Annotated in this window: 140 protein-coding genes and 2 tRNA genes; 47 read left to right on the plus strand and 95 right to left on the minus strand. The window is 43.5% G+C overall.

Annotated features, from left to right (window positions below):
- Positions 1-173 precede the first annotated feature (173 nt).
- Positions 174-656 carry a YkgJ family cysteine cluster protein gene (locus tag ACI4L0_RS03090; RefSeq protein WP_439798703.1) on the minus strand — a complete coding sequence of 161 codons (483 nt, stop codon included), beginning with the start codon at positions 654-656 and terminating at the stop codon, positions 174-176.
- Positions 657-821: 165 nt separating this feature from the next.
- Here ACI4L0_RS03090 and ACI4L0_RS03095 point away from each other — a divergent pair, with 165 nt between their 5' ends.
- Both ACI4L0_RS03095 and ACI4L0_RS03100 read left to right on the plus strand, forming a co-directional pair.
- Positions 822-1,151 carry an RNA recognition motif domain-containing protein gene (locus tag ACI4L0_RS03095; RefSeq protein ID WP_439798704.1) on the plus strand — a complete coding sequence of 110 codons (330 nt, stop codon included), beginning with the start codon at positions 822-824 and terminating at the stop codon, positions 1,149-1,151.
- A 6-nt stretch (positions 1,152-1,157) separates the two neighbouring features.
- Positions 1,158-2,054: a M28 family peptidase gene (locus ACI4L0_RS03100; protein ID WP_439798705.1), complete on the plus strand. Its 897-nt coding sequence runs from the start codon at positions 1,158-1,160 to the stop codon at positions 2,052-2,054.
- Positions 2,055-2,066: 12 nt separating this feature from the next.
- Here ACI4L0_RS03100 and ACI4L0_RS03105 read toward each other — a convergent pair whose 3' ends face one another.
- The gene (locus ACI4L0_RS03105) at positions 2,067-2,951 is read right to left on the minus strand and encodes a DMT family transporter (RefSeq protein WP_439798706.1); all 885 of its coding nucleotides are present in this window, start codon (positions 2,949-2,951) and stop codon (positions 2,067-2,069) included.
- 151 nt (positions 2,952-3,102) lie between these two features.
- Here ACI4L0_RS03105 and ACI4L0_RS03110 point away from each other — a divergent pair, with 151 nt between their 5' ends.
- On the plus strand, positions 3,103-4,023 hold the full coding sequence (locus ACI4L0_RS03110) for an RluA family pseudouridine synthase (RefSeq protein WP_439798707.1): 921 nt from the start codon (positions 3,103-3,105) through the stop codon (positions 4,021-4,023).
- On the opposite strand, the gene rsgA is transcribed toward ACI4L0_RS03110, so the two are convergent.
- On the minus strand, positions 4,020-4,976 hold the full coding sequence (rsgA, locus tag ACI4L0_RS03115) for a ribosome small subunit-dependent GTPase A (protein WP_439798708.1): 957 nt from the start codon (positions 4,974-4,976) through the stop codon (positions 4,020-4,022). The genes ACI4L0_RS03110 and rsgA overlap by 4 nt on opposite strands.
- A gap of 193 nt (positions 4,977-5,169) precedes the next feature.
- Here rsgA and ACI4L0_RS03120 point away from each other — a divergent pair.
- Positions 5,170-5,242 (plus strand) — tRNA-Lys (locus ACI4L0_RS03120).
- An 83-nt stretch (positions 5,243-5,325) separates the two neighbouring features.
- On the opposite strand, the gene ACI4L0_RS03125 is transcribed toward ACI4L0_RS03120, so the two are convergent.
- Positions 5,326-6,975, minus strand: coding sequence for a B12-binding domain-containing radical SAM protein (locus ACI4L0_RS03125; protein ID WP_439798709.1), 1,650 nt, complete (start codon positions 6,973-6,975; stop codon positions 5,326-5,328).
- Positions 6,976-6,991: 16 nt separating this feature from the next.
- Complete coding sequence (fusA, locus tag ACI4L0_RS03130) at positions 6,992-9,025, minus strand: elongation factor G (protein ID WP_439798710.1); 2,034 nt, start codon at positions 9,023-9,025, stop codon at positions 6,992-6,994.
- A 314-nt stretch (positions 9,026-9,339) separates the two neighbouring features.
- On the opposite strand from fusA, the gene ACI4L0_RS03135 reads away from it, so the two are divergent.
- The 3 genes from ACI4L0_RS03135 (at position 9,340) to ACI4L0_RS03145 (ending at position 13,254) form a co-directional block, all read left to right on the plus strand.
- Complete coding sequence (locus tag ACI4L0_RS03135) at positions 9,340-10,365, plus strand: response regulator (RefSeq protein WP_439798711.1); 1,026 nt, start codon at positions 9,340-9,342, stop codon at positions 10,363-10,365.
- A gap of 64 nt (positions 10,366-10,429) precedes the next feature.
- Positions 10,430-12,418: an NAD(+) synthase gene (locus tag ACI4L0_RS03140; RefSeq protein ID WP_439798712.1), complete on the plus strand. Its 1,989-nt coding sequence runs from the start codon at positions 10,430-10,432 to the stop codon at positions 12,416-12,418.
- Positions 12,412-13,254, plus strand: a complete 843-nt coding sequence (locus ACI4L0_RS03145) for a 23S rRNA (adenine(2030)-N(6))-methyltransferase RlmJ (RefSeq protein ID WP_439798713.1) — start codon at positions 12,412-12,414, stop codon at positions 13,252-13,254. Before ACI4L0_RS03140 ends, ACI4L0_RS03145 begins: the two co-directional genes overlap by 7 nt.
- Here ACI4L0_RS03145 and ACI4L0_RS03150 read toward each other — a convergent pair.
- The 9 genes from ACI4L0_RS03150 to recA all read right to left on the minus strand — a co-directional run bounded on the left by ACI4L0_RS03150 (position 13,242) and on the right by recA (position 22,923).
- Entirely contained in the window at positions 13,242-14,048 is an 807-nt protein-coding gene (locus ACI4L0_RS03150) for a hypothetical protein (protein ID WP_439798714.1), read from the minus strand. The two genes, ACI4L0_RS03145 and ACI4L0_RS03150, sit on opposite strands and share 13 nt — an antisense overlap.
- Positions 14,049-14,183: 135 nt before the next feature.
- The gene (locus ACI4L0_RS03155) at positions 14,184-14,858 is read right to left on the minus strand and encodes a tetratricopeptide repeat protein (RefSeq protein ID WP_439798715.1); all 675 of its coding nucleotides are present in this window, start codon (positions 14,856-14,858) and stop codon (positions 14,184-14,186) included.
- A gap of 113 nt (positions 14,859-14,971) precedes the next feature.
- A complete protein-coding gene (locus ACI4L0_RS03160) occupies positions 14,972-16,516 on the minus strand; it encodes a sigma-54-dependent Fis family transcriptional regulator (RefSeq protein WP_439798716.1) in 1,545 nt (514 codons plus the stop codon).
- A 12-nt stretch (positions 16,517-16,528) separates the two neighbouring features.
- A complete protein-coding gene (gene rpsA, locus ACI4L0_RS03165) occupies positions 16,529-18,874 on the minus strand; it encodes a 30S ribosomal protein S1 (RefSeq protein WP_439798717.1) in 2,346 nt (781 codons plus the stop codon).
- A gap of 77 nt (positions 18,875-18,951) precedes the next feature.
- Positions 18,952-19,656, minus strand: coding sequence for a pseudouridine synthase (locus ACI4L0_RS03170; protein ID WP_439798718.1), 705 nt, complete (start codon positions 19,654-19,656; stop codon positions 18,952-18,954).
- Positions 19,657-19,678: 22 nt separating this feature from the next.
- Positions 19,679-20,341, minus strand: a complete 663-nt coding sequence (scpB, locus tag ACI4L0_RS03175) for an SMC-Scp complex subunit ScpB (RefSeq protein ID WP_439798719.1) — start codon at positions 20,339-20,341, stop codon at positions 19,679-19,681.
- The gene (locus ACI4L0_RS03180) at positions 20,317-21,072 is read right to left on the minus strand and encodes a segregation and condensation protein A (protein ID WP_439798720.1); all 756 of its coding nucleotides are present in this window, start codon (positions 21,070-21,072) and stop codon (positions 20,317-20,319) included. The genes scpB and ACI4L0_RS03180 overlap by 25 nt, the downstream gene beginning before the upstream one ends.
- A gap of 59 nt (positions 21,073-21,131) precedes the next feature.
- Complete coding sequence (gene folK, locus ACI4L0_RS03185) at positions 21,132-21,641, minus strand: 2-amino-4-hydroxy-6-hydroxymethyldihydropteridine diphosphokinase (protein WP_439798721.1); 510 nt, start codon at positions 21,639-21,641, stop codon at positions 21,132-21,134.
- A 4-nt stretch (positions 21,642-21,645) separates the two neighbouring features.
- Positions 21,646-22,923 (minus strand): recombinase RecA, encoded by a 1,278-nt coding sequence (recA, locus tag ACI4L0_RS03190; RefSeq protein ID WP_439798722.1) that lies wholly within the window; start codon positions 22,921-22,923, stop codon positions 21,646-21,648.
- Between the two features lie 489 nt (positions 22,924-23,412).
- On the opposite strand from recA, the gene ACI4L0_RS03195 reads away from it, so the two are divergent.
- The 4 genes from ACI4L0_RS03195 (at position 23,413) to ACI4L0_RS03210 (ending at position 26,322) form a co-directional block, all read left to right on the plus strand.
- The gene (locus ACI4L0_RS03195) at positions 23,413-23,586 is read left to right on the plus strand and encodes an indolepyruvate ferredoxin oxidoreductase subunit alpha (protein WP_439798723.1); all 174 of its coding nucleotides are present in this window, start codon (positions 23,413-23,415) and stop codon (positions 23,584-23,586) included.
- Between the two features lie 162 nt (positions 23,587-23,748).
- Positions 23,749-24,762, plus strand: coding sequence for a M23 family metallopeptidase (locus tag ACI4L0_RS03200; RefSeq protein WP_439798724.1), 1,014 nt, complete (start codon positions 23,749-23,751; stop codon positions 24,760-24,762).
- A gap of 58 nt (positions 24,763-24,820) precedes the next feature.
- A complete protein-coding gene (locus ACI4L0_RS03205) occupies positions 24,821-25,825 on the plus strand; it encodes a hypothetical protein (RefSeq protein ID WP_439798725.1) in 1,005 nt (334 codons plus the stop codon).
- A gap of 254 nt (positions 25,826-26,079) precedes the next feature.
- The gene (locus ACI4L0_RS03210) at positions 26,080-26,322 is read left to right on the plus strand and encodes a hypothetical protein (RefSeq protein WP_439798726.1); all 243 of its coding nucleotides are present in this window, start codon (positions 26,080-26,082) and stop codon (positions 26,320-26,322) included.
- On the opposite strand, the gene ACI4L0_RS03215 is transcribed toward ACI4L0_RS03210, so the two are convergent.
- From ACI4L0_RS03215 to ACI4L0_RS03225, 3 genes are read right to left on the minus strand one after another with little or no spacing between them, the layout of a single operon-like run.
- Entirely contained in the window at positions 26,315-26,911 is a 597-nt protein-coding gene (locus tag ACI4L0_RS03215) for a hypothetical protein (RefSeq protein ID WP_439798727.1), read from the minus strand. The two genes, ACI4L0_RS03210 and ACI4L0_RS03215, sit on opposite strands and share 8 nt — an antisense overlap.
- A gap of 57 nt (positions 26,912-26,968) precedes the next feature.
- On the minus strand, positions 26,969-27,154 hold the full coding sequence (locus ACI4L0_RS03220) for a hypothetical protein (protein WP_439798728.1): 186 nt from the start codon (positions 27,152-27,154) through the stop codon (positions 26,969-26,971).
- A 24-nt stretch (positions 27,155-27,178) separates the two neighbouring features.
- Positions 27,179-27,649 (minus strand): hypothetical protein, encoded by a 471-nt coding sequence (locus tag ACI4L0_RS03225; protein WP_439798729.1) that lies wholly within the window; start codon positions 27,647-27,649, stop codon positions 27,179-27,181.
- A 104-nt stretch (positions 27,650-27,753) separates the two neighbouring features.
- Between ACI4L0_RS03225 and ACI4L0_RS03230 the strand changes: the two genes are divergently transcribed.
- Positions 27,754-28,053: a Trp family transcriptional regulator gene (locus tag ACI4L0_RS03230; protein ID WP_439798730.1), complete on the plus strand. Its 300-nt coding sequence runs from the start codon at positions 27,754-27,756 to the stop codon at positions 28,051-28,053.
- 1 nt (position 28,054) lies between these two features.
- Here the strand turns inward: ACI4L0_RS03230 and ACI4L0_RS03235 are convergent, their stop codons facing one another.
- On the minus strand, positions 28,055-28,771 hold the full coding sequence (locus ACI4L0_RS03235) for an IMP cyclohydrolase (RefSeq protein ID WP_439798731.1): 717 nt from the start codon (positions 28,769-28,771) through the stop codon (positions 28,055-28,057).
- Between the two features lie 383 nt (positions 28,772-29,154).
- Here ACI4L0_RS03235 and ACI4L0_RS03240 point away from each other — a divergent pair, with 383 nt between their 5' ends.
- Both ACI4L0_RS03240 and ACI4L0_RS03245 read left to right on the plus strand, forming a co-directional pair.
- The gene (locus ACI4L0_RS03240; RefSeq protein WP_439798732.1) at positions 29,155-30,651 is read left to right on the plus strand and encodes a peptidylprolyl isomerase; all 1,497 of its coding nucleotides are present in this window, start codon (positions 29,155-29,157) and stop codon (positions 30,649-30,651) included.
- 1 nt (position 30,652) lies between these two features.
- Entirely contained in the window at positions 30,653-32,287 is a 1,635-nt protein-coding gene (locus ACI4L0_RS03245) for a 6-hydroxymethylpterin diphosphokinase MptE-like protein (protein ID WP_439798733.1), read from the plus strand.
- On the opposite strand, the gene lepA is transcribed toward ACI4L0_RS03245, so the two are convergent.
- The 8 genes from lepA to ispE form a co-directional block, all read right to left on the minus strand.
- Positions 32,265-34,070: a translation elongation factor 4 gene (gene lepA / locus ACI4L0_RS03250; protein ID WP_439798734.1), complete on the minus strand. Its 1,806-nt coding sequence runs from the start codon at positions 34,068-34,070 to the stop codon at positions 32,265-32,267. The two genes, ACI4L0_RS03245 and lepA, sit on opposite strands and share 23 nt — an antisense overlap.
- Before the next feature lie 90 nt (positions 34,071-34,160).
- Positions 34,161-35,819 (minus strand): S1C family serine protease, encoded by a 1,659-nt coding sequence (locus ACI4L0_RS03255; RefSeq protein WP_439798735.1) that lies wholly within the window; start codon positions 35,817-35,819, stop codon positions 34,161-34,163.
- Positions 35,809-37,905, minus strand: a complete 2,097-nt coding sequence (locus tag ACI4L0_RS03260; RefSeq protein ID WP_439798736.1) for a tetratricopeptide repeat protein — start codon at positions 37,903-37,905, stop codon at positions 35,809-35,811. Before ACI4L0_RS03260 ends, ACI4L0_RS03255 begins: the two co-directional genes overlap by 11 nt.
- On the minus strand, positions 37,902-39,266 hold the full coding sequence (tilS, locus tag ACI4L0_RS03265; RefSeq protein WP_439798737.1) for a tRNA lysidine(34) synthetase TilS: 1,365 nt from the start codon (positions 39,264-39,266) through the stop codon (positions 37,902-37,904). Before tilS ends, ACI4L0_RS03260 begins: the two co-directional genes overlap by 4 nt.
- 170 nt (positions 39,267-39,436) lie before the next feature.
- Positions 39,437-39,991: a 50S ribosomal protein L25 gene (locus tag ACI4L0_RS03270; RefSeq protein WP_439798738.1), complete on the minus strand. Its 555-nt coding sequence runs from the start codon at positions 39,989-39,991 to the stop codon at positions 39,437-39,439.
- Positions 39,992-40,031: 40 nt separating this feature from the next.
- Positions 40,032-40,104: transfer RNA gene (locus ACI4L0_RS03275), tRNA-Gln, on the minus strand.
- Between the two features lie 21 nt (positions 40,105-40,125).
- Positions 40,126-40,404 (minus strand): septation regulator SpoVG, encoded by a 279-nt coding sequence (gene spoVG / locus ACI4L0_RS03280; protein ID WP_439798739.1) that lies wholly within the window; start codon positions 40,402-40,404, stop codon positions 40,126-40,128.
- 94 nt (positions 40,405-40,498) lie between these two features.
- Entirely contained in the window at positions 40,499-41,386 is an 888-nt protein-coding gene (gene ispE / locus ACI4L0_RS03285) for a 4-(cytidine 5'-diphospho)-2-C-methyl-D-erythritol kinase (protein ID WP_439798740.1), read from the minus strand.
- Between the two features lie 233 nt (positions 41,387-41,619).
- Here ispE and ACI4L0_RS03290 point away from each other — a divergent pair, with 233 nt between their 5' ends.
- Positions 41,620-41,913, plus strand: a complete 294-nt coding sequence (locus ACI4L0_RS03290; protein ID WP_439798741.1) for a hypothetical protein — start codon at positions 41,620-41,622, stop codon at positions 41,911-41,913.
- Positions 41,914-42,046: 133 nt separating this feature from the next.
- Here the strand turns inward: ACI4L0_RS03290 and ACI4L0_RS03295 are convergent, their stop codons facing one another.
- The 11 genes from ACI4L0_RS03295 to ACI4L0_RS03345 all read right to left on the minus strand — a co-directional run bounded on the left by ACI4L0_RS03295 (position 42,047) and on the right by ACI4L0_RS03345 (position 59,672).
- On the minus strand, positions 42,047-43,261 hold the full coding sequence (locus ACI4L0_RS03295; RefSeq protein WP_439798742.1) for an HD domain-containing protein: 1,215 nt from the start codon (positions 43,259-43,261) through the stop codon (positions 42,047-42,049).
- Positions 43,261-44,061, minus strand: a complete 801-nt coding sequence (locus ACI4L0_RS03300) for a hypothetical protein (RefSeq protein ID WP_439798743.1) — start codon at positions 44,059-44,061, stop codon at positions 43,261-43,263. The genes ACI4L0_RS03295 and ACI4L0_RS03300 overlap by 1 nt, the downstream gene beginning before the upstream one ends.
- On the minus strand, positions 44,061-45,758 hold the full coding sequence (recN, locus tag ACI4L0_RS03305) for a DNA repair protein RecN (RefSeq protein WP_439798744.1): 1,698 nt from the start codon (positions 45,756-45,758) through the stop codon (positions 44,061-44,063). The genes ACI4L0_RS03300 and recN overlap by 1 nt, the downstream gene beginning before the upstream one ends.
- The gene (locus tag ACI4L0_RS03310; RefSeq protein WP_439798745.1) at positions 45,751-46,605 is read right to left on the minus strand and encodes an NAD(+)/NADH kinase; all 855 of its coding nucleotides are present in this window, start codon (positions 46,603-46,605) and stop codon (positions 45,751-45,753) included. The genes recN and ACI4L0_RS03310 overlap by 8 nt, the downstream gene beginning before the upstream one ends.
- Entirely contained in the window at positions 46,602-47,678 is a 1,077-nt protein-coding gene (locus ACI4L0_RS03315) for a DegT/DnrJ/EryC1/StrS family aminotransferase (RefSeq protein ID WP_439798746.1), read from the minus strand. The genes ACI4L0_RS03310 and ACI4L0_RS03315 overlap by 4 nt, the downstream gene beginning before the upstream one ends.
- Before the next feature lie 149 nt (positions 47,679-47,827).
- Entirely contained in the window at positions 47,828-48,319 is a 492-nt protein-coding gene (locus tag ACI4L0_RS03320) for a chemotaxis protein CheW (RefSeq protein WP_439798747.1), read from the minus strand.
- A gap of 164 nt (positions 48,320-48,483) precedes the next feature.
- Complete coding sequence (locus ACI4L0_RS03325; protein ID WP_439798748.1) at positions 48,484-49,245, minus strand: ComF family protein; 762 nt, start codon at positions 49,243-49,245, stop codon at positions 48,484-48,486.
- Between the two features lie 60 nt (positions 49,246-49,305).
- Entirely contained in the window at positions 49,306-51,897 is a 2,592-nt protein-coding gene (mutS, locus tag ACI4L0_RS03330) for a DNA mismatch repair protein MutS (protein WP_439798749.1), read from the minus strand.
- A 116-nt stretch (positions 51,898-52,013) separates the two neighbouring features.
- Entirely contained in the window at positions 52,014-52,547 is a 534-nt protein-coding gene (locus tag ACI4L0_RS03335; RefSeq protein WP_439798750.1) for an OmpH family outer membrane protein, read from the minus strand.
- Between the two features lie 79 nt (positions 52,548-52,626).
- Positions 52,627-55,104, minus strand: coding sequence for an outer membrane protein assembly factor BamA (bamA, locus tag ACI4L0_RS03340; RefSeq protein ID WP_439798751.1), 2,478 nt, complete (start codon positions 55,102-55,104; stop codon positions 52,627-52,629).
- A 155-nt stretch (positions 55,105-55,259) separates the two neighbouring features.
- Positions 55,260-59,672: a translocation/assembly module TamB domain-containing protein gene (locus ACI4L0_RS03345; RefSeq protein ID WP_439798752.1), complete on the minus strand. Its 4,413-nt coding sequence runs from the start codon at positions 59,670-59,672 to the stop codon at positions 55,260-55,262.
- 114 nt (positions 59,673-59,786) lie between these two features.
- Here ACI4L0_RS03345 and tmk point away from each other — a divergent pair, with 114 nt between their 5' ends.
- From tmk to ACI4L0_RS03375, 6 genes are all read left to right on the plus strand, one after another.
- A complete protein-coding gene (gene tmk / locus ACI4L0_RS03350; RefSeq protein WP_439798753.1) occupies positions 59,787-60,455 on the plus strand; it encodes a dTMP kinase in 669 nt (222 codons plus the stop codon).
- A 53-nt stretch (positions 60,456-60,508) separates the two neighbouring features.
- Entirely contained in the window at positions 60,509-61,126 is a 618-nt protein-coding gene (locus ACI4L0_RS03355; protein ID WP_439798754.1) for a hypothetical protein, read from the plus strand.
- 62 nt (positions 61,127-61,188) lie between these two features.
- On the plus strand, positions 61,189-62,637 hold the full coding sequence (locus ACI4L0_RS03360) for an NFACT RNA binding domain-containing protein (RefSeq protein ID WP_439798755.1): 1,449 nt from the start codon (positions 61,189-61,191) through the stop codon (positions 62,635-62,637).
- Between the two features lie 9 nt (positions 62,638-62,646).
- On the plus strand, positions 62,647-63,519 hold the full coding sequence (metF, locus tag ACI4L0_RS03365) for a methylenetetrahydrofolate reductase [NAD(P)H] (protein WP_439798756.1): 873 nt from the start codon (positions 62,647-62,649) through the stop codon (positions 63,517-63,519).
- A gap of 16 nt (positions 63,520-63,535) precedes the next feature.
- Entirely contained in the window at positions 63,536-66,094 is a 2,559-nt protein-coding gene (locus ACI4L0_RS03370; RefSeq protein WP_439798757.1) for a homocysteine S-methyltransferase family protein, read from the plus strand.
- Complete coding sequence (locus ACI4L0_RS03375; RefSeq protein WP_439798758.1) at positions 66,091-67,035, plus strand: hypothetical protein; 945 nt, start codon at positions 66,091-66,093, stop codon at positions 67,033-67,035. Before ACI4L0_RS03370 ends, ACI4L0_RS03375 begins: the two co-directional genes overlap by 4 nt.
- A 43-nt stretch (positions 67,036-67,078) precedes the next feature.
- Here the strand turns inward: ACI4L0_RS03375 and ACI4L0_RS03380 are convergent, their stop codons facing one another.
- The 9 genes from ACI4L0_RS03380 to ACI4L0_RS03420 all read right to left on the minus strand — a co-directional run bounded on the left by ACI4L0_RS03380 (position 67,079) and on the right by ACI4L0_RS03420 (position 76,429).
- A complete protein-coding gene (locus ACI4L0_RS03380; RefSeq protein WP_439798759.1) occupies positions 67,079-67,870 on the minus strand; it encodes a type I phosphomannose isomerase catalytic subunit in 792 nt (263 codons plus the stop codon).
- Positions 67,871-68,779, minus strand: a complete 909-nt coding sequence (locus tag ACI4L0_RS03385; protein ID WP_439798760.1) for a hypothetical protein — start codon at positions 68,777-68,779, stop codon at positions 67,871-67,873. It lies immediately after the preceding gene.
- 119 nt (positions 68,780-68,898) lie between these two features.
- On the minus strand, positions 68,899-69,600 hold the full coding sequence (deoD, locus tag ACI4L0_RS03390) for a purine-nucleoside phosphorylase (protein WP_439798761.1): 702 nt from the start codon (positions 69,598-69,600) through the stop codon (positions 68,899-68,901).
- A 165-nt stretch (positions 69,601-69,765) separates the two neighbouring features.
- Entirely contained in the window at positions 69,766-70,302 is a 537-nt protein-coding gene (locus tag ACI4L0_RS03395) for an adenine phosphoribosyltransferase (RefSeq protein WP_439798762.1), read from the minus strand.
- Positions 70,303-70,387: 85 nt separating this feature from the next.
- The gene (locus ACI4L0_RS03400) at positions 70,388-71,269 is read right to left on the minus strand and encodes a prephenate dehydrogenase (RefSeq protein ID WP_439798763.1); all 882 of its coding nucleotides are present in this window, start codon (positions 71,267-71,269) and stop codon (positions 70,388-70,390) included.
- Positions 71,270-71,376: 107 nt separating this feature from the next.
- A complete protein-coding gene (gene aroF / locus ACI4L0_RS03405; RefSeq protein WP_439798764.1) occupies positions 71,377-72,411 on the minus strand; it encodes a 3-deoxy-7-phosphoheptulonate synthase in 1,035 nt (344 codons plus the stop codon).
- A gap of 345 nt (positions 72,412-72,756) precedes the next feature.
- Positions 72,757-72,984 (minus strand): tautomerase family protein, encoded by a 228-nt coding sequence (locus ACI4L0_RS03410; protein WP_439798765.1) that lies wholly within the window; start codon positions 72,982-72,984, stop codon positions 72,757-72,759.
- A gap of 147 nt (positions 72,985-73,131) precedes the next feature.
- On the minus strand, positions 73,132-75,072 hold the full coding sequence (locus ACI4L0_RS03415; protein WP_439798766.1) for a ribonuclease catalytic domain-containing protein: 1,941 nt from the start codon (positions 75,070-75,072) through the stop codon (positions 73,132-73,134).
- A gap of 151 nt (positions 75,073-75,223) precedes the next feature.
- Positions 75,224-76,429 carry an ABC transporter ATP-binding protein gene (locus tag ACI4L0_RS03420; protein ID WP_439798767.1) on the minus strand — a complete coding sequence of 402 codons (1,206 nt, stop codon included), beginning with the start codon at positions 76,427-76,429 and terminating at the stop codon, positions 75,224-75,226.
- 265 nt (positions 76,430-76,694) lie between these two features.
- Here ACI4L0_RS03420 and ACI4L0_RS03425 point away from each other — a divergent pair, with 265 nt between their 5' ends.
- Positions 76,695-77,831, plus strand: coding sequence for a sodium ion-translocating decarboxylase subunit beta (locus ACI4L0_RS03425; RefSeq protein WP_439798768.1), 1,137 nt, complete (start codon positions 76,695-76,697; stop codon positions 77,829-77,831).
- A 7-nt stretch (positions 77,832-77,838) separates the two neighbouring features.
- Here the strand turns inward: ACI4L0_RS03425 and ACI4L0_RS03430 are convergent, their stop codons facing one another.
- Both ACI4L0_RS03430 and ACI4L0_RS03435 read right to left on the minus strand, forming a co-directional pair.
- Positions 77,839-78,330: a hypothetical protein gene (locus tag ACI4L0_RS03430; protein WP_439798769.1), complete on the minus strand. Its 492-nt coding sequence runs from the start codon at positions 78,328-78,330 to the stop codon at positions 77,839-77,841.
- Positions 78,331-78,332: 2 nt separating this feature from the next.
- On the minus strand, positions 78,333-79,259 hold the full coding sequence (locus ACI4L0_RS03435) for a DUF2156 domain-containing protein (protein ID WP_439798770.1): 927 nt from the start codon (positions 79,257-79,259) through the stop codon (positions 78,333-78,335).
- Between the two features lie 183 nt (positions 79,260-79,442).
- On the opposite strand from ACI4L0_RS03435, the gene ACI4L0_RS03440 reads away from it, so the two are divergent.
- The 3 genes from ACI4L0_RS03440 to ychF all read left to right on the plus strand — a co-directional run bounded on the left by ACI4L0_RS03440 (position 79,443) and on the right by ychF (position 83,495).
- Positions 79,443-81,158, plus strand: coding sequence for a SulP family inorganic anion transporter (locus tag ACI4L0_RS03440; protein ID WP_439798771.1), 1,716 nt, complete (start codon positions 79,443-79,445; stop codon positions 81,156-81,158).
- A gap of 95 nt (positions 81,159-81,253) precedes the next feature.
- A complete protein-coding gene (gene era, locus ACI4L0_RS03445) occupies positions 81,254-82,183 on the plus strand; it encodes a GTPase Era (RefSeq protein ID WP_439798772.1) in 930 nt (309 codons plus the stop codon).
- Positions 82,184-82,364: 181 nt separating this feature from the next.
- Positions 82,365-83,495, plus strand: a complete 1,131-nt coding sequence (ychF, locus tag ACI4L0_RS03450; protein ID WP_439798773.1) for a redox-regulated ATPase YchF — start codon at positions 82,365-82,367, stop codon at positions 83,493-83,495.
- Between the two features lie 81 nt (positions 83,496-83,576).
- Here the strand turns inward: ychF and ACI4L0_RS03455 are convergent, their stop codons facing one another.
- The gene (locus ACI4L0_RS03455; protein WP_439798774.1) at positions 83,577-84,899 is read right to left on the minus strand and encodes an RluA family pseudouridine synthase; all 1,323 of its coding nucleotides are present in this window, start codon (positions 84,897-84,899) and stop codon (positions 83,577-83,579) included.
- An 88-nt stretch (positions 84,900-84,987) separates the two neighbouring features.
- Here ACI4L0_RS03455 and ACI4L0_RS03460 point away from each other — a divergent pair, with 88 nt between their 5' ends.
- Complete coding sequence (locus ACI4L0_RS03460) at positions 84,988-86,433, plus strand: PLP-dependent aminotransferase family protein (RefSeq protein WP_439798775.1); 1,446 nt, start codon at positions 84,988-84,990, stop codon at positions 86,431-86,433.
- Positions 86,434-86,460: 27 nt separating this feature from the next.
- Here the strand turns inward: ACI4L0_RS03460 and ACI4L0_RS03465 are convergent, their stop codons facing one another.
- The 4 genes from ACI4L0_RS03465 to ACI4L0_RS03480 all read right to left on the minus strand — a co-directional run bounded on the left by ACI4L0_RS03465 (position 86,461) and on the right by ACI4L0_RS03480 (position 91,481).
- Positions 86,461-87,039 (minus strand): xanthine phosphoribosyltransferase, encoded by a 579-nt coding sequence (locus tag ACI4L0_RS03465; protein ID WP_439798776.1) that lies wholly within the window; start codon positions 87,037-87,039, stop codon positions 86,461-86,463.
- A 42-nt stretch (positions 87,040-87,081) separates the two neighbouring features.
- A complete protein-coding gene (locus tag ACI4L0_RS03470) occupies positions 87,082-88,992 on the minus strand; it encodes a RelA/SpoT family protein (protein ID WP_439798777.1) in 1,911 nt (636 codons plus the stop codon).
- A 62-nt stretch (positions 88,993-89,054) separates the two neighbouring features.
- A complete protein-coding gene (locus tag ACI4L0_RS03475; protein WP_439798778.1) occupies positions 89,055-90,521 on the minus strand; it encodes a peptidase U32 family protein in 1,467 nt (488 codons plus the stop codon).
- A gap of 3 nt (positions 90,522-90,524) precedes the next feature.
- Positions 90,525-91,481 (minus strand): alpha/beta hydrolase fold domain-containing protein, encoded by a 957-nt coding sequence (locus ACI4L0_RS03480; protein ID WP_439798779.1) that lies wholly within the window; start codon positions 91,479-91,481, stop codon positions 90,525-90,527.
- 48 nt (positions 91,482-91,529) lie between these two features.
- On the opposite strand from ACI4L0_RS03480, the gene metA reads away from it, so the two are divergent.
- The 5 genes from metA (at position 91,530) to ACI4L0_RS03505 (ending at position 97,838) form a co-directional block, all read left to right on the plus strand.
- Entirely contained in the window at positions 91,530-92,444 is a 915-nt protein-coding gene (gene metA / locus ACI4L0_RS03485) for a homoserine O-acetyltransferase MetA (RefSeq protein ID WP_439798780.1), read from the plus strand.
- An 81-nt stretch (positions 92,445-92,525) separates the two neighbouring features.
- Entirely contained in the window at positions 92,526-93,743 is a 1,218-nt protein-coding gene (locus ACI4L0_RS03490) for a class I SAM-dependent methyltransferase (protein ID WP_439798781.1), read from the plus strand.
- A 99-nt stretch (positions 93,744-93,842) separates the two neighbouring features.
- A complete protein-coding gene (locus ACI4L0_RS03495; RefSeq protein ID WP_439798782.1) occupies positions 93,843-95,624 on the plus strand; it encodes a phospho-sugar mutase in 1,782 nt (593 codons plus the stop codon).
- Between the two features lie 95 nt (positions 95,625-95,719).
- Positions 95,720-96,358, plus strand: a complete 639-nt coding sequence (locus tag ACI4L0_RS03500) for a 3'-5' exonuclease (RefSeq protein ID WP_439798783.1) — start codon at positions 95,720-95,722, stop codon at positions 96,356-96,358.
- 124 nt (positions 96,359-96,482) lie between these two features.
- Positions 96,483-97,838, plus strand: a complete 1,356-nt coding sequence (locus ACI4L0_RS03505; RefSeq protein ID WP_439798784.1) for an MATE family efflux transporter — start codon at positions 96,483-96,485, stop codon at positions 97,836-97,838.
- Positions 97,839-97,874: 36 nt separating this feature from the next.
- Here the strand turns inward: ACI4L0_RS03505 and ACI4L0_RS03510 are convergent, their stop codons facing one another.
- The 4 genes from ACI4L0_RS03510 to ACI4L0_RS03525 all read right to left on the minus strand — a co-directional run bounded on the left by ACI4L0_RS03510 (position 97,875) and on the right by ACI4L0_RS03525 (position 102,493).
- Entirely contained in the window at positions 97,875-98,738 is an 864-nt protein-coding gene (locus tag ACI4L0_RS03510; RefSeq protein ID WP_439798785.1) for a LysM peptidoglycan-binding domain-containing protein, read from the minus strand.
- A 172-nt stretch (positions 98,739-98,910) separates the two neighbouring features.
- Positions 98,911-99,708: a 4-hydroxy-tetrahydrodipicolinate reductase gene (dapB, locus tag ACI4L0_RS03515; RefSeq protein WP_439798786.1), complete on the minus strand. Its 798-nt coding sequence runs from the start codon at positions 99,706-99,708 to the stop codon at positions 98,911-98,913.
- A gap of 71 nt (positions 99,709-99,779) precedes the next feature.
- On the minus strand, positions 99,780-101,105 hold the full coding sequence (locus tag ACI4L0_RS03520) for an aspartate kinase (protein ID WP_439798787.1): 1,326 nt from the start codon (positions 101,103-101,105) through the stop codon (positions 99,780-99,782).
- Between the two features lie 86 nt (positions 101,106-101,191).
- Positions 101,192-102,493, minus strand: coding sequence for a DUF1015 domain-containing protein (locus ACI4L0_RS03525; protein WP_439798788.1), 1,302 nt, complete (start codon positions 102,491-102,493; stop codon positions 101,192-101,194).
- Between the two features lie 174 nt (positions 102,494-102,667).
- Here ACI4L0_RS03525 and rpoN point away from each other — a divergent pair, with 174 nt between their 5' ends.
- On the plus strand, positions 102,668-104,092 hold the full coding sequence (gene rpoN, locus ACI4L0_RS03530) for an RNA polymerase factor sigma-54 (protein ID WP_439798789.1): 1,425 nt from the start codon (positions 102,668-102,670) through the stop codon (positions 104,090-104,092).
- Positions 104,093-104,186: 94 nt separating this feature from the next.
- Here the strand turns inward: rpoN and ACI4L0_RS03535 are convergent, their stop codons facing one another.
- The 9 genes from ACI4L0_RS03535 to ACI4L0_RS03575 all read right to left on the minus strand — a co-directional run bounded on the left by ACI4L0_RS03535 (position 104,187) and on the right by ACI4L0_RS03575 (position 115,492).
- A complete protein-coding gene (locus tag ACI4L0_RS03535; RefSeq protein ID WP_013702196.1) occupies positions 104,187-104,477 on the minus strand; it encodes an HPF/RaiA family ribosome-associated protein in 291 nt (96 codons plus the stop codon).
- Between the two features lie 171 nt (positions 104,478-104,648).
- On the minus strand, positions 104,649-106,313 hold the full coding sequence (locus tag ACI4L0_RS03540) for a Na/Pi cotransporter family protein (RefSeq protein ID WP_439798790.1): 1,665 nt from the start codon (positions 106,311-106,313) through the stop codon (positions 104,649-104,651).
- 89 nt (positions 106,314-106,402) lie between these two features.
- Positions 106,403-107,491 (minus strand): GGDEF domain-containing protein, encoded by a 1,089-nt coding sequence (locus tag ACI4L0_RS03545; RefSeq protein ID WP_439798791.1) that lies wholly within the window; start codon positions 107,489-107,491, stop codon positions 106,403-106,405.
- 213 nt (positions 107,492-107,704) lie between these two features.
- Complete coding sequence (locus ACI4L0_RS03550) at positions 107,705-109,162, minus strand: ATP-binding cassette domain-containing protein (RefSeq protein ID WP_439798792.1); 1,458 nt, start codon at positions 109,160-109,162, stop codon at positions 107,705-107,707.
- Positions 109,162-109,971, minus strand: coding sequence for a hypothetical protein (locus ACI4L0_RS03555; RefSeq protein ID WP_439798793.1), 810 nt, complete (start codon positions 109,969-109,971; stop codon positions 109,162-109,164). Before ACI4L0_RS03555 ends, ACI4L0_RS03550 begins: the two co-directional genes overlap by 1 nt.
- Positions 109,955-110,839 (minus strand): ABC transporter permease subunit, encoded by an 885-nt coding sequence (locus ACI4L0_RS03560; RefSeq protein ID WP_439798794.1) that lies wholly within the window; start codon positions 110,837-110,839, stop codon positions 109,955-109,957. Before ACI4L0_RS03560 ends, ACI4L0_RS03555 begins: the two co-directional genes overlap by 17 nt.
- A 2-nt stretch (positions 110,840-110,841) precedes the next feature.
- The gene (locus tag ACI4L0_RS03565; protein WP_439798795.1) at positions 110,842-112,434 is read right to left on the minus strand and encodes an ABC transporter substrate-binding protein; all 1,593 of its coding nucleotides are present in this window, start codon (positions 112,432-112,434) and stop codon (positions 110,842-110,844) included.
- A 2-nt stretch (positions 112,435-112,436) separates the two neighbouring features.
- Positions 112,437-113,888 carry a hypothetical protein gene (locus ACI4L0_RS03570; protein WP_439798796.1) on the minus strand — a complete coding sequence of 484 codons (1,452 nt, stop codon included), beginning with the start codon at positions 113,886-113,888 and terminating at the stop codon, positions 112,437-112,439.
- A complete protein-coding gene (locus ACI4L0_RS03575; protein WP_439798797.1) occupies positions 113,885-115,492 on the minus strand; it encodes a formylglycine-generating enzyme family protein in 1,608 nt (535 codons plus the stop codon). The genes ACI4L0_RS03570 and ACI4L0_RS03575 overlap by 4 nt, the downstream gene beginning before the upstream one ends.
- Positions 115,493-116,780: 1,288 nt before the next feature.
- On the opposite strand from ACI4L0_RS03575, the gene ACI4L0_RS03580 reads away from it, so the two are divergent.
- The gene (locus ACI4L0_RS03580; RefSeq protein WP_439798798.1) at positions 116,781-117,470 is read left to right on the plus strand and encodes a DUF6261 family protein; all 690 of its coding nucleotides are present in this window, start codon (positions 116,781-116,783) and stop codon (positions 117,468-117,470) included.
- Between the two features lie 26 nt (positions 117,471-117,496).
- Entirely contained in the window at positions 117,497-118,210 is a 714-nt protein-coding gene (locus tag ACI4L0_RS03585; RefSeq protein WP_439798799.1) for a hypothetical protein, read from the plus strand.
- Positions 118,211-118,422: 212 nt separating this feature from the next.
- Here the strand turns inward: ACI4L0_RS03585 and ACI4L0_RS03590 are convergent, their stop codons facing one another.
- Positions 118,423-119,079, minus strand: coding sequence for a diacylglycerol/polyprenol kinase family protein (locus tag ACI4L0_RS03590; RefSeq protein ID WP_439798800.1), 657 nt, complete (start codon positions 119,077-119,079; stop codon positions 118,423-118,425).
- Between the two features lie 2 nt (positions 119,080-119,081).
- Positions 119,082-122,330 (minus strand): periplasmic flagellar collar protein FlcA, encoded by a 3,249-nt coding sequence (gene flcA, locus ACI4L0_RS03595; RefSeq protein WP_439798801.1) that lies wholly within the window; start codon positions 122,328-122,330, stop codon positions 119,082-119,084.
- Positions 122,331-122,592: 262 nt separating this feature from the next.
- Between flcA and ACI4L0_RS03600 the strand changes: the two genes are divergently transcribed.
- Positions 122,593-123,324, plus strand: a complete 732-nt coding sequence (locus ACI4L0_RS03600) for a glycogen-binding domain-containing protein (protein ID WP_439798802.1) — start codon at positions 122,593-122,595, stop codon at positions 123,322-123,324.
- 60 nt (positions 123,325-123,384) lie between these two features.
- On the opposite strand, the gene ffh is transcribed toward ACI4L0_RS03600, so the two are convergent.
- The 3 genes from ffh to ndk form a co-directional block, all read right to left on the minus strand.
- Positions 123,385-124,767, minus strand: a complete 1,383-nt coding sequence (gene ffh, locus ACI4L0_RS03605; RefSeq protein ID WP_439798803.1) for a signal recognition particle protein — start codon at positions 124,765-124,767, stop codon at positions 123,385-123,387.
- Between the two features lie 188 nt (positions 124,768-124,955).
- The gene (locus ACI4L0_RS03610) at positions 124,956-126,011 is read right to left on the minus strand and encodes an NAD(P)H-dependent glycerol-3-phosphate dehydrogenase (protein ID WP_439798804.1); all 1,056 of its coding nucleotides are present in this window, start codon (positions 126,009-126,011) and stop codon (positions 124,956-124,958) included.
- A gap of 327 nt (positions 126,012-126,338) precedes the next feature.
- Complete coding sequence (gene ndk / locus ACI4L0_RS03615) at positions 126,339-126,785, minus strand: nucleoside-diphosphate kinase (RefSeq protein ID WP_439798805.1); 447 nt, start codon at positions 126,783-126,785, stop codon at positions 126,339-126,341.
- An 80-nt stretch (positions 126,786-126,865) separates the two neighbouring features.
- On the opposite strand from ndk, the gene ACI4L0_RS03620 reads away from it, so the two are divergent.
- Positions 126,866-127,495 carry a hypothetical protein gene (locus tag ACI4L0_RS03620; protein WP_439798806.1) on the plus strand — a complete coding sequence of 210 codons (630 nt, stop codon included), beginning with the start codon at positions 126,866-126,868 and terminating at the stop codon, positions 127,493-127,495.
- On the opposite strand, the gene fabZ is transcribed toward ACI4L0_RS03620, so the two are convergent.
- The 6 genes from fabZ to ACI4L0_RS03650 all read right to left on the minus strand — a co-directional run bounded on the left by fabZ (position 127,492) and on the right by ACI4L0_RS03650 (position 132,797).
- The gene (fabZ, locus tag ACI4L0_RS03625) at positions 127,492-127,923 is read right to left on the minus strand and encodes a 3-hydroxyacyl-ACP dehydratase FabZ (protein ID WP_439798807.1); all 432 of its coding nucleotides are present in this window, start codon (positions 127,921-127,923) and stop codon (positions 127,492-127,494) included. The two genes, ACI4L0_RS03620 and fabZ, sit on opposite strands and share 4 nt — an antisense overlap.
- A 6-nt stretch (positions 127,924-127,929) precedes the next feature.
- Entirely contained in the window at positions 127,930-129,177 is a 1,248-nt protein-coding gene (fabF, locus tag ACI4L0_RS03630; protein WP_439798808.1) for a beta-ketoacyl-ACP synthase II, read from the minus strand.
- A gap of 114 nt (positions 129,178-129,291) precedes the next feature.
- On the minus strand, positions 129,292-130,035 hold the full coding sequence (gene fabG, locus ACI4L0_RS03635) for a 3-oxoacyl-[acyl-carrier-protein] reductase (RefSeq protein ID WP_439798809.1): 744 nt from the start codon (positions 130,033-130,035) through the stop codon (positions 129,292-129,294).
- An 84-nt stretch (positions 130,036-130,119) separates the two neighbouring features.
- Positions 130,120-131,085 (minus strand): ACP S-malonyltransferase, encoded by a 966-nt coding sequence (locus ACI4L0_RS03640; RefSeq protein WP_439798810.1) that lies wholly within the window; start codon positions 131,083-131,085, stop codon positions 130,120-130,122.
- Positions 131,086-131,405: 320 nt separating this feature from the next.
- Positions 131,406-131,852, minus strand: a complete 447-nt coding sequence (locus ACI4L0_RS03645) for a PTS sugar transporter subunit IIA (protein ID WP_439798811.1) — start codon at positions 131,850-131,852, stop codon at positions 131,406-131,408.
- 60 nt (positions 131,853-131,912) lie between these two features.
- Positions 131,913-132,797 (minus strand): AraC family transcriptional regulator, encoded by an 885-nt coding sequence (locus tag ACI4L0_RS03650; protein ID WP_439798812.1) that lies wholly within the window; start codon positions 132,795-132,797, stop codon positions 131,913-131,915.
- Between the two features lie 326 nt (positions 132,798-133,123).
- On the opposite strand from ACI4L0_RS03650, the gene ACI4L0_RS03655 reads away from it, so the two are divergent.
- From ACI4L0_RS03655 to ACI4L0_RS03665, 3 genes are all read left to right on the plus strand, one after another.
- Complete coding sequence (locus ACI4L0_RS03655) at positions 133,124-135,898, plus strand: glycoside hydrolase family 3 protein (RefSeq protein ID WP_439798813.1); 2,775 nt, start codon at positions 133,124-133,126, stop codon at positions 135,896-135,898.
- A 94-nt stretch (positions 135,899-135,992) separates the two neighbouring features.
- On the plus strand, positions 135,993-136,262 hold the full coding sequence (locus tag ACI4L0_RS03660) for an ACT domain-containing protein (RefSeq protein ID WP_439798814.1): 270 nt from the start codon (positions 135,993-135,995) through the stop codon (positions 136,260-136,262).
- Positions 136,263-136,494: 232 nt separating this feature from the next.
- Positions 136,495-136,971 (plus strand): pyridoxamine 5'-phosphate oxidase family protein, encoded by a 477-nt coding sequence (locus ACI4L0_RS03665; protein WP_439798815.1) that lies wholly within the window; start codon positions 136,495-136,497, stop codon positions 136,969-136,971.
- A 176-nt stretch (positions 136,972-137,147) separates the two neighbouring features.
- Here ACI4L0_RS03665 and ACI4L0_RS03670 read toward each other — a convergent pair whose 3' ends face one another.
- From ACI4L0_RS03670 to ACI4L0_RS03685, 4 genes are all read right to left on the minus strand, one after another.
- Positions 137,148-138,287: an NAD(P)/FAD-dependent oxidoreductase gene (locus ACI4L0_RS03670; RefSeq protein ID WP_439798816.1), complete on the minus strand. Its 1,140-nt coding sequence runs from the start codon at positions 138,285-138,287 to the stop codon at positions 137,148-137,150.
- Position 138,288: 1 nt separating this feature from the next.
- Positions 138,289-138,600, minus strand: a complete 312-nt coding sequence (locus ACI4L0_RS03675) for a (2Fe-2S)-binding protein (protein ID WP_439798817.1) — start codon at positions 138,598-138,600, stop codon at positions 138,289-138,291.
- Positions 138,601-138,681: 81 nt separating this feature from the next.
- Positions 138,682-140,265: an FAD-dependent oxidoreductase gene (locus ACI4L0_RS03680; RefSeq protein WP_439798818.1), complete on the minus strand. Its 1,584-nt coding sequence runs from the start codon at positions 140,263-140,265 to the stop codon at positions 138,682-138,684.
- A 25-nt stretch (positions 140,266-140,290) separates the two neighbouring features.
- Positions 140,291-140,608 (minus strand): (2Fe-2S)-binding protein, encoded by a 318-nt coding sequence (locus tag ACI4L0_RS03685; protein WP_439798819.1) that lies wholly within the window; start codon positions 140,606-140,608, stop codon positions 140,291-140,293.
- 155 nt (positions 140,609-140,763) lie between these two features.
- On the opposite strand from ACI4L0_RS03685, the gene ACI4L0_RS03690 reads away from it, so the two are divergent.
- Positions 140,764-141,915 (plus strand): tyramine oxidase subunit B, encoded by a 1,152-nt coding sequence (locus ACI4L0_RS03690; RefSeq protein ID WP_439798820.1) that lies wholly within the window; start codon positions 140,764-140,766, stop codon positions 141,913-141,915.
- Between the two features lie 115 nt (positions 141,916-142,030).
- Here ACI4L0_RS03690 and ACI4L0_RS03695 read toward each other — a convergent pair whose 3' ends face one another.
- From ACI4L0_RS03695 to ACI4L0_RS03725, 7 genes are all read right to left on the minus strand, one after another.
- Positions 142,031-143,194 (minus strand): iron-containing alcohol dehydrogenase, encoded by a 1,164-nt coding sequence (locus ACI4L0_RS03695; RefSeq protein WP_439798821.1) that lies wholly within the window; start codon positions 143,192-143,194, stop codon positions 142,031-142,033.
- Positions 143,195-143,417: 223 nt separating this feature from the next.
- Positions 143,418-144,203: a Rid family hydrolase gene (locus ACI4L0_RS03700; protein WP_439798822.1), complete on the minus strand. Its 786-nt coding sequence runs from the start codon at positions 144,201-144,203 to the stop codon at positions 143,418-143,420.
- A gap of 32 nt (positions 144,204-144,235) precedes the next feature.
- The gene (locus ACI4L0_RS03705; RefSeq protein WP_439798823.1) at positions 144,236-144,913 is read right to left on the minus strand and encodes an AAA family ATPase; all 678 of its coding nucleotides are present in this window, start codon (positions 144,911-144,913) and stop codon (positions 144,236-144,238) included.
- 6 nt (positions 144,914-144,919) lie between these two features.
- Entirely contained in the window at positions 144,920-145,663 is a 744-nt protein-coding gene (locus ACI4L0_RS03710; RefSeq protein WP_439798824.1) for an amino acid ABC transporter ATP-binding protein, read from the minus strand.
- Positions 145,664-145,675: 12 nt separating this feature from the next.
- Positions 145,676-146,428, minus strand: coding sequence for an amino acid ABC transporter permease (locus tag ACI4L0_RS03715; RefSeq protein ID WP_439798825.1), 753 nt, complete (start codon positions 146,426-146,428; stop codon positions 145,676-145,678).
- Positions 146,429-146,625: 197 nt separating this feature from the next.
- A complete protein-coding gene (locus ACI4L0_RS03720) occupies positions 146,626-147,540 on the minus strand; it encodes a transporter substrate-binding domain-containing protein (protein WP_439798826.1) in 915 nt (304 codons plus the stop codon).
- Positions 147,541-147,931: 391 nt separating this feature from the next.
- The gene (locus ACI4L0_RS03725) at positions 147,932-148,774 is read right to left on the minus strand and encodes a helix-turn-helix domain-containing protein (RefSeq protein ID WP_439798827.1); all 843 of its coding nucleotides are present in this window, start codon (positions 148,772-148,774) and stop codon (positions 147,932-147,934) included.
- Between the two features lie 180 nt (positions 148,775-148,954).
- Here ACI4L0_RS03725 and queD point away from each other — a divergent pair, with 180 nt between their 5' ends.
- Both queD and pyk read left to right on the plus strand, forming a co-directional pair.
- On the plus strand, positions 148,955-149,341 hold the full coding sequence (queD, locus tag ACI4L0_RS03730) for a 6-carboxytetrahydropterin synthase QueD (RefSeq protein WP_439798828.1): 387 nt from the start codon (positions 148,955-148,957) through the stop codon (positions 149,339-149,341).
- A 41-nt stretch (positions 149,342-149,382) separates the two neighbouring features.
- The gene (pyk, locus tag ACI4L0_RS03735) at positions 149,383-151,182 is read left to right on the plus strand and encodes a pyruvate kinase (RefSeq protein WP_439798829.1); all 1,800 of its coding nucleotides are present in this window, start codon (positions 149,383-149,385) and stop codon (positions 151,180-151,182) included.
- A 27-nt stretch (positions 151,183-151,209) separates the two neighbouring features.
- Here pyk and hisF read toward each other — a convergent pair whose 3' ends face one another.
- Together hisF and hisH are read right to left on the minus strand one after the other, a co-directional pair.
- The gene (hisF, locus tag ACI4L0_RS03740) at positions 151,210-151,977 is read right to left on the minus strand and encodes an imidazole glycerol phosphate synthase subunit HisF (RefSeq protein WP_439798830.1); all 768 of its coding nucleotides are present in this window, start codon (positions 151,975-151,977) and stop codon (positions 151,210-151,212) included.
- 1 nt (position 151,978) lies between these two features.
- Positions 151,979-152,626, minus strand: a complete 648-nt coding sequence (hisH, locus tag ACI4L0_RS03745; RefSeq protein WP_439798831.1) for an imidazole glycerol phosphate synthase subunit HisH — start codon at positions 152,624-152,626, stop codon at positions 151,979-151,981.
- 193 nt (positions 152,627-152,819) lie between these two features.
- On the opposite strand from hisH, the gene ACI4L0_RS03750 reads away from it, so the two are divergent.
- The 3 genes from ACI4L0_RS03750 (at position 152,820) to ACI4L0_RS03760 (ending at position 155,388) form a co-directional block, all read left to right on the plus strand.
- Positions 152,820-153,023, plus strand: a complete 204-nt coding sequence (locus ACI4L0_RS03750; protein WP_439798832.1) for a hypothetical protein — start codon at positions 152,820-152,822, stop codon at positions 153,021-153,023.
- A gap of 100 nt (positions 153,024-153,123) precedes the next feature.
- Complete coding sequence (locus tag ACI4L0_RS03755) at positions 153,124-153,486, plus strand: hypothetical protein (protein ID WP_439798833.1); 363 nt, start codon at positions 153,124-153,126, stop codon at positions 153,484-153,486.
- Positions 153,487-154,068: 582 nt separating this feature from the next.
- On the plus strand, positions 154,069-155,388 hold the full coding sequence (locus ACI4L0_RS03760; RefSeq protein WP_439798834.1) for a pyridoxal-phosphate dependent enzyme: 1,320 nt from the start codon (positions 154,069-154,071) through the stop codon (positions 155,386-155,388).
- On the opposite strand, the gene ACI4L0_RS03765 is transcribed toward ACI4L0_RS03760, so the two are convergent.
- The gene (locus ACI4L0_RS03765; protein WP_439798835.1) at positions 155,354-158,986 is read right to left on the minus strand and encodes an alpha-amylase family glycosyl hydrolase; all 3,633 of its coding nucleotides are present in this window, start codon (positions 158,984-158,986) and stop codon (positions 155,354-155,356) included. The genes ACI4L0_RS03760 and ACI4L0_RS03765 overlap by 35 nt on opposite strands.
- Before the next feature lie 143 nt (positions 158,987-159,129).
- Positions 159,130-161,148 (minus strand): 4-alpha-glucanotransferase, encoded by a 2,019-nt coding sequence (locus ACI4L0_RS03770; protein WP_439798836.1) that lies wholly within the window; start codon positions 161,146-161,148, stop codon positions 159,130-159,132.
- Between the two features lie 236 nt (positions 161,149-161,384).
- Between ACI4L0_RS03770 and ACI4L0_RS03775 the strand changes: the two genes are divergently transcribed.
- Complete coding sequence (locus tag ACI4L0_RS03775) at positions 161,385-162,020, plus strand: formate/nitrite transporter family protein (RefSeq protein WP_439798837.1); 636 nt, start codon at positions 161,385-161,387, stop codon at positions 162,018-162,020.
- 154 nt (positions 162,021-162,174) lie between these two features.
- A complete protein-coding gene (locus tag ACI4L0_RS03780) occupies positions 162,175-163,059 on the plus strand; it encodes a phosphoribosylaminoimidazolesuccinocarboxamide synthase (protein WP_439798841.1) in 885 nt (294 codons plus the stop codon).
- A gap of 135 nt (positions 163,060-163,194) precedes the next feature.
- Here the strand turns inward: ACI4L0_RS03780 and murD are convergent, their stop codons facing one another.
- The 3 genes from murD to ACI4L0_RS03795 all read right to left on the minus strand — a co-directional run bounded on the left by murD (position 163,195) and on the right by ACI4L0_RS03795 (position 168,538).
- A complete protein-coding gene (gene murD / locus ACI4L0_RS03785; protein ID WP_439798838.1) occupies positions 163,195-164,796 on the minus strand; it encodes a UDP-N-acetylmuramoyl-L-alanine--D-glutamate ligase in 1,602 nt (533 codons plus the stop codon).
- A 917-nt stretch (positions 164,797-165,713) separates the two neighbouring features.
- Entirely contained in the window at positions 165,714-166,844 is a 1,131-nt protein-coding gene (locus ACI4L0_RS03790) for a D-alanine--D-alanine ligase family protein (protein WP_439798839.1), read from the minus strand.
- Positions 166,841-168,538 carry a Mur ligase family protein gene (locus tag ACI4L0_RS03795; RefSeq protein WP_439798840.1) on the minus strand — a complete coding sequence of 566 codons (1,698 nt, stop codon included), beginning with the start codon at positions 168,536-168,538 and terminating at the stop codon, positions 166,841-166,843. Before ACI4L0_RS03795 ends, ACI4L0_RS03790 begins: the two co-directional genes overlap by 4 nt.
- Between the last annotated feature and the right edge of the window lie 110 nt (positions 168,539-168,648).

Genomic DNA, 168,648 nt, shown 5'->3' on the forward strand with positions numbered 1-168,648 from the left:
GCTCAAGGTCTTTTTCAGAAACAGACTCGCCTACAAGCGCTTTTACAATCTCAAAATTCTTCACACAAATATTTTAGTCCAGAATACATTCAGGTGCAAGACGGACAAATGAATTTCCAAAAACGACAAGAAATTCCGAAAATAAACTCAATTCCGGGCATGAAAACTTCCCATTAATCCAGGGCATTTTCCAGCCTGATAATTTCCTCTGTCTGTTCACGGGTAAGAGGCTCATTGGCGGAATAAGATTTTTCGTTTTCCAGAATTTCATCAAGAGTCCACAGCCGGCCCTTGTTCATTCCGGGACAGTCCCCTGCACATTCGTCCCATGTGTTCCTGTCGCTCAGCATCCATGTCCAAAAAGGATAGGTTGAACATTGCAGAGGCCGGGCACTGTACGCAGAACAGCCGTTATTCCATAAAATGCAGTCATGGTTTTTCCGCTCCAAAAGCGCAAGAACCTGTGTTCCGTAATAATAATCAGCCCAACGGCAGTATTCCCTGACAAATGCACCCTTGGAAATTTTGAAAAAAGCGCAAAGCCTGTCAAGATCACCGCGCGAAAGATAAACAAAGCCCGGAGAATGTCCGCAGCAGAACGAACAACGCTGGCATGTAAAACGCAGGCCGTCTTTATAAAATCTCTTGTCTTCCATAAAAGAAGTATATCATGCTGAAAAAAAGAACGCCACAAAAACTAAACTGAACAACCTGAAACCGCCCTGTTTCCAGAGTTACCCTTGACAGCAGTTTTTTTCCATAGTATTTTTATATTGCACGATTCCTTGCAAGAGCTTTGTGAATCTGCAAGGAATTTTTTTATGGCAAAAAAACTTTATGTCGGAAACCTGAGCTATACAACAAATCAGGAAACTTTGTCTTCGCTCTTTTCAGCGTACGGAGCTGTTGTTTCAGCAACGATAATAATTGACCGCGACACAAGCCAGTCCAAGGGATTCGGTTTTGTTGAAATGGAAGACGATGCAGATACAGAGAAGGCCATCAGGGAGCTTGCAGGCAAAGAAGTTGACGGCCGCAAAATCCGTGTAAATTATGCGGAAGAAAAAAAGCCTCGCCCGCGCAATGATTTTCCAAGAGACGGCGGAAGAAGATTCGGCTCGGGTGAACGGCGCAGAAACGGAGAATACTAGAACAGCATGGGATTTCTTCCAGATGAGTTTTCAGAATATCTAGCTCTAGACTGCAACCGGTCGGATTTTATACAGACCTGGCTAAAAGCTCATGGCGTGGAGTCCAACCAGATTGTCATAGATGAAAAAAAAAATATTCTGGTGCAGTTCGGATCCTCAAGCTATAATCCACAGTTTAAAATAAAAACAGTTATTGCCCATCACGACAGGGTTGCCAACAGTCCCGGAGCAAACGACAACAGCGCGGCTGACTGGCAGCTTATGAACTGGGCGGTGTGGCTAAAAAATTATCCTTCATTTCATAACGTGCGGATTTTCTTTACAGACGGCGAAGAGCTTGGCTGGACAGTATCAAATCAGGGCGCGTTTGGAATTGCAAAAACTTTTCAGCGGCTTGGAATAACAAACGATGATGTGTATGTCTTTGATGCCTGCGGCCGCGGAGAAATTCCGATTCTTTCAAAAAGCGGCCTGAGTTCTCTTGCATCTCCAAAATTCAAGGCGCAGTTTTCTGATTTGTACAAGCGCACAGAAAACATTCTAAGAATTGCAACAGACGGCAGATGGATGTCTCTTCCTGTTCCGTACAGCGACAACGCTTCATTTATTGCCTGCGGAATTCCTGCGGTTGCAATTACACTTTTGCCGGCAGACGAAGCATCCCTTTATGCAAGAAAAATCAACAGCGACAAACACCTCGAAGATGCCGTGATGAACCGGGAATCCTCAAAGCAGAAGCGGCTTTCTGAAAATATTCCTGATTTTTCATACAAGGAGCATTTGCCCTATACATGGAGATTGTTCCACACAAAGGACGACAACATCGATTCCCTTACGCCCGCAAGCTTTAAAGTCATGGCTTCAATTCTGAAGCTTCTTGCAGAATCAAAAACGCCATGCTGATTTCCGCCGGTGTTATTTTTCCAGCTTACGGCAATTATAGGCAAAAACAAAAAACGCAGTTCCGATAATGATAATATAACCTGCAATGCTAAAAGCATCTGGAATCTGCCCTAAAAAAATAAATCCAAGAATTCCTGCAAAAAGCACATTGGAATAATCATAGACTGAAATTTTCGCTGCGGGCGCATTGAAATATGCATTCGTCATTCCAAACTGTCCGCATGCAGCTCCAATTCCGGCTCCAAGCAGAATCATGACCTGCGAAAATGACATCGGAGTATAGCAGAAAAAAACAAACGGAAGCGCAATCAAAATTGAAAAAAGCGAAAAAAAAGCAATTATAAAATCCGCGCACACATTGTACAGGTGAAGCTTTCTTACAAAGCAGGAAGCCAGTCCCGCGCCCATGCCGCCGACAAACGCAAAGATTGCCGGGAACACTTTTTCAAAATCAAAGCTGGGCTTTATCACAAACAGCGAGCCAGAAAAAACAATCAGCAGCGACACAATGGAAACAGTTCCGGGCTTTTCCTTCAAAACAAAAATGCTTGCGGCAACTGCAAAAAACGGAGACATTTTATTCAGCATCGCAGCATCAGAAATATTCATGTGCCCGAGCGCATAGAAATTTCCGAAAATTCCCAGGGAGCCGACCGCCGACCTCAAAATCAAAAATTTCCATGCATCACGGGGAACAGCAAGAACAGACCTGTCATTTTTTGCCTTTGCGCACAGAGTTGAAAAAGCTATAAAAAAAGCTATCATATTTCTGAAAAGAGTTTTTTGGACAAACGGAATCTCCCCTGCCAGACGAACACAAAGCCCCATGACGGCAAATCCAAAAGCGGAAAACAAAATCCAGCAGATTCCAAGCCTTAAATTTTCTTGCTGTTTCATACCGGAAGTATAGAACCTTGCGATTTTTTTGTAAATTGAAAAATTCATGCGCTTCAGAAATAAAAGCCAAATTGAATTTACAAAACAAAAAAATCACAGAAAAAACTTTTTAGAGGTTCACTTTATTTGGAATGAAGTCTATTATAAACCCATGACTGAAAAAAAATGGACAGCAACCCGGCAGCAAACTATAAACGAATTCCTCCGTCAAAAAATTCCAGAAATTTTTGAAGGTGAAATTTCAAACAGCAAAATCCGCCGCCTAATTATGTGCGGAGCTGTCTATGTAAATTCAGCGCAGTGCAGAATTCCTTCATTCAAGATACGCCCGGGAACTGAAGTGCGGATTATTGAAGACCGCGAAAAATTCTTTTTTGAAAAACAGCCGCAGGACATTGACTTTGTGCTTACAGAAAAAGAAGTTGTCTTTGAAGACGAATTTCTGATTGCAATAAACAAGCCGCCTTTTCTTCCAACGGAGCAGACAATAACAGGAAAAAGAAAAAATGCCCATGACTGCGTGGTGGAATATCTATGGCGCAAAAATCCATCGCTCAGAAATCCGCCCTATGCAGGAATCATGCACAGGCTCGACAGGGAAACAAGCGGAATATTAATGTTTACAAAAACAAGAAGCATCAACAAGGACATAGCCGAAATGTTTGCAGAGCGGAAAATAAAAAAAATCTACAGGGCTGTCTGCACAGGAAAAATTCCGGAAAAAAAAGAATTCACTGTGGAAAATTTTATAGGACGAATTTCACCAAAAAGCGCGGCCTGCAAAATGGGAATAAAACCGGAATCGGCCGGCGGTCAGTTCGCCAAAACAGACTTTAAGCTGGTCGCAGAAAAAAACGGATTCATGCAAATTGACTGCCGTCTGCACACAGGCCGGACTCATCAGATACGGGTTCATCTTTCAGGTGTGAATCTTCCAATTACAGGCGACAGTCTTTACGGCGGAATAAAAGCGGACAGAATAAAACTTCATGCCCGCCGGCTGGAATTCATTCATCCAGTTTCAAAAGAAAAAATCATTATTGACTCAGAAATCCCCGGGGATTTTTTCTAGTCGCCCCAGACTCCAGTTTTAAGTTCGTCAAAGGTCTTTTTCCAGCTTTCATACCGTGCCGGCGAAATTTTTCCTTCCTCAACAGCCTTGCAGATTGCGCAGCCTTTTTCTTTTATATGGGAGCAGCTCATTCCAAAAGCGCACTTTCCTATAAACGGAAAAAACTCACGGTAATACAGAGCAAGGTTGTCCGCAGAAATTCCGTGCAGCAAAAATGTTTTTACGCCAGGTGTGTCAATTATATCAGCAACCGCATCTTTTCTTCCGCCGACAAGAGCTTCGTTCAGCTGAAGATGAATCAAAGTGCCCTTTGTTGTTGTATGAGTTCCCTTGCCGTATTTTTTGGAAAGGCTTCCTGTTTTCAGCACAACATTGTTATCAAGAACATTTATGATAGAACTTTTTCCAACACCGCTTTTTCCAACAAAGGCGCAGGTTTTATTTTCAATAAAATTTGCAAGCTCCTCAATGCCTTCTCGTGTTTTTGCGCTGGAACGGATTATTTTATATCCAATATCCTCCCACACTGAAAGCCGCTCTTTGAATTCATCCGACTGGGGAAGCTCATATTTGTTGCAGACAATCACAGGGGTTATTTTCTGAAATTCAGCCTGTGCAAGGGCACGGTCTATAAAGCGAGGTTTAAACGGAGGCTCATCCGGAGTCGTAACGATTAAAAGATAATCCAAGTTTGAAGCCAGAACCTGAGGCTGCCGTTTTTTTACATTCCAGCGCACAAATTCATTTTTGCGGGGAATAAGATGAACAATAAGCCCCTTTTCTTCTTCCAGCGAATCATCGTCAAGAACAACCCTGTCTCCCGGAGCAAGAGGATTATAATATCCTTTTCCATCCTTGAGAATTTTCCCCTTTAGAGAACATTCCCGAACATAGCCGTCATCACATTCAACCTGAAATACATTTTTACTTCCGTCTAAAACAAGGCCATCCATATAATAATAAAAGTAAAAAAGAAAAAAAGAACTATGTCAAGTAGTAAAAACAGAATCAAAAGCCTCAGTTCAGCCGCCGGAAATCCAGCCTTCCGCACGAATAAAAAAAACATCAAATTTCTATAAAATTCCAAAAATGCTCTTGACCATTTTTTTTTTAGAGTATATGATTTAACCACATTGAAAAATGGATGGGCTACTAGCTCAGTAGGTAGAGCAACGCCCTTTTAAGGCGTGGGTCTCGTGTTCGAATCACGAGTAGCTCAGTAAAGGCACTTGTTTTCAAGTGTCTTTTTTTTATTCCCAAAACAAAAAATCAGTTTTCCAAACATTTCCCGAAATTTTACAGTTAACTTACAACCCGCCAGTCCGCGCCGTTTTTCCCTCCGAAAATCTGTGTTTTGTTTTTAAATTTTCCGCAGTTTTCGTGCAAGAATCTAACAGGGTATCCGCTCATCAAGTCATCAGGATGATAGCAGAGGCTCACGCACGATTTTCTTCCCTCAGCGGTAAAAAGGCTCAGCGCATTGTTCAGGACAATTATATCCCGCGCAACAGGAAACATTTTTTCAACGCGATGTTTTTTATATTGCACGGAAACAAATTCAAGCTGAAGCTCCTGAAGACGGCTGAATGTAATCTCAGAAGAATTTTCACCGCCCATAAAGCCTGAAAATTCCTCAAGAAAAACTGAAGGCCTGATCCGCAGCGGCTCTAAAACCATATTGAACCACGGAACAGCGCGCCCCTTATTGTAAAAGACATCCGCGGCATAAGAAAACCGCCTTGCCTTTTCAATATCCATGCAGGAAAATCCACGTGTCTTTATAACATTGTATGGAGGAACATTCTGCCACTCAAGACCAAGTGAGCCGGCCTTGTCGCAAAGGTCTGTTCCCGGCAGAACACTCAGGCAAAAAATCTCAATGTTGTTGGGATAGAGGGAAAGCGCAAAATCAACACTCTGCCTGAACCCTTCCGGGGTATCTTCAGGAAGACCGTAAATAAGGTCGAATCCAAACACCACGCCTTCCTGGTTCAGAATTCCTATGTTTTTGGCGAACAGTTTTTTATTGAAACTTCGATTGACGGAATCAAGAACATTTTTATGCACGCTCTGCAAACCAAACTGAAGGCTGCACTGAATGGATGCAAAGGCACGCGCAAGTTCCCTGTCAATAAATTCCGCCCGCGCTTCAAAGCTGAAAAAAGTGCCGGGTGCCTTTCGTTTTATAAGGCGGATAATATCCAGAGCGCGTTTTTTGTCCGCGTTGTAAGTCGGATCCAATACAAAAACCTGGGGAACTTTTTTTGCGGCAAAAAATTCAAGTTCATGCTCAATCCTTTCCACCGGAAAATAGCGGACTTTTTTTTCACCCTTGCTTTCATAGCAGTACGAACATCTGAATGGACAGCCGCGCGCAAGCTCCCAAAGCGCTCCGGAGTACAAAGAAGGATCAAGCGTTCCGTCAAGCCACGGAGAAGCAAGATTCTGCAAAGACGGAGCTGAACTCCGGCATACGGCATCTGTTTCTTTCCCGGGACGATAGACACCCTGAATTTCAATATCCGCCATGTCAGGATTTCCGCGCATAAGACAGCTTAAAAGCTGCGGAACACTTTCCTCGCCTTCCCCGGAAACAGTCCAGTCAGCATTTTTAAATGAAAGCGGAGAAGCCGTGATTTCAGGGCCGCCGGCAATCAGGTGGATTTCAGGAAAACTCCGCTTGATTTTTGTGGCAAGAGCTTCCATCCGGCCGCGGTTCCACACAAAGACACTAAGGCAAACCGCAAGCACATTTTCAGCGCAGGATATGATTTCATCCTCTATTTCAGCGGAAGCAGAATCTTCCAGAGAAAAAGCCGCAAGACGAACTTCAAGCGCGCTTTTTGTGAGAGGACTGTTTTTTACAGCTGAAGCTATGCAGGCCGCGCCAAGAGGGACAGCCTGCGGAGATGTTTCTGCAAGGGCAGTAACGCAGTAAACAATCTTGCGCAACTTCTTACCCGAAGACTTAGGCTTTTACCTGAAAATGGCTGAACTCCATTCCAAAGCTTGCCCTTCCCTGTGTAACAGAACGTAAATTTGTAGAAAAACCGAACATCTTTGCCATAGGCGCTTTTGCATGAATCACATTGCCGCCGGATTTTTCGTCCATGCTTACAATCATTCCGCCGCGCTGTGTAATCTGACTCATGGCATCTCCCACAAATTCAGAAGGACATTCTATGTCAACCTGCATTACAGGCTCAAGCATTTTTGGGTCGGCAGAATTGCAGGCGCAGTCAAACGCTTCCGCAGCGGCAGCTTCAAAAGCAAAAGTTGTGGCGGTAAGCTCATCATATTTTATATCAGTTACAGAAACTGCAATGTCTGTGCAGGGATAGCCCATACGAATTCCGGAAGCAAAACAGCCTTCAATGCTCTGCTTTACGGCATCAAGAATTTCCTGCGGAACAGAAGCAGAGCGGACATTGCACTCGTATGAATTTCCGGCTCCAGTTTCCCTCGGCTCCACATGAATTGAAAGCCCGGCGGCATTTTCCTTTCCTGCAAGAATTTTGCTGAACTCCTCAGTATAATCAGCGGCACAGCCAACAGATTCCCTGTATGTAACCTGCGGCGCGCCCACTCTGCACTGAACTTTAAAGTCATCGCGTATTCTAGTAACAAGAACATCAAGGTGCAGCTCACCCATTCCAGAAATAACAAGCTGACCTGTTTCCTCATCATCGCGGAAAGTAAACGTAGGATCTTCACGGCTAAGAATTTCAAGAGTTTCCTGAAGCTTAGCGCGGTCTCCCATAGTTTCAGGCTCGATTGCGATTGAAATGACAGGCTCCGGAAATTTTACGCTTTCAAGAAGAACCGGCATTCCTTCGCTTCCAAGAGTATCTCCTGTCTGCGCGAATTTCAGCCCGACAAAAACAGCAATGTCGCCCGCGCTGACACTATCCATCTGCTCCATTCTATTTGCATTTACACGGAGAATTCTATTAACACGCTCTCTTTTTTTCTTGCCGGTATTGTAAACCTGCATTCCTGTGGAAATTTTTCCTGAATACATTCTCACAAAGCACAGAATTCCAGCCTCGCGGTCATACTGAATTTTAAACACAAGACCGGCCGGCATTTTTGCATCAGGATCACATTTTACAGGAATTTTTTCCTCTTCATTTTTTCTTATATGAATTCCCTCGGCAGGCGGAACTTCATCCGGCGCTGGAAGATATGCAATAACCGCATCAATGAGCGGCTGAACTCCCTGATTGTGGCGGCTGGATCCGCATATAAACGGAACAAGCGTCCTGTTTATGGTTGCCTTTCTTAAAGCCGCCTGAAGCATATCAACAGAAATTTCCTTGCCTTCTATGTAAAGCTCAGTAAGCTCCTCATCGTTTGAAGCGACCGCATCAACAAGCTTTTCGCGCCACTCTTCAGCGGAAGCCTTGTAAGCATCGCTGATTTCAGATTCAGTGAAACGCTCTCCCTCAGACTCCGCATCCCAGCGGATTTCCTTCATCCGGAGAAGATCTATAACGCCTTCAAAATCCTGACCGCTGCCAATAGGAATTTCAAGAGCAACAGGCTCGCACCCGAATTTTTTACGAACATCCTCCATGGCTCCAAAAAAATCCGCGCCCACCCTGTCCATCTTATTTACAAAGCAAATTCTCGGCACGTGAAATTCATCAGCCTGCTTCCACACTGTTTCTGTCTGAGGCTGAACCCATCCGACTGCGCATATAACAGCAACTGCGCCGTCCAGAACACGGAGAGAACGCTCAACTTCCGCAGTAAAATCCACATGGCCTGGAGTGTCAATAATATTTATCTTGCAGCCTTTCCATTCTGTTGTGATTGCCGCTGATGCAATTGTGATTCCCCTTTCCTGCTCCTGCTTCATAAAATCCATAGTAGCAGCGCCGTCATCAATTTCACCAATTTTATGAATTTTTCCAGAATAATAAAGAATACGTTCTGTTGTAGTTGTCTTTCCAGCATCGATATGAGCCATGATGCCGATGTTTCTCATTTTTTCAAGCATATAAAATTCCAAACAAAATAGGGAAACCTCAAAAAACTGAAATTTTTCAAGATAACTCTAAAAATAATTCAGTATTTTAAAAAAATCCATTACAGATGTCAAGGCAGAAAATTTCAGTCTGAAAATCAGTTTTAACTTCAAAAAAACAGGAAAGCTAGAAAAATGCTTTACTAAAAAATATACTATGATATAATTATGAGGCGGTTCGCTGAATTTTTCAGTATCCGCATCAAATTTTTCCAGGTTCCTTCAGGCGCGCATAAAGCCGAGGTTCCAATAAATAAAAGTTTTCTATTAATTGGAGTTAATACAGGATGACAACACTTTTAATAGTTGACGACTCTGAAATTGACAGAGCAGTTTTAAAGAACATACTATCAGGCTTTTACAATGTAATAGAGGCTGCCAATGGATATGCGGCGCTGGATATTTTGAACAATCCGGCCATGAAAATTGACGGACTTATTCTTGACATAAACATGCCGAAGCTAAGCGGCTTTGAGGTTCTAAGCCTGATTGATAAATCCAGACATTCGGGCATGGTCATTATCCTGATTTCTTCCGAAGCAAAAAAAGACAACATAATCAGGGCGGTGAATTTTGGAGCCACCGGATTCTTTAAAAAGCCCTATGACAGCGAGCAGATACTTTCCAAGCTGAAATCTGTTTTCGCAAAAAAAGAGCTTGCATCGTCAATTCTCCGCGGAAATGTCTCGGACAATGAGCTAAGGGCAACAATTCAATATGCCGACAAGCTGCGCCGGGTCTATCTCACCTATCTGAAAAGTGAAAAGAAAACCGATGAGCTTTATATACATGTAAGCGAAATTGTTCACATCATGCTAGAGAATTATTTTGCAACAAAGGCACCAAGGGAACTTACACCGGAGGGAATTGAAATAATCAGCCGCGCGGCATATTTTTATGATATAGGAAGAATGATTGTAAGCCAGGAGCGGTTCAAGGTTTTTTCCCAGTCGGACATAGACAATATTCCTGAAACACATACAATAGCCGGCGCGGACTTTGTGAGTGTCAACAGTTCTCAGAATGTCGCCTACTTTGTAAAGGTATGCTCAGACATCTGCATGCATCACCATGAGCGTTATGACGGACGCGGAATGCCGCACGGTCTAAAAAGCAGCATAAACAACATATACACGCAGATGTGCTCGATTGCAATCGAATTCTGCATAAACTTTTTTTCATCCGATCAAGTAAGCTCCGCGGAATTCAGTATGGCAATGAATACAATTCTTGAAGACAAGGACGCCTTCCGCCCTGATGTAATAGAGCTGCTGCAAAAAAGCCAGAATGACATTCTTGCCTGCTACACGTAAAAACAATGCCAGATGATGCTGCCAAAAAATTGCATTTTATTCTGATAATTCGTATAATTCCACTATGAATTACGGATTTTTCAGAGTTGCGGCGGCATCTCCTGCGCTTTCTGTAGCAGACTGCGGATTCAATGCCGGTAAGATTATAGAGATTGTAAAAAAAGCAGAGGCTGAAAAGGTACAGCTTCTTGTTTTTCCGGAGCTTTCCATCTGCGGCTATACATGCGCTGATTTATTCGCACAAAAAGCTCTCCTTTGCGCATGCTATGATTCACTTAAAGAAATCTGCCGGGAAACAAAGGAATACGGTGTTCTTTTCTGTGTAGGGCTTCCTGTTGAATACGGAGCCGAGCGGTTCAACTGCGCTGTTTTTATACACCGCGGAAAAATTCTTGCAGCAGTGCCAAAGACATTTATCCCAAACTACTCTGAATTTTACGAAAGCCGCTGGTTTTCTTCTTTTTCCGGAAAAAAAACAGCCTGCATTTCAATTTGCCCCGGCCTTGAATCCATTCCATTTGGAACTGATATCATCATACAGGATTCAAAAAATCCTTCCATAGCAATCGCGGCTGAACTTTGCGAAGACCTATGGGTTCCGCTTTCACCGTCAACAAGGCATGCCCTGAACGGCGCAACAATAATCGCAAATTTAAGCGCAAGCAATGAAGTCGCAGGAAAAGCTGATTACAGACGGATGCTCGTAGCGGGCCACTCCGCAAAAACAGTGAGCGCATATATTTATGCAAACGCAGGCCATGACGAAAGCTCAACCGACATGGTTTTCAGCGGACACAGCATTATCGCGGCAAACGGAACTGTGCAGGCTGAATCAGGGCTTTTTGATTCTCCCGGAAAGCTTCTCATTGCAGACATCGACATAGAAAAAATCACTCAGGACAGACTAAGATCTACAACATTTACAAATTCATTTTTCCCTGAAGATTCCGAATACAAAATCATTTTCGCAGAAAACCTTCAGCCGGACAATTCAGCGGCACTGCAAACGGAAAAACTCTACACAGTAATTGAACCGCAGCCCTTTGTTCCGGCAGACACCATAAAAAGAAAAGACAGATGTTTTTCAATAATCGAAATGCAGTCGGAAGGACTTGCAAAACGCCTCAGGCACATCAAATGCGAAAATGCTGTAATCGGAATCAGCGGAGGGCTGGATTCAACTCTGGCGCTTTTGGTCTGTGCCCGGGCTTTTGACAAATGCGGACTTCCGCGGAAAAACATACTGTCTGTAACAATGCCGGCATTCGGAACAACAGACAGAACTTTCAGCAACGCCTGCAAGCTTGCAGAAGAAACGCAGACAACTCTAAAGCAAATCAGCATCGCCGATTCTGTCATCCAGCACTTCAAAGACATCGGGCATGACATTGAAATCCAGGATGTGACATACGAAAACGGCCAGGCAAGGGAACGAACCCAGGTGCTCATGGATCTTGCAAACAAATGCGGCGGAATTGTCATAGGAACAGGCGACCTGAGCGAGCTTGCCCTTGGATGGTGCACATACAACGGCGACCAGATGAGCATGTACGGCGTAAATTCCAGCATTCCAAAAACACTTGTGCGCCATCTTGTTTCCTGGTTTTCAGAGGAAGCTCTTGAAAAGGGCAGCAAAAATCTTTCAATGGTTTTGAATGATATTCTTGCGACCCCTGTAAGTCCGGAACTTCTTCCTCCGTCAGACGGAAAAATAAGCCAAAAGACAGAAGAAATTGTCGGGCCGTATGAGCTTCATGATTTCTTTCTTTATTATGTCCTGCGGTGGGGATTTTCACCTCGTAAAATTTACTTTCTGGCACAGAAGGCATTTCTTGGAAAACGCAATCCGGAAACAAATGTAGTTTATACAAATGAAATTATCCTCAAGTGGCTCAAGAATTTCTACCGAAGATTTTTCAGCCAGCAGTTCAAGCGAAGCTGCATGCCGGACGGAGCAAAAGTGGGAACGGTAAATCTTTCTCCGAGGGGCGACTGGAGAATGCCGAGCGATGCAAGCGCAGCTATATGGCTCAAGGAAATTGAAGAATGTTAAGCTACCAGCATGAGTACCACGCCGGAAATCTCGCGGATGTTTTTAAGCACACTTGTCTTTGCCTGATTCTGGAATCACTTTGCAAAAAGGAAAAGCCCTTCACCGTAATTGACAGCCATTCAGGAGCAGGAATTTTCAGCCTTGAAGACGAAAGGCTCCTGAAAACAGGAGAAGCCAAAGATGGTATCGAAAAAATCTACAGCTTTTATAAAAAAACATCGCTTGAATTTCCGCATGGAATAAAAGAGTATCTTGAGCTGGAATCAAAATTTCTTGAAAAAAGATTATATGCAGGAAGCCCGGAACTGGAGCGGCACTACATACGCAGGGGCGACTGCCTTCATCTTGTTGAAAAACATCCGGCGGCCATTGAGTCCCTGAGAAAGAATATGGAAAATGCCCATGTCATAATCCACAACGATGACAGCTATGCAGCACTTTCGGCTCTGACACCTCCGCTTGTAAAAAGAGGGCTTGTCCTCTGCGACCCAAGCTACGAAGATGCCGATGACTATAAAAAAGTATGCGCCGCCCTAAAATCTGTAAGAAAAAAATGGAACACCGCAATAATCGCACTATGGTATCCGCTTCTGCTTAGACGTAAAAACGAAACTGCGCAGCTTCTGACAGAACTCGAAGATTTCTGCAAGCTTGGAACAAATCCATGTGAATGTATAAAAGCGGAACTCATTACAAAAAATCCAGAACTGACAAAAAGCGAAAGCGGCTCCCATCTTTACGGAAGCGGAATGTTTGTAATGAATCCTCCATGGAAGCTGGATGAAGAACTGGAAAAAAACAGGAGTTTTATAGAAAAAATCTGTCAGTCGCTGTAATCGTCATACCAGCTTTCATCGATTTTTATAGACCCAAGATGCAGAACCTTGCTGTAAGACGGAGAGTAGTTTGAATCCCTGCCGACAGAAACAGCCCACATATCAACATACCACACGCCGCTTTCACTGCCAGAAGTTGAAAAATTCACATCCTCATCTCCTGAAACAGGAAGCGGATTTGAATTGCTTTTTTTATTAAAATTAAATCCGTAGCTTGAACCGGAGCTTGTAGAGCGCAGAGGAATTCCAATCACAACAAGGCCAGGGGTTTCAGGCTCATAAGAATTCATTGCGGAACTGCCATAGCAAGCAATTCTCGTAAACAGGCTGTTTTCATTTCCTTCATTATAGCTATTAAGTCTGATATACACATAGCGATTCGTGCCAGTCTGAGGAATCAGAGGAGTTTTTGAATAGCTTGAAAAAGAGAGCGTTTTGTAGCCACGGGAATTTATAAGATTTATCGCTGCCGCAGAAACATCACTGCTGGAATTCAAGGAGTCAACAGCATTCTGGACAGAAACCATTGTCGAAAAATTATTATAGATTTTATAGTAAACTTCAGTGCCAAGAAAAGAAAAATCCGATGAATCGTAATCAGCATTATCGCCTTTTTCATTTGTAAGAAAAGAAAAAAAATGCTGGGTTCTATCATCACTGGTATACTTTACAGTATGACCATCCGTTTTCGGAGGCTCAAGATAATAAAAAGTATCAAGGCCGCAGCTGAAAAAAACAAAACTGCATAAAAAAAAAGCGGCGCTGAGTTTATGCTTAAAAAAGAAACCGCTCATACCACTTTCTCCCATAAAAACACGCAAAACCTGCCGGCGGAAAGTTTTAGTCTTCCGTACAAACAAAACAATGCAAGGGCATTTCAAAAAGTACAGTTTTCAAAATGCCCGCAGCAAAGTCAACTTTCAAGGCAATTAGTCTATCTTGCCTTTTGCCTTCAAATCAATAAGACGGCTTTGAGAAAGGTCTGCCCATTCATAGCCGCTGTAATTATCCACAGTTTTCTGGTAAAGTTCAGAAGCCTTCTTGAAATCTCCTGAAGTCTCGGAAACTCTAGCAGCATTAAAAAGAGCATGGGATGCAAGATAAAAATCAGCAGGCTCTGATGCCGCAATATAAAATTTTACAGCCTCTTCAGACTGGGAAAGTTCCTCTGCGCAAACAGCAGCATTGTACATACATTCAGCATAAGTATAAGCCTTGCGGCAAGCATCCGCAGCCTGCTTGTAATATCCCAATGCCTTGGAAAAATCAGATTTTGCAAAAGAAATATCAGCGGCAAGCATATTAGCACGAACACCGGCCACACCCTTTTTTGAAAGATACGGAACCAAAGCCTCTTCTGCCTTTGCCTGTCTGGAAGCAGCTTCCTCTTCCGATATGTCGGCCGACTTTGAAACGTAAGCGAACTCAATCGAATCAATAGAAGAAAGATCCGACTGCTTCACTGAATCCGCAACAGCAAAAACTGCACAAACCGCAATAACAGCGGCAATTAAAAGCACCGCAGTCAGAACAACAATTTTTCTATTGCTGATAATAAATTCCTCTAATTTTACACTTGCAGCCACTTTTGAATTTTTAGACATTTTATACTCCAAATAAACAGCCTCGTGCAAAATCAGGCATCAAGCCTCCGCACGAGTAAACTTATTATATAGAATATAAATAGCTTTGTCAAAACCAAGTTTTCCGGAGTTTCTTATGGCCGGTGAATATTCAATTCAGAAATGAGCTTTGAAACATAAGTCCGCTGAATACCAAGAATTTTTGCGGCAGCAGTCTGATTCCAGTTTGTTTCCCTTAGAATCGCCTCAACATACTGCTTTTTAAACTCTGAAAGCGCATTCTTGAGGCTCCTGTCCCTGCCAAGCGAAAGCTCCTGCGCGCAATTATGAATTTCAGGCGACACAGAAGTTTCAACTTCAACAGGAAGCCTTAAATCATTCAGCTGTATAAACGGAGGATTTCCTATTATGCAGGCGCGCTCTATTGTATTTTCAAGCTCACGAATATTTCCAGGCCACATATAAGAATAGATTGCTTTTTTTGCGGCTTCAGAAAATCCGATGAATTCCTTGTGAATTTCAGCTTTGAATTTATTCAAGAAAAATTCGCACAAATCACCAAGCTCATCCCGGCGTTCTCTCAGCGGCGGAACTGCAATAGGAAGAACATTCAGCCTGAAATACAGGTCAGTTCTAAAAGTTCCCTGCGTTATCATTGCCTCCAGATCGCGGTTTGTGGCGGCAATAATTCTCACGTCAACTGAAATCGTCTCACACGAGCCAACCCGTTCAAATTTTTTCTCCTGAATCACACGGAGAAGTTTTGCCTGCAAGTCAACCGGCAGCTCTCCGATTTCATCAAGAAAAATCGTTCCACCATCGGCAAGCTCAAAACGCCCTTTTCGCGCAGAAACCGCATCCGTAAACGCCCCTTTCACGTGCCCGAAAAATTCAGATTCCAGAAGAGCCGGACTCAAGGATGCGCAGCTGACACGAACAAACGGCTTGTCTTTCCTGCTGCTTAAAAGATGAATTTGCTCCGCAAAAAGTTCCTTGCCGACTCCGCTTTCACCTGTAATAAGAACCGAAGAATTTATAGATGAAGCGCGCTTTATATTTTCGAGAAGCGAAAGAACAACTGGATTTTTTGCGATAAACGGATGATATTCTTTTCCGGCATCAAAGACATTCTGAAGAGCGTTGAGCTGAACCTTGTTTTTTCTATAGCGCAGAGCATTCTGGTATGCAACAGCGGCCTGCTCCCCCAAAAGCTCAAGGATTGCAAGGTCATCGGATGTAAAATCACAGTTATTTTCCTTGTTGATCAGCTCAATTACACCAACGCAGTTTCCCTGAACACTCATCGGAAAAGCTATCATGTTTCTTGTAACATATTTTGTTGTGTTTTGAACAGTAGAATTAAAACGGGGATCTTTATTCACATCATTGATCAGGACAGACTGGCAATTATCTGCCACCCAGCCGGCAATCGATTTTCGTTCTACAAGGATTTTTTTGACTTCAGAATTCTTAGGCCCAAGGCTTATATAAAATTCAAGGGAATTAATTTCAGGCTGCACCAAAAGAAGAGATGCAGCCTCGCATTTTACCATGAACATTGCTGATTCCAAAATAGAAACCAGCAATGTATCAGGATCTGCATAATTTAAATTTATGCGTGTGTTTATTTCAATGAGCGATTTTAGCTTTTCATAAGGCACCAAGCCATCTTCACCCATTGCTTTTTATTTTTACTCTGCGTGACTTTTCAGGCTGTCGCCAATTGTATAAGCTCTGTCATCGTTGCTTGAAGACATATACTGTGAAATTTCAGCGCGATCCTGTGCTCTCTTATATTCCTTTACAGAGAAAGCAACACGCTCTTTTTCCACGTCAATCGAAACAACGTAAACATTCACCTTGTCACCGACAGAGTATTTCTTTACAGCTTCCTCAAATGGAACATCACGGTCATCGCTAAGGTTTGCTTTGTTAACAAGACCTTCAATTCCATTAGGAGCCTTTACAAAAATACCAAAATCGTTGATAGAAGTAACTTCACCCTCAAGAGTTCCGCCAACTTTGTATTCTTCGGCAAATGCCTTCCATGGATTGTCTGAAAGCTGCTTTACTCCAACACGGATTCTATGGTTTTCAGCATCACAGTCCAAGACAATAACATCCAAAGGCTGATCAACTTTTATCTCACTTCCAGGATGCTTGATTTTCTTTGTCCAAGAAAGATCCTCGCCTGCAAGGAAAGCGTCAATTCCATCTTCAAGCTGAACAAAAGCGCCGCTGTTTGCAATCTTTACAACTTTGCCAGAAACTTTTGTTCCAACAGGATATTTGTCAGCAATAGTATCCCACGGATTATCTGTAACCTGCTTAAGACCAAGAGAAACGCGTCCGCCCTGAATATCATAGCCAAGAATCATACATTCAACTTCGTCGCCTTCTTTTACCATATCAGACGGCTTGTTGATTTTCTTTGTCCAGCTGAACTCAGAGATATGGGCAAGACCTTCAATTCCTTCCTCAAGCTCAATAAATGCGCCAAAATCAGGAACCTTAGTAACTTTTCCCTTTACAATATCATTCACATGATACTTTTCCTCAAAATGAACCCAAGGATCTTCTGTAAAGTGCTTGAGTGAAAGGTTGATTCTTTTTCCCTCAGGATCAAGACGGATAACCTTAAGCTCTATTTCCTGTCCTTTCTTTACAAAATCCTTTGGACGTGTAACATGACCCCAGCTCATATCATTGATATGAAGCAGACCGTCAAAGCCACCAAGATCAATGAAAGCGCCGAAACTAGTAAAGGACTTTACAACACCTTTCACAGTATCGCCAATCTTTACAGTCTCAAAAAATTTGTCACGGTTCTCGTTAATCTGCTCTTCCAGATACTTGCGGCGGTTTACCACAACATTGCGCTTGCCATTGCTATAGAGCCGCTCAACATAGAACTTTGATTTTACACCAAGAAGTTTTTCTTCTTTTTCAACTTTCTGAGCATCTGCCTGACTGATTGGAAGGAATGCTGAAATTCCTCCGCCCAGATTAACCATATATCCGCCTTTTGTAACAGAAGCGATAAGTCCATCTATAGCAGTTTTCTGCTCAGATGCAACCTTCAACTCTTCCCAGAGGCGTTTTTCATCAGCCTTTTGTTTTGAAACAACAGGACCATTTTTTCCAAACTGGCTTACAAGATATACTGTAATTACATCTCCCTCTTTTGGAAGATTTCCAGCAAACTCTTCTACAGGAATTTTTCCCTCTGATTTGCAGTTTACGTCGACAAATACAATATCATCTGTAACTTGAACAACAGTAGCCTTTACATTAGCACCGTCTTCAACCGGCTCCATGTTATTAATAGATGCTTCTAATTGTGTGTAAATGTTGTCGGAGCCCTGGGCACCATTCTTTTCCACTTCCTTTTCCATAGCAAACCCTTTTGATTTAATTTTGCTTTCGATTATCGCACAAACGTCATTTATGGTCAAGTCAGAAGTATCTATATAAAAGGCATCGGGAGCTTTTTTCAGCGAGCCTTCAGGCTTGTTCCTGTCCATTTCATCACGCTTAATTATTGACTTTTTGACCTCTTCAAGCGAAAGACCGCTCACTCCCTGCTCAAATCGCCGCTTGGCCTGGACATCAATGCTTGCATCAAGATAAAACTTGAATTCCGCATCAGGGAAAACAACAGTTGTCATGTCCCTTCCCTCGCAGATTATGCTGAGGCTCTTTACAATTTCCCTCATCCGCGAATTCACGAAATGCCGGATTTCAACAAAAGATGAAACCTTTGAAACATTTGCATCAACCTTATCCTGATGAAGCAAATCGTCAACATCCTTTCCATTTAAAATCAGCCTTGCATTCACATAGTCAATACGCTGCTTTTTGGCAAAATCGACCGCAGCCTTTTCATCATCCAGGGACACCCCTGAATCCAGAAGGGCAAGAGTGAGCGCGCGGTAAAAACTTCCGCTATTTAAATATGTAAGATTCAGATCCCTGGCGACTTTTCCAGCCACAGTGCTTTTTCCTGTTCCAGCAGGACCGTCTATAGCAACAACCATAACAACCTCGTGACAATTTTTATAGCCGCCCAAAAACAACTTTCGGGCTTGCCTAATTTTTGAATTTTCTTTTTCCTTTAATTTTTACAAAGCTTCAAAAGAGCCTTGACTTCATCCTGTGTCAAATCCCGGAACTGCCCAAACTGAAGTTCGCCAACACCGATGCAGCCGATTCTTACACGCATCAGGCTTTTTATTCCGATTTCATACTTTTCAAACACACGGCGAATTTCCCGGTTTTTTCCTTCAACAAGAACAATCCTCATCCGGTGGGAATTCAGCTCCCTTGCATCCTTGCAGCGGTAGAAAACATCGTCAATTCTGATTCCATCCATAAAATCATCCGCAAGGAACCTTGGAATCGGAAGGCTGGTATCCACGATATATTCTTTTTCAAGCTCTGCGGAAGGATGGGAAAGCTTTGCAGCAAAATCTCCGTCATTTGTAAAGATAATCAGACCGCTTGAAAACATATCAAGCCGTCCAACATTATAAAGACGCTCGGAATAAGAATCACGCAGCAAATCAGCGGCAACCCGGCGGCCTTTTTCATCGCTTGCAGAGCACACATATCCGGAAGGCTTATTCAACAGAACATACTGTTTTTTTTCCTCAAGGTGAATTTCCTTTCCATCAACGGAAACCCTGTCCGCCTCAGAAACTTTTGTTCCAAGCTCTGTAACAGTGAGTCCGTTCACAGAAACCCTGCCGGCGCAAATAATCGCTTCACTGGCACGGCGGCTTGCAACACCGCATTTGGCCATGTACTGCTGAAGACGCATAAGTTCCCTTTCAGTTGAATTGTTAACGGGCAAGTTCGAACCTCTCACTTTCTTTTTCATCAAGCTGCGGCAAATCGGCAATGCTCTGCAAATGGAAAAACTCCAGGAATTCTTTTGTAGTGCCATACATAACAGGTTTTCCGGGAATATCTTTTTTTCCGACTTCCTTTATGAATTTCCTGTCAAGCAAAACACGCATCATATTGTCCACATTCACATGGCGAATACTTTCAATTTCCGCACGCGTTATAGGCTGACTGTAAGCAATTATCGACAAAGTTTCAATAGCAGCATGGCTCAGCTTGCCTTCATTTTTTTTGCCGTACCGCTCCTTTACGAATTCAAAGCACTCTCTTTTTGGAGTAAGAATCCAGCCGCCGATAATCATGGAAAGCTCTATTCCCGAATCCGCATTTGAATACTTTTCCTTCAGGCGGTCAATACATTCTTCAATAACATCGGGAGCCATCTTGGTTATCTTTGAAAGATTTTCAACAGGCTGCGGCTCGCTTTCCAAAAAAAGAACAGTTTCCAAAAGCGCAGTTTCTGTGTCAAGATTCAAATCCGCGCGGCGACGTTCAAGCTCGCTGTCAGTTTCATCCGCAAAAACGGAATTCTCGGTGTTTTCTGTTTTGGCAGCTGTCTCTTCCGCCTCAGGGATTACGCCGCTTTCTGTTTCCTGCATATTTTTATATCTCCAAACATTTTATTTTGATATATCTCAACCAGATTCAGCTTTACAGCCTCAAGAATTGCCATGAAGGCGCAGATCACGTCAAGCTCATTGCCTTTTCTGGTTATCAGCTCGGTGAACATACATTCGCTTTTTCTTTCCAGCAGCTCATTCATCAAAGCTATCTTTTCATTCGGAGCAATATCCTCGCCCATGTTCAAAAGCCGCTCGTCAGGATTTACATTTGTCAGGTTTCTGAAAATTTTCTGCATATCCTGAAGCAAAGCCCAGGTATCCATCTTTTTCCACTGGGATTCATCTTCATCGAACGGAAGAGTTCTCTCGATTTTTTTACGCTCAAAGCTCCACTCGCTCTGCTCTTCCTGCTCTTCCATAAGAACAGAAAGCTTTTTGAAACGCTGATATTCGATAAGCTGCTCAACAAGCTCTTCCCGCGGATCTTCCATGCTTTCATCGTCATCGCAGCGGACTTCCAGAGGCAGAAGCATCCGGCTCTTTATGCACGCAAGTTTTGCAGCCCAGAGATAAAATTCGCTCAAGTCCTGCAAGTCAAGCTCCACCGCATAATCAAGATAATCCTGAAACTGCTCTGTGATTTCAGCTATAGGAATATCATAAATATTTATTTTGTTTTCACGAATAAGGCTCCATAAAAGATCCAAGGGACCTTCAAATGTTCCCGCCATAAATTTTCTATGGCCGACAGTCCGTTCCTGTTCCATTTTGCGCTCCAGTGCAAGATTAGGGAAGCCTGGAAAATTTCAGTTTTTCAGGACAACCCTTAGTAAAACGGACAATATTTCTCCACACGCTGATTTTCCAGAAGCTCCAGCTTTTTTCCGTAGAATTCTATGTCCGCCTTATTAACATCGGCATTTTTTTCTAAAACTTCAAGAAAAGGAACAAGAACAAAGGCTCTTTCAAGCAGACGCTCATGGGGAACCACAAGGCTCTGTGTGTTTATGCGCCGATGCCCAAAAAGTTCTATGTCAATATCAAGCGAACGCGGGCCGTTTCGGATTTCAGAAATTCTATTGCGCCCAAACTCCTGCTCCACGGAATGAATTTTTTCCAGAAGAAGCTCGGGTGTGCCGGAAAATTCCCCAACCGCAACCATGTTGTAAAAATCATCCTGATCCAAAACATACATGGCGGCTGTTCTATAAATAGAAGAAAATTCCATTTTGCATACAAACTCTGAAATCCGGGCACAGGCTCTCTTTAAAAGCTCATCTGGTGCCATTCCTGAAAAGCCTTTATTAGAGCCAAGCCCCAAAACAACGCGTTCCATAGAACTAAAACAGCTCATCAGGAACAGGCTTGTCCTCAGAAGCAGCCTTTGCAAGACTTGCCGCCTTTGACTTCAGGGATTTTGCAGTCTTGGCTTCAGCAGCGGCAGGCTCGGGAAGTTTTTCACCGGAATTTTCCTGATTTGCGCTGTCATTCTGCAGGAAGCCGGTTCCGACGCCTTTTTCGCGCATTTCCTTTTCATACTGAAGAATCTTTTCCTTGGTAACAACCTCGCCTTCCTTTGTGCGCAGAATCTGACCGGGGAAAATTTTTTCGCGCAGGGTGTTTTCAAGCTCCATTCTGTATGCAGGATTGTTTTCGATATAGGCAACTGCATTTTCCTTTCCCTGGCCCACCTTTTCATCTCCGCGTGTATACCAGGCACCGCGCTTGTCTATAAGCCCGTGCTTAACAGCCGAATCCAGAATAGAAGCCGAAGCTGAAACGCCCTTTCCAAAGTAAATATCGAGCTCCACTTTTCTGAAAGGCGGAGCAACCTTGTTCTTTACAATCTTCACGCGCACACGGTTTCCCACAGCATCCTCGTCGCCTTTCCCGTCAATCGATTCAATTCTGCGGATTTCAAGGCGGACTGACGAATAGAATTTCAGCGCGTTTCCACCTGTCGTGGTTTCAGGGTTGCCGAACATAACGCCTATTTTCATGCGGATCTGGTTGATAAAAACAACAATGCACTTGCTTTTTCCCACAATAGCAGTAAGTTTTCTGAGCGCCTGGCTCATAAGACGAGCCTGAAGCCCCATGACTGAATCGCCCATTTCCCCTTCGATTTCCTTCTGGGGAGTAAGAGCCGCCACAGAGTCAACTACAATTATATCAACAGCGCCGGATCTCACAAGGTTTTCGCAGATCTCAAGGGCCTGCTCTCCAGTATCCGGCTGGCTGACCCAAAGCTCGTCAATGTTCACGCCAAGATTTTTGGCATACACAGGATCAAGCGCATGCTCAGCGTCAATAAAAGCCGCAATTCCCCCGAGCTTCTGAGCCTCGGCAACGGCGTGCAGCGCAAGTGTCGTTTTTCCAGAGCTTTCAGGACCGTACATTTCAATGACACGCCCGCGCGGATAACCGCCGATTCCAAGCGCCTCATCAAGCAAAATCGAGCCGGAAGGAACAACATCGATAGAAGCCGTGTCTGTCTTAGTTCCAAGCTTCATAAGGGAACCGCTTCCGAACTGTTTTTCAATCTGAAGCCTTGCAGCCTCCAAAGCCTTCAGTTTTTCCGACATTTCCACCGGAGCCTTCTCTTCTGTCTTAGCCATTTTTTCTCCCATTAAAAAGTTAAATCTGAAATTTAAGCTTTCGATTTGACATTTTTCAGCACATTCACAATGAAATGCATTCCAGCGCAAATTTCCAGCGAAATGTGCAGTTTATAAAAAGTTCGCAACGCAAACTTTAAGCGGATAAAAGCCGCAGTGCTTCAGGAAATGCAGCCAGCCGCTTCAAATGCAGACCGGCGCTTTCCATGATAACTTTATATACATTTTTTTTCATTTTCTGCATCGAATTTCAAAAAAAAACTGAAATTTCCAAGATTTCCATCAAACGCAAGCTGGAACTTCCGGGAACTTCGGAAAAATATAGCACAAAAAAAAACAGTTTTAAAGTAGCCAAAGAGAAGCAAAAAAAACAAAGCCCGATTTTCAAAAACAAAGTTGATTTTTTATCAAATCTGAAGTATCTTTAAAAAAGGAATGTAAAACCGATTTTCGGAAAACATCCATCACTCACATTAACAGAGGTATTATATGGCTTACAAAATTTCATCATCTGAGTGTATCAACTGCGGTGCCTGCGAAAGCGAATGTCCATCTGAAGCAATCTCAGAAGTAAATGACAAGCGCGAGATAAAGGCCGAAAGCTGCGTGAACTGCGGAAGTTGCGCTTCTGTTTGCCCGGTTGGAGCAATTTCAGAAGCATAACAGTTTTTATCACTATCTTAAAACAATTTTGTTTTGCAGGCGATTTTTGCACTGCAAGGCACAAGTTTTTTTAAGTCGAAACTGTCCGGATTTTTTTTTGCGCAAGTCCGCATATCAAAATGCAGGGCGCGTTCCAAATTTTCCCGGGCAGTTTTTATTTTTATGAAATTCTACTTTTTTATGCGCAATCTTCTTATTCCCGCCCATGACTTAAAAAGCCGTAAAAACAGCCCAGCGGCAAAACAGCATAAAAAAATAAAACATTGCGCCTTTCCAAAAACTGAAATTTTCAGGGTTTCCTTTTTTTTAATTCTTTCCGCATTTTTTTCTGTAGCTACGGTTTTTCCGCAGAATTTTCCTGAAATTCCGGCTCTGGAATCCAGGGATTTTCTTTTTTCACAGTATCAGCAGGAAGTTCAGGAATCTCAGAAGGAACTGTTCAGGGAAAACAGCGCGGAGCCTTCGTTTTATTCATACAAAGCAAAAAAAGGGGATTCTGTGATCACAGTGGCAGCCCGGTGCAGCATCTGGCAGGAAACCCTTTCGACTGTGAATTCCATAGACACCAGCAGCGAGCCTCTTGAAGGAAAAACCATAATCCTTCCGACAGCCAATGGACTTTTTATTCCAGAAAACCCGAATTCATCGATCGAGATTCTGCTTTCGAACGAGCACAGCGAAAAAATTTCCCTGGGAAATTCAGCAGCCTATAAAATAAACGGCCGGTTATTTTTCTTTATTCCGGGAGCCAGATTCAGTCCAGCTGAGCGGGCCTACTTTTTAAATCCGGGAATGTCGATGCCGCTTGAAAAAAGCATTCTCACTTCCTCCTACGGAAAACGGAAAAGCCCCATAACCGGAAAATGGCAATTCCACAGGGGAATAGACCTTGCGGCCCCGGAAGGAACGCCCGTGTTTGCCTGCAAATCAGGAACAGTAAAAAAAATCGAGCGGGGAAACAGAATCTACGGAAACCTCATTGTCCTTTCCCATGCAGGCGGTCTGGAAAGCTACTACGCGCACCTTTCCGCAATTCTTACAGAAGAAGGCTCGGCTGTTGCAACGGGGCAAAAAATAGGCGAAGTCGGCTCAACAGGTCTTGCGACAGGCCCCCATCTGCACTTTGAAATAAAGCAAAACGGTTCCGCCCAAAATCCGGAAAAATTCCTAAAATAACTTTCATATACTTTGTCAGACACTAGAAATCCGCGGAATTTGAGATTATAATATTGCTATGGGATTTTGCAGCCTGTTCTCAAAAAACAAAAAACATTTCTTTTTTCTTTTTTCAGCTCTCATTGCGGCTTTTCTGGCAGAAGCTGAGCCGTTCCGTGTGCGAAAGACAAAGTTTTTAAGCATAGATTCCCTTTTTGAAAAAAAATCCGTGGAAGCCGGGGTGAACGACGCTGTTGTGATAAAGCTTCCTGCTGACAAAACTTTTATAGAAGGAATTGAAATTTCAGTCAAAGTTCCAAAACCCGTTGCCGAATGGAGAGATTCTGTAGCATGGTCGCTCTACTCTGAAATTTCTCCTGCCCCGGAGACAGAAACCATTGACTACAACGGAACCAGGCTAGAAGTCGGCACATTCACGGAGAGCCTGAGCTTCAACATAAAAATTCCGACAAAAAAAAATCATTCTATAAAAAGCGACGTATATTCGTATACAGTGCAGACAATTCCTCTGAACGACGGCGACTTTATCTTCTTCAGGCTTCAGCTTGCAATGAAAGGCTCAAGCGACTCTGTTTCAAAATCGAAATTCACGGTGAGCGCATATCCGATTCTTTCAAACGAAGGGGCTTTGTCACTGTCAGTGAAACAGCCTGAAAAAGAAGCAAAGGATTTCACGGTGTTTGTTGACGGAAAACAGTCCGAGCTTGGAAAATCCGATGTTATTCTCAGCGCAGGCAGACACAATGTGAGCATTGTAAGCGATTTTTACAGAAATGAAGTGCGCGCAGTGACAGTTGAGCAGGCAAAGACAACAAGAATGGACGTTGCTCTCCGAGACATCAAGCCGATTGTAAGGCTGATTGCTCCTGAGGGAACTAAAATTCAGTTCGATAAAATGGAATTCACAGCTCCGGCAGAACAGTTTTACACAACCGCCGGCGACCATGTTGTAAAATTCATGGTGGGCGACTACGAAATAACAAAAACCGTTTCAGCAGTGGACGGCAGAAGCTACAACATTTCCGTAAACATTGATGCTTCCATAGAAGAAAGCGACGAATAGAACACTTTTCTTTTTTCAAAAAATAATTCAAGAAAAATAATGTCCTCACCGATATATAAATTACCAGGCATTCAATTTATCCCCTCCCACCCATTGGAGCCTGGTTGCCTATCAGGCATGGCCGGTGTAAAAGCCGGTCTTTTTTTTTCGCCGAATTTTACTCTGTTTTTTTCCAATGATTATTTTATTCACCTTTTTAAGCAAGTCCTTAAAGTTGAGGATTTTATTAGAAATGTTTTTTTTAAGAACTTTATATGGAAGGCTTTGAACGTCGTGGCGATGAAAATAACGTTGCAAATGCGTTTCAAGTTGCAAGACGTACAAAAGACGGTGAACTGGTATCAGTTGATGAACATGGACTGTCCGTTGGCAGTTCAGGTGAAGCATTTTATGATACTGAGGCAGAAGCGGAAGAAGCAAGGCAACAGTTTATGCAAGCAAGGGAAGTGAAGAGTTCGTGGTCGTTAATTCCAACGATGACTTTAGGGATTAATTAGCAACGAACTTTATGTTCCCATTGAAGATTTCTTTCATGTTGCATTTGTAAGCCCCCATGTAATTAAGAGCCGGCGTTATGTATCTCCAAGAAATTGCATTTTGTGGAAATACTACAGTTTTGTCTTCCGTTAATCTCACGGATTCTATTGAAACACGTCCTTCATTTTCCGTCAGAACTTCAATAAAAGGAATTGACTTTGTAAAAGGGGTGCCGCCACGCAAAGTTGGGATGAATGATTTATCGTTTATCGGATGCCAAGACAGAAAATTACCTGAGAAATTTAAGTTTCCAAGCTTTACCCTTAAATTAAAGTCTTGCTTTTGAAGGTATTTCCTGATACGGACATCAATAAACCTGTCAAAAACCTCTTTCTTGTAGATATGTATTTTCCCAAAATATAGAAAGTTACATTTGCTTTTCTTGTTATTTACATAATGGGAAACTGTATTTTCAGCCTTGTTTAAATACACAAAATGAGGGAAAATTTTTGTTTTCATTACGCCCTTAGGGATAATGATTATTTTTGTATTTTTCGGATTTTTTATCTTTGCAATTACCGCTGCTATTAAGCAATTACCTATTTTCATACATTTCCTCTTTCAGTTTAAATATCATAACATTTTATAATTTTACCCTGTAGGAAATTAATCTGCTATTTCGGTTCCCAACATTTCAAAAACTTCATACACGCTCCATTCAAGCACCTTAAATGCAGTCGGTTCAATACCCAGTTCATTACGGTAATTGTTCCCCTTGTCTTTAATTTTGGTCTGCCAGATTTCACGCACGATTTTTTCTAATTCAACCTCTGAAATTTTTTCGTGTTCCATTCTAAGCCCTCACAGTATCTGTGATTAGTTAGTGGACAAGATAACCGGCTTTTCGATGCCCTTGTATAGTTCTGCAAACTTTTCAAAGTATGGTTTCATGTAGTCCGGGCAACCATAATGTTTTATTTCTTTGAGAAGCTTCTGGATATGAGCCATGTCTTCGTAAAAATCGCTCACGTTAAGGTCACGGAATTTTTGATTTCTGACAACTTTTTGCCCTTTAAATCCTTCAATTTCTGCAAGAAGTTCACGAACACGAGCAATCTGCTCTATTTTGTCCCCGGCAATAAGATAATTTCCGTATTTTCTATCACAGCTGCTTTCACTTGCAGCTACACTAAGACAATAAGCCACGTGCCAGATAAGCGACACATAGCAGTCATCGTACAATACTTTTGTATCAAGTTCTTTTTGCGAGGACTTATAGTCGAAGCCAGATGATAAGATGCCGTCAAGTTTTTCCTGGCTCATGTATGCTTCGTTTGTTTCCAACATGCCGTTATCTCCTTTTAAAGACAGTTTGATTTTTTAAAGCAATTAGATTATTATTAAGAAAACATAGTGTTTTTCCCAGGTTCCTATAATTTTCAGAGGTAAAAATGCCGGAAGCAAAAGACAACCAGACTGACCAAATCAAAGAAATTTGCATGCTCCTTTCCAAAATTCAGGATGAAAATCTGATATTCGACTTTTTTGGCTGCCTGTTCACAAAGTCTGAACTGAAGGATTTTTCAAAGCGGTGGAGTCTTGTAAAAGAACTTGACGAAGGAACAACCCAGCGTGAAATTGCAAAAAAATACAATCTTTCATTATGCAACATCACGCGAGGTTCCAGGGAAATGAAAAAAGAAAATTCCGCATTTCAGAAAGTTCTTGCCATTCTGAAATCGCAGAACTGACCTATGCCTTGTTTTTGTTTATTATTCTTGTTTCCGCCCTGCCTGTTGAAATTTCGATAAAGCGCACAAAAAGCGAAACCTTGTTATCCTCATTCAAATTTGTCCACAGAGAATCTGCAAATTCATCTATGCTGCCTTCAAGTTCCACAATTTCAGGCTCGCCTTCAAAACTTGGCAGGGGGCTTCCATTCTGCATATATGTATGGATGTAGCGTCCGATTCCAGCGCGGGGATTTTCATAGCAGAAAGTGTACCTGTTCACTGAGGATTCAATTCCGCAGTCGCTTTTTAGAATTGACATTGAAAAACCAAAGCTGCCGTTTTCAACCTCAAGCACTGCAGAAATGCGCGGTGTAAAATTAGGAGCATCCGGCTCGAATTTTCTTGAGCGCAGCGATGCCTCAAAGCTCATGCCTTTTTCCATGCCGCTGTAAACAGTATCTGTCTGATCTCCGTTTGTCACAAAAGTTTTTGAGCCAAGCACTTTTACAGGCGCATAAATTATCAGGCTTGGATCTGTGAGCTTTGAAGGGTCAAAGGCCTGCGTGCGGATTCCGTCTCCGTCCTCAACAAAAATTCTATTGCGGCTGTTTTCGCTTCTTCCCATAATCCAGTAGGCAGAAACCGCATATTTTCCGTCTGCTGATTTGCCGACAATAATACCGCGGCCTGGATATTCATTTTTGGCGAGAGCTTCTTTCACTGTTTTTTGAATCATAATTCCTCCGGATAGCAAGGGCACCTTAAAAATTCGAGCGCGCAGTTTTCAACCGCAAAGCCAGAAAGCGCATTCTCCGCTTCTAAAATTTCAGTTTTTCGGTTTTTCCCCTAAGATTTTTTTTACACTGAACAATCCGCGTTCGCATTATCCTGTGTTTTTTAGATTATAGCATGGAAACACAGTTTTGTGTATTGCAGAGCCAAAGTTTCTTGTGTACGAAAAATGATTTTAAAGCCGCTGAATTTCAGACAGCCTTTCACATTGACACTTGTATTTTACAATGATAAAATACATTCACTTCTATAATAAAGGTTAACGCGGAATAATCCTCATTCAGATTATTCGGTGTTTCCTAAAAAAATAAAAGGATATATTTTCTTATGAATCAAGAACTCAAAATCGTCGGACAGAAACCAAAAAAAGAAAATTCAAAAATTGGAGCTGTAATAATCTTAGTCATTTCAGCGCTGGTCTTTCTTCCTTTTGGAGCAAGCGCAGTTTTCCAGTCAGTTTTCAATAAGCAGAAAGCAAATTCGTTCGGTTCCTTCAAAGGCAAAAAAATAGTCTATGAGCCAGGCTCGGCGTTTTTTACAGAAACAGCAAACCTTGCGCAGCAGCAGGGAAACAACATTAACGAACAGCTTATAATGCAGAGGGCATTTTACCAGACTGTAAGCAATATGATTTTTTCAGATGCCGTAAAAAATTCAGGCTATTCTGTTCCAAAGGAAGCCGTAAACAGAATTTTAGTCGGTCAGTTCACAGATCCAGTGACACAGAAATTTTCACAGAAAGCATACAACCAGCAGACAGCCGCCCAGCTTGACACACTCAGAAAGGAAATCAGTTCAAGCCTTGTATACAGCCGCTATTTTGAAGATTTGTTCGGAACAAACATTCAGGACAGTTTCAACGGCAAACCGCTTTACGGTCTGAAAAGAAGCAATGCGGAAAAGAAATTTCTTGCCGGAATGGGAGCTGAAAAACATTCGTTTGATGCAGTTTCATTCAGCATAAAAGATTTTCCAAAGGAAGAAGCTGTAAAATTCGGCAGGGAAAACGCAGAGAAATTTGTGCGCTATGATCTTTCTGTTATCACACTTGACGATGAACAGCAGGCAAAATCAGTTTTAAAGCAGATAAAGGGAGAAGAAATCACATTTGATGATGCCGCAGCTGAAAAATCCCAGAAATACTATTCAGAGTCAGACGGAAAATACGCAGGAAAATACCGCTACCAGCTTGAATATATGCTTGACAGCGCAGATTCCATTGCCGACATTGAAAAGCTTCAAAAAGACGAAATAAGTGAAATCATCAAAACCAAGCGCGGATATTCAATATTCAGATGCGACGGCGCTTTTGGCGATGCGGATTTTGATGACGAGGCAGTTCAGGACGCAGTGTTCGGCTATGTCAATGCAAGCGAAAGAAGCTACATTGAAAATTATTTCCTTGCGAAGGCAGAAAATTTTGTTGCAGAAGCCGCGATTTTTGGATTTGATAGTGTTTGCAAGAAATTCGGAGTGGAAAAAACTGAAATCCAGTCGTTCCCTGTGAACTACGGAAATTCAAGCATCTATGCACCAGCCACAAGCACAAAGCCGCTTGCATCCATTTCTTCAAACGAAGAAGCCTACAAAACAGCCTTTGCACTGAAACAGGATGAAATAAGTTCTCCGTTTGTGCTCGGCATGGACATTGTTGTACTTAAATGCACAGGAATTTCTGTTGAAGAAAACTTTGAAAATGCCAGTGAAAAGGAAATCCTCAATGCGGATTACATGACCGCTAATTATGCGATTCTTGACGATCCGAATTTCGAGGATAATTTTCTTTCAACATATCTGAGCTTAACAGAAAACAGCAGGAAGTAGTTTGAATACCGCAGCTGAAGAAGAGCCCCGTCTGGTAAATGCCGGCCAGGGCTTTTCTGTTTTAAAGACAGTAGAATACAAAGGCCGTTTTTTATACTCAAAATATTCTCCATCAAGAGCGATTGAAGCTTCCATAGAAAAACTCCAGATACAAAGCGGAAGTCTTGTAATAATCTGTTCGCCGCTTCTCTGGTATGGCCTTGAAAAACTGGATTCATTCCTGGCACAAGACTGCGCTGTTATTGCGCTAGAAGACGATGAAAACTTATGGAAACTCGCCAAAAGCAGCAATGACAAAAATATTCCGCTTTTCAGGCTGCACGAAGGCGAAAAAATCGATTTTTTTATAAGAACACTTTGCAATAGCGGAAAAATAAAGCGCGCCATAAAAATAGATTTCAGCGCAGGAGTTCAGTTTTCCCGGGAAAAATTTGATTTTACATTCAATGCGGCAAGTGAAATAATAGCCACGTTCTGGAAAAACAGAATCACTCTTGTGAAATTCGGACGGCTTTTTTCAAAGAATCTTTTGAGAAACATTGCGCGCCTTGAAACTTCAGTTTTTCTGGAAGATGTCAGGGGAATTATTTCAAAGCCCATTCTTGTTCTCGGCGCCGGGGAAGGTCTGGACAGCCTTTCCTACGAACAGTGCAGGCAGGGAAATTTTTTTATCATTGCAGTCGATGCCGCATTATCTCCGCTCATTTCAAGAGGAATAATTCCGGATGCGGCTGTTACAATGGAATGTCAGCAGGCAATCGAAAGGGCTTTTTTAGGCTTGAACGGAAAAAAAATTCCTCTGTTCATGGATTTATGCGCGCGCCCTGAAACAGCGGAAATTTCAGGCGGAAACACAATATGGTTTGCAACAAAATACAGCGAAGGCCGATTTTTTAACAATCTGATTTCAGAAGGCATAGTGCGCGAATTCCTGGAGCCCATGGGGTCAGTAGGGCTTGCGGCCACATACATAGCGTTGCAGCTCAGAAAGGATGCTTCCATTCCAGTTTTTGTGGCAGGGCTGGATTTCAGCTATTCAACAGGAGCAACCCATGCAAAAGGAACTATGGCATGGAAGCAGCGTTTTATAAATTCCGGGCGGCTTAATCCTATTGAAAATTACGATGCAGCATTTTCTTTGTCAGCCCAGCCGGCTGTTTCAAAAAACGGAAAAACTGTCCGCACAACAAAAATTCTTTTGCAGTATGCACAGCAGTTCAGAATAATGTTTAAAAATGAGCAAAATCTCTTTGACTGCTCTGCAACAGGAATTCCGATTGGGATACCGCAGAAGCTGCTTTTTGCCGCAGAAAAATCAGTCACGCAGGAAGAAAAAAAATCAAATCGCAAAAACACTCTTGATTTCTGCAGAAAAGAAAAAGAAAGCCTGGAAAAACTGAGAAGTCTTCTTTCAGAGGGAGAAAATTCAGTTTTCCGCGATGAAAAAATTCCACTTGAAGAGCAGATAAGAAAACTTGCAGAAAAACGCGAATATCTTTTTCTGCACTTTCCCGACGGCTGCACATTCAAGATGGAAAAATCGTTTCTGAAAAGAATAAGAGCCGAAACCGACTACTTTATAAAGCAGCTTGACATTGCTCTGGGAATGCGGCTCAGGAATCCCCTTTTTCCTTGAGGACAGCAAGGAACGCAGTCTGGGGCAGCTCGACATTTCCTGCCATAAGCATACGCTTTTTTCCGGCCTTTTGCTTTTCAAGAAGCTTTCTCTTTCTTGTAACATCGCCGCCATAGCATTTTGCAAGAACATCCTTTCTGACAGGATTTACAGTTTCCCTTGCAATTATCTGGCTTCCGATGGCTCCCTGTATAGCGACCTTGAACTGCTGCCGTGAAATTTCGCCCTTGAGCCGCTCGCATACAATCTTTGCGCGCTCAACTGCGCTCGGACGATAGCAAAGCTGCGCCAAAGCATCAACAGGCTTAGAGTTAATCAGAATGTCAATCTTTATCAAGTCAGTGGGACGATAATCAATCACTTCGTAATCAAAACTAGCATAGCCGCGGCTGTAGGATTTCAGTTTGTCATAGAAATCAAAAAGAACTTCGGAAAGCGGCATTTCATAAGTAAGCTCAACACGCTTTTCGTCAAGGTACTGCATATTTTTTTGAATTCCGCGCTTAAACCGGCAGAGTTCCATGATAGGGCCAAGATATTCAGCAGGAGTTATAATCGAAGCCCTTATGTAAGGCTCCTGAGAAGATTCTATTTTTCCCTCCGGATAATCAGCAGGATTGTCCACGAATATTTCGTCATGACCAGGAACTTTCACTTTGTACTTTACACTGGGAGCTGTAAAAATCACAATCTGGTCAAAATCCCGCTCAAGTCGCTCCTGGATTATCTCCAAATGCAGCAATCCCAAAAATCCGCACCTGAATCCGTTTCCAAGCGCAAGAGAATTATCCTTTTCATAAACAAGGGAAGCGTCATTCAGCTTGAGCTTTTCCATCGCCTCCTTAAGCTCCTCATAGTCATTGGAATCAATCGGATAAATTGAAGAAAAAACAACAGGCTTTACTTCCTTAAATCCCGGAAGAGGAGCCGCAGCCGGCCGTGATGCGGATGTCACTGTATCACCAACACTGACATCGCTTACAGTTTTTATTCCAGCGATAATGTAGCCTACATCGCCAGCCGCAAGAATTCCCGTTTCCTCGTACTTTATTTTAAAGACTCCGGCCTGCTCTACCTTGTAATCAGTATTATTGCTCATAAAACGGATTACATCGCCTGTCTTTACACAGCCTTCCATAACGCGCAAATGAACAATAACGCCGCGGTATTCATCGTAGTGACAGTCAAAAATCAAAGCCTGAAGCGGAGAATCTGCATTTCCCTTTGGCGGCGGAAATTTTGTAACAATAGCCTCGAGCAGATCGTCAATTCCCTCTCCGGTTTTTGCACTTACAAGCTGGGCATCGGAAGAATCAAGACCCAGATCATGGTCAATCTGTTTCTTTACAGATTCAACATCCGCGCTCGCCAAATCAATTTTATTTATGACCGGAACAATTGTCAGATCATGCTCCATCGCCATATACAGATTGCTCACAGTCTGGCTTTCAACTCCCTGTGTCGCATCAATCAGAAGAAGAGCGCCCTCGCATGATGCAATAGCCCGGCTCACTTCATAGCTGAAATCAACGTGTCCCGGTGTATCAACAAAATTCAGTTCATAATCATGACCGTCTTTTGCCCTGTAGGGAATTGTAACGGCCTGGCTCTTTATCGTGATTCCGCGCTCGCGCTCAATATCCATATTGTCAAGAATCTGGTTCATCATCTGCCGATCCTCGACAATCTTTGCTTTCTGAATAAGCCTATCCGCCAGAGTTGACTTTCCATGGTCGATATGCGCCGTAATACAAAAATTTCTCTTATACTTTAAATCTGTCATTTTTTCCTCTGCTTTATGTTTTTTACCGCTCTATATTTTCAGCAAGAATACGATTTTTAAGCGTGCCGCTTCAACAAAGACAGCAAGCCTTTAAAAATAATAAGGACTGTCTAAAGCCGCAGAAAATCCAAGGCTCACATCAAGATAACCGTTTTTTCTTTTTTTTGCATACAGCTTTATATAGGCAGCTTCCTTTTCCGGACTGAAATCAATTCCCAAAAGCTCAATAGGATCATTTTCACTAAAACCGGTTTCGTCAGCCACAGAGCCCTTTATGATTTTTTCTATAGAATACTTTTTTTTGTTTGAAGGCGAAACGCGCACCATTTTCATTCCAAACATAGGATAAAAAGCATTTTCAAGGGAATCGTGCTTATAAAATTCATAGCCCGGAGAAGACGGCCGCTTTTCAAGATACAGAATCTTTTCAGACTTTTCATTTTCAGCGGACAAAACCCCGACCTTTATTATAACACCCGAAGGCTGCTTCATAAATGCCAGCTGCAAGTCATACAGTGAGCGCACAGGCTCTCCGTTTACTGAAACAATAACGGAACCTTCAGATATGCCGGCACGATCCGCACTTCCTCCAGGCAAAACATAGAAAACTGACACGCCTTCATTTTCAGCCCCTGAACCCGGAAGCCGCTTCGTTTTCCCATAAGAAGCAATCCACGGATGCTCACGTTCTCCGCCGTAAAACAAAAAAGGCAGCTCGTTTTTCAAATACTCAACGGGAATTGCAAAATTCAATCCCTGGAAATTTTGAACGCCGGCAAAAACAACCGCCTGCACCCTTCCCTTCTGGTCAATCAAAGGACCGCCGGAATTTCCGCTGTTAATAGCAGCATCAACCTGAAAAACAGTTCCCGCCGTGAACAGCTGACGGTCTGTTGAAGAAATAATGCCGCTTGTCAATGTCTTTTCAAGTCCGAGCGGAGAACCAATAGCATAAACTTTATCGCCCACAGAAAGGTCGCTGCTGGAGCCCAACGCAAAAACATAGGGCGCATCTATTTCACATTTCAAAAGCGCCAAATCCAGAGTTTTGTCATAGCCCACAACCTTTGCAGGAATTCTAGTGTCGGGGTCTTCAGCAAGCTTTATATACAGGCGCGAAAATCCCTCGTATTTTTTATCCACCATATCAGAAATAACATGATGGTTTGTCACAATGTATCCGTCCTTTGAAATAAAAAAGCCGCTTCCCAAAACAGCATCCGCGTATCCAATTCCGCGCTGAATTTTTATGCCCTTGTCAACAAAAACAGTGACGGTTCCTTTTATCATATCAGAAACGCTCGCATTAGGCGCAGAAGAAACAGAGCTTCCCGGCACATTCTGATAAGCCAGGCGTGTCAGTTCCTGTTTTGACATTGAAACACTTTTCAGCCCGGAATATCCGATTGCATCCAGTGAAAGATAATATTCCAGGGCAGCAAAATAGAGTTTTTCATTCAGGGAATTCTGATATCCATCCATGCACAGCTGAGCCATCTCCTCAAAGAACGCAGCAGTCTTGTCATTTTCAGGAAGCTTGTCATACAAAAGTTTTGCGCGCCACAAAGCTTTTATTTTGTTTTCCTCTGACAATTTTTTTACAAGATCAATTTCAATATCAAGAATACGTTCCTCGCTGTAATCCACAGGAACAAAAATATTATTTCCGCCGCTGACTGTTCCGCAGGAAATAAAAATCAATGCGAAAACAAGCGCAGACAAACTGAAAATTTTATTGCTAATTACCATTTTCATTTTCTATTAAAATTCCAAAATCAAATGATCCTATACGAATACACATCACTGACTGCTCTTCATTTTCAGCAACAAGCATTGAACCACCCTGTACATTTTTTTTATCAAGCGCAGACTTTGATTTTTTTGCCAGCGCAGAATATTTCCCGGCATCAAAAGAAGCATTTCCAAGAAGCCAGTAAAAGTCGCTGTCAGAATCCTTGAACACAAAAAGATTCTCATCTCCGTTTGAAACCTTTACGGGAACACCATTTTCAAAGCGGACAGTTACAAGGCTGTGCCCGGGAACTGTGTAGAACATTGACTCTTCTGTGATTCCATCTGAATAAGCGACATACCTTAAATCCCAGTTCCCATCATCATCAGTATCCCAAGAAGAAATTTTACCGCCGTTTTCCAGATATTCTTCTGTAAAATCAGGAACAGTATCACGATTGCGGTCAACCTGAATCATTTTCAAGTAAAACTCAGCATTCTCAAACGGAAGACCAAAAAGATTTTTTACAATCTGCCTTTCATCTTCCATTGAGTGGAATTTCATTTTTTTGTCAGAGTCAATTCCGTAGAATTCCGTAGTTTCAAAAATTCCGTCATTGTCAAAATCAGCAGACCGCAAAACAGGAACATTGTTTTCAAAAACAGCCTGAGCATAAAGCGCGCCGTTCACGGTATAATACAGAGCCTGGTGAAGATTGCCATTCAAAAGCATAAAATGAATTTTTTCGCCGGAAGAAAGCAAAACTTCAAAGCCAGAAGCCGCATCAAGAAAATCAGAAATATTGAATGCAACTTCATCCGCTTTAAGAACCGGAACAAAAAAGTCAATTCCATATTTTTCTGAAACCGCAGAATCTTTTTCAATCTGAACAGGAGACCAGCTTAAAGACTCCGGGGCAAAATTGAATTTTTCAACAGGCATTCCGTCCTTGAAAAATTCCGCGCAATGCAAAAAAGGAAAACCGCCCCACTGAAAATTCATTTTAAAGCGGCTCGAATACCCCGAAACAGGAATTCCAAAATCACACGAAACAGTCCATTCAGGCTCCCCGTCCTGATTTTGATCAAAAGAAATTTCCATGGGCCGCCCGCGGGAAAACAACGCTGTCAGATTTTCAATTCCATCGCCATCAATGTCAAATGAAAATTCGCCGCTGAAAGCCTCAAGGTATTTTTTTACATACTCAATAGAATTTTCATCAGAAAGAAGCAGGATAAAATTTCTGAAAAGCTCAAAGTCAATTTTTTTATCCGCAAATGAAAAAATATAATCAGCGGCTTCCTTCCAGCCGATCAAATTTTCCTTGAACGCCTCCTGCGCATAAAGAGGATTTCTGAATTCTTTTGCATTAAAGGATTTCAGGATTCTGATTTTCTCCTCAGACTGCGCAAAAAGAGCTGAATAAATTTCAAGTTCGCTAATGTCCGCTTCCTTCTGCGAATAAAAATCAAGCTGCGAAACAAAAAATGAAGCCAGACGTTTTACAACAGGATTTTCGTCAGAAGGATTTTCATTTTTAAAAAACACAAGCGGAAAACGCACATCGGAAGAATAAATTCTTCTTGCGCCATCAATTTTATTGCGCGCCTTTGAAACAGAAGCCGAATCCTTCAGCCTGTACAAAGCCTTTATTCTTATAAGCTCCGAATCAGAGGAATACAAGAACGGCTGGCTGTCCAAAACCGCAAGCGCCTCGGACATTCTGCCTGTGTCGCACAAAATATCTGCGTATAAAAGCCGGGCATTATCCCGGTTATAATTCGACCAGCTGTCGCAGTTTATGGCCTTTTCAATCAGGAGAAGAACAGCGGCTTTTGTTTTTCCGAGCGCATTTTCAGCAACTGCATACACATACCATAAATCAGAAACTGAATCATCATAGGCAATTCCAAAGCAGGCCTGCGATTTTGCAGCTTCCCAGTTCTTGTCAAAAATATAATTCGAAGCTGTTTCAAGACAACGCAATGCCGTCCGCCTATTGGCAGCTCCGGAATATTCATTTTCAGAAAATGCGCTGCCCAGAAAAATAAAAAAAATAAAAGAAACCAAAAGACTTTTGTTTTTATACTGATGAATCCTCATTTTACAATCCAGTCTTTAAAACCTAAGACACTTCCCCACACGCAGCAAATCTCCTGAGCGGCATTTTCATTTTCAATGCAGATATTCTGTATAAGGGGAACCGCATTTCTTTTGCTCCCAGCCTTCCAGTCATCAAGAATTCTTGAAACCTGTCTGAATGAGCCGTCCGCATTTTTTACGAAATCATCTGGCTGGCGGCTTCTGAAAACAAAAGGAAAGCTCAGCCGCTCAAGACAAATCTCAGATGAATTCAGTTTTATGCAGATTTTTCCTTCATGAGAAAAAACCTCAAAAGAAAATTCTCCCGCCTGATACAAACCAGGTTTTTCTATTATAGCAAAAAAAACACTTTCTGTCGCTATCTTTCTTTTTTTTTGAATTAAAATCTTTCCGCCGGAAACAGAAAATTCAAGGCCACCGCAGTCCACAGAACCGCAGGCTGTTTTTTTCCCTGATGCAACATCAGCAACAAAACTGTACGGAATCCGCTCCGCCGCACCCGCAAGGCTGATTCCCCTGAAAAGAATTCTTATTCTGACCGCCATTGGAAATGAAAAAAAAGCGCCGCTGTCACAAAAAAAACATCCTTTTTCAAATCCGCATCCAGCCTCGGAAAAAGCGCGCTCCGTCCATTCAGCAAGAGCAGCCTCTTCTGTAGAACTCTTTTCCGCCAATGAAAAAACCGAAGTCTGCCACCCCGGAAATTCCCTGTCCAAAAAAGGAACCAGCCTGTTTCGTATGCGGTTTCTGAAAATGGCATTGTCGGAATTAGTGCAGTCATTTCTAAAATCTATATTCTGCAAATGCAGATAATGCTCAATGTCCAGCCGGGAAATATCTAAAAGCGGCCGGACAAAATTCTGTCTGGACATTGGAATTCCGCGGAGACTTGAAGCCCCCTGCAAAAAGCGCATAACAAGAGTTTCTATCTGGTCGTTTCTATTGTGGGCAAGGCACAAAAAAGAAATTTTTTCCGACTTTATAAATTCATCAAATTTCTCATAGCGCACCCGCCGCGCCGCATCTTCAAGCGATGTTTTCAGCTCCGATGCAACAGAAAAAATTTTTCCCGGCTCTATGTCGTAGCGAACACATTTCACGCCAAGAGTGCCGCAGATTTTTTCAACATAATCGGCATCCGCGGAACTTTCCCCGGCGCTCCTGATATTATGATTTACAGTAACAGCCTTCAGCTCCATATCAAGGATTTTGCTCAAAGCAACAAGCAGCGAAACTGAATCAGCGCCGCCTGAAACAGCAACTCCAGCACACAGGCAGGAAGAAGGCTCCATTTCAATCTCTGAAAGACAGCGATTCAAGTTATTCAATACCCTTGAATGGAAATTCAAAATAAAATCCATAGCCAGTATTTTGAACCAAATATTTTTTTCAAGCAATACAAACTGCAAAAAAAATCCCTCTGCAATAGCAAAGGGATTTATCACAGCATAAAAACATCGCACAAAAAATTTATACCGTTTTTACGATGACAAGCACCACGGCATAAAGCCTCCGCGCAAATCACACACTGTTATTTCTTTGGAGGTGCAATCGAAACTACAAGAGCCGACGGGTCAGAAAGAATTTCCACCTTGTCGCCAAGATTAAAGTCACCGATTGTAAACTTCTGACCGATTTCCAGTTTTGAAACATCCGCAGAAATAAATTCCGGCAAATCCTGAGGAAGTGCCTTTACCTTGATTTCCGGAACATGCTTTACCATGAAGCCGCCTTTAAGAACTCCAGCTGCTGTTCCTGAATAACGAATCTTGTATACAAACGGAAATTTCTTCTGGCCGCTTACAATATGGAAATCAGCGTGAAGCGATTTGTCTGTTTTAATATCGTACTCTGTATCTTTAATGAAAGCCTTGTTTTCAACGCCATCAATTTTCAAAATAACAAGAGTAGATTTTGTTATAGATCTCCATGCCTTTGAAAATTCACCATCGTCAATTTCAAGCATAATAGATTCGCCTTTCTCATTGTACGCAACCGCAGGAATTTTTCCCTGTGCGCGGAGCTTTTTTGCATATTTTTTTCCAGACTCCTTGCGTGTAGTTGCATTAATAACAAACTGTTCCATTTTTAGAACTCCTTAAAAATTTTTAAAATGTATAAAAAAACTGGGACGGCTGGACTCGAACCAGCGGAATGATGGCACCAAAAGCCATTGTCTTACCACTTGACGACGTCCCAAAATATATGTGAACCAAGAAACTACTCTTCTGCAGAGCCGGTTTCTACATGTCCCGCATTATACTCATCAAGAATTTTGCCCTGGATTGCATTGCGGAAATCCGGGCTGATAGGGTGAGCAACATCCTTATACTCACCATTTGCAGTCTTACGGCTTGGCATCGCAATAAAAAGACCAGAAGTTCCTTCAATAATCTTTACATTGTGAACAACAAAACAATCATCAAATGTGACAGTAACATACGCCTTTAACTTTCCTTCGCCTTCAACCTTGCGAATCCGAACATCTGTAATCTGCATAACAATCTTCCCTCTTTCATAGTAAAATATATAAAATCCAGGAAAAATTCCTAAATTTCCCATCAGCAAACTTTAAAGTCCACATTTCATTATATCAATCGCCCAGACAAAGCGCAAGTTTGAAATCCTTTTCAAGAAGAATTTTTGCGCGCAATGCTGTTTCTTTTTTTTCAAAAATCCCAAACACTGTCGAGCCTGAGCCGCTCATATCAACAAAATCAGCACCGCAGTTTTTCAGTCTGAGCAAGGCATCTGCAATCTCCGCATTTTCCTTTGCAACAGGAGCAGTAAAATCATTTTTAAAGCTCCAGCTTCCAACGGGAGCATAATAAATCTCCTCAAGCGAAGGCACACAGCGACTTCCATTCAAAGGAAGAGTTTTATCCACAAGAGCATAAGCTTCCTTTGTAGAAACTCCAACTGACGGAAAAATCAGCAGCACAGAAAAATCGCTCCTATGCTGTATCTGCCTGACTTTTTCTCCGCGGCCTTCAACAACAGCGGCAAAAGGCTCAAAACAGTCAAAACGTTTTCCGCCGTCCGCAGCAAGCGCATGCGTAAAGAAAAACACATCGCTGCCAACTTTTTCTGCAATCGCCGAAAGAGAATCGATATCTAAGCCTGCTTTAAATAGATTATTTACGGATTGAATAAAAGAAGAAGCATCACTTGAGCCGCCCCCCAATCCACCGCCGGCAGGAATCCGCTTCTTGATTGAAACATGAACTCCTGAATCTATGCCAGTCAGCACGCAGAAAGCTTTATATGCCGCAGTAATTGTATTCTGTTCAGGAAGCTCCATCCCAGAAACTTCAACCGTACAAAGATTTTTTTCATCAGTTTTAGAAACACAAAGCTCATCAAACAAACTGACTGTTGTAAAAATACTGTACAAATCATGATAACCGTCAGCGCGCCGTGGAAAAATCTGCAACCCCAAATTTATCTTTGCAGGCGCGAAAACAGTCATACTGTCAGACATATTCTAAGATTATAACGATTTATTTTGAAACTTGTCAAGGGTGCTTAAGCCTGGTGCAAGCCTTTCGTGAAATACTGCAAGGAGCATAAAATCCGGCGACAATCTACTCCCCGCTGAAAATGATTTTCCGCAGGGCATTAAAAAATTAAAATCTAATTGACAAAACGATAACAGTATTTTAATCTTTGTGTGAGGTTTGTCAGCGGCAAATAAATCATAAAAGGAACATAGCAATGCTCAATGACGATGATGTTGAATTTTCATCAATGACCGGTTTTTCTTATGAAGACGAAGATTTTTCAGAAGAAATAGGCGATGACAATTTTGATGATGATTTTGAGGACGACGAATACGAGGATGACTTTGAGGATGATTTCCTAGAGGAATCCGACAATTATGACGAACCTTATGATGATCAAGAGCCAGAAGATGGATATGACAACAGAATTCACGGCTTTGACGATGGATTTTACAATGATGAAGAAGAAATAGAAGAGGATTCAGATCCTTCTGACATGAAACGCTAGAATTTCAAAGGATGTTGGCAGATTTGCTGATATCCTTTTGAAAATTTTGCGCTGTGATAATCTTTTTACAAATACAAAAAGGCGAGTCTTTAAAATTCATCTAAGATAAATTTAAGAGGCTCGCAAAATTTCTTCAGCTTTGAAATTCATAAAATAGTTTTCTTGCATCAATTCCATTGACTATTTTTCCATCATCATAGACTTTCAAAAGGTTCTGCTTTCCTTCTACAAGCTGCTGGCTCGTAATTCCATAGCAGATAGAAAGGCTCGCCTCAAGCAAAGCGGAATAATGGTCTGCAACACGAACCAGCCGCCCGTCAACAGGATTGTACTTGTCTTCATTAAACACAGAATTCAGCTCTTCAAATGAAACCGGCAGCACGCATCCGTCAAAAACGCACCTGTTCATAAATTCATCGCTTGTGAAATACAAAATCTCTTCGCAATAAAATTTTTCCATAAGGGGAACCAGCTCCTTTGAAACAATTTTATCCTCAATATCCTTTACAATCGCAGGAAGTCCGTCGGTTGCTCTTTTTACAGGGGAAATTATGTCCCTGGTAACACTTTCAGGCAAATCATGAAACAGCCCCGAAAAAAAATTATTGTAGAGCCGCTTAGGACACATTTCAACGCCGGTATCCCTGCACAAAAGAAGAGTTAAAATTGCCACAAAAAAACAGTGCCCCAGCACAGATGTCTTTGGAACTCTCGGTGTCTGATTCCATCTTGTCTGAAACCGAAGCTGCTCTATGCGCATAAGAAATTCAAAGGGTTTCTGCTTTGTGATTAAAAGCTGAAGTCCCCTCAAATCAAGATACCCCTGCAAGTCCGCGTTCAGCTCCTTTCTGATTGAATCAAGACGCTCGCGCTCATTGACAGGAGAAATCATTTCAAGCTCGCGGAGCGTTGAATATTTATGCGCCGCCCGGAAAATTCTGACTGTAAGAGGTATTTTTTTTTCAGCTGTAAAACTTCCCAGATCTTTCAGATAAAAATCAAAGCGCCTGTACAAATCACTATCATCAATCAGATTCTTGTAGCGTTCCAGAACCCAGTCATTCAGCCTCCTGTATTCCTCAGGATACTCATTTTTTATAAGAGTCTGAACCGGGCTTTTTATATCACAAAGCTGAATTTTTCGGAGCAAATCAAAAAGGCTTGCATAAATCAGCCATTCCCAGTCGATTTTTGCCCCGGAATTTTCCTCATACTTGGCAATAATATAGGCGACGACTGTTTTTTCTGCATGCTTGTCCATTTCAATAATATCAAACGGGCGCACCAGATCATTCCAGCGTTCAATAGAAAAAGCCTCAAAAATTTTAAGCACAAATTCCTTTTTCATCACTTTGAGCTTCCGGATTTTACATCAGCTTCCATTTTGGTTTTCCAGACAAGAGCTTTTTTTCTTATATTTTCGGACTCCGTATTGTCGCCAAGAGCTATTGCAATTCGCCTGTTTGCAATAAGAAGATTTATCGCCATGCGCATATCATCAAGCCGCCTGGAAGCAAGCTCGTATCTATCCCTGTAATCCATTGCGCACTTGTCCAAAAGTCCGCGTAAAAGCCTGATGTATACCGCAGTGGTTTCATAAACAGGCGATTCATGGTCAAAATAATCCTTGCAGGCCTGCTTCATGTCTATGAAATTCTTTGCGACAACAACATGCCTTGCCCGCATTTCAACAAAGGATTCCTTCCATTTTGAATTTTCACCGAATGCAGAAACAAGAAGGTCGATTGCAAGCCCGATTTTCTTTACAATATCAAGTTTTTTTTCTATCGGAAGAAAAGCAACCAGAGCCTGTCGCTGCTCAAGATCAGAAAAAGGACAGTCCACAGTGTTTGTCACTATTTCCTCAAGATAAATTATAGCCTTGTAAATTGATTTTCTGGCATCATTGAGAGTATCGTTGTTTTTTGTTTCAAGCATTTCAAGGGATATGCTGTTTATGCTCATTTGAAGAGTTGCCGTGTAAATCATTTTTTCACACAGGCTGATTTTTTTCTCTTCTATACCCTCTTTTAAACTCCGCAGAGAAAAAGCCCCGTCCTTTTCCTCTTTCAGGCAGTCATTTATCCTATCCTTTATAGGGCGGACTCTCTCGTTGAATTCCTTGCGCAACTCGTCTGATATAGCCATCATTCTCCTCCGAATTTATGCAGCATAGCGGCAGCATGCTCAAGCGACTGGGAAGAAACTGTGTCACCGGAGAGCATCCGCGCAATTTCCTTTACGCGCTCATCTCCTGCAACAGAAAAAATATTAGAAGCTGTAGTGTTTCCTTCCACACCTTTCTGAATCTTAATCTGATTATCGGCATAAACTGCGATGCTGGCAAGATGTGTTATACAGAGAATCTGCTTTTTTTCCGCAAGAAGTTTCATGTGCGCTCCGACAGACACCGCGACCTCTCCGCCGATACCAGTGTCAATTTCGTCAAACACAAGAGTGCCGGCCAAATCTCCGTCAGAAAGAATCGTTTTCAGCGCAAGCATAACGCGGCTAAGTTCTCCTCCAGAAGCAATTTTTGCCAGCGGATTCAAAGGAGACCCCGGATTTGCGCTTATCAAAAATTCAACATTGTCCATTCCGTAAGGGCCGCATTTTTGCTCCAGAGCATTTCCCTCTTTTTCAGTGAGCGAAACCCGGAATTTTGTGTCTTTCATTCCCAGCTTGCACAAAATTTCCTCTACAGCCGATGACATTTTTTCAGAAGCATTCTTTCGCTTTTCGCTGATTGATTTTGCAAGCACATAAACTTTTTTTTCAAGCTCTGAAATTTCACGCTCAAGGGCGGTTTTATCAGATGAAGCTCCGCCGAGCTCGTCAAGTTTTTTTGAAGCCTCTTCCGCATACAAAAGAAGATCCGCAACTGTTGAATTGCGCCCTGTATATTTCTGCTTAAGTTTGAATATAAGCTCAAGCCGGTTTTGAACCTGCTCAAGCCGCTCAGGGTCAAAAACAAGGGAAGAAGCATATCTTCTGAATTCACCGGCAATATCATCAATTTCATAAAATGCCGATCGAAGACGGTTTTCAAGCGATGCAAGCTCCTTGTCCGCCTCGGCCGCCTTTGATGCAACGGCGCATGTTTTTTTCAGCAGAGAAACAAGTCCGCCTTCAGAGCCATTTTCAAATGCAGAATTCACTTCATCTATATCAGCATACAGTTTTTCAAACGAAGCAAGCCTTCTTTCTTCCGCCTCAAGCTCTTCGTCCTCTCCGTTTTTTAATCCCGCATCTGAAATTTCAGAGACAGCGAAAGTCAACATATCAATTTTTGCGCTTCGCTCGGCCTCATTGCTGTTAAGATGCTCAAGGATTTTACGTTTTTCAACAAGCTGATTATACAGAGCCGTAAATGCAGAAACCGAATCAGTGATTTCTGCGTAAATGTCAAGATACCGGCGGTGCTCAGAAACTTTCATAAGCAGCTGCTGGTCGTGCTGGCCATGAATATCCACCAGAAATGCAGAAAAATCGGCAAGAAGGGCTTTTGTAACCGGAGCCTCTCCAATCCAGGCGGAAGATTTTCCGTTGTCCCGTATAATTCTTCTTATTATGATGCGTTTTTCTTCAGGCTGAATTCCATGCTCTTCAAGCCACTGGAAAGCTTCACTGCTTTCAAGCAAAAACACTCCCGAAACATGCGCTTCATTGCATCCGGCGCGAATCTGCTCAGCAACAGCCTTTCCTCCCAGCAAAAAAGCCAGGCTGCCTATGAGGATAGATTTTCCGGCTCCAGTTTCACCGCTCAGAACAGTAAATCCTTTTTCAAATTCAATGTGGGCGCTTTCAATAAGGGCAAAATTTTTTATATCAAGCTCTTCAAGCACGGGGACCTCCTGACCAGTTCAGCTTGCTTTGCAGTGCCGAGAAAAATTTTTCCTGGGTAGAGCAGACAAGCCTTGCATGAAATTGCGGTATTTTCAATATCAAAACATCACCTTCCGACAAGGCAAAATCAATCTGTCCGTCACATGTCAGCAAAACATCAGAACGGCTTTTCATCACGGTAATAACAATTTCGCCATTTTCGCCGAAAACCAAAGGGCGGGCCGACAAACTGAAAGAGCTGACAGGTGTCAAAACCAGCGCAGAAAGCTCAGGCGCAACAATAGGTCCTCCGGCAGCGGCGGAATAGGCAGTAGAACCGGTTGGCGTGGAAACTATTATTCCGTTTGTCTTAAAAGGTCCTAAAAGAGCATGGTTGTAGGCCACGTTCAAATTAACAAGATGCGATGACGGACAGCTTGAAATCACGCAGTCATTCATTCCGCAGCAGGTGAACACTGTCTTTCCGCTTCTCAAAACCTCGCACTGGACAAGAGAACGGCTGCTTATATAGCATTTGTCCCTTAAAAAAAAATCAAGCTCTTCCTGCCAGCCATTTTTTGATACAGCCGCAAGAAAACCGAATTCCCCGAGGTTTACAGGAAAAACAGGAATTCCGATGGGAGCACAGCCCCTGCAAGCAAACAAAACCGTTCCATCGCCGCCCAAAGTCACAACAAAATCATATCCAGAAAAATCCAGCTCAAGAAACTGAGAGCGGACTTTATTCCCGTCATATAAAAAAAGCGAGGTTTTTATGCTTCTTTCCTTTAGAAACGCTGAAATTTCAGAAGCAAGGCTTTCGGCGTCCTTTTTGAATGAATTAGCAATAACAAGGCAATTTTTCATGGCAAAGAAGATAAAACTTTCAATATAAGAGCTGTATCCTTTTGACCGAGGCGCGGATACAGGGGAAACAAGGCGCACCGCAACAGCAGGGAATTTGCGCAAATACACTGCGAAGCAAGCTCTTCCTGTCTGAGCGCAATTATGGAATTTTCAAAAGCCTGCCTGACCTCAATATTTTTTTTCTGCGCATAGGATTTTACGTCTTTAAAGCCTGAATTCAAAACCAGCGGAAAAGAATAAACAGTGGATTCATCCTCGGAAGCCCGGACAAATGTCTTATGCCTTCCTGACATCACAGCCCTTGAAAAGAGAGAAAAAAGCTCACGCCTAGTTTTTTCATTTCTAGAAAATTCCTTGAGCTCAACAAGGGCAAGCGCGGCATTCATATCAGGCAGAATATCAGTAGATGGACTCTCCTCTGCAATATGCTTCAAGACTGTCCATTCCTTGCGGCCGGGTGCAATAAGCAAGGCTCCTCCGCCGGCTGTTATAATATCACGGTCTTCCATTCCAAGAATTGCATAAAGACCGTACATTCCTGCTTTCCGCCTGGAAAGAGGCTTCTGCTCAGCTCCCTGTTCATTTTCAGGTTGCTCTTCAGCAGAATAAGACGAAAGCGCAGATTGTGAAATATCTTCAATAAGCGGAATTCCAAGCTCTAAAAATGCCTTTATATCAGGCAAAATTCCCATTGTTTCTGCCAAAACCAAAAGCCGCCCGCCGTTTTTTATGCACTTTTCAACAGAATCAACAGTCACAAGTCCTGTTTCCTCGCACACATCAGCAACCAGAGGCTTATAGCCGAATTTTTCCACAGTCTGAATCTGATACGAGGGAGCAAGCGCGCTCAATATAACACCGGTTTCTTTCGGCAAATCCAATGCCCTGAAAATATATTCCAATGCAATGGCAGGACTTCTAAGGGCAACAGCACCGTCAAAGCCAATAAGCTCCTTTGCAGTCTGCACAAGTCTTGTATTCATTTCCCCCGGCCCGATTTTTTCATCAACCATGCAGGTCAGAACGGCTTCCATTTCCTTGCGCCGGATTGTTGAACTATATGTATGAATCATTTGCAATTCCTAACTGACACTCCAAAAACCGAAGTTTCCAGAGAGTTCCTGATAAAAATATGAGCGCATGATTTTCCCGCCTTAACACAAAAGCTGAAAATCAAAAAGCTCAATGCAAAACTCAAAAAACTGAAATTTCCGGGTTATCTCTAGACAGCGTCCGGATCAAGAATTTTCTGAAGTTCTTTTGCATTAAACAGTCTGCGCGTATCAAGGATAATAAGATAGCTATTTTCCTGGCGGACAACACCATAAATATATTCAGTTCCAATTCCACTGAGCATCTGTGGCGGCGGCTTGATTTCATCTCCCTGGACAGGAACAACACGGGCAATTCTGTCTATGATAATTCCTATTTTATTTCCTTCGATATCAAGAATAATAAATCCGCCCTCATCCTCGCAGATATCATCTTCAGAATCGACTGTCATTTTCTTTATATAAAATCTTTTATGTAAATTTATTATCGGAATAACTTCTCCGCGTAAATTTATAATGCCTTCAACGTAGAAAGGAGCATTCGGAATCGGCCTGACATTCTGAATCTTTACAATTTCCTTAACATCCATAATGTCAACACCGTAAAGCTCATCCCCAAGCTGGAAAGTTACAAGCTGCAACAATGTATCTTCATCTGCCATAGATTTCTCCTATGAATTCATAAGATTTCAGGGCAAAATTCCTGTAAAAACTGAAGTTTTGCAAGGTTCCCTATATAAAATCCGCCAGACAGGCCAGATTCAAAAACGAATTTCAAAGACAATCTCCAAAAATTCTTCTATATATTTTAATTCATAAAACAATTCTAGTCTACTATAAATAATGACAAAACATCCACTTTTGGAATTCCGTTCTTCTTTAGAATCTCACAGCAGCTTTCAACCGTAACACCTGTTGTAAGGACATCGTCAATCAAAAGAACATGCGCAGGCAGTGCATTTTTAATGAGGAGTTTTTCCATGAGCGCAGCCTCCCTGTAAATTTTTCCCTTGGCAGACAGTCTTTTCTGCCTGTCCAGTTTTTTCTGCTGAAGTTTTTCAGTCCGCTCCAGAATTCTAAAAACAGTATATCCGTATTTTTTTTCAAGAATCCGCACAAGCTCATCAATCTGATCCCAGCCTCTTGAACGAATTTTTCCCGGGCGCGGAGGAACAGGAACAATGCAGGAAATTTCAGGCAGGGATTTTTTTATCACTGTATCGCATATTCCTGCAAAAAACAGCGAAAGACTCCTTTGGTTCTGCATTTTCCATTCAAACAGAAGCGTTTTAGCCCAGAGCCTATAGGGAAAAACTGAAACAACCCTGTCTGAATTCCGCAGAACCCGGCCGCTCCGGCACGACATGCACACTTCAAATTCACTCAGCAGAACTTTTCCGCATATACGGCACCTGTCTGAACGAAAATTCCCGGCACGGGCATAAAGCCTGCGTGAACAGGAACGGCACAGCAGACCATAAAAAGTAGAAGCTCCGCATCGGCAGCATTTTCCGTTTCCAAACATAAGATTCAAGGCAAGCATCGCATAATACTTGAAATCGTAAAGCGTAAATTTCTTAAAAGGCATCAATAATATTATTGCCGGAAAAATAAAAAAAAATGCCGTTTTTTAAGAAAATTTTCGGAATTATTTTGCGCAGAGACTTTTTTTCCAACGCAGGATAGATTGGAGAGCCTGCATCGGAGTCATATTGTCGACATCGCACGACATAATTTCGTCAACCACCAGTTCCTCTTCCGGAAAAAGTGACTCGGAAAAAATCTGCACTTTACATTCAGGAGCCGCCGCGGTTTCTGTTTCAGGAATTATCATAGAAGCATTGCCCTGAATTTTTTCAAGAATTTTCCCAGCGCGCTCAATGACCGCAGAAGGAATTCCAGCAAGCCTTGCGACATGAATTCCGTAGCTGTTCTTGCTTGAACCTTCGATAACCTTTCTAAGGAAAACAATGTCGCTTCCGTTTTCCGCCACGGCCATGCACAAAAGCTTAAGGGATTTATGCTCAAGCCTTGTAAGCTCATGATAATGTGTCGCAAAAAAAGTCTTGCACTTCAGCGTATTCAAAAGATATTCGCTTACTGCCCAGGCAATGGAAAGACCATCCTCGGTGCTGGTTCCGCGCCCAACTTCGTCCATGATAACCAAAGACTGTCTGGTCGCCGAGCGCAGAATTCTAGCGGTTTCTGTCATTTCAACAAGAAAAGTCGACTCTCCGCGGGCAAGATTATCGCTGGCACCAACACGGCAAAAAATCTTATCAACAATTCCGAGCCTTGCGCTATCCGCTGGAACAAAGCTTCCGGTCTGGGCAAGAAGAGCAATAAGGGCATTCTGGCGCAGAAAGGTGCTTTTTCCTGCCATATTCGGGCCTGTAATCAAGGCAAATGACGGGGAATTTTCATCCGAGTTTCCGCACAGCTCCACATCATTGGGAATAAATTCGCCTGCGGGAAGATGGCGCTCCACAACAGGGTGCCGGCCGCTCTTCACAAAAAATTCATGGCTTTCGGCAAGAACAACAGGGCGCGTCCAATTATACAGAACTGCGGATTCAGCAAAGGAACAGATTGAATCAACATAAGCGATTTTTCTTGAAGTCTGCTGAAGATACGGAATATATTTTTTCAGCTCATTTCTGATTTCAATAAACAGATTCCGTTCTAGCTCAAGAATTTTTGCCCCGGATTCGTTCAATGAACTTTCAAGCTCCTGAAGTTTTTCCGTTGTGTACCTTTCAGCATTTAAAAGAGTTCTCCGCATAATAAAATGCGGCGGAATTTTATCCAGTTTTCCCCGGGTGACTTCTATAAAATACCCAAGGTTTCCAGTATTTTTTATTTTCAGATTCTGTATTCCGGTCTTTTCTTTTTCAGATTCAATATATTCTTCAAGAATTCCATTGAAATCATCCCTGACTTTTCTCCAGTAATCAAGCTCCTCAGACCAGCCGGACTTTATAATGCGCCCCTCTGTAAAAACCGTGGAAGGATCCTCTGCAATCGAATTTTCAATAAGGTCAACAATCTGGCGGGCTGAATCATTTTCCGGCATAGAAAAATCATAATGCTCCAGAAGCGACTGCGCCTTGAGCCAAAACTGAAGGCTGTTCTTCAGCGCCTGTAAATCCTTTGCATGCGCCCTGTCCATTGCAATTCTTCCAGCGAGCCGCTCAGTGTCAAGAATTCCATCAAGAGCATCGCGCACACAGTGAAGCAAATTCCTGTTGTCCACAAAAAGCTCAACATGGCTTTGCCTTGAGCAAATTTCAGCCTCATTTGTAAGCGGAAAAGAAAGCCATGTGCGCAAAAGACGGCTGCCCATTGCAGTCTTTGTATTGCTCACCGACTCCAAAAGCGTAAAGCTGGAAGAGCCGTCCCTCAGATTGGATGTGATTTCAAGGTTCCTGCGCGAGGAATCATCTATGACAACAAACTGAGAGTCCTGGTAAACAGAAATCCCTGAAATATGGGGAGCAGAAGCATTTGTAGTTTTTTCTATATAATCCAGAAGAAAACCAGCCGGCGGAACTTCAGGGCTTTGAGGTGTAAGAGAAAACGAATTCAGATTGGCAACCTTGAACTGCTTCACAAGATGCTCATAGTTTTTTTCCGCATTGAAATGCCAGTCAGGATACCAGGAAACAGATGAAACTGAAAGCGACTCAATGGCGGCGAGGATTTCTTTCCGGTTTTTCAGGCTCTCAGGAAGAATCAATTCCTTGGGTCTGCATCTTCCAAGCTCCTTATAAAAATACTCGGACAAATCAGCCTCGGGAAATTTTGTCGCCCGGAATTCACCGGTTGTAACATCGATATAAGCAAGCCCGGCAAAGCCGCCTGAAATGTAAAGCGATGCAAGAAAGTTGTTGACACCGCCTTCAAGATATTCGCTTTCCACAGCAGTTCCGGGTGTGACAACTTCAACAACCTTTCGCTCTGTAAGCCCGCGCTTGGCAACTTCTCCAATCTGCTCCGCCACTGCGATTTTTTTTCCCATCCGCAGCAGGCGCGCAATATAGCTTTTTGCGGAATGAAAGGGAATTCCGCACATCGGATTATCGCCCTTATGTGTCAATGTAAGATTTAAAAGACGTGAAACTTCAACAGCATCCTCGTTGAACATTTCATAAAAATCGCCCAGCCTGAAAAACAAAACATCATCCGGGTGCTGCTTTTTTATTCCAAGGTACTGCGAAATAACAGGGGTTTCGTCCGCCATTTTCTGCTCCAAATTCTACACTGCCACAGCGCGCCGGGGGAAGCCTCAAAACTTCAGTGTAAAAAAATAATATCGCTATTTTCCAGATAAAAAAACACAAAAACAGCAATGCGACCTTATCTGAGTCCAAGCTTAGCAATGACCTGCTCTGTAATATCAACAGAAGGACTGTACCATAAAACAGAATTTGACTCCTGAAGATTTAGAATCATGCTGTATCCCCCGGTTTCCGCCACCCTGGCAAGAGTGTCATACAAATCCTTGTAAAAGGCGTTGTTGTCCTGAAGGGATTTTTTTAGAGATTCCAGCTCAGTGTTTTTTGCGTTTGTATATTCATTTATAAAGTCTGCCTTCTTGGTTATCTTGGCTTCAAGCCTCATTGCCTCAGAATCATTTCCATTGCGCTCATATTCAATTTTCTGGTCATTCAAATTCTGAAGCTCGGCAACAAGGCGGTCTATCTCTCTTTTAAATTCCTCTTTTTTGTTTTCATAGTTTCTCACAGGAGCTGAATTTCTGAAATACGCCTGATAAACCTTCGATGTATCCACAACCGCGAATTTTGTAATCTGCTGGGAAAACGAAAATGCGGCAGAAAAAAATCCAAGAAAAACAAAAAAAATAAAAAACTTGCTGAAATTTCTTTTCATAGTAAAACTCCTGTTAGTTTTGGGTTATCTAAAAAAAATTCAGTTTTTCAAGAAACCCTTTTTAAATTCACAAAATATACTAGCGGTTTGTCATGCTGAATGACAAAACAAAGTGCCAGTTGGACTTCCAGTTGTAATCACCGTCTCCGTCCTGGTCAGTAAAGACAGGGGAACCATCTCTGATTTTGAATGTGTTTGCAAACAAAAGTCGCAGCGGGAACTGCTGTATGGAAAACCTAAAGCTCGGGCCGAAGCTAAAATACCAGTCTTCCTCCTTCAAGTTGAAAAACTGATATGGCTCGTCAGTGATTGCAACGGCATCTCCCCATAAATCAAGAGAAAAAATTCCCGGAATTACAGGCATTCTAAGCTCAAGCGAATTGCACCACAAAGCCTTTCCGCGGCCCTTGTCAGAATTATAAACTGTCCATCCGCGTCCGTTAAACATTCCGTCTATATAAAGCTGGTTGTTTCTTCTTATAGCAGTGTCCAGGGCTGGAAACTGAAACGAAAGTCCCGAATACCCCATAAGAACAAGTTTTAAAGCCCAGCTGTCAGTCAGCGGCTTGTTTATGAGCGTGAAGTATTTTTCACCCTTTGTGTCAGTGCGCAAATAAAATTCAGATTCTCCCCAGCTAGGAGCAAAAGGCAGAAAATCCTTATGTATAAGTCCGTACCATGAAAGACGCTGGCTCGCAAACCATCCGCTGGAAGGGTCCCATGCAATATTTCTTCCGTCCATGGAAAATGCAGTCCAGATAGAATTACGCGGCTCCCAGTTGTCAGAATACTGACTTACGGAACTATCATAAGGAATCCAAAGACTGTCATCATACAAATTGTTTATAAGGCTGTTTGTAATTCCCCCGGAAAGTGTGAGAATTGCAAAGTTCGGCGTCCAGCGGTGTCCCAGAGAAAAACCAAGACTGAACTGATTCTGCTCGTACTCCATATAGTAATAATCATCGTCAATGTCACCGCTCGGAAGCATTTTATCACGCAGCGCATAATTATTCGAATGTGAATAGCTGAGCGAAACATTTGTGCTTATAGGCTTATTAAAAAGCCAGTTCTGTCCGTAGTTCAAGGAAACGGACTGCTCATTTGTGGAAAGCGTTGTTCCAATAGAAGCAAGCCGTCCTTCGCCGAAAATATTTGAATCCTGAATGCGCGCAGTAAGGGCAATAGGAATTTCCCCAGGATCAGACACACCGCTGAATGTAAATCCAAAGTCAAGAGTTGTTGTGCTCTGCTCTTCCACTGTAAAAACAATATCAACAAGATTTTCCTCTGAACCCTGAAGGACTTCCGGGGAAACCGCAGAAAAATACTGAAGATTATAAAGATTTCTCAGACCGTTTGAAATTTTCGCATTTGAAAAAATATCGCCTTCCTCAATCGGAATTTCACGGCGGATAACAAAATCCTTTGTTTTTTCATTTCCCTTTATAAGGATATTTTCAATATGGCTTCTGGAATTTTCCTGAATTTTGATTGTATAGGAAATTACCTTTAAGTCCACATCCTTATTCACATCTACCATAAAGCGGTTTGAAGTATATCCATTTTCATAATATAAATTCTGGATATTCATTCTTGTTTCCTGAAATTTGGTTTCGTTGTAAACCGCATCTTTCTTCAGGGTAACAAGATCGTCAAGTTCTTTCGTGGAAAAAACACGATTTCCTTCAAAAGTGATTCCGCCAAAAATATACTGTATTCCTTCCTGAATCTCAAAGGTAATCTCTATTTCCTCGCGGTTTTTCTTGGCATTATAAGAAACTTTCTGATCAATATTTATGACTTTTGCATCAGCATAGCCGCGGTTCTGATAGTAGCTTGCAATAGCCCTTGAATCCGCAGCGAGAGATGACTCTTGAAACGAGCCTTTCTTAAAAAGCCCCGCTTCCTTCATGGAAATTTTTCCCTTCAGTGTTTTTGAAGAAACAACTTCGTTTCCGGCAAAATTAATGGTCTTTACAACAGTCTGCCGGCCTTCTTTTATAGTGAAAGTAACATAGGCACCATCATCGCGCATTTCAAAGGAAGAGCTTACAGAAATTTTTGTATATCCCTTTTCAATATAGTAATTGCGGATGGCGCGCTCATCCTCAAGAATTTTGCTTTCGACAAAAATATCCTTTGCCTTTAAGGAAATTTTTGACTTGAGATCAGCATCGTGTATGTACCTGTTGCCGTCAAAAATAAGCTTCATCACAACAGGACGCTCAACAACGCTCAGCAGAAGATTCACTGTTTTTCCGTTGTCAGAATTCTTGGCGGCTTTTATTTCAACATCATCAAAATATTCAAGTGAAAATATCCTATCGTAAAGGTCGCTGATAAGCTCATCGGAAAACGGCTTGCTTATAAAAGCGCTGGTAACGCCATCCAAGTCTCCGTGCTTTACGTTTTTAAGATTATCAAAAACAATATTTTTTATCGGCTTTCCATAATACCAGTCTTCCGAGGCAGTCTGGGCAGAAACAGGAGCAGCACAAAAAAACGCCGCAACACAAAAAACAACAAACACAAAAAAAGTGTTTTTAATGCGCATAAAAAATCCTCTGTACATTCAGGGAAACACCTAATAATCGAACCATGACTATTCAGTGCTAACCATAATATCTGCTATTTTGCAGTATCTCAAAGAAATACAAAAAACAGCAGGAAAGTGCAGACCAGCCGCTACGGGTGCAGGACAGCGCTTTCCTAGAATGATATACGCCATGACAGTGTAACAGAAGTCGCCTGTGTCCAAGACTGCTGGATTTCTCCCAGGTCAGGAGCAAAATTCCATCGTATATTGGCAAAAGGCGCTTCAAATTCCAGACCGATTTCAGGCTGAAAAACAAGCCCTCTACCCAAAGCCTCGCCAGAATTCATTCTGGTCTTGTCATAAGTCCAATGCAGCAAAGCATCAGCGTAAATATCATCACCAAAATATTTTCCAATATAAACAGTTGAATTATCAAATAAGTTACCAATTATTGAATTATTACCAGAAGTACTGTTCATATCGAGCCCCTGCATAATTGAATTCTGCAGGATTGCTGTTCTGACAGAAAATATATCAAAATTACTCAAATCACGCAATGCACTTTCAATTTTTCTAAGCAGAGTAACCTGCACTCCGTAGTCTCCCGCCGCAACAAGAAGGTTTCCAACTGAGGACGAATCCCCGGAAGCAATCTGCCCCAGAATTTCCATAATTTCATTTTCAGACTTTGCAGGGCTTGAAGAAAGCACCGCATTGAAGCGCGAAATATTCTGTGAAATGGCGGAAAGAACAATCGTAACAGGATCTCCGTTTCTATCATGCTCACGGGTTTCTGCGCGCACAGTTATAACAGGGTCAAAGCGATTCTGGGTTTCATCCAAAACCAGCTGACCTTGCTTAAGGTAGAAGTTGCGGCTCAGGTACGAAATTTCTCCGCCGCGCAAAACAACATCGCCCTTTATCGCCCAAAGTCCGGTTGCCGTGTCCGCTGTTACATAAATCGGAGTTGACGGGGCAACAAGGCTTCTGACCAGAGGATTTATTGCAATCTGAACTTTTTTTCCAATCAAAAGATCAAGGTTTATCGCAAAGTCAATGTTTCCGGCCGCAGCAGGATTTTTTTTCTGGCTCAGATCAGAAGCATTCACGGAAACCGAAAGCTCCGCGTTTCGCAGCCCGACTGAACCACTCAGGCTGACCGAACGATCTTCCATGACAAGAGCGGCATCCACAGAAGTATAGCCCTTGATTCTGAAATACGAAAGATTCGAGTCAATCGGGATGTCCATGCCGTCCAGAGTCGCAAGATACAATTCAAGGTTTGAAAGCGCCCACCTGTCAACTGTAACAAGCGCATTGGCGGCAAGAATTCCGTCCTCGATTTTAAAGTTCGTTTCCGGAACTGAAATTTCCTCCTGAACAAAATCCACATTCACTTCATCCGCTGTAAAATGCTCCGGAATAAACTGCGGCAGATTAAATTCCAGGTCGGAAATCACAAGGCGCCCATCCATGTCAGGATCCGTTATAAGCCCCGTCAAGTTAAGGTGCCCCTCGATAATCGCGGAGTAAACAGAAAAAAGGCTTGAATTAAAAAGATGCGCGCACTTTGAAACATCCCAGTATATGTCATCAAAATCAAGATTCACCATCTGCTTTTTTACAGTTCCGTTCAGATTAAAATGAAGCGGCTTTCCGTTGGCAACAGAAAAATTGACTTTTCCATCCTCAAGAATTTCTCCGAATGCGCCGAGTGTTTCATCTGTAAAAATATCAAAGCGGCCGGGCGAGCGTATGACAGTAAATTTAAACGGTGTAAAATCGGAAACAAGGTCGCTTTCAACAGAAGCAAAAGTTGTTTCTATTGAATATGCCTCCGGGAAAAACGAATCCGAATTTTCAGACATATTGGAAAGCAGAAATTCAATTCCAGCCTCAAGTTTTTTTTCTCCGGCCTGAACACCGGCCTTCATGGAAGCAGTTCCGTCAAAAGTTCCAAAATCAATATTCGCAGAAACAGGCCCCACATGGAAATTCCGCCACAGAATATCCGCCCCGGAAACAGTAAATACATTTTCAATAAGCGAAAACTCCGCGGAAGCTGTAAGATTCGCGCCGCCAAGAAACACGGATGAATTTTCAAGCTTTACAGAAATATACGGATTTTCAAGAGTTCCGCTCATGGACAAATCCGCATTTACAGTATTTTCATCCTTCTGCCCCAAAAGAAAACGGCTCACAGGGAACGACTCGACTTTTGCGCCCGCTGAAAAATAAAAATCACGCTTCATGGTTTCAATGGAAAATTTTTCGCCGGTGGGATTTGAAAGCTCCATTTCCACTGAAAGATTTTCAGAAGTATTCAGTCCGCTCATATTCAGCGAAAGTTTGGAGCTGCTGAACAAAAAATCGTTCATGTTCCAGAATGCATAGCCGTCGCCTTCAAGCTGCGAAAAAGAATCGCGGTAGACAATGCTGGATGCAAGAAAGTTTTTTTCGTTTATCTCGCCTTTTAAAGCAAGCTCGGGCTTCAGGCGGAATTTTCCGGAAAGCTCTGAAAAAGAAAAATTTTCGATTGAAACATTCCAGTCATCTCTTGAAAAAACAGAAAAGCTTGAGTCGAGCGAAAAAGAAAGCAGAAAATCATTCACAGAAACCGGCAAATTCTGAAAGCGCAGAGTTCCGTCAGTGAAATTCTTAAAATCAACCGCCAAATCAAGGCCGTAGCTTCCTGAAATATTCAGCCAGTCGCCAAAAGCAAAAAGTCCGCTCAGGGAATATGGAATAGAGTTGAAGCTGAAATCTGAAGAAAAGTGCATCTGGTTCTGGGGGAATTCAACATCAAGCCCGAAGCCCGAAGCCAGTGTGTTTTTTCCAAAAATAAAATCCGCCTTGCTCACCTGCACAGAAACCCCGGAAGGTCCGCCAGTTCCGTCAAAAGAAAGCAGAAGCACTTCCCTGTCCTTTTTTGTATTCGCAAAAATTGCGAGCGGCGAATTATAATTGTAGTCCTTGAAATCTGTGGCAAAATATGCTTCCACATTTGAAATATAAGGCTCTGTAAAATTCACAACGCCGTTCAAAACATTTTCGCCGTCTTTTTCCGTAAAGAACGCGCCGGTTTTTACCCCGGTCTGCACAAAGAAATTTTTCAGCTCCGCGGAAGCCTGAAGATACATATTTTTTCCGAGCTGAAGACTGCCGCTTGCGCTTATCCGACCCGGCTCTCCGTATTCAATGTGCGAATAATCGCTGGCCTCAATAGCAAGCTCAATAGAAGTTCCGAGCGAGGAATATCCCTGAAAATCCGTGTAGCAGCTGTAGTCGCCAAAATAAAGCTGGGGAATAAAAAAATCAAAGCCCTTTGTTCTGCGCGGCTCAAAAAAAATCTCAGCGGAAATTTTATTGCCGTTAAAAAAAGTGTAATACTCAAGATTCATGTAGCCCGAAGGCTGAAGACGCGGAATATTAAAACCGCCTTCAAATGTTCCGCACACAATTCCGCCGGAAGCAGAAAGATTTTTTACAATTATATCATCGTTGTTCCCAGAGCCGTCAAAAACAACAGTCTGGGAATCACTGGTGAATCTCCGCGGAAACACAACAGTTGTGCTGGAATTCCAGTTGTAGTTGAAGCTATTTAAATCCATAAAGAATTCCGAGTCTGTCGTAACAACTGTTCCCCTGAAAAATTCACAGATTGAATTCGCTTTTTTCATTCTGACAGTTTTCAGAGGATCAAAGCGCGAAGATTTAAACTGCGCAGAAAGAATGTTCGAATTCAAATCCAAAGAAGCCACGGCATTGAACGGAAAAATTTCACGCACAGAATAAACATCAAGGCGCGCGCTGGTGTACACCGCAAGAAAATCAAGGCGGCGCACAGAAATATCGGCGGCGGAATAATTGTCAAGCCTTATGCTGCATGAACTTCCCGAAACAGAATTTAAAACTCTCCCGTTCACGGCAAAGGAGAAGCCAAGGTTTTCACTGCCAGAAAAAAACATCACATTTCCGGCGGTCTTAAAATAAATGGCAACATCGCCGCCTTCCTTTTCAACAGAAAAATTTTTCACCGCCGCAGAAATTTTTTTATTCCCCGACGAAAAAGAAAACCTGAGATTTTTTACCTGAACATCAACAGGAATTATAAAGGCGATTTTCCTGACAAGATTTTCAAAATCGGAAGCGGAAAACTGCGCGGACTCCTCAAAAGATTCCTGTTCCCCGGAAGAAAAATTCGAAATCAGCGCAGAGTCTTCGATGTTTACAACAACATCCTTCAGGAGAACTTTTTCAAATGAATTCTCCAAATCTCCCTTCAGCAGCTTTGAAAAACTGAAAAACACCGCCGCCTTTTTTACCGAAAGAATTTCACGGCCTGTTTCTGCCTCGCAAAGCACTATACCTTTTATGCGGATTTTTGATAAAATAGACGGCGATAAGGATGAATATGAAATTCCAAGCCCGGTGCTTTTTTCAAGATTCTGCATCGCTTTTTCTCCGCAGCTTCTGATTGCGCTGTCGACCCTGTTGTATACAGGTTTCATCGCGATAACAAAAGACGCAGCTATCAAGAGAAAAATAAAAATGCCTATGCCTGTCTTCAGCACCCTGAATTTCATGGAAATCTCCGAGGGCTATCTCAAAAACTTCAGTTTTTCGAGTTTTCCCCCAATATATTTTAACAGAAATCACAACTTTAGGAAATGCCACTGTTTTGGCGCAGGAGAAGCCTCATGGTTTTAGAAAATTTTATTGTACTTGAAGGAATCGACGGAGCAGGAACAACAACGCAGCTGAATATCCTAAAATCAAAGGCAGCGGAATTTTTATTCACGGCAGAGCCAACTTCTTCGCCCACCGGAAAATTTCTAAGGCAGATACTCAAAGGCGAAATTCAGCTCAGCAATGAAACGGCCGCCTATATTTTCGCCGCGGACAGAAATGAGCATATAAACGGCGCTTTAAAAATAGAAGAAAACACTCTGGTCACAGGAATAAGGGAAGCCTGCGCAAACGGAAAAATTGTTGTGAGCGACAGATACCTTTTTTCAAGCCTCGCATATCAAAGCATCGGATGCGCGCCGGAAATTCCAAGAGCCTTGAACCAGTTTTTTCCGCTCCCAAAGCTGCTGTTCTTTTTTGACATCAATCCCGAGGACGCGCTCAAAAGAATCAGCGGAAGAGAGCAAAAAGAAATTTTCGAAAAAATCGACTTCCTTGAAAAAACCAGGGAGGAATACAAAAAAGTGCTTTCTGAATACGATGGAACAGAAGCCGGAAAAGGAATGAAAATAATACACATAGATGCGATGCTTGACCGCGAAAAAATCAGCCTTCAGATTGAAGATGAAATAAACAGGGCTTACGGCGGAATTCTTAACGGAAAAGCAAAAAACATTTAAGTTTTTTCAGAGGTTTTCTTAATAGAATAATTTTTTTTTCCGATATTCAAAAGGTGAAGATTTCTTTTTTTAAAACAGCTAGAATCATATCAGTTTTTCTCATTCTGCTTGTTTTTCCGCTGGAAACTTCCTCGGCATATATGGTCAAATACAAAGAGGATTTTTACAAGCTCTACCATGTTCATTACCAGCAGCAGCCCGATGACTGCATTGAAAATATCTACTGGCTTGAAAAAGCCGTAAAGGCGGATTTCTGCAATCCCCTGTACGCATACGCAAAAATTGAAAACGAGCTGCAATGGGAAAAATACCGCTACCTTTTTCAGATGCACCTGAACCTGAAGCTCATTGAACAGCATCTTCGCCTTGGAAGAATCTACGACAAAAACGCCGCGTATTTTTACGATGCGCCATGGAAAGAAGAATATCTCCGCAATCTTGAAAAAGCGAAAACCTGCTACGAAGCGGGCTATGCCTACTGGCAGGAAGCTTCCATCTGGGCTGAAAAAGCGAACACGGGAAAATTCCGCTTTCTCTTTTTGACAAGCCTACAGTACTGGGAAGATGAGCGCGAGCGGATAAACACAGGCGCGCTTGACTACAAGAAAACCCTTGACCGCGAGCTGAAACACCTTGACAAAGTTATAGATGATTTAAAATCATTAAACTAAAAACCCAAAGGCCTGCTCAAAAGTAATTCACTATCCATTTTAAATCTGCTATACTCATAAAAATGTCTTTAAACTGCAATGAAATAAATTTAGTACTCAGCGAACTCAACCTAGAAGGCTCTTTCATTCAGGAAATAATCCAGTCAGGATACGACACTGTTTCATTAAAAATAGTCGGCAGGGAAGAGCCGTTTTACATTGTGCTCTGCACTTCTCCGCAGTCATGCAGAATAAACAGAACATTCCAGAAGCCGCCCAAAAACGAAAAGCCGCTTCGGTTCAATGAATTTTTAAAGTCCCACGTTCAGGGAATGAGAATAAATTCATGCAGGCAGCTCGGTCTTGAAAGAATAATAAAATTCGATGTTTCAACATGGAAGGACAGGCTGTTTGTTTTTTTCAGGCTCTGGTCAAATGCGGCGAACATTATCGTAACAGATACAGACGGAAAAATTCTTGACTGCCTTTACAGACGTCCCGGAAAAGGCGAAGTCAGCGACGGATTATTTCTTCCGCAGGAAAAAATTCCAACAGAGGAAGAAAAAAAAATATCCCTGGAAAAATTTCCAATCCGCACATTCAGCAAGGAAGAATTTCCAGGCATAAATGAAAATTCGTCGTTCAACGAAAAAATAAATATATATTACACCGAGTACACCGGCCAGCTTTCCAGAGAAGCCTTACTTCAGCAGGCGGAAAAATGGTACACTTCAAAACGCAGTAAAATGGAGAATGCGCTTCAGCATCTCATTTCAAAAAAAGCTGAATTTGAAAATGCGGAAAAACTCAGGCACACGGGCGATCTGATTCTTTCATTTGCAGCGGACATAAAAGGCTCGTTTCTGGACTGCACGGATTACAACACCGGCGAAAAAATTCACATCAGGCTGAACGAAAAACTTAATGCGCAGGAAAATGCCGCCGTTTACTATGAGCAGTATAAAAAAGCCGTTTCCGGAATAGAATCCCTTGAGCATGACATTGAAATTTCAAAAAAAACACTTGAGCTTCTGGACAAAGAATACAAGCATATCCTTGCGGAAAAAAACACTCTCAAAATCGAGCAGCTGCTCCGGCACGACACAAAGCCGCGGCAGCAGACTCAGAAAAAGCATCCGGGGCTTCATTACGAAATCGACGGCTGGACAATAATTGTGGGCAGAAATTCCTCTGAAAACGACGAGCTTTTAAGGCACACTGTAAAAGGCCAGGATCTGTGGCTGCACACAAGGGATTATGCAGGCGGCTACGTTTTTATCAAGGCAAGGAAAAACAAAAGCATTCCACTTGAAATTCTTCTTTACGCCGGAAATCTTGCTGTTTACCATTCAAAGGCAAGAAAAAACAGAGCGGCGGATTTATACTACACACAGGTAAAATTCCTGAGGCGCGCAAAAAACGGTCCGAAAGGTCTTGTGCTTCCGACACAGGAAAAAAATTTATTTGTGAAAATAGATGATGAAAAATTAAAGCGACTTGATGAAATAGAAAAATCAAACATTATTTTATAGGACAGGAAAATGAAAATATCAGAAATTCTTGAAAGCAAAAAAACACTTTTATCGTTTGAAGTTTTTCCGCCGAAACAGCAGGCAAATTTTGAAAGCACCGTAAAAACTGCAAAGGAGCTTTGCGCGCTTTCTCCTGATTTTATGAGCGTAACATACGGCGCGGGCGGAACAACCCGGGAAAACACAGTTGAGATTTCGGCGCAGATTTTGTCATTCGGAACACCGGCGCTTGCCCATCTGACCTGCGTGGGAAATTCCTTGGACAGCATAAAGTCGACTGTTTCAGAAATGAAAAAAAACGGAATTGAAAATATACTGGCACTGCGCGGAGATATTCCACAGGGACTTCCAGTTCCGCTGGACAAAGACCTTGAGCATGCTGACATTCTTGTAAAAATTTTAAAGCAGGAAGGATTCTGTGTGGGCGGCGCGTGCTATCCCGAAGGCCATCCCGAAAGCCAGAACAGGCAGGACGACATCGAAAACCTGAAATATAAAATTGACGCCGGAGTTGATTTCCTTACAACCCAAATGTTCTTTGACAACAATATGCTCTACAGCTATCTTTACCAAATTCAGTCAAAAGGAATTCATGTTCCTGTTTTTGCCGGAATAATGCCAATCACAAACAGCAGCCAGGTTTCAAGAATGGTGAAGCTTTCGTCCGCCTACATTCCTGCAAAGCTTCTTTCCATCTGCGACCGTTTTTCAGAAAGTCCGGAGGCAATGCGCCAGGCAGGAATCGCCTATGCAACTGATCAAATCATCGACCTTATCTCAAACGGAATACGAGGCATTCACATTTATACAATGAACAAACCGTCAGTTGCCCAGGAAATTTACCGCAACGTGAACAGCATAATCTCTGCAATCAACAGCTAAAACAAGGAGAAGCCGATTGAGCGACTTTAAGAAATTTCTGAATGAAAAAATACAGAATCTGGAGCCTGTTTTCTTTGACGGCGGAATGGGAACAATGATTCAAAAAATCCCGGGGCTTTCCTATTCCATTCCAGAAGAACTGAATTTCTACAATCCTGAAAAAATAAAGGAAATCCACAGAAAATATATACTTGCCGGAAGCAACGTCTGCACTTCAAATACTTTTGGCGCAAATCCAATCAAGCTTGAAAAATCCTCACACTCAGCGAAGGAATTTATTGAAGCTGGAATAAGGCTTGTAAAAGAAGCAATCGAAGAATGTAAAAAAAATTCTCCGCATATACAATGCTTTACAGCATGGGATTCCGGCCAGATTGGAAAACTTCTAGAGCCGAACGGAACGCTCACATTTGACGAAGCCTACAATTCATTCAGCCAGGCTGCGATTGCCGCGGAAAAAGCAGGAGCGGATCTTGCAATCATAGAAACCATGAGCGACCTCTACGAAACAAAGGCGGCCGTTCTTGCAGTAAAAGAAAACACAAATCTCCCGATTGTCGCTTCGATGACATTTCAGCAGAATCTCAGAACTTTAACAGGCGCAGATGTGCTGACATGCGTAACCTATCTTGAATCTCTGCACGTTGACATTCTGGGATTTAACTGCGGCGGAAGTCTGGAAGAAGATCTTGAGCTGGCAAGGCAATTCTGTAGATATTCAAGCACGCCGGTTCTCTCTCAGCCGAATGCGGGACTGCCGGAAGTTGTAAACGGAAAAGATGTTTTCAGAGTAACTCCGCAGGAATTTTCCGCCGCTCAGGAAGAAATTTTAAATTCCGGCGCTTCAATTTTCGGAGGATGCTGCGGAACAACTCCGGAGCACATAAAGGCAATGGTTGAAAAATTCTCGGCAAAAAAACTGAAAAAGCCCGAGGAAAAATTCAGCACATTTATCTGCTCATACAACAAATCAGTTCAAGCCGGACAAAATGCAGGGCCTGTGATTATCGGTGAACGCATAAATCCAACCGGCAAGAAAAAATGCAGGGAAGCACTTCAGAATGAAGACATGCAGTTTATAATCAGCGAGGCAGACAGCCAGATAAATTCCGGGGCGCACATTCTTGACGTGAACACAGGACTTCCGGGAATTGACGAAGCAAAAATGATGCTGAAAGCTGTAAAGTCAATCCAGACTGTTTTCAACACACCGTTGCAGATTGATTCAAGCGAACCGAATGTGCTTGAAAAAACACTGCGCTATTACAACGGCAAGGCTCTTGTAAACAGCGTGAACGGAAAACAGGAAGTGATGGACAAGGTGTTTCCACTTATAAAAAAATACGGCGGCGCAGTCGTAGCCCTGTGTCTGGACGAAAACGGAATTTCACCGACCGCAGAAGGAAGAGTAAAAGTCGCAGAAAAAATAATACAGGAAGCCGAATCCTACGGGATTTTTCCAAGGGACATTTTCATCGACACACTCACGCTTACAGTAAGTTCCGAGCAAAAGGCTGCTCTTGAAACAATAAAAGCCATAAGAATTCTTAAGCAGAAATTTGGAAGCAGAGGGCTTCAGTTTGTTCTGGGAGTTTCAAATATTTCATTCGGGCTTCCACGCAGAGACATTATAAATTCACGTTTTCTCATGCTTGCCCTGGAAGCTGGTCTGAGCGCCGCAATAATAAATCCTGCAAGCATTCCAATGATGGAAACCTACAGAGCATACAGAGCCTTGGCAGGGTTTGACGAAAACTGCATTGAGTACATACAGCAGTTCACGGGAACACTCGATCCCACAACTGAAAAGGCGCGCCAGAAAATTCTTGAAGATGCCGTGCACAGCGGAGCATTGCCTTCACCTTCGCCGGAAAATCATTCCAATGAAAAAAAGAGCGATACCAAAGACGAACACAAAGCCCCCCAAAAAAATCCTGATGAAGAAGAGTTGATTCTGATAATTGAAAAAGGATTCAAGGACAAAGCTTCGCAGGCCACAGCAAAACTTCTTGAAAAAAAACAGCCTGTGGAAATAATCGACAACTGCATAGTTCCAGCGCTTGACAGCGTGGGCAAGGATTTTGAAACCGGGAAAAAATTTCTTCCGCAGCTTTTACTCAGCGCAGAAACAGTGAGCAATTCATTCGCAAAAATAAAGGAAACACTTTCCGCATCTGGGCAAAAGCAGGAAGAAAAGGGAACTGTGGCAATCGCAACAGTTTTTGGCGACATTCACGATATAGGAAAAAACATCGTCAGGGCAATGCTCGAAAATTACGGGTACAATGTAATCGACCTTGGAAAAAATGTTCCGGCTGAAACAATCGTGAAAACTGTTGTGGAAAACAAAATCCGTCTTGTAGGACTAAGCGCGCTCATGACCACGACAGTCGCCAACATGGAGGAAACTATAAAGCAGCTTCATGCGGCGATAAGCGAATACGGCCTTGAATGTAAAATAGTAGTGGGCGGAGCAGTTTTAACACCTGAGTATGCAAAAAAAATCGGAGCTGATTTCTATGCAAAGGATGCAATGGAAACTGTAGCCGCAGCAAAGGAAGTTTTTGGAAAATGAAAAGCGAAAATTCAAAATATAAATTCAAATTAAAAAATGCAAAAAAGCCCGGCATGAAAAAAATAAAAAAAACACTGGGAAGACCGCTGACAAGCTTCAATGTTTTGTATGCATACGCAATGTTTACATTCCACTGGACAGGGCTGAAATATTTTGCAATTCTCATCGCAAATGTTATTCAGAAATTTTTTATTGTCCAATATCTGGAAAAATTTCACATCATTCACATTCCCATAAAAAATGTTGATCATGAAATCGACTCAAAAATTCCTTTTAAGCAGGAATTTGCACAGTGCTATCTTGACTTTGTAAATTACTGGATCCGCCCGATGTGCCTCACAATGAAACGCTACGGAAGCTTTGAAGGAATAAAAATCAGCTCGGAATATGTGCGCTACATGATTATGCTCTACAAGGAAGCATACAAAATATACTCGCACTGCCTGACAACAACCGTCCGCCCCGTCCCGACAACAAAAGCGGCCAAGGGTATTCAGTTTTGGGATCCGCATTATCTTTGCGTTCCCAGCCTTCACATATCAATCGTCATCATCACCATAGCGTTTTATAAAATGCTCTTTGACCGTGAGGAATTTCTACAGGAAGAAAAGGATCAGTGGAACAGGGAACTTTATGTCCACGGAATTGAAATAGCGGAATCAGTTCTTTATATGAAGCAGCACAGCGTAAACTGCATTTCCGCCGCAATCTACATGGTTACAAAAACTGCGCCGGAACTTTTGACACAGGAGCAGGCGACCGCATTTATTGATGACATGTTCAAGAATTCTGAATATGTAGAAAAAAATGATGCCATGCGGATAACTTCCTGCATAAAAGAAATGTACCAGAATCTGATGGAGCAGAGCCAGAACGAACAGGACTGGACAGTTCCCCTTAAAGAGTGGCTTGAAAACTACAAGCCGGCAGCGAGCATTTAGCCGCGCCACAGCACTGAAGCAGAATTTTCCGCAAAGATGAAATTCACTTCGCCGTGATTTTCATCAGCTTCAGGCGGCCTTCTATTTCAACTGCATCGCCTGGCTCAAACGCGAAAATATCCTCCGCCGCCGCAGGAATTCCGTTTATAGTTCCGCTTCCTTCAATGACAAAGCCCAGAACTATATCCGCTGCTTTTTTTTCTGCCGCGCAATTTTCAAGCCTTGAAAAATGCTTTCCTTCAACAGAAACCTCTTCAAGCGAAAAATACGGCGACACAAAAGAGCCTGGAAACGGGAGAACCTTTCGGATTTCAGTGTCCTTAATGCAGGCAATTCCCCTTTCCACATGACATTCCCTTCCGCGCCCCCAGTCGTAAAGCCGGTATGTAACATCGCTTGACTGCTGAACTTCCAAAAGCCGAAGCCCTCCGCAGATTGCATGCACTGTTCCAGCAGGAATATACAGAAAATCGCCGGCGCGCACTTTTTCATAGCGCAGACAATCCTGAAGCGAATCCGCCTCAATCGCCTTTCTCAGCTCACTTGCGCTGTAGACCCCGTTCAAGCCGTAAACCAATTCTGTCCCTTCCTCCGCGGAAAGAATATACCAACATTCTGTTTTGCCTCGGCAATGCTCGTAAAGGGATGCCATTTCATCATCGGGATGAACCTGAACGCTTAAAGTGCTGTCAGCCTGAATAACTTTCACTAAAAGAGGATAATCTCCGCCGCACAGTTCAAAAAAATCCTTCTGAAATCCATTCGGATGGGTAGAAGCAATCCAGTTTTCGTAACCCCAGACTTTTTCAGACTTTATAGCATTCAGTTTTTTCATTTAACGCTCCCAAAGTTTTTCCGGATAATATCCGCTTTCGAGCTTTTTTTCGATTTCCTGCTTTACAATCTCGCGGTCCTGCGGATAAGTCATTCCAAACCATTGTTCAGATGATGTAAAGAATTTTATGCTGCCCTGACCATTTTTTACAATGTCGCTGGCGGCAACTGGCAAAAGCGCCTCAGCCTTTAAATCCGAAATCGATGAAGCCTTGAAATCATCCCAGTATTTATGGAACTGCTCAAATGCCTTCAGACTGAATCCAAAGAAATTCATGCTCACCCATTCTTTTCCCGTAAATGGAATTTCCCGGCCGTCAACTTCGCTTACAATGCCATCACCCTTATAGCTGATTTTTGTATTCTCAACAATCGATTCAAGGTAGCCGTTCTCCACGGAGCACACACCCCTGCTGACAGAACCGCTTTTGCTCATTGTGTTGCCAAGAATATAGCCGACCATCGCGTGCTCGCAGGAATTTTTATCTATCGATGAAAGATATTTTCCCAAAATCGCAAAGGCTTCCCTTCCGTAATAGTCATCGCTGTTTATGACAACAAACGGCGCATTGATTCTTTCCTCGGCGCAGAGAACTGCATGAACTGTTCCCCACGGCTTTGTGCGCCCGGAGGATTTTTCAGCTTCCGATGCATCCAAAAGAGAGTCGTGTGTCTGGAACACATACTCCGCATCAAAATTCCGGGCAACCCTGTCAAAAAGCCGCTCTCTAAAATCCTTTTCAATATCGGGACGAATTACAAATACAACTTTTCCAAATTCGCTCTTTTTTGCATCAAAGGCGGAAAAGTCCAAAAGGCATTCTCCGTGACGCCCAACAGAATCAATCTGCTTCACTCCGCCGTAGCGGCTGCCCATTCCAGCTGCAAGAACTAACAATACAGGCTTCATTTTCTCATTCTCCTATTTTTTTATAGACACCTAAAAACTGAATTTTTCAGGACAATTCGCCTTATTCAGTGTTTTCCCGGATTCCGTCAATCAAGTGTTCACCGCAATTTTTGCGCACATCAGGCTGTAACAGCTTCAAGAGCTATTTTCATCATATTTGTGAAAGACTCCTGACGCTCCTGGGCTGAAGTTTCGCCGCCCAAAAGAATATGGTCGCTTACAGTGAGAACCGCCAGCGCCTTTCTTCCGAATTTCGCGGCAAGAGTATAAAGCTCCGCAGTTTCCATTTCCACTCCCATAGCTCCATAGTCCGCCCAAAGCCGCCAGTTTTCCTTTGTGTCATAAAACATATCGCTGGAAACACACAGCCCCACATTTGGTTTTATTCCGATTTTTTCAGCGGCGGAATAAGCCTTTGTCAGAAGCTCAAAATCAGCAATAGGCGCAAAATGAAGCCCGTTGAACCTAAGAGTATTCAGCCCCGAATCAGAACAAGCTCCCTCAGCAAGGATAACGTCCCTGAGCGCAATATTTTTCTGGACAGCACCGCAAGTTCCAACACGGACAGCCTTTTGCACATTGTAAAACTGAAAAAGCTCATTCACATAAATCGAAAGTGACGGCTGCCCCATTCCAGTTCCCTGAACAGAAACACGCTTTCCGTTATACAAGCCGGTAAAGCCATACATTCCGCGGATTTCATTATAGCATTTAGCATCCTGCAAAAAATTTTCAGCGATAAATTTAGCCCTCAGCGGATCTCCCGGAAGCAGAACAGCCTCCGCAATATCGCCGGGCTTGGCATTGATATGTGTACTCATAATTTTTAGTATAGCATATATTTCTGCAAAATAACACAAAAATTTTACCGTGAAGGCTTTAGAAGCAAGTTCAAAAATGCGGTGCTTCAAATTGTGATTTTACAGCAAAAGAAAATTCAATGGACTTCTAAAAAATCATTGCAAATGAATTTTAAAAGCCCTTCTTTATTCAGACTGATAATTTACAAGCGTAGTAACATTCAAATCTGAAAGCGCCGTCTTGTAATTCAAAAACGGAAGTCCTATCACACCAAAAACTTCTGTGACTTTGGCTCCGCCCTGGCTAATCAAGTCCGCCGCTGCCTTTAATGTTCCGCCGGTGGCAATCAAATCGTCAACCAAAAGAATGTTCTGTCCCTTGGAAATATCAGTTGTATGAACTTCTATTTCAGCCTCGCCATATTCAAGGGCATATTTGCAGCTGTAGGTTTTTCCGGGAAGTTTTCCTTTTTTCCTGATTAATATGAGAGGAATTCCCATTGCCTGCGCAAACGGAGCTGCAAAAACAAAGCCGCGCGATTCAATTCCTGCAACCGCATCAATATTCCTGTCCCTGTAAATTTCAACCATGCGCTCTATCGCATAGCGGAAAGCTTCAGGATGGCGAAGAATTCCAGTTATATCATAAAACAAAATTCCCTTTTTGGGGAAATCAGGAACGCGTCCAATCACTTTATCAAGAACTTCAAAATCTTTAGACATAAAATACTCCAAATCATTATAAGCACATTGCAGACTAATTGCAATGAACCGAAAATGCCGTGCGCACCGGCAGTTTTTCAGGGCTTTAAATTTTTCCCATTGAAATCCTCTTTTCACGGACATTTTCAAGGCAACGCTTCAGCGAATCCGAATCTTCAGTTATAATGAAATTTTTTATTTCATCCAGTGATTTTTCAAAATTTTCTATCTGAAGAAGAAGCTCCTTTTTGTTTGCAAGAAAAAGCTCAGTCCACAGAGGAGCATTTATCATAGCGATTCTGGTCAAATCCTCAAAGCTTCCGCCGCCAAAAGCCGTAATCTGCGAATCCTCTGCGCTGGACACAAGCGCGCCTGCAATGACATGGCAAAGCTGGGAAGTAAACGCAATTTTATGGTCATGAACCGCCGCGTCAGTTTCAACTATGCGAGTGAATCCCATCATCGAAACAAGCTGCTTGAAGAGATTTACATTTTCAGGTTTGCTAGCGGCAAGAGGCATCAAAATGTAATTATGGTTTTTAAAAATGGAGCCTGACGAATTCACATAGCCTTCCTTTTCGCTGCCGGCCATGGGATGCCCCGGAATAAAGTCAAAATTCCCGGAAACAAATTCGTCCAGATGCGAGCAGATTTCGGTTTTTACTCCGCTGATATCCGTTACGACCGCGCCGCTTTTAAATGAATTTTTATGCTGAATCAAAAATTCCAGTGTCGCATGGGGATAAAGGCAGATAAACACAAAGTCGCACTGGGAAAGCATTTCATCAACGCCGCTCACAGGAAAAATTTCATCAGCAATGCCCTGCTCCTTTGCCAGAGTCAGGGAAGCGGAATTTATATCCGAAGCGAAAATACTTCCATGCGCACATGAAGACGAAAGCACATTTTCGCGTATCGCCTTTGCAAGAGAACCTCCCATAAGCCCGAATCCGACAATTCCATATACTAAATCTGATAGATTTTTCACTTTTAAATTCCGCAAACCTGACATTCTCTGAAAAATGCCGCTGACAGGCTTTTCAAGGCAGCGAACCTCCAAAAACCTGCCCAGGCACATTGCAACTTTAAGACAGCCTATATAGACTTGTCTTCCACCGCAGCATATTTTCCAAGCTTGACCATAAGCTGCTCAAACTGCGCAGGAGGAAGCTGCTGGCTTGCATCGCTCCATGCCTTTTCAGGACAGCAGTGAACTTCGATTTCAAGACCGTCAGCTCCGGCAGCCACCGCAGACTGGGCAAGAGTTCCCACCATCCATCTGATTCCACAGGCATGGCTTGGGTCGATAACAACAGGCAGATGGGAAACCTTGTGCAGATAGGGAACTGCGCTCACATCAAGACAGTTTCTGGTATAACCGTCATAAGTCCTGATTCCCCTTTCGCAGAGAACGACATTTTCATTTCCGTTTGCCATGATATATTCTGCGCTCATCAAAAGCTCATTGATTGTTCCGGAAAGTCCTCTCTTGAGCAGAACCGGCTTATTGAATTTTCCAAGTTCCTTCAGAAGATCGAAATTCTGGAAATTTCTTGCTCCCACCTGAATAAGATCGACATTCTCAAAATTCTTAAGCTCGCTTATCGCCATAAGCTCAGTGCAGATTGGAAGCCCGGTTTCCTTCTTTGCCTTTTCAAGAAGCAGAATTCCTTCCTTGCCAAGCCCCTGAAAACTATATGGCGATGTCCGTGGCTTGTATGCGCCGCCGCGAAGAATTCTGGCTCCTGCTTTTTTCACAGCAAAGGCTGCCTCCATAATCTGTGATTCGCTTTCAACAGCGCACGGGCCGGCTATGACAGGAACTGTTTTTCTATCTCCAATTTTACATTCTATAACTCCGCTCTGTCCTGAACCAACGCATACAACAGTATCCTCGGGATGAAATGAACGGCTCGCCATCTTGTACGGTGCGCTTACCCGCTCTGCGCTTTCAACTATATCATTTGCAAGAAAATCCTCCGGCACAAGCTTTGAAGTATCGCCCAGAAGTCCGATAATTGTCTTGTCAACGCCGGTTGAAATATGCACGCCAAGCCCCTTCTGCTTGACTTCCTCCACGAATTCATTGATGGCAGGCTCCGAAGCGCCTTTTTTCAAAATCACTATCATAAAATAACCTCCAAAATACAACAGCAGGCAAAAAAAAGAGCCTTCCATGCGGAAGGCCCATTATATCACCAGTTTTACGGCAAACACAATGATCGCTTTTAGCGAAACTTCCGCAGAATATGAGAAAAACGATAAAAGCTAAAATAAAGGTAAGCCAACGATGAGATATTTATAACTATTGCCCAACGGGTCATATTTTTCATGATAAAAAATATACCATGCAAAACCTAGGCTGTCAACAAAAAATCCTGCGCTGGAACAGCAAATTAAGCGCTGACCAACACTAGAAGCAATTAATCAGCACTACCGGACATTTTTCTTGTATTTCCTTAATTTTCCGAGGCTCTACATCTTATAGCCGGGCTTTACAAACACATTTTTGTTTTCAGGGTCAGAAACTTTGTCGAACACCCGTTCCTTCCAATCGTCCTGGGGGACATCCTCCACGGAAACCGAAAAATGTTCGATGCCTCTTCCAAGCTCTTCGCTTGCAGCCTGCGCCAGTTTCTTTGCAAGCCTCTCTTTGATTTCATCACTTCTTCCAGGATACATCTGAATTGTAATATGCGGCATTTTTACCTCCATAAATTTTTTCAATTTAAAAACATCAATTAAACAAAGCCTGTTTTAACCTAAAGTCTGCATTGCAAACATTTCTTATCAAACTGTCCACCCGCGCGGACGAATTATGCAACTCGAAACTTTCTTCATTGTGTAATTTTAACACACTTCAAATTCCAGCTGCTGCTCGGCAATGTCTATTTTTCTGACCTTCACTTTTACAGAATCATTAAGCTCTATTTTTTCAGGGCAGCTTATAAAAGATTCAACAGCAAGCGACGGAATTGAAAAAAGCGGAAGTTTCATTCCATTGTCAACGCAAACAGCATCGCCCGTCCAATCGGGGTTCTGCATCAGATACACAAGAGTCCAGTGCATGTTGCTTTTCCGTTCAGCCTTATGCACGGCCTGTGCGCCCGCATCGCCTTCCGATATCCGAATGAGCATGGTGTCCTTGTCCAAAAGCGGCCTCTTGTCAAGAAAAGCCCTGAGCTGTATATGCGCAATCAGATCTCCGTAGCGGCGAAGAGGGCTTGTAACCTGGCTGTACATATTCAGACCAAGGGCACAGTGCATTCCGGGAGTCACATCAACAGAACGCTTCCGCATGCATCTTCTGAGCCTGAACTGCCCGGCAAGTCCATCAGGAAGATCGGCTGGAATAGAAGGGGCTTCCTGGCTTATAAACGGAAAAGGAATATTATTCTTGAATGCAAATTTCGCCGCGCCCTCGCCTGCCAAAAGCATCATTTCCTGTATCATCTTAGAACTTTTTGGGTGCACCGCAGGTTCAATAGAAACCTTTTTTGTCTCAGGGTCGACAATAATATGAACTTCGGGCATCGAAATCTGCACTGCGCCAGATTTTTTCCGCCGCTCTTCGTTTTTTTGGGCAATGCAAAAAAGAGGCTTCAAATCCTCGCTCTCCATAAGAGTGTCGGCCTGCTCATAGAAAAGCCTTTTTACCTTTACAAGTGTCTTAAAAACAGAGCAGTCTTCAATCGCGCCGTTTTCATCAAGAAGAATTCTGAACGACAGGGCACGGCTTTTTTCATTCAGACCGAGCGCATAATCTTCAAGGCAGGTTTCGCTCAACATTCTGGATGCTCCCTCTGGAATATAGAGAGTTGCACCGCGCGCTCTAGCACTTTTGTCCACCTGGGAATCAGGCAGAACCGAAGACGCCGGGTCTGCAATATGAACCCACAGGTATTTTCCATCAAAAGCCACAGCATCATCGGGGGCGGAAGACCATTCATTGTCAATGGCATAGGAAACAGTATCAAGCTCCAGTCTTTCTTCCTCAGGGGGCGAATCAAGGGAAACAGAGGCGGACTTTGTTGAAAGTCCCCAGCGCAGTGGATAAGGATTGCGTGTAATATCCCATATTCCTGTGTCCAGCAAAAGCCTGTGAGCGCGCTCCGGCGTTTCCTTCAGGCCGGCATCATGCATTGTCCTGCTTTTATCGCTTTTCCCAAGCGCAAGGGATTCCACATCGCCCATAAAAACTGAATCTCCGGGAAGAAGATGTCCTGCTTTCAGTCTCTCAAAGAATTCCGCACGCTGTTTTGCTTCCTTTTCCTTGGCATCGCCTTTTTTCACAAGCTGATCTATTTCCTGCCGGGAGCGGAGGGAAAACGAAATTCTGCCGTTCATCTGCTCTTTTAGAACCTGGGTGAAATAAACGGTGTTTTTCAGGGCAGTATAAAGCCCCCATGCTTCATCATGCTTCAGTTCGCCGTAAAACAGGGAAACCAGGTCGCCAAATGAATAGCTTTCGGGCTGCTCCTCAGATGACAAAAGTTCATAGCAGTCTTTTATTTTTAGGAAAATGTCATTTTTCTGGTCAAGATTATAAATATCCGCGGGCAAAGGAGAATTTTCCTGCGCAAACTTCAGCACAGCCTCAAGGGAAGAAACCGGGCCTTCATCAAGCAGAAGTATATCCTTTGAGCGCACATTCTGAGTATCAAAGGCAGCGGGCTTGGAACCTGTGGGCGGCGCAGACTGAAACCGCACCGTAAATTTATTGTTTTCAGCCACGGAAACAACAACAGCGGCTGCATTTTTATATATAACAAGAGAATTAACTTTTATCATATTAAAAGTTTACAATAAAAAAAAGCTTATGGGTACCCCAAAAAGGGCTAAAAAAAATACATGCGCCCATAAAAAAACACCGCCGGAATTCCAGCGGTGTTAAGGCTACAGTATTTAAGACAGAACGCAACAACGCCTGTCAAAAGTACAGCTATTTTCTGATTTCAGAGCCGATTGCTACTTTATAGCCAACTTCGCCTGTAATAGCGTTCTTGAGCCATGGAGCAGAAATCTTGTCTGCCTCACAGATGTTAATTTCCTTGCTAAGATCCTCTGGGTTCTTTGCAAAGAACTTGCATCTTTCCATAGCAGGCTTGAAGTTCACAGTTTCGCCAATCTTAAAGTCACCTTTTGCAGAACCCTGCACGCGGGCAACAATGCTCTGTGTCTTTGTAGAAAGGAACAAGTGTGTTTCAGCTCCAAGAGGCTCCTTGTTGGAAATCTTCATCTGCATGTTGTTCTCAGAAGCAGGAGCATCGCAGTAAATCAAATCCTCAGGACGAACACCAAAGTATACTTCCTTTCCGACATATTCTTTAAGAGAAGCCTGCTGCTCTGCTGTAGGAACAACAGTAAATGTTCCTTCGTCAGCAACAATCTTGTCGCCGTCCTTTTTGATTGTAACAGCAAGGAAATTCATAGGAGGAGTTCCGATAAATCCTGCTACAAATTTGTTGATTGGATGATTGTACAGATAGAGCGGTTCTCCAATCTGCTGAACATGTCCGTCTTTCATTACAACAATTTTTGTACCCATTGTCATAGCTTCAACCTGATCATGAGTAACATAAATCATTGTAGCGTTAAGTCTCTGGTGCAAACCTGCAATTTCACCGCGCATTGTAACACGGAGCTTTGCATCAAGGTTTGAAAGCGGCTCATCGAACAAGAATACTTTAGGATTGCGGACAATCGCACGGCCTACAGCAACACGCTGTCTCTGACCACCAGAAAGAGCCTTTGGCTTGCGGTCAAGATACTGTGTAAGACCAAGAATATTTGCAGCCTCGTCAACACGGCGCTTTATTTCAGCCTTGTCCATCTTACGGATCTTAAGACCAAAAGCCATATTGTCGTATACAGACATATGAGGATACAAAGCGTAATTCTGGAAAACCATTGCAATGTTTCTATCTTTCGGGGGAACATCATTCATAAGTTCGCCATCAATAAGAAGCTCACCTTCTGAAATTTCCTCCAAACCTGCAACCATGCGGAGCGTTGTTGACTTTCCGCAGCCAGACGGTCCTACAAATACGCAGAAGTCGCGGTCTTCAATAACAATGTTGGCATTTTCTACAGCCTGAACATTGCCTTCATAAATCTTTCCGATTCCTTTTAATTCTACCTTTGCCAATTTAGGCCTCCTAAGGGATTATATTATGGGAATAATTATAAATTCAAAATCTGCGCAAGTCAAACAAATTCTAAATAAATTTTGCCTTTTTTATCCGGGAGGAATTTCAAATTTGGCGAATTTCTATTTTATATTGAAGAAAACACGCAAGGCAGTCAGTCAAATATTTATTTTTCCTATAAAAAACCCGGAAAATGAAAAATTTTTACTGCAATACTGGGAAGATAAGAAAATTTTGATTATTTTTTTTCAAACAGGGGAAAAAATGGAACAGATTTTGAATTATTTTTCGGCAGGGATTGGTTCTCTGTCCTGGCAGCAGGTTGTGATGTTTGTCATCGGCGGAATTTTAATCTGGCTTGCCACTGCAAAAAATTACGAGCCTATGCTTCTTCTGCCGATCGGATTCGGAGCAATTCTCGTAAATCTTCCGCTTGCCGTAGTTCTCGGGACTGCGGAACATCCGGGTGCTTTGCAGATTTTATTTGACTGCGGAATTATGACTGAGTTGTTTCCGCTTTTGATTTTTATCGGTGTCGGCGCAATGATTGATTTTACGCCGCTTCTTGAAAGACCCTGGCTTCTGGTTTTCGGTCTGGTTGCACATTCAGGAATTTTTATCGCCGCGCTTGTCGCATATTATTGCTTCGGGTTCGATTTAAAAGAGGCTTTGAGCATCGGTGTTATAGGAGCTGCCGACGGGCCGACTGCGATTGTCGTTGCAAGCAAGCATGCACAAAATCTTTTAGGGCAGATAACTGTCGTTGCATATTCATATATGAGCCTTGTTCCGATTATAATGCCGCCTGTAATAAAACTTCTTACGACTAAAAAAGAACGCAGGATAAGAATTCAGGCAAAAAACAAAAACATTCCGAAAACCGCGCTCATAATTTTTCCTGTTGCCGTAACTTTAGTTGTAAGCCTTGTAATTCCTGATGCGGCAGCCTTAATCGGATTTTTAATGTTCGGAAATTTAATCCGTGAATGCGGCGTTCTTGAAAAACTTTCAAAGTCTGCCCAAAACGAGCTTTCAAATATCGTAACGCTCCTTCTCGGAATAAGTGTCGGCGCAAGTATGACGGCTGACAAATTCCTTACTCCGCAGACTCTGCTTGTAATGGTGCTGGGGCTGATTGCTTTTGCAGGCGATATCGTATGCGGAGTTCTTTTTGCAAAGTTTTTAAACCTGTTCTGCAAAAAAGAAAACAGGCTTAATCCGATGATAGGCGCATGCGGAATTTCTGCCTTTCCGATGGCAAGCCGCACTGTCCAGAAACTCGCGCTTGAAGAGGACGACCAGAATTTTATCCTTATGCACGCAGTCAGCGCAAATGTTTCAGGGCAAATCGGCTCTGTAATTATCGGCGGAATTATACTTGGATTTTTGAGCGGAGTTTAAGTTTTCCCTAGAACGACAAAAAATTATCGTGCCAGGGTTTTATAATATCTGGATGCTCTTTTGAATACGTGCGGATTTTTTCGCCGAGATCTGACTCAACAAGATTTTTTACTTCTGAAAGCGGAAGGGAATTCACCTTCGGGCAGGCTGAAGAAAGCACGATGCTCGCATTATCCGACGGAGATTTTCTTGCCACGCGCAGAGGCCATATTTTGCAGTCAAAGGGTTTTTCGTCCGCGCTCAAAACACAGCCCTCCTTCGAATTCAAAAAAGGACAGGGAGCTTCTTCCTGCGGATCATCGGTTTTATAGCACCCCGAAAGATTTATTGTAAAAGATTCTTTTCCGGCGGGACGAAATTCCGCATCGGGAAATTTTGATTCAAGGCGTGATTTCAGCTCAGCATCAAACAGAGGAGTTTCCCACAAGCTCTGTCTTCTAAATGAACAGCAGAAGCGGCACGATGCGCACTCAGATTTTTTTAGTATTTTTGAAAGCATTTTTATTTTTCCATTTCACCATAAAATTTATCAAGAACAATGTCCGGCCTGTACGAAAGTTTTGCCTTGCGAAGACCTTCAACTCCCATATCTTCTTCCCGGTTCAGATATAAAAATGAAGTTGATTTTCCTGCAAACAGATTATTCACCACGGAATACGCTCCGTCTGCGGCATAAAGAGAAAGAGCCTTTTCAAAATGAATGTCCAGAACTTCGCTTGAAACAGGACTTGCAAGAGTCATTGCAACAGGCATTCCGTCCACATAGAGAACTGCGCCGCGGATGTCAAATGATGAATAATTTTTCACGGCGGAAAAAATGCTCTGCTTTTCAAGTAAAAGTGCACTGTCAAATTTTTTTTCATCCGCCTGCTCACTACGCTCATTGAACCACTGGTCTTCAACAGCAAGAATATCAGAGGCAATGTCGTTTTCAGGGAAGCATTTGAATTCCCAGCGGTTTTCGTAAGTCCGCATAAAGCGCGCTATGTGATTTTTTTTCTTGTGAAATTTCTGTCCCGGAAGCTCCGCAAGATTTTTTGTAAGATAAATATAATCGCTGTCTCCGCGGTCGCAGTTCCATGAAATTCTTCGGCCAAAAAAATTCTTTTCAAGGCACTGGTCGATTTCGTTTTTCTGCTCGCGCGTGCAAAGACAGAATTTCAAAGGCGTTTTTTCAGCCGCTGATTTTTCAATAAGAAATTCAAGAGCATCCTTCAAGGAAAAATTCCTGCTGAGAGCAAGAGGAAACCCAAAGCCGCTCCTGCTGCCGGCACCATTGTAACGCCGGAACAAAACAGACTCCCTGACAAAAAGCTCAATGCTGTATTTATCCTGAAGAAGAAAAAGATTCGCCGCAGAACTGTCGCTGCCCAAAAGTCCGTCCGTCTGTATATTCTGCGCAAGCCACTCAAAGTCAGAAAGATTCATACAATAAAAATAACTACAATAGAAAATCTTTTCAACTTATTTTTGTATAGGAACTCAGAAAAAAATTCAGATTTCAACAGCAGTCCTAAAAATTCGCCTGGCGATTCGGGAGGAGTTTTAATGCCCGGCGCCTTTGTAAAAATATGTTGATTTTTTCTTTTCAAAATATCATTATAGTCCATTATGTTTAAGCCAGAGATATTAAATACAATCAAAAAGTATTCAGCAAAAACTTTTTTAAACGATCTTACCGCTGGAATCATCGTTGGTATTGTCGCCCTTCCGCTTGCAATAGCTTTTGCAATCGCTTCGGGAGTAGAGCCAGAGCGCGGACTTTTTACCGCAATTATAGCTGGATTTTTTATTTCGCTGTTCGGAGGAAGCAGAGTCCAGATTGGAGGCCCCACAGGAGCATTTGCAGTAATTGTCTACGGCGTTGTTGCAAAGCACGGATATTCAGGGCTGGCGACCGCAACGATAATCGCGGGAATTCTTTTAATTCTGCTTGGCGCGTTCAAGATGGGCGGACTTGTAAAATTTATTCCATATACAATAGTAACCGGATTCACCGCAGGAATCGCTGTGACAATCGCAACAGGCCAGATAGGGGATTTTCTTGGACTTTCAATTTCTGTTTTTCCAGAGGGATTTACAAAAATGCCGGGGAACTTTACAGGCAAAATCGAAACCTACGCGATGAACATCACGCACATAAACTGCTATTCGCTTATACTGGCTTCCTGCTGTCTTGCAGTCATTTTTCTATGGCCGCACTTCTTCAAAAAAATTACAAGCAAAATTCCAGGAAGCCTCATTGTGATAATCCTTGCAACCACAGCAAGCGTTTTGCTCAGAAAATATGCAGGGCTTGAAACTGATACAATCGGCTCGCGCTACGGAAGCATACCGTCATCTCTTCCTTCGCCCTCACTTCCTGTTTTCAGCGTTGACACAATAACCGCGCTTTTTCCCACATCAATTTCCATTGCTGTTCTTGCCGCTATTGAAAGCCTTCTGAGCGCAGTTGTAGCAGACGGAATGACCGGAACAAAGCACGATTCAAACACAGAGCTTATCGCGCAGGGAATTGCAAACATCGCATCTCCTGTTTTCGGCGGAATTCCTGCAACGGGAGCAATCGCAAGAACCGCAACAAACATAAAGAACGGAGGAAAAACTCCAGTCGCCGGAATCATACATGCGCTTACACTTCTTCTTATTCTGCTTCTTCTGGGAAAATACGCTGTCTTTATCCCGATGGCGGCTCTTTCCGCAGTGCTTATAAACGTGTCCTGGAACATGGCGGGATTTTCAGCAGTAAAGGCTCTCTTAAAAGGCCAGAAGTCGGACATCTTTGTTCTGACGGCAACATTTCTCATAACAGTCTTTATTGATCTTACGGTGGCCATTGAATTCGGGCTTGGCTTTGCGGCGTTCTTCTTTATAAAGAAAATGATTGATGTGTCTGAAGTGCAGGACAAACAGAATTCCATTGCGCTCGGAATTTCAGGGAATTCCTCGATGGAAGAAAACATTGAAGTTCCAGAGGGAACAGTTGTCTACGAAATTGACGGGCCGCTCTTTTTTGGAACGGTAAGAAAATTTGAATTCGCAATCGAACGCGCCGGGGCAAACGCAAAAGTTCTTGTCCTCAGAATGAAAAACATGCTCTACATAGATGCAGGAGGAATCCGCGCGCTGGAACAGGCAAAAGCGGCTTGCGACAGAAACGGAATCACAATAGTAATTTCAGGAATTCACACCCAGCCTTACCGCCTGTTCAGCAAAATGGGCATGATAGAAAAACTTGGAGAAGAAAACATCTGCCAGAACATCAAGGAAGCTTTGACCAGGGCAGAGCAAATTCTTTCAGGCGAACCTAAAACTTCTTCCCGCTGATTTTTCAGCCGCATTACAGGGAGTTTCAAAAATACTGGAAACAACTTTGAAACTCCCTATATCAATTATTTTTTTTTAATTGTATACTGATTTCCATGAATAATGACGAAAAAAACTCTAGCGCGGAAACGCAGCCCACAGGCTCAAAGACAGCCCTTGTTTCTATAGTCGGGCGGCCTTCAGCAGGAAAATCCACATTTTTGAATACTGCAAGCGGAGAAAAGGTGAGCATTGTTTCGCCTGTTCCACAGACAACAAGAAACGCAATCCGTGGAATAATAAACACTTCACTCGGCCAGCTTGTTTTCATAGACACACCAGGACTTCACCTGAGCGAAAAAAAACTGAACCTCAGACTTTCGGGAATCGCACAGGAAAACATCAAGGAAAGCGACGCCATTCTTTACATCATTGATTCCACCCGACCGCACAGCGACGAAGAAAAAATGATTGCATCGCTTCTGCTTCCCTACAAGGACAGGCTTGTGATTGCCGTCAACAAGATAGAAGACTCCAAGGCAAAACCGGAGCTGTCATTTCAATTTATACAGGAACAGTTTCCGGACATTCCTTCTGAGCGCGTAATAGGAATCAGCGCAAAGGAAGACAAAAATATCGATGCCGTTTTAAAATCCCTTTTTTCGCTTGCAAAGGACGAGCCGCATCTTTACCCGGAAGAATTCTACACTGACCAGGAAGTTGAATTCAGAATCTCTGAGATTATCCGCGGACAGGCAATAAACCGCCTTGAGCAGGAACTTCCGCACGCTGTTTATGTAGGAATCAGCGACATGGAAATGAAAACCCCGAAGCTTCTGAAAGTTCTTGCATTCATTTACGTTGAGCGCGAAAGCCAGAAGGGAATTGTAATCGGAAAAAATGCCTCGATGATAAAGACAATCAGAATTGAATCAATCAAGGAATGTAGAAAAATTTTTCCATACAAGGTTGACATTGACCTTCGCGTAAAGGTTGATAAAAACTGGCGGCAAAAAGACAAAGTGCTGGATAAAATTATAAAGTGAATCCTGAAAAACAAAAAAATTTCAGGGCGGCTTTAAAATGAATTTCAGCATGCAGTTTGTCCTCGTTAATTGAAGAAGACGGGCAAAAACATTAGAATGAGAAAACCTAAAAAAAACAGAGGTCTTTTTTAGATTTTCTAAAGAGATTTTTATAGGCAACTAAAAGGCAAAGGAAAAATATATGAAACTTACATGCGGCATAGTCGGACTTCCGAACGTGGGAAAGTCCACAATTTTCAGCGCACTTACAAAAGCTCCTGCGGAAGCTGCGAATTATCCATTCTGCACGATTGATCCCAATATCGGCATTGTTGATCTGCCAGATGAAAGGCTTGACTTTATGGCAAGTGTTTTTCAGCCCAAAAAGAAAATTCCTGCGACAGTCGATTTTGTTGACATCGCAGGTCTGATAAAAGGCGCATCCAGCGGCGAAGGTCTCGGAAATAAATTTCTTGCAAACATCAGGGAAACAGCAGTGATTGCGCACGTTGTCCGCTGCTTTGACAACCCGGATATTCAGCATGTCCGCGATGATGCAAAAACAGAAGCTCCTGTAGATCCTGAAAGCGATATTCTTACAATCGACTTTGAGCTGGCGCAGGCCGACCTTGATACAATTTCAAAGCGCGCAGAAAAAATCACCAAGCAAATCAGAGCGCTCGGCAAGGATGAAGAAAAACGGCTGGCTCCATATTTCAGCGCAGTTGAAAAAATAAAGCCGCTACTCACAGAAGGAAAATGCGCGCGCATGGCAGACCTGACTGACGAAGAAAAAAACGCAGTCTACGATCTTCATCTGCTCACAATAAAGCCGCAAGTATTTATCTGCAATATAGACGAAGATACAATTTCGGAGGGAACCAACGCCTATGTTGAAACCGTCCGAAAAATCGCAGCTGAGCAGAAATCCGAAGTGATTGTAATCTGCGGAAAATTCGAAGCTGATCTTGCGGAAATTGAAGATGAAAATGACCGCAGGGAATTCATGGAAAGCGTGGGGCTGAAAGAATCCGGACTTTCAGTTCTTGCAAAGCATGTTTATCATCTTATGGGTCTTAGAACATTTTTCACAGGCGGAAGCGATGAATGCAGAGCCTGGACAATTCACGAGGGCGACAAAGCTCCGCAGGCAGCAGGCGTAATCCACACCGACTTTGAAAAGGGATTTATAAAAGCCGAAGCCTACACTGTGGAAGACTTGCGGAAATACGGTTCAGAGGCAAAAATAAAGGAAGCCGGAAAATACCGTCAGGAAGGAAAAGATTATGTAGTTCAAGACGGAGATGTTCTTTTCTTTAAATTCAACGTTTAGAAAAATTTTTTCTGAAAATGCCTGTGCCTTGAAAAAGACACAGGCTGTCTAAAACATTTGTTTAAAATATTCCACCTTAGTTTAAAAATCGCTTTCACATTCAAATTCCATAGGATATCCTGTGGAAGGATGTTCAAATCTAAGATAGCACGAATGAAGCATAAGCCGTTCACCAGGCTCGCACCTGCCGTACAAAGTGTCGCCGACAATAGGCACACCGAATCCATGGGAATCTGCACTGGCAAGCCGCAGCTGGTGAGTGCGCCCAGTATGGGGCAAAAACAAAACGCGCGTTACATTTTTCTTTGTTCCGTCAGGGCAGATATATTTTTCCACATCGAGAATTTTCCATTCAGTAACAGCCTTTTTTCCGTAAACTGAATCCCAGATTTGATGCGGCCGGTGCTCCACATCAAGCCTGAAAAAAAGTTCCATTGTTCCGCTCTGCGCAATATTTTTCTTTGCAAGTATTCCATCAAGCAGGGCGATGTATTTTTTTTCAACCTTGCCCTCCTCAAACTGGCGGCACAAATTACGATGCGCTTCCTTTGTAAATGCAAGGACCATAAGCCCGGAAGTTTCCATATCAAGTCTATGCACCGCAGGCTGCTCTATGCAAAAAGGAAAAATTTTTTTTACGCGGTTCACTATGCAGTCCTGCTTTTCGGGGCCGCGGCCGGGAACACTTAAAATTCCGCTCTGCTTGTTTACAACAATTATGTCCTTGTCCCGGTATAAAATTTCAACTCCGAGAATTTCAGGCAGAATCAGAGCGCACCGCTCATCGCAGGGTGGATACCTGTGCCCGGAAATTTTACTGCCGCTTGATTTTCCATAAAAAACCTCGCACATGCTCAGCGGCGCAAATCCATTTTTAAAGGCGAAATTCAAAAGCTTGGGAGCACAGCAGTCGCCTGTTCCTGTGGGCGGAAGAGAATTTCCGCAGATTTCATTCAGGGCACGAACCTTTCCGTCAAAGCAATGAAAATGATAAAGCGAATAAACTTTTTTCAGGGACTCGGATGTCAGTTCGTTTCTGCGCAGAATCAGCGAAGAGCAGTTTTTTCCATCAAGGGAATTTATCTTGTTGGTAAGCAAATGAATTTCCCTGTCGTTTTTTTCGAGAGCTGAAAAAATTTCCGCGGATGAAACCACAGGCTCAACAAAAACCGCATTCTGAAATTCTCCATTGATTCTTCTTGAAATGCCTGAAACTGTAAAAAGAATTTTTTTCTCTCCTGAAGAATTTTCAGCAACAAGCACACCGATCATGATTCCGTTTTCAATCCGCTCCGTGCTGATTTTTTCCGTAACATACTCAATCGAAAGTTTTCTTTCATCTAAAAGAGAAATTATTTCATTGCAATATTCAAAAGCTGGCTCTTCATCAAAAGGCGGAAACATTCTTTTATCATATCAGAAAAAAGAATTTAACGGAATGTACAAAATCTGATATTATCAATATAATTATTGAACATCCGCAGGAAAAAATATGTTCACTTGTGATTTTTCAAAAAAAGGAAAACTGACTTTTTGTGAATTCCTAATTGAAACAATAAAGTCAAAAATTATAAGCGGCTCTTTAAAGGCGAATGAAAAACTTCCGTCAAAACGAAGTCTGGCCTCTCATTTGGGAATAAGCGTAATTACAGTTCAGAATGCATATTCGGAATTGATAAGCCAAGGATATATTTTTTCCATTGAAAAAAAAGGATTTTTTGTAATTGATCTTCCCATAGAGCCAAAAGAAAATTCAGCGGCGCCGCAAAAAAAAACAAAACCCGAAAAGAAAAATCAGACGAGCGAAAATTTCTTTATCGACCTTGAATCAAATTCAATCGGCTGGGAAAAATTTCCGTTTTCAATCTGGTCTAAGATAATGCGCAATATTTTAACCAGCTCCCATGAATCGCTATTAACAAGCCAGCCTCTACAGGGAACACTTGAACTGCGCGAAGCAATTTCAAATCACCTGAAGAGCTTTAAAAATATCGAAGCAGATCCTGATCAGATAATCGTGGGAGCAGGAACAGAAATGCTTTTTACTTTTGCCGTCCGACTTTTGGGGAATGAAAAAATCTACGCCGTTGAAAATCCGGGATATAAAAAAATTTCGCATATCATCGAAATGAACGGAGCAAGCATAGTGCATGTTCCGATTGACAGCAACGGTCTTGGTGTGGGCGCACTGGAAAAAACAGGAGCTTCCGTTGTCCATACAAGTCCGGGTCATCATTTTCCGACGGGAATTGTCATGCCGATAAAAAGGCGCATGGAACTTTTGTCATGGGCAAATAAAAAAAGCGGAAGGTACATAATAGAAGACGACTACGACAGCGAATTCAGATTGAACGGAAAGCCTATGCAGCCGCTTTTGTGCGCTTCAAAAAATGAAAACGTAATTTATGTAAACACATTTTCAAAAACACTCTCGCCTTCGTTCAGGATAAGCTATATGGTTCTTCCTAAAAAGCTTGCCGAAAAATTCAGCGAAAAATTCAGTTTCTGTGCCTGCACTGTAAATTCATTTGAGCAGTATGCCCTGGCGGCCTTTATAAAAGAAGACTATTATTCAAAGCACATTATCAGAATGAAAAATTACTACAGAAATCTTCGCAACGAACTGATTTCCAGAATTGAAAATTCCGAGCTGAAAAATTTTGTGCAAATCCACGAAGAAGAAGCAGGCCTTCACTTTTTGCTTTTTATAAACTCAAAGTCCGGCGGAAAAACCCTGAAATCTCGTCTTAAAAAAAATGGAATAAAAATAGCCTCTCTAAAAGAATTTTTTTACGAGAACGAAGATTTTCCGCTTTCATTTTTTTACCAGGACAAAAACAAAATTCCGCTCGATAAAATATTTGTTGTAAATTATTCAGGAATTGAAAAACAAAAAATTCCAAAAACAGTCAGCCTGCTTCTGGAATCTATTTTGTAGAGCCGCTAAAAAATCAGTCTTTAACGATTAGTTTTTAAAATCAATGTCACCGTTGTACGTCATTCTTTCAATGACAGCTCCGCTTTCAACACGGATACCTTTTTTACGGATTGAATCTCCGCCCAGCTGGAATGACTTTTCAACTGCAACACAAACTCCCTGGATTTTTGCGCCTGCATTTTCTGCGATTTCAATAAGACCGTTCATCGCATTTCCATCCGCAAGAAAATCATCCACTAAAAGAATTTTATCTTCCGAAGAAATATAATCCTTTGAGATTACAATATTATAATTGCAGGAATTTGTATGAGACCAGACTGTTGCATAATAAACATCGTCAGACAGAGCCGCGCTCTTATGCTTCTTTGCAAAAAGCACAGGCAGATTTCCAAAAGCACGCGCAACTGCACAGGCAACTGCAATTCCGCTCGCTTCAATCGTAACAATCTTTGTTAGCTCAACACCTTCAAATGCCTTTTTAAAATTTTCTGCAAGCGAATCAAGCAGCGAAACATCAATCTGATGGTTCAAAAAGCTGTTTACTTTTAAAATATTTCCAGGTAGCACAACACCGTCTTTTTTTATTCTGTCTTCAAGCAATTTCATAAAACCATAGTATGAAAAAAACAGTATTTATGCAACACGGCATCAGCGCTGCTTTTTATACTGATTTTTTTCAATCTGCTTCTGGCGGGATTTTTCCCTGTTCTGCTCAATAAGGCGGTCTTTTCTTTCCTGCTTTTTGTCAGGAGAAATATCCCATTCAACAGGAATAGAGCGCTCCTGAATTGCAGGAATTCTAAGAAAAGTCAGACAGTCTGCCCGGTGAACAGTTATGCCCCTGTTATGCGAAATATATCCCACGATAGGCTCGCCAGGAACCGGCTTGCAGCACTGCGCAATCGTAACCAAAAAATTTGTGTCGTTTTCTATGCGGATTCTTCCGGTGAAATTCTGCGCCTGCTGTTTTTTCAGTTCAGCCTTGCGTTTCCGTTCTGCGGAATTCTCCTCGGCGATTTTTTTGGAATACAAAGTATTGGCGGCGATTTCCGCTTCTCTTTTTTCAAGCGCATCACGGTCAATAAAAGTCGGATCATTTTCAACAAGCCATGAATGAATTTTCTGGCGCGCCTTGGAAGTTTTTACGGCCTGAAGCTGGCTCTGTGTAGGATGAGCTTTCGGGTTTGTTAAAATTTCAATAATCTGAGTATTCTTCAAAGGCTGGATGAGAGGAATAATTTTTCCATCTGCTTTTGCGCCCACAATTTTTTCGCCGATTCCTGAATGAATTGCATAGGCAAAATCTATTGCATTCGCTCCAGCCGGAAGCTCCTTTACATCGCCCTTTGGAGTAAAAACATATATCGAGTCGCCAAGCAAATCTGTTTTTAATTCCGCAAAAAATTTCTCGTCGCTTAAATCTTCATTCCGAAGAGCGCGCAGCTGATTTATAATGCTCAGCTCCTCAGCTTTCACCAAATCACGGTTTGTCCCCTTTTTATAAAGCCAGTGGGAAGCCACACCGTGTTCCGCAATGCTGTGCATCTCTTGAGTCCGAATCTGAATTTCAAGAGGCTTTCCCTCGCAGATTACTGTAGTATGAAGAGACTGGTAGCCGTTTGCCTTCGGCATTGCAATATAATCCTTGAACCGCCCTTCCATCGGCTTCCAGAGTCCGTGGACAATTCCAACAAGGGTATAACATTCAGACTCTGTATTGCAGATTATTCTCAGAGCAAGCAAATCATAAAGCTCGCCAGGCTCCTTGTTGCGCTTTCTCATCTTCTGGTAAATCGAATAAAAATGCTTGGCTCGGCTGGTTATGTTTACGCTTATTCCGGCTTTTTCAGTGGCTGTATAAATTTTTTTCACCGCATTATTCAAGTATTCGGAACGCTCCGCTTTTTTCTGCGCGACAATAGATTTTATCTGCTGGAAAACTTCCGGGTTCGAATACTTCAGGCTCAAGTCTTCCATCTCGCTCTTTACATCAGACATACCGAGGCGGCTTGCAAGCGGACACCAGATATCTATCACTTCCTTTGCAACGGCACGCTGGGCTTCAGGCAGAACAAATTTCAGATTGCGCATGCGGTCAAGGCGGTCTGCGAGCTTTACAAGAATAACCCTTATATCATCAACCATTGCAAAGAGCATTTTGCGTATGCTGTCTGCCTGGTGAATGGATGTAGAATTTATTTTCAGGCTTGTTATCTTTGCAGTGCCATTGCAAATCACAGCTATCTCCCTGCCGAATTTTTCTTCAATCTCCGGAAGGCAGTTATTGTCAACATCAAGAATATTATGGAAAAGGCCTGCGATAATTGTGTCCGCCCCAAGATTTTTTTCAGCGAGAACTGTCGCCACTCTGAGGGGATGAAGATAATACGGCTTTCCGCATTTCCGTTTCAGTTCGGACGTCTTGGAAATCAGATAATTCCAGGCGCTGCGTATTCGCTCCCATTCTTCCTGCGAATAGTTTTCAGAAAATGTTTTATAAAATGAATCAATTAAAATTTCAGGATTTATTTCAACAACTTCATTTTCTTTTTCTGACATAGGCAAACCCTCAAAAGACTATATCACATTGCAAAGCGATGGTCAAAAGCAATTTTTCAAGGCTATCTTCCAGTGTTCCTGAATTTTCCCTCGATGTAGCCCCTGTCCCTCAGGCGAATCAAAGTTCCCCGGGTGATTTCCGCGCGCGTGTATAAAGCGCAGGGATGTCCATTGCATACCCAGTTGTACACCTCTCCGTTCTGTGGATTCACAAGCTGAAAATCCTCGTCCCAGAAAATTTTCTTGGCGACAATATCAGGCGAAATTATTTCAAGCTCCGAAAATCTGTCTATCATATTCAGAGCCTCAAGGGAATACATTTTAAACCCTTCTTTTTTCTGAACAAATGGAAGATTCAAATCCGGATGCTCCCTGAACCTTTTGTCAGCAGCGGCCTTTGCCTCCGGGCAGAGAAGAAAATATTTTTCATCGCGGATTTTTTTATTCAGCGCAGCCTTTTCAAAAAGCTCATTTTCTTCATCAGGCGAAAAAGGCTCTCCACATTCCGCGGCCAGTTCAAACGGGCTGTCGCTTGCTCCGCTCACAGCAACATCAGCATCGGATTTATTATAGTAGAAACCGGTTGAAAACGGACGGTGGCTGACTTTGTAAAGCTCGTCCACAAAAAGATCCGCCTGGCTCTTGGTAATTTTTCCTTCAAGCGCATCAAGGGCTTTGCGGTAAGCGCGCGTAACAAGGGCAACGTAATAAACACTTTTCATGCGCCCTTCAATTTTCAGAGAATCAACACCGGCTTTTTTTAAATCGTCAAGATGATCTATCATGCACAGATCCTTTGAAGACAAAACCGATGTAAAATTTTCACCTTCGTAAACCGGGAAAAATTCCTCAGGCCGCTTGTGCTCTCGCAGAACAAGATTTCCGCTTTCCGCAATCTGCTTGCTGTCAGAGCCAAGGGAAGCAAGCACATCGTAATCCCAGCGGCATGTGTGACTGCAAAAGCCTTCCTGTGCGCTGCGTCCGTTCAGGTATGCGCTCATAAGACATCTGCCGGCATAGGCAATGCACATGGCTCCATGCACAAAACATTCAATTTCCATATCCGGAACAGCATCCTTTATTTCCGCGATTTCCTTTAAAGAAGCTTCGCGGCCCATTACAACACGGCTGAATCCGAGCCGCCTGTACATCTTTACAGCCTCGCGGTTCATGCAGCTTGCCTGGGTAGAAAGGTGCAGTGCCGCCTGCGGAAATTCACGCTGAAGAAGCGGAACAATTCCAAGATCCTGGACAATAAACGCATCTATAGGATACTGCTTGAAATACGGAATATTTTGAATCAGCCTGTCGATTTCATCATTGTGAAATGCAATGTTGAGCGCGCAGTGCAGTTTTTTTCCGGGGAACTGTTTTTTCAGCCGGCATACTTCCTGGTATTCATTGTCATAAAAATTATCCGCCTTTACACGCAGGGAAAAATTTTTCAGTCCGATATAAGCCGCGTCAGCTCCGTAAATATATCCATATTTCAGTTTTTCAACATTGCCCGCAGGCGAAAGAAGCTCCATTGACTACTCCACAGTCATATTGTTTTCGCGCATAAGCCGCTCACGTTCCTTTATCTCGTCGTCCGAAAGCCCGCTCTGCTTATTTATATAATGCCCGACTTTTTCAACCGCCGAATGTGATTCAAGCAGGAATTCATCAGCCATCTGAAACATAAACATCATTCCCGGCCAGACATCAAGGGTGCATTTTCCGCCTGCATAAAGAACGCGCTGGTTCAAAGTTTCCGCATCCTCAAGAAGAATTTCCTTTTCGCCGCACTGAATATAAACTTCCGGGAAATTTGAAAATTCTTCCTCGGAAGCCTTCAAGGGAGATACCTGAACATTTTCCAGATTGGAAGAATACGTATAAAGTCCTGCGGCATGGCGGATGTCTTCGCTTGAGAGAACTTCATCACGGATTTTTTTGTCGGAAAATTTTTCTCCGCAAAAATTCAGCCACGGGGAAAACAAAACAATCTTAGAAACCATGGAACGCTTTTTTTCCTCGGTTCTGAGCATAAGCCCCATTGCAATGCTCGCTCCGCTTCCATCGGCGGCAAGAATGACCTCGCTGAAATTTTCACTGTCAAGAATTTCGCCCAGCACTTTTTCAACATCTTCCATTGAAGCAGGAAAAGGATATGAAGGAGCCAGCCTGAATTCAGGAACAACAACTTTTGAAGAAGCGGCATTTGCAAGAATAGAACAGAAGCTTCTCCAGCTGTCCCTTGAGCCGCCCACAAAAGAGCCGCCATGGACATAAACAATTACACGGCTGGAGGCGCAAAGTTCCGGCACAAGGACATCGCACTTCACACCGCCGATATTCTTTTCCGACAATTCAACATGGTTTGGAATAAAATCACTTTTAAATTTCTTTTCAAGTTTGCTTCTAAAAATCTCAACTTCATTTTTTGGAGAAAAAACCAAAGCCTTGAGTTTTTTAACCGCAGCCCTTCTGTCAAGCTTAATTTCCATAATTCACAAATTATAGCACATTAAAGGAAAATTTGCTATAATACGCCCATGCCTATAAGAATTGACTCAGATCTTCCTGCAAGAAGCACTCTTGAAAATGAAAATATTTTTGTGATGACAGAGGAACGTGCGGTTTCACAGGATATCCGTCCCCTGAAAATTGCGATTGTAAATTTGATGCCCACCAAGGAAGTTACGGAAACCCAGCTTTTGAGGCTGCTTTCAAACACACCGCTTCAGATTGATATCAGCCTTGTCCAGATGAAAGGCCATGTTTCCAAAAACACAGACAGAACGCATCTTCAGAAATTCTATATGTCCTCAGAGGAAATTTTTCAGCAGAAATTCGACGGCATGATTATAACAGGAGCGCCCGTGGAGCAGCTTCCGTTTGAACAGGTTGACTACTGGAACGAGCTGTGCAAAATCATGGACTATGCAAAAAAAAATGTTTTCTGCACGCTCTATATATGCTGGGGCGCAATGGCGGGGCTTTACCATCTGCATGGAATAAACAAGCACGTCGTGGAAAAAAAATTCTCAGGCATTTTCTACTCAAAGGTTCTGGAGCCGAAGGATCCTCTTATGCGCGGCTTCGATGATTATTTTCCGGTTCCGACTTCGCGCTACACAAAAATTCTCACACAGGACATCGCTGCGAACGAAAGACTTTCGCTTCTGGCATATTCAGAAACAACCGGGGCGATTCTTGCAAAGTCAAAGGACAATAGAAGCATTTTCATGACAGGCCATCTTGAATACGACACAGAAACACTTGCAGAGGAATACAAAAGAGATCAGGAAAAAGGAATAAATCCCTTTATGCCGGAAAATTATTTTACAGACAATGATCCTTCCAAGCCGATAATTTCAAAGTGGAGAAGCACGGCGCATCTTTTTTATTCCAACTGGCTGAACTATTACGTATACCAGGAAACTCCGTACAGATTCACCGGAATCTAACAGGGAGAATTTCAAGCTAAAAATCCCCTGGAAAAATTCAAGGCTCTCCTCAAAAGTTTTTCCTTGTGCTATTATTATCCCATGATTTTTACAGCGGTATTGTCAAAGCCTTCAAAAAACTGCGCTGAAATTTTGGGCAGGGCTTACATAAAAGTGCGAATCTGGAAAAACACATCACTTCCTATAAAAAAACAAAATGAATTCCACGCCGAATTCTTTACAGACAAGCAGGCGTTTCAAAAAAATTTCTCGCTCGAGCAAGTTCAGGAATTCATAGAAAAGCACGCGGGCACAACTTTTAAAAACTGCATTGTAAGAACCGAAACAGAAGAAATCACAACAATGGCAAACAAAAGAGGCGAAATAAAAACATTCACAAAAAAAATAAGCGGCTGTCCGCAAGAGCCGAAATTCACAGGCAGCTTCAACCGCGTAAAGCAGCACATTCTTCAGGAAGGAACTCCTGTGCCGTTTTTAATAGAGCTTGGAATCATGACCAGAGAAGGAAAAGTTGTGGCGCAGAAATATGATAAATTCCGGCAGATAAACAGATTCCTTGAATTCATCGACGATGTGACAGAAAGCGTTGAATTTCTGAACAGCACTCCGTACACCGCAGAAAATCCGCTTCAAATCATAGACTTCGGCTCGGGAAAATCCTATCTTACATTTGCAATTCAGCACTTTTTTTCGGAAGTAAAAAAAATACCGGCAAGCATAACCGGACTTGATTTAAAGGAAGACGTGATTCAAAACTGCGCGAAACTTGCAGACAAGCTTGGCTGCGCAAACATGGAATTCAAGGTGGGAAACATTGCCGATTACAAATCTGAAAAAAAAACAGACATAGTGGTTTCGCTCCATGCATGCGACACTGCAACGGACTTTGCGCTCGACTATGCCGTGAAGCATAACGCAAAGGCAATTTTTTCAGTTCCCTGCTGCCAGCACGAAATAAACATGCAGCTTGAAAAAATCAAGCCGGACAGCAAAAGCCCGTTCGCTTCCATAATGAAATACGGAATTCTAAGAGAAAGATTTTCCGCGCTTGCAACCGATGCAATCCGGGCAGAGCTTCTTGAGCAAAACGGCTACACTGTCCAGCTTTTGGAATTTATCGACATGAGCCACACACCAAAGAACATTCTAATCAGAGCCGTAAAAAACCAGGGAAAAAAATCTGAAGCGCAAACAGAAGCTTCAAAATGCAGAATGAACAGCCTGATTGAACAGCTCGGATGCTCCCAGACACTGGAAAAAATTTTCCACAGCCAGCCACATATTGAAAGGGGACTATAGCAAAAAAAAGGCAACTGTGCTAGACTCGTTTCGGTGAGCCTCTAAAAACGCCGTTTTTTAAGGTTCCCTTCATTCTTATAAAAAAGGAAGTAAACATTTATGGAAGAGAAAGAAATCCTTGAAAGAGCTGCAAAATATATTGCAGAGGAAAAAGACAGTTTCTTCCGCAAGGAAGTTGAGGACTTAGTCGCAAAAAAAGATATTAAAGAACTGGAAGACCGTTTTTATCAGAGCCTAGAATTTGGAACAGGCGGACTGCGCGGTGTAATGGGCGGCGGAACAAACCGCATGAACACACTGAACATTTCAAAAGCGACACAGGGACTTGCAAACTATCTTATCAAGGCTTTCCCTGAGGAAGCAAAAAACGGAACGCTCAGCGCATGCGTTGCCTACGACAGCAGAAACAACCACGATAAATTTTCAGACATCACAGCAAGAGTATTTGCCGCAAACGGAATAAAGGCATACCTTTTCACTTCACTCCGCCCTACTCCGGAGCTTTCCTATGCAATAAGAATTCTCGGATGCAAAACAGGCGTTGTCGTAACTGCAAGCCACAATCCGCCGCAGTACAACGGCTACAAGGCATACTGGGATGACGGAGCGCAGGTTGTAGAGCCGCATGACAAGGGAATCATCGACGAAGTAAATGCCGTTACAGAAGTAAAGCTCATCGAAAAGGACGAAGCTGTAAAGGCCGGAAAAATTATTTTAATCGACAAGGAAATCGATGACAAATTCCAGGCAATGATAAAGGCAAATCTTTACCGCCCGGAGCTTATAAAAGAAAAGGCAAGCAGCGTAAAAGTTGTATACACACCTCTCCACGGAACAGGCGCAATGCATGTTGAAAAAGTTCTTGGCGATCTCGGCCTGAATGTAATCACAGTTCCAGAGCAGCGTGAAGGAAACGGAGAATTCCCGACAGTTGAAAAGCCGAACCCAGAGGAAGCTCCTGCACTCAAAATGGCAGTGGAGCTGGCTGAAAAAGAAAAAGCTGATGTTGTAATGGCAACAGACCCTGACGCAGACAGATTCGGAACTGCATTCCCTGACAAAAACGGAAAATACGTTCTTGTTTCAGGAAATCAAATGGGCGCGCTTCTTGCAGATTACGTTCTGCTTTCAAAAAAGGAATTCAACAAGATGCCTGCAAAGCCGGTTCTTATCCGCTCTATTGTAACTTCGCCGTTTGTAGACTCAATCGCAAAAAAATACAATGTCGCTGTAAAGGAATGTCTTACAGGATTCAAGTGGATTGCCTATGACGAAGGCCAGATGGAAAAAGACGGAAGCGGAAACTATGTGTTCGGACTTGAAGAAAGCTACGGCTATCTTGTGGAAACAGAAGTGCGCGACAAAGACGGAATTTCCGCAGCGGCAATGTGCGCAGAAATGACATTGTACTGGGCAAGCAAGGGCAAATCTCTTCTTGAGCACCTGAACGATATGTACAAGGAATTCGGGCTTTTTGAAGACAGAGCAATCAGCAAATACTTCCCGGGAGTGCAGGGACCGAAAATAATGAACGGAATCATGGCAAATCTCCGCACAAACGGACTTCCTACCCTCGGCGGTAAAAAAGTTGTAAGAATCAGAGATATCCAGCAGCAAGTTGCCTTTGATCCTGCAAATCCGGCCGAAAAGGAAAATCTTCCGTGGCCAAAGAGCAATGTTCTTCAGTTCATTCTTGAAGGAGGAACTATTGTCAGCGCACGTCCAAGCGGAACAGAGCCAAAAATAAAATTCTACATCAACAGCACTGTTCCTGTTTCTGAAAAAACAGACGAAGCTCTGGAGAAAGCAAAAGAAGAAGCCGACAAGCTCTGTGAAGCTATCTCTTCAGAAATCAATGCAATCTTGAACGCAGCAGGCTGAGTCAATTATACTTCGGTGCAGGGCATCGGGGTATAAAAATTTCCGTAAAAACAATATGGCATCTGCGGTTTTCTGCGGATGCCTTTTTAAAAACTATGGCATTTAAAATTTTTAACAGCTTTAAAAATCTTGCAAAAGAATTTTATTCAGGAAAAACTTTTGTAGCGTTTGACACAGAAACTACAGGATTAAAATCAGAAAAAGAATTTATCATAGAAATAGGCGCAGTTAAATTCAACCATAGCGGAATAATCGGAGCCCCCTTTGATATTCTGATAAAGCCGCCGCTGGAACTTCCAGATTTCATAAAAGACCTTACGCATATTACCGACGAAATGCTTTCATGCTGCCCCAGTGCAAAAGATGCTGTTCCGGAATTTCTGGATTTTATCGGAGGAAAGCAAACAATACTGGTTGCCCACAATGCGAAATTTGATCTTTGCTTTATAAATTCCGAGCTGAAAAGATTCAATCATCCAGAGCTTCCAAACACATGCATAGATACGCTTGCCGCCGCACGATGGGCATACCCTGATTTTATAAACGAAACAGAAAAAGGCCAGTACAAACTTCAGAGCCTGGCAAAGCGTTTTAACATAGAAGCAAAAGCCGCTCACAGGGCAAACGATGACGCGCGCCTGTGCATGGAAATTTTCAAGAGAATAATAGCTGACACAATGGACAGGCAGGTAAATTTCAAGCTTCCCAAAGCACAGCTGGAACTGAAATTTTAAGAGCCGCCGGGAAGCTAAAAAAAAGCAATGTGATAAGCACGCAATTCAATTTTCCGCAGCAACAATGAGAATTTGAATTTCTGCGGCGATTGATAAAAAAATTAATTTACTATAACATTACTGAATGTCAATAAATACAAAAGAAAATAAAATGGGAGCAATGCCTGTAACAAGGCTTCTTGTAAATATGTCGCTCCCTATAATGCTTTCAATGCTGGTAATGGCATGCTACAATGTTGTTGACAGTGTTTTTGTTGCCCAAATAAACGAAGATGCGCTGACCGCAATTTCACTTGCATTCCCCGTCCAGACACTGATGATTGCAGTTGGAATAGGCACTGCGATTGGAGCAAATGCGCTTCTTGCAATGAAGCTCGGGCAAAAAGACAAAGAGTCTGTAAACAGCATCGCCATGAACGGACTGTTTCTTTCGCTTTGCAGCTTTGTGCTGTTCTTTATTCTGGGAGTCTTTTTTATCAGACCTTATCTTGAAACCCAGAAAATAACGCCCCGGATTATTTACTACGGGGAATCCTATCTGAAAATCATAACAATGGCATCCTTTGCGCACTTTATTGCAACAATGTCAGACAGGCTTCTCCAGGCCACCGGAAGAACTTTTTACACAATGATTACACAGCTGTCAGGAGCAATCACAAACATAATTCTTGACCCGCTGATGATTTTTGGAATCGGGCCTTTTCCGCGGATGGAAATGGAGGGCGCAGCATGGGCAACAGTAATAGGGCAAATTGTTTCAGCACTGGTATCGCTGTATTTCAATCTCAAAAAAAATCCTGACATTGAATTCAGACTCAGAAAATTCAGACCAAATCCGCTCATAATTTTTCAAATCTACAAAATAGGAATTCCTTCAATTATCATGCAGTCCATAAATTCAGTTACAACCTATGGAATGAATTTGATTTTAGGAAATTTCACGCCGACTGCGATCGCGGTCTACGGAGTTTACTTCAAGCTGAACAGTTTTATTTTCATGCCGGTGTTCGGGCTTACAACTGGAATGGTTCCTATTGTTTCCTATAACTACGGAGCGGAAAATTCAGAGCGGATAAAGAAAACAGTGAAGGCAACTATTTTTATTGCCATTTCTATTATGATGTTTGGAATTGCGATTTTTGAATTTTTCCCAAGTGAGCTTTTGATGCTGTTCAAGGCAAGCGAGCAGATGCTTTCCATTGGATGCACGGCAATGAGAATAATCGCGCCCAGCTTTTTCGGAGCCGCCATTTCAATTACGCTCGGCGCAGCATTCCAGGCGCTTGGAAAATCCTTCCTGAGCATGACGGTGTCCTTTGTGCGCCAGCTGATTGTCCTGCTTCCCGTGGCAAAACTTTTTTCAAATACTGGAAAACTCGAAAATGTCTGGTTCTGCTTTCTTGTCGCTGAAATTTTCGCAATAGGACTTTCGCTGTTTTTTATGCAGAGAATAAGAAAAACGGTGCTTGCTAAATTTTAAAGTTACAGGCGCAAAATTTTCACAACCCTGCGAGGGCTATCCGCGAGGAGCCTTTGCAGGATCAATGGGACTTGATTTTTGAAACACCATAAGGCAAATCTGCGTGGTGCCTTTTATACTGTCAGTTCCAGCCGTTCCCAGGGAATCGCCGAAAACAACATAATCGCCTTTTTTAACTTTTATGGAAGCAAGCCCTGAGTAAACATAAATATGCCCTGTTTTTGCCTGAACAAAAATCACCTGCCCATAGCCGCGGTAATTTCCAACATACATAACAGTTCCTGCACGAATCGCGGTCACGGTTTCATTTTTCTGCGCGCTCAGCTGCACACCGCTCACTTTTCCGTTTATATATGTAACTTCAGGATTCTTTACAGGCCATGCCAAAGTTGAATCCCCTTTCTTTTCGGAATATTTCCGCGGATCACTTTCAGGAAGACTTGGCAGCGAGGCGGAAGTATCTACAATAGTAACAGGGATTTTCAGCCGCTGTCCGGCCTTTAAAACTGTGTCAGAATCAAAATTATTCAGGGACTTCAGCTCGTCAACAGAAATTCCATTCACCTTTGCAATTCTATAGAAAGTGTCGCCTTTCTGAACTGTATATGTATCAAATTTTCTTTCAGAATTGGAAGAAACAGAAGTCTGGGTTTCCTTTTTGGTTTCCTCGGATTTTCCGGGAATTGAAAGCTTCTGTCCGACTTTTAAAACATCGTTTACAGTAAGATTATTTACAACGCAAAGCTGCTCCACAGAAATTCCGTATTTCCGGCTGATTGAATAATACGTTTCTCCCTTTTCAACTGTGTGAATTTCTGCAAAGGAAAAACAGACAGTCAAAAAGGCAAGCGGAAGAATCAAAAATCTTTTTATATTTTTCAAATATATAGCTATAATCATACCGTTAATTTATCGGCTGATTTACAGAAAAAATTAGAAAATCTATAAAAATTCAGCCGCTGAATTTTCTACTGGCAGACACTGAACAATCCGGCTGCGGACTATCCAGTATTTGCACCGACATCTGCTGTTTTTCAGTATTCCAGAAAAACACAAAAAAAACAGTATTTTTCTAAGCTTTAAACAGCTGCGGAAAAACATCATTCATGCCGTACAATGCGCCGGCTGACAGCTCTCCGCTTTTCAGCATTGCACATAAATTCTCCAAAGCATGAACAGCTCCATTCGCAAGTCCATGCCGGCTTCTTGCTGTATGGGAAATTTCAATCGTATCAGCCTCGCAGTCAAAAAACACTTTGTGAGTTCCAGGAACAGAGCCGCACCGGGTAGAAGAAACGTGCAGCTGATTCGGCTTTGGCCGCTCCTTGAATTCATCGGTAACTATTGAATCCTTGCGTTTAAATTCAGAAAGCAGATGGTTTGCAATTTCAAGCGCAGTTCCTGAAGGGCTGTCTGCCTTTTGATTATGATGCATTTCCCAGATAGCGGCATCGTATTCAGAAAAATTATTCACAAGCCGGGAAGCTTCTTCAACAATCTTATAGAGAATAGCAACACCAATAGAAAAATTCGCGGTTGTCATTATTGTGCCGCCACATTCTTGCGCAAGAGAAGCGACCTCCTGTTTTTTTTCATTCCAGCCTGTAGTTCCCACGACCATAGGAATTTTCAAAGGAAGAAGAACCTTTATGTTTTCCATCACAGAAGAAGGATGGGTGAATTCTATTATTCCCTCGGCACCGCTGGAAACAACAGCATCTGCAAGCGCACGGGAATCTCCCGATGGAATTTTTATTCCTGCATCAGGCGCAAAAGGATCAATCGTAGCAACAACCGAATGTCCAAAGGCAACGGCGGACTGCTCCAGCATGTGCCCCATTTTTCCATATCCAACCAAAGCTATTTTCATATCAAACCTCCAAAACAAACTTAGGAAAACGCTCATTAAAAGCCGCAGCGATTAATCAGCGTTTCAGAAAACTACGAAAAAAGAACAGAGTGAATAACTTCAACAGTTTTATCAGCCTGCTCCGTATCAACAAGCATGCTTATATTAACCTTGCTTGCTCCCTGGCTTATCATCTGGACATTTATATTATTCTTTGAAAGTCCGGAAAATGCCTTGGAAATTATCACGCTTGACCTTGAAGCGTCACAAATTATTGTAACAATCGCTTTCTGTGTTTTTATATTCACATCAGCCACCCGCTTCAAATCTTCAATAAGCCCGGTCAAATCAGTTTTGCCGTTAACAGTCAAACTGACAGAAACCTCCGAAGTTGCAATCACATCAATGCTTATATTCCACTTTAAAAACTGATTGAAAATATGGGCAAGGAATCCAGCTGCGCCGAGCATCCGGCTTGACTGAATATCTATAAGCGTTACATTTTTTACTTTTGTTATGGCAGTTACAAGAGGTCTTGTTCCGCTGTGCTCCTCAACAATAAGAGTGCCGCGGCTTTTTATATTGTAGCTGTTTTTTACGCGGACAGGAGTTCCTGTTTTTCTGCATGGAATCATACTGCGCGGATGAAGAACCTGGCTTCCAAAAATTGCAAGCTCCTGGGCTTCCTCATAAGTCACTTCTTCAACAGGGCGGGCTTCCTTTACAATGCGCGGATCAGTCGTCATGATTCCGTCAACGTCCTTCCAAGTCTGAATTTCTTCAGCACGCATCGCAGCACCGATCATTGTAGCGCTCAAGTCGCTTCCTCCGCGTCCAAGAGTTGTTATTATGCCGTTTTTATCTTTTGCAATGAATCCCGTAACAATCGGAATTTCATCAGACAATCCGTTTTTATATCCGTCAAGATGTTTTGGAATATTTTCCCACACTTCATCCAGAAGCTCGGCGGCCATGTAATTTGAATCACTCACAAAGCCAATATCCCAGGAATCAAAAGCCTTCGCTTCAGTGCCAAGCAAAGAAAGATACGAAGCCATCATGCGGACGGACATTCGCTCTCCAAAAGAAACAAGATAATCCCTTGTGCGCTTTGTAAGCTCATGAAGCATACTTATTCCGGTAAGCAGAGTTTTTAGCTCGCCAAGCAGCTCCGTTATTTCCGGAACTGAAATGCCAAGCTCCTTTTCTGTTTCAAGATGAAGCCGCTCAATTTTTTCTATATCAACAGTTCCCTTCACAGCCATATCGGCCGCCTCAAGAAGATGATCCGTTGTATCTCCCATTGCGCTTAAAACAACAACGGGCCGCTCTTTTTTATATGTCTGGATTATTCCAGCAACATGCTTGATGCGGTCAGCATTCGCAACCGAACTTCCGCCGAATTTCATTACAATCATAGCAGCAATTATACTTAACGGTGATATGAAAGTCTATAATTTGCAAGCTTTATTCGTGTGCCCGGCTGCGAGTCTCTGGCGGGTTTTCAGGAATTTCCGAAAAGCTTTCTACATTCAAGGTAGAACCTTTTTTCGCTTGCCTCCCCCATGCTGAAACTTTTTCTCGGCAAAGCCCCGAATTTATCTATTGTTTCAAAGAAAGAATCTTTTGCTACAGGCGGAAAAAGAAGCGCAGTCGCATTTTCCTGAGCACCGAGCCTGAAAACTTCGTCCGTGCCGTGGATATAATCAATGCCGCAGTTTTCACATCCGCTTATAAACTCATCAAGCAGCGGCTGAATCCGGCACACGGCAAGTTCCCTGAGATCAGTTTTCATTCTGAAATATCTCTGCTTTCCGTTTTCCAAAAAAACAAATCCAATGTCCGCCTTGGAATTCTTTACTGCGTTTTCAAGCGAATCTGAATTCTGCTCCTCCACAGCCTGGCCGCCGCAGTTTTCAGTTAAAAACGAAATAAGCTTAAAGGCATCACAGTTAAAAATCACACGGTGAATCGGCTCAAATGTCAGGCCGGAATCATATATATTCACAATTTCAACAAGAGCATAGCGTGCACGCATGTCAGGCGAACCGTTGTTCCGGCAGTCGTCCCAAACAGCCTTTGCAGCAGCAAGCGAATGATTTCCGTCGCCAACCGCAAACAAAAAAGGATTTCCAGAAGAATCAGAATTCCTAAGCTTTAATTTTTCAAGCGCATGGAACATTTTTTCAAGAGCGTTTTCAGACTTTACTGCCCAGCCGGAAATATGCCCGGAATTCATCATCAAGTCTCCGTCATATAAAGGCTGATTTTTTTTAGCCTCTTCTCCAACCTGCTCCACAAGCAAATGCTCAGGGTCGTTCACCAAAAGCATTATGTGCGGAATTTCCACAGGCGCATTTTTTCTGATATTTTTCCGCACTGGAATTCTTTCTGAAATTGTAGCTTCCGTTGCGCGTATCAGGCTTTTTGAAAAAGGCTTCCAGTCATACTGCTCCAAGTCAATGGCCGCAATCAGACCTCGCCTGACTCTGCCATACCGGGTTTTACGCTCAACGTACACACATTCTTTTTCAGGCGAATCAAAAATTCCGTTTTCAAGATAAGCGTTCATGGAGATGCGTATATCTTTCAGGCGGCTTTCCATATCAGGCGAAGAAAGAAAAATTTCAGGGAGCACCAGGTGAAGTGACGAAGGGGCATCCCCGACAGTTTCCGCGACTTTTTTCCAATAGTCAAAATCCTGCGTATACTGATCACAGGCCACAACACACCAGGTTTCCAAGTTTTTATTCCTGGGCAAAAGAATTTCAGGAATTTGCAATCCAAACTGATCAAACTGTTTCATGCAAAAAGTATACTGTGATTCTTGCGTTTGCGCTAGCATTCGGAATTCAAAGTTGAATTAAAAAAAAATTGAAGCTATAATGAAAATCTCAGAAAACTTCAGTCTAAAGGCAGCTCCTAAAAATGCACCGCTTCAAGCCGTGCAATTACTAAAACCCGCAGGAATCTTAAAACAATGACAGGATTCGGATTACAGCAAAGACAGCGCGCATCTCAGATTCAAAGAATATGCCAAAAGCAAATTCAGGCTCTGAAATTTCTTGCCATGGACTCCAAGAATTTGACAGAAGAAATATACAAGGCCGCAGAAGAAAATCCTGCGCTTGTCATTACAAAAAACCGAAGTTCATGGGACAGAACAAAAACCGCAGTTCCCACAGCAAGCGGCATGGCAGCCAGCGAAAATTTTCAGGCCGCTCTTGAATCAAAGGCAGACGAGCGTGAATCACTTCAAGACCATCTGCTCGGCCAGCTGAATTCAATGCGCCTTAGTGAAACAGAAAAATCACTGTGTGAAAAACTGATTTTCAACCTTGACTCAAAAGGCTTTCATATTTTAGCTCCGATTTCGCTTCTTGATAAAAAAGACAAACTGCAAACTCCCGGACTTCTTGAAAAATGCATTGAAACAGTGCGCCAGCTTGAACCATCAGGAATTTGCGTTGTAAACACTGAAGAAAGCCTGCTTGTACAGGCGCGACAAAGGGAAAATGCCCCGCCGCTTGCGCTTTTTATTTTGAACGGAAGGTTTAATTTTCTTGATCCCCCGTATCCTGAAAAAATCCTTCAAAAAATAAAAGCCTTCATTGCAAAGCAAAAAAAACTTTTCGCGGATTCCAATGCCGAAGAATATTCCACCCTGAATCCCACATTGCGGAGCGTAGAGGAAGCCCTTGGTTTTATCAGAACGCTGGATCCTCTGCCGGCACGGAATTTCAGCAGCGGCGAAATTCATTTTATAGCCCCTGACGTTTACATAGAAAAAATTTCCGGCATGGCACAGCAAAATCAGCTGGAGGAAAACACAGTTTCAGGATCGGGCGGGCTTTGGAAAATTCGGCTTGCGCAGGAAAACATTCCGCAGATTTCCCTGAATCCCGAATTTATGCAGCTGGCGGAAAACAAAAACCAGAACTCAATGGAAGAGGAACTGAGGAAGGCAAAGGAATTTATTGGAATGTTGGAATTCAGGCAGGGAACACTTTTACGGGCCTGTATAGAAATCGCAAAAATCCAAACTGATTTTTTACTGCGCGGACCGGGAAATTTAGTTCCGCTGCGGCAAAAGGATATTGCAGACAAACTTTCAGTTCACGAAACGACAATTTCCCGCATAGCAAACAGCAAATTCATCCAGTGCGAATGGGGCCTCTTTGACCTAAAGTTTTTTTTCACAAATGCGGCAAGCTCAAAAAATAAAAATATAAGCAAAGACAAAGCGATGTCGGAACTGAAAAAACTTTTAAATTCATCATCAGGAAAAAAAATGAGCGACCAGAAACTGTCAGAGGAGCTGGAAAAATCGGGAATAAAAATAGCGCGCAGAACAGTCGCAAAATACAGAAACAAGCTTTGCATAGAATCTTCCTACAACAGATGAGCAAGAAAAATTCATTGCAAAAAAAATGCTGATTAACACTTAAAGGTTAACCAGCATTTTTCCAAAACCAGAAAAAACTAAAAATCCCCGGGGATTATTTTTTCTCCTGAACCTTGTCTTTTTCTTTCTTGATTTTTGTATCAAGAACATCCATCATTTTATTAAGAGCAGCTGCAAAATCAAAATCATCGCCGGTAACATGGGCATTGCCACCCCATCTGAAATTAACAGTTGTATCAAAATAAAATTTTTTATCTTCTTTTACATGCATAATTAAATCTACGATGAGATTTTCAGCATAGCTTATACGCTCCAGTTTTTTGTTGATAAGCGCAGTCTGATCCGAATCCAAAGTAAATCCCTGTGCAGATATTGATTTTGTCATATTTTTTCTCCTGATAATATATTTAAATTCCGTGACAAACTGCCACTGCAATCTTTTTAGACTACTTTAATAGTATACTATGATATTTTTCAAAAAGCAAAGAAAAGTTTAAAAAGCCAGCCAAATTCAAAAAGCCGCCTGAACAACAGGTGCAACAGCTTAGCGACGGTTTTATTTTGTAAGAGCCAGCTGTTCCGCAATGTTAAAGCAGCGGTCTCCAATTTTTTCTATCTGGCGAACCAAATCCATGTACAAAAGCTCGGCCTTTACATTTGCGCCGTCCTCAAGGCGTTTCCTTGCAACTTTCTTCAAGGCCTTTCTCTCTGCGTCAATCTGCGACTCAAGCTCATTTGCAAATTCAAGCTGCTCTCTTGAAAGCGCCTTGTTTATATTCTTATAAATAAACTGAAGCAGCTGGCGCGCAAGCTCAAGATACGGAATCAGCCGGTCAAAATCCTCTTTTTTGAACACATAATGTTTTTCTGTTATACGCTTCAAGTAAACCCCGATGCTCAGACAGTCATCAGACATAGACTCCAGCTCGCCGGTGATTGAAATCATAACATTGATATTTTCCCGAAGCTTATCATCAACATCAAGCTGAGCGCATTTCAAAAGGTACTTTGTAAGCTGTTCCTGCATCTGGTCAAGATAATCTTCTTCCTTGACAAGATTTTCGTAGTGATCCACCACAAAACGCCCGGAAATATCCGTAAGCCCATACTGCAAACGGTCAAACATCTGCACGGAAATATCAGCCATGCGCCGCACTTCCATCTGCGCCGAAACCACCGGAATAGTCGGAGATTCATGGGCAGCACGCTCTGGAAATTCAAATTTATATATCGAAGGAAGCGCAGTTTTGTCGTCTTTTACAATGAAATGCGTAAGCCTGCACAGAGGATTTATAAACGGAATAAAACAAAGAGCGCCTATTATATTAAACAGGGAATGAAGCATTGCAATGTGCATCGTTATATTGTCATAGACATTTCCCGGAACAATAAAATCGACCAGCCGCGTAAACGGCCCGATGCAAATCAGCGCAGCCACAGCCGTAAATGAATTGAACAGAACATGAACAAGCATCGTCCGCACAGCATTTGCGTTCGCGCCAAAGGAAGCCATAATTGAATCTATAGTTGACCCGACATTGCTTCCTATTATAATCGCCGCGGAAAATTCCCAGGTAAGAATATGGTTGTATGCCATTGTAATTACAATAGCCGTCATAGCAGAGGACGAATGAATCAGAGCAGTCACAAGAATTCCAATCACAAAGGCAATAAGATAACTTGCAACCCCCTTGTCCTGCAACGCTGGAAGAAATCCCATCATGTCTGAATTCAGGGAAATCGCGCTTGAAAGCCACTGGAGCGCAATAAAAAGAATTCCAAAGCCCATAATCGCATGACCAAGCCCCGGATTCCGTATTTTCTTTACAATGGTAAAAAGGTAGCCGATTCCAAAAATCGGAATGGCAAAAGCTGAAATTTCAAAGCCGAATCCAAATATCGCTACAATCCACGCTGTTATCGTTGTTCCGACATTTGCTCCAAGAATAACCGCAATAGATTTGCTCAGTTCTATAAGACCCGCATTCACAAAGGAAACAACCATTACAGTTGTCGCGCCGGATGACTGTATTATCATAGTCAAAAAACAGCCTGTAAAAAATCCGGTGAAACGGTTTCCAGTCATAAAATGAAGAGCAGCCTGCAATTTGTCACCTGCAGACTTCTGGATTCCATCGCTCATCATTTTCATTCCAAAAAGAAGAAAACAAAGGCTGCCAAAGAACTGAAGGAAAATAGACAATATACTAGAAATGCTCATAATATAATTATACAGAAAAACAGCATGAGTTTAAAGCAAAACACATAAGGTAAGCTGAAAAAATCACTGGCTCAAGCTTCCGCCGGAAATCAGACTATAGTAGAGCGGTTTCTTCCATTGGCCTTTGACTGATACAGGGCATCGTCTATGCGCTTTATAACAGACTTCGGGCTTTCGTCGGGATCCGGCAGAATTTTAGAGCCTCCGATGCTCACTGTAACTTTCAGCCGCTGACCATTTTCAAAAATCTCCATTTGCTCCACCGAAGCTCTGATTCTTTCTGAAACTTTAAAAATTGAATCCGGCTTACATTCAGAAAGCAAAACCACAAATTCCTCGCCGCCGAACCTTCCGACACAATCTTCCTCGCGCAGAGAATCCACAAGCGTTTTCGCAAGCTCCACAAGAACTTTGTCACCCACAAGATGGCCATAAGTGTCATTGAACTTTTTAAAATGGTCTATATCAAGCATAAGAATTGCGGAAGTTGAATTATAGCGGCGGGCTTTTGCAATCTTTTCCTGAATGCGCTTGACAAAATAATCATAGGTGTAAAGTCCGGTTTTTGGGTCTGTAATGGAAGTTTTGTAATTCATTTCATTCTGGAGCGAAATTGCAAAAACAGAAAACATATTCTTCAAATAGAACAATTCCGCAGTGTCATAATGTCCGCCTATGATTTTATTTCCAAAAATTACAATTCCGCATGTTCCGCCGATTCCTATAAGAGGAATAATATATTTAGGATTAATAGAAAAAGATTTAGTGGAAAAAACTTCATCGCTCATGCTGTCAGCAAGCTTTTCCACAGGAACAGCCTCGCCGCTCATATAATAGCTTGAGTTGGCATCAAAAAAATCCTTCAGGGAATAAAAAAGCTCCTCAACAAGACATTCCTCGGATTTTTTCAGCTGCTCATAATAATACTGGATAATTTCGCTTGACCTGGGCTTTTTTATCATAAAAACAAGAGATTCTGGAACAAAGTAATCTATAAAACGTGAAATAATGAATTTCACCATTGAGTCTATATTTGTGCAGGTAACAAGCGCCGACATATCCTTTATAGTTCTCTGAAACTGCTCGTTTTCTTTTTTGAGCTGCTCAAAAGAATGTAAGAGACCTGACTCCTGCATCATCATAAACTGGCGTATTGAATCTTCGGATATCTTTTGCATGCTTTTATTATACCACTGTTTTTTAAATTATGTAAAATTATTCTAGCAGGAATCCGGATATTATTTTATGAAACATTGAAAGAACTGAGTTATAAAAAAGCCCTGAAACTGAGCCAGTCAATTTCAGGGTAAGAATTGCGCAGGACTGAAAGCTAAAAGTTTTCCGCCGCGCAATTTTAACAAAGGCTTTAAAACCTTTTTCTGCCAGAATTTTTACGCATCCTTGTACTGACCTACAAGTTCAGGGAAGTCAAAATTCTTTTCGATAAAGTAGCGCAAGTCAAAATCTTCGTGAGTTACGACAACAAGAATCGTTGCGTGCACCGCAAGATAGTCAGAAATTACTTTCATTACGTTAAGGCGCGTATCAAAGTCGATGTGCGCAAACGGCTCGTCAAGCAAAAGAATGTCAGGCTTTGCAGTCAGGGCACGGGCAATGTCCATTCGCTTCATTTCGCCGGAAGAAAGTTCCTGCGGACGTGAATCAAGATGGGCTTTTGTAAGTCCGACCTTTTCAAGATTTTCTGCCATCTCTTCAAGAGTGCCGTCAATTCCTGCCTTTGAAATCTGCATGAACGAATCACGGATTTTCAAGTCAGGGAAGAACGAAAAGCGCGAGTCCTGCTGAACGACAGCCATTCTCTTTCTGTACGGCTTGAAATGCTTGGGGTCTTTTCCGTTTTCCTTTGGCTTGAGCGCAACAAGGTCATCTCCTTCCATAAGAATCTGACCGTCAGTTTCGTCCAAAAGGCGGAGAATTGCCTTTACCGTGCTTGACTTTCCGCAGCCAGACGGACCTGTAATTCCGTAAACTGTCGAACGCTCAAAAGTAAGGTTCAGACCCTTGAAAGCAGTATATTTGTGCTCGCCAAGAACACCGCGCTTTGTATAACGCTGTGCAACATTTTTCAGCTCGATAGCAGAACCGGAAGCACCTTTTTTTGCTTCAGGCTTGTCGTAGCCTTCCATTTCAGGCAGAACTTCAAGCTTGCGGATATCGCCGTCCTCAAGCATGAATACCTGAGTAAGCGTGAGCCTCTTTATAAAGTCAAGGTCATGGCTTACCATAAGGAAAGTTTTTTCCTTGTCGCAAAGAATTTCCTTATTGAGGAACTCAACAAAGTTCTTTCTTAAATTGCGGTCAAGGTTCACAGTCGGTTCGTCAACCAGAATCAGATTTCCCTTTCGCGAAAGCAAAGTCATCAAAGTAATGCGCTGCATTTCGCCGCCGGAAACTTCATCAGGATAAAGGCGCGCAAAAGCTTCAAAATCAAGCGTAAAAAATTCGTTAAGACGCCTTACGATTTCTGAACGGCAGCCCGGAGCCAGAAGATTGATATTCTGGTCAAGAGTCAAAGCCGGGTTCATAACCATCGCAGTTTCAGCAGGAATGAACATAAGGCCGGACTGTTCGATTTTTGTCCACTGTGCAAAATCAAGTTTTTTGCCGTCAACGTAACCTTCAATTCCGTTTACTTTCAAGCTTCCCTGAAAAGTAAAAACGTTTGTCGGCAGAATTCCTGCAATCGATTTTAAGAATACAGATTTTCCGGTTCCCGTAGGTCCCATGATTACAGTTGAAGTTCCGGCAGGAATTGAAAAAGTATTCTTTTTGAAAGTCACTCTGTCGTGCAGATGAATTTCAAAATTTTCAAGAACAATCGGATCCATTATACAGCCTCCTTGTTGTCATTCAAGATGTAAAGGAAAGCAACGCTGATCATCACGAGGAAAATCGAAGGAATCCAGAAACACAGAGGACTTGCTTCGCTTCCAAAAAGCAAAGTGCCGCGGTTTGCAGCAATCAAAGCTCCCGGACTTAAATGCGCAGGAGTTCCGTAAGTTCCAAAACCAACCTGAATTACAAATCCGAAAGAAGTATCAAGAACAAGTGTCTTTAAAAGAATTCCTGCTGCAACACGTTTCAAAGTATTGAGCATCAAATCTGTCTTCATCAATACAAAAAGAATTCTCCTTTTTGTAAAGCCGTAAGAACGGAACGAAATGCTGTACTTTCTGTTGTAAAGGTCAGAAAGCGGAATCGAAATACTCCTTATTGCTTCCGGCAAAGTAGTTGCAGTAGCCGCAAGAACAAAAACAAGAAGCGACATCCATGTAGAAACATTTCCGGAACTACGCGCAAGAACGCCCGAAACAGGCGCATAGCAGAACAGCGCGATAAGAATTGACGGAATTGATTCTATTGAATTAAGGATTGTCGAAAAGAACCGTCCTACGCCGATAGAAAGAACACTCAGATAGCCAAGCAGAATACTTATAATCATTGCAAAAATCAAAGTTGAAACAAGCGTAATCGAAAGTTCCCTGAATGACAAAAACAGAGATTCCAGATATTTTGCGCCGAACAGATTGCGTGTAGCCATATTATCAAAAGTATCAACCGGCAGCCACGACAGCAAAAGAGGGAGAACTAAAAAAATAACCAGTATCAGTTTTAGAAAATCAAATTGCTTTTTCATAGACCCTCGGATAAATCAAGAACAAAATCGTTTTTACGATAAACGAAACTACAGCATTTACACAAAGCAGGATGAATACAGAAGTTACGAGCAAGTCTGTATTAGTTGCAAGCAGTGCATCAAGCAGAGTGCTTCCAAGCCCCGGAAAACTGAATGCCACTTCCGCAATCGTTACAGAGCCGATAATCGCCGGAACTTTTCCTGCAAGATACGGAATAAAGCGCGGAAGGCTTGAAGAAAAAAGATAGCCTGAATATGTTCCCGGCATCGGAAAAAACAAACCGAGGCTGTGTCCCAGAGTTGAATACACAATCGCATGGGTAGAATCAACCTGGCTCAGCATATCAGTCTTTAAAAAGTTTGTCGCATCCCAGGAAAGTCCGCCGAGCAGCACTGTTAAAAGCGCAATGAGCGGAATAGAAATTCCATCTCCTATCGCAGCATACAAAAACCAGAATCCTACAAACAAAGGAACTGCCGCAAAAAAAGATGTGATAACACTGACAATTCTATGAACGATTTCAACTTTTTTTTCGCCGTGGTTCACTTCAAGATAGCGGCCGGTAACTGCATTGGCGGAACAGATAAGCGCAATAATGATAAGCAGAATAAGAGAAATCAAAGCAAGCGGAAGAGTTACAGCCGCGCCCGAAGCAATAATCTGGCTTGAGCTGAATCCAGGATGCATCATTGAATAATCTTTTGAGCCTGAAATCAAAAGCCAGAAAGATTTTGCCGCATCAAGGTACGCATTTGCAGGCGCACCAATCGAAAGAAGATAAAGAGCAGATAAAACAACTGTTCCAACCACGGCAAACAGAATGCCGTGGAGGACTAGTTCTCTGCCTAAAAAACGCAGAAAACGCATTGTTACTCCTTAAATTTCCATTCTTCAACAGAAAGGAACGGATTGTCTGTAGCAATCAATACATTAGACAAACCGCGGGAATAAACGTCTTTCTGCAATGAGCACAAATACAGGTATGGAGAAAGCTCGCAGACTCTCTGGTTGAGCTTGAGTGTAAGGTCAACCCATTTTTCTGTTTCAACTTCCTTTTCCCACTTGTCAAGCAAAGTGTTAAGTGTCTTGTCAGAAATGCCTGTAATGTTTTCTTCGCCATTTGTGCGGTACATATTGCCGATAGTCGAATATACGTTGTCAAAGCCTTCGTGATACATAAGTGCAAGCTCATAAGATTTTTCCTTATAAACCATGCGCTTGAATACCTGGTCACCAGTACGTTTTACTTCAACATTCAGGCCGATTTCTGCAAGCTGGGAAGCAATGCCTTCTGCCATCTGCTTTCCAAAATCACCCATTGAGTCAGGGTAAATAAGGATTGCATTCTGACCGGAAATATTTCCCTTTTTAGCAAGTGCCTTTGCCTGTTTGATGTCAAACGGAAGAACATCAGGCAGCGGTTCATTTACGTATTCAGAAATGTTTACCTGGAACATATTTGAAGGGAACGGACCGTAATTCAAAATCACACCATTGTTGCGGTCTGTGATTCCTGGAACAAGCTGAGCCTTGTTGAGAGCCATTGCCATTGCCTGGCGGCCTTCTGCCTTAGGGAAAAGCTCAGTGTTGATTGCAACATCATAGAACGCATAAGGCATATAAGAGTTGATGTCAACCTTTGGAATTTTTGACACGGCAGCGCGATCCATCGGATTTGTTTCAAGAATAACGTTAATGCGGCCTTTGCGAAGTTCATTCATGCGAACGATAGGGTCGATAACTCTTTTTATTACAAGTGAGTCTGCCTGTGGAACAGTTTTAAAATAAAGTCCGTTTCCCTTGAATGTCAGCCATTTTCCAATTTCCCAGCTTTCCAGCTTAAACGGACCTGTTCCTATTGGAGCAGTAGCAAACTTTCTTTCAAGCTCGCCATTGCGCATATTTACGTCCATTTCCTGTCCCTGGTATGTTGAAGGAATAATCTTGAATGTAAGCACAGGATATGCGCGGAATTCCGGCATTGGATTCTTGAAAACGATTTCTACAGTCTTGTCATCGATAGCCTTTACGCTGCTGATAAAAGAAAGAAGATAATCACGCTTTGGAGAATTGTTTTCTTCAAGTGTATAGGCATTGAAAGAATACACAACATCATCTGCAATGACAGGAGTGTCATCATGCCAGTTCACATCGCGCAGAGTTACTGTATAAGTCTTTTTGTCCTTCTGATTCTGCTCAATGCTTTCAGCAAGGGCAAGCTCTGTATAAAGCACCCCGCTTACTTCATCAACTTCAAAATTTGTAAGACCGTCAAAAATCAATTCATCAGCATTCAAGGCTGAAGTATTCTGCTCAAGAACAGGGTTCAATGAGTCAGGCAGTGTGGAAACGGCAACAACCATTCCCTTAGGCTGGGATTTCCAGATTATAACACCTACTACAGAAGCAGCCACAAGAGCTGCAACTACAATAACGGCAATTAAGCTTTTTTTATTCTTCATAACTAACGATTCCTTACAATAAATGAAGTGTAGACAACTACTTCACCAGAATAGCTGTCTGTTTTTCCTTTCTGAATTTCAAAGAAGTAATTTGAACCTTTAAGCTGGCTTCCTGCGTTCAATACAGGCCAAGAGTTTCCTACACGGGAAGAGCGGCTTACAAGATCCTGAATATTGTTCTTTTCGATGAGTTTTCCGCTCTTTGTGTTTTCATTGAAAACTCTTACAGTCCTGTTGTCCTTGAGTGTGATTACAAGGTCGTTCATCTGGCCCTTAGGAATAGAAACCATTCCCCACCAGTATTCGCTGTTTTTCTGGCCTTTTGCACTGAATTTTGCAGGACGTGACTTCTGGCTTTCCTTTGTTGAGCCAGGAGCCGGATTGAAAAGACCAATCATGAGCGGCATTACAGTTTTACCGCGGCTCTCGATTTCCTTCTTGTTTGCAATTTCCCGGTTAACCTGGGCAATCTTTGCATTGAGGTCATCTTTCTGAACCTTTACATCGTCGATTATGTCCTGTGAAATGCTCTTGTTGTACTTTTCGGCGAAAAGCAGCAGCTCGCTGTAAATCGTATCCATGTTGGTTGAAACTGAAACATAGTGGTCATGGATTTCATCAAGAGTATAGCTTCCGTTCTTTCCAGAACCAGGGCCTTCCGGCTGACGTGCAAATTCAGCTCCGATGCGATCCTTGAAGTCATAGACCTTCTCGCGGAAAGCAGCCTCATGCTGAACAGAAATATCCTGGCGAACTTTTTTAATGCTCTTTGCATAAGTCGCAAGCCCGGAATTTGCGGCAGCGCCTGTGCTCTTTACAAGCGAATTTGCCTCTGATTCCACAGTTGAGCACTTTGCAAGAACTGCATCGTAAGCTGTGATTTTCTCATCAAAATCCTCAATCTGTCCAGCTTTTTCCGCCTGGGCAAAGAGAGAAACAATCTTTGAATTAATTGTATTGGCTGCTGTAACCTGATTTGCAATCGCATCCAATGCGGCGTTGCCTTCGTAAACCTTGGAGGCGCGCTTGTGAAGCTTTGCGGCTTCCGAAACCTTTCCGGCTCCGATAAGCTTGTCAACGCGGACAGCTGAAAGATTTCCACCCTTTTCTGAAACATCGGCAGGCAGCTTCAATGAAGCATCGATACCCTCAAACTTTGTAAGCGCAGTATTGCAGGCAGAAAGAAGCTTCGGCTCGTTTGAAGCCTTTATGTTGTCTGTGTTTTCAAGAGCTGTGTTTCCGTCCTCGAACAGCTTGATATAATTCAAATACTTTTTCTGCTGCTCGGCATCCTGAATTTCAACCCAGTATGCTTCGGCCGCGGCCGGCTCTTTTGTATTCCATGCATTGACACCCTTTGTGATAGCAGGATCCACGCCGGAACCACTGTTTGAAACACAAGACATAAGCAATGCAGCCGCAGCGGACAATGCTAAAAACTGTAATTTTTTCATTGTTTAATCTCCTTAATCAAACGGAATCCAACATCCGAAGATGTGTTTGCAGAATTGATATTTTTATAATTTGAAATTCTAAGATCAAGCGGGCCGTCCATCCATGAACCGCCTTTTACAGTCCTGTCCTCTGATTCGCCTTCAATATTGCGGAGCGAAGTAGTCCACTCCCAGACATTTCCTGACATATCAACAAGGCCAAGGCTGTTTGTGCTTTCCGGGAATTCCCCAACAGGCGACGGGCCTTTGAATTTGCCGTTGCCCTTGCAGTTTGCAATCTTTGACTTTGAAGGCTCCTCATCGCCCCATGGATAAATCACAGCTGCTCCGGCGCGTGCGGCACATTCCCATTCATCGTCACTAGGAAGTCTGTAAACTTCTCCTGTCAGCTCAGAAAGCCAGTTTGCATAGGACTCTGCATCCTCATAGCTCACGGCGATTACAGGCTGCTTTACATTATTGTAGTCTGTGTTGTCAAAATATTCAGGATAAGACTCTGAGCGGGTCAGATAAAGATACGCAGCATACTGAAGGTTTGTAACAGGAGTAACGCTCATTGCAAAAGGAGCAATCTCCACCTTGCGGACAACTTCCCTCTGGCTTGCCCTTTTGTCCTGCGGCACAGCTCCGGCTTCGAATTCACCGCCTGCAACTTCCACAGTCTTAAAAGCTTCGTTAATATCTTCCACGCAGAAATAGTGCGCATCAACTGAAGACTCTACGTCAATCTTTTTCATTGCCTTGGTTGTATAATCCTGTCCCAGTGCAGTAGAAACAGTAAAGCAGATAAGCTTGTTGCTGTACTCTTCAAGCTCAGGGCATTTTATAGAAGCAGAGCCTGACTTGTCTGTTTTCAGGACAGCGGAAATTTCTTCAACCTCGTCAGCCTCTGAATAAATCGGCATGTACGAATTTCCCCAGACAGCCTTCAAGGAAAGACCTGAAACAGGCTTGCCGCTTTTGTCCGTTACGCTTACAGAAATTTCAGCGGCAGGGGCAATAATTCCGTCCGCGGCCGAGATTGAAATGCTCAGGTCGTCCACAATGGAAGCGCAGATGCTTTCAACCTTGCGGGCATAAAGGTCAGCTCCGCCGTTCTGAAGGGCAAGAACCTCTGTTTCGCCGCGTTTTTTAAGAGCCTGCATTATTTCCAGGGCAGATGCAATTCTTGCCGCGGGGTCGCCTTTTGTGGCAAGCTTCTGATAATTGGCTTCCAGAGTCTTGCGCAGCTTTTCCGCGTAAAGAGCCTCATCCTTGTCCCAGTCCTCAACCTTCATTCTATAGGCAACTGTCAGACCATCCTTGCTTTGATTGAAAGGCTTGATTTTTTCAAGGCGCTCTTTTACAGCATCATTGTGCAGTGTAATCTGAGAAGCGGACGGAACAGACTGGCGAAGCGTGGCGGTCAAGGCATTTTCAATCAAATCCTTTTTTGCGGCAAATTCAGCCTCTTCCTTTGTAGAGCCTTCTCCAAATCCATAGTAAAAACCAGGCTCTTGCTTTACAAGCTCTGATTTAGGCTTTGCGAATGCAAGTCCTCCAAACAAACACGCAAAAGTAAAAATAAAAAGCATGGATTCCAGCTTTCTACATTTTACAAGCATATAATCCTCCTTAAATGCATTTTCAGGATTTTAAAATTCAGCTGCCTGTAATAAGTTTTCATTCAATAGCAGCATTTCAAATTCGAATTATCGCAGATTTTCTGTTTTTTTTCCACTAAAAAAGAAAAAAAGCACTGCAAATTTCATTATCCCAGATAAAACCCCTCCAAAAAAAAGTCTATGTCATGCTGGGACAGGGCATGGATTCCGAAACAAGTTCGGAATGACAGTACAGGGGAAATCGGAATGACAGTGTAAAACCCAGAATGACAGTCCCCTAAACCACCGTCATGGAGCAAAAAACACCGTCATGCCGTGCACAGTGCCTACGTCATGCTGAACTCGTTTCAGCATCTGTGCTGGGGCCGCACATAGATTCCGAAACAAGTTCGGAATGACAGTACAGTGTAAATTCAGGATGACGGTGTAGGGTAAATTCGGAATGGTGCTGGTTTTTAGGAAATGCTGTCAGGAATATTTATATTTGCAAAACCAAAAAGCTATGGTAAAATCGGAGTATGTTTATGGAAAAAGAGATATTGTTTTGTTCTGATATTCTGAATGTCGGAATTCTGACGGGGGGGGGAATGGCTCTCCTGTAAATTCAAAAGAAAGCACATTTTTTATTCACATACATAAAAAGGGCGCACTCCTGCGGTTTTAGGAACTGCAAGGGTGCGTCCTTTTTGCGTTTAAACGAATTTTTGAAGTGCTCGGCAACGTGCCGAAAGCCGCCCAACGCAAAAGGAAGGCTCGGCAGCGTGCCGAAGGCTCCCCAGCGGAAAAGGAAGGCTCGGCGGCGTGCCGAAGGCTCCCCAACGTAAAAGGAGTGTTCGGCAACGTGCCGAAGGCTCCCCAGCAAAAAAGGAGTGTTCGGCGGTCTGCCGAGGGGTGGATGTGCGGTACAGCATAGATGCTGAAACGAGTTCAGCATGACATGGGCACTTGCACTGCATGTCTTAGGGGGGCTGTCATGCTGGGTTTTACACTGTCATTCCGAACTTGTTTCGGAATCTATGTTCTGTCCAATGCAGATGCTGAAACGAGTTCAGCATGACGTGGGCACTTGCACGACAGTGTTTCAGGGAACTGTCATTCCGAACTTGTTTCGGAATCTATGTTTTGCCCCAATGCAGATGCTGAAACGAGTTCAGCATGACAGGGTTTTCAAGCACTTGCATGACAGGGTTTTTTGCCGCATGACGGTGTTTTGGAAGTCTGCATGGCGGGGTTTAGGATGTTCCGCTGGAAAGGCGGGTTTGAATAATTTTTTTTACAGGAGGGAATTTTGAAAAAAGTTCTTACTAAGGCGCGCGTTACTGAAGTTGACGCATTGAGTGATGCGCTGGTCAGGCTTTACAGGGCTGACACAGGGATTGCGGAGGATGCGTTCCTCAAGGCTGTTATGGCGGAGGTTGAAACACTTTCCGCACAGCTTACGAGTGCAATCAGGCAGGACAAGGTCTTGAGCACGCTTGAGGAGGCGGACAGTGTCCGTGACGAGGCGGTAAAAAGCCTGGGCACACTGCTTGACGGCTATGCGGCGATTCCGATTGCATCAAAAAAAGAGGCGGCGGAAAAACTGCGCGCGGTTTTTGCAAAGTACGGAAAGTCAATCACACAGGCAAACTACGCAAGCGAGTCCTCGCTCATAGAAAGCCTGCTTGAGGACTTCGGGAAAAGCGAGGCACAGGAAAGCGCAAAGGCTCTTGAGGGCGTGGCGGAAATTTTGGGGCAGATACGCACGGCACAGGATGCGTTTGCCAAGGCAAGCGACGAGTACACGGCGGCATCAAGCGTAAAGACAGAAAGCGCCTCCTCGCTCAAAAAGCCGCTTGTTTCTGCCATTAACGACAGGCTCGTTCCGTACATCGCGGCAATGACAATGGCGAACAGCTCGCTTTACGGCGACTTTGCCGCAAAGGCGGAAATGGAAATCTCGCGCGTGAACGAAACAGTTTCACGCCGTGGAAAATAAAATTCATCAAATATAGGAGTAAAACGATGAAGAAATTCAAATGGCTTGCCGTGCTTGCGGCGATTGCTCTGGCATTTGCAGGATGCTCGGACTCTTCGGATGACGAAACATCATCTGCTTTATCAGACTTCTCAAAAGCCGCAGTAGGCGACATAGTTCTGTCAGACGGAACTTTTGTAAAACCTGAAAACTTTACCGCCGACATGACAGCCGCCGCTGTAATCGTGCGTGCAAAAAACGGAGAAACACCTGCACTTGGCGTAGGAATAAAGCATAAGCAACTTGCATGGTGCACAAAGGATGCAAATGCGTATGAGGTAAACATAACTGGCTTGCAGGAGGATAACTGCACTGACGGAAGCGACGGCTGGTCAATATTAAAAGAAGCCTTGAAAACAGCAGGAAAAGACGATGATACGGCAGATTCATCAAAATATCCTGCCTGGAATTTCTGCAACACCTACGGCACTGTAAACAGTCTGACAGGCTCCCTTGCAACAGGCTGGTACTTGCCGGCAGTTGAAGAATTAAAGACTATTTATGAGAGTAAAGATACGATAGATGCAAGCCTTGAGAGAGCCGGCGGTTCCCAGTTTGGCACGGATTGGTACTGGTCTTGTTGTCAGTACTCTTCCGACATTGCTGTCGCATGCAATCTGCATTTCGCCAATGGCAATGTTGAATCCAACTCCAAGTACCACTGCTACAATTCCGTGTGTAGTGTTCGGGCTTTTAACTAGACGGCAAGCATAGAGAGCAGGAAGCTTTTGCTTTCTGCTTCTGTCCGCCCTGCAACAAGGGAACTGTCATTCCGAACTTGTTTCGGAATCTGTGTTCTGCCCAATGCAGATGCTGAAACGAGTTCAGCATGACGTGGGCACTGCGTACGGCATGACATGGGCACTTGCACGGCGGAGAGGGGATGTCAGAACGCAGAGTGCAAGGCGGAACCTTATAGATTGCAGAGCAGATACTGGCTTAGTCCGCCGAGCAGAATTGGAATCAGAAGATTGTCAAAATCCTTCAGAGGAAGAAGCTCTATGAACATTCCGGCGGCGGCTACAATCAGAGCAACCATCGTTATGCCGGCATGCTGAGGAATCATAAAAAAACAGGCCGCATAGCATGAAATAAAAATCGCGGCAAAACAGGTAAGGCTTCCAGCCACGGTTTTTCCCTCCGTGAACGGAATATGAACCCTTCCGAAAAGCTTCCCGGAAAGACTTGCAAGACCGTCGCCGAACGCAAGCGCGTAAATTCCAATGGCGGCAGGGAGCTTTTCCCACAGCAGCGCGCTGGAAATAATCCCCAGCACCAGGGTCACAGGACCGAGGACAAATTTATTCTCATCACGCTTTCGGGCGGCGGCTTCGGTCACCGCGGAAATCAAAAACACTTCTTTTCCGTTCAGCCTGACAATCTCCGCAACTGAATAAAAAACAACCAGCGCAGAAAGGCATAAAAGGGTCGGAAAATGCGCCGCCCACAGAAAGCACGGAACAAATGCGCTGCACAGATGAATCGATTTTCTGAATACCTCTTTGAGAATTCCAATCAGCTTCTGCCGTGAGATTATTCCGCTGTATTTTCTGGAAAAAAGAGGTGTCATAATCAGTTCAATACCTCCTCGCCGTTCAAAAGACGGGGAATTTCCGTATAGATTTCAGGCTCGAATCCCGGAACAGGATGGGTTATGTACTTTATATTCTGCTCCGCAAGATTTGAACCGTCAAGCCTTATCATTGTTGTCTGGTTTCGTGTCATTGCATCCCATGCACGGAGGCTTTCCTGAAGGCATACAACAGAGCTTGCATTCAGCGCGCTGTCGCCTGTGGCAGATGCGATTCTTGCAAGCGCAACCCCAAGGTTGTTTGAAGCCTTCATGTACACATCAACTATGTCGGCATGGTCGTCCCTTATCTGCGGAAGGATTATGCCGTATTTTCCGCGCTCAACGTCAATCACAGAAAGAAGCTTTTCGTAATATCCGCGCGCAATGTAATTGTCGCCGTTCATGCACAGAGTGTTCGCAAGGGCAAGCAGAAGATGCGTGTCGTTTTCATTTGTGTCCTGGCTTTTTATAAACGAGCCGAGAGCGGACGGGAAATTTTTATTCTGGTACTGGATATAGCCGATTCTATAGCGGACAGAGGAAGTGTCATGCTTGTTGTCCACGGCATTCTGGTAGTTTTTCAGAGCCGCCTCATTGTCCCCGGAAATAAAGTAGTCAAGGTCGGCCAGGTCAGCGTAAAGTTTTCCGACATTTTCATCGCTTTCAAAGCCGCTTGAATTATGCTCGCGCTCAAAGACTTCAATGCCCTTTCCGTACAGCTCCTCCGCGGTCAGATACTCGCGCATATTGCGTTTTTCTTCGCCCAGAAGCCTGATTGCGTTTATATACTTGTATGTGTCACGGCGGCTTCTAACCGGCTGCGACTCAAATGCGGAAATCGAAGCGTCGAGCAGTTTCACAGCTGAATGTCCGCTCTTTGTTTCAACAAAATACCGCCCCATGTTGTACAGGGCAACTGAATTATTGGGGGCAGACTTCAGCGCGCTTTCAAGGAGCTTTCTGACATCTTCAATAGAGAATCTCAGGTTTTCTTCCGAAGGACGGAGCTTTCCATAGCGCTTGTCAAGCATGTAGCCGCTCAGCTCAATCAAATCCCTGGACGAAATCAGATTTTTCTTTCCTGTCAGCACTTCCTTGTACATAAGCACCTGGCGCAGATTATCTGTGCGGATAAAGTAGCGCATCTGCCGGGAAAGATAAAGATTGTTCATTCCGTACAGCTGAATCAGCAGATCATACTGTTCCTTTGCCAGCGGAAATTTTTCCGCATCTCTGTCCGAAGCCCACTCAAGGTACAAGTCTCCCAGAGCAAGCATCGCCTCGGAGTCATTTATGTGGTAGTCAAGAACTTCGCGCTTTAAAATACGCTCGCTTTCCTCGTAGTTGCTGAGGTCAAAGGCTTCCATTGAGGCCCATTCAAGCCCGGCTTTCTTGTCATGATTATAACGCTGAAGAATTGCGCGGTACATCATGCGCGAGCGGTCGTACTGCCGGCACTCTCTGTAGCCCTGTGCATAGCGGAAAAACCATTTTTTCACAGGCTTGTACGTAAGGGCCTTGTCGAATTTTTTTTCAGACTGCGGATACTGGCTGTCCTTAAGCAGGGCATATCCCTGTTTATAAAGTCTGCTTGCCATTGCCGGTCTGTAAATAAAAGTGCTTGCAAGCGTAAAAATGCAGTAAACAAGAATAGCGGCGGCGGCGGTAAAAATCGCGCCCGGAATTATCCTGTTTTTAAGCTGATATTCTATTGATTTTTTGTAGGCCTCGTATTCAGCTGCGGAGCGGCGCTCAAAGTCACGCGGAACCTCAAGGGAAATGTCAAGAAGCTTTTCAAGCTCGCTGGCAACCTGTCTGGCCGGGGCTTTTTTCAGAACCTTTTCAAGCACAGAAAAAATCGCGTCGTCAGTGAATTCGTTTTTTACAACAAAATCCTCAAGCGCAATTCTTACGTTCAGCGGATAGCCGGCAAGGTTTTTCTGGAAACGCCGGTATTCTGAATCAGTAAATGTGTTCTTTGGCTTTTCTTCAGGTTCTGAATTTTCCTCCGCGGTCGCCACTGAAGCCGGCTCGGGCTTTTTTGAAAGATCAGCGGTTTCTGTGTCGGAAAAACCGGGAATATTGAAATCATCGTCGCCCTCAAGCGAGTCGATTCCGCCAAGCTCAAAGCCTGTATCCTCCTGGTTCGAAAAGTCAAGGTCATTTATATCGCTGGTGTCGAACGTTTCAATGGGCTCGTCCTCGGGAACATCCATTTCCGGGGAAAAAAGCTCCTCTGCGGTTTCATTCTGGTCGTCCGAAAACTCGCTGGAAACGTCAATGTCAGGGATGTCGGAGAGCGATGGACCTTCCTCTGAAGGGCTGTCAAAATCCGGAAACTTAATATCCTGAAAGTTCAGGGATTCTCCCTCGTCATCGGTGGAATAATCAATGCTGTCCTCAGATGACAAATTAAAGCCGGTGCTTTCTTCCGCGCCGCCCTCTGTATTTTCATCTGCGCTTTCCGCTGCGGTGTCCGGAGCAACTGGCTCAGAAGAATCCTCGGGCAAGGGCGGATTTTCAGTTTCGGAAGGAATCTCCATTCCGCCCAGCGACTTCAGGAGGGAATCAGTGTCTAAATCCGGCAGAGAATCTTCCTGCGGCAAGCTGTCCTCAGAAGGCATATCAAAAAGCGAAGTGTCGAATGCTGTGCCGTCAGGCTCGGAGGCCGGGATAGAATTTTCAGCCGGTGTATCAAACGATGTATCAAAAATATCCTGGTTCTGGCTTTCAGAAATTTCATCAGCCGGAGTTTCCTGGTAAGGCTCCTGCTCATTTTCAGTGTCGGAACTCATTGCCAGAAGCGACTCCAGATCCATATCCTCAATGCTGACTTTTTCAGGCTCAGGTTCTGGCTCCGGCTCTTTTTCAGTTTCAAATTCAGACAGGTCAAGGTCATCCAAATCCATGTTGGCGGAAGATGACAAAAGGTCGGAAACGTCGGGAACATTTTCCTCTGGCGCAGATGAAGGCTCCGATGATGCTTCCTGCTCGCCGTTGTCCAAGAAGTCGGAAAAATCATTGGCTTCGCGTCTGCGTTCTTCTTCAGCCGCAGCAGCCTGAGCCTGGTCCTCCTCCGAAAGCGCCGGAAGACCGTTCGCAAAATCTTCAGAATCGTCTATGTCCGCGACATCTTTGGGGATCTTTACAGTTACTGGTTTTTCTCCGCGTGCAGCACGGATTTTCACTTCGTCACCGAGATTCAAAATATCCGAATAAAACTGCTGCAGCTGCTTTAGTCCTGGCATGGTTAGTAATTATACTCCTCAAAGCGACATGGTTTCAAGTCTAGCAACACTGAACGGTCAAATGGACTATCCAGCGTCAAGGGAATCTCAAAAAGCTTCAGTTTTCCGAGGCTTCCAATAATATTCCTAGTATCGGCAAAGAAAACCTTTCAGTTTAGGGCGGCTCAAAAAATTCATTTTCCAAGGCATAAAATTGAAGATAACAAAGCCCGGATGCGAAAAAAGGCTCAACTTTGGAAAACTAAATTCCGAAATTTCAAATATGAAGAAAATTCAATTCGCTGTTTTTTCCGCTTTTCTTTTTCTGACCTCTGCATTTTTATACGCGGCAGAAGCAAAAGCCATGCTTACAGACGAAGAGCTGGACTATGCAGAAATTGCAAATACAATCCAGAAGGCAGGCTCGCCATACCTGAACGGCGACTATGCTATTTTCACCTCGGAAACCAATGCGCGCCACATAGGAATTGCCTTTGACTTTGAGGATTTTAAGACAATCCATTCATTCAAGATAAAAAAATTCACTGATATGGACTACAAAGAAAGCGGAAGCCTTTATTTTTACATTCTGAAGCTTCCGAGAAACATCCTTGAAATAAACTACCGCCTGATTGTAGACGGGCTTTGGACACTTGATCCGCTAAACTCAAGCACAGTTTTCAGCAGGGAAACAAAACTCACGCTTTCACATTTCAATGCATACAGGGAAATTCCCAAGACAACTGAAAAAATAAGCCCGGGGAAAGTCCGCTTTGTCTACACAGGAAAAACCGGGCAGAAAATCCGTATCGGCGGAAGCTTCACAAACTGGGACAGCTGGATTTATCAGATGAATGAAGTTTCCCCTGGGGTCTACCAGTTTGAGCTTTCACTGCCGCCGGGAAAATATGAATATGCCTTTTACAGCGGAATAAATTCATTTCCTGATCCGGGAAACCCGACAAAATGCTACACTCCTGACGGAAAGACAGCTTCCCTGATTGAAGTAAACTGAAAAAAAATTCCAGACAGTGTTCACTAAAGCAAAAAGCCTGCGTTTCAGCAGGCTTTTCTGTTAGAATTTAAATCCCTTGGGCAGATTGAATCCTTCCGGGAGCTGCATATTTCCGCCCATTCCCATCTGCTGCAAAAGCTTTGCCTGCGCGCCGCGGTTCCGGGCAAGCTTCTTCATTGTGAGCTTTGTTTTTTCAAACTGCTTTATAAGCTTATTCACTTCCTGGACAGACGTTCCGCTGCCCTTTGCGATTCTTTTACGGCGTGAAGGCCCGATAATCAAATGGTTCATCCGCTCCTTGAATGTCATGCTTTGGATAATCGCCTTCTGATGCTTCATTCCAGCCTTGTCAATCTGCTCTTCGCTTATCTGACCTGAAAGCCCCGGAATCATATCAATCAGGGATTTCATGCTGCCCATTTTTTCAACCTGCTCAAGCTGCTCAAGCATATCCTGCAGAGTGAATTCGTTGCGCTGCATTTTTCTCTGCATTTTTTCGGCGGCTTCCTGGTCTACGGTTTCCTGGGCTTTTTCAACAAGGGAAACAACATCGCCCATTCCAAGAATACGGCTGGCAATTCTGTCAGGGTGGAAAGGCTCAAAGTCTTCGGTTTTTTCGCCGGTGCCTATAAACAAAATCGGCTTTTGGGTAACGGACTTCAATGAAAGGGCAGCACCGCCGCGCGCGTCTGAGTCAAATTTAGTAAGGATGACACCCGTCAGTCCAAGCTGCTCGTCAAAGCTTTTCGCAATGTCAACGGCATTCTGTCCTGTCATGGAATCCGCAACAAGAACAGTTTCAACCGCCACAAGCTTTTTCTTTATTGAAACAAGCTCCGCCATCATGTCGCTGTCAATCTGAAGCCGTCCGGCAGTATCAACAATAACTGTATCAAGTCCGTTTTTCTTTGCAAAGATAATAGAATTCTCTGCAACTTTCACTGCATCCTTTGAGTCTTCCTTGTAAACAGGAACACCGATTTTTTCGCCTAAAACGCAAAGCTGCTCAACTGCGGCAGGACGAATCAAATCGCAGGCAACAAGCAAAGGACGCCGCCCTTCTTTTTTGAGCCGAGCCGCAAGCTTGTGGGCCGCAGTTGTCTTTCCCGCACCCTGAAGACCAAGCAAAAGAATCACAGACTGCGTGTCAGGGCCTTTCAGCGACAGATCGGTTTTCTTGTCACCGAGCATTGCGGCGAGCTTGTCGTAAATAATTTTTACAAACTGCTGTCCGGGGTCTACGGCCTTTAAAACCTTTTCACCCTTGGCTTCCTCGATTGTGCTGTTTACAAACCGGCGGACAACACGCAAATTCACATCCGCCTCAAGAAGAGCCATTTTTATCTGCTCTACAGTTTCCTCAATGTTTTTTTCTGTAATCGAGGATTTTCCGCTCAATGTGCGTATTATTCCGCTGAAAGTTCCTGTTATTTTTTCAAGCATTTAAGTTCTCCTGTCAGAAGTCAATGGAAAATATCAATTTTTGGCTTGACTTTTTAAGCCGTCCGATATGAAACAAAGCCGAACCGATGAGCAGCTGACATCTGTCCGCAAAGCCTGGCTCAGCCGTTTACCGGGCAACAATGCGCCCTGAAAAAAAATTCGCAACGCAAACTTTTTGTTAAAAATCATTATCTGCTGAACAAAAGCTCCTTCAGGCAGTCTTCCGCATTGATTTCCTTGTTCAGTACCTTATACAATGCGCTGCAAATCGGAAGCTTAAGATTTTTCTGCTCAATAATCTGGTGAATATACTTACAGGCGATTGCGCCTTCAGGCAGATAGCCGATTTTCTTAACATTGGCAATCAGATCATCCAAATCCCTGAACTGCTCCAACATTCTTGTCTTTATTAAATCCTGTCCAAATCTTCTGTTGCGCCCGTATTTCGACTTGCATGTAACATCAAGATCCCCCACGCCGCTTATCGAAGTGAAGGTGGCCGCGTGAGTTGCCCCCATTGCAAAGCCCAGTGTCTGAATTTCATTGAGTCCTGCCGCCATCAAAAGGCTTTCTGTGTTATCGCCAAAAATACTGCTGTTTTCAGCAAGGGCATCCATAGCTCCGTATACAACCGCTATGACATTTTTTGCCGCCGCGCAAACCTGAACACCCACAGTATCAAATGAAGCATAGGCCATGATTCCCTTTACACGCAGAAGATCCCTCATGCGGACTGCGTTTCTGTGATGCTGGCTGGCTGAAATAAGCCCTGTTATTTTTCCAAGAGCAACTTCCTCTGCATGGCTCGGCCCGGCAATATATACAGTAGAATTCTTGTAACATTCAGGAAGGGCGGCTTCCATTGTATCCAGAACAAAAGCAGGAATTCCAGATTCCGAAGGAACAAAGCCCTTTGTCAAAGCGCCGATTATAGTTGAACCGTCGGCGATATTTGGAACATCAGTAAATTTCCGTATTGTCGAAGCAAGATACAGAGACGGGCTTCCCATAATCAAAAAATTCTTTCCTGAAGCAACAGCCTTTATGTCAGAAGATGCCTTTACAGAAGGCTCAAGCTTGTACCCTGGAAGATACCGCTTGTTTTCATGCTGATTATTTATAGAATCAACAACATCATCTTCCATTGCCCAAAGCTGAACTTTATGTCCGCCCCGAGCAATCGCAGTGCCCAGGGCTGTTCCCCATGCGCCTGCTCCAATTATTCCAACTTCAAAAATATCCATAAAAAACTTTCCTTAAAACACTGAATCAACAAGCCCGATGTAAACTCCGAGCTGTATTGTTCTCATAAGGTATCGCAGCCGGGCATCAAACCCTCCGCACAAATAAGCTTATAAACTCTGAAAAGCCCCGGCCTCTCCCCGAGGCAACTCTAAAAACACGATGCTTTCAATAATACTACAGAAAAAACAAATCCACAATGAAAAGCGCATTTAAAAATGCACGCTAAAAAAAAGAAGGCACTGCCAGCGGAAAAACGCCAGTGCAATGCCCCCTGTAAAAAAACAGGGCAAAACACCTCTAAAAAAAATCTTTAGAGGTTCCCGATACTAATACCAGATTGCAGCCTGGTCTTCCCAGTCAATAAGCTCCTCAGGCTTGAAAAACAGCGAAATTTCTCTTTTTGCGCTTTCGTCACTGTCAGAAGCATGGATAATATTATGGGATGTATGGCAGCAGAAATCTCCGCGGATTGTTCCGGGAGCCGCATCGGCAGGATTTGTAGCGCCGGTGATTTTTCTTACCAAAGGAACACAGTCATCTCCCTGCCAGACCATCGCAACAACAGGGCCGCTTGTAATATAGTCAAGGAGAGGATCATAGAATGCCTTTCCCTTGTGCTCGGCATAATGCTGGGAAGCCAGTTCCTGGCTTATATTCATCAGCTTCAATCCAACCAGCTTCAGTCCTTTTCTCTCAAGGCGGCTGATAACTTCGCCCACGAGCCTGCGGTTCAACACACCGGGCTTCAACATTGTAAAACATCTAGTACTCATAAGCCGATTTTATCAGAAGTGCCCTTGTTTTTCAACGGGTAATAGACTTTCATAAAAACCTAATCTATACTTGAGGCAGGATGACAGTAGAAAAAAAAGAAATCGCAGAACTACAGAAATCTGTTGAGCGGAAAATACAGGAGCTTCAGCTTTCCGCAAATCCGGACACAGCGCAGATATTCGACCTTAATATGCTCGACTCGAATATTTCGCTTTTTCTTCTTGCCGCGGAATTCAGGGAAGATCCCATTGAACTGAAGCCGGGCGACAAGCTGATTATAGAAGCCCTCAAAAAATTCAGGAGCAGCTCCTCGGAAAGCCCTGACTTTTCTGATTTTGCAAAGGAAGCGGCGACTGCGGCGGATGAAATTTTAGGGCTTATAGAGCAGCTTGAAGAGCATCTTGAAAATTCGCCTGAAAAAATTTTCTGCGAAAACGTACAGAGCCGACTGGACAGCGCATACAGCGCGCTCAAGCAGATTGCCTCCCTGAAAAACGCAGGAAAAAGAAGCCTGAAGCTATGGCAAACCCAGGAAATTCCCCTCCCCGTTTCAAACGCCGGAAAAATCCTCGGTAAAATAAAAACAGAAAAAAAAGCCGCTGCCTCTCGTGAAAACGGAAAAAAAGGCGGCCGCCCCGCAAAAAACAGCACAGGAACAAAAAAAACCGCTGCCAGAAAGACAGCGGCTAAAAAAACAAAGAAAGCTTAGTCAGCAGAACCCACAAGGCACATCCACTCGGCTTCAGCGCAAAGCACATCGCCTACAAACGCCTTTCCGGACTGCTTGACCATCTTGGGGCTAACACGGAGATTTGTCACTTCCATGCGCACTGTATCTCCGGGACGAACCTGGCTGCGGAATTTCACCTTGTCAACTGTAGCAAGGAAAAACAGGCTGCCTTCTGCAAATGTCTTCTGCATGCTCAGCGCAGCTCCTCCACCCTGTGCCATTGTTTCAATGAGAATCACGCCCGGAACCACCGGATACTGCGGAAAATGTCCCTTGAAGAAAAAATCATCTTCTGTGAATTTCCGCAGACAGACACAGCCTTTTTCATCGGCGCTTTCGATTGAATCCACAAAAAGGAAAGGCTTTCTGTGGGGAAGAAGGCTTTCTATATCAGTAAACTGTTCCATAAAAACCTACTCGCTTACTTTCTTGAACACAACAATTCCATTGTGTCCGCCGAATCCAAAGTTTCCGCTCATTGCAACGTTAACATCCATGTCGATTCCCTTGTTAGGTGTGTAATCAAGGTCACAGCCGCCTTCCACATCTACTTCATCAAGGTTGATTGTCGGAGGAATATAGCCTTCCTGAATTGCCTTTACGCAAACCATAGCTTCAAGAGCGCCGGCATTTCCAAGACAGTGTCCGTGCATACTCTTTGTGGAAGAAATATGAAGCTTCTTGGCGGCTTCTCCAAATGCCATGTGAAGCATCGCTGTTTCGCCTGAGTCATTCAAATGTGTAGAAGTTCCATGCGCATTATAGTATGTAACATCCTCCGGCTTTACTCCGGCATCTTCCATGGCGAGTGTCATGGCGCGTGCACCGATAATTCCGTCCGGGTTAGGAGCTGTAAGGTGATAACCGTCACAGGTTGCTCCGTATCCTGCAAATTCCGCATATATTTTTGCGCCGCGGGCTTTTGCGTGCTCATATTCCTCAAGCACAAGAATTGTTGCGCCTTCGCCCATTACAAAGCCGTCGCGCTGCTTGTCGAACGGGCGGCATGCCTTTGAAGGATCATCAGCCCACTTTGAGCTAAGAGCCTGGAGAACTGTAAAGCCAAGGTTCGCAAAGCCATTCTGTGTAGACTCAGCACCGCCGGCAAGAATAATGTCGCTTCTGCCCACCCTGATATTATCCAGAGCCTGTCCAAGGGCATCAGAGCCGGAAGCGCAGGCTGTAGCAATAGTATGTGCAACACCATGAAGTCCGAACTTGATGCTGATATTCGCAGCAGCCTCATTCGGAATAAGCTGTGGAATTGTCATCGGAGGAATGCGCTTAAAGCCTGAGTCAAAATAGCTTTTCATGCTCGACTCTGTAACCTCAAGACCGCCGATTCCAACTCCAAGATAAACAGCGGCTTTTTCCAAGGCATCCTTGTTGTCTATAAGATTTGAATCCTCAAGCGCCATTTTAGCAGCGGCAACAGCATATTTTGAAAATCTTGCCATTTTGCGTGACGACTGCGGATCCATGTATTTGTCCGCCTCAAAGTTCTTTACTTCCGCGGCATACTTTACCTTAAAAGAAGAAGAATCATAATGAGTTATGGTCGCAATTCCGCTTTTTCCAGCTCTTATCGCAGCCCATGTTTCGTCCACGCTGTTTCCAATCGGTGAAACACAACCAAGTCCTGTTACAACAACTCTACGCATAATTTTCTCCGTAATTAATCAATTTAAAAGTTTAATATATTGAAGTCGCCTTGAAAAAAATTTCCCAAGGCTCCCTATTGCAAAAACAAAGCCCAAGAAGCGGCCAGTGCCTTCCTAAGCTCCCATTCCTCCGTCCACGCCGATAACCTGGGCTGTTATATAGCAGCTCAAGTCAGAAGCAAGGAACAAAGCAGCATCCGCAACATCTTCAGGACGTCCGGCTCTCTTCAAAGGAATTCCTTCAACCCATGACTTGCGGATTTCCTCCTTTACAGCATTTGTCATGTCGGTTTCAATGAATCCGGGAGCAATGCAGTTCACGCGCACACCGCGGCTGCCGACTTCCTTTGCAAGCGACTTGGAAAACGCAATCAGACCGCCCTTGCTCGCTGAATAATTAACCTGCCCTGCGCCTCCGTGGATTCCAACAATAGAAGCCATGTTGATTATAGAGCCGGATTTTTTATGAATCATGTCATTAGACACAATCTGGCAGACAATAAAGGCTGAAGTAAGATTGACCGCAAGAACAGAATCCCAGTCCTCTTTTTTCATTCTGAAGCTCAAAGTGTCCCGCGTGATTCCTGCGTTGTTCACAAGAATGTCAAATCCGCCAGCTTCGGCAAGCGCATTTTTTACTGCGGATGAAAGAACTTCCGCGTTGCCTGCATCAGCATAGAATTCATGAAAAGCCGTTCCATTGTCAGATGCCAGTTTTTCAAGCTCACTTTTTCCGGCAGACTCTTTTGTGCAAAGTCCCCAGACTTCGCAGCCGTTTGAAAGAAACACTTCCACAGTTTTTCTTCCGATTCCACGGGAAGATCCTGTCACCAAAGCTTTTTTATTTTTTAAAAGCATATTTTCTCCATAAAATTTATAGATGCCCGGAAAAACTAAAATCTTCCAGGGCACAGCAAAGAATTACAGAAACCCTGAAAAATTTTAGTTTTTAGAGATTTCATTTAAAGATTCAACCGTATTTACCGGCAGAACCGACAGATTCGCACTGTATTCCGTGCCTGACCAAAGTCCTGAAAGAACTTTTCCCGGACCTACTTCAAGGGCAGCCCAGTTTTCAAAACCGTCAGCTTTCATAACGGCTCCAAGGCAGCTTTCCTCATCAGTCCAGAGAACAGGGTGTGTCAAATGAAGCACGGCGGACTTTTTTGCCTCTTCGCCTGAAACACATTCCTTTCCTGTTACATTTGAAAAAAGCTTGATCACAGGATTGCTGAATTTTACATCAGCGATTGCTTTTTCAAACTCAACAGCGGCGTCCTGCATAAGGGGCGAATGGAAAGGCCCTGCAACCTTCAGCCTCACAGCGCGGCGAGCACCGGCCGCAGAAGCAGCGCTTTCAACTGCCGCAAGAGCATCAAAAGTTCCGCTCACAACAGTCTGCTTTTCGCTGTTCATATTTGCAGCATAGGCATCTTTTATGCCAGCTGTGATTTCCTTTACTTTTTCAGGCGACAGCCCCAAAACCGCCGTCATTCCAGGAGCATGGCCTTCATTCTTGGCGGCAATCTCCTCGCATACAGCCTGCATGATAAGTCCGCGCTTGCGAACAACCTTTATGACATCCTCAAAAGACAAAACTCCAGCCGCATACAGAGCAGGAAATTCTCCAAGACTGAATCCCATTGCCGCAGAAGGCTCAATTCCCTGATCCTTGAGAGCCGCCATAAGAGCAAGTGAAGCAGCAGTTATAGCAATCTGGCTGTTGTCTGAACGGCTAAGCTCAGCCGCATCCGATTCCCACAGAAGCTTTGCAATATCCAGATTTACAATAGAAGAAATATCATCAATAACTTTTTTTGCCGAAGAAAAAGATTCTGCGACATCCTTTACCATTCCCGGAGCCTGAGCGCCCTGTCCCGGAAAGAAAAATGCATATTTAACAGCCATAAGCATCTCCCAAAAAGCCAAACGGAATTTCCGAATTAGCCTTCAAGCACATTCACAGTTGATAAAAGCCTGCAACGCAAACTTCAAGAAGAGTTTTAAGCCGCTGCAACAGAACGCCCTAAAACATCGCACTTTCAGAGTTGCCTATAAAAACCGAAATTTTCCAAGGCTTCCCCTGTAAAACAACACAGCCCGCGCCGAGATTGTTGATTTTATTATGACAAAAAAAGACAAAATGTCAAGTATTTTACCTGCGAAAGACATTTAAAACAAAAAAGCCCCTGCCGCAAAGCAAGAGCTTCTATAAAACAGCGTAAAAACTACTCTGTAAGGATTTTTATAACTTCAGCCTTATCCTGTGTGCTCAAAATCTGAGCGCGCTTATCAGCTGATTTGAACAAAAGGCTTACTTCAGCAAGGAACTGAAGATGAGGACCTGTCTTATTCACAGGGGAAAGTGTCATAATAAAGATACGACATAACTCCTGATCCAGACTGTCAAAATCAACAGCGTTATCTGAAACTCCAATACAAGCAACCAAGTCAGAAACTGTGTCAGTTTTTCCATGTGGAATTGCAATTCCGTGCTTCATACCGGTAGACATCTTACGCTCACGGTCAAGCACACATTCCCTTGCAACTGCTTTATCTGTTACTTTCCCAGCTTTCACGAGAATGTCGAGAAGCTCGTCAATAATTTCTTCCTTTGTAGTTCCCTTTAAATGAAGGTCTACTGTGTCAGGTGTTAATACAGTTCTTAAGTCCATACCAATATCTTATGTTCACATGAAAAATTTGTCAAGGTTAAAATTTCAATGTTAAAATTTTTAACAGACTGAGGAATTCTTTCTGAACTCCAGGGCTGTTGTCTGGTAATAGCGGTGAAACATCTCGCAGAAATAGCTTGTCCCGGAAAACCCGCACTCGTAGGCAATTTCAGTGATTGGAATGTCTGTCTTGCACAGGAGCTCGGTGCTTATCTTAAGTCTGTATTTTATAAGATATGTTATGGGCGACTCCTTTAGATACTGGGTGAAAAGCGAAGAGCATTTGCTCTTGCAGCAGAATCCGGCGGAAGCTATATCGTCAAGCAGAATTTTCTTTTTATAATTGTCCTGAATAAAAACCATCATCAGCTTCAGGGCATTCAGCCCGGACGAATTTTTAGCCGGAACTTCAATAGAAACATCAGCGTTTGAATATATCAGCTCAAACAGGCTGAAGAAATTCCGCTGAACCACAAACTGCCATGTTCCGCTGTCCTTTCTTGCATATATTTCCATCAGCAGTTTTACGGCTTTTTTCTGCCAGGGAATTTTTTTGCTCAGCTTTATAAACGGACAATTTATATTGTAGACAAACGGCTTTACAAATTTTTCGTCAAATGTCTTGTTGGCGCAAAGCAGTGACGGATTCAGCAGAATGCACACGAATTCGCAATCCTTTCCATCTTCTGAAAATCCGTAGTGAATCTGCCGGCTGTTTACAAAAATCGCATCGCCTTCTTCAAGCCTTATTAAATTTCCGTTTACGTTGTACACCTCGGCGCCGCTGACAACAACTATAAATTCCCAGTCCTCGTGCCAGTGCGTGCATCCTCTTAGGTCAGGGTAAAACGAAAGAAATCCTCTTGTGATATACGCAGGAAATGAAGGGTCGTTATATGCAACATTTTCCGACAAATCCACGTTGAAAGTAGAACAGCGTTCCAAAGCAGCCTCTAAAAAAAATGGAAGATTGTTATATTAATTTATCATATAGTTAAAGATTTTGAAAGCCGCCGGTGATAATCTTAAAAAAGAAATGCGGATTAATCAGCGTTTTATTAAAAACGTGATTATAAAATAAAAAGGGGCGCAGGATAAACACCGCTGAAACAGCGCGGATTTATTCAGCCTCCGAAGTTTGCGTTGCAGACTTTTTTATCAACTGCACATTCCGCTGGAAACTTGCGTTGCGGGTCATTTCATTGCGAATGTGCGGAAACAGTTAAGCCGGGAATTAATATTTTTCCATTGACTTTTTAAAGGAGAAACTTATGACATTTTCAGAAAAAATTCTTGAATCAGCGCAAGAAGGAATTGTTCTTCTTAGAAACAATGAAAACACTCTTCCTCTCGCAGAAAATGAAACTGTTTCTGTTTTTGGAAGATGTCAGTTTGATTTTTATAAATGCGGAATGGGTTCGGGAGGCTCGGTGCGCTCTCCGTATTCCACAACACTGACAGACAATATTCCTTCAGCAAACAAGGCACTTGCGGAAATATACAGAAACTGGATAAAGGAAAATCCGTTTGACAATGCCGGAGGCGGCTGGGCAATGGAGCCGTATTTTCAGAAAGAGCTTCCCGTCACAAAGGAGCTGGCGGAAAAGGCTGCGGCTGTTTCAGGCAAAGCTGTTTTTGTAATCGGGCGCAATGCAGGCGAAGACAAGGACTTGAACCGCGAAAAAGGCTGCTGGCTTTTAACAGACGAAGAGCGCGCTTCGATAAAAAACGTATGCGCCGCATTTGAAAGCGTAATCATAGTTTTCAACACATGCGGAATCATAGACACGCAATGGATTGACGATGCGGAATTCGCAGGGAAAATAAAATCTGTGGTCTACGCATGGCAGGGCGGACAGGAATCAGGAAGAGCCTGCGCAAACATACTGTGCGGAAAATCAGTTCCATGCGGAAAACTCACAGACACAATCGCAAAATCAATAGACGACTATCCTTCCACAAAAAATTTCGCTTCACCTGACGAGGCATTTTATAAGGAAGATATTTATGTTGGCTACAGATATTTTTCAACATTCGCCAAAAACCAGATTCTGTTTCCGTTTGGATTCGGATTGTCATACACTGAATTTAAAACTGAGCTGGTGTCATCTGACTGCGACGGAAAAAACACAAATGTAAAAGTCCGTGTAAAAAACACCGGAAAAAAATTCAGCGGAAAGGAAATTGTGCAGCTGTACGTTCAGGCTCCGCAGGGAAAACTCGGAAAGCCTGAAAAAGTTCTTGCTGCCTTTGCAAAGACACAGCTTTTAAATCCCGGGGAATCCGAGGAGCTGGAGCTTTCGTTTAACCTGGAATCAGCGGCATCCTATGACGACTCCGGGGCAACTGGATTTCCATATTCATTCGTTCTTGAAAAAGGAGAATACCGCGTTCTCATGGGAACCGATTCGGAGAGCGCAAAAGAAATTCCTGTCGGCCCGCAGAATTTTATTTTTGTTGAGCAGACTTACGCTGTGGAAAAACTCTGCCAGGCACTCGCTCCGCAAAAGGAATTTTCAAGAATCAGACCGGGCAAAAAAAACAGCGACGGAACTTTTTCAATTCTGGAAGAATCCGTTCCGCTTGAAAAATTCAGCCTCGAGCAAAGAATACAGCAGAACCTTCCCGCGGAAATTCCTTTTACCGGCGACCTTGGAATAAAATTCAGTGACGTCAAAAAAAATCCCGGGCTGCTTGAAAAATTCATCGGCCAGCTGAATTCAGAGCAGCTTGCAACTCTTGTCCGCGGCGAAGGAATGATGAGCAGAAAGGCAACCATGGGAATAGCTTCAGTTTTCGGCGGAGTGAGCCAGAGCCTTTACGAATACGGAATTCCTGTGGCAGGCTGCGCGGACGGTCCTTCTGGCATCAGGCTTGACACGGGAAAGGAAGCATCCCTAATGCCGATAGGAACCCAGCTTGCCTGTACCTGGAACACAGCCCTTGTTCAGGAGCTTTTTGAATTCGAAGGGCGCGAGCTTTCAGAAAATCAAATCGACACCGTTCTGGGGCCGGGAATAAACATCCACAGAAATCCCCTCAACGGAAGAAATTTCGAATACTTTTCAGAAGACCCTCTTCTCAGCGGCGAAATGGCGGCGGCAATTCTACGGGGAATTTCAAAGAACGACACAACCGCGACAATCAAGCACTTTGCGGCAAACAATCAGGAAACACAAAGACGCGAGCACGACTCCATTGTTTCAGAGCGCGCGCTCCGAGAAATCTACCTGAAGCCGTTTGAAATCGCCGTAAAAAAAGGAAACGCCCGCTCAATCATGACAAGCTACAACCAGATAAACGGACATTTTGCGGCAAGCAACTATGACCTGAACACAACAATTCTCCGGGAAAACTGGAAATACACAGGCCTTGTAATGACAGACTGGTGGGCAAGAATGAATGACTGTGTGAAAGGCGGAAAAGGCGAAATAGAGCTGACCGCTTCAATGGTCAGGGCAAGAAACGACGTCTACATGATTGCGAACAATGACGAAGCTGAAAAAGACGGCAACAATGACAACATAAAAGCGAGCCTGAAAAACGGAACACTCACAATCGCTGAGCTTCAGATATGCGCAAGGGACATCTTGCAGTTTCTTCTGGAAGCGCCTGTTTCAAAAAGACAGCTGCGGCCGCTCAACAACATTCCCGTTTTCACTTCCAAGGCAGAACAGGAGGAAAGCGGAAAAAATCCGGCGCAGGAAAACACAAAGTTCCTTTGCCACGGCGAAACAAAAAGAATGTTCTTTGCACCGGAAGCAGGAATCTACAATATTATTGGAACGTACTCAAAGCCGGCAGAATCCGACAAGGTTTCACAGTCTGTATGCAACGTGCTGATTGACGGAACGCCTGTGTCAGCCTTTGAGTGCCGCACAACAGAAGGCAAGGAAACTTCCGCAGTAATCGGGCAGGTTCAGCTTGCAAAGGGAATGTATGAAATTTCACTTTCGCATACCAAGCCGGGAATCACAATGCATTTTGTTGCGCTTTCAAGGAGCATTTCAGTGTCGTCCGCAGTCAGCATGCTGAAGTCCGAGTAGCGCAATCCGTCTTTAGAAACGCCCTGAATTTCGCAAAAGATTTTCAGGGCTTCTTATTGTATATATGTTTTTTTTCTATTAAAATATTTTCATTATGAAAGCTATAGTTACTGTTGTTGGCGCTGACAAGGTTGGTATTATTGCAAAAGTTTCAGCATATCTGGCAAAACATTCCATAAACATTGCTGATATTTCACAGACTATTCTGAGCGGAAATTTTGTGATGATGATGATGGTTGATTTTGACAATGCCGACATTTCCATTGACGTCGCAAGAAAAGAGCTTGTCCAGGAATTAAACGAGCTTGGTGTTGAAGTCAACATAATGAACGAAAAAGTTTTTTCAGAAATGCACAGAATATAAAATTCAGTGTTTTATTGAAAAGCCAAATTTATTTTAAACTCGGAAATCCACTCTGCTGATCTGAAACGCTGGAAATTTCATAAAGAATTTTTCACACTATAAATGCGAATTTTTTTACGCTCCGCAAAATTCCAGATAAAAGCAGGGAGTTTAAAATCAAAATATTCAGCGGCAAAAAATTCAATAATTCAGTTTCTGCATTACTGCGAAAACGCAAAGCACGAGGTGAGCCATGTTCAGACCAATGAGAAGATTCAAGCAGCAGATTTCAGATTCCAAATGCAAGGAAATTTTGAAAAACGAAAAGCGCGGCGTTCTTTCCCTGCTTGGAGATGACGGCTATCCTTACGGACTTCCGCTTTCGCACCTTTATATTGAAGAGGACAACAAGATTTATTTTCACGGCGCAAAGGAAGGCCACAAGATAGATGCGGTCAGAAATTACAACAAGGCAAGCTTCTGCGTTTTTGATAAAGGCTGCCGCAAAGAAGGCGAATGGGCGCTCAACTTCAACAGCGTGATTGTGTTCGGAAAAATCCGCCTGGTAACAGACGAAGAGCTCACAAAAAAAATCTGCACAAAACTTGTACAGAAATTCACTGACGACAAAGAGTATCTGGAGCAGGAACTGAAAAATGCCCTGTCCCGCGTTCAGTGCCTTGAACTGGAAATTGAGCAGATGACTGGAAAACTTGTAACCGAGTCGTAGCAAACAACATCCTTGATTATACACCATATCTTTTCTCGCCTATCCACTGTCTGTGGATAGCTCATTCTTCATACAGTGGAACAGTCGTTTTTTTATTTGCGGACATTTCTGTCATTGACAGCTCTGAAATTCTATAAATAAAGTGAAATCTCAGGCGGACAGCGGAGCATGAAAATTTACAGCGCCGGCTTGAATCTGTTGTAACGGTAATTATCCAGAGGCACGGGGGATTTTCCTTCTGCTATCAGCTCTGCAATATTGAACGCCGCGCTTGGGCCGATTCCAAATCCATGTCCGGAAAAACCACATTCCACATACAGACCGGGAATTTCGTCAACCTTGCTGACTGTGCAGATTCCGTCGCTCGCAAGATCTTCGTAGCCGCCCCATGAGCGCACAATTCTGGCATTTGCAAGAAGCGGAAAGTATCCCGTGATTCCACGCGAACATGCGCTTACAAAATCAGAAGTGCTGGGAGGATAGCTGTTGTTTTCATTCAGCGGATTTGCAAAATCCTCATATCCGTCATGGCCGCCGAAAACAAAAGAGCCGTGCTTTGTCTGGTGTCCGTAAAAATCAGCCTTTGCCGTTCCAAGCATCTGGCGGAACATTTCAGGCTCTGCTTCTGTAACAAGGCACTGGAGAAGTTTTTTTCTCATGGGAATAGAAATTCCTGCCGTGCCCAAAACAGCATTGCTTTCAAATCCCGCGCAGACTATAACTGCCTTGGAATAAAAAATATTTTCAGGAGTTTTTACGCCGGCTGTTTTTCCTGCGGAAAGAATGATTTCAGACACAGGACAGCCAGTTATAAATTCAACTCCAAGCGCCAGAGCACTTTTATAAAATCCAAGTGTCGTTACAAGAGGATTTGCATGCCCGTCGCTTGGACACCAGGACGCACCGATGACCGCTTCGCTCAGATACGGATTAATCTGCCTGACTTCACCTGCATCAATCATCCGCACATCAACACCGCAGTTTACAGCTCCGTCCGCAAGCCGCCTGAGGATTTTCAAATGCTCCTCTGTTTTTCCAAGGCGAAGATTTCCTCCCTGAACATACTCGGTGTCAACGCCAAGCTCCTCCGACAAATTCGGCCATATATTCTTCACGCCGTAAATCATCAGCGGAAGCTCCCGGGGATCTCTTCCTGACTGCCGCACACCGCCGCCGTTTCTGCTTGAACCGCCGTTCCCGATATTCTGAGAAGCTTCAAGGACAATTACACTGAGCCCTTTCTTTGCAAGATAATATGCCGTCGCATTTCCTGAAATTCCAGCTCCAACTACAATGACATCTGCCGCTGTTTTCATTCTACAAAACCTCCGAAGCTAAAATGCTCATCTCTGTCGGGCGGACAGGACCTCTGCTTGTTGCAGGCTGAACAAGCGAAGGGTCAGCTGCCAGTTCTGCTGCCACAATTCCCTTTACGAGTCTTGCGCATGTCTGTCCCTGGCAAAGTCCCATTCCGCAGCGCAGATACCGCCGCAGTTCCGTGATAGTAACAATTCCTTCGTGGACAGCCTTCCGGATTTCGCCCTTTGTGATTTCTTCACAGCGGCAAATAACCATGTCGTCATCTGGGCCTGGCACATATTCTGTTTTATATTTCAATCTGTCGTTCATATTTCTCCCGTAAAAAATCAATTCCAGCGTTATTTCACGCAAAGTTTTTATTCACTCTACGACTGCATACCCCAACATGAGCTATTCAAGGTTTGCTTTGTAGAACCTGGCACGCATTGAAAATTCCTTTGGAACTTTTATCGTGAGCAAAGAAGTGTGGTCAAACGCCGGGCTTGTCCGCACTTCAACAACTTCCGCGCTGCAAATTTTTTCTCCGCTGCGGCTAAGTCCGAATCCCTTTTCGCCTTTCTGCGGAAGAGGAAGAAATTCATAGGGAAGCGTAATGCTTGCAAAGTCCGGCTCAAAATCTTCGTCAACAAGAAAAATCGCCTGACCGGAACAGCTTGCGACACACATTCCGCAGCCGGTGCATGAACACGGATTTTCAACCTGCGGAAGCGAAGTTATGCAGGCTCCGATTTTTATGCAGTTTTTTTTGCAGGCTTCCTGGCATGGATTGCAGGGAATATTCTGCGTACATTCAATAACGGGGTGGATTCCCTTTTGTCTTGTAACTCCCGGGAATGAAGAAATCTCTTCGTCAGTCAAATAGCCTTTTGTCAGAAGCACTGTGCTGATGTCAATTCCTTCGTCCGTCTTTGAAATAATTTTTCCTCTGTTTGAAGGAGCAAACATTCCCTGCCTGAGCGAGTCAAGCTCTTTTTTGTATGCGCCGGAGGAATCGCCCATTTTTTCTTCCTGAACAAAGCCGAGCCTGTAAGCCGCTCTGAGACCTGCTGTTCTTCCCTTTATCATGGCCGCGCTGGCTTCTTCAATTCCGCCGACATCTCCTGCGGCAAAAATTCCCTTTACAGAAGTTTCACCGAATTCATCTATGAGCGGAACCTGACCGCCGCGTCTGGGATTGTCTTCCATTTTGCAGCCCGCCATTTTCAAAAGCTGGCTCATGGGGCTTAAGCCGACTGCAACACAAACAGTGTCCGCGCTGAATTCAATTTCGCTGCCTGGGATAAGTTTAAAATGCTCATCAAGCTTTGCAATTACAACGCCTTCAACTTTTTCAGTTCCCTTCACTTCCTTTATTGTGTATCCAAGATAAAACGGAACTCCGGTTCTTGAAAGCTTGCTCGCATGCACGCCGTAGCCTCCGATTCTGGGAGCGGCATCCACCAGGGCAACAACATCGCAGCCTGCCTGCAAAAGCTGAAAGCTCACAACAAGCCCGACGTTTCCCGAGCCGAGCATAAGGATTTTATTTCCGGGCTTTATGCCATGAAGATTCATCAGTGTCTGGGCGGCTCCAGCTCCAATCACTCCGGGAAGTGTCCAGCCCTTGAAAGGAACCATGTTTTCAGAGGCTCCGGTTGCAACAATCACGCAGTCGCCCTTGTAATGGTAAACTGTTTTGTCATGAATTACAGTGACTTCCTTATTTTCGTAAATTCCAGAAACAACGGCATCAAGCTTTACAACAACGCCGGCATCGGAAGCTTCTTTCAGCAGCATTGTTCCAATATTGAATCCGCGGATTTTTGCCTTGTGTTCCTTTGAGCCGAAAAATTTATGAATCTGCTTAAAAAGCTGTCCGCCCGGCCTGTGGTTTTCATCAAAGACAATAACGCTCATTCCCTGTTTTTTTGCCTCAATAGCGGCGCTCAGTCCGGCGGGGCCTGCTCCAACAACAATTAAATTATATCTTTCCATTGCAACCTCTTGCACTTTATCAACGCTACCATTTTTTTTCCGCGGAACATCCGTACTGTGTCTGCACTTTCATTCCCTGCTTCAGGGGCGTAACACAGGTTCTTGTATTCGGAATTCCGTCCACAACCATAACACAGTCAGTGCACCGTCCGATTGCACAGAAAATTCCGCGCGGCAGATGAAGCTTTGAAGTTTCCCTGTGCTTGAGGATTCCGGCAGCTTTAAGCGCGGCTGCGACAGGCTCTCCTTCATAGCCCTGCATTTCCTTTCCGTCAAGAGTGAATGACACAAGTTTTCCTTTTTCTGGAATTCCTAAAATTGGATGTTCGGCAATTCGATTCATGTTTTTCCTCTCGCATAAAATGTAGAATTATCTTCTGTATTTCTCTTGTAAAAAATCGCATTGGAATAGTTTTTTTTCTAGCTAAAATTATTTTCAAAGAACGAAACCATCACTTTTATAAAATTGAAATTTGAATTTTAACAGGAGGCATACAGATGGATGAAAATATTTTTCCAAACATCGACATTCTTTTTCTGAGCGAGCAGGATTTGATTTCCTGCGGTGTAAAGGACATGAAAAAATGCATTGACACAATGGAAGAGCATTTTTCGCTTATCGGAAAAGGCGACTACAGAATGGGAGGAAGCAGCGGAAACGAGCACGGTCTGAAAATGGGATTTCCTGAAACTTCAGAAATAAACGGATTTCCTACAAACAAGCCTGATTATAGATTCATGGCGATGCCCGCATATCTCGGTGGAAAATTCCATACCTGCGGAATAAAAACTTACGGCTCGAATCAGGAAAACAGGAAGAAGGGGCTTCCGAGATCGGTTCTGATGCTTCAGCTTTTGGATTCGCAGACCGGCGCGCCATATTCCTATATGTCCGCAAATTTAATCAGCTCAATGCGGACAGGAGCTGTGCCAGGGCTTGGAATCCGGCACCTTGCAGTAAAGGAGCCAAAGACAGCTTCGATAATCGGGCCGGGTGTAATGGGACGGACAGCGGCTCTTGCAATTTATGCGGAAAAGAAAAGTGTTTCCACTATTAAAATAAAGGGGCGCTCTCAAAAAGGAATAGATGACTTTATTTTGTTCTGCAAGGAAAATTGCCCGACGTTCAAGGAATTCATGATATGCAATTCTGTTGAGGAAGCCGCAAAGGACAGCGACATTGTTTACTTCGGAACAACAAACGCCGCCGTGTTCGAGGACAATCCTTTCCTGGACGAAAAATGGATAAAGCCGGGCGCTCTGATTATAAGCACAAGCGCGCTGCTTATGAATCACAAAAACTGGAGCGACACAAAAAAATACAAGCTCATCTGCGACGACTATAAAATGTACGCAGGCTGGGGAACAGGCAGGGAATTCCCAACGCAAAAAAATGTTTCCACTTTGATTGGAATGGGATTTTATGATGCCATAACCGAAAAAATTATAACCGAAGAGCAAATCTCGGAAATCGGCGACATTGTAAATGGAAAAACCGCCCCGAGGGATTCTGAGCAGCAGATAATAATTTTTGCCGTAGGCGGAATGCCCACAGAAGATGTAGCATGGGGACGCGTGTGCTATGACAGCGCAATAAAAAATGGAATCGGAACAACGCTGAATTTGTGGCACACCCCTGAATGGAGCTGAAAACTTTTAAGACTTCCTGAAAAATTCTTGTGGATTAAAATTTCAAAGTGAAAATTCAGGAAGTGCTGATTGGCATTTTTAATGACTAACCAGCACTTCCTTCATGGTAAAAAAACTAAAGGCAGTTTTTGTATATCTGCACAACATCATCAGGATAGAGTTTTTTCCATCCGTTTATATAGCCTGCCGGGGAACAGGCATTTTTAGCCATTGATTCAAAATGGGAACAGTCAATGTTTATTTCAGACAGGGTGCTTTTTAAATTAAGCTTGCTGTAGAAAAAATCCTTCAGACAGTCAATCGCCCTGCGCGCATCCTGAATGCTGTGTCCGCTGCTTTCAATGCCAAAAACTTCTTTTCCAAAGCGGCAGAATTTTTCAGCGTTCGATTCATCCAACACAAACTCCATCCACCGCGGCGTTATTATTGCCAGACCAAGTCCATGGGTTATGTCATAAACTGCGCTAAGCTGATGTTCAATCGCATGACAGCTCCATGGATTTTTTTTGCAGCCGTAAATATATCCGTTTATTGCCCATGTTGAAGTCCACATAAGATTTGCCCGCGCCTCATAATTTTCAGGCTCGGCAACAGCAACCGGCGCAAACTTTACAACAGTCCGCATCATGCCTTCCATCTGAGTGTCAAGCATAAAAAGATTTTGATTGCGGTTAAAATACACTTCCATCAAGTGGCTCAGAATGTCAGCGCTCCCGCAGGCAGTCTGATAAGCGTTCACTGAATAAGTCAGAGCCGGGTCGCAGAAGGATGCAACTGGAAAAAGCTTGTCATCAATCAGCGCGCGCTTTTCCATTGTTTCAGGATTATTCAAAACAGCCGTGTTGTCCATCTCGGAGCCTGTTGCAGAAACTGTAAGAACACAAAAAAGCGGAAGTGCTTTTTTTACAGGGCGGCCGGAAGAAATAAATTCCCAGACGTCATGTTCCGCGCAGGCACCGGCACATATAAATTTTCCGGCATCCATAACAGAGCCGCCGCCGGCAGCTATAACAAAATCAATTTTCTCCGACTTGCACAGCGATATTCCCCTGCGCACAGAATCAACCTTTGGATTCGGCTCAATTCCAGAAAGCTCAAAAATCTGAACGCCGGAATTTTTCATCTGAAGAAGAATTGAATCATAGACTCCATTTTTTTTTATAGAGCCGCCGCCGTAAACAAGCAGAGCTTTTTTTCCAAAGCCGGAAACTGCATCAGAAAGAAAGTTCAACTGATTTTCACCAAAATAAATTTTTGTGGGAATATGATATACAAACACGCAAAGCCTCCCGTAAAAAAAGCCAATGAGAAAGTTTTTATTTCCGATTTGACTTTTTAAGCACATTTGTAATGCAGAAATTTGCAACGCAAACTTTAGTAGACAAAAGCCATCTTACATTCATTTTAAATGAATGACTGAACAGATTTATTCAATGCTAAAAATTATCTCAAAAAAAAGAATTTTTTCAAGGGTTCTAATATTTTTCCAAAAGCAAATTGCCCTACAATTCATCAAAAAAATCAGCAAAGCTTTTTTCGACGCTGCCTGAAGAAATTCCTGCGACAGCGCACAGTTCCGTTTCCTCAAACTGCCCGGGGCGCGTAAGTTTTTGAATTCGCACAGTTTCAGTCTTAGGCTCTTTGCAGTCATCAACAGGCATACCGGATCCAGAACAGACATATTCAGGGACAACGAATTTTTTCACCTTGACAATATCCTGCAACGAAGCTCCGCATTTTTCTGCAAAGCCCGTTATCTTTTTCCAGATAAATTCATCCTGTGCCTTTGAATCTCCCGCGCCGAAAACAGTTTTGTCAGGGAGCACTGATGTTGTTCCGCCGACAAAAATAAACGGCCCGGCTTTTACAGCTCGGCTATATCCCAGAACTTCCTCCAGCGGAGAACCTGAAGGATAAACAGTTCTGTCAAGTTTGATTCCATTGTATTCTTCATTCCGGCTGCAACCCTTTACTGCAAGAACAAGAATTTTGCACACGTCATTTTCACCGCCGCCGACTTCACTAAGATTTTCAAAAGTGACAACTGTAAGTGAAGGCTTGTAAGGCTTGAAATATTTTGAATAAATTTCTTTTGTAATTGAATTGTCATATCCGGGAGCAACAAATTTCTGAACAGCGATAACATCCTGCACACAGGAGCCGGCAGCTTCAATTTCCGACAAAAGCGCTTTAAATAAAAAATCCGTCTTGTCGGCGTCTGTTTCGCCCGGAGTATTTTTGTTTACAAAATCCGTCGCATATAAAAAAGGGCCTTTTACAGATAACATTCAAACCTCCCGTAAAAAAATCAAAATGCCATTCACTGATTGTTTTCTGCTTTTTGTTCCTGCGGAAGCGGAAGAACTATATCAGGAAATTTTGTGCACAGCGCATGAAGAATCATTTCCACGCAGCCGTCAATTCCAAGCCGGGCAGTATTCAGCGTGATGTCATAGTTCACGGGATTTGTCCAGTAATTTCCGCCGGTGTAGTAATCATAATATTCTGCGCGGTACCTGTCAGTTTCTGTAATTGAAATATCAGCTGTCTCCGCGCTGACTCCAAGCTTTTCCATTATACGCGGACGGCAGAATGAGCGGGGCGCTTCGATATAAACGCTCAGCACACGCGGATTATCTTTTAAAACCCAGTCGGCGGCTTTTCCCACAATGACACTGCTTTCCGTGTTTGCAAGATCAATTATAATCTGCTTTTCATAATTATAAAGCTCATCGTTGCTTACAAAACCGTTTCTTTCAGGAGATGGTGTTTTTCTTCGCGGCAGACCCTTGAGCAATGCGGATATTCCCTTTTTTTTCTGATGAAGCTTTTCGTTGACCTCTTCAAAAATCTGCCTGTCGATTCCGCTCATCTGGGAAGCAAGCGTCAGTATTCTGTTTTCGTAGCAGTGAATGTTCAGCCGCGCCGCCACTTTTGAAGCTATTTCCTTTCCGCCGGAACCAAAGCCTCTTGCAACTGTAATTGTAAAATTCTCCATCGTTTTCTAAGCCTCCATATATCTTTTTAAGAATTCCTTCATGCGGGCAGTGCGCGGATTTTTAAAAATCACTTCAGAAATATCATTCTCCACAATAACTCCCTGATCCATGAAAATTGTACGCGTGGAAACATCCCTTGCAAATGCCATCTCATGAGTGACAATCATCATGGTGAGTCCGTCCTTTGCAAGATTCTTCATAACGCCAAGAACTTCTCCGACCATCTCAGGATCCAGTGCGCTTGTAGGCTCGTCAAACAAAAGCATCTGGGGTTCCATTGTCAATGCCCTTGCTATTGCCACGCGCTGTTTCTGTCCGCCCGAAAGCTGAGCCGGCATGGCATTTATATAAGGAGCCATTCCAACTTTTCTAAGATATTTTATAGCAAGAAATTTTGCATCTTCCTTGTTCATTTTTAAAACCTTTGTTGTTCCAGCCATGCAGTTCTGCAAAACAGTCATATTGTTGAACAGATTGAATGACTGAAAAACCATTCCAACTTTTGTGCGGAATTTCGCAAGCTCCTTTGAGCCTGAAAGAATTTCTTTTCCCTCAAAAAATATCCGGCCGCCGGTTTTTGTTTCAAGACCGTTTATACACCTAAGCATTGTGGATTTTCCGGAGCCGGAAGAGCCTATCACGCATATAACTTCGCCCTTGTTTACGGAAAAATCCAGATCCTTTAAAACTTCATGCGTGCCGAAACTTTTTACAAGATGCTCGACTTTCAACATCGGTTCTTTTTCCATCTGCAACCTCTTTTATTCAGCGCTTCCGCTCATGTATTCAACTGCAAGCTCATAGTCTTTTTGTCTGAAAATTCTCTTTTCAGCTTCCTTCAGAATTTTTGTAAAGACCGTACAGATTATGTAATAAAAAATCGCGCAGATTATGTATGATTCAAAATACCTGTAGTAAATTCCAGCCGCGCTTTTTGTTGCAAAGTAAAGCTCGTAAACGCCTATGACGTTGAGCACTGAAGTCATTTTCAAATTTGTCAGAAACTGATTGACCATCTCTGGAATTATATTTCTGAACGCCTGAGGAAGAATAACAACAAACATTGTTTTTGTGTGCCCCATTCCAAGCGCATAGCCGCCTTCAAACTGTCCGTGGTCAATGGAAATAATTCCGCCGCGAACTGTTTCCGCCATATAGGCGCCTGTGTTCATCATAAGCACAATCAGCGATGCTAAAAAAGGTGAAATATCAACTCCCTGATTTTTCAGGCCGTAATAAAAAACCATCGCCTGCACCATCATCGGAGTTCCGCGGAACACTGAAACAAAAGCGGCGCACAGAGGCTTTAAAATTCTATATGAAATTTTCTTGAGTAATCCATCGCCCTTTGAAACCGGAGTAGCCTGAACAAGCCCGATGGCAAATCCCAGGCAATAGCCAAGTATAGTTCCGATGATTGCTATTTCCAAGGTAAGGACAGTTCCCTTTACAAAATATCCCCAGTAATTTTTGAATATCATCCAAACCCAGAACAGCAGACTTTTTTCATTCATAAGCAGCCCTCACAAAACGGAAGTTTTTAAACCTTCAGGTTTTCAAGCTTCCCAAAAAAAATCACCGGAGAATTTCAAAGATACTATCCTCCAAAAAGTTTGTAAAAGACAAACTGCAAGCCATGCTCCAATGCACGCACAGGAACATGACAGCATAAAACTGACTAACCGCCGCAACGGTTAATCAGCGAAAGTTGTCAGTTGCTCAAAGGCTGCGTTTCAATCGCAAGCTTCATGTATTTATCCATTGATTCCTGATTCCAGCCGATAGCTTCCATTGCTTTCTTCAGGGCTTCAACCGCAACAGTGTTTCCTTCAATAACAGACGGAGTGCAGACGTCGGACGCGCCTTCAGGAGTTACAAAATCAGAATCCTTGTCAAGTTTTACAATCACAACATTTGGATTGCTCAGGCAGCCTGAATAAGCTGTAGGCCAGTCCATGACACCGCAGTCAACATCGCCCATCGCAACTTTCATGATAACTTCAGTGCATGTGTCAGGATACGGAAGAATAATCGGGTCAGGCACTTGGTTGATATAGGCAGGCCAGTTTGTGTTTATCTGTGTTGTGAATTTCAATCCCTTGAACTGCTCAAGCCTTGTGTACGAAGCATAGGGGCTGTCCTTTTTTACGATAATCACATTGTAGCGGTTGTAGTAAGGATGAATGTAATCAAGGAAGGTATCTCTTTCTTCTGAATAAATGCTGCCCGATTCCACAAGGTCATAATCGCCGCCCTTCAGACCAAGCCAGATTGAAGCCCAGTCGTTCTTGTGAATTTCAAGCTGAAGCCCCATTTCGTCCGCGAGCATTTTTGAAAAAATCACATCAAAGCCAAAGCAGTAGTCAGGCGAACCATAGATTGGAGCCGCCTCATATTCAGGATGATTCGGAACAACCTTTGTGGGCTGAGTCCAGTTGAACGGAGCATAAGCGCACTCAATTCCGACCCGGAGCTTTCCCTTCACCTGAGCAGCGAATTCAGCGTATTCAGGTTTTCCGTTGTAAACATAGACTTCCTCTTTAGGCTTTTTGCTGCACGAGCTCAAACAAAACGCCAGGCTGAATGTAAAAAAAACAAGAACAAGTCTTTCAATTTTCTTCATCATAAAAACACCTCAATGAATAAAATTTGGAATGCCGCAAAAAAATTTTCAGGGACTTCCATTCGGCTCCAGACATCTTAAGAAAATGCAGACTGACACTTAAAGCGACTAACCGGCACTTTCCTGCTGTTTTTTATATTTTTTTGAAATACTAAAAAGCAGCGTTTTCCCTAAAACCAAGGCTCTAGAAGTTTTCGCAGCAACCTGAAAAAAAGATATACAAAGCCTGAAAAAAATTATTGTAAAAAATTGCAGTCAAAAATTTCCGCGCCCCGAAATATTCACGCTTTATTTTTTCTTCCCGGAATTTTTTTTCTGTTTACGGAACATCCGTAAAAACAGAGAAGGCTTCCAAAATGCAAAGTCCGATTGAAAACAGATTTTCTAATTTCCGCTAGGCCTGAAAATCCTGACCCCAGTTGAGCACCCGCGACTGATAGCAGGATTTTTTTATAGCATCAATGTACTGCGAAGGTGTCATTCCCGTAAAAATTTTAAATGAATGTACAAAATGGCTCTGGTCATAAAAATCATAGCGGTTTGAAAAATTCGCAAACGATTCTTTTCCGCCGTAATTCAGAAAATGAAGAACAGAATGCATTTTTACCATGGAGCAAAACTGCTTTGCGCTGCACCCGAGGTTTGTTTCAAACAGAAGATTTATATAGCGGTTTGAATATCCTGAAAGCTTTTCAAGCTCGCTGATTTTTATAATTCCGTTTTTGCGCACCACAAGCCTCACCATCTGAACAAAAAGCTGGCAATGCCCCTTCTTTGTTTGCTTCAGGAAATTCAGATACTCCTCCATGAAAGTGCACATCCGGGTTGTAAAAGTTTTCTGTCCGCTCATTTTTTCTTCAAGATTTTCCATGATGCCAAAATCTCCCAGCGGAATTTTCTGGGAAACTAAATCCTTTGCTTCCTGCCTGAACAAAAACGGATTTTCCCCAGGCTCAAATCTGATTCCAAAATAGTCGGCGTTTTTCCTGAGCTGAAAATCAGTGCAGGCATCTATGTTTCCGATAAAATATGACTTCATGTTGTTCGGAGAATATTCAAAAAGAATATTTGAGCAGCCGTCTGGCATCAGGGTGATTTTTTCATCCTGCTTATCCGGAATACTGAAACTATAGAAATGCGAAATTCCTTTGTCGCATATTACACGCTGATAAAATTTTTCAGTTTTAAAAACCAAATACGACTGCATTGTGTGGATATGAAGCTTTTCATCTTTCATAGCCGCCTCCGGAATTTAAAAAAAAAGATGCCAGAAAAAAATTTCTGACATCTTTGTCCATGAGCGGAATATTAATACGCGAAAAAGAAATTGTCAATATTCTGTTAATCCGGCAGAAGTTCAATTTTTTAAACTCGCCCAATGTTTTCATAGTGAAAAAAAAATAGTATAATTTATATTATGTTTGAAGTTAGAGTTACTGCTGATTTTTCCGCCGCGCACTTTCTGAAGGACTACAACGGAAAATGCGAAAATCTCCATGGACACAATTACAAAGTGTTCGCGCACGTCAGGGGAACAGAGCTTGACGAAGGCGGAATGCTCATGGATTTTTCCCGCCTGAAAAAAACACTCAGAGAAGTCTGCTCTGAAATCGATCACACAAACCTGAACGACATCAAGGCTTTCCAGCAAAATCCCAGCGCGGAACGGATTGCCGTTTTCATTTTCAACCGCATCATAGAAAAAATTCCGCTCCTGAAAAAAAGCGATGAATCAAAGGCATGGCTTTATGCCGTCGATGTGTTTGAAACAGAAACCAGCCGCGCCAGATACATAGCAGAATAGCAATTTAGGTTAACCAGAAAACCTATTCACCGGAGGAATAAATGCTCACTAGAAAAACTAAAATCGTATGCTCAATAGGCCCCGCCTGCGATAATGACGAAACAATCCGCGCAATGATAAAAGCCGGAATGAACATAGCCCGCTTCAATTTTTCACACGGAACCTATGAATGGCACAAGCAGGCAATGGACAGAGTACGCAGAGTTTCCGCTGAAATAGATATTCCTGTTGCAATTATGCTGGACACAAAAGGCCCCGAAATCCGCACCGGCCTAATCGACGGAGAAAACAACATTCAGCTTTCATGCGGAGAAACAGTTGTTGTCACAGCCGATGACTGTATCTGCAAAAACGCCTCGGAAAAAACTCCGTGCACAATTTCAATTTCATGGAAGGAAGCCCCGAAAAAATTATTCCCCGGAGTAAAAATTCTGATTGCCGACGGACTGATTGAACTTGTTGTGCAGAAAATCGAAGACGAAAAAATTATATGCACTGCATCAAATTCCGGCACATTCGGAAGCAAAAAAAATGTGAACCTCATAGGAATTCACGCAGGGCTTCCAATCATGTCCGACAAAGACAGAGAAGACCTGAAGTTCGGGGCAACCCAGGACATTGACTTTGTAGCGGCAAGCTTTGTAAGCTTTCCTGAGGAAGTTGTGCAGATAAAGGAATACCTTAAATCCCTGGGAGCAAAAGCGCGCATAATTGCAAAAATCGAAAATGAAGAAGGGCTGAACAACATAGAAAAAATAATATGCGAGGCTGACGGAATAATGGTTGCACGCGGCGACCTCGGAGTTCAGCTTCCCACTGAAAGAATTCCACTTGCGCAGAAAGCAATCATACGCTGCTGCCACACCGCAGGAAAACCTGTCATAACCGCAACGCAGATGCTTGACTCCATGATAATAAATCCGCGGCCTACCAGAGCGGAGCTCACAGATGTTGCAAACGCAATCTTTGACGGAACAGATGCCCTCATGCTTTCAGGTGAAACCGCCGGAGGAAAATACCCGGTTGAATCTGTGCAGACAATGGCTCTCATAGCGCGCACAACCGAAGATTCAATCGAGTACAAGGAGCACATGCGTAAAATCGACTCGGACTATGTTCCCGGCACAGAAGTAGGACACATGGTGGCTCACAGCGCATACAAGCTTTCAAAAAACATAAAGGCAAAGGCAATAATCATTCCAACCCTGCATGGAAACACCGCAAGAATGATCGGCAGCTTCCGTCCTGAGCAGATTGTAATCGCTGTAACGCCGGACAAAAAAGTTCAGCGGCAGCTCATGATTCAGTGGGGCGTAACACCTGTTCTATGCCGTATTGCAGGGGATTCGGACATGATGATCCAGAATGCGGTGAAGCTTGCAATAGAAAACGGACTTGTAAAGCTTTCAGACAGAGTTGTTGTCTGCGCAGGAATTCCTCTTTCAAGCCCGCTCATGGTAAACACAATACGTGTTCTGATTGTAGGAAACATCATCGCCAGGGGAACATCGTTCGGATTCTGCAATCCTGAAAAGCAGAAAATCTGCGGACGCATAATCCACGCGGAAGACATCGCCGAAATCCGCGCCACGGTAAAGCTAAACTACAGCACAATTCTTGTATGCGGAAGAATAACTGAAGACATGATTCCCGTGCTCCGAATTGTAGACGGAGTTATTTCAGAAACAGGAAGCGATCTCCACGAAGAAAACATGAAGCTGATAAACCCGAACCTTGTATACATCCAGAATGTTCCCGATGCATGCAAAATTCTCGAGGACAACCTTTCAGTTTCCATCGACGGAGAACAGGGGCTTATTTACGAAGGCGCAATCTGGTAGCCGCCCCTAAACTGAGGAAATTCCAGCCTACACAGAGCGGACTGGAATTCCCTCCTGCTCCAGGGATTTCTTTATAGAAGAAACAGTGTAGGCTCCGGAATGAACCATGGAAGCTATCAAAGCCGCATCTGCTTTTCCGTCTGAAAGAACCTGCGCCAGATGGGAAGGCTCGCCGCCGCCGCCGCTTGCAATCACGGGAACAGAAACAGCCTCGGAAATCATCCTTGTAAGATTTATTTCATAGCCGTTTTTTGTTCCATCGGCATCAATAGAATTCAGCACAATTTCTCCGGCGCCAAGCTCCACAGCCTGCATTGCCCATTCACGAGCATCAAGCTCTGTTGCTGTTCTTCCGCCGTTGATAAACACCCTGTAACCGCTCGGCATTGCAGAATCCCTTGCAGCATCCATACCCAGAACAATGCACTGGTTTCCAAAAACACGCGCGCCCTGCCTTATAAGATCAGGGTTCTTTACAGCCTGCGAATTAAGCGAAACTTTTTCCGCACCGGCAAGAATTGTTGAGCGGATATCCTCGAGCGTTCCGATTCCGCCGCCGACACAAAAAGGTATAAAAATCTGGGATGCGACCCTGGCAATCAAGTCAAGTATAGGACCTCTGCCTCTTGCGCTCGCCATTATGTCGTAAAAAACAAGCTCGTCAACTCCCTGTCGGTAATACTCAGCCGCCATTTCCACAGGGTCACCGATATCAACATTGTTCTTAAATTTCACGCCTTTTGTAGTGCGCCCATCCTTTACATCAAGACAGATAATTATTCTTTTCTTCAGCATTTTAAATTCCTCCCTCAGCGGAAATATCAGCGGCAACAAAATTCCTCAGGATTCTAAGGCCGCACTCGCCTGACTTTTCAGGGTGAAACTGAAAAACCGCTATATTGTCTTTTTCAACCACGGCCGGAACTTTTATTCCGTAATCCGCATAGCCTTTCACCACAGATGAGTCGCTGGGCTGAATAACGTAAGAGTGCACAAAATAAAAATCAGAGCCTGAAGGAATTCCATCAAGCAGCGGAGAACCGCCGTTTGCAAATTCCACATTATTCCATCCTATGTGCGGAACTTTCAGTCCGTCGGGCAGCTCTTCCCCCGTGATAGAAGAAAAATGCCTTATGCTGCCTTCCAAAAGCCCCAGGCACTTTGTGTCGCCCTCTTCGCTGTAGTCAAACACAATCTGAGAGCCGAGGCAAATTCCCAAAAGCGGTCTGCCTGACTTTGCCCAGTCCTTTAAAAACGAATCAAAGCCGGTTTCCCGGAGCTGCCCCATGGCATAGGCGGCATCCCCTACCCCCGGAAAAATAATCCTGTCAACATTTTCCAGCTCAGACGGCTTTCCTGAAAGAATATAAGAAGCCCCAAGAAACTCAAGCGCATGCTCCACACTCTTTATATTTCCCGCATTGTAGTCTACAATTCCAGTCATTTTCGCTCCCGTAAAACCAGCTGAAAAACCGGCGGAATTTTCCGGCAATTCACAAGCTGGATTTTCAATCACAGTATGCAGCTGATAAAAGCTTGCAACGCAAACTTCGCAAAAACTATTATCCTTTTTAAGCGCGCTTATCTTTTGCAACGTTTAACATAAGTTTATATTGAAAACTGCCGATAAATTCAATATGGATATTTCAGCCCTATCTGCGCTCTGCATTTCCGTTTTAAAAGACATACGAATCATTGCAGCCGCAGTGTTTACTATTTTTTTTATTTCCCTGGGAAACTATGTTGTAAACTACAGAAAGCGGCCGCCAAAAATCAGAAGGCAAAAAGCCGAGCCAAAGCCCGCTGAAACAAAAGCCCCGGAAGAACCTCCGAAAGAATAACGCTCCTCATTTTTTTTCTTGGCTATGTTCTGAAAAAGTATTGGCAAAAGGAGTTTTTTGTTTGAACATTTGATTTTGCAGGGTAAAGTAGAACTTATTTATGAACTTAGCCCAGTTTATCAAGGATAGAATTGAATTACGAACTGTTCGCAAGAAGCTAAAGAAAATAGGAAAAAAAATTACTTTGCAAATGTTGCATCAGACTGGATATTCAGACAGAGTTTCTTGTTTTCCGATAAAGCTTCTACAAGGTTCAAGTAAAAGTGATGTTTCATTTTTACATAGAATTAAACTTGTTCTTTCAAATAAAAGTCTTGAAAAACGTATTTTTCTTAGCGATGTAGAGCCAACAGTAAAACGTCTTGTAAAAAAATACGTTCAACTTAGGAGCTTTTCAGATGATTATGTGAAAGACTGGAATGATTACAATAAGACTACTTGTTTCCCAACTCCATCTTTTTAGAAAGCAACCTAAACTTTTTTGCGTAGTCTATTTGCACTTCTTTTTCTGTGTTAAAAAATCAGCCAAAGTATTGTTTTCAAAAAAATCTGCAAAGAATGCTTTTAACGCTTTTTTATAACCTTTCTTATTTGCATCCCAGAAATTTTTATTAACTCTACCAACAACTGCGTTTTTTAAGTCGTCGTGACTAGCCCATACCTTTTACGTTTAAGGGCAGAAACAGCTCATAAAAGATTTCTGCCAGTTGTTCTCTTGTAAAAGGCACTTCTGTGTCACTATTATAATGCTCTTCAAACTTAACATAGCCATTCTTTAAGGAAGCCTCAAAAAATCATGAATTTTTCTGAGATTCCCTTAACAGAACATTAATCTCCGCAGCTGCCAATCGCTCTTCCCTAACATTGAAAGAAGCCTCCAAAAATGCTATTATTTTGAACAGGGAATTTTTCAGAAAATGCTGATGCCAATCAGGCGGCTGCAAATTTCAATTAACCAGCACGCTCAAGATATTTTCTGAAAACAAAAAAATTACAGACAGACACATAAAAAAGAACTATGAAAAAAATGTAAGGGGATACAAAGATGAAATTTTTCAGCACACGAAACGCCCAGAATACAGCAGGATTCAAAAAAGCCATTTTGGACTGCATTCCTTCCGACGGAGGACTTTATGTTCCGGTCGACACAAAAGACCTGCGCCGCTGGATTCTCTATACAAACGAAAAAACAACATTTGCTTCTCTTGCAGGCGCGCTGACTTCCGCAATGATAAACGAAGAATTCAGCCCTGTAATCTGCGAGGCAATAGCGACACACGCATTTCCGAACGACCCGGTTTTCAGGCAGCTGGACAAAAACCTTTTTATCCTGGAGCTTTACCATGGAGCAACCGGAACTTTCAAGGACTTCGGAGTTTCGTACCTGACTTCCACGCTGGAAACAATTCTCCGGATAGACGGAAAAAAAGCGATTCTTCTTGATGCAACCACCGGCGAGCTTGGAGCATGCATGTCAAAGGCAATGCAGGGAAAAAAGCTCCTGAAGTCCGTGCTTCTTGCGCCTAAGGGAAAATTCCGCGGAATAGATGAAAAAAATTTTGTCTGGAACGGCGGAAATATCTACCCCATCGAAGTCAGCGGAACAGAGGAAGACTGCCACAAAATCGTAAGGAAAATTTTTGAAGACAGACAGCTTGTCAGTGAGCTGAACCTGACCGTAGCAAACACCGCAAACATCGGAAGACTTCTTCCGCAGGCATTCTTCTACACATTCGCATTTTCGCGCCTAAAGAACATAACAAGCGGAGATATTTTTTATGCATTCCCCGCCGGAAACTACGGAAATCTGGTTTCAGGACTTTACGGCTGGAGAATGGCGCTGCCTGTAAACGGATTTATTGTTCCTGCAACTCCAGAGCTGACACTTGATGCAGCAGGAAACTGCATTGTCATGAACAGCATGATTCCGCTTGAAAAACGCACGCCCGCAGATCCGGCATCTCCGTCAAACATCGAGCGGCTTGAACAGATTTTCAAGGAAAAATCCCTTATGCTCAGAAGCTTTGTATATCCAGCCGCAGTTTCAGAAAAAGAAGTTGAAGCCGCATGCAAGCAGCTCTTTATGAAATACAAAGTGTACGCAGACTACGACACAGCCTCGGCGTATGCGGCAGTCCTAAAAAGATGCGGCGCAGTTTCAGAGGAAGACCGCGCGATAGTTCTGGTTGCAAGAGATTCGCCCGTGCTCAGCAAAAATTTCCTTATGCACAATCTGGGAGAATCCCCTGAAACACCAGAGGCCATCACCGAAGCATTCAAGCCTGTCAAACTGGACAGAACACCTCTTGCTCCGGATGACAGCGGCTCTGTTATTTCAATTTTGAAATCCCTGCATCTTTCCTAGATTTTCTCGGGGCGGACTTTTTTTCAGTAGTTTTTTCTGCCCCTGCTGTTTTCCGGGAAATTTTTTCCACAGGCTTCACGGCATCTGTAAAAAGCCCGCACTTGTACTCAGAAACTTCCTTTGAAGCAAACAGAGTTCTGTACATTCTGAAAATCTGCTCGCAGAAAGTTTTACTTCCAGACATGCAGTTTGCCGCAAGCGCATACCAAAGAGCTGCGTCCATTTTCTCCTTGTTGAACCAGCGCACACCGTTGAATTCATTTGCGCCTGTAAGCATAAATGAATTTTCAGAATCCACAAGCAGCCGGGCAAGAGTATATGTCGAATTCATAAAGCCCGCAGGCCCAAAGTCAAGCCCGCTGATTTTCATGCCCTCAAAAATGCGGACAAAATTGCTGTTCGTTTCCGAGCTGAAGAATCCCGCGCTCTCAATGATTTCAGTCAGCTTTCTGCTGTAGCCCCATTTCTTGCAGTTTTCACTTCCGGCGGAAGAAACAGCCGCAAAGGCGCACAGAATTTCAGCGCTGAATTCATTTTTATTGATTCCCGTTGAAATTTCCATCTCCAGGCTCTCCACAGAATCGTCGTCCTTTGGAGAAGACCAGGTTTTATAAAGATATTCAATCTGCTTTGTAAACGCCTTGAATTTCTGTTCAGGAGAAGCAGGCGCCGCAGCCTTCACTGCCTTTGGTTTCCTTCCAGAAATTTCTTCCAGAATTATTTCTTCACCCTGAATGAATTCCGCCTCTGTTTCATAATATGCAAGCGCGGCTTTCTTTACAGAACTGAAAATCTTTTCAAGCGGCTTTTTCTTGGCTGAATCAAGCGCGGCTTTCTCTTTTTTCTCTTCGGAACCAGCGGTGAAAAGCTCATGTATGTCATGCACAAATTCCTTTGTGATAAAATTCTTGAGCGCAGAAAACAAATCCTTGTAGCGGAATTCCTGCCATGCAATATGAAGATCAGGAACACCGGAGCCGTTCAAAAGCTCATTGAGCTGGAAATATTTTCCGTCCGCGCCGTCGACAACTTCCTGCACATCAAGGTACACCTGCGCCTCAAAGCCATTGAGGGCAACAAACATTCCGCTGTTGATAAGGTCGTCGCTTTTCCGCACAAACCACAGGCCGCTTCTATGCTCCCTGAAAATAACATAGTGGTTGTATCCATAGGTGAAGCCCATGCTCTCCGCCAGGGATTTTGAAAGCATAACTTTGTCATTTTCGCCAGAACCTGTTTTTACAACATACTCGCATGACTGCTTTATCCATCCCTGCGCCCTTTCATACTTGTTGTTATAGAAAACAATAGTTCTTTCGCTTCCCACAGAATTTGAATAGGCAAACACATTTTCGTTCACCCTGCCATTGTCCCACACATCATAGAACAGGAAATTTTCCACAGGGGCAAACAGGTACCTCTTGTGCATCAGAGGAAAAATATCGTGCCAGTGGCGGTTCATCAAATCCTGGTCGACTTTTTCATCCCTGTAGGCCCTTGTGTATTCCATTCCATATTTTTCTTCAAAGCCTTCAAGCTGTCCGTGCCCAAACATAGGAAGCCCCGGCATTGTAATCATCAGAGTGCAGACTCCAAAATACTTATCGCCCTTTCCGAACTGCGCAACAGCGGTTTCCTCGTCAGGGTTGTTCATAAAATTCACAAAACGCTTCAGAATCTGCGGATCGAATTTTATTGTATTTTTCACAGTGTCGCGGTACTTTTGATTTTCCTCTTTTTTGAGCATATTCATAAACGCCGAATTATAGACACGGTGCATTCCAAGCGTTCGGGTAAAATAACCTTCCATCATCCAGAACGCCTCGGCAAGCAAAAGAGTGTCCGGCATTTCCTGAGCACACCGGTCAACAACCTCGCGCCAGAATTCATTCGGAATTCTTTTTTCAAATTCCTGCGAGCTCAAGGCACTGCGGCTGCGGCTGGCAATGTCGCCTCCATGACCCGGCTCCGGATACCAAAGGCGGCGTATGTGCTTTTTTGCAAGAACCATCGCGGCATCAAAGCGTATAATCGGGAAATTGCGTGCAACTTTCAGAATCTGCTGCATAACCGCCTCGCGCGCCGTAGGGTTCAAAAAGTCAATCTGCGCTGTATCATTCCACGGCATTCCGGTTCCATCGTTTCCATGGTAAATGTAAGTGACATCCCCGGTCGCATTGTCCACGCGCTTAAAGCACACCGCGCAGTCAGTTTTTGAATAATAGTGGTCTTCAAGGAAAATCGAAACACGGCCGTCGCGGCTCAGATTTTCACCGTTGAAGGTATAGCCCGGGAACGGACAGTCCTTGGTTGTGATAAAATAATCAGGATGCTCCGTAACCCAGTTTCCATCCATTCCAGTGTGATTTGGAACCATATCACTTGCAAGACGAATTCCGCGGATCCAGCACCTGTACCTGAGATTTTCCAGAGCCTGCCAGCCTCCGAGATTTCCTGCAATCTCATAGTCAAGCAGAGAGTATGCAGAAGCGGCCGCCTCCGGATTTCCGTTTATCTGCTTTATTCTCTTTGAAGCATAGCTGCGCTCCCAAAGTCCTATGAGCCATAGCCCCGTAAAACCTTCATCCCTGAGCGCATCAAGCTCCTCGTCAGGAATCTGATCCAGCCTGGAAATATCGCGGTTGTATTTTTTTGAAAGCTGATAGAGCCACACAAGCACAGTTTTTGCCATCAGCACAACCTTGGGCATCCACTCACGGTCCGGGCTGAAACGCTCGTATTCCTTCATCAGATTTTCTTCATTATAAGTGTAGGCTTCCATTGAAACTTCGCCGCCGTTTACAGGATGCCACGAAGCCTTTTCCTCTTCGGAAATTGTGTCGATTCCCTCAAGCAGGCGCAGAAGCCATTCACCCAGAAGAGAACTCCAGTACGTGCGGATATAATCCAGCTGCCCCTTGAGCGAAGTCGGGGAAGCAACAACAGGCTCCTTCAGCATATTTATGAGCGTATTATTTTTAGGCCCGAAAACCGGCTGTGTCAAAAAGAAAGACTTTATCTGATTCCATGTCTTTATATAGTCCGCATTAGAGGCCAGCGCGGAATCATCGAACAAAACCGCAAAAGGATGAAACGCAGGATTTTCATTCGCAATATGAAGCATGACAAGCTCTTCCAGAACCTGCTCGCGGTTTGAACGCTCCGTTTTTGTGCCAGAATCAAAGCAATTCTGCGCAAGGAATTCCTCGGCGGAAATTTCATTCTTGAAAACAGCTACAGGCGGAAATTCCTGCATAAACTGCAAAAAAAGGGCGTCAATCTTTTCCCGTGAAAAACTCCTGTCCAAGTCTGCAAGAAGATTTTTAAAGCACAGCGGAGCCTTATCTCTTCTAAAAAGCATGCAGACATAGTGAAAAATTTCATCGATAAGCCCCATCGCATTCAGGGAGCCGGCGGAAACTTTTTTTTCATTCTGACCGCGCTTTTCAAAAAGTCCGTTCAGCTTTGTCTGGAAAGCATGCACAGCCTTGAAATCAGCAAAAATAACATTTCCCGAGGAAGCAAAAAGAGATTCTGCAAAGCCACATTCTTCCCTTATTTTGCGGCTGATGTGAAACTCATTGTAGGAAATTTTCATAATTTACTCCAAATAATTCAATTAACAACAGGAAATCTCGGAAAACTGAAATTTTCCAAGATAACTTCTAAAAATATCTGCCGTTTTGCAACATCCTAAAGAAATGCAAAACAGCGGAGAAGCGATGACCAGCCAGCGCTTCCCTAGTTTTCTTTGTCATGAAGCTGAACAACAGCATTTATCTTATTCAGCAGCGACCTGTTTTCCGCCAGCTCCGAAACAGCGGCCGGAATTCTATACGTCCAGTTGAAGCTATTGACACTTCCGGGAACATTTATGCGCTCATCATTTTCATTTTCAAGATAAAAGCAGTGCTCCATAAAAAGATAATCCTGAAGCGGATTCACAAGAAGAGAACTTCCGCAGCGGGCAACGCTTCTCAGAACAAACTCCGCAATGTCAGGAGTAAAGGCGGAATTTGCATCCGGGCAGTTATTTCCGCCGCAGGCAGCAAGGAACGCCCTCACACTGTCTTTTTCTGAATTCCACCACTGCCGCAATGTCGAGCTGTCATGCACGGAAGTGACCGCAACGCTCCGCTCTGGATACTGGCTGAACGGAATATAAGGCTGACCGTCTTTTTCCCATTCCCGGCACCAGCGCACAACTTTAAGCGAAAAAATTTCAAGCGCACCGAGCACTTCAGGCAGAACCTTCAGATTCACGCCCAGATCCTCAGCGCACGGAATCATGTCGGAAGCACGGACGATTGCCCCCAGGGAAGAAAGAGACTGCTGTTTCCAGAGCGCGCTTTCCTTTTCCTCTGTCTGTGAAAAAAGAGCCTTCAGTTTTTCCTGCTCGTCCCAGGACAACGTTTTCCACGCGGAAGACTTTTCAAATGTAAAAACTTTTATAAAGCGGTCTTTTTCAATCTGAATCAGGGAACGGTCGCGCCATTTTTCAGCAAGCGCATTTTTCACAGCGTCATCCTTTGCCTTGTCGTCACAGAATTTCCGGCTGAAAATTTCCTTGTCGCCACTGATTTCCTTCTTGAAATTCCAAAGCTCCTCGCCGTTCACCCTGTCACATACCTGCTCCAGAAAATAAACAGCTTCGCCGTGGTTCCAGGTGATGTTTTCAATAAGCCCAGTCGGAATATGAGGCTCGGAAAGCCATTTTATCCTGTCGTCGGAAAAGCCAAGCTCATTCAGAGTTTTTCTGGAAAAATCCGCATAGGGAACTGTGTGTCCGAGATATGCCGTTGTTTCCGCTTCCTTTGCCGCCCAGATTCTAAAAAAGCCCAAAACATGGTCAATGCGGAATGCATCATAATACTGGGATGCAACCTTTATGCGGTTCTTCCACCATGAAAAACCATCAGCCTCAAGCCGCTCCCAGTCATAAGTCGGAAAGCCCCAATTCTGTCCGAGCGGATTTTCACCGTCAGGCGGAGAGCCGGCGCGCAGATCCTGCCTGAAAAACTCAGGGTACATCCAGCAGTCAACGCTGTCCTCGTTCATCAGAATCGGAATGTCGCCCTTCAGAATTATCCCCTTTGACCTGAGATAATCCGCGCTTTCCTTGAACTGCTCGGCGGCCCTCATCTGGCACCAGACAAAAAAGCGGTGGCTGGATTTTTTCGCCTTGTTGTTCCATTTAAGCATGATTTTGTCGCGTGTCAGAGTGCGCACCTGCTCATCCCAGCTTTTCCAGGAAGCCTGCATGTTTTCGTCCTTTATGTTCTTGAAAACAGCATAGGGAATAACCCAGTTGTTCGAGCGTACAAACTTATCAAGCTGCGCCGAAAGATTTTCCGGGGAAGAATCATCCGCGGCGGATTTTTCCACATAATTGAACAGAAGATGAAGAAGCTGATTTTTTTCGCTCACAACAGCATCGTAGTCGAACCTGCGGGCATACACAAAATTCTTTTCAAAATTCCTGTACGCCGAAGCAAACTGCCTGCTGCCTTTTAAAGCCGCCGTGAATTCCGGAAGCGCGCTGATTCTTATAAAAAGCGGATGAAGGGCAAACGCAGAAAGCCCGGAATACGGAGATGACTGGGTTCCCGTGTCATTTACAGGAAGAAGCTGAATCAAAGACAATCCTGCCTTTCCGCAGAAATCCGCAAAATCCTTCAGGGCCAAAAAATCTCCGCAAGCTGCACAGTCCTTTGTGTACAAGGCGGAAAGAGGGACAACAACACCTGTTCTTTTTTCCATAATTAAACCTGTTTTTATTTTGATGAAAGCAAAACGCCAAAAAATTCGCTCCAAAAATTATATCACATAATTCAGATTTTACAATGAAAACCTCGAAAAACTCATTTGCAAAATTTGAAAAATTTCACTTTTTAAAGCCGCGCGTTTTTTTCAGGGAGATTCAAAAACTGAAACCTAAAGCCAGCCTGCGAAAAAGCCCTAAAGACAAAATCAGTAAAAAAAAGTAAAATCGGCGCATGGAAAATTCAATTAAACAAAAAATCATCAATATCGCATTGCGTTCATTTATGACGGGAATTGCAATAGGAATCGGAGCGACTGTTTTTCTTTCATGCGAAAACAAAATGGCGGGGGCGTTTTTATTCGGAACGGGACTGTTTATAATCCTGAATTTCGGCTTCTACCTTTACACCGGAAAAGTCGGATATATCGTTGAAAGAAAGCCTTCCTACATTGCGGAAGTCGCCCTTATCTGGCTTGGAAACTTTGCCGGAACATTTATGTTTGCGCGCCTTGTTCTCTGCACACGGATAAGCGGCATAGCGGAAAAAGCGGCCGCCATGTGCTCGGTAAAAGCCGCGGACACTCCCGCAAGCCTTCTGGTTCTTTCTTTTTTCTGCGGAATACTCATGTTCATCGCGGCGGACGGGTTCAGCAAAATTGAAAATCCCGTGGGAAAAATCATGGCGGTTTTTCTTCCCGTGATGGCGTTTATTCTGAGCGGATTTGAACACAGCATAGCCGATATGTTCTATTTTTCAGTGTCAGGAACATGGACAGCCCGGACTTTCCTCTGCCTGATTATCATGACACTTGGAAATGCACTGGGAGGAATGTTGGTTCCGCTTGCAAAAAAAGGGTTTTCCGAATAATTCCCTTTTCTGCTGAAGAAACACAGACTTCTGCATTCGGAAAAATTCCGAATGCTCCCCGGGCAAAAAGCCGCCCTCGAATAAAACAATGCAACTCTTCCCGTAAACGGCTAAAATACACTTCTCTTGAATTCAATTCTGCAAAAGAACTATAATAAGGCACCATAACAAGAAACTTTCAGCCACGAGGTTTGATATGAAAAAAATTATCAGCGGCAAAGTCCGCGAAGTCTATGATTTGGAAGACGGCCGCATGGTCATTGTAACAACAGACCGCATTTCCGCCTTTGACGTTATTCTTCCCACAATGATTACCGGAAAGGGAAAAGTCCTGAACGCGCTTTCAAACTTCTGGTTTGAGCACACAGGGGACATCTGCAAGAACCACATGATTTCTTCCAGCCTCAAGGATATGCCGGCTGAATTCCAGAAGCCTGAATACGAAGGCAGGACAATCCTTGTAAAAAAGCTCAGGATGATTCCATACGAAGTGATTGTAAGAGGCTACATGTTCGGTTCAATGTACGAAGCATACAAAAAGGGCGAGCCGTTCCTGGGACACAAATTCAGCAGGGAATACCAGCAGGCGGAAAAACTTGAAGAGCCGATTGTAACACCTTCAACAAAAGCCGCGGAAGGACACGACATCAACGTAACGCTCAGCTATATGAAGGAAGACCTCGGGGAAGAGCTCGGCACAAAGATAGAGCAGACGGCGCTCGCTGTCTACAAAAAATGCTACGAGCACGCATTCAAGAACGGAATCATCATCGCCGACACAAAATTTGAATTCGGACTTGACGAAAACGGAGAGCTTGTGCTTGCAGACGAAGTTCTTACTCCGGACTCAAGCCGCTTCTGGAACGCGCAGACCTACAAGCCCGGAACAAGCCCGGCAAGCTACGACAAGCAGTTTGTGCGCGACTGGCTCAAGGAAAACAACCTTGCAGGCGACCCGAACATCAAGGAAATCCCTGCGGAAATCGTGGAAAAAACAGCATCGCTTTACCGCGAGTGCGAGCAGAAAATCTGCGGATAAATACATCGGCAAGGCACGCTGACGATTAAAGCTTTGGCTTTGCAGTTTTTTAACTAAACGCAAAAGGCTTTATGCACTGCGCCGAAAAGCGACGGAGCATAAAGCCTTTTTTTTGACCGCCCGAAACGGCAGCCGCTATACCTGGAATATCAACTTTACCAGCGACTTGAATTTATCTCCGCGATCAAATTCATTCGCAAACATTCCGAATGAAGTCGCCCCAGGTGAGAACACAACAGGAAGCCATGTGTCAGAGTAAACGCCGCCATAGTTCCGGCTCGCATTGTTCGACATAAGGCAGGTTTTCAGAACTTCCAGAAGAATCTGTAGAGAATCAAACGGGCCTTCGTACTTTACGCCGCGCTCATCAAGCATGGAAACAAGCTTGTTTGTGCCGGTGCCGGAAAGCAGATAAATCTCATAGGGCGGAAACGCTGTGTTGCTTTCAGGGTCAAGACATCTTGCAAGCGGAAGAAAATCAAGCCCCTTGTCTGTGCCGCCCGCAATAAGCACAACACGCTGCTCAAACGACTGGCTCGCCGCCGCGCACGCTTCAGGCACTGTGGAGCAGCTGTCGTTGAAAAAAACAACCTTTCGCCCGTCGGAAGGGCTTTTCCAGTCGTAGAACTTTTCCAGACGGTGTGGAATTCCCTTCCACTGCCCGATTACTGACAAAATCTGAGCCGGAGCAATGCCCATCAGGTACATGACAACGCACGCATTCAGGACATTTGCCCTCATGTGCTCGCCGGGAACCTGAAGATTTTCCATTATGACTTCCTCAAAGACAGTCTTTTCCTTTAGATGCGGCTTTATAAGCTGCCCCGGAACACGCACAACTCCGTAATGGGAGCCGCCGCGGAATTCAATGTAAGCCCCGAAAACATCCGCCGGAAGAGTCGCCTTGCTGTACCTGAGAACCTTAGCCTTCGCATCTGAAGCAAAAAAGTCGCCCCAGCACCTACAGCCTCTCTTGGGGCATGCCGTTTCCTTCAGGTAATTGTCCTCGTCAAAGTCAATAATCGCAAAATCATCCTTGTCCTGGTCGGCAAGAATCAGCTTCTTGTCCTCGATATAGCTGTCCATGTCGCCGTACCAGTTCTGGTGGTCGGGAACAATCTTGGTAATCACTGCGATTTTAGGCTTCAGGAGCTTTCTTCCGCGCAAATCAGCGAGCTGCCAGCTGGAAAGCTCAAGCACAACCGGGGTCATTCCGTCTGTTTTTTCAAGGAAGGAAAGCGGACTGACCGTTATGTTTCCGCCCAGAAAGCACTTGAATCCTGCCTGGTTCAGACCGTACGAAATTGCGCTCGCCGTGCTGGATTTTCCCTTGCTTCCCGTAACTGCGATAATCGGCGCCTTGGAAAAGCGAAGAAAAATGCTGATGTCCGTTTCAATCGCCTTTGCCGCCGCCAGGTACATATTGCCTTCGATTTTTACACCGGGATTTTTTATTACACAGTCGGCTCCTGAAAAATCCTCTATTCTGTGTCCGCCCAGAACAAAATGGAGCCTTGACTTATCCAGAAACCTGTCCTCTGCGAGAGATTTGATTGTGGGCGCAAGCTGCTCTGCGGTCTTCATGTCCGTGACGGTAACAAAAGCCCCGTGCCTTAAAAAAAAGCGCACACAGGCTTCACCGCCGCCGTTGAGTCCAAGCCCCATAACGGTTATTTTTTTGCCGTTGATTTCTTCAAGCGAATTAAAGCAGCATCCCTGCGGATAAATATGCGGCATTTTTTTTCCTCCGTAAACTAAGGTTTTCCCCTCATTAAAGCAAAGTGGCTGTCCAATAATTTTTCAGCATATTGCCATTCTGAATTTTCACTGTCATTCTGAAATTTCACTGTCATTCCGAACTTGTTTCGGAATCTATGTTCTTCCCAGTACAGATGCTGAAACAAGTTCAGCATGACAATGCTTTTCAGCAACATGGCAGTTTTTTTTAAGTTCCATGGCAGAACTTTTTAGACGTCTGCTGTCATTCCAAACTTACAATGTCATTCCGAACTTACAGTGTCATTCCGAACTCGTTTCGGAATCTTTGTTCTGTCCAGTACAGATGCTGAAACAAGTTCAGCATGACAATGCTTTTTTAGCAGCATAACAGTTTTTAAACTCCATGACAGCTTTTTAAGTTCCATGGCAGAACTTTTTAGACGTCTGCTGTCATTCCGAACTCGTTTCGGAATCTTTGTTCTGCCCGGTACAGATGCTGAAACAAGTTCAGCATGACAGTTTTTTTAGTTCCATGACAGAACTTTTTAGACGTCTGCTGTCATTCCGAACTTACACTGTCATTCCAAATTTTCAGTGTCATTCCGAATTTTCTCTGTCATTCCGAACTCGTTTCGGAATCTATGCTCTGCCCGGTACAGATGCTGAAACAAGTTCAGCATGACAATGCTTTTTCAGCAGCATAACAGTTTTTTAGGCTGTCTAATGTTTTTTGGCACTCTGTCATTCCGAATTTTCTCTGTCATTCCGAACTCGTTTCGGAATCTATGTTCTGTCCAGTACAGATGCTGAAACAAGTTCATCATGACAATGCTTTTCAGCAGCATAACAGTTTTTTTTCAGCAACATGGCAGAACTTTAGAAAGCCCCCATGACAGCTTTTCAGCCTCCCTTTATAGCTTATGAAGCCTCTGGCTTTATCTTGAAGTGCAGAGGCTCTGTCTGGCATTGAAGTTTTCAATTCCCTCTTCAAGAAGATAATCAATCAGCGACGAATAATCCAATCCGTCAGCCTCGCACATCTTCGGGAACATGCTTATTTTTGTAAAGCCGGGAATCGTGTTTATTTCGTTCAGGTATATTTCGCCTGTACTGCGGTCAACAAAAAAGTCCACGCGCGCAAAGCCTGAAGAATTCAGGGCTGAGTACGCTTTCTTGGCGGTTTCCCTTATCTGCTCAAGCGTTTCAGCGGGAAAATCAGCCGGAATTTTAAGCTCTGCGCCGTCAGGGTCGTTGTACTTGGCATCGTAGTCATAAAAATCATGCGTGGGAACTATCTCGCCCGGCCCGTATGCCTTTAGAACAGTGCAGGAAGAATCAGGATGGGCAGTAACGGAGTTTCCTGTGACGGAACATTCCACTTCGCGCGCATCAACAGCCTTTTCTATAAGCACCTTGTTGTCCCAGGTGAATGCCTCCATGAGCGCAAACGAAAGCTCCTTTCTGTTCCGGGCAAGGCTCGCACCGTCGCTTGAACCGGCGGCGCACGGCTTTACAAAAAGCGGAAATCCCAGTGTTTCAACGGCATTGTCAATAAGGCTGTCGTAAAGAGAGCTGGAATTTATCTGCGCTCTTGTAAGGCACACGTAGGGAACAACAGGAATTCCTGCGCTCTTTAAAAGAATCTTTGCAGTTTCCTTGTCCATCGCAGCGGCGGAAGCAAGCGTTCCGCAGCCCGCAAAGGGAACTCCGGCCATCTCGAACACACCCTGCACAGTGCCGTCCTCGCCGTATGTTCCATGCAGAACAGGAAAAACAACATCGCACGGAATGTAGCTTCCCCCTGAAAAAAACACGCGGTCTTTTCCCTGCCCGAACGAAACTTTCACCTCGCGGCTTTCGTCCTCGTGCACGCAAAGGGCTGCCCCGGGATTGCTCCTTACTTCCTCAAAAACAGAGGAATCCTCAAGGTACCATTTTCCGTCCTTTGAAATTGAAATAAGCGAAACATTGTGCGCCGCGCTTATATTCCTGATTACTGAAGCGCATGACAAAAGAGAAATCTCATGCTCGCCTGATTTTCCACCGTATAACAAAACTACATTCATTTTTTAAACCCCATTTCACACAAAGCCTTGCACGCCTCGGAAATCTCATCATATTTTATTGAATTTTCGGCGTAAATTATTGAATTTTCATGGCTTTTTCCAAGCAGAAGGACAATGTCGTTTTTTTCCGCAAGCGCAAACGCCTTTCTTATGGCCTGGGGGCGGTCAGGAACAAGGAACAGGTTCTGGCCGTCCTTTTTGCCGTTTCTTCTTGCTCCCTGCGCTATCTGCTCAAGGATAGCCATGCGGTCTTCCCTGCGCGGATCCTCGTCTGTAAGAATCACAGTGTCACAGAACCGCGCTGCTATTTCGCCCTGAAGAGGCCGCTTGGTTGTGTCGCGCTCGCCGCCGGAGCCGAACACGCACAGCATTTTTGCAGGGGCGCGGTTCCTGAGCGGAGGGAAGATAGTTTCAAAGCTTGAGGGAGTGTGGGCATAGTCAACAATCACTTCAAAAGGCTGCCCCTCGTCTATGACAGTCATGCGCCCCTTTACCGAAACAAGCTTCTGCGCGCACTGGGCAAGCTCCTGTATTGAAATGCCGGTAGTTCCGTGCACGGCAAGAACAGCGGCGGTTATATTGTATGCGTTGAATGCCCCCGGAACAGAAGCCTTTACGTGAACCACGGAATTTTCGTTCTGAAGGGAATCCGGGGCTTCAAAACGGTGTATACTGAACGCAAGCCCGAATCTTGCAGAAGCGATATTCCTGCACGAAAAATACGGCATATCCCTGGGAATTTCAGGGAGCGGAGGGGAATCAAGCCCCATTGCAGCCTGCTTGCCGGCCTTGCCCTCGGTTGTAAAGCCCACCACTTTCTGCCTTGTGCATGAGGCGAAGTACGAGGCGGCAGGGTCTTCAAGGTTGACTACTCCGAATGAAGGGATTTTCTGCATTATGCCGCCGACTATCTTATGGTGGCTGTGCAGGTCGAGCGCGCGGAACAGGTTCGCCTTGTCGCTCCTGTACTGCTCGTATGTTCCATGGAATTCAAGATGCTCAAGCGTAACGTTCATAAACACAGCGCAGTCAAAAAGAACATCCCCCAGCCGGTTCAGCTTTCTGCTCAGGCCGTGGCTTGAAGCTTCAACTACAGCATGGGTGCAGCCGTTACTGAGCATCTCGTAGAGCCTCTGCTGAACAACAGGGGCTTCGGGTGTTGTCTGGTGCATGGGATTGTCGACCGCTTCGCCGCCGAGCGAATACTGCACTGTGGAAACAAAGCCCGCCTTGATTCCGTTCAGGCGCAGAAGCTGCCATATAAACGACACTGTGGAGGACTTGCCTTCAGTGCCGGTCACGCCGTAGACCACAAGCTTTTCAGAGGGATTGTCAAAAAAACATGCGCTCACGGGCGACATTGCAAAGCGCGCGGAGGGGACTTTTACAAACACTGTCTGATTTTTTGAAGCGGCAAGGGATTTTTTTATCTCCCCGGCCTCATCAGGCGAAATGTCATCCTGAAAAACAACCGCACTGGCGCCGCGCGAAACCGCCTGTGCAATAAACCTGCTGCCCGTTGTGTGTGTGCCGGGCAGGGCAAAAAACAAATATCCGGACTCTACATCCCGGCTGTCAAATGCAAGTCCTTCCACCAGGGAATCAGTATTTTCCGGCGCAGAAAAACCGTCCGCGGCAACAATTTTATAGCCGCCGTCCAGTGATTCCAAAAGCGCGCTTAAATTCTTCTTCATACCCGGTATTCTAGCACTTTAAAAAGAAATGCACAATGAAAACCCCGCCATGCCGTAAAATGAGTGCGTAAAACAGCACAGAAAAAGAAGCAGATTTAAGGTGCAAACAG

The organism is Treponema sp. (genome assembly GCF_051883275.1).
Classification (GTDB): Bacteria; Spirochaetota; Spirochaetia; order Treponematales; family Treponemataceae; genus Treponema_D.

Bases quoted from the DNA above. Each gene is read 5' to 3' on its own strand.
- ACI4L0_RS03470 (WP_439798777.1), bottom strand. From the start codon at position 88,992: ATGTCAGAAAAAGAAAATGAAGTTGTTGAAATAAATCCTGAAATTTTA.
- ACI4L0_RS03755 (WP_439798833.1), top strand. From the start codon at position 153,124: ATGAACTTAGCCCAGTTTATCAAGGATAGAATTGAATTACGAACTGTT.
- ACI4L0_RS03655 (WP_439798813.1), top strand. From the start codon at position 133,124: ATGACATTTTCAGAAAAAATTCTTGAATCAGCGCAAGAAGGAATTGTT.
- mutS (WP_439798749.1), bottom strand. From the start codon at position 51,897: ATGGCGGACGAAACCCCTGTTATTTCGCAGTACCTTGGAATAAAAAAG.
- ACI4L0_RS03700 (WP_439798822.1), bottom strand. From the start codon at position 144,203: ATGTTATCTGTAAAAGGCCCTTTTTTATATGCGACGGATTTTGTAAAC.
- folK (WP_439798721.1), bottom strand. From the start codon at position 21,641: ATGGAACGCGTTGTTTTGGGGCTTGGCTCTAATAAAGGCTTTTCAGGA.
- ACI4L0_RS03225 (WP_439798729.1), bottom strand. From the start codon at position 27,649: ATGTTGGAAACAAACGAAGCATACATGAGCCAGGAAAAACTTGACGGC.
- ispE (WP_439798740.1), bottom strand. From the start codon at position 41,386: ATGTCTGACAGTATGACTGTTTTCGCGCCTGCAAAGATAAATTTGGGG.
- ACI4L0_RS03680 (WP_439798818.1), bottom strand. From the start codon at position 140,265: ATGGAAAGATATAATTTAATTGTTGTTGGAGCAGGCCCCGCCGGACTG.
- ACI4L0_RS03600 (WP_439798802.1), top strand. From the start codon at position 122,593: ATGAAGAAAATTCAATTCGCTGTTTTTTCCGCTTTTCTTTTTCTGACC.
- tilS (WP_439798737.1), bottom strand. From the start codon at position 39,266: ATGGATTTTATTTTGAATTTCCATTCAAGGGTATTGAATAACTTGAAT.
- lepA (WP_439798734.1), bottom strand. From the start codon at position 34,070: ATGACAGATTTAAAGTATAAGAGAAATTTTTGTATTACGGCGCATATC.
- ychF (WP_439798773.1), top strand. From the start codon at position 82,365: ATGAAACTTACATGCGGCATAGTCGGACTTCCGAACGTGGGAAAGTCC.
- ACI4L0_RS03235 (WP_439798731.1), bottom strand. From the start codon at position 28,771: ATGATTCAAAAAACAGTGAAAGAAGCTCTCGCCAAAAATGAATATCCA.
- hisH (WP_439798831.1), bottom strand. From the start codon at position 152,626: ATGACTGGAATTGTAGACTACAATGCGGGAAATATAAAGAGTGTGGAG.
- ACI4L0_RS03670 (WP_439798816.1), bottom strand. From the start codon at position 138,287: ATGAAAACAGCGGCAGATGTCATTGTAGTTGGAGCTGGAATTTCAGGA.
- fabF (WP_439798808.1), bottom strand. From the start codon at position 129,177: ATGCGTAGAGTTGTTGTAACAGGACTTGGTTGTGTTTCACCGATTGGA.
- ACI4L0_RS03240 (WP_439798732.1), top strand. From the start codon at position 29,155: ATGAATCAAGAACTCAAAATCGTCGGACAGAAACCAAAAAAAGAAAAT.
- ACI4L0_RS03395 (WP_439798762.1), bottom strand. From the start codon at position 70,302: ATGTCTAAAGATTTTGAAGTTCTTGATAAAGTGATTGGACGCGTTCCT.
- ACI4L0_RS03255 (WP_439798735.1), bottom strand. From the start codon at position 35,819: ATGGTAATTAGCAATAAAATTTTCAGTTTGTCTGCGCTTGTTTTCGCA.
- ACI4L0_RS03495 (WP_439798782.1), top strand. From the start codon at position 93,843: ATGGAAGAGAAAGAAATCCTTGAAAGAGCTGCAAAATATATTGCAGAG.
- ACI4L0_RS03795 (WP_439798840.1), bottom strand. From the start codon at position 168,538: ATGAAGAAGAATTTAAGCGCGCTTTTGGAATCACTGGACGGCGGCTAT.
- ACI4L0_RS03095 (WP_439798704.1), top strand. From the start codon at position 822: ATGGCAAAAAAACTTTATGTCGGAAACCTGAGCTATACAACAAATCAG.
- ACI4L0_RS03360 (WP_439798755.1), top strand. From the start codon at position 61,189: ATGTCTTTAAACTGCAATGAAATAAATTTAGTACTCAGCGAACTCAAC.
- rpoN (WP_439798789.1), top strand. From the start codon at position 102,668: ATGACAGGATTCGGATTACAGCAAAGACAGCGCGCATCTCAGATTCAA.
- ACI4L0_RS03590 (WP_439798800.1), bottom strand. From the start codon at position 119,079: ATGACACCTCTTTTTTCCAGAAAATACAGCGGAATAATCTCACGGCAG.
- ACI4L0_RS03155 (WP_439798715.1), bottom strand. From the start codon at position 14,858: ATGTCTAAAAATTCAAAAGTGGCTGCAAGTGTAAAATTAGAGGAATTT.
- tmk (WP_439798753.1), top strand. From the start codon at position 59,787: ATGGTTTTAGAAAATTTTATTGTACTTGAAGGAATCGACGGAGCAGGA.
- ACI4L0_RS03260 (WP_439798736.1), bottom strand. From the start codon at position 37,905: ATGAGGATTCATCAGTATAAAAACAAAAGTCTTTTGGTTTCTTTTATT.
- metF (WP_439798756.1), top strand. From the start codon at position 62,647: ATGAAAATATCAGAAATTCTTGAAAGCAAAAAAACACTTTTATCGTTT.
- hisF (WP_439798830.1), bottom strand. From the start codon at position 151,977: ATGCTGAAGAAAAGAATAATTATCTGTCTTGATGTAAAGGATGGGCGC.
- ACI4L0_RS03525 (WP_439798788.1), bottom strand. From the start codon at position 102,493: ATGAAACAGTTTGATCAGTTTGGATTGCAAATTCCTGAAATTCTTTTG.
- ACI4L0_RS03150 (WP_439798714.1), bottom strand. From the start codon at position 14,048: ATGAGCGGTTTCTTTTTTAAGCATAAACTCAGCGCCGCTTTTTTTTTA.
- ACI4L0_RS03375 (WP_439798758.1), top strand. From the start codon at position 66,091: ATGAAAAGCGAAAATTCAAAATATAAATTCAAATTAAAAAATGCAAAA.
- ACI4L0_RS03230 (WP_439798730.1), top strand. From the start codon at position 27,754: ATGCCGGAAGCAAAAGACAACCAGACTGACCAAATCAAAGAAATTTGC.
- metA (WP_439798780.1), top strand. From the start codon at position 91,530: ATGCCTATAAGAATTGACTCAGATCTTCCTGCAAGAAGCACTCTTGAA.
- aroF (WP_439798764.1), bottom strand. From the start codon at position 72,411: ATGATAGTGATTTTGAAAAAAGGCGCTTCGGAGCCTGCCATCAATGAA.
- ACI4L0_RS03290 (WP_439798741.1), top strand. From the start codon at position 41,620: ATGCTCAATGACGATGATGTTGAATTTTCATCAATGACCGGTTTTTCT.
- ACI4L0_RS03690 (WP_439798820.1), top strand. From the start codon at position 140,764: ATGGATGAAAATATTTTTCCAAACATCGACATTCTTTTTCTGAGCGAG.
- ACI4L0_RS03535 (WP_013702196.1), bottom strand. From the start codon at position 104,477: ATGACAAAATCAATATCTGCACAGGGATTTACTTTGGATTCGGATCAG.
- ACI4L0_RS03345 (WP_439798752.1), bottom strand. From the start codon at position 59,672: ATGAAATTCAGGGTGCTGAAGACAGGCATAGGCATTTTTATTTTTCTC.
- ACI4L0_RS03570 (WP_439798796.1), bottom strand. From the start codon at position 113,888: ATGAAAAAATTACAGTTTTTAGCATTGTCCGCTGCGGCTGCATTGCTT.
- ACI4L0_RS03725 (WP_439798827.1), bottom strand. From the start codon at position 148,774: ATGAAAGATGAAAAGCTTCATATCCACACAATGCAGTCGTATTTGGTT.
- pyk (WP_439798829.1), top strand. From the start codon at position 149,383: ATGCTCACTAGAAAAACTAAAATCGTATGCTCAATAGGCCCCGCCTGC.
- ACI4L0_RS03195 (WP_439798723.1), top strand. From the start codon at position 23,413: ATGGCTTACAAAATTTCATCATCTGAGTGTATCAACTGCGGTGCCTGC.
- dapB (WP_439798786.1), bottom strand. From the start codon at position 99,708: ATGAAAATAGCTTTGGTTGGATATGGAAAAATGGGGCACATGCTGGAG.
- queD (WP_439798828.1), top strand. From the start codon at position 148,955: ATGTTTGAAGTTAGAGTTACTGCTGATTTTTCCGCCGCGCACTTTCTG.
- bamA (WP_439798751.1), bottom strand. From the start codon at position 55,104: ATGCGCATTAAAAACACTTTTTTTGTGTTTGTTGTTTTTTGTGTTGCG.
- ACI4L0_RS03425 (WP_439798768.1), top strand. From the start codon at position 76,695: ATGGAACAGATTTTGAATTATTTTTCGGCAGGGATTGGTTCTCTGTCC.
- ACI4L0_RS03465 (WP_439798776.1), bottom strand. From the start codon at position 87,039: ATGAAATTGCTTGAAGACAGAATAAAAAAAGACGGTGTTGTGCTACCT.
- ACI4L0_RS03710 (WP_439798824.1), bottom strand. From the start codon at position 145,663: ATGGAAAAAGAACCGATGTTGAAAGTCGAGCATCTTGTAAAAAGTTTC.
- ACI4L0_RS03295 (WP_439798742.1), bottom strand. From the start codon at position 43,261: ATGAAAAAGGAATTTGTGCTTAAAATTTTTGAGGCTTTTTCTATTGAA.
- ACI4L0_RS03315 (WP_439798746.1), bottom strand. From the start codon at position 47,678: ATGATTCATACATATAGTTCAACAATCCGGCGCAAGGAAATGGAAGCC.
- scpB (WP_439798719.1), bottom strand. From the start codon at position 20,341: ATGCAGGAAACAGAAAGCGGCGTAATCCCTGAGGCGGAAGAGACAGCT.
- ACI4L0_RS03560 (WP_439798794.1), bottom strand. From the start codon at position 110,839: ATGCGTTTTCTGCGTTTTTTAGGCAGAGAACTAGTCCTCCACGGCATT.
- ACI4L0_RS03460 (WP_439798775.1), top strand. From the start codon at position 84,988: ATGTTCACTTGTGATTTTTCAAAAAAAGGAAAACTGACTTTTTGTGAA.
- ACI4L0_RS03770 (WP_439798836.1), bottom strand. From the start codon at position 161,148: ATGGAAAAAAGAACAGGTGTTGTTGTCCCTCTTTCCGCCTTGTACACA.
- fusA (WP_439798710.1), bottom strand. From the start codon at position 9,025: ATGCTTGAAAAAATGAGAAACATCGGCATCATGGCTCATATCGATGCT.
- murD (WP_439798838.1), bottom strand. From the start codon at position 164,796: ATGCCGCATATTTATCCGCAGGGATGCTGCTTTAATTCGCTTGAAGAA.
- ACI4L0_RS03500 (WP_439798783.1), top strand. From the start codon at position 95,720: ATGGCATTTAAAATTTTTAACAGCTTTAAAAATCTTGCAAAAGAATTT.
- ACI4L0_RS03665 (WP_439798815.1), top strand. From the start codon at position 136,495: ATGTTCAGACCAATGAGAAGATTCAAGCAGCAGATTTCAGATTCCAAA.
- ACI4L0_RS03440 (WP_439798771.1), top strand. From the start codon at position 79,443: ATGTTTAAGCCAGAGATATTAAATACAATCAAAAAGTATTCAGCAAAA.
- ACI4L0_RS03140 (WP_439798712.1), top strand. From the start codon at position 10,430: ATGAATTACGGATTTTTCAGAGTTGCGGCGGCATCTCCTGCGCTTTCT.
- ACI4L0_RS03510 (WP_439798785.1), bottom strand. From the start codon at position 98,738: ATGATTATAGCTATATATTTGAAAAATATAAAAAGATTTTTGATTCTT.
- ACI4L0_RS03110 (WP_439798707.1), top strand. From the start codon at position 3,103: ATGACTGAAAAAAAATGGACAGCAACCCGGCAGCAAACTATAAACGAA.
- ACI4L0_RS03555 (WP_439798793.1), bottom strand. From the start codon at position 109,971: ATGAAAAAGCAATTTGATTTTCTAAAACTGATACTGGTTATTTTTTTA.
- ACI4L0_RS03575 (WP_439798797.1), bottom strand. From the start codon at position 115,492: ATGCTTGTAAAATGTAGAAAGCTGGAATCCATGCTTTTTATTTTTACT.
- ACI4L0_RS03310 (WP_439798745.1), bottom strand. From the start codon at position 46,605: ATGAAAAATTGCCTTGTTATTGCTAATTCATTCAAAAAGGACGCCGAA.
- ACI4L0_RS03105 (WP_439798706.1), bottom strand. From the start codon at position 2,951: ATGAAACAGCAAGAAAATTTAAGGCTTGGAATCTGCTGGATTTTGTTT.
- era (WP_439798772.1), top strand. From the start codon at position 81,254: ATGAATAATGACGAAAAAAACTCTAGCGCGGAAACGCAGCCCACAGGC.
- ACI4L0_RS03645 (WP_439798811.1), bottom strand. From the start codon at position 131,852: ATGGACTTAAGAACTGTATTAACACCTGACACAGTAGACCTTCATTTA.
- ACI4L0_RS03205 (WP_439798725.1), top strand. From the start codon at position 24,821: ATGGGATTTTGCAGCCTGTTCTCAAAAAACAAAAAACATTTCTTTTTT.
- ACI4L0_RS03270 (WP_439798738.1), bottom strand. From the start codon at position 39,991: ATGGAACAGTTTGTTATTAATGCAACTACACGCAAGGAGTCTGGAAAA.
- ACI4L0_RS03675 (WP_439798817.1), bottom strand. From the start codon at position 138,600: ATGAACGACAGATTGAAATATAAAACAGAATATGTGCCAGGCCCAGAT.
- ffh (WP_439798803.1), bottom strand. From the start codon at position 124,767: ATGCTTGAAAAAATAACAGGAACTTTCAGCGGAATAATACGCACATTG.
- ACI4L0_RS03490 (WP_439798781.1), top strand. From the start codon at position 92,526: ATGATTTTTACAGCGGTATTGTCAAAGCCTTCAAAAAACTGCGCTGAA.
- ACI4L0_RS03135 (WP_439798711.1), top strand. From the start codon at position 9,340: ATGACAACACTTTTAATAGTTGACGACTCTGAAATTGACAGAGCAGTT.
- ACI4L0_RS03585 (WP_439798799.1), top strand. From the start codon at position 117,497: ATGAAGAAATTCAAATGGCTTGCCGTGCTTGCGGCGATTGCTCTGGCA.
- ACI4L0_RS03430 (WP_439798769.1), bottom strand. From the start codon at position 78,330: ATGCTTTCAAAAATACTAAAAAAATCTGAGTGCGCATCGTGCCGCTTC.
- ACI4L0_RS03180 (WP_439798720.1), bottom strand. From the start codon at position 21,072: ATGGAACAGGAACGGACTGTCGGCCATAGAAAATTTATGGCGGGAACA.
- ACI4L0_RS03705 (WP_439798823.1), bottom strand. From the start codon at position 144,913: ATGGAGAATTTTACAATTACAGTTGCAAGAGGCTTTGGTTCCGGCGGA.
- ACI4L0_RS03385 (WP_439798760.1), bottom strand. From the start codon at position 68,779: ATGAAGCCTGTATTGTTAGTTCTTGCAGCTGGAATGGGCAGCCGCTAC.
- fabZ (WP_439798807.1), bottom strand. From the start codon at position 127,923: ATGGAACAGTTTACTGATATAGAAAGCCTTCTTCCCCACAGAAAGCCT.
- ACI4L0_RS03790 (WP_439798839.1), bottom strand. From the start codon at position 166,844: ATGAATGTAGTTTTGTTATACGGTGGAAAATCAGGCGAGCATGAGATT.
- ACI4L0_RS03410 (WP_439798765.1), bottom strand. From the start codon at position 72,984: ATGCCGCATATTACAATTCAGATGTATCCTGGAAGAAGTGATGAAATC.
- ACI4L0_RS03090 (WP_439798703.1), bottom strand. From the start codon at position 656: ATGGAAGACAAGAGATTTTATAAAGACGGCCTGCGTTTTACATGCCAG.
- ACI4L0_RS03435 (WP_439798770.1), bottom strand. From the start codon at position 79,259: ATGAATCTTTCTGACTTTGAGTGGCTTGCGCAGAATATACAGACGGAC.
- ACI4L0_RS03750 (WP_439798832.1), top strand. From the start codon at position 152,820: ATGGATATTTCAGCCCTATCTGCGCTCTGCATTTCCGTTTTAAAAGAC.
- ndk (WP_439798805.1), bottom strand. From the start codon at position 126,785: ATGAGTACTAGATGTTTTACAATGTTGAAGCCCGGTGTGTTGAACCGC.
- ACI4L0_RS03200 (WP_439798724.1), top strand. From the start codon at position 23,749: ATGAAATTCTACTTTTTTATGCGCAATCTTCTTATTCCCGCCCATGAC.
- ACI4L0_RS03145 (WP_439798713.1), top strand. From the start codon at position 12,412: ATGTTAAGCTACCAGCATGAGTACCACGCCGGAAATCTCGCGGATGTT.
- ACI4L0_RS03380 (WP_439798759.1), bottom strand. From the start codon at position 67,870: ATGAAAAAACTGAATGCTATAAAGTCTGAAAAAGTCTGGGGTTACGAA.
- rpsA (WP_439798717.1), bottom strand. From the start codon at position 18,874: ATGGTTGTTGCTATAGACGGTCCTGCTGGAACAGGAAAAAGCACTGTG.
- ACI4L0_RS03565 (WP_439798795.1), bottom strand. From the start codon at position 112,434: ATGAAGAATAAAAAAAGCTTAATTGCCGTTATTGTAGTTGCAGCTCTT.
- ACI4L0_RS03480 (WP_439798779.1), bottom strand. From the start codon at position 91,481: ATGGAAATTAAGCTTGACAGAAGGGCTGCGGTTAAAAAACTCAAGGCT.
- ACI4L0_RS03640 (WP_439798810.1), bottom strand. From the start codon at position 131,085: ATGGCTGTTAAATATGCATTTTTCTTTCCGGGACAGGGCGCTCAGGCT.
- fabG (WP_439798809.1), bottom strand. From the start codon at position 130,035: ATGCTTTTAAAAAATAAAAAAGCTTTGGTGACAGGATCTTCCCGTGGA.
- recA (WP_439798722.1), bottom strand. From the start codon at position 22,923: ATGGCTAAGACAGAAGAGAAGGCTCCGGTGGAAATGTCGGAAAAACTG.
- spoVG (WP_439798739.1), bottom strand. From the start codon at position 40,404: ATGCAGATTACAGATGTTCGGATTCGCAAGGTTGAAGGCGAAGGAAAG.
- ACI4L0_RS03715 (WP_439798825.1), bottom strand. From the start codon at position 146,428: ATGAATGAAAAAAGTCTGCTGTTCTGGGTTTGGATGATATTCAAAAAT.
- ACI4L0_RS03415 (WP_439798766.1), bottom strand. From the start codon at position 75,072: ATGATAAAAGTTAATTCTCTTGTTATATATAAAAATGCAGCCGCTGTT.
- ACI4L0_RS03215 (WP_439798727.1), bottom strand. From the start codon at position 26,911: ATGAAAATAGGTAATTGCTTAATAGCAGCGGTAATTGCAAAGATAAAA.
- ACI4L0_RS03620 (WP_439798806.1), top strand. From the start codon at position 126,866: ATGACAGTAGAAAAAAAAGAAATCGCAGAACTACAGAAATCTGTTGAG.
- ACI4L0_RS03475 (WP_439798778.1), bottom strand. From the start codon at position 90,521: ATGGAGCTTCTTTCGCCTGCGGGCAATGTTGAAAAACTGAAATATGGA.
- ACI4L0_RS03720 (WP_439798826.1), bottom strand. From the start codon at position 147,540: ATGATGAAGAAAATTGAAAGACTTGTTCTTGTTTTTTTTACATTCAGC.
- ACI4L0_RS03545 (WP_439798791.1), bottom strand. From the start codon at position 107,491: ATGCAAAAGATATCCGAAGATTCAATACGCCAGTTTATGATGATGCAG.
- flcA (WP_439798801.1), bottom strand. From the start codon at position 122,330: ATGCCAGGACTAAAGCAGCTGCAGCAGTTTTATTCGGATATTTTGAAT.
- ACI4L0_RS03775 (WP_439798837.1), top strand. From the start codon at position 161,385: ATGGAAAATTCAATTAAACAAAAAATCATCAATATCGCATTGCGTTCA.
- ACI4L0_RS03540 (WP_439798790.1), bottom strand. From the start codon at position 106,313: ATGAGCATTTCTAGTATATTGTCTATTTTCCTTCAGTTCTTTGGCAGC.
- ACI4L0_RS03520 (WP_439798787.1), bottom strand. From the start codon at position 101,105: ATGATTGTAATGAAATTCGGCGGAAGTTCGGTTGCGAATGCTGACCGC.
- ACI4L0_RS03335 (WP_439798750.1), bottom strand. From the start codon at position 52,547: ATGAAAAGAAATTTCAGCAAGTTTTTTATTTTTTTTGTTTTTCTTGGA.
- ACI4L0_RS03765 (WP_439798835.1), bottom strand. From the start codon at position 158,986: ATGAAAATTTCCTACAATGAGTTTCACATCAGCCGCAAAATAAGGGAA.
- ACI4L0_RS03220 (WP_439798728.1), bottom strand. From the start codon at position 27,154: ATGGAACACGAAAAAATTTCAGAGGTTGAATTAGAAAAAATCGTGCGT.
- ACI4L0_RS03160 (WP_439798716.1), bottom strand. From the start codon at position 16,516: ATGGGTGAAGATGGCTTGGTGCCTTATGAAAAGCTAAAATCGCTCATT.
- ACI4L0_RS03100 (WP_439798705.1), top strand. From the start codon at position 1,158: ATGGGATTTCTTCCAGATGAGTTTTCAGAATATCTAGCTCTAGACTGC.
- ACI4L0_RS03300 (WP_439798743.1), bottom strand. From the start codon at position 44,061: ATGGCTATATCAGACGAGTTGCGCAAGGAATTCAACGAGAGAGTCCGC.
- rsgA (WP_439798708.1), bottom strand. From the start codon at position 4,976: ATGGATGGCCTTGTTTTAGACGGAAGTAAAAATGTATTTCAGGTTGAA.
- ACI4L0_RS03320 (WP_439798747.1), bottom strand. From the start codon at position 48,319: ATGGCAGATGAAGATACATTGTTGCAGCTTGTAACTTTCCAGCTTGGG.
- ACI4L0_RS03455 (WP_439798774.1), bottom strand. From the start codon at position 84,899: ATGTTTCCGCCTTTTGATGAAGAGCCAGCTTTTGAATATTGCAATGAA.
- ACI4L0_RS03210 (WP_439798726.1), top strand. From the start codon at position 26,080: ATGGAAGGCTTTGAACGTCGTGGCGATGAAAATAACGTTGCAAATGCG.
- ACI4L0_RS03610 (WP_439798804.1), bottom strand. From the start codon at position 126,011: ATGGATATTTTTGAAGTTGGAATAATTGGAGCAGGCGCATGGGGAACA.
- ACI4L0_RS03550 (WP_439798792.1), bottom strand. From the start codon at position 109,162: ATGGATCCGATTGTTCTTGAAAATTTTGAAATTCATCTGCACGACAGA.
- ACI4L0_RS03325 (WP_439798748.1), bottom strand. From the start codon at position 49,245: ATGCCTTTTAAGAAATTTACGCTTTACGATTTCAAGTATTATGCGATG.
- ACI4L0_RS03170 (WP_439798718.1), bottom strand. From the start codon at position 19,656: ATGCGTCTTCAGCAGTACATGGCCAAATGCGGTGTTGCAAGCCGCCGT.
- ACI4L0_RS03685 (WP_439798819.1), bottom strand. From the start codon at position 140,608: ATGAATCGAATTGCCGAACATCCAATTTTAGGAATTCCAGAAAAAGGA.
- ACI4L0_RS03660 (WP_439798814.1), top strand. From the start codon at position 135,993: ATGAAAGCTATAGTTACTGTTGTTGGCGCTGACAAGGTTGGTATTATT.
- deoD (WP_439798761.1), bottom strand. From the start codon at position 69,600: ATGAGTACACATATCAATGCCAAGCCCGGCGATATTGCGGAGGCTGTT.
- ACI4L0_RS03505 (WP_439798784.1), top strand. From the start codon at position 96,483: ATGTCAATAAATACAAAAGAAAATAAAATGGGAGCAATGCCTGTAACA.
- ACI4L0_RS03760 (WP_439798834.1), top strand. From the start codon at position 154,069: ATGAAATTTTTCAGCACACGAAACGCCCAGAATACAGCAGGATTCAAA.